At 32.3% G+C, this 230,686-nt stretch carries 174 protein-coding genes, 1 tRNA gene, 3 rRNA genes, 1 other RNA gene, 3 pseudogenes, 5 riboswitches and 2 other annotated features (2 of these 189 cut by a window edge); of the genes and pseudogenes, 124 read left to right on the top strand and 58 right to left on the bottom strand.

What is annotated here, in order from left to right:
• The 5 genes from BS101_RS06155 to BS101_RS06175 all read right to left on the bottom strand — a co-directional run.
• On the bottom strand, positions 1 to 240 hold the 5' portion of the coding sequence (locus BS101_RS06155) for an ABC transporter permease (protein WP_073538021.1). The gene continues 489 nt to the left of window position 1, outside the view; the window shows 240 of its 729 coding nt (coding positions 1-240); its start codon is at positions 238 to 240; the stop codon falls past the left edge of the window.
• Positions 241 to 290: 50 nt separating this feature from the next.
• Positions 291 to 1,040, bottom strand: coding sequence for an ABC transporter permease (locus BS101_RS06160; RefSeq protein WP_073538022.1), 750 nt, complete (start codon positions 1,038 to 1,040; stop codon positions 291 to 293).
• A complete protein-coding gene (locus BS101_RS06165; protein ID WP_073538023.1) occupies positions 1,041 to 1,952 on the bottom strand; it encodes an ABC transporter ATP-binding protein in 912 nt (303 codons plus the stop codon).
• Between the two features lie 102 nt (positions 1,953 to 2,054).
• Positions 2,055 to 2,984 (bottom strand): sensor histidine kinase, encoded by a 930-nt coding sequence (locus BS101_RS06170; RefSeq protein ID WP_073538024.1) that lies wholly within the window; start codon positions 2,982 to 2,984, stop codon positions 2,055 to 2,057.
• Between the two features lies 1 nt (position 2,985).
• Positions 2,986 to 3,678: a response regulator transcription factor gene (locus BS101_RS06175; protein ID WP_073538025.1), complete on the bottom strand. Its 693-nt coding sequence runs from the start codon at positions 3,676 to 3,678 to the stop codon at positions 2,986 to 2,988.
• Positions 3,679 to 4,199: 521 nt separating this feature from the next.
• On the opposite strand from BS101_RS06175, the gene BS101_RS06180 reads away from it, so the two are divergent.
• From BS101_RS06180 to BS101_RS06195, 4 genes are all read left to right on the top strand, one after another.
• A 16S ribosomal RNA gene (locus BS101_RS06180) occupies positions 4,200 to 5,712 on the top strand.
• Positions 5,713 to 6,391: 679 nt separating this feature from the next.
• A 23S ribosomal RNA gene (locus tag BS101_RS06185) occupies positions 6,392 to 9,288 on the top strand.
• 57 nt (positions 9,289 to 9,345) lie between these two features.
• Positions 9,346 to 9,462 (top strand): 5S ribosomal RNA (rrf, locus tag BS101_RS06190).
• The 16S, 23S and 5S rRNA genes sit together here with 1 tRNA gene alongside, the layout of an rRNA operon.
• Positions 9,463 to 9,469: 7 nt before the next feature.
• Positions 9,470 to 9,544 (top strand) — tRNA-Asn (locus BS101_RS06195).
• Positions 9,545 to 9,606: 62 nt separating this feature from the next.
• Here the strand turns inward: BS101_RS06195 and BS101_RS06200 are convergent.
• Together BS101_RS06200 and BS101_RS06205 are read right to left on the bottom strand one after the other, a co-directional pair.
• The gene (locus tag BS101_RS06200; protein ID WP_073538026.1) at positions 9,607 to 10,473 is read right to left on the bottom strand and encodes a ComEC/Rec2 family competence protein; all 867 of its coding nucleotides are present in this window, start codon (positions 10,471 to 10,473) and stop codon (positions 9,607 to 9,609) included.
• Positions 10,474 to 10,509: 36 nt separating this feature from the next.
• Positions 10,510 to 11,235, bottom strand: coding sequence for a lysophospholipid acyltransferase family protein (locus BS101_RS06205; RefSeq protein ID WP_073538027.1), 726 nt, complete (start codon positions 11,233 to 11,235; stop codon positions 10,510 to 10,512).
• 450 nt (positions 11,236 to 11,685) lie between these two features.
• Here BS101_RS06205 and BS101_RS06210 point away from each other — a divergent pair, with 450 nt between their 5' ends.
• Together BS101_RS06210 and BS101_RS06215 are read left to right on the top strand one after the other, a co-directional pair.
• Complete coding sequence (locus BS101_RS06210) at positions 11,686 to 13,047, top strand: 2-isopropylmalate synthase (protein ID WP_416232331.1); 1,362 nt, start codon at positions 11,686 to 11,688, stop codon at positions 13,045 to 13,047.
• A 36-nt stretch (positions 13,048 to 13,083) separates the two neighbouring features.
• Positions 13,084 to 15,009, top strand: coding sequence for an aconitate hydratase (locus BS101_RS06215; RefSeq protein WP_073538029.1), 1,926 nt, complete (start codon positions 13,084 to 13,086; stop codon positions 15,007 to 15,009).
• Positions 15,010 to 15,313: 304 nt separating this feature from the next.
• Here the strand turns inward: BS101_RS06215 and BS101_RS06220 are convergent, their stop codons facing one another.
• A complete protein-coding gene (locus BS101_RS06220) occupies positions 15,314 to 16,594 on the bottom strand; it encodes an O-acetylhomoserine aminocarboxypropyltransferase/cysteine synthase family protein (protein ID WP_073538030.1) in 1,281 nt (426 codons plus the stop codon).
• A 156-nt stretch (positions 16,595 to 16,750) separates the two neighbouring features.
• Positions 16,751 to 16,861: riboswitch (SAM riboswitch) on the bottom strand.
• Positions 16,862 to 17,118: 257 nt separating this feature from the next.
• Between BS101_RS06220 and BS101_RS06225 the strand changes: the two genes are divergently transcribed.
• The 7 genes from BS101_RS06225 (at position 17,119) to argH (ending at position 25,481) form a co-directional block, all read left to right on the top strand.
• Positions 17,119 to 19,524 (top strand): homocysteine S-methyltransferase family protein, encoded by a 2,406-nt coding sequence (locus BS101_RS06225; protein WP_073538031.1) that lies wholly within the window; start codon positions 17,119 to 17,121, stop codon positions 19,522 to 19,524.
• A 124-nt stretch (positions 19,525 to 19,648) separates the two neighbouring features.
• The gene (locus BS101_RS06230; protein ID WP_073538032.1) at positions 19,649 to 20,338 is read left to right on the top strand and encodes a hydrolase; all 690 of its coding nucleotides are present in this window, start codon (positions 19,649 to 19,651) and stop codon (positions 20,336 to 20,338) included.
• 176 nt (positions 20,339 to 20,514) lie between these two features.
• Positions 20,515 to 21,324, top strand: coding sequence for an ABC transporter substrate-binding protein (locus BS101_RS06235; protein ID WP_073538033.1), 810 nt, complete (start codon positions 20,515 to 20,517; stop codon positions 21,322 to 21,324).
• A 29-nt stretch (positions 21,325 to 21,353) separates the two neighbouring features.
• Positions 21,354 to 22,004 (top strand): ectoine/hydroxyectoine ABC transporter permease subunit EhuC, encoded by a 651-nt coding sequence (gene ehuC / locus BS101_RS06240; protein WP_012101351.1) that lies wholly within the window; start codon positions 21,354 to 21,356, stop codon positions 22,002 to 22,004.
• Between the two features lie 29 nt (positions 22,005 to 22,033).
• Positions 22,034 to 22,813, top strand: coding sequence for an amino acid ABC transporter ATP-binding protein (locus BS101_RS06245; RefSeq protein WP_073538034.1), 780 nt, complete (start codon positions 22,034 to 22,036; stop codon positions 22,811 to 22,813).
• Positions 22,814 to 22,955: 142 nt separating this feature from the next.
• Positions 22,956 to 24,161 (top strand): argininosuccinate synthase, encoded by a 1,206-nt coding sequence (locus BS101_RS06250; RefSeq protein WP_073538035.1) that lies wholly within the window; start codon positions 22,956 to 22,958, stop codon positions 24,159 to 24,161.
• A 3-nt stretch (positions 24,162 to 24,164) separates the two neighbouring features.
• The gene (gene argH, locus BS101_RS06255) at positions 24,165 to 25,481 is read left to right on the top strand and encodes an argininosuccinate lyase (protein ID WP_073538036.1); all 1,317 of its coding nucleotides are present in this window, start codon (positions 24,165 to 24,167) and stop codon (positions 25,479 to 25,481) included.
• 73 nt (positions 25,482 to 25,554) lie between these two features.
• Here argH and BS101_RS06260 read toward each other — a convergent pair whose 3' ends face one another.
• Complete coding sequence (locus BS101_RS06260) at positions 25,555 to 25,782, bottom strand: DUF378 domain-containing protein (RefSeq protein WP_073538037.1); 228 nt, start codon at positions 25,780 to 25,782, stop codon at positions 25,555 to 25,557.
• A gap of 99 nt (positions 25,783 to 25,881) precedes the next feature.
• Positions 25,882 to 26,367, bottom strand: coding sequence for an Lrp/AsnC ligand binding domain-containing protein (locus BS101_RS06265; protein WP_073538038.1), 486 nt, complete (start codon positions 26,365 to 26,367; stop codon positions 25,882 to 25,884).
• A gap of 329 nt (positions 26,368 to 26,696) precedes the next feature.
• Between BS101_RS06265 and BS101_RS06270 the strand changes: the two genes are divergently transcribed.
• The 4 genes from BS101_RS06270 to BS101_RS06285 all read left to right on the top strand — a co-directional run bounded on the left by BS101_RS06270 (position 26,697) and on the right by BS101_RS06285 (position 30,138).
• Positions 26,697 to 27,671, top strand: coding sequence for an asparagine synthetase A (locus BS101_RS06270; RefSeq protein ID WP_073538039.1), 975 nt, complete (start codon positions 26,697 to 26,699; stop codon positions 27,669 to 27,671).
• 127 nt (positions 27,672 to 27,798) lie between these two features.
• Positions 27,799 to 28,155: a hypothetical protein gene (locus BS101_RS06275; protein WP_073538040.1), complete on the top strand. Its 357-nt coding sequence runs from the start codon at positions 27,799 to 27,801 to the stop codon at positions 28,153 to 28,155.
• A 99-nt stretch (positions 28,156 to 28,254) separates the two neighbouring features.
• A complete protein-coding gene (locus BS101_RS06280; RefSeq protein ID WP_073538041.1) occupies positions 28,255 to 28,773 on the top strand; it encodes a gamma carbonic anhydrase family protein in 519 nt (172 codons plus the stop codon).
• Between the two features lie 93 nt (positions 28,774 to 28,866).
• Positions 28,867 to 30,138, top strand: a complete 1,272-nt coding sequence (locus tag BS101_RS06285; RefSeq protein WP_073538042.1) for a M14 family metallopeptidase — start codon at positions 28,867 to 28,869, stop codon at positions 30,136 to 30,138.
• Between the two features lie 143 nt (positions 30,139 to 30,281).
• Here the strand turns inward: BS101_RS06285 and BS101_RS06290 are convergent, their stop codons facing one another.
• Positions 30,282 to 30,704, bottom strand: coding sequence for a YaaR family protein (locus tag BS101_RS06290; protein WP_073538043.1), 423 nt, complete (start codon positions 30,702 to 30,704; stop codon positions 30,282 to 30,284).
• 180 nt (positions 30,705 to 30,884) lie between these two features.
• Between BS101_RS06290 and BS101_RS06295 the strand changes: the two genes are divergently transcribed.
• The gene (locus BS101_RS06295; RefSeq protein WP_073538044.1) at positions 30,885 to 33,506 is read left to right on the top strand and encodes a calcium-translocating P-type ATPase, PMCA-type; all 2,622 of its coding nucleotides are present in this window, start codon (positions 30,885 to 30,887) and stop codon (positions 33,504 to 33,506) included.
• A 61-nt stretch (positions 33,507 to 33,567) separates the two neighbouring features.
• Here BS101_RS06295 and BS101_RS06300 read toward each other — a convergent pair whose 3' ends face one another.
• On the bottom strand, positions 33,568 to 34,440 hold the full coding sequence (locus tag BS101_RS06300) for a CvfB family protein (RefSeq protein WP_073538045.1): 873 nt from the start codon (positions 34,438 to 34,440) through the stop codon (positions 33,568 to 33,570).
• Between the two features lie 221 nt (positions 34,441 to 34,661).
• Between BS101_RS06300 and BS101_RS06305 the strand changes: the two are divergent.
• The 9 genes and pseudogenes from BS101_RS06305 to ssrS form a co-directional block, all read left to right on the top strand.
• Positions 34,662 to 34,766 (top strand): annotated as a pseudogene (locus tag BS101_RS06305) (PD-(D/E)XK nuclease family transposase); the annotation flags it as partial.
• A 100-nt stretch (positions 34,767 to 34,866) separates the two neighbouring features.
• The gene (locus tag BS101_RS06310) at positions 34,867 to 36,783 is read left to right on the top strand and encodes an NAD(+) synthase (protein ID WP_073538046.1); all 1,917 of its coding nucleotides are present in this window, start codon (positions 34,867 to 34,869) and stop codon (positions 36,781 to 36,783) included.
• Between the two features lie 34 nt (positions 36,784 to 36,817).
• Entirely contained in the window at positions 36,818 to 37,243 is a 426-nt protein-coding gene (locus BS101_RS06315; RefSeq protein ID WP_073538047.1) for an NfeD family protein, read from the top strand.
• Between the two features lie 54 nt (positions 37,244 to 37,297).
• Positions 37,298 to 38,242, top strand: a complete 945-nt coding sequence (locus tag BS101_RS06320) for an SPFH domain-containing protein (protein WP_073538048.1) — start codon at positions 37,298 to 37,300, stop codon at positions 38,240 to 38,242.
• 221 nt (positions 38,243 to 38,463) lie between these two features.
• Entirely contained in the window at positions 38,464 to 40,908 is a 2,445-nt protein-coding gene (locus BS101_RS06325; RefSeq protein WP_073538049.1) for a mannose-1-phosphate guanyltransferase, read from the top strand.
• A gap of 114 nt (positions 40,909 to 41,022) precedes the next feature.
• On the top strand, positions 41,023 to 44,475 hold the full coding sequence (addB, locus tag BS101_RS06330; protein ID WP_073538050.1) for a helicase-exonuclease AddAB subunit AddB: 3,453 nt from the start codon (positions 41,023 to 41,025) through the stop codon (positions 44,473 to 44,475).
• A 56-nt stretch (positions 44,476 to 44,531) separates the two neighbouring features.
• Positions 44,532 to 45,269, top strand: a complete 738-nt coding sequence (surE, locus tag BS101_RS06335) for a 5'/3'-nucleotidase SurE (RefSeq protein ID WP_073538051.1) — start codon at positions 44,532 to 44,534, stop codon at positions 45,267 to 45,269.
• A 96-nt stretch (positions 45,270 to 45,365) separates the two neighbouring features.
• Entirely contained in the window at positions 45,366 to 46,013 is a 648-nt protein-coding gene (fsa, locus tag BS101_RS06340; RefSeq protein WP_073538052.1) for a fructose-6-phosphate aldolase, read from the top strand.
• Between the two features lie 135 nt (positions 46,014 to 46,148).
• A non-coding RNA gene (ssrS, locus tag BS101_RS06345) (6S RNA) lies at positions 46,149 to 46,334 on the top strand.
• 98 nt (positions 46,335 to 46,432) lie between these two features.
• Here ssrS and BS101_RS06350 read toward each other — a convergent pair.
• Both BS101_RS06350 and BS101_RS06355 read right to left on the bottom strand, forming a co-directional pair.
• The gene (locus tag BS101_RS06350) at positions 46,433 to 47,407 is read right to left on the bottom strand and encodes a DUF4367 domain-containing protein (RefSeq protein WP_073538053.1); all 975 of its coding nucleotides are present in this window, start codon (positions 47,405 to 47,407) and stop codon (positions 46,433 to 46,435) included.
• Positions 47,397 to 47,918, bottom strand: a complete 522-nt coding sequence (locus BS101_RS06355; protein WP_073538054.1) for a sigma-70 family RNA polymerase sigma factor — start codon at positions 47,916 to 47,918, stop codon at positions 47,397 to 47,399. Before BS101_RS06355 ends, BS101_RS06350 begins: the two co-directional genes overlap by 11 nt.
• An 859-nt stretch (positions 47,919 to 48,777) precedes the next feature.
• On the opposite strand from BS101_RS06355, the gene BS101_RS06360 reads away from it, so the two are divergent.
• From BS101_RS06360 to BS101_RS06375, 4 genes are all read left to right on the top strand, one after another.
• A complete protein-coding gene (locus BS101_RS06360; RefSeq protein WP_073538055.1) occupies positions 48,778 to 49,410 on the top strand; it encodes a class I SAM-dependent methyltransferase in 633 nt (210 codons plus the stop codon).
• Positions 49,411 to 49,413: 3 nt separating this feature from the next.
• Complete coding sequence (locus BS101_RS06365) at positions 49,414 to 50,562, top strand: trans-sulfuration enzyme family protein (protein ID WP_073538056.1); 1,149 nt, start codon at positions 49,414 to 49,416, stop codon at positions 50,560 to 50,562.
• Positions 50,563 to 50,603: 41 nt separating this feature from the next.
• Complete coding sequence (cysK, locus tag BS101_RS06370; protein ID WP_073538057.1) at positions 50,604 to 51,515, top strand: cysteine synthase A; 912 nt, start codon at positions 50,604 to 50,606, stop codon at positions 51,513 to 51,515.
• Between the two features lie 68 nt (positions 51,516 to 51,583).
• Entirely contained in the window at positions 51,584 to 52,882 is a 1,299-nt protein-coding gene (locus BS101_RS06375) for a LysM peptidoglycan-binding domain-containing protein (protein WP_073538058.1), read from the top strand.
• Positions 52,883 to 53,358: 476 nt separating this feature from the next.
• On the opposite strand, the gene BS101_RS24215 is transcribed toward BS101_RS06375, so the two are convergent.
• The gene (locus tag BS101_RS24215) at positions 53,359 to 53,490 is read right to left on the bottom strand and encodes a hypothetical protein (protein WP_265874005.1); all 132 of its coding nucleotides are present in this window, start codon (positions 53,488 to 53,490) and stop codon (positions 53,359 to 53,361) included.
• Positions 53,491 to 53,847: 357 nt separating this feature from the next.
• Between BS101_RS24215 and BS101_RS06380 the strand changes: the two genes are divergently transcribed.
• On the top strand, positions 53,848 to 54,093 hold the full coding sequence (locus tag BS101_RS06380; protein WP_012101854.1) for a hypothetical protein: 246 nt from the start codon (positions 53,848 to 53,850) through the stop codon (positions 54,091 to 54,093).
• Between the two features lie 316 nt (positions 54,094 to 54,409).
• Here the strand turns inward: BS101_RS06380 and BS101_RS23705 are convergent, their stop codons facing one another.
• From BS101_RS23705 to BS101_RS06400, 3 genes are all read right to left on the bottom strand, one after another.
• Complete coding sequence (locus tag BS101_RS23705; protein WP_242951412.1) at positions 54,410 to 55,477, bottom strand: hypothetical protein; 1,068 nt, start codon at positions 55,475 to 55,477, stop codon at positions 54,410 to 54,412.
• A 320-nt stretch (positions 55,478 to 55,797) separates the two neighbouring features.
• The gene (locus tag BS101_RS06395; protein ID WP_073538060.1) at positions 55,798 to 56,610 is read right to left on the bottom strand and encodes a glycosyltransferase family 8 protein; all 813 of its coding nucleotides are present in this window, start codon (positions 56,608 to 56,610) and stop codon (positions 55,798 to 55,800) included.
• 178 nt (positions 56,611 to 56,788) lie between these two features.
• Positions 56,789 to 57,694: a LysR family transcriptional regulator gene (locus BS101_RS06400; RefSeq protein ID WP_073538061.1), complete on the bottom strand. Its 906-nt coding sequence runs from the start codon at positions 57,692 to 57,694 to the stop codon at positions 56,789 to 56,791.
• 293 nt (positions 57,695 to 57,987) lie between these two features.
• Here BS101_RS06400 and aroD point away from each other — a divergent pair, with 293 nt between their 5' ends.
• From aroD to BS101_RS06425, 5 genes are all read left to right on the top strand, one after another.
• Positions 57,988 to 58,755 (top strand): type I 3-dehydroquinate dehydratase, encoded by a 768-nt coding sequence (gene aroD / locus BS101_RS06405; RefSeq protein ID WP_073538062.1) that lies wholly within the window; start codon positions 57,988 to 57,990, stop codon positions 58,753 to 58,755.
• 173 nt (positions 58,756 to 58,928) lie between these two features.
• On the top strand, positions 58,929 to 59,801 hold the full coding sequence (locus BS101_RS06410; protein WP_073538063.1) for a shikimate dehydrogenase: 873 nt from the start codon (positions 58,929 to 58,931) through the stop codon (positions 59,799 to 59,801).
• A gap of 111 nt (positions 59,802 to 59,912) precedes the next feature.
• Positions 59,913 to 61,910 (top strand): FAD-dependent oxidoreductase, encoded by a 1,998-nt coding sequence (locus BS101_RS06415; protein WP_073538064.1) that lies wholly within the window; start codon positions 59,913 to 59,915, stop codon positions 61,908 to 61,910.
• A 255-nt stretch (positions 61,911 to 62,165) separates the two neighbouring features.
• On the top strand, positions 62,166 to 63,284 hold the full coding sequence (locus BS101_RS06420; RefSeq protein ID WP_073538065.1) for a D-glucuronyl C5-epimerase family protein: 1,119 nt from the start codon (positions 62,166 to 62,168) through the stop codon (positions 63,282 to 63,284).
• A 190-nt stretch (positions 63,285 to 63,474) separates the two neighbouring features.
• Complete coding sequence (locus BS101_RS06425) at positions 63,475 to 64,245, top strand: alpha/beta hydrolase family protein (RefSeq protein ID WP_073538066.1); 771 nt, start codon at positions 63,475 to 63,477, stop codon at positions 64,243 to 64,245.
• Between the two features lie 163 nt (positions 64,246 to 64,408).
• Here the strand turns inward: BS101_RS06425 and BS101_RS06430 are convergent, their stop codons facing one another.
• The 5 genes from BS101_RS06430 to BS101_RS06450 form a co-directional block, all read right to left on the bottom strand.
• A complete protein-coding gene (locus BS101_RS06430; RefSeq protein ID WP_073538067.1) occupies positions 64,409 to 65,713 on the bottom strand; it encodes an MFS transporter in 1,305 nt (434 codons plus the stop codon).
• 134 nt (positions 65,714 to 65,847) lie between these two features.
• The gene (locus BS101_RS06435) at positions 65,848 to 67,056 is read right to left on the bottom strand and encodes an MFS transporter (RefSeq protein WP_073538068.1); all 1,209 of its coding nucleotides are present in this window, start codon (positions 67,054 to 67,056) and stop codon (positions 65,848 to 65,850) included.
• A gap of 100 nt (positions 67,057 to 67,156) precedes the next feature.
• Positions 67,157 to 68,026 (bottom strand): shikimate dehydrogenase, encoded by an 870-nt coding sequence (gene aroE / locus BS101_RS06440; protein ID WP_073538069.1) that lies wholly within the window; start codon positions 68,024 to 68,026, stop codon positions 67,157 to 67,159.
• 45 nt (positions 68,027 to 68,071) lie between these two features.
• Positions 68,072 to 69,994: an FAD-dependent oxidoreductase gene (locus BS101_RS06445; protein WP_073538070.1), complete on the bottom strand. Its 1,923-nt coding sequence runs from the start codon at positions 69,992 to 69,994 to the stop codon at positions 68,072 to 68,074.
• A 48-nt stretch (positions 69,995 to 70,042) separates the two neighbouring features.
• Positions 70,043 to 70,909 (bottom strand): sugar phosphate isomerase/epimerase family protein, encoded by an 867-nt coding sequence (locus tag BS101_RS06450; RefSeq protein WP_073538071.1) that lies wholly within the window; start codon positions 70,907 to 70,909, stop codon positions 70,043 to 70,045.
• Positions 70,910 to 71,261: 352 nt separating this feature from the next.
• Here BS101_RS06450 and BS101_RS06455 point away from each other — a divergent pair, with 352 nt between their 5' ends.
• Positions 71,262 to 72,140 (top strand): LysR family transcriptional regulator, encoded by an 879-nt coding sequence (locus BS101_RS06455; protein WP_073538072.1) that lies wholly within the window; start codon positions 71,262 to 71,264, stop codon positions 72,138 to 72,140.
• 61 nt (positions 72,141 to 72,201) lie between these two features.
• On the opposite strand, the gene BS101_RS06460 is transcribed toward BS101_RS06455, so the two are convergent.
• The 3 genes from BS101_RS06460 to BS101_RS06470 all read right to left on the bottom strand — a co-directional run bounded on the left by BS101_RS06460 (position 72,202) and on the right by BS101_RS06470 (position 75,781).
• Positions 72,202 to 73,326 carry a DegT/DnrJ/EryC1/StrS family aminotransferase gene (locus BS101_RS06460; protein ID WP_073538073.1) on the bottom strand — a complete coding sequence of 375 codons (1,125 nt, stop codon included), beginning with the start codon at positions 73,324 to 73,326 and terminating at the stop codon, positions 72,202 to 72,204.
• A 3-nt stretch (positions 73,327 to 73,329) separates the two neighbouring features.
• Positions 73,330 to 74,505: a DegT/DnrJ/EryC1/StrS family aminotransferase gene (locus BS101_RS06465; RefSeq protein ID WP_073538074.1), complete on the bottom strand. Its 1,176-nt coding sequence runs from the start codon at positions 74,503 to 74,505 to the stop codon at positions 73,330 to 73,332.
• Positions 74,506 to 74,578: 73 nt separating this feature from the next.
• Complete coding sequence (locus tag BS101_RS06470) at positions 74,579 to 75,781, bottom strand: MerR family transcriptional regulator (protein ID WP_073538075.1); 1,203 nt, start codon at positions 75,779 to 75,781, stop codon at positions 74,579 to 74,581.
• A 477-nt stretch (positions 75,782 to 76,258) separates the two neighbouring features.
• Between BS101_RS06470 and BS101_RS06475 the strand changes: the two genes are divergently transcribed.
• The 5 genes from BS101_RS06475 (at position 76,259) to BS101_RS06495 (ending at position 83,226) form a co-directional block, all read left to right on the top strand.
• Positions 76,259 to 77,929, top strand: coding sequence for a glutamine--tRNA ligase/YqeY domain fusion protein (locus BS101_RS06475; protein WP_073538076.1), 1,671 nt, complete (start codon positions 76,259 to 76,261; stop codon positions 77,927 to 77,929).
• 183 nt (positions 77,930 to 78,112) lie between these two features.
• Positions 78,113 to 78,952 (top strand): polysaccharide deacetylase family protein, encoded by an 840-nt coding sequence (locus BS101_RS06480; RefSeq protein ID WP_073541163.1) that lies wholly within the window; start codon positions 78,113 to 78,115, stop codon positions 78,950 to 78,952.
• Positions 78,953 to 79,110: 158 nt separating this feature from the next.
• Positions 79,111 to 80,952, top strand: coding sequence for an asparagine synthase (glutamine-hydrolyzing) (gene asnB, locus BS101_RS06485; protein ID WP_073538077.1), 1,842 nt, complete (start codon positions 79,111 to 79,113; stop codon positions 80,950 to 80,952).
• 143 nt (positions 80,953 to 81,095) lie between these two features.
• A complete protein-coding gene (locus BS101_RS06490; RefSeq protein ID WP_073538078.1) occupies positions 81,096 to 81,695 on the top strand; it encodes a nitroreductase family protein in 600 nt (199 codons plus the stop codon).
• A gap of 154 nt (positions 81,696 to 81,849) precedes the next feature.
• Positions 81,850 to 83,226, top strand: coding sequence for an ATP-binding protein (locus tag BS101_RS06495; RefSeq protein WP_073538079.1), 1,377 nt, complete (start codon positions 81,850 to 81,852; stop codon positions 83,224 to 83,226).
• A 68-nt stretch (positions 83,227 to 83,294) separates the two neighbouring features.
• On the opposite strand, the gene BS101_RS06500 is transcribed toward BS101_RS06495, so the two are convergent.
• Complete coding sequence (locus BS101_RS06500) at positions 83,295 to 84,188, bottom strand: DUF2156 domain-containing protein (RefSeq protein ID WP_073538080.1); 894 nt, start codon at positions 84,186 to 84,188, stop codon at positions 83,295 to 83,297.
• 77 nt (positions 84,189 to 84,265) lie between these two features.
• Positions 84,266 to 84,820, bottom strand: a complete 555-nt coding sequence (locus BS101_RS06505; RefSeq protein ID WP_083585663.1) for a GNAT family N-acetyltransferase — start codon at positions 84,818 to 84,820, stop codon at positions 84,266 to 84,268.
• A gap of 442 nt (positions 84,821 to 85,262) precedes the next feature.
• Between BS101_RS06505 and BS101_RS06510 the strand changes: the two genes are divergently transcribed.
• The 29 genes from BS101_RS06510 (at position 85,263) to BS101_RS06650 (ending at position 123,915) form a co-directional block, all read left to right on the top strand.
• On the top strand, positions 85,263 to 85,883 hold the full coding sequence (locus tag BS101_RS06510; RefSeq protein ID WP_073538082.1) for an epoxyqueuosine reductase QueH: 621 nt from the start codon (positions 85,263 to 85,265) through the stop codon (positions 85,881 to 85,883).
• A gap of 59 nt (positions 85,884 to 85,942) precedes the next feature.
• Positions 85,943 to 87,118, top strand: a complete 1,176-nt coding sequence (locus BS101_RS06515; RefSeq protein WP_073538083.1) for a MalY/PatB family protein — start codon at positions 85,943 to 85,945, stop codon at positions 87,116 to 87,118.
• A gap of 54 nt (positions 87,119 to 87,172) precedes the next feature.
• A complete protein-coding gene (locus tag BS101_RS06520; protein ID WP_073538084.1) occupies positions 87,173 to 88,180 on the top strand; it encodes an asparaginase in 1,008 nt (335 codons plus the stop codon).
• 326 nt (positions 88,181 to 88,506) lie between these two features.
• A complete protein-coding gene (locus tag BS101_RS06525; RefSeq protein WP_073538085.1) occupies positions 88,507 to 90,255 on the top strand; it encodes an ABC transporter ATP-binding protein in 1,749 nt (582 codons plus the stop codon).
• A gap of 128 nt (positions 90,256 to 90,383) precedes the next feature.
• A riboswitch (SAM riboswitch) is annotated at positions 90,384 to 90,487 on the top strand.
• Positions 90,488 to 90,694: 207 nt separating this feature from the next.
• Positions 90,695 to 91,513, top strand: coding sequence for a nitrogenase iron protein (gene nifH, locus BS101_RS06530; protein ID WP_073538086.1), 819 nt, complete (start codon positions 90,695 to 90,697; stop codon positions 91,511 to 91,513).
• 24 nt (positions 91,514 to 91,537) lie between these two features.
• The gene (locus tag BS101_RS06535; RefSeq protein ID WP_073538087.1) at positions 91,538 to 93,118 is read left to right on the top strand and encodes a nitrogenase component 1; all 1,581 of its coding nucleotides are present in this window, start codon (positions 91,538 to 91,540) and stop codon (positions 93,116 to 93,118) included.
• 166 nt (positions 93,119 to 93,284) lie between these two features.
• Positions 93,285 to 94,634, top strand: coding sequence for a nitrogenase component 1 (locus BS101_RS06540; protein WP_073538088.1), 1,350 nt, complete (start codon positions 93,285 to 93,287; stop codon positions 94,632 to 94,634).
• A 174-nt stretch (positions 94,635 to 94,808) separates the two neighbouring features.
• A riboswitch (SAM riboswitch) is annotated at positions 94,809 to 94,912 on the top strand.
• A gap of 175 nt (positions 94,913 to 95,087) precedes the next feature.
• On the top strand, positions 95,088 to 96,359 hold the full coding sequence (nifB, locus tag BS101_RS06545) for a nitrogenase cofactor biosynthesis protein NifB (RefSeq protein WP_073538089.1): 1,272 nt from the start codon (positions 95,088 to 95,090) through the stop codon (positions 96,357 to 96,359).
• A 29-nt stretch (positions 96,360 to 96,388) separates the two neighbouring features.
• Positions 96,389 to 97,216: an ABC transporter permease gene (locus BS101_RS06550; RefSeq protein WP_073538090.1), complete on the top strand. Its 828-nt coding sequence runs from the start codon at positions 96,389 to 96,391 to the stop codon at positions 97,214 to 97,216.
• 41 nt (positions 97,217 to 97,257) lie between these two features.
• Complete coding sequence (locus tag BS101_RS06555; RefSeq protein WP_073538091.1) at positions 97,258 to 98,337, top strand: ABC transporter substrate-binding protein; 1,080 nt, start codon at positions 97,258 to 97,260, stop codon at positions 98,335 to 98,337.
• 12 nt (positions 98,338 to 98,349) lie between these two features.
• Complete coding sequence (locus BS101_RS06560) at positions 98,350 to 99,180, top strand: ABC transporter ATP-binding protein (protein WP_073538092.1); 831 nt, start codon at positions 98,350 to 98,352, stop codon at positions 99,178 to 99,180.
• A 99-nt stretch (positions 99,181 to 99,279) separates the two neighbouring features.
• The gene (locus BS101_RS06565) at positions 99,280 to 100,356 is read left to right on the top strand and encodes an ABC transporter permease (RefSeq protein WP_073538093.1); all 1,077 of its coding nucleotides are present in this window, start codon (positions 99,280 to 99,282) and stop codon (positions 100,354 to 100,356) included.
• Between the two features lie 36 nt (positions 100,357 to 100,392).
• A complete protein-coding gene (locus tag BS101_RS06570) occupies positions 100,393 to 101,181 on the top strand; it encodes an ABC transporter permease (protein ID WP_073538094.1) in 789 nt (262 codons plus the stop codon).
• Between the two features lie 93 nt (positions 101,182 to 101,274).
• Positions 101,275 to 102,792: a nitrogenase component 1 gene (locus BS101_RS06575; RefSeq protein WP_073538095.1), complete on the top strand. Its 1,518-nt coding sequence runs from the start codon at positions 101,275 to 101,277 to the stop codon at positions 102,790 to 102,792.
• 20 nt (positions 102,793 to 102,812) lie between these two features.
• Positions 102,813 to 104,324 carry a nitrogenase component 1 gene (locus BS101_RS06580; protein WP_073538096.1) on the top strand — a complete coding sequence of 504 codons (1,512 nt, stop codon included), beginning with the start codon at positions 102,813 to 102,815 and terminating at the stop codon, positions 104,322 to 104,324.
• 38 nt (positions 104,325 to 104,362) lie between these two features.
• A complete protein-coding gene (locus tag BS101_RS06585; RefSeq protein ID WP_073538097.1) occupies positions 104,363 to 105,739 on the top strand; it encodes a nitrogenase component 1 in 1,377 nt (458 codons plus the stop codon).
• 51 nt (positions 105,740 to 105,790) lie between these two features.
• Positions 105,791 to 106,609, top strand: a complete 819-nt coding sequence (gene nifH / locus BS101_RS06590) for a nitrogenase iron protein (RefSeq protein ID WP_073538098.1) — start codon at positions 105,791 to 105,793, stop codon at positions 106,607 to 106,609.
• A gap of 261 nt (positions 106,610 to 106,870) precedes the next feature.
• The gene (locus BS101_RS06595; RefSeq protein ID WP_073538099.1) at positions 106,871 to 108,343 is read left to right on the top strand and encodes a nitrogenase component 1; all 1,473 of its coding nucleotides are present in this window, start codon (positions 106,871 to 106,873) and stop codon (positions 108,341 to 108,343) included.
• Positions 108,336 to 109,664, top strand: coding sequence for a nitrogenase component 1 (locus BS101_RS06600; RefSeq protein WP_073538100.1), 1,329 nt, complete (start codon positions 108,336 to 108,338; stop codon positions 109,662 to 109,664). Before BS101_RS06595 ends, BS101_RS06600 begins: the two co-directional genes overlap by 8 nt.
• 150 nt (positions 109,665 to 109,814) lie before the next feature.
• Entirely contained in the window at positions 109,815 to 111,434 is a 1,620-nt protein-coding gene (locus BS101_RS06605; RefSeq protein ID WP_073538101.1) for an ABC transporter substrate-binding protein, read from the top strand.
• A gap of 41 nt (positions 111,435 to 111,475) precedes the next feature.
• On the top strand, positions 111,476 to 112,414 hold the full coding sequence (locus BS101_RS06610) for an ABC transporter permease (protein ID WP_073541165.1): 939 nt from the start codon (positions 111,476 to 111,478) through the stop codon (positions 112,412 to 112,414).
• Between the two features lie 22 nt (positions 112,415 to 112,436).
• Positions 112,437 to 113,339: an ABC transporter permease gene (locus BS101_RS06615; protein ID WP_073538102.1), complete on the top strand. Its 903-nt coding sequence runs from the start codon at positions 112,437 to 112,439 to the stop codon at positions 113,337 to 113,339.
• Positions 113,332 to 114,297, top strand: a complete 966-nt coding sequence (locus BS101_RS06620) for an ABC transporter ATP-binding protein (RefSeq protein WP_073538103.1) — start codon at positions 113,332 to 113,334, stop codon at positions 114,295 to 114,297. The genes BS101_RS06615 and BS101_RS06620 overlap by 8 nt, the downstream gene beginning before the upstream one ends.
• 17 nt (positions 114,298 to 114,314) lie before the next feature.
• Positions 114,315 to 115,283 (top strand): ABC transporter ATP-binding protein, encoded by a 969-nt coding sequence (locus BS101_RS06625; RefSeq protein WP_073538104.1) that lies wholly within the window; start codon positions 114,315 to 114,317, stop codon positions 115,281 to 115,283.
• 69 nt (positions 115,284 to 115,352) lie between these two features.
• Positions 115,353 to 115,922 carry a class I SAM-dependent methyltransferase gene (locus BS101_RS06630; protein WP_073538105.1) on the top strand — a complete coding sequence of 190 codons (570 nt, stop codon included), beginning with the start codon at positions 115,353 to 115,355 and terminating at the stop codon, positions 115,920 to 115,922.
• A gap of 77 nt (positions 115,923 to 115,999) precedes the next feature.
• Positions 116,000 to 116,713, top strand: coding sequence for a response regulator transcription factor (locus tag BS101_RS06635; protein WP_073538106.1), 714 nt, complete (start codon positions 116,000 to 116,002; stop codon positions 116,711 to 116,713).
• Positions 116,714 to 116,725: 12 nt separating this feature from the next.
• Complete coding sequence (locus tag BS101_RS06640) at positions 116,726 to 118,126, top strand: sensor histidine kinase (protein WP_073538107.1); 1,401 nt, start codon at positions 116,726 to 116,728, stop codon at positions 118,124 to 118,126.
• Between the two features lie 255 nt (positions 118,127 to 118,381).
• On the top strand, positions 118,382 to 122,086 hold the full coding sequence (locus BS101_RS23710) for a cell wall-binding repeat-containing protein (RefSeq protein WP_073538108.1): 3,705 nt from the start codon (positions 118,382 to 118,384) through the stop codon (positions 122,084 to 122,086).
• A 92-nt stretch (positions 122,087 to 122,178) separates the two neighbouring features.
• Positions 122,179 to 123,915: a sulfite exporter TauE/SafE family protein gene (locus BS101_RS06650; RefSeq protein ID WP_073538109.1), complete on the top strand. Its 1,737-nt coding sequence runs from the start codon at positions 122,179 to 122,181 to the stop codon at positions 123,913 to 123,915.
• A 123-nt stretch (positions 123,916 to 124,038) separates the two neighbouring features.
• On the opposite strand, the gene BS101_RS06655 is transcribed toward BS101_RS06650, so the two are convergent.
• The 3 genes from BS101_RS06655 to BS101_RS06660 form a co-directional block, all read right to left on the bottom strand.
• Complete coding sequence (locus BS101_RS06655) at positions 124,039 to 125,187, bottom strand: methyl-accepting chemotaxis protein (protein ID WP_073538110.1); 1,149 nt, start codon at positions 125,185 to 125,187, stop codon at positions 124,039 to 124,041.
• Between the two features lie 739 nt (positions 125,188 to 125,926).
• Entirely contained in the window at positions 125,927 to 126,103 is a 177-nt protein-coding gene (locus BS101_RS22635) for a hypothetical protein (RefSeq protein WP_156876015.1), read from the bottom strand.
• A gap of 1 nt (position 126,104) precedes the next feature.
• The gene (locus BS101_RS06660; RefSeq protein WP_073538111.1) at positions 126,105 to 127,079 is read right to left on the bottom strand and encodes an SDH family Clp fold serine proteinase; all 975 of its coding nucleotides are present in this window, start codon (positions 127,077 to 127,079) and stop codon (positions 126,105 to 126,107) included.
• A gap of 184 nt (positions 127,080 to 127,263) precedes the next feature.
• Here BS101_RS06660 and BS101_RS06665 point away from each other — a divergent pair, with 184 nt between their 5' ends.
• From BS101_RS06665 to BS101_RS06675, 3 genes are all read left to right on the top strand, one after another.
• Complete coding sequence (locus BS101_RS06665; protein WP_073538112.1) at positions 127,264 to 127,905, top strand: Hsp20/alpha crystallin family protein; 642 nt, start codon at positions 127,264 to 127,266, stop codon at positions 127,903 to 127,905.
• Positions 127,906 to 128,083: 178 nt separating this feature from the next.
• On the top strand, positions 128,084 to 129,565 hold the full coding sequence (locus BS101_RS06670) for a spore germination protein (RefSeq protein ID WP_073538113.1): 1,482 nt from the start codon (positions 128,084 to 128,086) through the stop codon (positions 129,563 to 129,565).
• Entirely contained in the window at positions 129,519 to 130,652 is a 1,134-nt protein-coding gene (locus BS101_RS06675) for a GerAB/ArcD/ProY family transporter (protein ID WP_242951414.1), read from the top strand. Before BS101_RS06670 ends, BS101_RS06675 begins: the two co-directional genes overlap by 47 nt.
• A 66-nt stretch (positions 130,653 to 130,718) precedes the next feature.
• Here BS101_RS06675 and BS101_RS06680 read toward each other — a convergent pair whose 3' ends face one another.
• Both BS101_RS06680 and BS101_RS06685 read right to left on the bottom strand, forming a co-directional pair.
• Positions 130,719 to 131,726: a DUF3231 family protein gene (locus tag BS101_RS06680; protein WP_073538115.1), complete on the bottom strand. Its 1,008-nt coding sequence runs from the start codon at positions 131,724 to 131,726 to the stop codon at positions 130,719 to 130,721.
• A gap of 59 nt (positions 131,727 to 131,785) precedes the next feature.
• Positions 131,786 to 132,958 carry an iron-containing alcohol dehydrogenase gene (locus tag BS101_RS06685; RefSeq protein WP_073538116.1) on the bottom strand — a complete coding sequence of 391 codons (1,173 nt, stop codon included), beginning with the start codon at positions 132,956 to 132,958 and terminating at the stop codon, positions 131,786 to 131,788.
• A 366-nt stretch (positions 132,959 to 133,324) separates the two neighbouring features.
• On the opposite strand from BS101_RS06685, the gene BS101_RS06690 reads away from it, so the two are divergent.
• Entirely contained in the window at positions 133,325 to 135,508 is a 2,184-nt protein-coding gene (locus tag BS101_RS06690; protein WP_073538117.1) for a DNA topoisomerase III, read from the top strand.
• 40 nt (positions 135,509 to 135,548) lie between these two features.
• A complete protein-coding gene (locus BS101_RS06695) occupies positions 135,549 to 136,718 on the top strand; it encodes an iron-containing alcohol dehydrogenase (protein ID WP_073538118.1) in 1,170 nt (389 codons plus the stop codon).
• A gap of 68 nt (positions 136,719 to 136,786) precedes the next feature.
• Here the strand turns inward: BS101_RS06695 and BS101_RS06700 are convergent, their stop codons facing one another.
• Positions 136,787 to 137,542 (bottom strand): response regulator transcription factor, encoded by a 756-nt coding sequence (locus BS101_RS06700; protein WP_073538119.1) that lies wholly within the window; start codon positions 137,540 to 137,542, stop codon positions 136,787 to 136,789.
• A 70-nt stretch (positions 137,543 to 137,612) separates the two neighbouring features.
• On the bottom strand, positions 137,613 to 138,827 hold the full coding sequence (locus BS101_RS06705) for a sensor histidine kinase (protein WP_073538120.1): 1,215 nt from the start codon (positions 138,825 to 138,827) through the stop codon (positions 137,613 to 137,615).
• Between the two features lie 255 nt (positions 138,828 to 139,082).
• Here BS101_RS06705 and pduA point away from each other — a divergent pair, with 255 nt between their 5' ends.
• From pduA to BS101_RS06780, 16 genes are all read left to right on the top strand, one after another.
• Positions 139,083 to 139,361 (top strand): propanediol utilization microcompartment protein PduA, encoded by a 279-nt coding sequence (pduA, locus tag BS101_RS06710; protein WP_012101449.1) that lies wholly within the window; start codon positions 139,083 to 139,085, stop codon positions 139,359 to 139,361.
• Positions 139,362 to 139,388: 27 nt separating this feature from the next.
• On the top strand, positions 139,389 to 140,288 hold the full coding sequence (gene pduB / locus BS101_RS06715; protein WP_073538121.1) for a propanediol utilization microcompartment protein PduB: 900 nt from the start codon (positions 139,389 to 139,391) through the stop codon (positions 140,286 to 140,288).
• A gap of 494 nt (positions 140,289 to 140,782) precedes the next feature.
• Positions 140,783 to 142,258, top strand: coding sequence for an acetaldehyde dehydrogenase (acetylating) (locus tag BS101_RS06720; protein WP_073538122.1), 1,476 nt, complete (start codon positions 140,783 to 140,785; stop codon positions 142,256 to 142,258).
• A 109-nt stretch (positions 142,259 to 142,367) separates the two neighbouring features.
• On the top strand, positions 142,368 to 143,582 hold the full coding sequence (locus BS101_RS06725; protein ID WP_073538123.1) for a 1-propanol dehydrogenase PduQ: 1,215 nt from the start codon (positions 142,368 to 142,370) through the stop codon (positions 143,580 to 143,582).
• Positions 143,583 to 144,052: 470 nt separating this feature from the next.
• Positions 144,053 to 145,528: an acetaldehyde dehydrogenase (acetylating) gene (locus tag BS101_RS06730; RefSeq protein WP_073538122.1), complete on the top strand. Its 1,476-nt coding sequence runs from the start codon at positions 144,053 to 144,055 to the stop codon at positions 145,526 to 145,528.
• 111 nt (positions 145,529 to 145,639) lie between these two features.
• On the top strand, positions 145,640 to 146,947 hold the full coding sequence (locus tag BS101_RS06735; RefSeq protein WP_073538124.1) for a 1-propanol dehydrogenase PduQ: 1,308 nt from the start codon (positions 145,640 to 145,642) through the stop codon (positions 146,945 to 146,947).
• A 106-nt stretch (positions 146,948 to 147,053) separates the two neighbouring features.
• Entirely contained in the window at positions 147,054 to 148,268 is a 1,215-nt protein-coding gene (locus BS101_RS06740; RefSeq protein WP_073538125.1) for a 1-propanol dehydrogenase PduQ, read from the top strand.
• A 533-nt stretch (positions 148,269 to 148,801) separates the two neighbouring features.
• A complete protein-coding gene (locus tag BS101_RS06745; RefSeq protein ID WP_073538126.1) occupies positions 148,802 to 150,190 on the top strand; it encodes an amino acid permease in 1,389 nt (462 codons plus the stop codon).
• A 196-nt stretch (positions 150,191 to 150,386) separates the two neighbouring features.
• Positions 150,387 to 150,587, top strand: a binding site (T-box leader).
• Positions 150,588 to 150,695: 108 nt separating this feature from the next.
• A complete protein-coding gene (gene ilvC / locus BS101_RS06750; protein ID WP_073538127.1) occupies positions 150,696 to 151,697 on the top strand; it encodes a ketol-acid reductoisomerase in 1,002 nt (333 codons plus the stop codon).
• 55 nt (positions 151,698 to 151,752) lie between these two features.
• Positions 151,753 to 153,414, top strand: coding sequence for a biosynthetic-type acetolactate synthase large subunit (ilvB, locus tag BS101_RS06755; protein ID WP_073538128.1), 1,662 nt, complete (start codon positions 151,753 to 151,755; stop codon positions 153,412 to 153,414).
• Positions 153,415 to 153,592: 178 nt separating this feature from the next.
• A complete protein-coding gene (locus BS101_RS06760) occupies positions 153,593 to 153,964 on the top strand; it encodes a metal-dependent transcriptional regulator (protein WP_073538129.1) in 372 nt (123 codons plus the stop codon).
• Between the two features lie 454 nt (positions 153,965 to 154,418).
• Positions 154,419 to 156,365, top strand: coding sequence for a cell wall-binding repeat-containing protein (locus BS101_RS23715; RefSeq protein ID WP_242951415.1), 1,947 nt, complete (start codon positions 154,419 to 154,421; stop codon positions 156,363 to 156,365).
• Between the two features lie 43 nt (positions 156,366 to 156,408).
• Positions 156,409 to 158,757: a GLUG motif-containing protein gene (locus tag BS101_RS23720; protein WP_242951416.1), complete on the top strand. Its 2,349-nt coding sequence runs from the start codon at positions 156,409 to 156,411 to the stop codon at positions 158,755 to 158,757.
• A gap of 629 nt (positions 158,758 to 159,386) precedes the next feature.
• The gene (locus tag BS101_RS06770; protein WP_073538130.1) at positions 159,387 to 160,331 is read left to right on the top strand and encodes a helix-turn-helix domain-containing protein; all 945 of its coding nucleotides are present in this window, start codon (positions 159,387 to 159,389) and stop codon (positions 160,329 to 160,331) included.
• 155 nt (positions 160,332 to 160,486) lie between these two features.
• The gene (locus tag BS101_RS06775; RefSeq protein WP_073538131.1) at positions 160,487 to 162,253 is read left to right on the top strand and encodes an ABC transporter ATP-binding protein; all 1,767 of its coding nucleotides are present in this window, start codon (positions 160,487 to 160,489) and stop codon (positions 162,251 to 162,253) included.
• Positions 162,234 to 163,976 carry an ABC transporter ATP-binding protein gene (locus BS101_RS06780; protein WP_156876123.1) on the top strand — a complete coding sequence of 581 codons (1,743 nt, stop codon included), beginning with the start codon at positions 162,234 to 162,236 and terminating at the stop codon, positions 163,974 to 163,976. The genes BS101_RS06775 and BS101_RS06780 overlap by 20 nt, the downstream gene beginning before the upstream one ends.
• 46 nt (positions 163,977 to 164,022) lie before the next feature.
• Here the strand turns inward: BS101_RS06780 and BS101_RS22640 are convergent.
• A pseudogene (locus tag BS101_RS22640) lies at positions 164,023 to 164,187 on the bottom strand (IS4 family transposase); the annotation flags it as partial.
• A 97-nt stretch (positions 164,188 to 164,284) separates the two neighbouring features.
• Here BS101_RS22640 and BS101_RS06785 point away from each other — a divergent pair.
• Positions 164,285 to 164,584 carry a hypothetical protein gene (locus BS101_RS06785; protein ID WP_073538133.1) on the top strand — a complete coding sequence of 100 codons (300 nt, stop codon included), beginning with the start codon at positions 164,285 to 164,287 and terminating at the stop codon, positions 164,582 to 164,584.
• Here BS101_RS06785 and BS101_RS06790 read toward each other — a convergent pair.
• The 3 genes from BS101_RS06790 to BS101_RS06800 all read right to left on the bottom strand — a co-directional run bounded on the left by BS101_RS06790 (position 164,549) and on the right by BS101_RS06800 (position 167,010).
• The gene (locus BS101_RS06790) at positions 164,549 to 165,175 is read right to left on the bottom strand and encodes a hypothetical protein (protein WP_073538134.1); all 627 of its coding nucleotides are present in this window, start codon (positions 165,173 to 165,175) and stop codon (positions 164,549 to 164,551) included. The genes BS101_RS06785 and BS101_RS06790 overlap by 36 nt on opposite strands.
• 125 nt (positions 165,176 to 165,300) lie before the next feature.
• Positions 165,301 to 166,263 carry a helix-turn-helix domain-containing protein gene (locus BS101_RS06795; protein ID WP_073538135.1) on the bottom strand — a complete coding sequence of 321 codons (963 nt, stop codon included), beginning with the start codon at positions 166,261 to 166,263 and terminating at the stop codon, positions 165,301 to 165,303.
• Between the two features lie 312 nt (positions 166,264 to 166,575).
• Positions 166,576 to 167,010, bottom strand: a complete 435-nt coding sequence (locus tag BS101_RS06800) for a hypothetical protein (protein ID WP_073538136.1) — start codon at positions 167,008 to 167,010, stop codon at positions 166,576 to 166,578.
• 162 nt (positions 167,011 to 167,172) lie between these two features.
• Between BS101_RS06800 and nifS the strand changes: the two genes are divergently transcribed.
• The 4 genes from nifS (at position 167,173) to BS101_RS06820 (ending at position 173,434) form a co-directional block, all read left to right on the top strand.
• Positions 167,173 to 168,342 (top strand): cysteine desulfurase NifS, encoded by a 1,170-nt coding sequence (gene nifS / locus BS101_RS06805; RefSeq protein WP_073538137.1) that lies wholly within the window; start codon positions 167,173 to 167,175, stop codon positions 168,340 to 168,342.
• An 18-nt stretch (positions 168,343 to 168,360) separates the two neighbouring features.
• Positions 168,361 to 169,431: a tRNA 2-thiouridine(34) synthase MnmA gene (mnmA, locus tag BS101_RS06810; protein WP_073538138.1), complete on the top strand. Its 1,071-nt coding sequence runs from the start codon at positions 168,361 to 168,363 to the stop codon at positions 169,429 to 169,431.
• 94 nt (positions 169,432 to 169,525) lie between these two features.
• Positions 169,526 to 169,723 (top strand) — a binding site (T-box leader).
• Positions 169,724 to 169,778: 55 nt separating this feature from the next.
• A complete protein-coding gene (gene ilvC, locus BS101_RS06815) occupies positions 169,779 to 170,780 on the top strand; it encodes a ketol-acid reductoisomerase (RefSeq protein ID WP_073541166.1) in 1,002 nt (333 codons plus the stop codon).
• Positions 170,781 to 171,013: 233 nt separating this feature from the next.
• Positions 171,014 to 173,434 (top strand): VIT and vWA domain-containing protein, encoded by a 2,421-nt coding sequence (locus BS101_RS06820; protein WP_073538139.1) that lies wholly within the window; start codon positions 171,014 to 171,016, stop codon positions 173,432 to 173,434.
• 39 nt (positions 173,435 to 173,473) lie between these two features.
• Here the strand turns inward: BS101_RS06820 and BS101_RS06825 are convergent, their stop codons facing one another.
• The 7 genes from BS101_RS06825 to BS101_RS06855 form a co-directional block, all read right to left on the bottom strand.
• Positions 173,474 to 174,010 (bottom strand): hypothetical protein, encoded by a 537-nt coding sequence (locus tag BS101_RS06825; RefSeq protein WP_242951417.1) that lies wholly within the window; start codon positions 174,008 to 174,010, stop codon positions 173,474 to 173,476.
• Between the two features lie 225 nt (positions 174,011 to 174,235).
• On the bottom strand, positions 174,236 to 175,513 hold the full coding sequence (locus tag BS101_RS06830) for an efflux RND transporter periplasmic adaptor subunit (RefSeq protein ID WP_073538141.1): 1,278 nt from the start codon (positions 175,511 to 175,513) through the stop codon (positions 174,236 to 174,238).
• A 2-nt stretch (positions 175,514 to 175,515) separates the two neighbouring features.
• A complete protein-coding gene (locus BS101_RS06835; protein ID WP_073538142.1) occupies positions 175,516 to 178,650 on the bottom strand; it encodes an efflux RND transporter permease subunit in 3,135 nt (1,044 codons plus the stop codon).
• Positions 178,647 to 179,138, bottom strand: a complete 492-nt coding sequence (locus BS101_RS06840) for a MarR family winged helix-turn-helix transcriptional regulator (RefSeq protein ID WP_073538143.1) — start codon at positions 179,136 to 179,138, stop codon at positions 178,647 to 178,649. The genes BS101_RS06835 and BS101_RS06840 overlap by 4 nt, the downstream gene beginning before the upstream one ends.
• Positions 179,139 to 179,346: 208 nt before the next feature.
• Positions 179,347 to 180,687, bottom strand: a complete 1,341-nt coding sequence (locus BS101_RS06845; RefSeq protein ID WP_073538144.1) for a D-glucuronyl C5-epimerase family protein — start codon at positions 180,685 to 180,687, stop codon at positions 179,347 to 179,349.
• A 216-nt stretch (positions 180,688 to 180,903) separates the two neighbouring features.
• Positions 180,904 to 181,899 (bottom strand): 3D domain-containing protein, encoded by a 996-nt coding sequence (locus tag BS101_RS06850; protein WP_073538145.1) that lies wholly within the window; start codon positions 181,897 to 181,899, stop codon positions 180,904 to 180,906.
• Between the two features lie 133 nt (positions 181,900 to 182,032).
• Entirely contained in the window at positions 182,033 to 183,556 is a 1,524-nt protein-coding gene (locus BS101_RS06855) for a methyl-accepting chemotaxis protein (protein WP_073538146.1), read from the bottom strand.
• Positions 183,557 to 183,755: 199 nt separating this feature from the next.
• On the opposite strand from BS101_RS06855, the gene BS101_RS06860 reads away from it, so the two are divergent.
• The 8 genes from BS101_RS06860 to BS101_RS06895 all read left to right on the top strand — a co-directional run bounded on the left by BS101_RS06860 (position 183,756) and on the right by BS101_RS06895 (position 198,641).
• Positions 183,756 to 183,938, top strand: coding sequence for a hypothetical protein (locus BS101_RS06860; protein WP_073538147.1), 183 nt, complete (start codon positions 183,756 to 183,758; stop codon positions 183,936 to 183,938).
• Between the two features lie 39 nt (positions 183,939 to 183,977).
• Positions 183,978 to 185,033: a glycosyltransferase gene (locus tag BS101_RS06865; protein WP_198039602.1), complete on the top strand. Its 1,056-nt coding sequence runs from the start codon at positions 183,978 to 183,980 to the stop codon at positions 185,031 to 185,033.
• Between the two features lie 200 nt (positions 185,034 to 185,233).
• Positions 185,234 to 187,996 carry a cell wall-binding repeat-containing protein gene (locus BS101_RS06870; RefSeq protein ID WP_073538149.1) on the top strand — a complete coding sequence of 921 codons (2,763 nt, stop codon included), beginning with the start codon at positions 185,234 to 185,236 and terminating at the stop codon, positions 187,994 to 187,996.
• A 23-nt stretch (positions 187,997 to 188,019) separates the two neighbouring features.
• On the top strand, positions 188,020 to 190,233 hold the full coding sequence (locus tag BS101_RS06875; RefSeq protein WP_073538150.1) for a cell wall-binding repeat-containing protein: 2,214 nt from the start codon (positions 188,020 to 188,022) through the stop codon (positions 190,231 to 190,233).
• A 61-nt stretch (positions 190,234 to 190,294) separates the two neighbouring features.
• On the top strand, positions 190,295 to 195,571 hold the full coding sequence (locus tag BS101_RS06880; protein WP_242951418.1) for a DUF5050 domain-containing protein: 5,277 nt from the start codon (positions 190,295 to 190,297) through the stop codon (positions 195,569 to 195,571).
• Between the two features lie 124 nt (positions 195,572 to 195,695).
• A complete protein-coding gene (locus BS101_RS06885; protein ID WP_083585665.1) occupies positions 195,696 to 196,370 on the top strand; it encodes an Ig-like domain-containing protein in 675 nt (224 codons plus the stop codon).
• Positions 196,371 to 196,398: 28 nt separating this feature from the next.
• Entirely contained in the window at positions 196,399 to 197,082 is a 684-nt protein-coding gene (locus BS101_RS06890; RefSeq protein ID WP_073538152.1) for a hydrolase, read from the top strand.
• A 257-nt stretch (positions 197,083 to 197,339) separates the two neighbouring features.
• Entirely contained in the window at positions 197,340 to 198,641 is a 1,302-nt protein-coding gene (locus BS101_RS06895; protein WP_073538153.1) for a homoserine dehydrogenase, read from the top strand.
• Between the two features lie 153 nt (positions 198,642 to 198,794).
• Here BS101_RS06895 and pflA read toward each other — a convergent pair whose 3' ends face one another.
• From pflA to BS101_RS06915, 4 genes are all read right to left on the bottom strand, one after another.
• On the bottom strand, positions 198,795 to 199,523 hold the full coding sequence (gene pflA, locus BS101_RS06900; RefSeq protein ID WP_073538154.1) for a pyruvate formate-lyase-activating protein: 729 nt from the start codon (positions 199,521 to 199,523) through the stop codon (positions 198,795 to 198,797).
• A 10-nt stretch (positions 199,524 to 199,533) separates the two neighbouring features.
• A complete protein-coding gene (gene pflB, locus BS101_RS06905; protein ID WP_073538155.1) occupies positions 199,534 to 201,768 on the bottom strand; it encodes a formate C-acetyltransferase in 2,235 nt (744 codons plus the stop codon).
• A gap of 98 nt (positions 201,769 to 201,866) precedes the next feature.
• A riboswitch (ZMP/ZTP riboswitch) is annotated at positions 201,867 to 201,945 on the bottom strand.
• An 82-nt stretch (positions 201,946 to 202,027) separates the two neighbouring features.
• Entirely contained in the window at positions 202,028 to 203,986 is a 1,959-nt protein-coding gene (locus tag BS101_RS06910; RefSeq protein ID WP_242951419.1) for a PAS domain S-box protein, read from the bottom strand.
• Entirely contained in the window at positions 203,979 to 205,679 is a 1,701-nt protein-coding gene (locus BS101_RS06915) for a bifunctional diguanylate cyclase/phosphodiesterase (protein WP_073538157.1), read from the bottom strand. The genes BS101_RS06910 and BS101_RS06915 overlap by 8 nt, the downstream gene beginning before the upstream one ends.
• Before the next feature lie 243 nt (positions 205,680 to 205,922).
• Positions 205,923 to 206,009, top strand: a riboswitch (cyclic di-GMP riboswitch).
• Positions 206,010 to 206,059: 50 nt separating this feature from the next.
• Here BS101_RS06915 and BS101_RS06920 point away from each other — a divergent pair.
• The 15 genes from BS101_RS06920 to BS101_RS06990 all read left to right on the top strand — a co-directional run bounded on the left by BS101_RS06920 (position 206,060) and on the right by BS101_RS06990 (position 222,118).
• Positions 206,060 to 206,812 (top strand): prepilin peptidase, encoded by a 753-nt coding sequence (locus BS101_RS06920; RefSeq protein WP_073538158.1) that lies wholly within the window; start codon positions 206,060 to 206,062, stop codon positions 206,810 to 206,812.
• A 139-nt stretch (positions 206,813 to 206,951) separates the two neighbouring features.
• Positions 206,952 to 207,479 carry a type II secretion system protein gene (locus BS101_RS06925; RefSeq protein ID WP_073538159.1) on the top strand — a complete coding sequence of 176 codons (528 nt, stop codon included), beginning with the start codon at positions 206,952 to 206,954 and terminating at the stop codon, positions 207,477 to 207,479.
• A gap of 81 nt (positions 207,480 to 207,560) precedes the next feature.
• The gene (locus BS101_RS06930; protein WP_073538160.1) at positions 207,561 to 209,234 is read left to right on the top strand and encodes a GspE/PulE family protein; all 1,674 of its coding nucleotides are present in this window, start codon (positions 207,561 to 207,563) and stop codon (positions 209,232 to 209,234) included.
• Between the two features lie 120 nt (positions 209,235 to 209,354).
• The gene (locus tag BS101_RS06935) at positions 209,355 to 210,548 is read left to right on the top strand and encodes a type II secretion system F family protein (RefSeq protein ID WP_073538161.1); all 1,194 of its coding nucleotides are present in this window, start codon (positions 209,355 to 209,357) and stop codon (positions 210,546 to 210,548) included.
• Positions 210,549 to 210,569: 21 nt separating this feature from the next.
• Positions 210,570 to 212,045 carry a hypothetical protein gene (locus BS101_RS06940; RefSeq protein WP_073538162.1) on the top strand — a complete coding sequence of 492 codons (1,476 nt, stop codon included), beginning with the start codon at positions 210,570 to 210,572 and terminating at the stop codon, positions 212,043 to 212,045.
• The gene (locus tag BS101_RS06945) at positions 212,032 to 212,859 is read left to right on the top strand and encodes a hypothetical protein (protein ID WP_073538163.1); all 828 of its coding nucleotides are present in this window, start codon (positions 212,032 to 212,034) and stop codon (positions 212,857 to 212,859) included. Before BS101_RS06940 ends, BS101_RS06945 begins: the two co-directional genes overlap by 14 nt.
• A gap of 45 nt (positions 212,860 to 212,904) precedes the next feature.
• Positions 212,905 to 214,833 carry a type II secretion system protein gene (locus BS101_RS06950; RefSeq protein ID WP_242951420.1) on the top strand — a complete coding sequence of 643 codons (1,929 nt, stop codon included), beginning with the start codon at positions 212,905 to 212,907 and terminating at the stop codon, positions 214,831 to 214,833.
• Between the two features lie 57 nt (positions 214,834 to 214,890).
• On the top strand, positions 214,891 to 215,202 hold the full coding sequence (locus BS101_RS06955) for a type II secretion system protein (RefSeq protein WP_073538164.1): 312 nt from the start codon (positions 214,891 to 214,893) through the stop codon (positions 215,200 to 215,202).
• A gap of 9 nt (positions 215,203 to 215,211) precedes the next feature.
• The gene (locus tag BS101_RS06960) at positions 215,212 to 215,745 is read left to right on the top strand and encodes a PulJ/GspJ family protein (protein WP_073538165.1); all 534 of its coding nucleotides are present in this window, start codon (positions 215,212 to 215,214) and stop codon (positions 215,743 to 215,745) included.
• Positions 215,746 to 215,791: 46 nt separating this feature from the next.
• Positions 215,792 to 216,295: a pilus assembly PilX N-terminal domain-containing protein gene (locus tag BS101_RS06965; protein WP_073538166.1), complete on the top strand. Its 504-nt coding sequence runs from the start codon at positions 215,792 to 215,794 to the stop codon at positions 216,293 to 216,295.
• A gap of 128 nt (positions 216,296 to 216,423) precedes the next feature.
• Positions 216,424 to 217,293 (top strand): radical SAM protein, encoded by an 870-nt coding sequence (locus BS101_RS06970; protein WP_073538167.1) that lies wholly within the window; start codon positions 216,424 to 216,426, stop codon positions 217,291 to 217,293.
• Between the two features lie 304 nt (positions 217,294 to 217,597).
• Positions 217,598 to 217,960, top strand: a complete 363-nt coding sequence (locus tag BS101_RS06975) for a response regulator (protein ID WP_073538168.1) — start codon at positions 217,598 to 217,600, stop codon at positions 217,958 to 217,960.
• 23 nt (positions 217,961 to 217,983) lie between these two features.
• Entirely contained in the window at positions 217,984 to 220,011 is a 2,028-nt protein-coding gene (locus BS101_RS06980) for a chemotaxis protein CheA (RefSeq protein WP_073538169.1), read from the top strand.
• A 46-nt stretch (positions 220,012 to 220,057) separates the two neighbouring features.
• Positions 220,058 to 220,552, top strand: coding sequence for a chemotaxis protein CheW (locus BS101_RS06985; protein ID WP_073538170.1), 495 nt, complete (start codon positions 220,058 to 220,060; stop codon positions 220,550 to 220,552).
• Between the two features lie 18 nt (positions 220,553 to 220,570).
• Entirely contained in the window at positions 220,571 to 222,118 is a 1,548-nt protein-coding gene (locus BS101_RS06990) for a methyl-accepting chemotaxis protein (protein ID WP_073538171.1), read from the top strand.
• 64 nt (positions 222,119 to 222,182) lie between these two features.
• On the opposite strand, the gene BS101_RS06995 is transcribed toward BS101_RS06990, so the two are convergent.
• The 3 genes from BS101_RS06995 to BS101_RS07005 form a co-directional block, all read right to left on the bottom strand.
• Entirely contained in the window at positions 222,183 to 222,596 is a 414-nt protein-coding gene (locus BS101_RS06995; protein ID WP_073538172.1) for a universal stress protein, read from the bottom strand.
• A gap of 102 nt (positions 222,597 to 222,698) precedes the next feature.
• A complete protein-coding gene (locus BS101_RS07000; protein WP_073538173.1) occupies positions 222,699 to 223,109 on the bottom strand; it encodes a universal stress protein in 411 nt (136 codons plus the stop codon).
• 170 nt (positions 223,110 to 223,279) lie between these two features.
• Entirely contained in the window at positions 223,280 to 223,744 is a 465-nt protein-coding gene (locus BS101_RS07005; RefSeq protein WP_073538174.1) for a DUF441 domain-containing protein, read from the bottom strand.
• Between the two features lie 344 nt (positions 223,745 to 224,088).
• Here BS101_RS07005 and BS101_RS07010 point away from each other — a divergent pair, with 344 nt between their 5' ends.
• Positions 224,089 to 224,655: a DUF3867 domain-containing protein gene (locus tag BS101_RS07010; RefSeq protein ID WP_073538175.1), complete on the top strand. Its 567-nt coding sequence runs from the start codon at positions 224,089 to 224,091 to the stop codon at positions 224,653 to 224,655.
• A gap of 287 nt (positions 224,656 to 224,942) precedes the next feature.
• Here the strand turns inward: BS101_RS07010 and BS101_RS07015 are convergent, their stop codons facing one another.
• Positions 224,943 to 225,200: a TIGR04076 family protein gene (locus tag BS101_RS07015; protein WP_012101509.1), complete on the bottom strand. Its 258-nt coding sequence runs from the start codon at positions 225,198 to 225,200 to the stop codon at positions 224,943 to 224,945.
• A gap of 446 nt (positions 225,201 to 225,646) precedes the next feature.
• On the opposite strand from BS101_RS07015, the gene BS101_RS07020 reads away from it, so the two are divergent.
• Positions 225,647 to 226,780: a hypothetical protein gene (locus BS101_RS07020; protein ID WP_073538176.1), complete on the top strand. Its 1,134-nt coding sequence runs from the start codon at positions 225,647 to 225,649 to the stop codon at positions 226,778 to 226,780.
• Positions 226,781 to 226,825: 45 nt separating this feature from the next.
• Here the strand turns inward: BS101_RS07020 and BS101_RS23725 are convergent, their stop codons facing one another.
• Positions 226,826 to 227,044 (bottom strand): hypothetical protein, encoded by a 219-nt coding sequence (locus BS101_RS23725; protein ID WP_242951421.1) that lies wholly within the window; start codon positions 227,042 to 227,044, stop codon positions 226,826 to 226,828.
• On the opposite strand from BS101_RS23725, the gene BS101_RS23730 reads away from it, so the two are divergent.
• On the top strand, positions 227,010 to 227,357 hold the full coding sequence (locus tag BS101_RS23730) for a hypothetical protein (protein ID WP_242951422.1): 348 nt from the start codon (positions 227,010 to 227,012) through the stop codon (positions 227,355 to 227,357). The two genes, BS101_RS23725 and BS101_RS23730, sit on opposite strands and share 35 nt — an antisense overlap.
• A gap of 265 nt (positions 227,358 to 227,622) precedes the next feature.
• On the opposite strand, the pseudogene BS101_RS23735 reads toward BS101_RS23730, so the two are convergent.
• The 3 genes and pseudogenes from BS101_RS23735 to BS101_RS07035 form a co-directional block, all read right to left on the bottom strand.
• Positions 227,623 to 227,724: pseudogene (locus BS101_RS23735) on the bottom strand (LysR substrate-binding domain-containing protein); the annotation flags it as partial.
• 3 nt (positions 227,725 to 227,727) lie between these two features.
• Positions 227,728 to 229,302, bottom strand: coding sequence for a methyl-accepting chemotaxis protein (locus BS101_RS07030; RefSeq protein WP_073538178.1), 1,575 nt, complete (start codon positions 229,300 to 229,302; stop codon positions 227,728 to 227,730).
• Positions 229,303 to 229,698: 396 nt separating this feature from the next.
• Positions 229,699 to 230,686, bottom strand: the 3' portion of a protein-coding gene (locus tag BS101_RS07035) for an IS110 family transposase (protein ID WP_073538179.1). 266 nt of this gene lie beyond the right edge of the window; the window shows 988 of its 1,254 coding nt (coding positions 267-1,254); its start codon lies beyond the right edge, outside the window; the stop codon is at positions 229,699 to 229,701.

Below are 230,686 nucleotides of genomic sequence, written 5' to 3' on the forward strand. Positions count from 1 at the left end.
CATATCGGTAGCTTCTCGTGAAAAAATATAAGCTGCCGTTATTGAAAATAGAACTGTATATAACATTAAAAAATTTACCTGTTCTATATTATAGGCATATTTTTCAAAGGGCATATCATGTTCAGTTATGAATCTTGCCAGAAACATAAATATTGTCATAAGGATTCCACAAATAAAAACTACGGGTATTATATAAGTCTTTTTTAGTTTTAAAAATTCTGAGTATATGGTATTTAGCATTTGAATTCCTCCATTAAAGTAATCTATTCAATAAAGTGTCCATCTCAATATCACTTGATATCTACATGGTTATAATGACAAATGCATATAAAGATTGATATGCAAAAGGTTAAAACAATATTTACAGTAATTATTATAAAATCCAGGGGATCTCCTGCATGAAAATAATATACAGGAATTGCAGGAAGTATCAAAGGAGACATCTGCATATATATACCTGTAAAAATAATAAACATATTGGATATGGAAGCCAATGTACCATATACTACAGGTAAGATAATGTTTTTGCTTATATTTCCAATGAGTATAGGGATAGGCATCAATAAAAGTTGTGCAAACAAGGAATATGTATTTACTTTTATATCTTCTATAATGAAATTTTTACCAGGAAACTGTCCCCAGCATATATAAAGAGTTACATAGGCAGCCATAAATTGAATAAAATATACAGCCAGAATTAATATATATACTGTAATGAGTTTGGCTATGAATATTTTTGTCCTGCTAATGGGATAAGTGTATAAGATATTAGTGGTTTTATCTGTAAATTCCCTCGAAAAAATATAGCTTGATATTAGTGAAAAAAAAACTACATATAAAAATTGAAAACAAATCAGTTCTACATTTATTCTATAATCTTTAATAAGGGTATATCGCAATGTGTCTGAAATATTACTGTAATCATTTGAGAGTGATGCAATACATTGAAAGATAGGAATAAAAACTGAAATGATTAAGGCTAAAATGATTATATAGGATTTTTTTAATTTTAAAAATTCCGAATATATGATATTAAACATTTAATTTCCTCCTGTAAGTTTTAGAAAATAATCTTCTAGGCTGTCTATTTTTAAGCATATTTCCTCTACAAGTACGTCATTTGAAACAAGAACCTTGTTTATAGTAGAAACTTCTTGAAGCTTTTCATAAACCCTTAGATTATTTTTTCCCCATAGTATATAATCTTTTATATTTAGCTTTTCTTCTAAGATAAAACAGGATTTTTTATCCTTATCAACTTTTATATTTATATAATGTCTATTTCTTTTTTTAAGTTCATTATAGGATATTTCTTCTAAAAGTACACCCTTATGAATTATTCCAATTTTTGTAGCCATCTGTTGAATCTCGCTTAATATATGACTGGATATTAAAAATGTAATATTCTGTTTACGGGCTAAATCTATAATTAATTCTCTTATTTCTTTTATTCCAATGGGATCAAGGCCATTTGTAGGTTCATCTAATATTAAAAATTCAGGGTGATGTAAAAGGCTTCTTGCAATTCCGAGTCTTTGCTTCATGCCAAGGGAAAATTCTTTCACCTTTTTATTTTCCACATTTCCTATACCTACTACTTTTAAAGAGTTTTTTATAGAATCTTTTTCCTGAACACCCATCATACGTCTGTGTATTTCTAAATTTTCTGAAGCTGTGAGGTTTGGGTAAAATCCAGGATATTCTATTATAGAACCTATTCTTTGAAGTAGATTTTTATTTTTACCGGATATTTTCTGGGAAAATAGTTCTATTTCTCCAGAGGTTGATTTTATAAGGCCCATTATCATTCTTATAGTAGTAGTTTTTCCTGCACCATTTTCACCAAGAAAACCATATATATCACCTTTTTCTATAGTCATATTTAAATTATCAACTGCATAAAAATTTTTGAATTTTTTAGATAAATTATAGGTTTTTAGAATGTTATCCATTTAAGTCACCTTCCTGTTATTTATAATCTATTTAATTATTTTACATAAAAAAGGACTATATTTATAATACAATATAATCCTTACAGGCTATTTACACGGTTCTTACAATTTTCTTACATCTCTATCAAGTGTAAATTTGAATTCTGTTTTTTTTAGGGGAATACTGGATACAGAAATTGTGCCGCCGAGAGATTCTACCAATTTTTTAACTATGCTAAGGCCAAGACCACTACTTTTTAAATTTGATTTTCTTGATTTTTCAACGGTATATAATCTATCAAATATGTAATTTATCTCATCTCCAGGTATCCCTAAACCATTATCCCATATTGATATGAAAACTGTATTTTTAGTACAGTTTATATCAACACATATTTTTGTACTGTTTTTTCCATGCTTTAGGATATTACTTATAATATTGTTTAAAATTCTATTTAAGACTTTTTCGTCTGCATTAACATATATATTATCTTTTTGAAAATTTAATTCAGGTTCTATGCCGTTCTTTTTAAATTCATTAAAAAAGGATACAAGCTGTTGTCTTATAATTTCACATATATTAATTGATTTTATTTCTAATTTAAAGTCTTTTGAGTCCATCTTTGAAATTTCAAAAAACTCTTCCAACATATCATAGAGATAATTTCCCTTAGTATAAACTATTTTTATGTATCTATTTATTTCATCCTGGCTTAAATTAGAGTCATTTAGTATAAGTTCTATATATCCAAGAATCGAAGTAAGTGGTGTCCTTAAATCATGTGATATATTTGAGATCATTTTTTTCCTTGATTCTTCACTTACAACATTCTTCTTTTCAATATGTTGGAGATTTTCTATAAGACTATTTATTTTTATAGTTAATTCGCTGAGACATTTTATATGAGTTTGAAGTCTTATTCTCTGATTGGAGTTTCCATTAAGTATATCATCTATATATTTACATATGCCATTTATATTTTTATAAAGATGCAGTAGTAATATTGAAAGAAAAATTATTATAGATATGAGTATGTAAGTAGCTATGTTCATATTATTCACCCAGTTTGTATCCTATACCCCAAACAGTTGATATATATTTAGGGTTGTTTGGAGTATCTTCAATTTTATTTCTCAGTCTTTTTATATGTACCATTACAGTATTATCATCATGTATATATTTATTTTCCCATACATTATTAAATATTTGAGCTTTTGTAAATACCCTGTCTGGATTTTCAAGAAAAAGTTTTAGAAGTTGAAATTCCTTTGGTGTTAAATTCAATTCCTTATTTTTTTTAGATACTTTGTAATTTAAAGTGTTCAATTTAAGATCCGCATATTGTAAAATTGGATTTTTAGAATACTTTTTATTATAGCTTATATATCTTCTAAGCTGAGATTTAACTCTTGCGGTTAATTCTCTTATGGAAAAAGGTTTTACAATGTAGTCATCTGCACCCATGCCAAGGCCTATAATTCTATCTGTTTCTTGGTCCTTGGCAGATAGGATTATAATAGGTACTGTACTGCTTTCTCGTATTTTTCTTAAGACTTCTATGCCGTCTATATATGGAAGCATTAAATCAAGAATAACTAATTGAAAATTATCACCATGATATTTATTTATTGCATCTTCTCCATTGAAAGTTTGTATTATATTGTATTTTTCTATTTTTAAAGTATTATAAATCAAATTATTTATTTCTTCATCGTCCTCTATAATTAATATTCTAGGCACATTCATTTGTGTAGACCTCATTTCATATAGTTAATTAGTTGTTTAATTTAAATTATAACATATATATTATTATTTAAATTTAATGAATAAATTATAGTTAAAAGAGGAATTATAATAAAGAAACATATCCAGGAGTATCTATACTACAAATACCTTGAAATATATAATAAAACTTAGCTTTATGGATATAAAGTAGCTTTATTGTATCTAGGGTCGAGACCTAATGTAATGCACATGATATAATAATATCCGTCGTCTTGGGAATGCCCAAAATGAAATAAGTCAGCGAATTTTATCGATAATAAAAAAATGATAAAAAAATGTTGACAAGGGGAAAATGAGATGATATACTGTAAAAGCTGTCTGGGAAAACGGGCAGCAGTAAAGATTAGATATGATCCTTGAAAATTAAACAGAATAAGGAAGATAGGTAAACTTATTTATTAAGAATAAACCAGCAATTCTTTTGAGCTGCGAGAGCAGTAAAGAGAGTAATTTCGTAAAGTAAGAAATGAGTCAAAAACTTTTAAAATAAGAGTTTGATCCTGGCTCAGGACGAACGCTGGCGGCGTGCCTAACACATGCAAGTCGAGCGAAGAAGTCCCTTCGGGGGTGGATTAGCGGCGGACGGGTGAGTAACACGTGGGTAACCTGGCTCAAAGAGGGGGATAGCCTCCCGAAAGGGAGATTAATACCGCATAAAAGGTAAATATCGCATGGTAAATACCTTAAAGGAGAAATCCGCTTTGAGATGGGCCCGCGTCGCATTAGCTAGTTGGAGGGATAAAAGCCCCCCAAGGCGACGATGCGTAGCCGACCTGAGAGGGTGAACGGCCACATTGGAACTGAGATACGGTCCAGACTCCTACGGGAGGCAGCAGTGGGGAATATTGCACAATGGGGGAAACCCTGATGCAGCAACGCCGCGTGAGTGAAGAAGGTTTTCGGATCGTAAAGCTCTGTCATCCGGGACGATAATGACGGTACCGGAAGAGGAAGCCACGGCTAACTACGTGCCAGCAGCCGCGGTAATACGTAGGTGGCGAGCGTTGTCCGGAATTACTGGGCGTAAAGGGTGTGCAGGCGGATATTTAAGTGAGATGTGAAAGACCCGGGCTTAACCCGGGCAGTGCATTTCAAACTGGATATCTAGAGTGCAGGAGAGGAGAACGGAATTCCTAGTGTAGCGGTGAAATGCGTAGAGATTAGGAAGAACACCAGTGGCGAAGGCGGTTCTCTGGACTGTAACTGACGCTGAGGCACGAAAGCGTGGGTAGCAAACAGGATTAGATACCCTGGTAGTCCACGCCGTAAACGATGAGTACTAGGTGTAGGGGGTATCGACCCCCCCTGTGCCGCAGTAAACACAATAAGTACTCCGCCTGGGAAGTACGATCGCAAGATTAAAACTCAAAGGAATTGACGGGGACCCGCACAAGCAGCGGAGCATGTGGTTTAATTCGAAGCAACGCGAAGAACCTTACCTGGACTTGACATCCCCTGAATAACTCGTAATGGAGGAAACCCTTCGGGGCAGGGAGACAGGTGGTGCATGGTTGTCGTCAGCTCGTGTCGTGAGATGTTAGGTTAAGTCCTGCAACGAGCGCAACCCCTGTCGTTAGTTGCCATCACGTAAAGGTGGGCACCCTAACGAGACTGCCGCGGTTAACGTGGAGGAAGGTGGGGATGACGTCAAATCATCATGCCCCTTATGTCCAGGGCAACACACGTGCTACAATGGGCAGAACAGAGAGAAGCAATACCGCGAGGAGGAGCAAATCTCAAAAACTGCCCCCAGTTCGGATTGCAGGCTGAAACCCGCCTGCATGAAGTTGGAGTTGCTAGTAATCGCGAATCAGCATGTCGCGGTGAATACGTTCCCGGGTCTTGTACACACCGCCCGTCACACCATGAGAGCTGGCAACACCCGAAGTCCGTAGTCTAACCAAAAGGAGGACGCGGCCGAAGGTGGGGTTAGTGATTGGGGTGAAGTCGTAACAAGGTAGCCGTAGGAGAACCTGCGGCTGGATCACCTCCTTTCTAAGGAGTCGAAAGGCTGGGAAAAAACCTGCCTTAAAAGCTGGAATTTGAGATAAATAAGATTTACCGAGTTTATACTTAAAATGTGAGTATAGACCAGAAATTGATAATAACGAACAAGTCAAGGGAAAGCTTGAGTGAGGAGCAGAGTTTACTTGTGTAAATGAGCACCGCAGGGAAAGTTTTGACGATGGATTGTGAAGTTATTAGCAACTTCCTGCTTATTCTGTTTAATTTTGAGGGATCATAGTCAGTTGACAATAAAGAATTGACAATTGACAGTTAGATTCCCATTCCAATTGTACGGTGTAAACAGTAATAGTAAATTGTGCACTGTGAATTGAAAGAATTTTGTCCTTTGAAAATTGCACAGTAAATAAAAGAAGTAAAGCTAAGGTTAGAAATAACCTTTGTAGTATTAAGTATAATTAAAGTTATGCTTATAGATAGGTTATAACAAACAGTTATAATAAATAACTAAGGATAAAAATTGATAATAACGAGTACAGCAAGGAAAAGGCTTGAGTGAGGAGCAGAATTTACTTATGTAAATGAGCACCACAGTGAGGCATTTGACGCAGTTGTACGAAGTTAATAGCAATTTTTTAATGAAACTCACTCAGCTGAGGCTGAGGAGTGCAATTTAGTAACCAAATCGAAGATTTGGACTAAATTATCAGGTCAAGCTACAAAGGGCGCATGGAGGATGCCTTGGCACCAGGAGCCGAAGAAGGACGTGATAAGCTGCGAAAAGCTCTGGGTAGGCGCAAATAGCCAGAGAACCAGAGATGTCCGAATGGGGAAACCCACCTATAAAACAATAGGTACTGCATGCTGAATATATAGGCATGGAGGGGAAAACCCGGGGAACTGAAACATCTAAGTACCCGGAGGAAGAGAAAGAAAAATCGATTTTCTAAGTAGCGGCGAGCGAAAGGGAAAGAGCCCAAACCGGAAACTTGTTTCCGGGGTAGAGGTCAGGTAATAAAAAATGTGGAAGCTTAATTGAATTCAACTGGAAAGTTGGGCCGCAGAAGGTAAAAGCCCTGTAAGTGAAAAGCAGAAACAAAAAAACCTGTACCGGAGTACCACGAGACACGAGAAACCTTGTGGGAAGCAGGGAGGACCACCTCCCAAGGCTAAATACTACCTGGTGACCGATAGAGGAGGAGTACCGTGAGGGAAAGGTGAAAAGAACCCCGGGAGGGGAGTGAAATAGAACCTGAAACCGTGTGTCCACAAACAGTCGAAGTACGTTAAAGTACGACGGCGTGCTTTTTGTAGAACGAGCCAGCGAGTTACGGTATGCAGCAAGGTTAAGTACTTAAGGTACGGAGCCGAAGGGAAACCGAGTCTGAAAAGGGCGGGGAGTTGTATGCCGTAGACCCGAAACCGGGTGACCTATCCATGGCCAGGTTGAAGCGGAAGTAAAATTTCGTGGAGGACCGAACCACGTTGGTGTTGAAAAACCATGGGATGAGCTGTGGATAGCGGAGAAATTCCAATCGAACTCGGAGATAGCTGGTTCTCCCCGAAATAGCTTTAGGGCTAGCGTCGGGAGTGAGTAATGGAGGTAGAGCACTGACTGGGGTAGGGGCTGACAACAGTTACCGAACCTTATCAAACTCCGAATGCCATATACTTGAATCCCGGCAGTCAGACTGCGAATGATAAGATCCGTAGTCAAAAGGGAAAAAGCCCAGATCAACAGCTAAGGTCCCGAAGTGTAAGTTAAGTGGAAAAGGATGTGTGATTTCGAAGACAACTAGGATGTTGGCTTAGAAGCAGCCATACATTTAAAGAGTGCGTAATAGCTCACTAGTCAAGAGGTCATGCGCCGAAGATGTCCGGGGCTAAAACTTACCACCGAAGCTATGGGCCTGAAAGGGCGGTAGGGGAGCATGCTGCACAGGCAGAAGCCATACCGGAAGGAATGGTGGACAGTGCAGGAGAGAGAATGCTGGCATAAGTAGCGAGAAATAAGTGAGAATCTTATTGGTCGAAAACCTAAGGTTTCCTGGGGAAGGTTCGTCCGCCCAGGGTAAGTCGGGACCTAAGCCGAGGCCGAAAGGCGTAGGCGATGGACAACCGGTTGAGATTCCGGTACCACATTTTTGCGAAAAAGAACAGAAGGGATGACGCAGAAGGATAGGATGTGCACACGAATGGATGTGTGTCCAAGGAGTGAGGGAGGACATAAAGGAAAAACCGTATGTCCGATAATCCTGGGCTTTGAAGGGGAGTCCGCAAGGACGAGTATCTGATTTCACACTGCCAAGAAAAGTCTCTATGGAGCAGGAGTGTGCCCGTACCGCAAACCGACACAGGTAGGTGAGGAGAGAATCCTAAGACCATCGGAAGAATTGTTGTTAAGGAACTCGGCAAATTGACTCCGTAACCTAGGGAAAAGGAGTGCCATGAAAGTGGCCGCAGAGAAAAGGCCCAAGCAACTGTTTATCAAAAACACAGGTCTCTGCTAAAGCGAAAGCTGAAGTATAGGGGCTGACGCCTGCCCGGTGCTGGAAGGTTAAGGGGACTGCTTAGCGTAAGCGAAGGCAAGAACTTAAGCCCCAGTAAACGGCGGCCGTAACTATAACGGTCCTAAGGTAGCGAAATTCCTTGTCGGGTAAGTTCCGACCCGCACGAATGGCGTAATGATTTGGGCACTGTCTCAACAACAAATCCGGCGAAATTGAAGTGCAAGTGAAGATGCTTGCTACCCGCGATTGGACGGAAAGACCCCGTAGAGCTTTACTGCAGTTTATCACTGAATTTTGGTATTGCCTGTACAGGATAGGTGGGAGGCAGAGAAGGAAGTGCGCCAGCATTTCTGGAGTCAACGTTGGGATACCACCCTGGCAGTACTGGAATTCTAACCGGAGTGCATGAAACTGGACACGGGACAATGATAGGCGGGCAGTTTGACTGGGGCGGTCGCCTCCAAAAGAGTAACGGAGGCGTACAAAGGTTCCCTCAGAAGGGTTGGAAATTCTTCGGAGAGTGCAAAGGCAAAAGGGAGCTTGACTGCGACACACACAGGTGGAGCAGGGACGAAAGTCGGGCTTAGTGATCCGGTGGTACCTCGTGGGAGGGCCATCGCTCAACGGATAAAAGCTACCTCGGGGATAACAGGCTGATCTCCCCCAAGAGTTCACATCGACGGGGAGGTTTGGCACCTCGATGTCGGCTCGTCGCATCCTGGGGCTGGAGTAGGTCCCAAGGGTTGGGCTGTTCGCCCATTAAAGCGGCACGCGAGCTGGGTTCAGAACGTCGTGAGACAGTTCGGTCCCTATCCGTCGCGGGCGTAGGAAATTTGAGGGGAGCTGTCCCTAGTACGAGAGGACCGGGATGGACTGACCGCTGGTGAACCAGTTGTTCCGCCAGGAGCACAGCTGGGTAGCTAAGTCGGGAAGGGATAAACGCTGAAAGCATCTAAGTGTGAAGCCCACCCCAAGACAAGATTTCCCATGGCGAAAGCCAGTAAGACCCCTCCGAGAAGAGGAGGAGATAGGTCAGGGGTGTAAGCATGGCAACATGTTAAGCTGACTGATACTAATAGGTCGAGGGCTTGACCAAATAATATTTACTGTGCAATTTTCAGGGGATAAAGTCTTCTGAACAAGAGAATACAAATCTGGTGGCAATAACGTGGAGGCAACACCCCTTACCATTTCGAACAGGAAGGTTAAGTTCCACAGTGCCCATGGTACTGCAGGGGAGGCCCTGTGGGAGAGCAGGTCGCTGCCGGATATGTTGTTCCGTGGTAGCTCAATGGTGGAGCATTCGGCTGTTAACCGAAGGGTTGGAGGTTCGAATCCTCTCCACGGAGCCATTTTTTATTTTTTGCTTTGTATTTTATATTTAGAAAGTTAGAAAATAAGTTATATCATATAGTCATTTCTTAGCTATATTTTTTCCGTCACTTATAAGCACTATATTTCCATCAATATCAGTTCTATAGATACGTATATTTCTCTTCTTTAGTTTTCTTAAGGTTTCTTTATGGGGATGCCCATATTTGTTATCTGCACCACAGCTTATGATTGCTATTTCAGGGGATACTTTATCCAAAAATTCATCTGTGGTAGAAGTAGAACTACCATGGTGACCAAGCTTTAATACATCTGCAGATATATCATAGTTTTTATCTAGAATTTCTCTTTCACTTAATTTTTCTGCATCTCCTGTAAAAAGAAATTTGGTATTTCCATAAGATATTTTTAAAACTATGGAGTAGTTATTGGTGTCTTCATATCTATCGCTGTTGGGAGCTAATATTTCTGCCTTAGTATTTTCACCTAAATCCAATTGCATACCCGGCTTTGGAACATCTATTTTCATATTTTTAGATTTTAATTCAGTTATCATATTCTCAAAGGCCCTGGTATTAACTGTTTTTTTGGGAGCATAAAATTTGTCTATAGAGTATGTATTTATTACAGTACTCATGCCACCTATGTGATCTTCATCAGGATGGGTGGCAATTACATAATCCAATTTTTTAATATCTATACTATTTAAATAGGATAAAAGCTTATCAGTACTTTTAGTTGGTCCTGCGTCTATTAATAGATTTTTATTGTTTACTTGAATAAGTTCACTATCTCCCTGACCAATATCTATATAATGTACTGTAAATTCTAAAGATTTATTGGAGGAATTGCTTGTTTGGCTACTTTCTAAATCCATGCAGCCGGATATCAAAAAAGTTATTGATATTAATAGAACTATTATATTAAAATATTTTTTTATATAATTCATAAGATTCAACCACCCTGTTGTAATAATTATTTTACGTTATTCTCCAATGTATATCTGTCTAAGTATTTCTTGTCTTACAATATTTGATATATCTGATAACTCTTCTTTGGAAAGTCTATCAGTATATATAGGTTTACATATGGTTACTTTTACCTTTGCCGATTTTACTATGCTATATTTATTGCCTTCTCTTAATTTGTAGCTGCCATCTATGGCTATAGGAACTATAGGAACCTTTGCTTTTAAAGCTAATTTCAAACTTCCTTTCTTAAATTCACCTATTCTAGGACCTTTACTTCTGGTGCCTTCTGGAAATATTACCATGCTGTGTCCACCCTTTAATATTTGAATTGCTTCATTTATGGATTTCATAGATTCTCGTATACTTTTTCTATCTATAAAAACACATTTTATTTGTTTCATCCAGTAAGCTATCAATTTAAATTTTATTATTTCCTTTTTAGCTATAAAACCTACTGTTCTATCTACAGAATGAACTATTATGGGTATATCTAAAAAACCTTGATGATTAGAAACGAAAAGACAGGGGGACTTAGGTATATTTTCTACTCCCTCTAATTCTATTTGGGCACCTATAAGTTTTAATATAAAATCAGCCCATTTTTTTAAGGATATATTTATGTAATTTTGGGCTTCTTCTTCGCTTTTGGTTTTTCTAATTTTATTTAACTTTGATCTCTTACCCAATGAATATATCATATACAAGAAAAAAATAAAGTAAAATAAAATGGTTCTTAACATAAGTAAAAACTCCCTTTCTGTAATATTATACTTTTATTTAATATATATTGCCTTATTCATTATATCATAGGAATAATTATATTCATGTATATTTGCTAAATATAAAATTATAGTTTTAAAAATGAAATTGTAATTTTATAGAGCCAATATGTGATGGAAAAAATCCTTTTTCATATATAATTAAAGGAGATGAATACGTTTTATTCAAATGTATGATAATGGGATAAAATTTATTTGCTAAAATATAATAAAAGTGCTACAATATAAGTATAATTATTCTTATTTATAGTTATTAGAGTGCCATATATCTAATAACTATTTGAATTTTAAGTATAAATATAATGTTTTTACATATACAGGTAAAGATATATATGAATTAGCTTTACCAAAATAATTCAAAAATTCATTTTGAGTTATAGATCCAATATTTAAAATAAGGAGATGATTTATATGAAAAAATGTTCCTATGATTATAAATTGAACAATGTAAATGATCCTAATTTTTATAAAGACATATTTCCATATGAAGAAGTGCCAAAAATAGTTTTTAATAATATACAATTACCTATGGATCTTCCAGATAATATATATATTACAGATACTACATTTAGGGATGGACAGCAATCTATGCCTCCTTATACTTCTAGGGAGATAGTTAGGATTTTTGATTATCTTCATGAATTAGATAATAATTCAGGAATAATAAAACAGACGGAATTTTTTCTATATACAAAAAAAGATAGAAAAGCTGCAGAGGTATGTATGGAAAGAGGATATGAATTTCCAGAAGTTACTTCTTGGATAAGGGCAGATAAGGAAGATTTAAAATTAGTAAAGGATATGGGAATTAAAGAAACAGGAATGCTTATGTCTTGTTCAGATTACCATATATTTAAAAAGCTTAAGATGACAAGAAAAGAAACTATGGATATGTATTTAGATTTAGCAAGGGAGGCGCTAAATAATGGAATTCGCCCTAGATGTCATCTGGAAGATATAACAAGGGCGGATTTTTATGGATTTGTGGTGCCTTTTGTAAATGAACTTATGAAAATGTCAAAAGAAGCAAATATACCTATAAAAATAAGGGCCTGTGATACTTTAGGATTAGGAGTATCTTACAATGGTGTGGAAATTCCAAGGAGTGTACAGGGAATTATACATGGACTTAGAAATATTTGTGAGGTTCCTTCAGAATGGATAGAGTGGCATGGACATAATGATTTTTATGGAGTAGTAACTAATTCTTCAACTGCGTGGTTATATGGTGCATCTTCTATAAATACCTCTTTTTTAGGAATAGGAGAGAGAACAGGAAATTGTCCTTTAGAGGCTATGATATTTGAATATGCTCAAATAAAAGGGAATACTAAAAACATGAAACTTCATGTTATAACAGAGTTAGCAGAATATTTCGAAAAAGAGGTTAAGTATTCTGTACCTGTAAGGACTCCTTTTGTAGGTACTGATTTTAATGTAACAAGAGCAGGAATACATGCAGATGGTATATTGAAGGATGAGGAGATCTATAATATATTTGATACGGATAAAATTTTAGGAAGACCAGTAGTAGTGGCAGTAAGTCAGTATTCTGGTCGTGCAGGAATAGCAGCTTGGGTTAATACCTATTATAGATTGAAAGATGAGGATAAAGTTCATAAAAATGACCCTAGGATTGATCAAATAAAAATGTGGGTAGATGAACAATATAGAGCAGGAAGGACTAGCGTAATAGGCAATAATGAGTTAGAATTATTAGTGAGCAAAGTAATGCCAGAAGTTATTGAAAAAACAGAAGAAAGAGCTAGCTAATTTATAGCTCTTAATTTATAAAAATGGAGGATAGGAATGGGATTAAATGCATCACAGAAAATTATAGAAAATCATTTAGTTAAAGGTGAAATGATACCTGGAAAAGAAATAGCCATAAAGATAGATCAAACCCTCACGCAGGATTCTACAGGAACTATGGCTTATCTTCAATTTGAGGCGTTAGGAATAGATAGAGTTAAAACAAAACGATCTGTGGCCTATATTGATCATAATATACTACAGTCTGGACCAGAGAATGCAGATGATCACCTTTATATTCAAACTGTAGCAAAAAAACATGGTATATATTTTTCAAGACCAGGAAATGGAATATGCCACCAAGTTAATTTAGAGAGATTTGGAGCTCCAGGAGATACTCTTTTAGGTTCAGACAGCCATACTCCTACTGGCGGAGGCATAGGAATGCTTGCTATTGGTGCAGGGGGGCTGGATGTAGCTGTAGCTATGGGAGGAGGAGAATATTATGTAAATATGCCCTCTATTGTAAAGGTAAACTTAACTGGAAAATTGAGTCCTTGGGTTACAGCCAAGGATATAATTTTGGAGATGTTAAAAAGGCTCACAGTTAAAGGTGGAGTAGGAAAGATTTTTGAATATACTGGAGAAGGGGTTAAAACTCTTTCTGTACCAGAGAGGGCTACCATAACCAATATGGGTGCGGAACTGGGTGCTACAACTTCTATATTCCCTAGTGATGATGTAGTACGGAAATTTTTAAAAGCGCAGGGAAGGGAAGAAGATTTTTATTTAATACAGCCGGATGAAGATGCGGTATATGATGAAGAAATGGAGATAAATTTATCTCTGCTTGAGCCTATGGTAGCGTGTCCACATAGTCCTGACGATGTAGTACCTGTTTCTGAACTGAAAAATATAAAAGTGAATCAGGTGTGCATAGGAAGTTGTACTAATTCTTCTTATGTGGATATGATGAAAGTTGCAAACATATTAAAGGGAAACACTGTAAGTGAAAATGTATCTTTGGTAATATCTCCAGGATCTAAACAGGTTTTAACTATGTTAGCGGAGAACGGCGCTTTGGCTTCTATGGTAGCAGCTGGAGCCAGGATACTTGAAAGTGCCTGTGGGCCTTGTATAGGCATGGGACAATCACCATCTACTGATGCTGTTTCACTTAGAACTTTTAATAGAAATTTTGAAGGAAGATCTGGAACCAAATCTGCTAAAATATATTTGGTTAGTCCGGAAATTGCAGCAGCTTCCGCGTTAATAGGATATATCACAGATCCAAGGACTTTAGGAGAGCACTTTGATATAGAAATGCCTTCTAAATTCTTAGTAGAAGATAATATGATAGTTGATCCTTCAGAAGATGGAAGAGAAGTTGAAGTAGTAAGGGGACCTAACATAAAACCTTTTCCTAAGGCAAAAGCTTTAGGCGAAGTTATAGAAGGAAAGATTCTCACAAAAGTAGAAGATAATATAACTACAGATCATATAATGCCTTCTAATGCTAAGCTTTTACCTTATAGGTCTAATATACCTTACTTGGCTGAATATTGTCTAACTCCCTGTGATGAGGATTTTCCTAGAAAAGCAAAGGAAAATCAAGGAGGCTTTATAGTAGGAGGGAGTAATTATGGTCAGGGTTCAAGTAGGGAACATGCAGCTTTAGCACCACTTTATTTGGGGGTGAAAGCAGTATTTGCTAAATCTTTTGCAAGAATCCATAAGGCCAATCTTATAAATAATGGGATAATTACTTTGGTATTTAAAAATTTAGAGGACTATGACAAAATAAATGTTATGGATGAATTAGAAATTAAGGATGCATTAACACAAATTGATAATAATATTGTTATAGTAGCCAACAAAACTAAAGGTGAAGAATATAGGATGATATTTGATGCCACAGATAGGCAGAGAAATATGATAAGGTACGGAGGATTATTAAATTTAGTAAAGAGAATTAATAATTAAAATTTTAACAGCTTGAAATAAATTTGATGAAACATCAAGTCATTTTTATTTTAGGGAATGTATAGGTTTGGAAGTTAGTGAAATTTTAAAAAAAATAGTTAATTAGCAGTCCCTGGATTCTTCCGAAAGAATCCAGGGATTATTTAAATAAATTTAGGAGGTGATGTAACATATAATTACTATTTTTGTTACAAGAATTAGTAATTATTGTGTTGCTTATTTAGATTATAGTTTTTTAAATAAGCGGATATTAATTATTTAATTTGTAGGAGGAGTCTTAAATAATTAATCACAATGTATGATATTAAACTTGGGCAAGAGCTTGTTCCAAATCATCTATAAGGTCTTCAACACCTTCAACTCCAATGGAGAGTCTTACAAGATCCGGAGTAACTCCTGCTGATCTTTGCTGCTCTTCATTAAGTTCTGAGTGGGTAGTGCTTGATGGATGGATTACAAGAGATTTAGCATCTGCTACATTTGCAAGTAGTGAAAATAAATTAAGGCTATTTATAAATTTCTTTCCTGCTTCAAGGCCACCCTTTATTCCAAAGGTAAATATGGAACCTGCTCCTTTTGGAAAATATTTTTTAGATAACTCTTTATATGGACTACTTTCTAGTTCAGGATAATTTACCCAGGAAACTTTCGGATGATTATTTAAAAATTCTACTATTTTTCGTGTGTTTGATACATGCCTTTCAACTCTTAAAGATAGGGATTCTAGCCCTAATAGAAAATAGAAAGCATGTTGAGGACTAATTGTAGCACCTGTATTTCTCAAAAGTTGAACTCTTGCTTTTGTGGCAAAGGCTACAGCACCTAAGTCTGAATATACAAGTCCACCGTAACTTTCATCAGGTGTGGTGAAATCAGGAAATTTGCCGCTTGCTGCCCAATCAAATTTACCGCCATCAACTATAACTCCACCAACTGCAGCTCCATGTCCTCCAATAAATTTGGTTGCAGAATGAATAACTACATCTGCACCGTATTCTATTGGTCTTACAAGGTATGGTGTTCCAAATGTATTATCTAAAATAAGAGGTATTTCATTCTCATGAGCAATATTTGCCACAGCTTCTATATCTAAAATATTAATTCTCGGATTGCCTATTGTTTCCCCATAAACTGCTTTAGTTTTAGGGGTAATAGCCTTTCTAATATTTTCAGGATCATCTGGATCTACAAATATTACATTGATCCCAAGTTTCTTTAAAGTCACTTTAAATAATTCATAAGTTCCACCATATAGTGTGCTGACTGATACTATTTCATCCCCAGAATTGGCTACATTAAGTATGGAGTATAAAATTGCTGCCATTCCTGATGATGTAGCAAGGGCTGCAGAGCCCCCTTCAAGGGCTGCTATTCTCTGTTCAAATACATCCTCAGTAGGGTTCATTATTCTACCATACACATTTCCAGGTCTCTTCAATTGGAAAAAGTCTGCAGCTTCATCTGCATCCTTAAAAACAAAGGATGTAGTCTGATAGATTGGAACTGCCCTTGCACCAGTAGTTGGATCTGGTACTTGACCTGCATGTACCTGTAATGTTTCAAATGATAATTTTTTTTCACTCATTATATATTCCTCCTTGATATTTTTGTATCAGATATTCTTTATTTATTATTTTTGAAGTTTTTAACATCTTGCACGAAACTTCTTGTTTATAATCTAAAGAAAAGTAAAAATAAAAATCTTCTTGTAAGATAAGTTACAAGAAGATTTTCTTCATGCTTCTCATCTTCCAGGTTTCACACCTGCTGGAATTAGCACCGTTGAACAATAAAAGATCATTCAGGTTGCCGGGCATCATAGGGCCAGTCCCTCTGCCTCTCTGGATAAGAAGTTCCGTATTCGATTGAAAAAATAATAACAGATATATATAATACTTGTCAATAGAAAAATCAAAAAAAATAATTATTTTTTATTTTTTGAGAGTGAAACATTGTAAAAATGTTGACAAGCAATATTAAAATATTTATTATGAAAAAAGAATAAATACATAATTTAAAGTTATATGGATAAATAATTAATGTTTTATTGCATAAATATAAGATTATAGTTTAATCAGGTATAGAGTACTTGGGAAAAGAGGAGACATAATGAATTTTAAAAATTTAGTAGATAAATTCAACAATAGATTTATTTTTTTTGATGGAGCTATGGGAACAATGCTTCAAAAAGCGGGACTTAAATTAGGAGAATTACCAGAGGTACTTAATATTACAAATCCTGAAATAATAAGTGGGATACATAGAAAGTACTTAGATGCAGGAGCAGATATTATAACAACCAACACTTTTGGAGCTAATGAATTAAAATATGATTCTTCTGATTACACCATAGAAGATGTGATTTCAGCTGGAGTAAAACTTGCAAAACAGGAAGCAGGAAATAAATTAGTGGCTTTTGATATAGGGCCTATTGGAAAGATTATGGAACCTACAGGAAATTTAAGCTTTGAGAGTGCATATAAATTATTTAAGAATCAAATTGTTATAGGTGAAAAGTCTGGTGCGGATGTGGTCCTAATAGAAACTATGACTGACTTGTATGAGGCAAAAGCAGCTGTCCTTGCAGCAAAGGAAAATAGTAGTCTTCCTATATTTTGTACAATGACATTTCAGGAAGATGGAAGAACTCTTATGGGTACAGATGCTAAAACTATGGTATTTGTACTTGAAGCTTTAGGGGTTGATGTTCTTGGGGTTAACTGTTCTTTAGGACCTAAAGAGCTTCAAGGAATTGTGGAAGAAATTTTGAAGTATTCTTCTATACCGGTTATGGTGCAGCCTAACGCAGGACTTCCAAGGTATGATGGGGAAAATACAATTTATGATATATCCCCTGAAGATTTTGCAGAGAATGTGTTAACCATGGCTCAAAAAGGGGTTAGAGTTTTAGGAGGATGTTGTGGTACTACTCCAGAATTTATAAGAATGTGTAGAAAGGATTTAGAAGGGTTAACACCTTTGAATATAAAAGAAAAGCATTATACAGCAGTGTGTTCTGCTACAGATACGGTCATAATAGGTGAAAAAGTAAAAATTATTGGAGAAAGAATTAATCCTACAGGGAGAAGTATTTATAAAAAGGAGTTAAAAGAAGGAAGTATCAATTATATACAAAAAGAGGCTATCATGCAAAAGGAAGAAGGAGCGAATATACTTGGAGTAAATGTGGGACTTCCAGAGATTAATGAAGTTGAAATTATGAAAAAGGCAATTAGAGCAGTACAGAAAGTAGTTCAATTGCCCCTCAGTATAGATAGTCCTGATCCGGAAGTTCTAGAAGCCGGAATAAGAATGTATAATGGAAAACCTGTGATAAACTCTGTAAATGGAAGTAAAAAATCTATGGAAGAAGTATTTCCTATAGTAAAAAAATATGGAGGATGTGTTATAGCACTTACCATAGATGAAAGGGGAATACCTCATACCGCAGAAGAAAGAGTAAAAATTGCAGAAAAAATAATTGAAACTGCAAGTATTTATGGTATTAATAAAAAGGATATAATAATAGATTGTCTAACTTTAACTGTGTCTGCCCAACAAAAAGAAGTATTAGAGACAATAAAAGCTATAAAAATGGTAACAGAAAAGTTTAGAGTAAAAACTGTTTTGGGAGTAAGTAATATATCTTTTGGACTTCCAAACAGAAGTATACTAAATAGAACTTTTCTTGCTATGGCACTGCAGGCAGGATTGAATTTACCAATAATGAATCCCGCAGATGAGTCTATGAAAGAGGTTATAGCTGCTTTTGAAGTCCTTACCAACATAGATAGAGAAGGAAAAGAATATGTAATTAAATATGGAAATAAATCTAAAGATGAAAAGCTAAAAAGAGAAGGTAATAGTCCCCTTAAAAATGCAGATAATAATTTAAAAGATCTTAAACAATTGATTATTGATGGAATTGAAGATGAAGCTGAAGCTATGACAACGGAGCTTTTAAAGAATAAGAAAGCACTTGAAATAGTAAATTCTTATATAATTCCTGCATTAGATGAAGTGGGAAAACAGTATGAATTGCAGGATATATTTTTACCTCAACTTATACAGTCGGCGGAAACTGTAAAAAAATCTTTTGAAATAATAAAAGATAATATGTTGAGCAGCGGACAGAAAAATTTAGAAAAGGGCACTATAGTATTAGCTACAGTAAAAGGTGATATACATGATATAGGGAAAAATATAGTCAAAGTGCTGCTTGAAAATTATGGTTTTGAAGTTATAGACCTAGGAAGAGATGTAGATATAGATAATATAGTAAATGCTATAAGAGATAATAATATAAAATTAGTTGGATTAAGTGCACTTATGACCACTACTGTAGCTAGCATGAAAAAAACTATAGAAGCTATAAAAGAAAATAACCTTAACTGTAAGATCGTAGTAGGGGGAGCGGTGTTGAATCAGAATTATGCAGATATGATAGGAGCAGACTATTATGCTAAAGATGCCAGAGAAGCTGTTAAAATAGCAGAAGAGGTATTTTTAATTTAAAATTCATCTAAGGATATGGTTAAAATTATATTAAATTAAATCTTTTTATAGAATATTTTTTTAGATTAATATAAAATAGTTATGAAAGTAAAATCATATAAAAGCTGATTTGGAGAGATAAGAAATGAGTCAAAGAGCTAATCAAAAAAGTGTAAAATATGTACCTGAAATAAGAGGGACACTTAGAGATCATATGATAAATCTGCCTCTTGTAATTAGGGAAGCCAGTGGAATAAATATTTTTGGAAAGAGAATAAAATCTCTTGCATTCACTACAGATATAGCAGTTATAAAAAATATAAATGCAGATGCAATTTTAGCAGTTTATCCTTTTACTCCACAGATAGTTATAAGTGAAGCCTTAGTTGCAGTCTCTGATGTGCCAATATTTTGCGGCGTAGGAGGGGGACTTACTATGGGAAAGAGGGTTGTAAATCTGGCATTAAATGCTGAATTTACAGGAGCCATGGGAGTAGTGGTAAATAGTCCCACATCTAATGAGGTTATAAGGGCGGTTAGAGACTCTATTGACATTCCTATTGTAGTTACAGTAGTATCCGAGCGGGATGATATTGAGATGAGAATAAAATCAGGAGCTTCCATACTAAATGTATCTGCTGGTAAAAATAGTGCAGAGCTCGTGAAAAAGATAAGAGAAAATTATAAAGAGTTTCCTATAATAGCTACGGGCGGAAAAACCGAAGATAGTATTAGGGAAACAATACAGGCAGGTGCAAATGCTATTTCTTATACTCCACCTTCAACTGCAGAATTATTTAAGGAAAGTATGGAAAGGTATAGAGATGCTTATTAAAAGTTGCACTTATATTAAATAATATTATTTAATATAAGTGCAACTTTTATTTAAGTATAAAATATATTTAAAAAAATGAAGAAGGTATTGAATAATTATAATAATATATGTATAATTATTTATGTACTTAACCTAAGGAGTTAAAGTTTAATTATTTTTAGAGAAGGGGAGAAATAATGAAAAATTTTAAAAAGGCAATTATTTCATTAGTAATGATCATTTTTACAGTTGCCTTATTCACAGGCTGTGGCAACAGCAGCAGTAATGAGACACAAAATTCTCTTGAAAAGGTAAAAAAAGCAGGGGTTTTAAAAATAGGATTGGAAGATTCTTTTCCTCCAATGGAATTTAGGGATAGTAAAAATACTCTTCAGGGATTTGATGTGGACATGGCAAGTGCCATAGGAAAGAAACTTGGAGTAAAAACTGAATTTATAAGTACTGATTTTAGCGGTATAATTTTAGCACTAAACTCTGGTAAGTTTGATGCTATAATATCTGGAATGAGTATAACAGATGAAAGAAAGAAAAATATAGATTTTTCAGAAGCATATGTAATGGCAGGACAAATTGTGGTTGTTAAGGACGAAAATACAGAAGTAAAAAATGTGAGTGATTTGAAAGGTAAAACTGTAGGGGTGGAACTTGGAACAACAGGTGAAAAATCTGCATCGAAATTAAGCGGATTAAAAGAAGTCAAAAAATATGATAAGGCTACAGAAGCACTCCAGGATCTTGCAGCAGGTAGAATCGATGCTGTAATAATTGACGAACCTGTAGGAAGATACTATATGACAAATGCATCAAAAAATGGAAAATATAAAGTGTTAAGTGAAAAACTCACTAGTGAACCAATGGGCATAGGATTTAGAAAAGGTGATAAGGAACTAGAAGAAGCAGTACAAAAGGCAGTAAATGAGTTAAAAAAAGATGGAACAATGTCTAAAATCTCAACTAAATGGTTTGGGGAAGACATATATAAATAAATATATGCAAAAGGAAGTGTATGAAAGCAGTGGACGTGGGATTTATTAAAGACATATTACCTATCCTATTAAAGGGCAGTGTAATGACCATAGAACTTACAGTTATTACTTTGATACTTGGGACTATTCTTGGAATATTTTTAGCACTTTTAAAATTATCTAAAAATATGGTACTAAGAATTATATCAAGTATTTATACATGGGTATTTAGAGGTACTCCATTACTACTTCAATTATTTTTCTTTTACTATGGGTTACCTTTTGTGGGGATAGAACTTAAACCTTTTTCGGCGGCTGTATTGGGTCTTGCATTAAATTGTGGTGCCTATATGGCAGAGATAATAAGAGGTGGAATACAATCTATACACAAAGGGCAGTTTGAAGCAGCCAAAGCTTTAGGTTTCAGTTATGGAGAGACCATGAGAAGGATAATATTACCTCAAACCTGGAAAGTTATAATACCTCCAGTGGGAAATGAATTTATAGCTATATTGAAAGATACTTCATTAGTATCCACTATAGCAATGGTTGAACTTATGAGATCAGCTCAGCAGATATATGCAAGCAGTTTTGATCCCATATCTGTATTTTTTACAGCAGCGGTTTTATATCTTATAATGACAACTATGTTTACAACTGTATTTTCAGCATTTGAGAAAAAATTAGCTGTTTATAGTTAATAGTAAAATATAATTGGAGGTATAATTATATGGAAAATATAATTCTGAATAATTATGAAGATTCAGATAAATTAGAATATATGATAGAAGGAATAAATTTAACTAAAAGTTTTAATAATTTAACAGTTTTTAAGGATTTGAATATAAAGGTAAAAAAAGGAGAAGTTCTGGTAGTGATAGGGGCATCAGGATCAGGTAAAAGTACTCTTTTAAGATGCTTGAATCACCTAGAGGATTTAGACAGTGGAACCGTAATTATAGAAGGGGAAGAATTAAATCCAAAGGATAAAAAAATACTTAGAAAAATAACTACCAAGATGGGCATGGTATTTCAAAGCTTTAATCTGTTTCCTCACATGACTGCTATTGAAAATGTTATGGAAGCTCCTTTGATAGTTAAAAAGGAAAAGAAGGCAGTGGTACTTGAAAGAGCCAAAAAACTTTTGAATAAAGTTGGACTTGGAGATAAAATGGACTATTATCCATCTAAGCTTTCAGGAGGGCAACAGCAAAGAGTTGCTATAGCAAGGGCTCTTGCTATGAATCCAGATATAATGTTGTTTGACGAGCCCACATCAGCACTTGATCCGGAACTTGTGGGAGAAGTTTTGAATGTAATGAAAGATCTGGCCAGAGATGGAATGACCATGGTGGTTGTAAGTCATGAAATGGGTTTTGCTAAAGAAGTTGCAGATAGAGTTATATTCATGGATGGTGGGAAAATAGTTGAGCAGGGTACTCCTGAAGAAATATTTTCCAATCCTAAAGAGGCCAGAACAAAAGCTTTCTTGGATAAGGTTATAAAATAGTTTTTGAAATAACCTACTAGGGGGTTCATGAATTATAGTTTTTAGAGAAAATAATATTAATTAAAGAAAGAGTAGTTATTGAGTTTAACTAGCTATTGGTATAGTATATAAAAAATTTTGATATAATTTGGAGGTCTGATTTATGAAAGATAAAGTTGTATTGGCATATTCAGGAGGACTTGATACCTCAATTATTATTCCTTGGCTTAAGGAAAATTATGATTTGGATGTTATTGCTGCTTGTATAGATGTGGGACAAGATGATGACATGGAGGCAGTAAGAAATAAGGCAATAAAAACTGGGGCAGTTAAAGTATATATTGAAGATGTGAAGGAAGAGTTTGTAAGGGATTATTTATTTAGTGCGGTAAAAGCTCATATATTGTATGAAGATGCATATTTACTTGGAACTTCTCTTGCAAGACCCCTTATGGCAAAAAGATTGGTAGAAATAGCCCATGCAGAAGGAGCTAAATATATAGCTCATGGATGTACTGGGAAAGGTAATGATCAGGTGCGTTTTGAAGTAGGGGTAGCAAGTTTTGATCCTAAATTGGGTATAATAGCACCATGGAGAATATGGGATATAAAATCTAGAGAAGATGCCATAGATTATGCAAATTCTAAAGGGGTAGAAGTACCTGTAACTAAAGAAAAAATATATTCAAATGATAAAAATATATGGCATGTAAGCCATGAAGGAGGAGACTTAGAAGATCCTAAAAATGAACATAAAAGCAGCATGTATTTTATGACTACTCCTCCAGAAAAAGCAAAAGATGAGGTTTCTTATGTAGAACTGTATTTTGAGCAGGGCATTCCTAAAAAGCTGGATGGAAAAGAATTGCCTCCTGTAGAAATGATGCAAGCTCTTAATAAATTAGGTGGAGAAAATGGAATTGGAATAGTAGATATGGTAGAAAATAGATTAGTCGGTATGAAATCAAGAGGCGTCTATGAAACACCAGGGGGAACAATATTATATGCTGCCCATGCTGCTCTTGAAAGATTGACTATAGATAAGAATACAGCACATTATAAGCAAATGATATCTCAAAAATATGGAGAACTTGTATATGATGGGTTATGGTTCAGTCCTTTAAAAGAAGCACTAGATGCTTTTGTAGAAGTTACTCAAAAGAATGTAACAGGAAGTGTAAAGTTAAAGCTTTATAAGGGAAATGTTATGGTGGCTGGAGTGGATGCGCCATATGCACTATATGATGAGGACATTTCATCTTTTGGTGCAAGTGAATTATATGATCATAAAGATGCTGAAGGATTTATTAAAATATTTAGTCTTCCATATAAAATTAAAGCTATGATAGAAAAGGAGAAAGGAAATTAGGTTATGAAGCTTTGGGGCGGGAGATTTAAAAAATCTGAAAGTAAACTTATGGAGGATTTTAATAGTTCTCTAAGTTTTGATAGACAACTTTACAGGGAAGACATAGAAGGAAGTATGGTTCATGTTAAAATGCTTGCTAAATGTAATATCTTATCTAGTGAAGAAAGTAAAGCTATATTAAGTGGACTAGAATCTATATTAAAAGATATAGAGGAAGGTAAACTTGAGGTAGAAGGAGATTATGAGGATATACATAGCTTTGTGGAAATTAATTTAATAGAAAGAATAGGACAGGTAGCAAAAAAATTACATACTGCCAGAAGTAGAAACGACCAAGTAGCATTGGACTTTAGATTATATGCTAAGAGAAAAGCCCTAGAGGTAGTTGAAAATATAGAGTATCTTCAGGATATAATAGAAAATCTTGGGGATAAAAATAATGTAATAATGCCGGGATATACTCACCTTCAGAGGGCACAGGTAGTAACTTTTAAACATCATATAATGGCATATTACCATATGTTTAAAAGAGACAGGGAGAGAATATTAAATGCCATTTGTATCATGGATGAGAGTCCTCTAGGATGCTGTGCATTAGCAGGAACTACTTATGACATAGATAGAAATTTTACTGCTCGAGAATTGGGATTTAAAAAACCTGTAGATAATTTTTTAGATGGTGTAAGTGACAGGGATTATGTTATAGAGTTGATATCAGATTTTTCTATAATAATGATGCATTTAAGTCGTTTAAGTGAAGAACTTATATTATGGAGCAGTAAAGAATTTAATTTTATACAAATAGATGATGAATTTTCCACAGGAAGCAGCATAATGCCTCAAAAGAAGAATCCTGATGCTGCAGAACTTATAAGAGGCAAAACTGGGAGAGTATACGGGTCACTCGTGTCACTGCTAACTACTATGAAAGGTATTCCTCTTGCCTATAATAAAGATATGCAGGAAGATAAAGAACAGCTTTTTAACTCCTTAGATACTGTATTAAGCTGTTTGAAGATTATGAGTGGTATGCTCTCCACATTAAAAGTCAATGAAAAAAACACCTTTAATGCAGTTAAAAGGGGATTTTTAAATGCCACAGAAGCAGCAGATTATTTAGTTAATAAAGGTATGGCATTTAGGGATGCACATAAGGTGATCGGTGAAATTGTGCTGTATTGTGAAGATAAGAATAGAGCCATAGAAGATCTTTCTTTAGATGAGCTAAAAAAATTCAGTTCTCTTTTTGAAGAGGATGTATATGATTTTATAGATTATAAGAATACAATAAATAGAGGAATAAAAAGAAATTTAAAATAATAGCACTCTAAAAAAGTGGAAAACTTGTTTGAAAAGTTTTCCACTTTTTTAGAGTAAATAATTTCTTTAACAACTATTTAACTTCACCTGCATCCCTTGTATCTCTGGAAGTTCTTTCTTTTCCGAAAAATGAAAGAGCATATAATCCTCCAAGACCTACAAGAGCATATAGTACTCTAGTGAAAGTAGACATTGTTCCAAATAGTGCTGCTATAAGATCAAATCTAAAAAATCCAATTAGTCCCCAATTTAGAGCACCTATTACAACTAATACTAGTGCAATAATATCTAGTGTTTTCATATTTACATCTCCTTTTTATTTTATATAAAATATTGTGCCCGTATTTATTATTTCCATATTCTTAAAATTTATAAGTTAAAATAAAAAGAAGATAAAAAACTAGTGCTCGCTGTCTAAGATATCTATATTTAAACTTCTATCTACAGGCTGGAAAAGAGATATGATGGTATCTGTTCTCTGTACTCCATCTACAGATTGTATTTTATTCATAAGTAAATTTTGCAGGTCAGTTATATTTTTACAAATAACTTTTATAAATATTGAATATTCTCCAGTAGTATAATGAATCTCTACAATTTCTTTTATGTTTTCCAATTGTTCTAGGGTCTCTTTAAAAGATTTAGCTTTGTCAAGATATATGCCGATAAAACCAGATACATCATATCCTATTTTAGAGTTGTCAATTATAAGTTTGGTACCTTTAATTATATGCATATCCTGCATTTTTTTCATTCTAACATGTATGGTTCCACCGCTTACATGACATTTTCTAGCTATTTCTAGAAAAGGAGTTCTTGAGTCCTTTAAAAGAATGTCAAGAATTTGAAGGTCCAAATCATCTAACCCGTTAATTTTTAAGCTCAATTTATATTTCCTCCTTTTTAAAATCTATTAAAATCAATTTAATTTTTTAATAAAATTTACATTAATATAATTTGCTATAGTTTAAATGTATAACAATCCTATAATAACATTATATCAGAAACTTTATCAAATTAATAATTTTAAACGTTATCATTGGCAAATAATTTCTAATTGTTCAATGGCAACTAGCTGTATTTGATAAATAAGTAAATTATTATAATATTAATTAGTAATATTGTAATTTATACAAAAAAGTATTATTATATTGTTAAAGAAATTAAAAGCAAAAAATAAATGGTTTATCCGAATATTGAAGGGAGCTTTTATATATGAAAACGTATGTATTAAAAGATGAGAATGAAAGAGAATTAAAACTTTTAGATGAAGCAATTGAAAAAATCAAAAGGGAAAAATTACCTAATATACTTAAAATACAACAAGCAATATTAAGGTCAGTAGATGATTATATGTATAAAAATGAAGTAGTAAGGCTTTTACCTAATATGATATCTCCTATAACAGATCCTCTCTGCCATAGTGTAGAAGATTGTGATTTTACTTATGGAGGCCAAAAGTTCAATGTTACAAAATCCATGATATTTCATAAGCAACTGGCTTTATCAAGTCCGTATTTACAGAAGATATATATTGTATCTCCAAATGTAAGGCTTGAACTTCCAGAAAGAGGAGACGTAAGGCATTTATTTGAATTTACCCAAGTGGATTTTGAGTTTAAAGATGCAACTATGGATACCATATTTGGATTCATGGAAGGATTAATAGAGCAAGCATTTTCCTATATAAAAGAAGAGTGCAAAGAAGAATTTAAAAAATTGGGAATAGGAACTTCTCATTTAGATGTATCAGGTCCTTTTGAAAGGCATACTACTCAAGAGTTAAAGGCTAAGTATGGAGAAGACTTTGAAGCTCTTGCTTCAAAAGAAGCAGCTAGACCTTTTTGGCTGATAAATCACAAGAGAGAGTTTTATGATGCTGAAGACCTAGAAAATAAGGGAACATATAAAAATTATGATTTAATATGGCCTATGGGTTATGTAGAGGGATTGAGCGGAGGAGAAAGAGAATATAAATATGATAGGATTATAACAAGAATGAGAGAAGCAGGTATGGATGAACAGTCTATGAAAGATTATATTGAGCTGGCTAAAAGAGGAGAAATTCCTAAAACAGCTGGGGCCGGATTTGGAGTTGAAAGAATGACTAGATTTGTTTGCCAGCAGGATGATATTGATGAAGTCACTGTATTTAGTAGAAAGCCAGGAAAAGGTAAATATATATTTTAAACAAAAGCTGTCTTCAAATAAAGATTTGAGACAGCCTTTTTAATGTATAAAAGACTGCTGTTATTTATTTTTTTACGTTTAAAGTATATAATAATATAAGAATGTATAAATTAAAGGAGGAAATAAAATGCCTTCATGGTTAAATATAGCTTTACAAGTGCTGGTTATGACGGTACTTGTGATAATTTTTTATAAATTATTAAAATCTCATATACTACATAAATTTTATCCTAACAAATGGCTGATTCTCATACTGGCCATAGGTGCATTTTTTTTGCCGCCTGTGATTTCAGCTTATTTTAAGTATAATCTAAATGGTACCATATGGCAGTATATTTCTTCTGCAGTGTTTTTAATCTTGTTTTTATGGTTTGTAGATTTGAAAAATGGCGGTATATATAAAAATGGAGGAAAATCTTCCAAGGGTAAAGATATAAAGATAAGGCCCAAAGCTAAACCCAATAGAGCAAATAGGGGAAAATAATAAGTTTACGATACTTTTATACTAGGAGCAAATTGGCTATAATTTAAGCAGGTATGATTTACTTTAATAAAATACTAATTTTCGAGGGAGTGAGGGTTTATGATAAGAAAATTCAAATACTATATGCCAGAATTGGATGAAAGTTGTTTTATAGCAGACAATGCAGAGGTTATAGGGAAAGTTAAACTTTGTGAAGATGTAAGTATATGGTTTGGTGCTGTGCTTAGGGGAGATTTAAATCATATATATGTGGGGAAAGGAAGTAATGTACAGGACAATTGTACTATACATACAAGCCTAGACAAAAATCCTACGGAGATAGGAGAGTATGTTACCATAGGTCATAATGCCATAGTACATGGAGGAAAGATTGGAAATTATTCTTTAATAGGTATGGGTTCCATAATTTTAGATAATGCAGAAATTGGAGAAGAGACTATTATAGGAGCAGGAAGCCTTGTGACTCAAAATAAAAAAATACCTTCAGGAGTACTGTGTATGGGTTCTCCGGCAAAAGTCATAAGGAAACTTACTATAGAGGAAAAAAAGTTTTTAAGGCATTCTGCAGAGGAGTATATTAGACAATCTAAAAGTTATAAACAATATATAATAGTATAAATTGAATGTAGAAGGTTTTAAATATAATTTAGTCACCTATTTTATCACAAAAGTATAGATATATATTAACATAAATAATTTAGGAGATTAAATATGCCCATTTTCAAATTAGGATCTAGAGGCACTGAAGTTATGCATATACAGGCAACTCTAAAAAAGATAGGATATAATCCCGGAGCAATAGATGGAATATATGGTACAGATACTAAAAAAGCAGTGGAAATTTTTCAGAGGAATCATGGCTTAATTGTAGATGGAATAATAGGACCTAATACTTATAGAATTTTAAGAAGTTTTATGTTAGGATATGATATGTATACCATTAGAACAGGGGATACTCTGTACAGCATAGCTAAAAAATATGGAACTGACGTGTATGACATAATAGTAGCGAATCCTGGGATAGAACCTTTTCAATTGGTTCCAGGTGTACAAGTCAAGGTACCTTATAATATAGATGTGGTAGATACAAATATAGATTACACCTACAATATATTGGAAATGGATCTTATGGGATTAGAAGCTAGGTATCCCTTTATAACTGTTGGCAGCATAGGAGAAAGTGTACTTGGAAAACAACTTTATTATGTGAAACTTGGTGTAGGCTCAAATGAAGTATCATATAATGGAGTTCATCATTCATTGGAATGGATAACGGCTCCACTTTTAATGAAATTTATAGAAAATTTTGCCAGAGCATACAGCCGAGGAGAGAATATAAGGGGATATAATATAGGAGATATATGGAGAAATAGTAGTATATATATAGTTCCTATGGTAAATCCTGATGGAGTAGAACTTGTTTTAAACGGATTAAGTAGGAATAATCCTTTTTACTATGATTTAAAAAGATGGAATAATGGTAGTGAAGATTTTTCTAAAGATTGGCAGGCCAATAATAGAGGGGTAGATATTAATCATAATTATAATGCCATGTGGCAGCTTTCAAAAGAAGCAGAAGCTTCCTATGGGGTGTATGGACCTGGACCTACCAGATACTCAGGACCTTATCCTGTATCGGAACCTGAGACAAAGGCTATGGTAAGATTCACAAATAGCCATAATTTTAGATTGGTATTAGCATATCATAGTCAAGGAGAAGTTATTTACTGGCAGTATGGTGAAGTAACTCCTTCAGAGTCAAGAAGAATAGGAGAGTTGTTTGCTAAAGCCAGTGGTTATTCTTTAGAAGAAACTACGGGAATAGCATCTTATGCGGGATATAAAGACTGGTTTATACAAGATCATAGGAGACCTGGATTTACTATAGAAGTAGGCAAAGGAAAAAACCCCCTTCCTATAAGTCAATTTGATAAAATATATGAGGATAATGAGGAAATACTTTTGCTTGCATCTGTAATATGATGTATTCCACCTCTTCAGGTGGAATACATAGGGATTTAAATACAATTATCAAATGATTCAGGTGGAGGTTGCTATAGAGAGATGATTATATCCCACTTTGAAGAAGATAGGAGTATTAGCTAATTACCACCCTTGGAAAAATTTTATTTGTATATATCTACTAAAAGGCCACTTATATCATCAATAGTAGCAGCTACATTTAAATTTTCCTTCTGTTCGTTCATTAATAGTTCAGTAAGTTCTTCCAGTTTTCTGTCTATAGTATCTACGGTTATAAAATATTGTGTTTGCCAAAAGCTTATATCCTTTTTTACATTATACATATACTTTAATACTGACTCCAGATATTCTTGTATCATCTTTTTGTAACTTCTAACGTCTGCATAACATTTTGTTATGGATAGTCTATTTCCCTTTTTTTTAATATTATCGAACATGTTTTTTAGTTCTTGTTCTGACTTTTTTTCCATCTGAGAATTAAAGCTTTGAGAAAAATCCTTTTTTATTTTTATACTTTTATTCTTAGAAGAAGGGGCAGAAGATCTACCGATTCTAGAAACTTCCATAATTTACCTCCGTGCTTTTATTAGAATATACTTATAAATTATTATATATAATATTTTCATAAAAATATAGTGAATTATATTAAAAATTATATCAAAAATAAAGTTAATCTGTAATAATTATTTGAAATAAGTATAAGATTATACTAAGTTCAAAAAATACAATAAAGGGTAGGTGATTTTATGTGGTTCAAAAAAAGTGTTCAGGAGGTAATACAGGAATTAGATACAGATTCTATAAATGGTATTACTAGTGAAGAAGCAAAAATTAGAATAGAAAAATATGGACAAAATAAATTAGCAGAAAAAAAGAAAAAGTCAATTTTAATACTTTTATTTGAACAGATAAACGATGTTCTTATATATATACTTTTGGCTGCGGCAGTAGTTTCTGCATTACTTAATGAAATAAGTGATGCAATTATAATAGGTATTGTAATTATACTAAATGCAGTTATAGGTTTGGTTCAGGAGTCAAAAGCAGAAAAAGCACTGGAATCTTTAAAAAAGCTTTCTGTACCTAAGGCACTGGTGAAAAGAGATGGAAAAATTATAGAAATTTCTTCAGAAGATGTAGTGCTTGGGGATATAGTAATTTTAGATGCAGGTAAATATGTTCCCTGTGATTTAAGGTTAATAGAAAGTGCAAATTTGAAAATAGAAGAATCAGCATTAACAGGAGAATCTGTACCTTCGGAAAAATATGCAGAGGATACCTTAAAAGAAGATGATGTAGCCCTTGGAGATCAGAGAAATATGGCTTTTATGTCTACATTGGTTACTTATGGCAGAGGAGTAGGAGTAGTTGTAGCTGCAGGTATGGACACAGAAATAGGGAAAATAGCCAAAATGCTTCATGACGATAGTAAAAATTTGACTCCTCTTCAGAAAAAATTGGCACAGCTTGGGAAAATGTTAGGTTTTGTAGTACTTATAATTTGTATTCTTATGTTTTTTGTAGCTGTGATTCAAAAGAGAGATTTATTCGAAATGTTTTTAACTGCTATAAGTCTTGCTGTAGCTGCTATTCCAGAAGGACTTCCAGCTATGGTTACCATAGTACTTGCAGTTGGGGTACAGAGAATGATAAAGAAGAATGCCATAGTGAGAAAGCTTCCTGCTATAGAGACATTGGGGTCTGTAAATATAATATGTTCTGACAAGACTGGAACCCTAACTCAAAATAAAATGACAGTTACAAAGTTTTATGCGGATGATACCTTAGATAATATTCTAAAGTTAGATGCAAATAATTTTATACATAAGAGACTTATAGAAAATATGGTGCTTTGTAATGATGCTACTTATTCAGAGGATTCACAAACAGGGGATCCAACAGAAATTGCACTTTTAGAACTTGGCTTTAAGTTTAATATATTTAAAGATAGTGAAAGTAAAGCCCATATCAGGGCAAATGAAATACCTTTTGATTCTGATAGGAAGCTTATGACCACTTTAAATGAATATGGGGATAAGTATCATGTGATTACAAAAGGTGCAGTAGATAACTTAATAAAAATCTGCAGTTATATGTATTTGGGAGGTCATGTAGTAGATTTTACAGAAGAATTAAAATCTAAAGTAATAAAAGCTTCTGATTCAATGTCAAAAGATGCTCTTAGAGTACTTGCAACTGCAGTTAAGGTGGAGGATTCATCAGATATTAAAATTGATTCCATGGAAAGTGAATTGATATTTGTAGGACTTGTGGGAATGATAGATCCACCTAGAGAAAATGTAAAAAAATCCATAGAAGAATGTAAAAACTCTGGTATAAGAACTGTTATGATTACAGGGGATCATAAAAATACTGCCTATGCCATAGCAAAAGAACTGAGTATAGCAGAAGATAGTTCACAGGTAATACTGGGAGCTGAATTTGATAGAATGCCAGAAGATGAGGTGGTGGATAGGATTGATAATTTAAGAGTTTTTGCAAGAGTGTCTCCAGAGCATAAGGTAAGAATAGTTAAGGCTTTAAAGCAAAAAGGGAATATAGTATCTATGACTGGAGATGGCGTAAATGACGCACCATCTTTAAAGGCTGCAGATATAGGAGTAGCTATGGGTATTACAGGAACAGATGTGGCAAAAGGTGCCTCTGATATGATACTTACAGATGATAACTTTTCAACTATTGTGGAAGCTGTAAAGGAAGGAAGAAATATATACAGTAATATAAGAAAATCTATAACATTTCTTCTTTCCTGTAATATAGGAGAGATAATAGCTTTATTTATAGGAATAATCTTAGGGTGGCCTGCGGTCTTAAGACCTATTCATCTTCTATGGGTGAATCTCATAACAGATAGTCTGCCAGCTTTGGCATTGGGAGTAGATCCAGATGATCCTGATATAATGAAAGAAAAACCTAGAGATCAAAAAGAAGGATTATTTTCAGGAAGAAATGGTACTTTCTTAATAGGAAATGGTATTTTAATAGGTATAATTACCTTGTTCGCCTTTTATATAGGAATTAAAATATATCCAAATTCTGTTACACATGCACAGACTATGTCTTTTGTAGTACTCAGTATATCTCAATTAATCTATACTTTAAGCATAAGACATAATAAAAAATCCATATTTGAAATTGGGGTTTTTACCAATAAATATTTAATAGGGGCTATAATTTTAGGTATAATACTTCAGAATATAGTTATTACAGTGCCTTTCTTAGCTTCAGTATTTAAAGTATTTACTCTTACACCAAATGACTGGATGTTTGTTATTCTCCTGTCACTTATACCTCTCATTATAAATGAAATTGCAAAAATAATTTATAATAAAATAGAACGAAAGTAATAATCTATTTCTAAGCTTTAAGAATATTTAATTTTTAAAGCTTAGAAATTTAAAAAATCTCTTAGAGCTTTTTCAGTTTTGTGCCTTTCTCATCCTGTGTTATTAAGTTTCTTTTCATAAGTCCGCCTAAGGCATTTTTAAAGTAATTTTTACTTTCATGAAAAACACGTTTTATATCTTCAGGAGAACTCTTGTCATTATAAGGCATAAAACCATTATGATTTTTCAGATAATTTAAAATAGATTCTTCCAGAGATATTCTTTCATATTTGGGTGTTTTTCTTGGAGTAAGACTCAGCTTGCCGTCTTCATATATGTTCTTTATCCTGAGCTTTAGTTCATCACCGGGATAAAGATTCATGTAATATTCATTTTTTAGTATTACACCCCTATAAACATTATCCACAGCTATCATGGCACTGTCGTTAGTTTGAAATCCATAGACTATACCAGTTACTTCAGAACCTATGGTATATTTTTGTTCTATTTGTTCTGGTTTAGTATCAGTTATTGTAAGGAGATATTTATCTATATCTGTGGTAGCTGCTATTCTGTTGGTTTTATCTAAATATATGTAAAAAAGATAATACTTTTCAGGAAGCAGTGGGTATTTTTGCTCTGAAAGGGGTACAAGAACATCTCTTTCCAGTCCTATGTCTATGAAGCTTCCAAAACTTGTATTTGATACTACCTTTAAATAAGCAAGGTTTTCTACGGTAGCTAAGGGAGCCTTTAAAGTGGCTATCAATCTGTCTTTTGAATCTTTGTATATAAAAGCATTTACCTCGTCTCCTACAGAGAGAAGATCTTCTTCATCGTTACTTTTTGGAAGAAGTATATCATCTTTAGTTTTACCAGTCTCCGCATCAAGATAATAACCAAAGGATGCTTTTCTCACTATTTTTAGAGTGTTGAATTTTCCTATAAGAACCAACTGTATTTCACTTCCTTTTTTATATTTTGTTCAAAGCTTATTATATACTATGTAAATGAAAAACTCCAACTTAGTTTTAAACTGAAGCTAAGAATACTGTATTTACACTTTTTATCTTTAAATCTATTTTGTAAATCGTATATGGAATCTTTATTCTTTGTTTGATAAAATTAAAATATAGCAAAGATGAATGAAAACTATGAAAAAGGGGTGTATTTTTAATATGCAGGTTAAATCCCAAAGTAGATTTTGCATTTAAGAAATTATTTGGAAGTCCCGAAAATAAAGACATATTAATTTCATTTATAAATTCAGTACTTTCGGAAATATAAAGCTCTGTTACCTTGGGAACAAATATTTTGTGTCTATACTTATAATGCATATAAGTATATAATAAGATTAGACTATTACCAAGGAGGAAGAAATATGTCATCAATGGATTTTATAAGGATAGCAGCAGCATGCCCCTTAACAAATGTAGCAGATATAGAATTTAATTTAAATAATATAAAGATATGTATAGATAAGGCTTTAACAGAAAAATCAAAACTTGTGGTATTTCCAGAGCTTTCTATGACATCCTATACCTGTGCAGATCTTTTTGAACAGCAATTGCTCCTGGAAAAATCCACAGAGGCTTTAAAAAATCTTTGTGATTATTCCAAGGATAAAGATATACTCATAGCAGTAGGAGCACCTCTTGCATTTAATTATTGTTTATATAATTGTGCATATATAATATTCGATGGTGAAATTTTAGGTGTTGTGCCTAAAAGCTATATTCCAAATTATGAAGAGTTTTATGAAAAAAGATGGTTTACAGAGGGGCTGCATATTATAGATGAAAGGGTGGATTTATATTTTCAAAAGGATATACCTTTTGGAGTGAATTTAATATTTACCTGTGGAAAGTTTAAATTTGCTTTTGAAATATGTGAGGACTTATGGGCTGTAATACCACCAAGCAGTTATTTAACTCTTATGGGTGCAAATATCATAGGAAATCTTTCTGCATCCAATGAAATCGTAAGCAAGTCTTTTTACAGGAGAAATCTGGTATCTTCCCAAAGTGCAAGATGTATGTGTTCCTATATGTATGTTTCGTCTGGAGTATTTGAGTCTTCTACAGATTTGGTATTTAGCGGAGACTTGTGCATTTGTGAAAACGGTACATTGTTAAAAGCCAATGAAAGATTTAATAGGGACAATGAAGTTGTTACTTCAATTGTAGATTTGGGTAGATTGAATAATCAAAGGTTGAAAAATGTGAGCTTTAGAGATAATGTAAAGAAATGTTCACAAAAGCCTGTAAATATAGAATTTCAATTTGAAAATTTAGATTGTGGAGAGTTTGATAGAAATATTGACAAACATCCTTTTGTACCCTCAAATGAAGATGAGAGAGAAGCAAGATGCAGAGAAATATTTAATATACAGACTTCAGCCCTTGCAAAAAGAGTGAGTCATACTAATTTAAAAAAGGCAGTTATAGGTATATCTGGAGGGCTTGATTCTACATTAGCACTGCTGGTTACAGTGAAAACTTTTGACGTTCTTAAAATTTCAAGGAAAAATATAATAACTATAACTATGCCGGGATTTGGAACTACAGACAGGACTTATAACAATGCGGTGAGCTTGTGTAAAAATTTAGGTACGGAATTTAGAGAAATAAACATAGTAGATGCTTGTCTTCAACATTTTAAGGATATTTCTCATGACAGAAATATACATGATGTAACCTATGAAAATGTTCAGGCAAGGGAAAGAACTCAAATTATAATGGATATAGCAAATAAAGAAGGGGGCCTTGCAATTGGTACAGGAGATCTGTCGGAACTTGCCCTTGGATGGTGTACTTATAATGGAGATCATATGTCCATGTATGGAGTAAATTGTTCTGTTCCTAAAACTCTTGTGAGATATTTAGTTAGATATGTTGCAGATAGGGAGGTTTCAAAAAATATAGGTGATATTTTAATAGATGTATTAAATACTCCTGTAAGTCCAGAACTTCTTCCTAAAGGAAAAGATGGTGAGATATCTCAAAAAACTGAAGATATAGTAGGACCTTATGAACTTCATGATTTCTTTTTATATTATTTTGTAAGACATAATTATTCCCACAAAAAGATATTATTTTTAGCAAAACATGCATTTAAAGATGACTATGATATTAGCACTATTGAGAAATGGCTTAATATGTTTATAAGGAGATTCTTTACTCAGCAGTTTAAGCGTTCTGCAATTCCAGATGGTCCTAAGGTGGGTACTGTAAGTTTATCTCCAAGAGGTGACTGGAGAATGCCTTCAGATGCCAGTTTTAATTTATGGCTTGAATAAAGAATAAACAATTTTAGTAGTGAAAGGAGGAAGTATGTATAATAGTATTATTTTATGGGTTATAATTGGAATAGTGGCCCTATCAGTAGACATAATAACAAGCAGCTTTCTATTTGTATGGTTTACGGTGGGAGCCATTGGAGCAATTATAGCTGAAATATTGAATTACCCCTTTATAACTCAGCTTATGGTATTTCTAGTAATTAGCGTAGTACTTATAGTTATTTGTTATCCAATAGTAAAGAAAAATATTAAAAAATATGTAAAACCTACTCCTCTCAGAGAAGAAACCTATGTGGGAAAGGAAATTGTTGTAGATGAAGAGATGGTTAAAAATAATGCTTTAAGGATTGATGGAGTTTACTGGAATATAAAAAATCAGGGAGATGCCTTAAAAAAGGGTGACATGGTGAAAGTAACTGCATTGGAGGGAAATAGATTAATTATAAAGAAAATATAAGCTGTGTATGCTAGGCAATGATTAATTATTTATAGTTTAAGGAGGATAAGTATCATGGGTACAATTGTAATTTTAATTATAGTTATAATTATTTTAGCAGCGGTGGTATCTTCTATTAAGATTGTAAATACTGGGTATGTTACAATTATAGAGAGACTGGGTCAATTTCACAGGACACTTGAACCAGGATGGCATTTCATAATTCCTTTCATTGATTTCGTAAGGAGAAAGGTTTCAACTAAGCAGCAGATACTTGATATTGAACCCCAAAGTGTTATAACCAAGGACAATGTAAAGATATCTATAGACAATGTTATTTTTTATAGAGTGTTAAGTCCAAAGGATGCTATATACAATATAGAAGATTATAGAGCAGGTATAGTTTTTTCAACTATTACCAACATGAGAAATATTGTAGGTAATATGACTTTAGATGAGGTGCTTTCAGGAAGAGATCAAATAAACGGAGAACTTTTAAGGGTGGTAGATGATATAACAGATGCCTATGGAATAAAAATATTGTCTGTAGAAATTAAAAATATTATGCCTCCTGCTGAAATACAACAGGCCATGGAAAAACAGATGAGGGCCGAAAGAGATAAAAGAGCTGTAATACTTCAAGCAGAAGGACAAAAACAAAGTGACATAGCAAGAGCAGAGGGAGAAAAACAGGCTAAAATACTTCAAGCGGAAGCCGAAAAGGAAGCAAATATTAGAAGGGCAGAAGGACTTAGACAATCTCAAATGTTAGAAGCAGAAGGTAAGGCAATGGCAATAAAATCTGTTGCAGAAGCAGAAGCAGAGGCTATTAATTTGGTAAATAGATCCATAATAGATTCTGGTACGGATGAAAAGGTAATAGCTTTAAAACAAATAGAGGCATTAAAAGAAATGGCTAAAAATCCAGCAAATAAGCTTATACTTCCAAATGAGGCCATATCATCTCTTGGAAATATGGCAGCAATAGCTGATATGCTGCAGGTAAATAAAGTTAAATAATGTTTAAAGTGAAAATGGAGTGTGACAGGGATAACAAGGTTAGCCTGTGGCACTCTATTTTTTATGTTATTTTATATGGAATGGACAAGTAATTGTAATAATATAGAATATACTAATATATAATAGAATATCAAGTGATTGTAAAGAAGATGATGTTTAAAACTGAAACTAAAGAGGAAAATAAGATTTAATATTAAAAATAGATAAAGGGCGTGATATTTGTGAAAGCTATAATAATGGCAGGAGGAGAAGGAACTAGGTTAAGGCCCTTAACCTGTAACATACCTAAACCTATGATGCCCATTATGGATAAACCTATAATGGAATATGCATTAGAATTGCTTAAAAATGCGGGAATAGAAGATATTGGAGCCACACTACAGTATTTACCGGATGAGATAATAAATTATTTTGGGGATGGCAGGGATTTTGGGGTTAATATAAGTTATTTCATAGAAGAAACACCTTTAGGCACTGCTGGAAGTGTTAAAAATGCAGAGGCATTTTTAAATGATACTTTTATTGTCATAAGTGGAGATGCTCTTACGGACATAGACTTATCCAGGGCCATTGCTTTTCACAAGAGAAAAGGTGCTGTGGTTACTTTAGTACTGAAGGAAGAATCAGTGCCCTTAGAATTTGGGGTGGTGGTTACAGATGACAAAGGAAAAGTAACCGGTTTTTTGGAGAAACCAGGATGGGGTGAAGTATTTAGTGACAAAATAAATACAGGAATATATATTTTAGAACCAGAAATATTTAAATATTATGAAAAAAATAAAAAATTTGATTTCAGTGGTAACCTTTTTCCGCTTCTTTTAAAAGAGAAGATACCTGTTTTTGGGTACGTGGCAGAAGGTTACTGGTGTGATATAGGAAATATCGATCAGTATATGAAATGCCATTTTGATATATTAAAGGGACTTGCAAATATAAACATAAATGCAGAAAAATATGGTGAAGATATATGGATGGGAGAAGAATGTGAAATAAGTCCCCAGGCTAATATTTTAAAACCCGTATATATAGGAAGAGGCAGTAAAATATATAAAAATGCCCAGATTGGTCCTTATACTGTGTTGGGGGAAAATAACATTATATCTCAGGAGGCTACCATAAAGAGGAGTATACTTTTTAATAACTGTTATATAGGGGACAAGGCACAGATAAGAGGTGCCGTGCTTTGTAAAAAAGTTCAAATTGAATCCCAATGTTGTATATTTGAAGAAGCTGCCCTTGGAAATGATACCATTATAAAGGATAAGGCCATAATAAAGCCTGGAGTTAAGATATGGCCAAATAAAATAATAGAAAGCGGTACTTTGGTAAATTCCAATATAATATGGAAAGAAAAAGCCTCAAAATCTATTTTTGGGAAAAATGGTATTAGCGGAGAGATAAATGTAGATATAACTCCAGAATTTGTTTCAAAGCTTGGTTCTGCCTATGGTTCTATTCTAAAGGCAGATTCCAGAGTTGCCATAGCCTGCAGCGATAATGGGGCGGCACAGATGTTTAAATATTCTTTGGCTACAGGGCTTTTGTCCATGGGGATGGAGGTTATGGATTTAAAAAAAATGCCTATGGCCTTTATAAGACAGTCAATTCTTTTTTTTGGGGCTCAGGCAGGAATTTATGTATGTGTAAATAGAAATGCCCCGGAAAAGGTTACTATAATATTCATGGATAAAAATGGACTTAATATAGATAGGGCCATGGAAAGAAAGATAGAGAGCAGTTTTATAAGAGAGGACTTTAGAAGAGTCAGATCAGATAAATTTAAACATATGGAGTATATATACAATTGTCTAGAATATTATGAAAGACAGCTTATAAATGGACTTTCTCTTGAAAATATAAAAATTCAAAAGTACAGAGCAGTTCTAAGTATAGAAGATCCTATGATATTTGAAGTAATTAGTGAAATTTTAAAGGAGCTTAAAGTTGAGGTAAAGCTTCATGACAAATTTGGAGATACGGAAGGACTAGCTCAAAAAGTTGTAGAAGATAGTGCAAGTCTGGGAATTGAAATAGATGAAGAATGTAAAAAACCAGTTATTATAGATGAAAAAGGAAGTATAATAAAGGACAATCTATATGATGCCTTAAATGCACTGGTTATGCTTAAAACCCATGACATAAGAACTTTAGTAGTTCCAGTTACAGCTTCTTCTACCATGGAAAAACTGGCTAAAATATGCGGGTGTAAATTTATAAGAACCAAAACTGCCCATAAATTTATACTAGAAACTTATTTAAAAAATTCTCCTTATTTAAGTGAGAGGGATATGGTAAGTGCATATCTTATGACGCTGGATGCAGTGAGTGTATGTGCCATGGTTATTAATTTTATGGCAAACTGTAATAGAACCCTTTCACAGATAACTTCTACTATTCCTCAATACTATACTTTCAAAAAAGAAATAAAGTGTCCATGGAATATGAAAGGGAAACTTATGAGAAACCTAATAGAAGAAAATATTTCAAAATCTATAGATTTAATTGAAGGGGTAAAACTTAATTTTGAAGATGGATGGGCCTTAGTACTGCCGGATGCAGATGAACCTTTATGTAAGATATATACAGAGTGCAGTGATTATAAAAAGCTCAATAAACTTACAGAGGACATTTTAACCAAAATCACCACCATAACTAAAGAATACTAAAATATCTTCTACTTGTTATTTATTTTTATATACTTTAAAATTATATATAACAGATTTAAAATAGTAAATAATATTAAAAGCAGGATTAATCTTTAGTAGTATAGGTGTGATTGTATGAGTATAAGGTTTATATATGGAAGAGCAGGAAGCGGTAAAAGTCATTATTGTCTTGAAGATATTAAAAGAAGAATACAAGAAGGTAGTAACAGAAATCTGATACTTTTAGTTCCAGAACAATTTTCTTTTCAGGCGGAAAAAAATTTGATAAAGTCAATAGGAGAAAAGGGAACTTTAAAGGCTCAGGTGCTTAGTTTCAGAAGGATGGCGGAAAAAGTATTTGATGAAGTAGGAGGGGGAATTAAAAAATATATAAATGATGCAGGCAAAAATATACTTTTGTATAAAATAATAGAAGAAAACAAGAATAAATTAAAAGTTTACAAAACTTCTGCAAAAAAACAGGGTTTTGTAAACCTGGTTTCAGATATAATAGGAGAATTTAAGAAGTACAATATATCTCCAGAGCTTTTAAAGGAAAATTTAGATAGTATAGAAAATAAAAGTTTAAAAAACAAATTGGAAGATATAGGAATGTTGTTTCTGGAATTTCAAAATAGACTTAGCAGAAATTATATAGATTTAGAGGATACACTGCACATATTATGTGAAAAATTGGACGAATCTATTATTTTTAAGAATGCGGAGGTATGGATAGATGAATTTTCTATCTTTACCCCTCAGGAATACAGTGTAATAGAAAAAATTATGTGTAGTGCATATAGAGTAAATATAACCTTGTGTATGGATGCATTGGGGGAATATTCAGAAAGAGAAAGCATAGACTTGTTTTTACCTATTAAAATTACAGAGCAAAATATTTTACAAATAGCAGAAAAAAATAATATAATCTACCAGAAACCAGTAAATTTAAGGTGCAGTCCATGTTATAGATTTAAAAATAGTACTGCACTTCAACACCTTCAACATTCTTTGTTTTCATATCCTTATAAGAATTATGAGAAACCTACAGAGGACATAAATATATTTAAAGCTCTAAATAAATACACTGAAATAGATTATATTGCAAGAGACATAGTAAAAGCCTGTAGAGATAAAAATCTTAGATTTAAAGATATGGCAGTGGTTACAGGAGATTTAGATGAATATGAAAATTTAATAAAAGCAGTATTTAATCAATACGACATACCTTATTTTATAGATAAAAAAAGAGAAATTATCCATAATCAAATTGTAATTTTAATAATTTCTGCTGTTGAAATATTGGCTAAAAGCTGGTCTTATGAGTCTGTATTCAGATATCTAAAGACAGGACTTTTGGATTTAGAATTTGATGATATAGATATTTTGGAGAATTATGTGCTGGCTAATGGAATAAGAGGAAAGCAATGGCTAGATACAAAACCCTGGAGTTTTAAAATAAATTATAGCAGCTTTAAAGAGAATGACTCTGAAGAGGAACAAGAATATTTAAATAAAATAAATTCCATAAGGGATAAGGTCAGAGAACCCATATTGAAGCTTTCTAATGACATAAAGGGGAAGAAGAAAGGAAGGCACATCTGCGAGGGACTTTATAATTTTTTATGTGAGCTTAAAATACAAGAAAAAGTAGAAGAACTTATAATAGAGTTTAGAAATACTGATAGATTAGATAAGGCAAATGAATACAGTCAGATTTGGGATATAGTAGTAGATGTACTAGATCAAATAGTAGATGTACTAGGGGAACAATCTTTTGGAATGGAAATATTCAATGAGGCACTTGAAATAGGATTTTCACAATATGAAATAGGGGTAATACCTCCTGCCTTAGATCAGGTTTTAGTAAGTAATATAACCAGAATAAAAAGTTATAATATAAGTGCACTCTACATAGCTGGAGTTAATGATGGAATCTTTCCTGTAACTATATCGCCGGAAGGGGTTTTTACAGATCAGGACAGGGATGAACTTAAACAAAATGGATTGGAAATAGCACCTAATACAAGAAGTAGGGCTTTTGAAGAACAATTTTTAATATATGCTACATTAACTATAGTAGATAAATATCTGACATTGACTTATTCTATGAGTGACGAAGAAGGAAAAGCTAGAAGACCTTCTGTTGTTATATCTATGATAAAGAAGATATTTCCTAAATTACAGGAAAAAAGCAATTTGTTGGATGCATCAGGATATGAAGAGGGAATAGAAGCTGTAAACAGTCCTAAAGCCACTTTTAATATGTTAATTTCAAATATAAGAAGAAATTTAGGTCATAGGGAAAATATAAATTCACTTTGGATAGATGTTTACAGATGGTACAGAGAACATGAAATCTGGAATAAAAGACTAGAGACGGTTTTAGGTGCATTCTGTTACAATAATGAAATTAAAATTTCAGATTTAGCTAAGATTAGAAGGCTCTATGGAAAACATCTAAATATGAGCGTTTCAAGATTAGAGAAGTTTGCACAGTGTCCCTTTGGCTATTTTGTACAATACGGACTTAAGGTTAAAGACAGGAAAATGTACAGTTTAAGTGCTCCAGATTTGGGAAGCTTTATGCATGGTATACTTGAAAAATTTTCTATAGGTCTAAAAGAAAAAAGTTTGACCTGGGAAAATGTAGATGAAAAATGTTGTGAAGAAAATATAAATGATTTGGTAGACAATGTTTTGCATGATAGCCCTAATTCCGTACTAAACAGTTCGAAAAAATATAAACATGTTACGGATAAATTAAAGAAAACTCTCACGAGGTCTGTATGGCTTATAGCACAACATATGAAAAAAGGGAGATTTATACCTAGGGCCTATGAACTTGTCTTTGGAGAAATAGGGGATTTTCCTCCTATCTCAATAGAGTTAGATTCAGGAGAAAAGGTTAGCCTTACAGGAAAAGTAGATAGGGTGGATACAGCAAAAGAAGATATAACAACTTATATTAGAATAATAGATTATAAATCAGGCACCCGGGAATTTAAGCTTTCTGATGTATACTATGGTTTTCAATTGCAGCTTTTAATATATTTAGATGCCATACTTACAGAGTTTGATAAAACGACTAAAGGGAAATCTATTCCTGCGGGGTTATTGTATTTTAAGTTGGAAGATCCTATAGTAAGGACTAAAGAAAATATACCTGATCATGAAATAGAAGATAGAATAACCAAAAGTTTAAAAATGAATGGATTGCTTTTAAATGATGTAAATGTAATAAGGCAGATGGATACCAGCATGGAGAAAAGTTCAGATATTATATCTGTTTCCATAAAGAAAGATGGAAATCTTTCTAAGTCTAAATCGTCATTGGCCACAAGAAAGCAGTTTGAACTTCTAAGGAAGTATGTAAGAAGTACTATAGCGGATTTATGCAAGAAAATATTGACTGGAAATATAGAGGTTACCCCTTATAAAAATAAAACTAAAAATGGCTGTAGTTATTGTGAATATTCGGCTATATGTCAATTTGATACTTCTATAAAAGGAAATAAATATAGAATAATTGAAGATAAAAGTGATGAAGAAATATGGAAGGGTATAGAAAATAAAGTTCAAGAATAGTGTGTTCGTAATTTTTGATTTAAATATACATTATAATTAGCATTGGAGGATAAAAAATGAGATTGTTACTGACTAACGATGATGGAATAATGGCAGAAGGAATACAGGTACTGGCTAAACACTTTGAAAAGGATAATGAAGTTATAATTGCGGCACCGGATGTACAAAGAAGTGGCAGCGGCCACTGCATAACTACTGTACCAGGTGAATTGACTGTACAGGAAGTAAAACTTGAAGGAATAAATTCAAAAGCTTATAGTATTACTGGTACTCCTGCAGATTGTGCCAGATTAGGAGTGCGAAAATTAGGAAATAATCAAATAGATATGGTTATATCTGGAATAAACAATGGTTTTAATCTAGGTATAGATTCCTTATATTCTGGAACTGTATCTGCAGCTATAGAAGCTGCTATATGCGAGACTCCTTCCATAGCTGTATCTCTTGATACTAAGGGAGGTAATTATGATTATAATATAGCGGCAGAATATGCTATGGAAGTTTTCTATATATATAAGGATAAGTATAAAAACAAAGATGAAAATGTAGTTTTAAGTTTAAATGTACCATGTTTACCTAGAGAAAAAATAAAAGGCCTAAAGGTATGCAGAGTTGGGTTCAAATACCATTTGCAGGAAATATATGATAAAGGTGAAAAGACAGAAGAATTGAGCTATAATTATACGGATATATATTATGTAAAAAGAGGATATGCAGCACTTAGTCCCTTGCATTATGATTTAACTAATTATAAAATATTAGGGGATATTAATAATCTTTTTACTGAAAAATAATATGTATATATTTAAACTGTACATTGTACTTTTTCTAATGTAAAAATATAGATATATAAACTCTAATTATACAAAACAAGAGGAGGAAAATTTTTAATGAAACTATTTATAGATACTGCTAATGTGGATGAAATAAGAAAAGCAAATGATATGGGTATAATATGTGGAGTTACAACTAATCCTTCCTTAATTGCTAAGGAAGGTAGAAATTTTAAAGAAGTTGTGAAAGAAATAACTGATATAGTAGATGGTCCTATCAGTGCGGAAGTAATAAGTTTAGAATGGAATGGAATGGTAAAAGAGGCTAGGGAACTTGTAAAAATACATAAAAATATTGTAATAAAGATTCCAATGACACAAGAGGGCTTAAAAGCAGTAAAAGTTCTTTCGCAGGAAGGGATAAAAACCAATGTAACTCTAATTTTTTCTGCAGCACAGGCGCTTTTAGCTGCAAAAGCTGGAGCTTCATATGTAAGCCCTTTCCTTGGAAGATTAGATGATGTAGGCATGGATGGAATTAAATTAATAGAGGAAATAGTAACTATATTTAAAGTTCAGAATATAGTTACTGAAATTATAGCTGCTAGTATAAGAGGACCTATACATGTAGTTAAATGTGCTGCTTTGGGTTCTCATATTGCTACAGTTCCATATAAGGTTTTAGTGCAGATGTGTAAGCACCCTTTAACTGATATTGGTATAGAAAGATTCCTTAAAGATTGGGAAAGTGTTTCTGATAAATAATATGTTATATAATTACTAAATTTGTTACTAATTATATAATAAAATTTTAAGAATACATAGTTGACATAATAAATTGGTTGTTATATAATGACTATGAAATAAAAGTTAATTAAGTGCAAATCGCAGATAACTGATTATATTCTGAAATATACGCAAGCTTTTGTTTTGAACTACATTATTTAAACGGAAGTTCAATATTTAGATGGGTACATGTATCCTCTACTAGTTCTTAAATATGAGGAAGATGAATACATCTGTGAGGACATCCACCTGTAGTTATATAGGTGTCAAAATAAAGTTTAGCGGTATTTTGGATAAGTGTAATCGTTAAAGTTATGATTTTTAAAGAGAGATTTTAATCTCTCTTTTTACGTATTGTATAATAAAGTGGTGTCACTAATGGGGATCCTATATTTATATTATTTAATTGATTTAGCTATAGATAATATAGAGTCTTTAGATATATTACCACATATAGTATATTCAATATTGTCTTTAGTCCACCATATCTGTACTATAGGAGAATCTGAAACAGTTGGATCATTATATATATATATATATCCTTGGATTTTATCATTAATAGATACTTTTTCACCAGAAATATTAAAACTATTATAAGAAAGTTCTTTACTTTGGATTAACTTAAAATATTTATTTTCGGGGTTGCTATAATCGATAGTTATAATTTTCCCTGTTTCTGTATCTTCTGGAATATGTATATTTGTCAGTGCAAAATTTTCTGGTACATAGGAAGGCATAGAAATATTTCCTCCAAAATAGTCTTGAGCATTAGCAAGGCTTAACGTATCAGGAGATATGGTTTTAGTTTCCTCCGAACTTTCTGTTGGATTTACCGCGGTGGTTTTATCTTCAGATTCTAGATTTTTATTTTCCACGGGATAATCAGTAGTATCATTTGATTCAGGTAGTGAAGTTGTAGTATTATCGTTGTTATTTATATTAGGTTTTGAATCTGAAGTAGAATTAGATTTTGAATTTACATCTTCTTTGGTATTTTGAGAAATTTCACTGTTAATTGAGGGATTATCTTTAGCCGGTATTGATTTTTTTGATTTATCCTCTGTGGTTTTTAATTCGGGTTCTGTGGATTTTCCTATAATTTTATCTAAGGCCTTAATAGACACTCTTGCAATAGGATTATTATATATATATTTTTTAGTTATATTACTATGGAAATTAGTATAATGATGATAATCTATTAGAGCAAATATAATTATTGCAGTAGATATACCTACAGCATATATAGGTTTTAATCTTAATTTCTTTTTATATTTGCACTTTTTTAGAGTATCATCTTTTAACTTTTCAGTTACATGGATGTCTTTTAAAACTAAATTAGTTATTTCCCTTAAATTTCTCATGTTATCCTTCATATTCAATACTACCACCTATATTATATTTTAATATTCCTCTTGCTCTGTAAAGTCTGCTTCTTACAGTACCTTCAGGTATCTTTAAAATTTTACTTATTTCGGAGGTGGACAACTCCTGATAATAATACAAGAGTATAACTTCCTTGTATTTTTTTGGTAAATCCATAACCTTTTTTAAAATATCTTCGTATTCTATATTTTTAATTACGGTATCTTCTGTATCATTTAAATCATCTGTAGAATTAAATACTCCGTATTCAGTATCATCGAATCGCAGAACTTTTTTTATCCAACAACTTCTAAGTATATCTCTACAAGTGTTTATGGTTATAGTAAGTATCCAAGTCTTTTCACTGCTTTTTCCATTGAATTTATCAAAGTTATTGTAAACTTTTATAAATACATCCTGAAAGACATCCTCTGCCAAGTGTATATCCTTAAGGTAAATGTAGGCAGTCCTTAGTATGTCATTTCCATAACAATTCATTAGCCTTTCCAGCTCCTTGTCCAAATTATCCTCCTTCCTCTATATTAGACGGAATATACTTATTTTATGCTCCTGGTTCATAACTATATTTTCATAGTATCAATTAGAAGATATGAATTATTCCGTAATTTTGCATATATAGATTATAATTTTTGTCTTATGTAAAAATTATTGTTTTTTAGTCATGTAATCATTTTTAATATGTGTTCTTGAAAATTCCATATTAAAATATTCATTATAATTAATTTTAAATTAGGATTTTTAAACTGTAAAGTATTTAAATTTTCTTATAATTAATATTTTTTAGAATATAATTAAAATTGAAAGATATAATTAATATTGTGTATTTATTATTTTATATTCATACAAAATTTTTTATTAACAAATTATATGTTTTTGTATATAATAAGACTAACTAAATTTATATATTAAAAGGTAAAATATTTTTCTTGATTATATTAAATTTATGTAGTATTATGAAACTGTAAATTTAATACATAGTAGATTAATAATAATTGCGATGATGAGAAGAGTAAATTACACAAAACTACAAGAGATAATTCCCCTTGGGTGTGAGGGAGTTTTGGTGGGAGGTAATTGAAGTGCATCTTTGAGCACTGAGTTGAATCTTAGTAGATTTCAGCGTGTACGTACGTTAAAACGTTGAGGTATGATTGTACCAATAAAGAGTTTTCACATGTAAACTTGTATTTATATAGTTTTTATAAAGTTTATATGGGATAAACAGAGTGGAACCGCGGAAGTAACCTTCTGCCTCTGTATAGAGGCAGAAGGTTTTTGTTTTTCAAAATTCCGGAATTTGAAGGACATTTTCTATTTAGAATTAAAAATTAATTATGTATTTTTAGGAGGATAAATAATTATGAATTCAGTAGCTTATTTTGATTCTATTGCAGATAGGTGGAATGTAATTAGGGAAGATTATTTTGAGGATAGATTGAAGTATATTGTACTTTCTAAGTTTAATATAAAGGATAAAATATGTTCAGATTTAGGCTGTGGAACTGGATTTATTTCTTTAGCATTATCTCAGGAGGCAAAATTGGTGTTTTCTATAGATAATTCTAGAAATATGTTAAAGGAATTGCATAATACATCTTCAAATAGAGGAATAAAAAATATATATCCTATAAAAGGCTCTGCAGTGGATGTTCCTTTATTTGATGAGTCTATAGATGCTGTTTATATGAATATGGCACTTCATCATGTTGTAGATGCTGAAAAGGTAGTAAAAGAAGCCTATAGAATTTTAAAAAATAAAGGAATGTTTATCATATCAGATGTGGAAGAGCATGATGGAGAGTGGGCAAGAATTGAAATGCATGATGAATGGCTTGGATTTTCCCATGAACAAATAAAACATTGGATGAATGAAGCAGGATTTAAAAAAATAGGCATTGAGACTACAGAACTGAAGTGTAAAGCTTATTCAAGTAAAGGTGAATATACGGAAACAGGAATATTTATAGCAAGCGGGGTTAAGGAAGGAGAATAACTAATGAAAATTGAATCATTGTTGATACATGGTGGAATAGATGGAGATAAAATTACAGGAGCAGTTAGTGTGCCTATATATCAAACTTCTACTTACAAGCAAGAAGCACTTGGCAAAAATAGCGGCTATGAATACTCGAGAACAGGAAATCCCACAAGAGAAGCTGTGGAAAAATTAATTGCAGATTTAGAAGAAGGATGCAGAGGGTTTGCCTTTGCATCAGGACTTGCCGCTATATCAGCAGTGCTTATGCTCTTTAAAAGTGGAGATAAGGTAATACTTTCTAGTAATGTATATGGAGGAACCTTTAGAGTTGTAGATAAGATATTTAAAAATTTTAATTTAGAGTATGAATTAGTAGATACCAGTGATTTAGAAAAAGTTAGAGAGAGTCTTAATCGAAATCAAAATGTTAAAGCAATATTTATTGAAACTCCTACTAATCCTCTTATGACTATAACGGATATAGCAAAGATAAGTGAAATTGCAAGAAAAAATAAAGTGATGACAATTGTAGATAATACATTTATGACTCCATATCTGCAAAAACCTATAAAATTGGGAGCTGATATAGTACTCCATAGTGCCACTAAATATTTGGGGGGGCACAGTGATTTGATTGCTGGTCTCCTTGTAGTAAACAATGAAGAATTAGGAGAGAAAATTCATTTTATTCAAAATTCTACAGGAGGTATATTAAATCCATTTGACAGTTGGCTTCTGATAAGAGGAATAAAAACATTGTCTGTTAGGATGGACAGACACGATGAAAATGCTAATTATATAGCTGAATTTTTAAAGGGAAATAATTTAATAAATAAAATTTATTATCCAGGATTTTTAAACCATCCTGATCATGAAATTCAAAAATCTCAGGCCAGGGGGTATGGAGCAATTCTCTCTTTTGTATTAAGAGATGAATTAGATATAAATAAATTCTTTAAAGGATTAAAACTTATAACTCTAGGAGAAAGTCTGGGAGGAGTAGAATCCCTGATATGCCATCCAGCTACTATGACCCATGCAGCTATACCTTATGAGATAAGACAGGAGATTGGAATAGAAGATGGGTTAATTAGATTATCTGTAGGTCTTGAAAATAAAGAAGATCTCATAGAAGATTTAAAAAATGCATTGGAGTTTGCAAGATAATATAATCTGAAAAGTAAAAAATAATATGGAGGAGTACCAATATGGTTTATTATAATGATATAAAAGAAATGGTAGGAAATACTCCTATACTAAAATTAAATAATCTTAATGTAAAAAAAGAGATTGGTATATTTGCTAAATTGGAGAGTTTTAATCCTGGAGGAAGTGTAAAAGATAGAATTGGATTATATATGATAGACAGTGCAGAAAAAAAAGGGCTTTTAAATAAAGGATACACTATAGTGGAGGCTACAGCAGGAAATACAGGATTAGGGGTTGCACTCGGAGCATTAAATAGAGGATATAAGGTTATATTTGTAGTTCCGGAAAAATTTTCACAGGAGAAGCAAATATTGATGAAAGCTTTAGGTGCAGAAATAATAAACACTCCAAAAGAAGAAGGTATGTTAGGTGCCATAGAAAAGTCTCAAGAGCTTCTTCGTGATATACCAAATTCAATTTCGTTAAAACAGTTTGAAAATGAAGATAATCCTAAAGCACATTATCTAACTACAGGTCCTGAAATATATATGGACATGGAGGGAAATATAGATTATCTTGTAGCTGGTGCAGGCAGTGGTGGAACCTTTACAGGTGTTGCACGGTATTTGAAAGAAAAAAATAAAAATATAAAATCAATTTTAGTTGATCCAGAAGGTTCTACTATGGGAGGCGGAACTGAAGGATGCTATGGTATTGAGGGTATAGGTAATAATTTTATTCCTGAAACCATGGATATGAGTTTAGTAGATAAAGTTATAAAAGTGAATGATGAAGAAGCCTTTTATATGGTAAGGAGATTGGCTGAAAAAGAGGGATTAATAGTTGGTTCTTCTTCAGGTGCAGCTCTGGTAGGAGCCTTAAAATTAGCACAGTCTATAGATAAAGGAAATATAGTTGTAGTATTTCCAGATAGAGGCGATAGGTATTTTAGTAAAAATATTTATCATTAAGCTAGAACAGAAATAGAAGTAATGAATATAATGATTAATGATAATAAATAAAAAAGGAGCGCCTATATTTGAATATACACGTAGTTCGTCCTGGTGATTCTATATGGTCCATAGCTAGAAGATTTGGAGTTACTCCAGATAGTATTATAGACGCCAATGGTATTGAGCCTCAGTTAAGTTTAGTAGTGGGAGAATCACTTGTAATTCCAACCAAAGAAAGAGCATACAGAGTAAGACCAGGAGATTCACTATGGTCTATATCTGAAAGATTTGGTGTCTCTGTAAATAGCATAGCCCAATTAAATAATATTTCAGACACTTCAGCCATTTATCCCGGAATGGTACTTAGAATACCAAATAAGTCAAAAAATTATGGTGTTATTGAAACTAATGGCTTTATACAGCCTTCTAATGTTAATAGAGAAACTAGAATTGTAAATGATGCAGCTCCATATTTGACTTATATAACTCCTTTTAGCCACCATGTTACAGCAGAAGGAGGATTGACTCCACTTAGAGATGAAACTATTATTAGTTTGGCCAGAAATAACAGAGTAGCACCATTGCTTTCTGTGACCAATTTATCAGGAGCAAATTTTGATACAGAATTAATAGGGAATATATTAAATAATGAAAATCTTCAAAACACCTTAATAACTAATATAATAAATACCATGGATAAGAAGTCCTATTATGGAGTTATAGTTGATTTTGAAAGGATTCCACCTTCTGATAGAGAAGAATACAATGATTTTCTTAGAAAATTAGTATCAAGAGCCCATCCATTAGGGTATGTGGTAGGAACCGCACTAGCACCGAAAACATATGATGTAACAGTTGGTGCTTGGCATGGAGCTCATGATTATAGAGCTCATGGCGAGATAGTTGATTTTGTTATAATAATGACTTATGAGTGGGGGTGGTCAGGAGGACCACCTATGGCAGTTGCACCAATTAATGAAGTACGTAAAGTAATAAATTATGCAGTAAGTGTAATTCCACCTAAAAAGATAATGATGGGAGTTCCTTTATATGGATATGATTGGACACTTCCTTATACTCCAGGGGGGGAATTTGCAGAAAGTATTGGAAACCAAGAGGCAGTAAATAGGGCTAGGAGATATGGGGCACAAATTAAATATGACACTAAAGCTGAGTCTCCTTACTATAATTATATAGATGAAGAAGGCAGAGAACATGTGGTATGGTTTGAAGATGCCAGGAGTATGGAAGCAAAATATAAACTTGTAAATGAATATGGATTAAGGGGTGTAAGCTTTTGGCAGTTGGGCAAGGCTTTTCCACAGAATTGGAGAATTCTAGACAACATGTTTCAGATTACAAAGGTTATACCACCTGTAAGTTGAAGGTACATTAAAAATATATATCTGTAAATTTAAAAAGGAAATTGATATAAAATTTATTGTTTATCAGTTTCCCTTTTTAAATTATATTAGTATGAATATATTTATAATTATGCGAACTAATTACGGAAGGTTATTAACAAAAATAATTGGCAACAATCACAATTTAAATATTAAAGCAATGGGGAAGGAAGAGTATATCACAAAGGCTTAGATGACTAGGTCTTTTTATTTTGTTTAAAACAGGAGGTTCATAATGGAGAATAAAAAAATAATGGAGTATTCTTAAATTCTGAAAATTGTAATGCGCAGAGGTTTATTTCACTTGCTTTAAGTCAAGGAGGCTACAGATGAATAAACCATATTTAACAGGATTGTGCATTGGACATAGCAACTAAGGTTATAGCTAAGCTTCAATCTCTAGGAAATACAGCTCATAATGTAAGACATTCCAGTGCATCCAGTGTTTCAAACAGCCTTTAAAAAAGATGTGATGCGGATTTATATAATTCATTAGGAAGTGGTAAGATAGCATCTGCAGTAGTTGAAGGTTTGATAGGGGTGGCTGTAACAGATTCTACTTCAAGTAGTGCAAGCTCTGATTTAATCACCGAAGTAAAAAACACAAAACTAAAGGCACAGCAACACTTCAATATAATATGAATTTGGATTACAATTCAAAGTTAAAGCACACTGATGGAAATATATATCAGGAAACCTTGGACAACCTCAAAAGCATTGGAAATATAATCAGGAAAGACCACAAGTCTCAGGTTGTATTATGGTTGCAGCAGAAATTAGAGTAGTAACAGTTCAAGAAATATTCAATGTCTCTTAATATTTCACACAGAAAAACATTAATATACCATTGGAATAACATGGGTGCTGCATTAAATCGTCATAAAGGATAACTAGAATATTAAGTATAGCAGCTGCAACAAATATTTTAAATTCAGGAGGTAATGAAAATGTTAAAAATGAAGTATAAAATAATTTCAGCTGTAATGCTTGCAGCACCATTGTTAATCAATACAGGAATTGGAACAACCGTCAGTGCACATTCTGCCAGCAACAAACCTGCGGTGGTTTGTAAGTCCAAATACAAAACGCCTGCCAAACCAGTAAAGAAAGTAGTAAACAAGCATAAAGTTAAGGCATCAAATACCAAACCAGCACCAAAAGTAGTACATTCAGCAGCAAATGCTCATAGATAGTGATATTTCAACATGAATAAGCCTATTGGGATTTTATCGGTAGGCTTATTTCATAGAATCAGGTTAATAGGGTAAGCTTGTTAAATAAGAGACGAGTAATACTATAAAGGATTATTTTATTAATAATTTCCTTCATTTCTGCTATTGATAATATTTGTTTCTGCCATTAAATTAGAAGAGTCATAAAATATAAAAATAGAGATAATTACAATAAGATTATCTCTATTTAAAGCTTATTAAAAATGTTAAAAATTATAATACGTCATATCCTCTTTATTTAGTAATGATATATTATACTTCTAATCAGTAAATGCATTTAATGTTGTATTAGTACTGCTTGATTTTGTGTTAAAATTCCTATTATTACTAAAATATCTAATTGAGATTTCAAATTTTTTGTTGTTAAAGCACCTTTATTGAATAGATTTAATATTGTTGTCTCTTGATCTTGAGTTATAGTTCCTGATGTTACTAAATTATCTAATTTAGTCTTAATATCTTCAAGAGAGAAACTTGTATTTGAAATAGTTGTTGAATTATCTACACTAGGCACTGGTACTGTTGGTTTTACTGGTGCTGGTATTTTCCAATTAGAACCCCAACCAGTAAATGCATTTAACGTTGAATATTCTTGATTTTGAGTTATAGTTCCTACTGTTACTAAAATATCTAATTGAGTTTTAAAATTTGATATTTTAGTTATCTGACCATTATAATACAAATTTAGTATTGTTGTTTCTTGATCCTGAGTTATAGTTCCTGCTGCTACTAAATTATCTAGGTTAGTCTTAAAATCTGAAAAAGAATAATCAGTAGGAGTCGAAGTATCTACATTAGATACTGGTACTGTTGGTTTCACTGGTGTTGGTATTTTCCAATTAGAACCCCAACCAGTAAATACATTTAATATTGAATATTCTTGACTAGTAGTTATGGTTCCTGCTGCCACTAAGGCACATAATTGAGCCTTAAAGGTTTCTCCTGTTGTTATTTTATTATTATAGTACAAATTTAATATTATTGTTTCTTGATTTTGAGTTATAATTCCTGCTGTCACTAAATTATCTAATTTAGTCTTAAAATCTGAAAAAGAATAATTACATGAAGTATCAATTATAGTTGGTGTGTACTGGTGGATAGGATATGTATTAATTCTATCAGGATATCCTTGGTTGTTGAATTTTGAATCATCATTTGGATTGCTGCGTCCTGGATTATTTCTTGAATTATTGTATCCTGGGTTATTTCTTGAATTATTGCTTACACTATTACATCCTGAATTCTTACCAGAACTTGCATGAACTGTTGTAGTAACTCCTGTATTCAATAATAATGGTGCTGCTATCACCAAAGTTGAAAGTAATTTGTATTTCATTCTTTGCATAACTTTTTCCCCCTTAAATCTTATATATTAGTTAACATTATATACTAGAATTGTATTTTTAAAGTCAATTGTCTGTGTGAACTTTATGTTATTGTAAAATTAACACAGGTATTGATAGCAAAAAATATAGTTTGAATGTAATACTACGTAATGATTTAACAACAAAATACATGAAGTAAGGGTTCCCTGAATGAAAAAGTTTAAAGAATTATAGTACTATTTGTTACAATAGAAAAGAATTCAAAAAATTAAAATACACCTATTGGACTAAGTGTATTTTAAAATGTAACTGCTGAAGTTAAAATTAATTCATATCAATTTTAAGATTCACATAATGCCAGCTTCTCATAATGTTTATATAAGGAGTGAAAATCCCCGGTATAATTTTTGTGCCAGGGTTTTTTCTTTCCACAAAAGTGAATTATAGAAGTATTATTAATGATATAATCCATATTAATATCTCCCTTGCTTAGAAGTCTATTATATTTGTAATATCTCGGATCATAATTAAATAGTATTTCATCGATTTTTTTTATATGTCTAGAATATAGTGCATTGATTATATCTTGATCTGGTAGTATAAGTTTGTTTTTATTTTTATCCACAAATTCATATATTTGGTCTTCTTTTATTATATTTTTTTGAAGATTAATATTCATTAAAAGAACTCCAGAGTTGTAATATGTTTCAATTTCGTAGGGTTTAAACCTTAATTTATTAATTTCTTTAACGGGTAATGTACTGTGGTGTGCTGCAGCATAAAGATATTTAGAAATATCAATATCATATAAGTTTCTTATTTGATTTATAACAATAATGTCTGGATCAAGATATAATATCTTATTTATAGTTGAAGGCAGAAATTTAAATGCCAGCAGCCTATAATATATTTCTTTAGTATAGTGTTTTGTTAAAGGGGCGTGTTTAAAATATTCATCCTCTATAGTTATAATGAAAAGTTTATGACCTTCTTTTTCTATAAATCGAGCTATATCATAGAATTCAGTTTCTTTTATATTTGAATGCATTATATAAATACAAAATTTTTCTTTTGGATTATTTAAAAATAGTGATTTAAGCATAACTTTTAGTGGTTTTAAATAATTTGAATCTAATGTAACAAGAATGTTCATCTATATTTTCTCCATATTAATAATTTTATTTTTAGGCTGTCATTTTACAAACACTCCTATGTTCTTCAAAGTAAAAAATAAATCCAGGCAAACTCCACCTGAAAGAATAACTTCATAAATTTACTATAGCATAAATACTGATATCCTAGAGTTGGGATTTTAAAATTAGATATAGAAACTATGTAAAAAAATTAGAATTTTCTCCATAACTTTTATTTTTTACATAGGAAATAAAGTTATGAACTGCAGGGGCAAAATATTTATTTTTTTTGTAAGCAAGATGAATTTGTCTGGAATACTTAATATTTTTAATGTGTAGTTTTTTTACTTTGGCATATTTAAGAGCAGGTGCTTCAGCTATAATGGATACTCCAAAATTTGCAGCCACTAAGGCAGAAAGAGCATATTCATCAGAAGCTTCACATATAATCTTTGGATGTAAATCCATATTTTTTAATAACTTTGAAGTAAGTTTGCCTAATCCAGAAGCTTTATCATATCCTACTAAGGGATAAGGCTCAATATCTCTTAAATCAACACTATCCAATTCTGCTAAAGGGTGATCTGGCGGAACGATTACAAACAGTTTTTGATCAAAAATAGGAATAAAAATTATATCTGGTTCCTCTTCTACATAGGATGCAAATATTAAATCATATTTGTCGTTTTTTAAACCCTCTAGTAATTCATCAGTAATCCCCTGTTTAAAAGTAAAAGTAACATTTCTGTTTTCTTCTAAGTTTAAAAAGCTGCGTACTGTTTTTGGAATATAATACTGGGATAATGGGAAAATATATGCTATATCAACATGGCCCTGATCACTACTGGCTAGCTGCTTCATATCTTTTTTAGCATTATCTAATTCATGTAATATTTTTTCTACATGATTTAAAAATATTAAACCATATTTTGTTAGCACAACATTTCTACCATTTTTTTCAAATAAACAAAGTTCAAGTTCTTCTTCTAAATTTGCTATGGACTTACTCAGACTGGGTTGGGATATATTTAATTTTGCAGCTGCTTGTCTAAAATGTTGTAAATGAGCAATTTCCCTAAAATAATATAATTGATTTAAATTCATTGGGTCATCTACCTCCCCTATAATAAAGATAACATAAATGATAGTAAAAAGCTATTAATAAACATTAAAATATATATTAGAATTATCAAAGATATTAGACTATAATATAAGCATAGTATGTTAAAAAAGTAACTAAGTTGTTTGTTGGTATGATACTATTTATAATACTCTAAGTATTATAAATAGTATGGTATTTAGCTTATTTTAATATTAGTGATATAGCTATAAAAGTTACTTGAAATTAATGAGTTATATTGAAATAAATATTTAAACTCTAGAAAGGGAAATTAAAAATGGGAAGTATAGTTAAAGTAAGAAATATAGAATTAGGTGAAGGAGTTCCTAAGATTGCAGTTCCATTTGTAGGATGTGATGAAGAGGAAATAATGGAGGAAGTAGCTGGTGTAAAGACAACTAAACTTGATATTGTGGAATGGAGAATTGATTATTACAGATATGTAGAAGATGTTGAGAAGGTAAAGAAACTTTTACAAGAAATGAGAAAAAATTTAAATAATATTCCTATATTAGTGACCTTTAGGACTGTTAAGGAAGGTGGAAAAAAGGAAATCAGTCTGGAATATTATATAGAACTTAATAGAGCAATTGCATCTACTGGAAATGCTGATATGATAGACATTGAATTATTTATAGCAGAGGATAAAGCAGTAAAAAAAGTTGTAGAGGAACTTCATGAATATAATATAAAAGTAATTATGTCAAATCATGATTTTCACAAAACTCCTCATAAAGATGAGTTAGTATCAAGAATGTGCAGGATGCAGCAGTTAGGTGCAGATATAGCTAAGATAGCAGTAATGCCATGTAGTACAAAAGATGTACTTGAACTTTTAAGTGCTACTTGTGAAATGAAATGTAAACATAATGATACTCCAATTATTACTATGTCTATGGGAACTCTTGGTGTTATCACCCGTTTGGCAGGTGAAACTTTTGGATCAGCATTGACTTTTGGTTCTGCTAAAGCTGCATCTGCACCAGGACAATTAGAAGCAAATGAGCTATATAAGGTGCTTCATCTCATTAGTGAATATAGATAACTTAAAGACGCATAAAAACCCATCCAAATGTTTTAGTATAGTAAGCGACCAAACAAACCAATTAAAACAAAGGGATAGGGTTCATATATTGTAACACCATTATATAATATTAAGCCAGCAATTGGCAAGCATAAATAAAATATGAAAATTAAATTAAAAGGAGAAGATTTATTATGACTCAAAAAATTACAGGACATACAGAACTTATAGGATTAATTGCATATCCAATCAGGCATTCAAGTTCACCGGAGATGCATAATGAGGCATTTCAAAAATTAGGTTTGGATTATGCTTATCTTGCTTTTGAGGTTGGTAATGAGAACCTAGAAGACACTATAAAGGGATTTAGAGCAATGAAAGTACGGGGTTCTAATGTATCAATGCCTAATAAAACTGTGGTGCACAAATATCTTGATAAGCTATCGGAGGCTGCAGAACTTTGTGGAGCAGTTAATACAATTGTAAACGATAATAATGTGTTAACCGGACATATTACAGATGGAATTGGATATATGAAATCATTAGAAGATGCAGGAATTAATATAATAGGTAAGAAAATCACAGTTGCAGGAGCAGGGGGTGCAGCTACAGCAATTGAAATACAGGCTGCTTTGGATGGTGTGGCTGAAATATCAATATTTAATCGGAAAGATAAATTTTTCGAAAGAGGTGAAAAAACAGTAAAGGATATTAATGAAAGAACTAAATGCAAGGCAATTTTATATGATTTGGCAGATTTGGATAAACTGAAGGAAGAAATTGCAGATAGCTGTTTATTTGCAAATGCAACTGGAGTTGGAATGAAACCTTTAGAGGGACAAACATATATTCCCGATACAAGCTTTTTCAGACCTGATTTAATTGTGACAGATACTGTTTATGAACCAAGAAAAACAGAATTATTGAGAATGGCTAAGAAAGCTGGATGTAGAACTATGAACGGCTTGGGTATGATGTTATTTCAGGGAGCTGCTGCTTTTAAATTATGGATGGGAAAGGATATGCCTATTGAATACATGAAAAAGGTATTAAATATTGAATATTAATTTTTAAAATATTTAGAATGGTCATGCAATATATATAGAAAAAATCTATATATATTGTACTTACAATTGATTATATGAATGTATGAATCACTTGATAATGGAGGAATAAAGATGAAAAAATATAAAAATATTTTTAGTTCGCTAAAAGTAAAAAATATGGTATTAAAGAATAGAATAGTTATGCCCCCTATGGGTACCAATTATGCAGGACAAAATGGAGAAATAAGAGAAGAGCATATTAAGTATTATGAACAAAGGGCTAAAGGGGAAACAGGATTAATAATTGTGGAAAATGCTGCAGTAGATTTTCCATTAGGGTCAAATGGAACAACACAGCTTAGAATAGATCATGACAGCTTTATACCTGCTTTATATAACCTAACTGAAAAGTTACACAAATATGGTACAAATGCAGCAATGCAGATCAATCACTCAGGGGCTTCTGCTGTACCAGGCAGAATAGGCTGCCAGCCTGTATCTTCTTCAAATATTCCATCTAAAACCGGTGGTTCAATACCAAGGCCTTTGGAAAGAAAAGAAATATTAGATATAGTTGAAGAATATGCCAAGGCAGCAAAAAGAGTTCAAATAGCTGGTTTTGATGCAGTAGAAATACATGCAGGACATTCCTATTTAATCAGTCAATTTTTATCACCAATTTATAATAAACGTAGAGATGAATTTGGCGGAAATATTGAAAATAGAGCCAGATTTGGAAGAATGCTAATTGATAGTGTAAGAAGAGAAGTAGGACCTATGTTCCCTATAATAATAAGAGTTAGTGCAGATGAGCTTATACAAGGAGGGAATACTCTGCAAGATACACTGAGAATATTAGATTATTTAAATGATGAAGTTGATATTTTTGATGTATCTGCAGCTTTAAATGACTCATTACAATATCAGATAGATAAGATGGATCTTGCAGATGGATGGCGTTCATATATGTCTCAAGCTATAAAGGAGAAGTTCAATAAACCAACTATTACAACAGGAAATATAAGAAATCCGGAAGTGGCTGAGGAAATATTAGCTCAAGGAAAGGCCGACTTAATAGGAATGGGCAGAGGATTAATTGCTGAACCTAAATGGGCATTGAAAGTTAAAAATGGACAAGAAGATATGCTTAGAAAATGTATATCCTGTAATATTGGATGTGCAGGCCATAGAATAGGATTAAACAGACCAATTAGATGTACTGTTAATCCTGATACTATATATGAGGATGAATATAAAAATAAAAAGGTAAAGAAACAAACAAATGTAGTAGTCATCGGAGGGGGAACCAGTGGCCTTGAAGCAGCTTGTACAGCAGCAGAATTGGGGTGTAATACTTTTCTGTTTGAAAAAAAACCTTATTTAGGTGGGCTCGCAAAAGAGATTTCAAAGTTTCCAGATAAATATAGAGTTTCTTATTTTCCTGAGTATTTAATTAAAAGAGCTAAGAAATTAAATAATCTAACCATATTTACTGATACTAAAGGTAATGTTAAATTAATAGATATTGTAAAGCCGGATATTATAGTAAATGCCACAGGTTCAAAGCCTTTACTTCCACCTATAAAGGGCTTATTAGAAAATATTGATAAAGAGGGAGGAAAATTATATTCTATATTTGGATTGTTGAACAGAATACATGAATTTGAAAATGTAAATTTTGATGGTAAAAAAGTAGTAGTCATTGGCGGAGGAGCAGTGGGGTTAGATGTTGTAGAATTCTTTTCTGAAAGAAAAGCAAAGACCTCCATAGTTGAGATGTTACCTATGATTGGAAAAGACTTAGATGTAATTACTAAGATTTCTGTAAAAGAGATTATAAAGAAATATAATGTTAACGTAAATACAAATACAGCTCTTACAGAAGTGGCATCAGATCACTTTAAAGTAAAAAAAGATGACAATGAAATAGTTATGAATTTTGATTATGGCTTTGTATGTCTTGGCATGAGAGCTGAAAATCAGGGATTGGAAAAGTTAAAAGAGCATTTCCAAGATAAAAATGTGGAAATAATTAATATAGGAGATAGTTTTAGGGCAAGAAAGATAATAGATGGGGTTAAAGAGGGAAGAGATATTATTCTTACACTAGAAAAGATAAACGCTATTTAGTTAGAGTTATTATAGTATAGGTAGAATAAAGAACTCTAATTTTCAATTAAGTTAGAGTTTTTTTATTTTTTTAGAATATATTCTTTCATAGTAGAAGATAATATTAAAATGTTATGTAAAGTCACTGAGGAGAGAGGAGAAATTTATAACCTATGAAGATTATAGGAAAAAATATTTTCATTAAGATTACATCTATGGTTATAATTTTAATTTTTATGATATTTCAAGGAACTAGGGCAGTAGGCGCTTCTGAAGGTGGGTGAGGTATCTTTAAAAGAAAAGGTAAGTATATTAAGAAGAAGTAAGAAAGCTCACAATAATAAAAAATATTCTATGGCAATAAGAGGGTATAATCAAATCATAGAAGATAAATCTCTGCCTGTCCATATTATAAATGAAGCGAGAGTATGTAAATTATTAGCTGAGCAAAAAGCGCCTGTTTCAAAAAAGTATTCATTTTCACCTGATTTCATGGAAGTATGTGAAAATGGGAAAAAATATTATAAGGACAATAAATGCAGCTATTTTTTATATAAGGATTATGATACCTTTAAAAAATATTTCAATCTTCAACAGGATTGGGTTTATGTTGAATCGGATCATTTTAAATTTGATCACAAAGGTATACCCATGGTAAAGTACAATGATGAATTTTACTATAATACGGTAACTGTCTGTCAATATGGTCTATGGCTATATGATAGATATATTGATAATAAAGAAGATAAAGAGAAATTTTTAAATGCAGCAGATTTTCTAATAGATACTATAAAAAAGGATGGTTCTTTTCGGTATGAATTTAAATACCATCACTATGAACCTTTAGATGTGGGCTGGACTTCTAGTATGTCACAAGGTCAGGCATTGAGCGTATTTGCCAGGGCCTATAATCTAACTAAAGATGTAAAATATTTAAATTCTGGAGGGAGAGTTTTAAAATATTTGCTTACGCCTATTTCTAAAGGTGGAGTAATGGATAATTTAGAAACATTGGATGATAGACTTAAAGACAAAGTGTTTTTCCAGCAGTATGTAAATTCAACTTCTACCTATACTTTAAATGGATTTATATTTACTTTAATTGGTCTATATGACTGGAGCAATGTAAATTGTCCAGGGAATATATATTACAGCAATATAGCGAGAGAGTACTGGGATAAAGGGCTAAATAGCCTGAAACTCATTATACCTTATTATGATATAGGAGAATTTACAGCCTATGATCTTCATCATGTTGTAAAGAAATCAAAACCAAGCAGTTCAGATTTTTATCATTCGGTGCATATAGAACAGATGAATGCACTTTATAATATTACAAAAGACCATTATTTTAAAAATATAAGAGATATGTGGATTTCTTATGTCAGAGAATAAAAAATTATTAATAGTAATATAAGAGAAATATGTCTTCTTAATGTATATTGTATTAGGAGGCATATTTTTATTATATTTTTCCTATGAAATCTTAATAAAAATTAGATTTTTATATATAAAGTATTGTAAAATAAGTATAGATATTATTTAAATATAATGTTTAAAATAGTATTATGGAAGAGGGGTTTATATGGTTGAGAATTTTGAAATAAAAGATGAACAGAATAGAAGTATAAGGGGAATTATAAATAGACCTGGTATATCAGGCAAAATCCCATGCATAATTTTCTGTCATGGATTCATGGGAAATAAATTGGGGCATAATTTTATGTTTGTGAAAATAGCCAGAACCTTGGAAAAACTTAATATAGCTTCTATTAGATTTGATTTTATGGGAAGTGGAGAAAGTGATGGGGATTTTAAGGATGTTACCATATCCTCAGAAGTAGAAGATTGTAAAAAAGTACTACAATTTGCAAGTTCTCTTGATTATATTGATAAAGGTAATATAAATATATTAGGGTTCAGTATGGGTGCCGCAATTGCCGTAGTAATTGCTTCTACTTATCCTAATATAATCAAAAATTCTATACTTATGAGTGCTGGATTCAATATGTATGACATATTTATTTCAGAAGTTACAGGGGATAGATTATATGAATTTTTAGAAAAGGGATATATAAATTTTGAAAATAATATACTTAGTGAAAAAGCCATAGAGGACGCATTTAATTATAGGGTTTTTGATTATTTAAAAGATATGAGGGGAAATACACTTATAGTTCACGGTACAGAAGATAAGTCCGTACATCCCTTATATGCAAAGAAAATTCAGCAATTATTGGGAAGTGAAGCTAAATTAAAATTTATTAAGGGATCGGACCACTGTTATTCCAGCCCAGAATACTATGGAGAATTGGTTAAACAAATAGTAAAATTTGTAAAGGCATATATACTCTGAAAAATTCAATGGATATATTACATAAAGTATCAAAAAATAGTAGAAAAGTTTAGTATTTAGGACAAAAATAATACACACTAAAAAACTCCATAAATATCTGGGGAATTTTTAGTGTGTAAATATTAGTTGTCATTTTACATTAACTTAAGTATAGTAGAATAAATTAGTTAGGAATTATAATGCGTTTAGGTTTTCCTATGATAAATATATAGGATAATGCTCCTATAAGGGCCATACAAGAGACAAAAACTAATGCAGATGAATAAGAACCAGTTTTTGAAATTAAATAACCAACTATAGCGGGAGATAAGGCACCACCCATATTAGCTACAAAGTTATAAGTACCCCCGCATAGACCTACAAGATCCTTAGGGGCTATTTCAGATAACAGTGCCCAGGAAATAGCTGATGCCATGCCTTGCCCGAAAAATGATATGGACATGAATGTAATAACAACGTTAACATCTGTGGTATAATTAGCTACCATGATTACAGAAGATAGTAATAGCCCCACAATAACAGGAAGTTTACGTGAAAGTCCAAGTCCTAATTCTCTTGATATCATCCAGTCTGACCATTTACCGGCTACGAGAACTCCGGCAATTGCTGCAAGGTAAGGCAAGGAGCCATAGATTCCAACTTTTAATATAGCCATATCTTTTTCATTTACAAGATAGGAAGGAAACCAGGTCATAAAAAAGAACAGTATGGCAGTTATAGCAAAGCCTCCTATGTACATTCCCCATAATTGGCGGCTGGTGAATAAATACTTTATTTCTTTTTTAGTAATTTTCTTTTGTTCTGATACTGTATCAGAGAGACCTCCACCTTCTTTGATAAGATTAAGTTCTTCTTTATTAATGCCTTTTGAATGAGCTGGATCATTATAATGGGTGAACCAAATAAAAGCAAATAAAAGTCCGAGTATACCTGTAACAATGAATATGACTCTCCAACCAAAAGTTACTAAAAGCCAGGTGAGAATAGGAGTACAAAGGGCAAGGCCTACATACTCAGAGGCAGTATAGGCACCAATGGCTAAACCTCGTTCTTTAGAGGGAAACCATGTAGTCACAATACGACCATTTGCAGGAAAAGCCGGCGCTTCGAAAAATCCAAGTCCAAGTCGACAGAATATCATACTGGTAAAATTAAAAGTGAAAGCGACAATTCCAGTAAAAGCAGACCATCCGCAAAGGGCAACTCCATATACCAATCTAGGCCCTAATCTGTCTAGAAACCAACCGCTTGGAATTTGCATAACAGTATATGACCAGCTTAGAGCAGAAAATATGAGTCCCATTTTAGCCGGATCCAGCATAAACTCTTTCGATAAAAATGGAGCGGCTACAGAAAGATTAGCTCTATCTAAATAATTTATAAAAGTTATTGAACACACTAAGAAAAGTATAAACCATCTTTTCCTAGTAGGATTGTTTCCTAAGTTACTTACAATATTTTTTCTCATTATTTTATCCCTCCCATTTAGAATTAAACCTATACATTAGTTTTAATAATAGGTGAATAATTCCATTAAATATAGTATATGAGGTTTTTATAACTAAGAAGTTTATTTATATTCTAAATTGTTTAATTATAGTATTATAATGCTTCTTTCATGGAGTGTTTATTCACATATAATGCAAGCAGAATACCAATTACTGTAATTACTATATTGAATAAAATTACATATTTAGGTCCATATACGCCTCCAGCATTTGTGATAACTCCAGCGATATTTAAAATAACATAGTTTGCTATACTAGATGAAATCATAACAATAGATGTAATCTTACCTTTATTTGTCGGGAACATTGAGTTTGCTGTAGATACAGCTAATTGAAGTACACCGCCTGCTGCAGAGTATCCAAGTACAAAGCCTCCTATTAAACAGATGGCAGGTGTTTGTACAAAGTATAAAATTATAAGCATGATTGTAGCAATTGTAGGGTAAATAGCCAGAATCCTCACCGGTTTAATAAATTTTTTTACTAAAAATGCAGTTACCAATATAGCAGTCATGGTTCCCAGTGAATAGAATGACTGAATTTTACTAGGATCAACCATTCCATAGAGCTTTCCTAATTCTTGGTTACAATTCAACCATAATTGGAAAGTAGATGTAGATGTAAAACCTATACAAATTATTGCTATACTAACTGGTGTAAATTTCATTTTTTCTTTTACAGGGTTAATGGCATTTCCCTTTGAATCATCAGTACGATTCATAGGAGGGAATGGCATAAATGCAATCAAAATGGCATCTATGACGATAAATACAGCTACTACGAGGAAAATAGTTTTATAAGACATCTGACTTACTGCAACAAAACCAATCATAAATGGAAGTACAAACTGTCCTATAGATATAGAGAATTTTGTAAACATGTTAGCTACGTCACCTGAATTTACAAATATTTCTAAACAAGATGGAGTAACACAGGTATCCAAGAAAGAGTTAGCAGCACCTCCAATTAGTGCAAAGGCATAAGCAACATATAGATTTGGCGAAAATACAATGCCTATAAAATAAGCAGCATAACAAGCCATTCCAATTAGTCCGGAAATTCTTCTACCAAATCTGTCGGAAATAGGTCCTGAAAAAGGAAGTGTAATTAAACGACCTAGACCTAAAGCAGCAATAACAGCAAGAACTACACTTACATCAAAGGTACCATCAGCTAGTGTTTTTGCACCCCAGGTACCTGCAAAATTTTGTTTATATTGTCCAAGTATGGATACTCCAATACCATGTACAAAATAAGTAAAATATAATGCCAGTGCGGTAGGATAGTATTTTTTGTTATTCATTTTTTTCTCCTTTCAGTGATATCTTTTAAAGTATAAGTTTATTTAATAATGGGAAATGGAAGTAAAAATCCATCTCCCTCATTGTTAAAATGTAAATTTCTTATTTAAAATATAATTCTTTAATTTCATCTACAGGCATTTCTAAACCAGTATATAATTTAAAAGCTTCTGCTCCCTGCCAAAGGAGCATTCCCAAGCCGCCTACTATTTTACAGCCAGCAGCCTCTGCATCCTTTAAAAATTTTGTTTTCTTTGGATGGTATACTGTATCTGCTACCACCAGTTCTTTTCTAAAAATGCTTGTATCTTTTATATTACTTTCATCTTCATTAGGGTGCATTCCAACAAGTGTTGCATTAATTAAAATATCACTTGATGCAACTTCTTCATTAAGTTTCTCTGTATCATTTAAGTCATATAAATTTACAGCACAGTCAGGAACTTCTTTTTTTATAGTTTCAACATTTCTCTGTGCTCTTTCATAAAAGTTATCTTTTATGTTAAAAATAGAAACCTCTTTGCTGCCGTCTAAAGCGCATTGTACCTGAATAGCTGTGGCAGCACCTCCAGAGCCCATGATAGTTATTTTTTTACCTTTTACTTCTACACCTTCTTCTTTTAAGCTGCGTACAAATCCAACTCCATCTGTAATATGGCCTGTTAGTTTTCCATTGTCATTTACGATGGTATTAACTGCTCCGATAATACGTGCAGCAGGGGATAACTCGTCCATATATTTAACTACTTCACTTTTACATGGCATTGTTACATTTGAACCCTTCATTTTAAAAGTTTTTATGGCCGTAATACCATCGGGTACTTTTTCAAGGTCAACTTGAAAAGCTAAATATATATAATCTAAATTTAATTTTTCAAAGCCGTAATTATACATAACCGGTGATTTAGAATGATCTACCGGATCTCCTATTAAACCTAATAAACCTGTTTTTCCTGAAATATCATTTTTCATGTCATAACCCTCCTGATTTCATTTTATTTAGTATGGTGTTAACTTCTATAATTTTATTGCTACCTCAAAGGCTTCGGTAGTAGCATCTAATGCTCTACGTGCTTTTACTGCATCACCTATTACATAAGTTTCCTTTATAGTCTTTTTCACTTCTTCACTTAGAGGATCATAGGCTCTGGATCCCATGGCAAGCACTACTGAATCAAAACCATCTATTTTATCTGCTTTATCTTCTGACAAACTGTATTTGACACCGCCTTCAAAGAATTTGGTGACCTTTGCTCCAGTGATAGTCTTAATATTATATTTTTGGAAATCTTCCATTAAGAACTTTCTATGTTCTGATATTACATCTGCTCCAACTTTATCACGGAATTCAATAACAGTGACATCATGGTTCTGTTCCCCAAGAAAAGCTGCAGTTTCACATCCAACCATTCCGCCGCCAACTACAAGAACCTTTTTCCCACAGCATTCCTTGCCATCAAAGAGATTCACTGCGTGAATCAGTCCTGAATCATTTATACCTGGAATAGGGAGTACAAGAGGAGTTGCACCTGTTGCAATAATTACTGCATCCGGTGATTCTTCTGCTATTATTTTTTCAGTAACTTTTGTATTCATTTTTATCTTTACTCCATATTGTCTGCATTTTGTGATATAACTGCGGACCATGTTTGTAAGATCTCCTTTTCCAGGAGGGTAAGCGGCTAATCTCATTTGTCCTCCCAAAGTATCACTGGCTTCAAACAATTTTACTTCATGGCCTCTAAGGGCAGATATCCAGGCTGCATACATGCCGGCTACTCCACCACCCACAACCATTACTTTCTTGATGACCTCTGCAGGTTTTAATTCAGACTCTCTGCCCAAACATGGATTGACAAGACAGGTGATCGGTTTTCCATGATACATATTTGGAACACATCCTTGTAGACAGCCAATACATGGAAGCATCTCATCTAGACGGCCTGCGGAAGCTTTATTAGGTGTATGGGGATCTGTAAGGCTCTGACGTCCAAAAGCCACCAGGTCACATCGTCCTTCACGAACTAAAAGCTCTGCAAAATGAGGCTCTGTGAAACGTCCTACAGTAATAACCGGAATATCCACAGCACGTTTAATTTCTGTAACAAGCTCTGCACTGAATCCTCCATGCAGCACTGTAGGCGCCCACATATATTCGTCACGAAGGTGGACGGCACGGGAAACATGGAGAGCATCTACTCCAATATATTCCAGATAGGCAGCAATTGCTGCGCTGTCATGTACATCAAGTCCTCCCGGTATTTCATCGGAACTATTGATACGACAAATAATTGCTATGGAATGCCCTACTTTTTTACGTATGTTTTCAATGATAAGACGGGGAAGGCGCATTCTATTTTCAAAGCATCCTCCAAACTCATCTACACGTTTATTTGTTCTTGGTGAAAGAAAGCTGTTAATTAAATATCCATGGGCACAATGCACTTCAACTGCATCGGCTCCAGCTTTCTTTGCACGAAGAGCTGCATCGCCATATAACCCTATTAATTCATAGAGTTCTTCAGTAGTTATTGCCATAGGGGTGTCACGCCCTACTGCTGAAGGAATCGCAGATGCAGATTTTATAGGATAGCCTGCAGCCTTTGCATTACCTTCAGGTCCGGCATGTTGAAGCTGTATGGATACTTTGGCACCATTTTCATGGCAGGCATCAATAACACCTTTAAAACTTTCTATTGTACTGTCATCATATAAACATGGTTTACGAAAACCACCTTTTGCCTTCCTGTCTACAACTGTAGCTTCAAAGGTAATTAATCCAAATCCTCCTTTGGCACGTTCGCTGTAATAAACTAAGGATCTGTCACTCATAGAACCGTCTGTATTGGCAAAATTATTACCCATAGGTGAAACTACGAAACGATTTGGTACTATTATTGGACCAATTTTTATTGGTTCAAACATAGATTTAAATTTCATAAAAAGAATCATCCTTTCCCAAAATTAATTTATGGAATTTTTATTTCATTATTTTAAATGTTCAGATACTTCAGGCCATGCCTCGTCTAAAACTTTCTTTGCTGATCTAAAGGCACCTTGGGCAGCATATTCAATTCCCTTTTCCACAATAGGATCTGATATTGTCTCAACACCTATGGCTCTGGGACATACTCCATGTTCTTTTAACATGCGTACAAATCCTACAGTATCCCCATAACCTTCTCCAGGGAACAGACGGTCATGCATTGATTCATCTCTCAATATCTTTTTAGGATATGGTCTGTCATGAACATCACAGATTTGTATTGAAACTATTTTATCTGCAGGAACAGATTTAATCATGTCAAAAGTCTGGTTTGCTCTAGCCCAGTGCCATGTATCACAAATAAGCATGGCATTTTTTCTGCTGCATGCTTTAACCGCACGCCATGCAGAAGCTAAATCAGGAACTCCGCTGTACGGCATGAATTCAAGACCTATCATAATGTCTCCTGCTCGGTCGCAAAGTTCTCCAAGGGCAGCTGCAATGTGTTCATCCGAAAGTTTTTCCATTAGCCCGCAGTTAATGTGTTTTACATTAAAAAGGTGTGCCATATGGTATATTGTTTGTTCTTTTTCCTGCTGCTGTTTAGTTCTATCTTCTTTAGTACCCCACTGAGTTATATACTCAACTTCGGTAACTTTTATTTTATATTCATCAAGTATTGCCAGCATGTCTTCATCAGTTAAGCCTTCTTTTTTAGCATCTACGTAATTTTCAGCACGTAAACCTATACCATCAAATCCAACCTCTGCTGCGGCTTTAACTCTATCTCTAAATAACACCTCAGTTCCCAGTGTATATGAACTTATTGTAATTGGTGGATATGAATTTGTAATAATCTTTTTTTCCATAATATATTATTCTCCTTTTCACTAAGATATCTTGTAATTTTAATCATTTTAGATAAAAATTACCTAAAAACATCAGAATAAGATGCTTATGTGCTATTGATTGTCAATCTTTTTAAGTTCTGAAAATCGTGTTTTTAACTTAAATTATGTATTTTACATGATAATTTAAAGAAATATATGTAAGTCAAATTTTATTACTAATCGATTTCATCAGAACTATGAGTTTATTATATGATATAAATTTAACAAAAACAAATTGATAATATTCTAATAATCTATAGATTTTATATATAGTTCCTGTTATAATTGGTACTAGTAATATAGATGTATTATGAGAAAGTGGTGTGCTAAATTGAATTTATATCATTTGCGTTATTTTGTAACCCTGGCACATTTGGAGCATTATACTAAAGCTGCAGAGGAATTAATGATTACACAACCCAGTTTAAGTCATGCTATAGCTCTATTAGGAAAAGAACTTGGAGTTTCCCTATTCGAAAAAGACGGTAGGAATGTAGTGCTTACAAAGTATGGAAAAATATTTCTGACTGATGTAGAGAAGGCATTGGAAATTTTAGACTCCAGTGTGAAAACGTTAAAAATGATTGGAAATGGGGAAGGTATTATTGAACTTGCTTTTCTTCGTACTTTAGGGACGGATTTTGTGCCGAGGATTACCAGGGATTTTTTACAAGAAAACAAGGGAAAGTCCATTGAATTTCACTTTCACACAGGTGTGACAGGGGATATTATAGAAGGACTTAAATCTAGAAAATACGATATTGCTTTTTGTTCTAAGATAGAAGAAGAGCAAAGTATAGAGTTTATACCAATTGCAACGCAAGAACTTGTATTGATTGTTCCAAGTAACCATCCTTTAGCTGATAGAGATGCCATAGATTTGATAGATACGATTTCATATCCTTATATATTTTTTACTAAAAAAAGTGGTCTTAGACCAATAATTGATAATTTATTTGCGCAAATTGGTAAATTGCCTGAAATTGCTTATGAAGTTGAAGAGGATCAGGTAGTTGCAGGACTGGTTTCTAAAAATTTTGGTATAGCAGTGAGTCCTAATATGCCTATGCTTAATTCCATGGACTTAAAAGTTATTCAAATAATAAGTCCCAGTTGGGAGAGGAGGTTTTATCTAGCAGTAGTGAAAGATAAATATTCCACACCGGTAGTTCAACAATTTAAAAATTTTGTTATAGAATATACAAAGTAAAAATACTTAATTTAAAAACTAGCCATGAAAATATAAACTATGGCTAGTTTTCAGATTAACTCTACTTTTTATAAAAGCTTTTTATAGCATTACATACAAAGTCCACTTCCTCTTCTGATATTTCAGGATATATAGGTAGTGCCAGTATTTCTTCACATATTTTTTCTGATACAGGAAAATCTCCCTTCTTATGTCCAAGATAGCTGAAACACTTTTGAAGGTGAAGGGGGATAGGATAGTATATGCTGCAGCCAATTTCTTTCTCTTTTAAATATGCACAGAGTTCGTCTCTTTTTTCTGTGAGTATATTAAATACATAATATACTGGATGTTGATCATTTTTAATTTTAGGAATTTTTATGTAGGGAATACTTTTTAGCCGTTCTTTATACCAGTTGGAGACTATATTACGTTTTGCTATGGAATTGTCAATGTATTTCAATTTAACAAGCAGTAAGGCAGCTTGAATTGTATCAAGTCTTGAATTATAGCCTATGTAATCATAGTGGTATTTTTTGGAGGCTCCATGAACTCTGAACATTTTCACCTTTTCAGCTAAATCAGAGTTATTTGTAATTATCATACCTCCGTCTCCATAACCACCTAATGTCTTAGTGGGAAAGAAAGAAAATACTCCTAAATCTCCTAAGGTACCCGAATGTTTGTAGGTAGTACTGTTATTTCCTTTCCATTTCATACCGAAGGCTTCGGCAGCATCTTCAAGCACACTAAGATTATTTTTTGAAGCTAAATCCATTATTTTATCCATATCTGACATCTGACAAAATAAATGTATAGGTAGTATACCTTTAGTATTTGAATTTATTTTTTCTTCAATCTTATCTGTATCAATATTGAAAGTATCCTCATCTATATCTACAAAAACAGGTTTTGCATTATGCTTAACCAAGCAGGAGGTAGAGGCAAGAAAGGTAAAAGGTGAAGTTATTACCTCTTTACCATTTTTAAAACCTAGTACATCAGAGGATATGACTAAAGCATCTGTACCTGAAGCTACAGAAATAGCATGTTTTGCACCAGTATATTTTTCTATGGCTCTTTCAAGATTTGAAACCTCTTCCCCCAATATAAAGTTTCCTTTTTCTAGAACATTTTTTATGGCCTTGTTGAACTCCTCTTTTTTTTCATTATATTCTCTTTTAGGAGTATAAAAATCAACTTTCATTATTTATTTCACCTTCTCTACTACTTTTATAAGTTCTTTTACCACATATTCAGCATCTTCCGGAAGGAGAGTTGAATAAAGTGGTAGTGTTATTTCATTGGCATATTGTTCATAGGCATTTGGGTAATCCTCTATGGAATATCCAAGGCATTTATATAAGGTAAACATAGGCAGTGGTATAAAGTGAACATTAACTGCTATGCCTTTTTCTGCAAGTGTTTTTATAATTTCATCTCTTTGTTCTTCTTTTAATTCTTTAATCCTGAGTGGATACAGGTGATATGAGGTTTCCATGTTTTTATCTTCTTTAAAAGGAAGTATGGCCCACTCTTTTTGTGATAATATACTTGAATATATTTCAAATATATTTTTGCGCCTTTGAAGCATATTACTATATCTTCTAAGTTGAACTAATCCAAGAGCAGCATTTATGTCTGCCATATTGCATTTATATCCTGCTGTAACTATGTCATATTTCCAGGCACCTGCTTTCATTTTGGATAAGGCATCTTTTGATTGACCATTAAGGGAATTTAATTTTAAATCCTTTAATAAGTTTTCTTTTCCAAATAAGTTATTATTGTTAAAGGTTATAGCGCCCCCTTCTGCTGTAGTCAAATTTTTTACTGCATGAAAGGAAAATACGTGGGCATCTAACTGGCTGCCTACCTTCTTTCCTTTGTATGAAGCTCCAAGGGCATGGGCAGAGTCTGATACGAGCAGTATATCTTCACGATTTTTAAGTTTTAGAATCTGTCTTAGAGCATCGTAGTCCACAGGTACTCCTGCAAAGTCTACAGAAAAAATGGCTTTTGTATTTGGAGTAATTGCATCATATACTTTATCTATATCTATAGAAAAGTCATCCTTTTTTACATCCACCATAATTGGTTTTATACCTCTTTGAATAGATACAGCTGCAGTAGATGTATAGGTATAAGGAGTTGTTATTACATCATCTCCATTTTTAATGTCAAATACTTTTAGTAGTAGTTCCATGCCACAGGTGGCACTTGAAACCGCTGCTGAATAATTTGAACTGCAGTAGTCAGCTAATTTTTTTTCAAATTCAGCAGTTCTAGGTCCAGAGGTTATCCATCCTGATTTTAAAACTTCCGATAGGGCGTCAATTTCGTCCTGGGTAATATCAGGAGGAGAAAAGGGAATTTTTTTATTCATAAATATCAAATCCTTTCTTTGGGTAGTCAACAAGAGTAGTGAACATCCAGGTAATCAAATGCATTAAATCAATTTATTCTTTTGTTCCCTGAAAGAAACCTGTGTCTTTTGTTATATAAATATATCCATTTTTATTTATTTCAGACTTTAAGAAATCTTTAAGATTATGGATTTTATTTTCATCAAATACATTTTTGGTATTTCCTGGCATGGAGAATATGTAGTCCATAAGAGGTTCAATAATTGTCAACTTTAAATTATCATTATATCGTGTTAGTGTTACATTTTTAAACCATGTGGAGATTTTATCCAATCCGTTTTCAAGTTGAAAGCTTTCTGTAAGGTTCCAACTATCTGTAGTTATATTTTGTAAATTAGCACTTTTAACAATTTCTCTCATTTCTTTCATGTGATTTTTCCCAACTGTAGAAGCATAAAAATATCCTTTAGGTTTTAAAGTTCTATAAATTTCTGAAAGGGCTTTATCTATATTAGTAACATGGTAGAGCATATGGTTTGCGATTACTACATCAAAACTGTTATCTTTATAAGGAATATGCTGAACATCTACAATGTTAAACCTAAATCTCTTTAAATTTAACGTGAGATTTTTTTTAGTGTCCTCCAGCATTCCAGGAGAAAAATCAGTGAGAGTTATATCCCATCCCTCTGGAATTCTATCTAAATTTTTTTGCCACAATCGTCCATCACCACAGCCTAATTCCAATATGGAAACTTTATCTGGAAGATTTAGATGATTAAAAAACCACTTCATCCAACCCTGCTTATTGGTACTAAAAAGTTCATGAATTTTTATTCTAGCTCTTAAATTAGAGGCATTTTCATATTGTTCCATCCACTTCTGATCTGTGTTTATTATATTTATTATATTTACAAATTTATTCCAATTCAATTCTTTTTCACTGTCCATCATGTGTGCCGCTTCTTCTATGGACTTGATTACAGATTCTATGTGATATATCTTTTTTTTCATTATTTTTTTCTGTATTTCAAGAGATTTTTTTAAATCTCTGTGATTTACGTCATAGTTCATTATTTTTGATATATCTTCTAGTGAAAGTCCTATGAATTTAAGCGTAAGTATTTTTTGCAGCTTACTGAAGTCCTCAAAGTTGTACAGTCTGTGGCCATATTTAGTATAAGAACAGGGCTTCAAAAGTCCTATTTTATCATAATATCTTAGAGTTCTTAAAGTAACCCCTGATTTTTCAGCAAATTTACCAATGGTGAATAGATTAGATTTTTGTGTACACATTAGTATCACCTCTACCTAAATTATTGTACCATATGACGTAAGGTAAGGCGCAATAGATTTTCAAAAAGTATATTTCATAATAAAAATTAAATGACAACAAAATAATAAAAATGGGTATCGGATAAATAAAATGGCTTATTATTGAATATAAACTTATTATATGGTAATATCATATAAAAGTAATGGAAGTCTTATATAATAATGTCGGATATAGTATTATTTTTTAAATAAAGAGTTATAATTTAATTAATGAAATTTTTATTATAAATTTTTAGTGTATTTTTATTAAAAGAGGGATAAGAGCTATAGCCTTCAAGAGTTTGTATGGGTTTTTAAGAAGGGCATTTGTTTATTCAAAATGCCTTTTATTGCGAGCATAGAATTTAATTCTATAGCTGCAGATAAATGGTTAATTGTCTATAATTGGGCTGAATTGTCTTAAATATAAAAATAAGTTTTAGAAAAGGAAGGTTGTTTATGGGAGATAATAATAATTCATCAAATTTTATTAAAAATATAATTATAGAAGATTTAAAATCAGGAGAATATGAAAAGGTAGTAACTAGATTTCCCCCGGAGCCTAATGGATATTTGCACATAGGTCATGCAAAATCGATAGTCTTGAATTTCAGCTTGGCAGATGAATTTGAAGGAAAAGTTAATTTAAGGTTTGATGATACCAATCCTTCAAAAGAAGATGTGGAGTATGTAGAATCAATAAAAGAAGATGTAAAGTGGCTTGGATATAATTGGAATAATCTGTGTTTTGCTTCTAGTTATTTTGAACGAATGTATGAATATGCTGTTTTTTTAATAAAAAAAGGAAAAGCATATGTATGTGATTTGACCGCCGATGAAATAAGAGAATATAGGGGCACTTTAACAAAACCAGGAAAGGAAAGTCCTTATAGAAATAGGGATGTAGAAGAAAATTTTAAGTTGTTTGAATGTATGAAAAATGGAGAATTTAAAGATGGAGAAAAGGTTTTAAGAGCAAAAATTGATATGGATTCTCCCAACATAAACATGAGAGATCCTGTATTATATAGAATAGCTCATGCAAGTCATCATAATACTGGAGATAGATGGTGCATATATCCTATGTATGATTTTGCTCATCCCTTAGAAGATGCTATTGAAGGAGTTACTCATTCTATATGTACACTTGAATTTGAAGATCATAGGCCTCTTTACGACTGGATAATACGGGAATGTGAAATAGAAAATAGACCTAAACAAATAGAATTTGCTAGATTAAATATGACAAATACAGTTATGAGTAAGAGAAAACTTAAAAAGCTTGTAGATGAAAATTTTGTAGATGGATGGGATGATCCACGTATGCCGACCATTGCAGGTTTGAGAAGAAGAGGATTTACTCCAGAAGCTATTAGAAATTTTTGCAGGGCAATAGGGGTGTCTAAAGCTAGCAGTATAGTAGATTCTCAGATGCTTGATTATTTTTTAAGAGATGATCTTGAGAAAAAAGCTCCTAGAACTATGGCTATATTAAATCCTCTTAAGGTCGTAATAACTAATTATCCAGAGGGAAAAACAGAAACTTTTAAAATTGAGAATAATCCTGATGATTTTAATGCAGGAGTTAGAGAAGTGCCTTTTTCAAGAGAAATATATATAGAACAAGAAGATTTTATGGAAAATCCACCTAAAAAGTACTACAGATTGTTCCCAGGGAATGAAGTCAGGTTAAAAAGCGCTTATTTTATAAAATGTACTGAAGCCGTTAAAGATAAAGATGGAAATGTCATAGAATTACGCTGTACTTATGATCCTGCATCAAAGGGTGGAAATAGCCCTGATGGAAGAAAAGTAAGAGGCACACTTCATTGGATAAATGTAAATACTGCAATTCCAGCAGAAATGAGGCTTTATGAACCTTTGATATTGGAACAGCAGGAAAGGGAAGGAGAAGAAGATTCCTTTTTAGATTATGTTAATCCTAATTCTCTAAAGGTTGTAAAAGGTTTTGTAGAACCTGATATGAAACGTGTAAAATCAGATGAAAAATTTCAGTTTTTTAGACACGGATATTTTGTTTTAGACGGAAAATGTAGTAAAAATGGTGAATTAGTATTTAATAGGATAGCATCTCTTAAAAGTTCTTTTAAGATATCAGAGAATAAGTAAATAAATTAAACTATTTACTTAAAAAAGGTTAGATTTTGTTTATAATTAATTTAGATAAAAATATAATGAATAGACTATTAATGAAATTATAGTTTTCTTATGGTCTGCATAAAAAATAGAATAATATAGGTGTTGGCTCAGGATAAATCTTTTGTAGCATATGGGGTTGGGGAGATAGATGTTATGAATAAATATGAATATAGAATTAAGAAGAATAAAATTATTAGAAGAAGAAATAAGATTCTTACTGCAGCTTTTACTTTAATGGTTTTTTCTTGGGGGTTTTACATAGGAAATAAACTTGCTTCTCAAAAAAATACTGAACAAAACGCAGTAGTGGCACAGACGGAAGATCAGAATGCATTAAAAAAGAGGTTCACTACTTTCCAACCACCAGGAGAGTACAAGCCTTGGGAATTTAAGAGAGAAGATGGCAGGAAAGTGGCATATTTAACTTTCGATGATGGTCCTTCTATAAACAATACTCCAGAGGTACTCAGAATACTAAAAGAGAATGATATAAAGGCAACCTTTTTTCTAATTGGTCAAAATGCTGAGAAGTATAGAGAATTAGTTAAACGCGAAGTAAAAGAAGGACATGTGGTAGGTAATCATACTTATAGTCATAGATTAAGATATAGAGAAGATCCATCAGTATTTGTAGAGGATGTAAATAAATGTGATTTAGTGTTAAAATCAATATTAGGACAAGATTACAATTTAAAACTGTTAAGATTTCCAGGAGGATCTTTTACTACAGCACATTTAAATATGCAGCCTTTTAAGGATGCTATTACGAAAGAGGGATATCATTTTGTAAATTGGAATGATATGACGGGAGATGCTAATGGAAATAATCTGCCTGTAGATATTCTTATGAATAATTTGAAGAAGTATACTACTGATAATACGGTGGTGATTCTGATGCATGATGCTCCAGCAAAAACTACCACAGTAGAAGCTCTTCCAGAGGTAATACAATATTTAAAATCTAATGGATATATTTTTGAAACTTTAAATTAATAATAAGGTAGTCTATGAATTATTTATATATATGTGCATAAATTAATTAATTTATGCACATATATATTTTTAAATCATAAATTATAATTAAGTACGTAAAATAGTGGTAGAACATACTTTAATGTTAATTAATAAATTATTTGGAGGTAACTTCTCTTATGTGTGGAATTGCAGGATGGATTAATCTAAAAGAGGATATTTCTAAAAATAGAGATATAATTTTAAATATGACAAATACGTTAAAAGAAAGAGGTCCTGATGATCATGGATATTATTTTTCCAAAAATGTGCTATTAGGCCATAGGAGACTTATAGTGGTAGACCCTTCAGGCGGCGCTCAGCCTATGTCCAAAAGTGTAAATGGGAAAAAATATATAATTGTATATAATGGGGAACTTTATAATACTGAAGATTTAAGAAAAGTACTTATAAAACAAAATTATTCTTTCAACTCATATTCAGATACGGAAGTACTGCTTACCAGTTATATACATTGGGGAGTAGATTGTGTAAAGCATATAAATGGTATATATGCTTTTGCAATTTGGGATGAATTTGAAAGTAGATTATTTATGGCAAGGGATCCCTTGGGAGTAAAACCTTTATTTTATGCAATAAGAAATAACTCTCTTTTATTTGGTTCGGAAATTAAAACACTTTTAGCACACCCCTATGTGGAACCAATAGTAGATAAGGAAGGATTAACTGAAATATTTGCTCTGGGGCCTGCAAGATCTTTAGGGGGAGGTATATTCAAGAATATACATGAAGTACCTCCAGCTAATTATGGAATATATACAGAAGATGGGTTTAAATTAAAAGAATACTGGAAGCCTGAGTGCAGGATTCATAATGAAGATATAGAAACTACAGCAGAACATGTAAAAAGTCTTTTGGTAGATGCTATAAAAAGGCAGCTGGTAGCAGATGTTCCCATTTGTACATTTCTTTCAGGCGGGCTTGATTCCAGTGCAATATCTGCAGTGGCAGCTTCGGAATTTAAAGAACAGGGAAAAATTTTAAATACCTATTCTATTGACTATGAAGATAATGATAAATACTTTGAAGCAAATGACTTTGAACCTACCCCTGATAGAATTTGGGCCTTAAGAATGTCAGAATATATAAACAGCAATCATCATGGAATTATAAATACTAGTGAAAATTTAGCTAATGCATTGTATAATTCTGTAAAGGCCAGTGATCTTCCGGGGATGGCGGATATTGACTCATCTTTATATCTTTTTTGTAGAGAAATTAGAAAAGATAATACTGTGGCTTTATCAGGGGAGTGCGCAGATGAAATATTTGGTGGGTACCCCTGGTACAGAAGGCCGGAAGATATTAATGCCCATACTTTTCCATGGTCTAAATCTGTAGGTGCTAGAAAAGAAATTCTATCTCATGAATTAAAGTCTCTTGATCTGGAGGAATATTTAAAAGAACAATATGAAAGCAGCATAAAGCAGGTTCCTCATTTAGAGGGAGAATCAAAATTAGAACATCGCATGAGAGAATTATTTTATTTGAATATTAAATGGTTTATGATTACTTTATTAAATAGAAAAGATAGAATGAGTATGTCAAATAGTCTAGAAGTGAGAGTTCCTTTTGCAGACTATAGATTGGTAGAATATGCTTTTAATATACCTTCTGAAATAAAATTTTATAAAGGCAGAGAAAAAGGATTATTGAGAAAAGCTTTAAAAGGAATATTACCAGAGGATATTATTGAGAGAAAAAAGAGTCCTTATCCTAAAACCCATAATCCCGAATATACTAAAAGAGTTCAAAAATGGATGAAAAATATAATGAAGGATAAAACATCTCCTATTCTTAATCTCATAGATAAAAAGGCGGTGAAGACTTTAATAGAAACAGGAGGGGCCTCTTTTAAAGCACCCTGGTTTGGACAGCTTATGAGAGGACCACAATTACTGGCCTATCTAATACAGGTTAATGAATGGCTTAAGGAGTATAAAGTTAAAATAGAAATATAAAAATATGCGGTGCTTATGATTAAAATGTTATAAGCACTGCATATTTTTATTTAAAATAATTTTAAATAACTGTTGATTTTTCATGAAAATAGTATATAATGAATATTAATAAATAATAATTATTGAAATGGGAGGTATTTCTAATGATTAAAAATTTTTATGAAGCGGTAAAACATAGAAGAAGTATTTATGGTATAAGTAAGGAAAAAGTTATTTCTGATGATAGAATAATAGAGGTGGTTGAAGAAGCGATAAAAAATGCACCCTCGGCGTTTAATTCTCAAACTGCTAGAGTAGTAGTTCTTTTAGGACAAAATCATGATAAATTATGGGATATTACAGAAGGAGAACTTAAGAAAAGAGTTCCTGCTGAGAGATTTTCAAAAACAGCAGAAAAGATTCAATCTTTCAGAAGCGGGTATGGTTCAGTCTTATTCTTTGAGGATGAAGATGCTGTATCTGAACTTGAAAAGAATTTTCCAAGGTATAAGGAAAATTTTCCAATATGGTCCCAACAAGGTTCTGCAATACTTCAATATATAATATGGACTTCATTAGAGGTAGAAGGATTTGGAGCTTCAATTCAGCATTATAATCCTCTTATAGATGAAGAAGTAAAGAAAACATATAATATACCAGATAATTGGAAATTAATTGCACAGCTTCCATTTGGAAAACCAACTATACCAGCTGGAGAAAAAGAAATTAAACCATTAAAAGATAGATTGAAAATATTTAAGTAAATATGAAAGCAGCTTTCTTACAAAAATTTGGAGGAAGCTGCTTTTTACATGAAATTTCAACAGTATATTTTTATTTTAAGAAGTATTTGTTTATGTTTTTGTATCCATTGTGGTAAAATAAATTATAAATCTACATTATTTTAGGGGGCATTTTATGAAAAATCTACATTTTAAAGTTGGATATGAAATAAAGTATGCGAAGTTAAGTTTAAATTCAATATCTATCTACAGGGAACTACTGAGGGACAAGGTAATTCTAGGTTTAATAGATTTTCTTGAACTTATTTGTCAGGGTAAGATATATATAGAATCTGTTATCAGATTATACAATGAATTCTTTTTTTTATTGGTACATAAAGGATATTCTTCTTTAGAAGATTATATTATAGATGAGATAATTTTTAGTGAAAATCCATTTTCAAAAGGAGCAGAAAACAAAAGTTTTAATAAATTTGAAAATTCCATCAAAAGTGCTGCGGCTAATGATTTAGAGAGTTTAAGGCATATTGCAAGATTGAATTTTTCAAATATAAAAGAAATGTTATTGAATTATTTTCAAAATGATGAATTTAAAGAGATAATAGAAAAACTTCCAGAATTGAAAGATGAAAATGATTTTAGAGAACATAATTATGCTAATCATATAAGGGATTTAAAGGAAAAGTTTCATTACAGTAGTAATTGGAGTGAATGTATAGAAGAACTTGAAAAATTTCATGAAGATTATGGCTGCGGAATGTTTGTTCGCTATAGAGCTTTTATATGGGAATATATTGATGGAAAAGGAGAATTTAAAGGTATTGAAAAGCCAGATCCTATTAGTCTTTCAGATCTTGTGGCCTATGAAAGTGAACGTTCTGTAATAATAGAAAATACCCTTCAATTTCTTAGAGGATTTTCTGCAAATAATGTTTTAATACATGGAGATCGTGGAACAGGCAAATCCTCTACAGTAAAGGCCATACTTAATAAATATTATACAGAAGGATTAAGGATGATTGAACTTCCAAAAGCTTATTTAAAGGATTTTGCAGATATAATAAGAGTTTTGAAGACTAGAACCCAAAAGTTCATTATATTTATAGATGATTTGGTATTTGAAGACAATGAAGGGAGTTATACAGCCCTTAAATCCATACTTGAAGGGGGACTTGAGAATAAATCCCAGAATGTATTGATATATGCTACCTCTAACAGGAGACATCTTGTTAAGGAGTATTTCAATGAAAGAGGTGTATTTCCTTCTCCTAATTTTAGTGAAGAAATTCACGGGGGGGACAGTGTTCAGGAAAAGCTTTCACTGGCAGATAGATTTGGAATAAATGTAGTATTTGTATCCCCAGATAAAAATAAATATTTACAGATTGTAGATGGAATTGCCAAGAATAGAAATTTAAAAATAGATAGGGAAACATTACATAAAGAAGCTCTTAAATGGGAAAGATGGTATAATGGGCGTTCGGCAAGGACTGCCAGACAATTTATAGATTGGATAGAAGGTCATGAAAGGACAGAAGATTATAAAGTTTAAAGGTAAAACTCAGGAATCAATTTTAGAATTCCTGAGTTTTAATTTTTGTTTCTATAATAATAAATTTATTATATGTTTATACAATATTTTTCTCCCATCTTTACAGGATAATAGGATCTCTTGGCTTTTCTAAGACCTTCAATGCCTAAATCTTGTTCTCTATTTATATATTTAACGTCGGATAAATAATTTTCTACAAAGGTTTTATTGGTAAAAGTGTATATTCCCCGTATAGAAGAACTTCCCTTTTCTATGTGAATAATTGCCATGTTGGAATTTACCTTTTCCCCTATGGTAAAAGCGGATATTTTATCATCTACATATACAGCCATTGCCTCTAAATTTAATTTTTCCATGTTAAATACAATTTCTTTAATACCTTCTAATTCATATTTTAAATATTTATTACTACAATTTTTTTGTTCATACCAGCTCCTGGCTGCACTTATAATGTCTGTTTTTACTTCTGAATCATAGAAATCCTTAACGGTATAATTATAGGTCTTTATAAAATAATTGTAATGATTTTTTTTCGAATGAAGCTTTTTACCAGATAAAGTAATAAGCTTTTGAGTGGTGTAAATATAATCAAAATTATTTATATCTGGTTTTGAATGGACAGCCTCCCCATAGATTTCTTTTAAATCACTTAAAAATTTTCCTTCAGCATCTTTAAATAAATAGGGCATATTATTTTCTTCTTTATATTCTGTAAGTTCTTTTATTATATTTTTAATATTGTCTTTAGTATATCCTATAGGCTGCATAAAGTGGTAATTACCGCTGAAGTCTTTTTTCTTTATAATAAGAGCATTATCATATATGGTATATTTGATATCACATCCTTTTCTCCATATAATTAGACTGGTGAAAGAATATTCACTTGTATCAAAATTATAGTTAACTAAATATTTATCAAAAATGCTTTTATCGTCAATAGTTATAGGTTTAAATGTAAGCATAAAAATTCTGCAACTTAATAAAATAGTGCATACATTAAAAAATGGAGCACATTATTCTACTGGCAGTATACCTCCTTTTAGTATTTTGTATTAAGTTTCCATTCTGATCTTAGTATGCCATAAAGGTACATATCATACCTAATTCCATCTCTATGAATAAATTCCCTATAGGTTCCTTCTTTTTTAAATCCTAATTTTTCATATAATTTTATGGCTGGTGTATTATAAGATAGAACAGTAAGTTGTATTCTATGGAAATTTAACTCCTGAAAACCAAATTCCATGGTAAGGTATAGTGATTCTTGTCCTATACCATGTCCTCTAAACGCATCATCTCCTATACCTATGTATATTGTTGCAGTACCATTATTCCAAAGTATATTTTCAAATCCTGTAATTCCAATTATTTTATTCTGCTTTATAGAGTTCACAGCAAAAATAAATTTATCGGAACTTTCTTTTAAATTTTTTATTGTACTCTTTAATTCTTCCAAGCTTTTTGGAAAAGCAGGTATGACATCAAAGTTTCTTAGAAATAATGTGTCATTATACCATTTTTCCAGATAAGGTAGATGCTCTTCTTTAAAAGAAGTAAGAAATACATTAGAACCTTTCAGTAAATTTTTAATCAAGACGTACTCACCTCTTATCAAATGATTCAGAGGTTCAGATGGAGTTTGCTATAGAGAAATGTTTTTTTCATCTGAACCTTATTAACAGTATTCTTAGTGTCTTTAGCATTTAGAATACGTTATTCTTTAGGGAAAGAATTTATCCGGCCGCGCTAACCACGCTTATCTCCTATTTTAAAGACTATGGAGTATTAGTTATGGCAGCGTTGGGATAAAAATTAGAACTAAATAATAATGACTTTTTTGACATAACTATTATAACTCATAAACTGTATAAAATTCAATTTTGAAATGAGTGGATATTATTTATTTTTTATATATTATAATATATTTTTATTTACTATTATATGAAATTAATATAAACTTTAATAATATGTAAAACCTTTCTACGCCAAAAGACTTAATCTACCAAATCAATAAGTAATATTGTTACAAAGGATTGATGTGTGTGAATGCAAACTACCAAAATGAATTGAATAAAATTATAGATAAAATTATATATGAGAAAAAAACTCCCTCACTATTGCTTCACAGCTGTTGTGCTCCCTGCAGCAGTTATGTATTGGAATATTTATGTGATTATTTTTATATAACGGTTTTTTATTATAATCCTAATATATATCCTTATGAAGAATATATAAAAAGAGTTAAAGAACAAAGACAATTTATTCTCAATTTTAATACTAACAATAAAATAAACTTTATAGAGGGTTCCTATGACAGTGAAAAATTTTATTTTATAGCAGAAGGACTTGAAAAAGAGAAAGAAGGTGGCCTAAGGTGTTTTAAATGCTATAAATTGAGACTTGAGGAGACGGCAAAACTTGCTAAAGAGGCAAATTATGATTACTTTACCACCACTTTAACCATAAGTCCTTATAAAAATGCACAGAAATTGAATTGTATAGGAAAAGATTTAGCTGATAAATATAAACTTAAATATTTGTATTCAGATTTCAAAAAGAAAAATGGGTATAAAAGATCTATTGAACTGTCTAAAAAGTATAATTTATACAGACAAAATTATTGTGGCTGCATATTTTCTAAAAATGAGCTATCGTGAAGTATTAATTTAAAGGTTGCTTATAAAAAGTATAACAGATAAGGAAGGGAGGAATAAAATTGCAGTATAATTTTGACCAACTTGTTTCTAGATGGGATACCCATTGTGTTAAATGGGATTTTAGTAAAAAACAATGTGAGGGAGAATATATTATTCCTATGTCTATAGCAGATATGGACTTTGAAACTGTACCCGAAGTTAAAAAAGCAATAATTCAAAGAGCGAATCAGGGTATTTATGGATATACAAAAGTTAATGAGGGTTATTATGAGTCTATAATGAACTGGATGATGAAAAGGCACAGTTGGGAGTTAAAAAAAGATTGGATTGTTGTTAGTTCAGGGGTTGTTCCTGCCATAAATAATATTATAAAAGCTTTTACCCACCCAGGAGATAAAGTTGTTTTACAATCACCAGTTTATTATCCTTTTTATAAAGCTATAGTGAGAAATGGCTGTACAATAGTGAATAATCCTCTCAAATTTGTTCAGGGAAAATATTATATGAATTTTAAGGATTTAGAACAGAAGTTAAAGCATCCTCGAGTTAAGCTGTTAATATTATGCAGTCCTCATAATCCAGTTGGAAGGGTATGGACTGGAGAGGAATTAAGAAAGCTAGGAGAAATGTGTATAAAAAATAATGTACTTATAGTATCTGATGAAATTCATTCAGATTTAGTATATAAAAATTATAAACATATACCTTTAGCTGCAATATCAAATGATATTAGAGAAAATTCTATAATATGTACTGCACCAAGTAAAACTTTCAATTTGGCAGGTCTACAGGTCTCAAATATAATTATACCAAAGGATAAATTAAGACGTGAATATACTATACAACTGGAGAATGCAGCAGCATCAAGTATTAATTTATTTGGTATGATAGCTTGTGAAACAGCCTATAAATATGGGGAAGGTTGGTTGGATCAGCTTATAGATTATTTATATGAAAATAAAGAGGTTGTAAAAAAATATATAGGGGAAAGAATACCTAAACTTAAAATTGTTGAACCGGAAGGTACTTATTTATTATGGATAGATTGCAGAGAATTAGGTATGAATGGAATAGAGCTTAAAAATTTTATGCTTACCAGAGCAAAAATTCAGTTTAATGAAGGATTTACCTTCGGAAAAAGTGGAGAGGGCTTTGAAAGAATGAATATTGCTTGTCCTAGAGATATTTTAAGAGAAGCTTTAGGAAGAATTGAAGAAGCTGTAAATAATCTATAATAAATCTACAAATAGTATAATTAATTATACTATTTTATTTTTGGAGGGGTTTTTATGTCAGAAATAGTAGTTAAAGTTACAAGAGGATCTTTAGTTGAAAGTATTCATAGAGCAGATATAGCTGTAGTAAACAGTAAAGGGAAACTTCTTTATAGTTTGGGAAACCCATATAAGGTTACATATATGCGTTCTGCGGCGAAGCCAATACAAACTTTAAATGTTATATTGTCTGGGGCCGCCGAAAAATTTTCTTTTACAGACGAAGAAATATCCATAATGTGTGCTTCTCATTATGGAGAGGATTTTCATAGAAAAACCGTAAATGACATACTAAAAAAGATAGGACTTGGCATAGATAATCTGTTGTGTGGTTCCACTTTGTCCCTTAATGAGGAGTATGCTGAAAAACTTCTATGGAATCATGCAAAAATAAATCCTTCTTATACTGACTGTTCTGGAAAGCATTGTGGAATACTTTCCATATGTGTTTTAAAAGGGTATGATATAAGTAGCTACAATCTTTTGGAACATCCTGTACAAAAAGAAATAAAGAAAATAGTATGTAAAGTTTGTTCTGTGAAAGAGGATGGTATAATTGTAGGTATAGATGGATGCACTGTGCCCATTTTTGGAATGCCGCTTTATAATATGGCACTAGGATTTTGTAAAATGGCCAACAGCAGTGTATTTACAGAAAAGTATAAAAATGCTGCTGATAGAGTATTTAAGGCCATGACAAGGTCACCAGAGATGGTAGCTGGAACGGGAGGTTTTTGCACCGAACTTATGAAAAACACCGGAGGCAGACTCATAGGAAAACTTGGTGCAGAAGGAGTATACTGTATAGGAGTAAAAGATATGGATTTAGGTATAGCAATTAAGATAGAAGATGGGAGTACACGAGCTTTATGGCCCACAGCAGTTAAATGTCTGGAAGATTTAAAAGTTTTAAAGGATGAAGAAAAAAGGACTTTAAGTAAATTTAAAGTTAAGGATAATATTAACAATATAAAGGAGAAGATAGGAGAAATATTCCCTGATTTTCATTTGAATAAAAATTAAAAATTAAATTTTAAAATTTATTGAAGCAAGAATGAAATGTATTTCGTCTAATATGTATCGAGGAAGTATTGTTTTGGATTAAGTGGGCGTTATTATTTATCCGAACGCGGCAAGTAGTTAACACTCCCATATTATTTAAAGTGGGAGATAAGTGTGGCTAGCGCGCCTGGATAAGTTCTTCTAAGGTTCAGGTGGAGATGAGTATTTCTCTATAGCAAATTCTACCTGAGCCTAAGAATTACTTGATAATATTGCCTGCTTTTGTTTTTATGTAAAAATATATATTATGAATGTAGTATAATGTAATTTAGAAAGGTGGGATTAAAGTGAATATAATAACAAGATTTTTAAGTTATTATAAACCATATAGATTTCTATTTTTTACAGATATGGTTTGTGCATTTTTAGTTTCAATAGTAGATTTATCTTTTCCTTTAATTTTAAGTTATCTTTCAAAGAATTTTTTTATTAGGGATAAAAGTGTAGTGCTGGAAGGGCTGATTTACATAGGCATAGCATTAGTGGCTATGTACATATTAAAATATTTTTGTCAATATTTCATAGCTTCCTGGGGACATATTATGGGAGCCAGAATGGAAAATAATATGAGAAGTGATTTGTTTAATCATCTTCAAAAATTGTCATTTTCTTATTATGACAATAATAACACAGGACAGATGATGTCACGACTTGTATCTGATCTTTTTGATATATCGGAACTTGCACATCATGGACCGGAAAATGTATTTATATCTTTCGTTAAAATTATAGGTTCTTTTGTAATATTATTATTTATAAATGTTAAAATGACATTAATTTTATTTTTAGTTACTATAGCTATGGTAGTATTTTCAGTATGTAAAAATAAAAAAATGCAGCATATATTTTTAGATAACAGAAAAAAAATGGCAAATATAAATGCATCAGTTCAAGATAGCCTGGAAGGAATACGAGCGGTGAAGTCTTTTGGAAATGAAGATTTGGAAAAAAGAAAATTCAGTAAAAATAACAATGAATATTTAGATTCCAGGGCAGATAGCTATAAAGTTATGGGAGAATTTATTGCAGGCAATTCTTTTTTTCAGGGGATATTATATGTTTCTATAATAGTTTCTGGAGGTATATTTTTCACTGAAGGTTCTTTGAAAATATCAGATTTAGCAGTCTATGCATTATATGTAAATATTTTTATAAATCCTATAGATATACTTATTAATTTTGCAGAACAATTTCAAAAAGGTTATGCTGGTTTTAGGAGATTTATGGAGATAATAGAAACTGAACCAGAAATAACTGATAGTAAGGATGCTGTAGTACTTGAAAATGTAAAAGGGGATATAGAGTATAAAAATGTATATTTTAATTATCATAGTAAGCACAATGTGTTGAATAATATAAATATAAGTATAAAAGCTGGCGAAAATATTGCATTAGTTGGCCCTTCTGGTGCAGGGAAGACAACCATATGTTCTCTGCTTCCAAGGTTTTATGATGTGACAGGAGGTGCTGTAACAATAGATGGAAAAGATATAAGAAATTTAACTATTGAATCTCTTAGAAATTCTATTGGAATTGTACAGCAGGAGGTTTATATGTTTTCCGGTACCGTAAAGGAAAATATAAAGTATGGAAAACCAGATGCTTCTGATGAAGAGGTAATAAAAGCTGCAAAAGAAGCCAATATTCATGAATATATAATGACATTACCTAAAGGCTATAATACTTATATAGGTCAGCATGGGGTAAAACTTTCAGGAGGCCAAAAACAAAGAATATCTATTTCCAGAGTGTTTTTAAAAAATCCTCCTATATTAATATTGGATGAGGCAACATCTGCTTTAGATAATGAAAGTGAGAGATTTATACAAAATTCTCTTGAAAAACTCTCTAAAAATAGAACTACAATAGTAATTGCCCATAGATTGAGTACCATAAGAAATGCAGACGAGATAATAGTAATTGATAATGAGGGAATTAAAGAGAGAGGAAATCATGAGGAACTTTTAAGGGAAAAAGGATTATATTTTTATTATTATAATATGCAGTTTCAAGGATTAAATTCTGTATCAAACTGAATAAATAAATTATATAATAAAATTAATTCTAAATTATAAAAATTAACTATTGACAGGACACCTAAAAAATTGTATAGTACTATCAATAAGTAAAAGTACATTATGTGAATTAAAATTTAATATAGAACTTCTTATCAAGAGAGGCGGAGGGACTGGCCCTATGATGCCCGGCAACCTGAATGTTATTTGTTCAATGGTGCTAATTCCTGCGGGGTAACCTGAAAGATGAGATGTTAAGAAAGAGTTAAACTTCTTACATTTCATCTGTAAGAAGTTTTTTATTGTATAATATTAATTTCGATACCTTAGTTGACCAGACACACTGGAGACTAGGTAAACTGAAGTTTATTCGGTTTACTTGGTCTTTTTTTATATTTAAGTTATGCAGAGAGGATATAAATTTAATAATCATATTTTCAATTTGAGGAGGAACATATATATGAGACAAGTAGCAATTTATGGAAAAGGTGGAATAGGTAAATCCACAACTACACAAAATTTAACATCAGGTTTATCGGAATTAGGAAAAAATGTTATGGTGGTTGGATGCGATCCTAAAGCTGATTCTACAAGACTTCTTTTAGGTGGACTTGCACAGAAGACAGTTCTAGATACATTGAGGGAAGAAGGGGAAGATGTAGAATTAGATTATATAATGAAAACGGGATTTGGTGGAATAAAATGTGTTGAATCTGGTGGACCAGAACCAGGTGTAGGATGTGCAGGAAGAGGAATAATTACATCTATAAACATGCTAGAGAGATTAGGAGCATATACTGATGACTTAGACTATGTTTTTTATGACGTATTAGGGGATGTTGTGTGCGGAGGCTTTGCTATGCCTATTCGTGAAGGAAAAGCCAAAGAAATATATATTGTAGCCAGTGGTGAAATGATGGCCCTTTATGCTGCAAACAATATATCAAAGGGAATAAAAAAATATGCTAAAAAAGGAGGAGTAAGATTAGGTGGAATTATTTGCAACAGCAGAAATGTAGATAATGAAAAGAAATTATTGGAGACTTTTGCAAAAGAATTAGGTACTCAGTTAATTTATTTTGTTCCAAGGGATAATGTGGTTCAAAAAGCTGAAATTCACAAGCAGACAGTAATACAGTTTGATTCTGATGAGAATCAGGCTGCTGAATATAGATCTCTTGCAAAAGCAATAGAAGAAAATGAATTGTTTGTAATTCCAAAACCTATGAGTCAGGAAAGGCTTGAAGAAATATTTTTAGAGCATGGACTTATAGATTAAATAGAGAATAGAAAGGGTGATACAATGTCGAAAAAAACAATAAATCTTAACTTAACGGAAGTAGAAAACAGAGAGACGAGATTAGGAACTATAACTGCTTGGGATGGTTCGGCAACTGAGTTGTGGAAGGAATCAAACTATGAATTGAGAAGTCAAAGAAAACATGATGGTTGTGGAAAACAGAAGGCTTGTCGGTTATGTGAATTAAATTCACCCTTAAATCAACAGACGATGTGTGCTAATGCTATTGTTGAATGTCAAATAGGAAATATTACAGACTGTGTACTTATTCAGCATGCTCCAATTGGATGTTCGGCAGATAACCCCTGGTTTAATCTTGCCTTTAACATGGGACTTGGAAGAAGAAATAAACCACCACAGAATTTACAGATTTACAGCACAAATCTTTTGGAAAATGATATGGTTTTTGGTGCTTCAGATAAACTAAAACAAACAATACGAGATGCAAAGGAACGTTTTAATCCTAAGGCAATTTTTATTTCCATGGCGTGTGCTACTGCTATTATAGGTGAAGATATAGAGAGTGTTGCAGAAGAGATGGAAAAAGAAATTGGAGTGACAGTTATTCCCTTACATTGCGAAGGATTTCGATCAAAACACTGGAGTACTGGATTTGATATTTCACAGCATGGAGTTTTACGTCAAATAGTAAAACGTAAACCTGAAAAGCAAAAAGATTTAATTAACATCGTAGCTTTGTGGGGAACTGATTATTTTACAGAAATGTTAAAACCCCTTGGTCTGAGAGTAAATTATATGATAGATATGGCAAGCTATGATGAACTTGCCCAAGCATCGGAAGCTGTGGCTACTGCAACTTTTTGTCACACACTTGGTTCTTATATGGCTACAGCACTTGAGGAACATTTTGGTGTTCCACAGGTTGATGCACCTCAGCCTTATGGAATTGCAGGTACGGATGCATGGTTCAGGGCAATTGGTAAAATTGTTGGCAAAGAAAAAGAAACCGAAGAGTATATAAAGAATGAACATGAAAAAGTACTTCCCAAAATTGAAGAATTGCGTAAAAAGTTTAAAGGAATTAAAGGATTTGTTATGACAGGTTCATCTTATGCACATAGTCTTATTTCAGTTTTGCGTGAATTAGGAATAGGTGTTGATGGTTCTGTAGTATTCCATCACGATCCTGTTTATGATGGTGGACATGAGAATCAGGATACGCTGAATGAACTTATAAGCACTTATGGAGATATTCCTAATTTTACAGTAAGTAAAACACAGGCATTCCAACTAAATGCCCTATTTAAACGAGTAAAGACAGATTTTGTAATAATTCGACATCAAGGACTTGCACCTGAAGCGGCAAAACTTGGTATCCCATCTTTAGCCATGGGTGATGAGCATTTTCCTGTTGGTTATGATGGAATAATTCGGACAGGTGAGGTTCTATTAGATATTCTTGCAAGAAAGAAGTTTAATGAGGTTCTTTCTAGACACGTTAAAAGTCCATATAATGAATGGTGGCTTAGCCAAGATGATCCATTTTTGCTTGCAAAACATCCTGAAGTGCTTGATGAAAGAGTAAAACTTGAAGTGTTTGATGAAATAGCAAAAATTGTGTAAGTAAGTTGCACTGACACTTTGGTTATAGACGGGCAGGACGAAGTAATTTAGGACACTGTGTAAGCAGGTGATCCTCTAACTATTAGCTCTAATAAAGTAATCAAAAAATAAAAACTGCGAAAACGTAGTAAAAAAAATTTCTTAAGAATATATGAGGAGGATTAGAGTGGCTGAGACTAAGATAAATAAAAAAAGTAGTACAATAGTACATCCACATTATGCTTGTGCAGTGGGTGGTGCATATACTGCGGTAGCAATTAAGAATGGTGTTCCAATTGCGAATTGTGGTCCGGGATGTATGTACAAACAATATTTTTTTATGGGATTTGAAAATGGTTTTCAAGGTTCCACCAGTACTGGTGGAGGTAATGTTGCCAGTGTAAATGTAGGTGAGAATGATATAGTATTCGGAGGCGAACAAAAACTTGATGATTTAATAAAATCAGTTTTAGCAATTTACAATGGTGAATTATTTGTGGTAGCTACAGGTTGTACTGGAGAACTTATAGGAGATGATGTTGGAGCAATTGTAAAGAAATACCGTGAGGCAGGTTACCCTATAGTGTATGCAGATACAGCTGGCTTCAAAGGTTCAAACCTTATAGGTCATGAAATTGTTGTGGAAGCAATTATAGACCAATTTGTTGGAGATTATAAAGGTGAAAAGAAAAAAGGATTAATTAATTTGTGGTTTGAGACACCTTTTTTTAATACAAATTGGCGTGGAGACTATCTGGAGATTGTAAGGATTTTAAAGAACGTAGGTTTTGAAGTAAATGTGCTTTTTGGACCACAAAGTGGTGGAGCGAAAGAATGGAAGGAAGTTCCTAAAGCACAATTTAATCTTTTAATATCACCCTGGGTAGGAGTGAATATTGCCAAACATTTAGAAAAAAAATATAATCAGCCTTATTTGCATATTCCTGTAATACCTATTGGTGAGGAAGCTACTACTGCTTTTATAAGACAATTAATTGAATATGCAGGAATAGATGCTGAAAAATCAGAAGCATTTATTGCAGAAGAAGCAGAATTGTATTATTACTTTTTAGATTCTTTTTCACACTTTTTTGCAGAGTATTGGTATGGCTTGCCTTCTCGATTTGCTGTTGTAGGAGACAGTGCGTATGCACTTGCCTATACAAAGTTTCTGTCAGATCAGATTGGACTTATACCTGTAAAGCAAATCATTACGGATAATCCGCCAGAGCAATTTAGAAAGACAATAAGCGAGGAATTTAGGAATCTATCAGAAGGTGTATCTGTGGAAGTAGAATATATTGAAGATGGTTATCTTGCAGAAAAATCACTTTCAGAAGCTGATTTCGGTTCAGGAGTTCCATTGATATTAGGTTCAACATGGGAATCTGATGTAGCACGAGAAAAAAATGCATTACTAATAGAAATAGATCCGCCTTCTTCTGAGACAGTAGTACTGAATAGATGTCATATAGGATATAGAGGTGCCCTGCAGTTGATAGAGAGAATTTATACATCAACTGTAGGTGGAAAATAAAAAATAATAATTAAGAAGAAAAATTTACTATAAAAAAAGCATAATAAAAAAAACATATTGGTATAGAATATTTTTAAATTATAAAAAATTAACTATTGACAAAACATCTAAAAAATTGTATAGTACTATCAATAAGTAAAAGTACATTATGTGAATCAAAATTTAATATAAAACTTCTTATCAAGAGAGGCGGAGGGACTGGCCCTATGATGCCCGGCAACCTGAATGTTATTTATTCAATGGTGCTAATTCCTGCGGGGTAACCTGAAAGATGAGATATTAAGAAAGAGTTAAACTTCTTACATTTCATCTGTAAGAAGTTTTTTATTGTATAATATTAATTTCGATACCTTAGTTGACCAGACACACTGGAGACTAAGTAAACTGAAGTTTATTCGGTTTACTTAGTCTTTTTTTATATTTTAAGTTATGCAGAGAGGAGATAAATAAAACATGAGCATAGATTTTGCAAAAAATATAGAAGAGAGGACATTAACCCATCCCTGTTACAACTGTATTGCCCATAAATATGCAAGAATGCACATTCCTGTAGCACCAAAGTGTAATGTAAGTTGTAATTTTTGTAATAGAAAATACGATTGTGTGAATGAAACTAGACCGGGGGTTACTAGTGAAGTTTTAACTCCCGAGAAAGCCAGAGATAAATTTAATATAGTAAAAGACAAAGTGAAAAATTTGACTGTGGTAGGTATAGCAGGTCCAGGAGATCCGCTGGCAAATTTTGAAGAAACTAAAAAATCTATAGAATTAATAAAAAAGGAGTCACCAAATATTACGTTTTGTCTTTCAACCAATGGATTGATGCTGCCTTTTTATGCAGATGAGATAATAAGACTAGGAGTCACTCATGTCACTATAACTATAAACGCAGTGGATCCTAAAATAGGTGGAAAGATATATAAATTCGTTAATTATTTAGGAAATGTTCTTGAAGGAGAAGAAGCGGGAAATGTATTGTTAAATAATCAATTATCGGGTCTTAGATATATTGCTCAAAAAGGTATAATATGCAAGGTGAATATTGTTATGATAAAGGGAATTAATAGCAGCCATATTCCAGAAGTAGTTAAAAAGGTTAAAGAATGTGGAGCATATATGACAAATATTATGCCTCTTATACCGGTTAAAGGTAGTGTATTTGAAAATATGCCTACTGTAAGTGATTTGGAATTAAATCATATGAGGAAAAAATGCGAACTGGATTTAAAGCAGATGTATCATTGTAAACAGTGTAGAGCTGATGCAATAGGAACTTTAGACAAGGATATATCTAGTGAATTTAGAAGTGATACTGAAGATAATTTTAAAGGGAAAAATATAGTTAAGTTTGACGGTAAAGAGAAAATTTATAAGGAGAGTAAGTATAGATTTGCAGTTGCAACTAAATCCGGTGTAAATGTGGACGCACATTTTGGACATGTGTCACAATTCTATATATATGATGTAGTAAACAAAAAGATTGAACTTAAAGAAAAAAGAATTATAAATAAATACTGCAGTGGTATAAGTGAATGTGACGGCCATGATGATAAAATATCAAATATTTTAAAAAGTATAGAGGATTGTAATGCAGTACTTGTATTGAGAATAGGTTTTGAGCCTTTGGCCATGTTACATGAGAAAGGAATAAAGGTATTTCAGATGTATTTTAGTATAGAGCAGGGTATAAAAAAGGCCATAGAATTACTTGAAAAAGATTCATAAATATTCAAGTACAAAGGGGAATGGTAAATATGAATACAAAAAATGTGACAAAAGATATAAAAATTATAAATAATAAGGGCAGTTTAAATGAATTGTTAACCAAAATTTTTAGAAAAAGCCTAGCCATTGTATTGTTTCTGGTTTTTTGGCAGATAGCTCCCATAGTAGGTATAGCTGATCACCAATTTATACCTACTTTTTCAGAAACTATCAGTACAATTTGGGATCTCATATTGAAAAATGAAATGATAGTGCATGTTAAGGTAAGTCTTATGAGAGCCATAGTAGGGTTCATGCTGGCAGCAGTTATAGCACTGCCATTAGGTTTCTTACTTGGGGGAGGATTTAAAAAGGTTGAGGAATTCTTAGATCCCCTACTTCAAATTTTAGCTCAGGTAAATCCTTTTTCCCTGCTTCCAGTTTTTATTTTACTCTTTGGAATTGGAGAGGTAGCCAAAATATCAATAATATTTTGGGTTTCAATATGGCCTATATTGTTTAGTACTATAACAGGAGTAAAAACTATTGATCCACTTCTGATTAAAGCCGCCAGGGCTATGGGTACATCTAAGGTAAAATTGTTTTGGAAAATCATTTTGCCGGGTTCAGCACCTAATATATTTGCAGGATTGAAATTGAGTTCAGGAAATGCATTTCTTATGTTAATTGCAGCTGAGATGATTGGTGCAAGTGCAGGACTTGGATGGATGGTGTTAAATTCAGAGGTTAATTTTCAGATTAATAGGCTTTTTGCAGCAGCATTTACAATTGCAGTGTTGGGAATACTTATAAATAAAACAATAACTTTTATAGAAAGAAAAGTTATTGTCTGGAAAGAAGAATCTTTTACAGCTTAAAAATATTAAATAATAAAACACTTTTAAGGGGGAAACTAAAAATGAAAAATAAAAAATTGGCTTTAATATTAAGTACTGTATTTTTATCAACACTAATTTTTTCAGCTTGTGGCAGTAATAAGGATGAAGCAGCTAATGCTGATAAAAGTAAAGAGTTACAAGTTGTTAAAACCTGGAGCAGAAAAGATTGTACAGCAGCACCTATTGTAATAGCAGATAAACTTGGATATTTTAAGGAGCAGGGTTTAAAAGTAGAGTATACAGGGGATACTCAGCCCGCACAAAGGCTTCCATCCATATTAAATGGCAATAATGATTTTGGAGATGCACATCCTAATAATTTAGCCATTGCCGCACAAGGAGGAGCCAAAATAAAAGCTGTGGCAAGATCCATTGTAGAACCATCAAAAGATACAACTGACTACGAGCATCTTCAGCACATGTGGTGGGTAAGTAATAAAAATGGATCTATAAAAACACTAGCGGATATTAACAATTATGATGGAAAGGTTAAAGTTGGAACCAATTCTAGAAATTCTTGTGTGGATTATTTGTCCTATAAACTGTTTGTAGATCAAAATAATATACCTATAGATAAAATTGAATGGATTCAAATGCCTGATGTAGAACAAGTTTTAGCTTTAAAGAAAGGTCTTATTCAAATTGCCGTAGTTCATCCACCATACTATAAATCCATTGAAGACAGTGGAATTGGTAATATACTTACTACAAGCGAGCCTATAGCCGGTGAAAACGGAGGAACTTATCTTTATTATTTCTCAGATAGCTTTATAGAAAAACATCCAGAAGAGGTTGAAAAGTTTATAGTGGCAGTTAAAAAAGCGGAAAGATATATAAATGAAAGTATTCCAAATGCAGAAGAAAGGGCTAAAGTAAATAAAATGGTAGAAGAGGCTATAGGAGTACCTGTAAGTGCCAATCATTACTATGCCATTGATGGAACTATAAAAGATAGTGATATACAAGAGTGGATAGATGGGAGTATAAAAAGTGGAGCACTTCCTCAGGATACAAAAGTGAAAGTTAGTGATATAGTCACTCATAAGTTTGATAAATATACTAATTTAGCTTCATCACCAAATTTTATAGTTAAAAATTAGGGGGAAAATTAAATGAGTAAAGTAATTGAAAAATCAAGATCTGATAATTACAAGATTATAGTTAAAAATGTACAGAAATTCTATGATATAAAATCTGAAAACGGCGAAAAAAGTGAAAAATTTTTGGCACTGGACAACTTTAATTTAAATATAAAAAAAGGAGAATTTATAACTATTGTAGGGCCTAGTGGATGTGGTAAATCAACATTTTTAGATATTTTAGCTGGCTTATCTAAACCTACATCAGGTGAACTTTATATAGATGATAAGTTGATTGAAGGACCAGATCTGGATAGAGGTATCATTTTTCAAGGGTATGCATTATTTCCGTGGAGAACTGTAGAACAAAATATTGAATTTGGTCTTGAAATAAAAGGTATACCCAAAAATGAAAGAAAAGAAATAAGTAATAAATTTATTAAACTTGTGGGATTAAGCAATTTTGAAAATAGATATCCCCATGAGTTATCAGGAGGTATGAAACAAAGGGTGGCAATTGCAAGGGCATTGGCATATGATCCTGATGTTTTACTTATGGATGAGCCCTTTGCAGCAGTGGATGCTCAAACTAGAGAATTACTTCAAGAAGAGTTGTTGAATATATGGGAAGAAACTAATAAAACCATTGTATTTATAACTCATAGTATTGAAGAAGCAATATTTTTAGCAGATAGAGTAGTGGTAATGACCCCTAATCCAGGCAAGATTAAAGAGGTTATTGAAATAAACTTTCCAAGACCTAGAAGTACTGTTAATGTAAGAATGTCTCAGGAATTTAGTTCTAATAGAAATAGGATATGGGAACTACTCCATGGTAATGATAATAAAAAACATGTAATTTAAAAATTACAATTCCAAAGTCTCTTTACAAATTTAATTTAATTTCTTTCTAAAAATAATATTATTTTTAGAAAGAAATTAAAAATCTTGAGGAGTGTTACAGTGAATAAAGTAGAAAAATATAATAGTTATATTCAATATTATATTTTGAGATATTTAGGTGTGGCAGTATTTTTGTTATTATGGGAAGTTTTCCCTAAAGTTGGAGTTTTGGATTCTCAATTTGTTCCACCTCTTTCAAAAGTCTTAGAACAGGTATATAATTTATGGTTTCATAATGGATTATTTATTCATATTATGGTAAGCCTCTGGAGAGTTTTAATAGGACTTTCAATAGCAATTGTTATTTCTGTTCCACTGGGTTTTTTGCTTGGCGGGTGGTTTACTGGCATTGCAGATATTTTTGATCCTCTTTTTAGGATTCTATCTCAAGTTAATCCTTTTTCATTGATGCCGGTATTCATTCTATTTTTTGGAATAGGTGAAGGTGCAAAGTTGGCAGTAGTTACTTGGGTTTGTATATGGCCTCTTTTATATAATACTATATCAGGTGTAAGAAGAGTGGATCCTATTTTAATTAAAACTGCACTATCCATGAAAATAAATAATTTAGATATGGCTAGAAAAGTACTTCTGCCCGGTGCAAAACCTTCTATTTTTCTAGGACTTAGATTAGGTGTTGAAATGTCATTTTTTATGCTTATTGCTGCAGAAATGATTGGTGCTACTGCAGGAGTAGGATGGCTTTTTCATAATTCTGCTATGAACAATCAAATTCCAAGGATGTATGCGGCAGGTATATGTGTTGTAATTCTCGGCATAATTTTAAATAGATTTTTAATTTACATTCAAAACAAAGTATTTTTCTGGAAAGAATCTACACACATATTTAGTTTTGCAAAATGGAAAAATGTTGTAACTAAATTTAAAAAAGCTGAAATTGTGACTATAGTTTTAAGCCTGATTGTAATTATAGGGGTGGGTACTTATCAAGTAAAACTTGCCCAATATTCAGATAGTGGGGGCAATATTCATATGGACATGAATAAAGATACTAAGAATATGAAAGAACACATGAATATGGATAAAGATGATAAAGAGATGGAAAAGCATATGGATATGAATAAAAATAATAAGGATATGGAAGAACATATGCATATGGATAAGGATGGCAAATAAAGCTGTAGAATGAAATTTTTATAGGAGAATGATTTGATGAAATTTAATAAAGATACATTTTATAAATTTTTAGTTTTGTTCATATTTGTTATAGTGTGGGAAATAGTCAGCAGATCCAAATTAGTAAACCCTCTGTTCATTCCACCTTTCTCCACAGTAGTAGTGACTCTATGGAATATGTTCGTATCAGAAAATCTTATATTGAGTGTAGCCATAAGTGTGGAAAGAGCATTATTAGGATTTATTATTTCAATTATAATTGGTATACCACTGGGATTTTTACTGGGAGGATGGTTTTCTAAATTGGAGCTTATAGCGGAGCCTGTTATAGAGATTTTCTCTCAAGTCAATCCATTTATATTATTCCATGTTGCACTGTTGTTTTTAGGCATTGGAGAGATTACTAAAGTAGTAGTAATTGCATGGACATGTATTTGGCCTATAATGTTTAATACAATTTATGGTATTAGAAATATGGATTCTCTAATACTAAAAGCAGCAAGGGGGTTTGGACTTAAAAGGTGGAAACTTTTTTATAAGGTAGTAATACCCTCAATATTACCTTCAGTTTTTGTAGGCATTAGAATTAGTGCTGGATATTCATTTTTTATGCTTATTGCAGCAGAAATGATGGGTGCAAGTTCAGGACTTGGATGGCTGATTTTAAATAATCAAGAAAATTACGCTATAAACAAAATATTTGCAGTGGCCATTGTTATAGCCATTCTTGGGTTGTTTGTGGATATAGTAATAAAATTTATTGAAAGCAAGTTAATAGTTAACAAAAATGAGGAGGTATTTAATGGTATTAATTTGAGTATATAATTTAACAAAAATCATATTTTATTAGCTAAGGTATCTTCAAATTTTGACTTATTATTTATTTTCAGATACCTAAATCAAGGGAGGATGTAATATATGAAGAAATTTAATCTTAATACTTCTGTAGTGGATACGCGTGAACAGCGTCTTGGAACTATTATTGGCTGGAAAACTGGAAAGGCATCAGAGCTTTCTAAGGACTCTGCATTTACTTGTGGCGGCTGCAAGGGAAATGGAGGTAAAAGGCTTTGTGAGGCCACAGGACCTTTTACTCAAGGTTCTACTTGCAGTGAACAAATGGTAGAATGTCAGGCTGGAAATGTAAGGGATGCAGTTTTGATTCAACATGCACCAATAGGTTGTGGAACAGGACAGGTAGCTTACAATTCCATATATAGAAATGGACTTGCCATTAGAAATTTGCCTATACAAAATATAAAGATAATCAATACCAATATGAAAGAAACAGATATGGTATTTGGTGCACTTGATAAATTGGAACAGTCTATAAGGGATGCCTGGAACAGACATAAGCCTAGAGCTATATTTATTGGAACCTCCTGTGCCTCAGGAATAATTGGAGAGGATGTGGATAGTGTAGCCAGTAAAATGCAGGAGGAACTTAATATTCCAATTATTCCTATGTATTGTGAAGGATTTAGATCGAAGCACTGGAGTACGGGTTTTGACGCTACCCAGCATGGGATTTTAAGGCAGCTGGTTAGAAAAAATCCTAAGAAACAGGAGAATTTAGTAAATATAATTAACCTCTGGGGCAGTGATGTATTTACGCCTATGCTGGCAGAGTTAGGACTTGAGGTTAACTATGTTATAGATTTAGCTAAAGTGGAAGATTTAGAAAGGCTTTCAGAGGCAGCTGCTACTGTTACTTTCTGTAATACACTGGGATCTTATATGGCAGCTGCTTTAGAAGAGCATTTTGGAGTACCTGAAGTTAAAGCACCTCAACCTTATGGAATTGCAGGAACGGATGCCTGGTTAAGAGAACTGGCAAGAGTTACCCATAGAGAAAAAGAAGCGGAAATATATATAGAAAAAGAGCATAAAAGAATAGCACCTAAGATAGAAGAACTTAAAAAATTGTTAAAAGGTAAAAAGGGCTATGCAGCTACAGGTTCAGCTTATTCTCATGGACTTATTGCAGTACTTAAAGAACTTGGAATTCAAGTAGATGGATCTTTAGTATTTCATCATGATCCAGTATATGATAATAATGATCCTAGTAAGGATACTCTGAAATTTCTGGTGGATAATTATGAGGATGTTGCTAATTTTAGTGTAAGTAACAGGCAGCAGTTTCAGTTTTATGGACTGCTTAAAAATGTAAATCCGGATTTCATTCTTATAAGGCATAATGGGTTGGCTCCGTTAGCTTCACGAATGGGAATTCCTGCAGCTCCATTAGGGGATGAACATCATGCCATAGGCTACAGTGGAATTTTAAATTTAGGTGAAACTATTTTAGAAATACTTCAGCATAAAAAATTTCATCAGGATTTAGCAGAGCATACTAAATTACCTTATACAAAATGGTGGCTTGAGCAGAGAGATCCGTATATACTTGAGAAAAATAATTTTGTAAAAATTGAATAGTTATTAGGGGATGATAATATATGAAAGTTGATTTAAACACATCGGTGGTAAAGACCAGGGAACAACGTCTTGGTACTATAATCGGATGGAAAACTGGGAAAACTTCAGATCTTTCTAGAGATTCTGCATATACCTGCGGAGGATGTAAAGGTAATGGAGGGAAGAGGCTGTGTGAAGCTATAGGTCCCTTTACTCAGGGGTCCAGCTGCAGTGAAAGAATGGTGGAGTGTCAGGCGGGAGAGGTGAGAGATGCAATTTTAATTCAACATTCTCCCATAGGCTGTGGAACCAGCCAGGTGGCTTGTAATTCCATATATAGAAATGGCCTTGCAAATAGAAAATTACCTATAGAAAATATGAAAGTAATTAATACCAATATAAAAGAAACAGATATGGTATTTGGGGCACTTGAAAAACTAGAACAGTCCATAAGGGATGCCTGGGAGAGACATCATCCTAAAGCAATTTTTGTTGCAACTTCCTGTGTTACAGGTATTATTGGAGAAGATATAGATAGTGTGGCAAGCAAATTACATGAAGAGTTCAAAATTCCAATTGTTCCTATGTATTGTGAAGGTTTCAGATCAAAACACTGGAGTACAGGTTTTGATGCCACACAGCATGGAATCTTAAAATATATAGTTCGTAAAAGTTCTAAAAAACAAGAAGATCTGGTAAATGTAATTAATCTCTGGGGCAGCGATGTATTTACTCCAATACTGGCAGAATTAGGTCTTAGAGTTAACTATGTAGTAGATATGGCAACGGTAGAGGATTTAGAACAGCTTTCAGAAGCTGCTGCTACTGTTTCATTTTGCCATACTTTATCTTCTTACCTGGCAGCTGGTCTGGAAGAACAATTTGGAGTTCCAGAAGTCAAAGCACCTCAACCTTATGGAATTGCAGGAACAGATGCGTGGATAAGAGAACTAGCAAGAGTTACCCACAGAGAGGAAAAAGCAGAAGCGTATATAGAAAAGGAACATAAAAGAATAGCACCCAAAATAAAAGAACTTAAAAAATTATTAAGTGGCAAAAAAGGCTATGCAGCTACAGGTTCAGCTTACTCTCATGGACTTATTGCGGTGCTTGGAGAGCTTGGAGTTCAAGTAGACGGTTCCTTGGTGTTTCATCATGATCCTGTATATGATAATAATGATGCTACCAAAGATTCTCTGAAATTTTTAGTAGACAATTATGGAGATGTTCCTAATTTTAGTGTAAGCAATAGACAGCAGTATCAATTTTATGGACTGCTTAAAAATGTTAATCCTGATTTTATTATTATAAGACATGCAGGGCTTGCCTCTTTGGCATCTCGTATGGGTATACCGGCAGTTCCTCTTGGTGATGAACACCATGCTGTAGGTTATCAGGGGATTTTGAACTTAGGAGAAACTATTTTAGATATACTTGCACGTAAAAAGTTCCACAAAGATTTGTCCTCTCATGTTAAACTGCCTTATACAAAATGGTGGCTTGAACAGAGAGATCCTTATATATTAGAAAAACAACATTATGTTGTGTATTAGAAAAATAACAGTGACTTTATAGAATAGGAGTGGATATAGTGTCCAATATAAAATTAGAATTAAAAGGTACAAATAAAAGTATAGAAAAATCAAATTCCATTGAACAGATTAGATATGGATGCGCCCTAGGGGCTGTACACAGTGCTTTTGCAATTCCAAGAGTAATTCCAATTGCCCATTGTGGTCCGGGATGTGTAGACAAACAAACTTCTAACCTGGCTTTTTATAATGGATTTCAGGGAGGAGGATATGGAGGAGGTTCTGTTGTTCCAAGTTCCAATATTTATGAAAAGGAAGTTGTATTTGGTGGTGAAGACAGACTAAGAGAACTTATAGATGCAACCTTTAAAGTTCTGGATGCGGATTTATTTGTAGTTATGACAGGATGTATTCCAGATACTGTTGGAGATGATGTAGGAGCTGTAGTAGGTGAATTTCAGGATGAAGGTCGTCCTATAGTGTATGCAGAAACAGGTGGATTTAAAGGAAATAATTTCACAGGCCATGAATTGGTTACAGAAGCTATCATCGATCAATATGTAGGTGATTATGATGGGCCTTTAGAAAAAGGACTTGTAAATGTGTGGTCACTTCTTCCTTATCACAATACTTTTTGGAGGGGAGATCTTACAGAAATTAAAAGAATACTAGAAGGTATAGGTTTAAAGGTTAATATATTATTTGGACATGAAAGTGCAGGGGTCTCAGAATGGAAAAATATTAAAAAAGCACAATTTAATCTGGTATTATCTCCATGGCTGGGTCTTAAAACTGCAGAAAAATTGAAGAAAAAATATAAACAGCCTTATTTGCATATTCCTACAATTCCAATAGGAGCAAAAGAAACCAGTAGTTTTTTAAGAAAAGTAGTAGAATTTTCAGGAATTGATAAAGTCAAGGCAGAAAAATTTATTGAAGAAGAAGAAAAGAAATATTATGAGTACCTAGAGGACTTTTCTGATTTTTATGCAGAGTATTGGTGGGGATTACCAGCAAAATTTGCAGTTATAGGTGACAGTGCATATAATTTAGCTCTCACAAAGTTTTTAGTGAATCAACTGGGACTGATACCTGCCATACAAATTATTACAGAAGATCCACCAGAAAGATATAGAAGTGGTATTCGGGAGGAGTTTAAAAATATAGCAGAAGATGTTTCAGTAGATATAGAATTTGAAGAAGACAGTTATACTATTCATGAAAAAATAAGGAAAACAGATTTTGGTCATAAGCCCCCTATTATTTTTGGAACTACCTGGGAAAGGGATCTTACTAAGGAATTAAAAGGCTCTATAGTTGAAGTGGGTTTTCCAGCATCTTATGAATTGGTGCTTTCAAAATCTTATGTAGGTTATAGGGGAGCTCTTACTTTACTTGAAAAAATATACACTACTATAGTTGGAGCCAGTGCATAATTTTAATATAAATTCAATAATCATATTTTCAATTTGAGGAGGAACATATATATGAGACAAGTAGCAATTTATGGAAAAGGCGGAATAGGTAAATCCACAACCACACAAAATTTAACAGCAGGTTTATCAGAATTAGGAAAGAATGTCATGGTAGTTGGATGCGATCCTAAAGCTGATTCTACAAGACTTCTTTTAGGTGGACTTGCACAAAAAACAGTTCTAGATACACTGAGGGAAGAAGGGGAAGATGTAGAATTAGATTATATAATGAAAACAGGCTTTGGTGGAATAAAATGTGTTGAATCTGGTGGACCAGAACCAGGTGTAGGATGTGCAGGAAGAGGAATAATTACATCTATAAACATGCTGGAGAGATTAGGAGCATATACTGATGACTTAGACTATGTTTTTTATGATGTATTAGGGGATGTTGTGTGCGGAGGCTTTGCTATGCCTATTCGTGAAGGAAAAGCCAAAGAAATATATATTGTAGCCAGTGGTGAAATGATGGCTCTTTATGCTGCAAACAATATATCAAAGGGAATAAAAAAATATGCTAAAAAAGGTGGAGTAAGATTAGGTGGAATTATCTGCAACAGCAGAAATGTAGACAATGAAAAGAAATTATTGGAAACTTTTGCAAAGGAATTAGGCACTCAGTTAATTTATTTTGTTCCAAGGGATAATGTGGTTCAAAAAGCTGAAATTCACAAACAGACAGTAATACAGTTTGATTCTGATGAGAATCAGGCTGCTGAATATAGATCTCTTGCAAAAGCAATAGAAGAAAATGAATTGTTTGTAATTCCAAAACCTATGAGTCAGGAAAGGCTTGAAGAAATATTCTTAGAGCATGGGCTCATAGATTAGTGTAAATCAAGTGCTTTTTAGGTGCAGGTGGAGTTTGCTATTCGGATAAAAGTAATTTTAACATTAATATAGTCAGATACCTAAGCTATATGTTGCTTTAATGTAGAATTAAAGATTGTAGAGGGTATCTGACCTAATCAATATGTATTGTCAATTCAATCAAACAAACGGCATATCATCAATATCTAAAGCATAACTTTATTTATTCTTGCTTTACATGAATTGTTTTTCTGGGTGGAATTTCAGAAGGGGGTAATAGTTTTGAGGGTAAATATAAAGTCACCAGAAGTTCAAATTAGAGAGAGAAGACTTGGTTCAATTACGGGATTTTATGGAAGTGCATCTGAACTTTGTAATAAATCAAAATCAGGAAAACTTTGTGATAGAATGCATTCTTTTAGCCAATGTTTAGGATGCAGCTCAGGTAATGCATTGTGTCAGCTAGCCTTAATACAGGATGCTGTGGTTATAAATCATGCTCCACTGGGCTGTTCAGCTGATTTTTCAGATTTTAACTTCATAAATACAGTAGAAAGACAAGCAAGAAATATTCCAGTTGCAAATGCAAATTTATTAAGTACAAACTTAAATGAGGAAGATACTATATATGGCGGAGGACAAAAATTGGAATCCACTATAGAAGAAGCATATTATAGATTTAAACCTAACGCAATATTTATAACAACTTCCTGTGCATCTGGAATTATAGGTGATGATGTAGATACCATAGCTCAGGAAGCTGAGAATAAATTTAATATTCCGGTTGTATATGTTTCATGTGAAGGCTTTAGATCTAAAATTTGGACCACTGGTTTTGATGCAGCATATCATGCAATAATCAGAAAGATAGTAAAACCACCAATTAAAAAAATGAAAGATATGGTGAATGTGATTAATTTTTGGGGTACCGATATTTTTACTGATTTATTTGGAAGAATTGGTTTAACACCCAACTATATAGTACCATTTTCTACAATAGATCAATTGCAAAAAATATCTGAAGCAGCAGCTACAGTACAGATTTGTCCCACACTTGGAACTTATTTGGCCGCATCTCTTGAACAGGAATATGGAGTGCCGGAAGTTAAAACTCCACCTGCTTATGGAATAGAGGGAACGGATGCCTGGTTTAGGGAACTTGGCAGGATAACCGGGAAAGAAAAAGAAGTGGAGGAATTAATTAAATCAGAAAAAGAAAGGATATATCCTGAACTTGAAAGACTGAGAGAAAAATTAAAAGGAAAAAGAGTCTATATTACAGCAGGTGCTGCCCATGGACACAGCATAATGTATATTTTAAGGGATCTGGGAGTTGAAATTGTAGGAGCCTCCATATTTCATCATGATCCATGTTATGACAACAGAGATGATAAAGGAAAGAGTTTAGATCACCTAGTTAAAACTTATGGAGATATAAAACATTTTAACGTATGTAATAAACAATCATATGAACTTATAAATTCCCTTAATAGATTAAAACCGGATATATTTGTGGCACGTCATGGTGGTATGGCTATATGGGGAGCCAAACTTGGCATACCAACATTTTTGATGGACAATGAACAATTTGGGTTAGGGTATCAAGGACTATTGAATTATGGAAATAAAGTTTTGGATGTACTTGAGACTCCAGAATTTATAAAAAATATTGCTGCACACACTAAACTTGCATATACGGATTGGTGGATTAATCAAAAACCTGATACTTTTTTGGAGGTAAACAAGCATGAGTAAAATATTGGAACAGCCTAGACATTATTGTACTCTTGGAGCACAACAAACAGTAACTGCAATAAAAAGTGCAATACCAATAATTCATTCAGGACCCGGATGCGGTGTAAAACTCTTTAGAGGGCTTAGTACAAATTCTGGCTATCAAGGTACAGGATATTCTGGAGGGGGAACAATCCCATGCACCAATTCAACTGAAAGAGAAGTTGTATTTGGGGGAGAAACAAGGTTAAGAGAGGTAATAGATGGAACTCTTAAAGTGTTAAAAGGAGAAATTTTTGTAGTTCTTACGGGGTGCACTGCGGATATAGTAGGAGATGATGTGAGTCAAGTAGTAAAAGACTACAAGGATCAGGGAGTACCCATAGTATATGCTGAAACAGGTGGATTTAAAGGTACAAATTTTAAAGGACATGAGATAGTAATTAAAGCTATAGTAGATCAGTTTATAGGGGAAAGAAATCCCCAAATTAAAAAAGGTCTTGTAAATGTTTGGTCGTCAATTCCCTACCAAGATAGCTTCTGGGCAGGAAATCTAAATCAGATAAAATATCTTCTAGAGAATATAGGGCTTAAGGCCAACATATTATTTGGACCAAAATCTAGAGGATTAGAGGAATGGAATTCAATACCAGATGCTCAATTTAATATTGTAGTTTCTCCCTGGGTTGGAATTGAAACAGCAGAATTTTTAAAAGAAAAATATGGTACACCTTATTTGCATTATGCGCTGCCCCCTATAGGTGCTGGGGAAACCAGTAAATTTTTAAGAACAGTTGGAGAGTTTGCTAATTTGGATTCTAGTAGAGTTGAAGATTTCATTAAAAATGAAGAGGATAATTTTTATTATTATTTAGAGAGAGCAGCTGATTTTTTTCTTGAATTTAGGTATAGCATACCAGATAGATTTTTTAATATAACAGATTCTTTTTATGCACTTGGCATAAGTAAGTTTTTATTAAATGAACTGGGCATTCTTCCAGGTGAACAATATATAACAGATGATACACCTAAGAAATATCAAAATGATATAATAGATGAATTCAGTAAAATTTCATCCACTAGAAAATTTGAAGTATTTTTTGAATTAGATGGCGGAAAGATACATCAAAGGCTTAGAAAATATAATTTAGGAACACATATTCCATTAATTTTAGGAAGTTCATGGGATAGAGACATAACCAGGGAATTAAATGCCTTTGGAATAAATATAACTCTTCCTGTTATGCATAGACTTGTACTAAATGGAGGGTACCTGGGATATAATGGTGGTTTAAGACTCATTGAAGATATATATGGCAATATATTGGAAACATATAAATAAATATAAGTTATAGTTATATTAAATATGCTGACTAGAAAACTAGAGGTTGTATCTTATTGAGATTCAGCCTTTTTATTTTTGTAAAATAAACTAATTAACTTCAAAGTATAACAAATTAGCCGTTTATATGGTGAATGGAAGTGATAATTAATGAAAAAATTAGTAAAACTAGCTACATTTATATTGGCAGTTTCAATTGCATTTTCTACATTGTTTACAGGATGCGGAAATGGTGAGAATAATACAGATAGTAAAAAAACAATTTTCAATGTTGCATTATCGGGTGATATTAAAGCAGTAGACCCCGCATTTGGGTATGATCGTAACACAAATGCAGTTGTTCTCCAGGTCACTGAAGGTTTATTTTATTATGATGTAAATAATAAGATTGTTCCCAGATTAGCAAAAAGTTACAAGGTTGTTAATCCAACCACTTATGTTTATGAGATTAGAAATGATGTGAATTTTTCGGATGGGACTCCTTTAACTGTTGATGATGTGGTGTTTTCATTAAATAGGTATAAGGATCCTTCTACTGCTTCAGAGGTTGCATGGATGTTTGCTAATGTCACTTCAATCACAAAAACTGGTGATTGGGAAGTAACTGTGAAGCTTAGCAAGCCGGATGCTCTATGGGAACAGACATTGGCTACTACTGCTGGGCATATATATAGTAAAAAATATTATGAGGAGCATAAAAGTAATTTTGGTAAACCAGATGGGGGTATCCTTGGCACAGGACCATTTGTTTTTAAAAAATGGGTAACAGGCAGCGAAATTGATTTAGAAAAGAATACGAAATATTGGGACAAATCTGCCAACATTGCTATTGATAAAATTGTATATAAAATTATACCGGACAGTACAACAAGAGTTAAAGCTTTAACCTCAGGACAGGTGGACTATTTGAGTAATGCTCCAATTGATCAGCTTGATCAACTTAAAGCTTCCCAAAATATAAATGTTTCAAAGGTTAATTCCTTTACTATAAATTTTATAGCATTTAATACTGAACGAGAACCTTTTAATGATGTCAATGTAAGAAAAGCAATTTATTATTCTATTGACAGTAATTCTATTGTAAGTAATATATTCAAAGATACAACAATACTGTCTAATTCTTTACCTATAAATGATGCTATAGTTTCTACTGAAAAAGATTTGTGGTCTTCTTATATTAGAAATGCACCTGATTACAAATATAATATTGATAAAGCTAAAGAATATTTGAGTAAATCAAGTGTACCTAATGGTTTCAAATTCACACTTATAGTAAATGATGAGCCAGCATATTATTCTACTGCATTGTTACTTCAACAAGCTTTGAAACAGATTAACATAGATGTAACTGTTCAAAAAGTTACGTGGAGTGAAAATAGTTCATATCAATTTGGCAGCAGATTCGATAAGGATGGAAAAAGAGATTATGATGCGTTGTTAACTAGATGGACTGCTGATTTTCCAGATGCAGATGGTAATCTTACTCCGTTATATAAATCAGCTAACAAGGGTAAAGGAGGTTCAAATTCAGCTGCATATACAAATGCAGAAGTTGACAAACTCCTAGATGAGCAGTCTTCAGCCACTGATAAGGGGGAAAGGGCTAAACTTCAGCATCAGATTTTAAATATATTGTCAGATGAGGTACCATATGCCATTATTTCTTATCCTCAAACTATCTTTGCTATAAATAAAAATATTAAATATACCTTTGGTGCATCATGGCTTTATAATATCTTCTTTAAAGATTTTGAATTTGAAGATAATTAAATAGGGAATTAGCATTAATAAGAAGGATAAGGATGAGTGTAATGTTGAGATATATTATGAAACGTTTATTACAATTTATACCCATTATTTTTATAGTTTCTATTATTATATTTGGTATGGTTAGAATACCTAAAATTGATCCAGTTGCTGTCATCGTTGGCGGAGGTCAGGCCAGTCAAGAAGAGATAAATAGCATTAGGGAAAAATATAATCTTAATAAGCCTATGGTTATACAGTATTATATATGGATTACTGGAGCGTTAAAGGGTGACTTTGGCTTAAGTATTAGTTATCAGCAGTCAATAACTTCTTTAATTAAAGAGAGACTTCCGGTCACATTGGGACTTACCTTGTTAGGAACATTATTTTCTATTTTAATAGCCATACCTGTGGGGGTGGTTACTGCTGTTAAAAAAAATACATGGGTAGATAGATTTTTATCAATTATTATTTTAATGTTGGTATCCTGTCCAGTATATTTGACATGTATATTAATGATATTGGTTATTTCAGCTTTTTTCCCCAGCTTTTCATTTACAGGAACCTTTACAAATTTCAGTGAGTACATTCAACGTATAGCACTTCCATCCATGGCACTTGCTTTTGGTATGATTGCATTATTGGCACGTGTGACTAGAAGCAGTATGATAGAACAGCTTCAGTCAAACTATATAATGACAGCTAATGCAAAAGGATTACCATTTAAAGATGTTATATTCAAGCATGCATTAAAAAATGCTGCAGTACCTATAATTACTATTTGCAGCATTCAAATTGGTGTAATGATAGTGGGCTCGGTATTAGTTGAAAGAGTCTTTTCTCTTTCGGGTATTGGAAGTTTGTTAATAGATGGTATAAATAATAGTGATTATACTATTGTTCAGGGAGTAACTCTCCTCTTAGTAACTGTTTTTTTATTATTAAATTTGATTGCTGATATTATTTATGCATTTATAGATCCAAGAATCAGATATAAATAGATTTTGTAGGGAAGGGTTAATTATGGGAATAAAGTATTTTTTAAAGGGTAAAAGGAAAAATTACGGAAGATTATTTACATCAACGGTTGTTATATCATTTTTAGTATTAATAGTAATAATTACATCAGCAATATTGGCACCATTAATAGCACCTTATGATCCAAATAAAATAGATTTATCTCTATCACTGCAAAATCCATCTTATTTACATATTTTGGGTACGGACAAAACAGGACGAGATATATTTTCAAGAATGATTTTTGGAGCTCGTACAACATTATTAAGTGCAGTATATGTTGTTTTGATATCTGTAGTAATAGGAATTCCCTGCGGCTTGATCTGCGGATATTATGGAGGTAAAGTTGATGCTTTGATAATGAGAATATGGGATGTAATCCTTTCATTTCCATCATTACTTTTAGCATTTATATTTGTTGTAAGTTTTGGTAGGGGCATGGGAAATGCAATTGTTGCCATTGGAATAATATATATCCCAATGATTTCCCGTCTTACTAGATCGCTTACCCTTGTAGAAAAAAATAAAACATATGTAGAGGCGGCGCGATCCATTGGATGTTCTAGTAGACGAATACTTTTTGTACATATTCTACCGAATTGCATTCCAACTTTATTAAGTGAGCTAACTCTTGATTTAGGCTATGCCATGCTTGATCTAGCAGCATTGAGTTTCCTTGGATTGGGTGTACAACCTCCAACCTCTGATTGGGGTGCAATGCTGGAAGAGGCAAGGGAGTTTATACAAAATAAACCCATACCTGCTGTTGCACCAGGAATTGCCATAATAATAACAGTGGTTTCCATTAATGTGCTCAGTGATGGAGTACAAATGTATTTGAATCAAAGTCAGAGAAAATTACCTTCATTTAAAGAATTTAGAAAATTAGCAGGTGATAAAAATGGATAATGTTATTTCAATAAAAAATTTAAAAGTTGAATTACTTTCTGTAAAAGGAATTATCCATGCCGTAAGGGGGATAAATCTGGATATAAAAAAAGGAGAAATACATGGTTTAGTTGGAGAAAGTGGATGTGGGAAAACAATGACTGCTAAAGCTTTGCTCCGTCTCCATGATGATTCCAGGACCGAATATTCAGGTGAAATACTTTTCAATGACGAGGTAGATATATTAAAGCTTAGGAAAAAAGATATGCAAAAGCTTCGCGGCAGTGATATCTCCATGGTTTTTCAGGATCCCACCACTTCTCTTAATCCCTTAATAACGGTAGGCGAACAAATATGTGAAATGATGAAGGTTCATGAAAATATGGATGTAAAACGGGCATATGTAAAGACATTATGGTTACTTGAAAAGGTTGGAATTCATCCTGCAGAAAAACGATTTAAGCAGTATCCATTTGAGTTAAGCGGAGGCATGATTCAGCGTATCATGATTGCAATTGCTATTTCCTGTAACCCAAAACTTCTAATAGCAGATGAAGCTACCACAGCCCTTGATGTAACAATCCAGGCACAAATACTTCAGCTGTTTAAAAATTTGCAGAGAAATTTGGGAATGACTATTATGCTTATTACACACAATTTTGGAGTAGTTGCGGAGGTATGTGACAGGGTATCGGTTATGTATGCAGGTAAAATTGTAGAAACAGGAGATGTAAAAGACATCTTTACATCTCCTGTACATCCATATACAAGGGCGCTGATAAATAGTATTCCAAAACCAGGATGTCACAGCAAGCCATTAGAAACGATTCAAGGGAGTCCTCCTGAACTATTTAAAAAAATAAATGGCTGTGCATATGCACCACGCTGTAAATTTGCTGCAAAAAAGTGTACTGAAGTAATACCTGAAATTATATATAGTAAAAATGGTCACACAGCAGCTTGTCATTTAGAAGTATAAATTGGGGAGAGAATTTTATGGCTGAACAAATTATTAAAGTAGAGCATTTAAAAAAATATTATGAAGTAAATGGAACTGGATTCATAAAGAATGATATTGAATACCTGCATGCGGTGGATGATGTATCTTTTGAGATCAATAAAGGTGAAATTTTTGGCATTGTTGGAGAGAGCGGATGTGGCAAATCTACACTTGGACGCTGCATTTTGCGATTGACTGATAGTACCGGAGGTAATATATATTTTAAGGGAAAGGACATAACTTACATAAATCAACATAACTTAAAAAGTGAAAGGAGATATATGCAGATGGTTTTCCAAAATCCTTATTCATCTTTTAATCCCAAAATGACTATAGGCAAATCTTTACACGAAGTAGGTAAAATATATAAAATATCAAAAGATGATTCCACAAAAAGAATTAATCAGCTTCTTGAATATATAAGACTATCTGAGGATGTGATCAATCGTTACCCCAATGAGCTCAGTGGAGGTCAATTACAAAGACTGGCAATAGCAAGAGCACTTTTTTTCCAGCCGGATTTTATTATTGCAGATGAGCCAGTATCTGCACTGGATGTTTCAGTGCAGGCGCAGATTCTCAATCTTATTTTAGATTTACGTGATAAACTTGGGCTGACCATGATATTTATATCACATGATTTAACAGTGGTAGAATATATTTGTGATGTTATTGCTGTTATGTATCTGGGCACAATTGTTGAAAAATCACCTAAAGAAGATTTGTTTAAAAATATCTACCATCCGTATACCGAAGCACTTATATCTGCTGTACCCAAAAGTGATCCAAAACATCAAACTTCAAGGATTATATTAAAAGAAGATCTGCCAAATGCCATTGATATGCCAAAAGGATGCCGCTTTTCACTTAGATGTCCTAAATTTAAGAAAGGAAAGTGTGATGTTGAGGTGCCTGCTTTGAGAGAAATATCGGAGGGACATTTTGCTGCCTGTCACTTTGTTTAATTACAAAATATGATATACTTTAATCATATAAATTAAGAAATCTATATAATTATTGGAGTTAACAGAGCTATGAATGAAAATTATTTTACTAATGCAGTTGCCATTGCCAAAGATATATGTATAAAGAAGCTGAAAGAAGGAGACATTGCAGTAGATGCCACTATGGGAAATGGAAATGATACTGTATTTTTAGCGGAAATTGTGGGACAATCGGGAAAGGTATATGCTTTTGATATACAACAGGATGCTGTTAAAAATACACAAAAAAAGATAGCTTACAAAAATCTTTTTAAATATGTAAAGCTTATAAATGACGGGCATGAAAATATGGACAATTATATAAGTGAAAAAGTGAAGCTTGTTATTTTTAACCTTGGATATTTACCTAAAGGAGAACATTCCATTACAACTAAGGCAGATACTACACTTGCAGCACTTAAAAAGGCGTTGAATTTAATTGATGAAAATGGAGTAGTAATTTTGGTAGTATATTATGGCCATGAGCAGGGGGAATTTGAAAAAATGTCTTTGGAAAGGTATGTAAAAACATTAGATCAAAAGAAATATAATGTGGTTAAAATGAATTTTATCAATCAAATTAATAGTCCACCTATGCTTATTATAATTGAGAAAAGGTAGAGAGATTTTCAGCAGCAAGGAGATGTTCGTAAAGAAATCCTTGCTATTTTAAGTTTTTAATGGTCATGGTGAAAGGAATGAACATTATTGTGAATAAATATAATAAAAAAATATTTATAGTAGATGATGAAGTAAAGATTACAGAGGTTATAAAATCCTATCTTGAAAATAGTGGATATTTTGTATATGTAGCATATAATGGTGTGGACGCCATGAATCTATTTAACAAAATAAATCCTGATCTTATAATTTTAGATTTGATGCTTCCTGATATTTGTGGAGAAGATATTTGTGAAATGTTAAGAAAAAGATCAAAAGTTCCTATTATAATGCTTACGGGGAAAACAGATGAAGAAGATATACTTAATGGACTTGATATAGGGGCAGATGATTATATGACAAAACCCTTTAGTCCAAGACAACTTGTAGCTCGGGTGAAAGCTTTGCTTAGAAGAACTGAGGATGAGCTTGGAGAAAAGAATTCTTTATTTTCACTTAATGATAATGATTTAATAATTAATGATTTAAATTATGAAGTTAAAAAAGCAGGTAATATAGTTAACCTTACACCTATTGAATACAATATATTAATAACTATGGTTAGATATCCTGGAAAAATTTTTACCAGGGAAGAGTTAATCATTGTTGCATTGGGACAGAATTTTAAAGGCTATGATAGGACTATTGATTCTCATATAAAAAATTTAAGATACAAAATAGAAGATAACCCTAAAGAACCAGAATATATTTTAACTATGAGAGGCATAGGTTATAAATTTGGAAGTGTTTAGGGGGCATTTTATATGAGAGATAGTTTAAGAAGTAGATTGACCCTATCCTATATACTTATTTCTCTTGTATGTATATTGACTATAAGCATTCTCACAAATGTGTTTCTTGAAAAACAATTCAGGGAGTACACTATTCGTAATCAGGAACGTAAAAATGAAGAAATAGCTGACTTGATAGGCAAGCAATATGGTGATAATGGAGTGTGGAATTATACTGCCATCGAGAATATAGGAGTTAATGTTATTGAGCAAGGAATGATTATAAAAGTAATAGATAATTATGGCAGGGTAATGTGGGATGCAGCTGTCCATAACAATGGGCTATGTAAGCAAATGTTAGATGACATGATTAACAAAATGAGCAGGCATTATAATAATTGGGATGGAAAATACCGGGTTAAAGAATATTCAATTTATCATAATAAAAATAAAATAGGAAATGTAGTAGTAGGTTATTATGGTCCATTTTACTATAATGATAATGATTTTGCTTTTATTCATGCACTAAATAAGTTCCTTATAGGTACTGGTGTATTTTCTCTATTTTTTGCACTAATATTAGGGGGATTTATGGCTAAATGGTTGAGCAATCCTATTACAAGAGTCATTAGAACCGCAGAAAATATTTCTAAAGGTTATTTTAAAAATAGAGTCAAGGAAAAATCTAAAACAAGAGAAATTAAATTATTGATCTCCACAATTAATAATTTAGCTGAAACTCTAGAAAGGCAGCAATTATTGAGAAAAAGGATGTCAGCTGATGTTGCACATGAACTGAGAACTCCCCTTGCAACCATTCAGAGTTATGTAGAGGCAATGATAGATGGCATATGGAAGCCAGATAGGGAAAGATTAATGAGTTGTCATGAAGAAATAATGCGGATAACTAGATTAGTTGGAGATCTAGAAAAATTGGCGAAGTATGAAAGTGAAAAACATAAATTAAATAAAATTGAATATGATATCTATGAACAGATACAAAGTATAATATATAATTTCGAGACTAATTTTAAAAATAAAGGGGTAGAACTGCATTTTTATGGAAAAAGTGAAAATATAGTTGCCGAAAGAGATAAAATAAGTCAAGTTATAATAAATTTGATATCCAATGCATTAAAGTATACTCCAAAGCATGGGTTGGTAGAAATAAGAGTTGGAAGAAGAGAAGATATGGTAAAAGTAAGTGTAAAAGATACGGGAATTGGAATTTCTCCAGAGGATTTACCCTTTGTTTTTGAAAGATTTTATCGTGCTGATAAATCCAGAAATAAATTAACAGGTGGCTCTGGAATAGGATTAACAATAGCTAAAACTATTGTAGATTTACATAAAGGGAGAATAACAGTACAGAATAATTTTGATAAGGGCACAGAATTTGTAGTTTTATTACCTAAGGCATCTTCCAATAAATAGATAACTAATGAGTATGTTTATATGCAGTTAAAAAAATATTAACAATTTCTCCATGAAATCTCCATAGTATTTTTATAAAATATGAGTTTTATATTGACAAACATATTAAATTGTATTAATATAGTAAAAAAATAATAATGCTAGTATATTACTTGAGCTAACTAGAAAGCTAGAGGCTAACAGTTCCTTTTAATTAAAGGGAGTTGTTGGCCTTTTTTAGTTAGTTTTAGTTAATGATTTTAAGGAGGTAAAGTTATGAATAAGAGAAGAGTATTATCCATAGTACTTACATTTGCACTGGCAATAACAACTCTAAGTACTAATATAAGCTTATCTACTGTTAGGGCAGCATCTGGAGAAGTAACGAGAACAAGTGGCTCTGATAGGTACCAGACAGCATCTCAAGTTGCTGTGACAAATTGGACAACCTCAGATAATGTAGTATTAGTGTCAGGTGAAGGTTATGCAGATGCAATAAGTGCTTCTGTGCTGGCTAAAAAATTGAATGCACCTATACTTTTAACTACTCCAAAAGTTTTAAATTCATATACAAAAACAGCACTGGATACGTTAGCACCAAAGAACATATATGTTATCGGAGGTAATGCTTCTGTTTCTAAAGAAATTAGAGATTTTTTAAAAAGTTCCTATAATATTATTGAACTTGGCGGTGCTAATAGATACGAAACCAATGTGGCTGTAGCAAAAAAACTTGTGGAACTGGGAGTAGATCCATCTAATGCAGTTTTGGTTGGCGGAGAAGGATTTTCAGATGCTTTGACAGTTGCTTCAATTGCAGCTGTAAAAGAACAAATATTACTACTTGGTAATAATGATTTAAATTATATAAAATCTGTTAAAGATTTTATATATGAATATAAATCAAGTGTTACCGTAGTAGGAACTGATTTTGTTATTAATGAGGATACTTATAAAGCAGTTAATGCAGTAAAAAGAATAAGTGGAGGTACAGATAGGTTTGATACAAATCTTAAAGTTTTAGACGCCTTTAAGGATGATATAAAGACCTCTAAATTTTATGTAGCAAATGCAAGTGGTGATGGATATGCAGATGCTCTAGTTGCTTCAGTGCTAGCAGGTAAAAATGAGTCACCACTGGTGTTATTGGATAATGAAACATCTAAATCCACTGCCAATGCTATTGATTATATAAAGACGAATTTAGCTGATTCATCAGAAGTTGAAGTTTTAGGTGGAACTGGTGTTATTCCAGAAAATATTGTTACTAAAATAAATGGTTACATATCACCAACTGGAAATGAAACTAATCCATCAACGGGTGGTTCAAGTTCGGGAACTTCAACTACTGTACAGACTTTTAAAGGGTATATTCAGGATGAGGATTGTTTTATTAGTTATGCTCCAAACTATGGTGATGATACAAAAACGTGTTTATCAATGAAGTCCTGTACAGTAAGTGGATATGGAATAACAGCCCTTCAAAGTGACGGCAGTTATAAATTCTACTATTTTGATGGGGATTTTGCAACTTTTGCTGATGGAAAAACCTTTGATGGTACTGGTTCACAGTTATCTGCATGGAATTTAATACAAAATACCTCTAAGAAGGATCATATTACTATAACTGTAAAAGGAACCTTAAAGGGAGATACAAAAATTTCTCCATATGATGGTAAAAGTTATCCAGTAATAACAGTATCCTCTTTAACAGAATCCTCAAGTAGTTCAAGTAGTTCGGGAGGTTCAGGTAGTTCAAGTAGTAGTACATCTACTGAGCAAACTTTTGCAGGATATATTATAGATAAGGATTGTTTTAGTCCAAATTCAAATCCTGGAGATGACACTAAACCTTGCTTATCAATGAAGTCTTGTGCAGCAAGTGGATATGGCATAGGAGTCCCACAGGATGATGGTACCTATAAATTTTATTATTTTGATGGACAATTTGCTCCAAATGCTACCGGTACACAGGCAAAAGCATATGATTTAATCGATAAAAGCACAAAGAATACTCGTATTTCTATTGCTGTAACTGGCAAATTGAATGGAGATGTTAAAGTTGTAGATGGTGTAAGTTATCCGGTAATAACTGTATCCTCATTAGCAGAAGGTCCAGAACCAATAACCGTACCTGTAACTACTTCAAAGGTATATGAAGGTTGGTTATCCGATGAAACTAATGCTAAAGATGTAAATGATCCAACAGAAATCGCTAAATCATGCCTAGGAAACAGTGATTATGGCATAGTAGTTGTACAATCTGACTATTCATTTAAGTTCTATAAATTTGATACAAAGGGACAAGAACTTGCAAAAAATATTTTAGATAAAACTGAAAAAGAGAGGGATTTGAGAATAAAAATAAATGGAGTATTGGATGAAAGTACAAATACCATTAAACTATCAACAATTGAAGAAGAACAGGAGCTTGTTGGTATTATACTTACAAAAAGTACTTTTGATAACAGCAGTGACCCTACTGCAGTTAAACGTGATGATATTGTGGTATCAGCAGATAGTGGCTATGGTGTTGCAGTGAAAGGAGATGACGGCAAATACAAGTTCTATGTACTTGATGAAGCTGGAAATAAATCTGCTAAAAGTGTATTGTCATGGTACGTAAATTGGGCAGATAATGTAAGCAGTATACCTGTACTTGTACGTGGAATAGTAGAGGTTGATAATATTATAACCTCTGCTGTTATACGTGAACGCTGTATATCAGGACAATTAGTTTCAAAAGCCATATTTGATCAGGATAAGGCACTAAAAGATATAACTAAAGTAGATCTTTTAACACCTGAAAGTGCAGCTAGTGGCTATGGTTATTATGTACACAGTTGTGGTGGTCATCAGTATTTCCCATTTGATAAAGATTCTAATGACCTTGTTAGGAAGTTTATTGAAAGTTCAACAACAACTGGGAAAATTAAAGTAAAGCCTTATGGCTTCTGGTACTGGATTGGAAATACTATTAAACTTAACAATATTGTTGAAGATATTGAAGCAGAAGCAGAGGAACCAGTAGATGAAGAAATAAGCGGTGTGGTAGCTACTAGAAGCTATTTCAAAGGCAGCGAATATCAGGAACTTGGAGTACCTGGAACTATAACAAAAGATTTTCTATTAGATTCTAATAATGCTGCCAGTGGCTATGGAATTATATATAGAACCTGCTGCAGATATGGATATTTGAGATTTGATGAAAATGGTACAAAACTTATAAAAGATATCATAAATAAATCGAATAACACAAGTAATATAAATGTTATTGTGCAGGGAAAAAGAGATGAGGATACAATTTATGTTACTAGTGTTGTGGAAGCATATGATCAAACATACAGTGGCACATTGCTTAAAACAGATACAGAGGGTTATGGTGTAAAAGTCAAGCAGGAAGATGGAACTTATAAATTCTATAAACTCAGCACTAAGGGAGATTATTATCATGAGAGTGGACAGGAGCAAGCAAAAGATTTCCTTTCAGACTTGAAAAAAGATACCACTACAGTTGATATAAAAGGTACTTTTGATGGAGATAGTATTGTAGTTTCTTCTATTAAGGAAAATTTATCGATTACTCCAGCTCCGTCAGAATCAGAACCTAAAGAACAGGCTTTTACGGGATATATTCAGGATCAGGATTGTTTTATTAGTTATGCTCCAAACTACGGTGATGATACAAAAATGTGTTTATCAATGAAATCCTGTGCAGCTAGCGGATATGGAATAACAGCTCTTGAAAGTGATGGCAGCTATAAATTCTACTATTTTGATGGGGATTTTGCAACTTTTGCTGATGGGAAAAACTTTGATGGTACTGGTTCACAGCTATCTGCATGGAACTTAATACAAAATACTACAAAGAAAAATAATATAACTATAACCGTAAAGGGTACGTTGAATGGAGAAACAAAAACTGCCCCAGACGGTAATACTTATCAGGTAGTTACAGTAACATCCTTAGCTGAAAATTAATTTCTGATTTAAAATCGGGTATTAAGGAAATATAGGTAAGTATTTTTTCTTAATACCTTTCTTTAAATAGATAGAATATGAGGGGGAAAATAATGGAGAATCATCTACTGCTTTTTTTAAAAGATCTTTTTTATTTAAAGTATCTTCCATCACTTGGGAATAACGCCAGCTTCAGTTTGATTTTTTTATTTGGAATATTAACTTCAATTCACTGCATTGGCATGTGTGGGGGGATTGTTCTTACGCAATGTATAAATAAAAATGAAACTAAAACAGTTGGTAAAGAACTTGGTAAAAGTACATTTCTACCTATTACAATCTACAATATTGGCAGAGTGATATCCTATACTATTATTGGAGGTATAGTCGGCGGGATTGGACAGGTACTCACCCTATCAGGCGTTTTTAAAGGGATTATTCCAATCATAGGTGGAGTATTTATGATTATTATGGCTATAAATCTTCTTGGTATTTTTCCTGTATTAAGACACTTAAATATTTCAATGCCTAAATTTGTTGCAAAGAGAATTATGGGAAAAAATAGCAGTACAAGTCCTTTGATTGTAGGATTATTAACGGGTTTAATGCCCTGTGGACCTTTGCAGATGATACAACTTTATGCTCTTAGCACCAGAAGTGCCATCTATGGAGCAGTTTCTGCCTTTATATTTACATTAGGTACTATTCCAGGTATATTTGCATTTGGTACATTTAGTGCAATAATCAATAAGAAGTTTTCAAGATATATTTTAAAGTTCAGTGCTGCTTTAGTAATTATTCTTGGTATTGTAATGATTGGGAGAGGTCTTGCACTTACAGGTGTTGTATTTCCATCATTTTTAGATTCTAACAATAAGACAGGTGGCTATGAAGTCTCTGTTGTCCATGGAAATATACAGACAGTGACTACGAGTATTGGACAGGATTATTTTCCGCCAATTCAAGTTGCAAAAGGAATTAAAGTTAGATGGACTATAAAGGTTGATAAGTCGGTTTATTCTGATTGTAATAATGCAATACAAATACCTGTTTATAATATAGAAAAGAAATTTGTTGTAGGAAACAATATAGTAGAATTTATGCCAGATAAAGAAGGAGAGTTCATTTATACTTGCTGGATGGGCATGATTAAAAGCAAAATCAAAGTTGTATCAAGGGAAGAATTGAGACAAGCGTCTAATTCTAGTAGTTTAACTAGGTCAATAAAACAAGTGGCTAATTCAAGTACTCAAACTTCAAAAAATACATCACAAAAGGAGAATTCATCTAAAGTATCAAACATAAAGGATAATACTGCTGGCAATTCAAATAATGAGTTGTCGGAAAACAATTTAAAAACCGGCCAATCAAAATCAGAAGATTCTAATACTGTGCCAGCACAGGTACAAACACCAGCACCGGCACAAACTACAACGGTTACTTTAACAGGCTTTATTCAAGATGAAGATTGTTTTGTTCAGTACGTAGATTCAGATACTGGTAAAGCAAAACAAGATCCGGGTAATGACACAAAAGATTGTTTATCAATGCAGGCTTGTGCAAACAGTGGATATGGAATAACAGTACTTCAAAGTAATGGAACTTATAAATTCTATTACTTTGACGGAAAATTTGCGATTGGAAAGGGAGAAAGTTTTATACTAGGGACTGGTACCCAGGCGTTAGCATGGGAATTAATTAATAAGACAAATAAACAAGATCATATTGCTGTTACTGTTACAGGGACTTTAAATGGAGATACAAGAACCAATACAAATACTGCTTTTCCTGCCAATGTAGATGGAAAATATTATCCGGTTATAACTGTATCACAATTGTACGAGAATTAAAGTACTTGAGAATCAAGTGATTGGTTAGTTATTTCTAAATATCTAATTTTTAGCAGTAAGGAGATTTTTATAAAAATTCCTTACTGCTTTTAAAATATGTCTACAATAATACATAATATGTATTTAAAGAGTATTTGCAATTTTATTTAATTCTTCAGAGGATGAGGCTATTTCCTCTATACTGGCTGTAATTTCTTCTGTAGCAGCAGCTTGTTCTTGACTGGCAGATAAAGAAATTTGACTTTTCTTATTTGATTCATCTACTCTTTCTTTTATATTATCTGTTAATTTTGTAATCTTAGGTATGGTATCCTTAGATTGTTCAGATAATCTTCTTATTTCTGCAGCTACAACTCCAAATCCCTTACCAAATTCTCCTGCTCTTGCTGCTTCTATTGAAGCATTTAAACCCAGCATTTTAGTTTCATCTGCAATTTCCTTTATAAATTCAGATACCTTATTAATTTCTTCTAATAAGGCAGTTATTTCATTAATAGTAGTACTAAGATTTTGTTGGTTAGCATGTATTTCAGAAGCGGAAGCTGCTAATTCCTGAATGGTAGATGATATTCCAGTAAGGCTGTTTTCCAGATTAGCAGACATGTTACGTAGGGTTACAGCAATTTCCTTTGGAGTAGTGACACTAAAGGCCCCTACAATTTCATTGGTATCTTCGTCAAATAAGGGGTAGGCTGATAATCTTACAGGAACTCCATACTCTAAGGTACTTATTTCTTGTGATTCAGGTTTTTTAGACTGTATTACTTTACTTTCAATATGATTTTTATCAAGGGCAACTCCTTCTTTTAAAAAAGGTATATCAAATTTTTGGGAAGATTGAGTACTTATAATCTTATTTAAGTCTGCTATTCTAAGTTGAACACCTTCAGAAAACATTTCAGATAACATCGGTGCAAAGTCAGGAAATGCCTTTAGTACAGAGTGTACTTTGGGTATTGCAAAAGAAAAGGCGCCTATGGCATTATTTTCTTCATCAATAATTGGAATTGAGGATATGTGTAATCTAGTGCCGTAAACAGAACGGGGTATATTCTGAGATAGAATTCTTTTTTCACGGATAGAAAGCATGCTTGTACTATTTTTATCCAGTTTAAGTCCAACATAAAACACATTAATATCAAGAGAATCAGATTTTTTTACCCAGGTCATTGTATCTCCTTCTATAATTCCATACACAATACCTCCAGGTATTAAATTTGCTTCTATTTCGGCCAAGGCTTTTAGGTCAGATAATGATTTCATGGAAATCATGACAACAACTCCTTTTTAAGTTATATTTTTACTGCAGTCTATATATTTATATAAATATTTAACTCAATAATAATTCGTATTTGAATTTTAAAACTTTAGCTATTTATTTTAAATTATTTTTACTAATATTATATTTTATTGATTAATTGTTTAGAATTAACACTATAGTTAAATATAAGTATTAATAAAAACCTTTTTCTTTAAATAAAGTTAGTCTGCTGAATAATTAAATATGTAATTTATTACTTAAAATTTATATGATAGCATTGGGAGCTTTAAAGATTCCACGGATATTTCCTAACTAAATTTAATTAAAACAAAACAAATATTTTGTATTATTATGGTAGTATATTTTAAATTTAATTAAACTTAATGATAATATTTATATAATAATTATATGGTATAAGATAAAAAAGACTATATTTAAACTTAAATTACAAATATATTATGAAATGTTTGCATGTTTTTACAAAATGTATTATAATAAAATAGGACAAAATATTTGTTTTGTTCTATTTTGCTGTATTATTTTATTTGATTATCCACTCCAAATTTTTGATGGAGCATTTTGTAGGAAAGGGATATTTAAATAATAATTCTTCAGCCAGAAAATCTATTATTTACACACAAACAAAGTTTTAGATAAATTTAGCCTGTTGAATAGTTAAACATATAATAAGTGTTTTAGCTTACTGTTATTCAACAAGCTAATAATATTTTATAGAAAAGGTTATTTTTATTATCTGTTAAACTTCATTTTATTGATATTGAACTCACCGCTTATTTCATCCTGCTCATATTCTATATGTGATATTTCCAGGTCATTATTAGATATCTTATAGTTTGAGGAAACGCATCCTGAGTTGTTATATATATTTCTAAATCGCTTTAATTGTTTATTAGATTTTAAATTCATATTATATTCTCCTCCAAGCTTGATTTACAATATTTACATTTGAATATCCATTTATATTACCCTCTCCCATGTTATGAATTGCTCCGTCAAAAATGTAGCCATAACTCATATCAGCTGTTTCAATAATTCCTGAACATACAGAAAATTTACCTAAGGAATCTGCTGTTTCTTCAGGAGAGAACGGAATATTAAAAGAAAAGTCTTTTTCGTAAGTTTCATAAAGACTCCATAATTTTTTTTCTAACTCATCGGAACAATTTTCTATAGGAAGTTTAATTATGTTTTTGGCTTCCCGCCTTGTTATCATATAGCTGTGCGATTGGAGTTTTTCTGTTAAAATATTTACAATTTCATTTATCTTATATTCATCCTGATAATTCATATGCATAAGAAGCAGTTCTTTTGCAACAGTTCTTATTAGTGCATGACTTCTGAATATACTTCCAACAGCTAAAGGATGAATATGTTCTGTTAAGTTAGTAAAGACTTTAATTAAAGTTTCATCAGTTTTAAGACCTATTACATCTTTGGCAATAGAAAAGAAAGAATATACATCCTCCACATTAATAGGGAGCTTCATATTATTGGCATCTTCAGGATTAAAAACGCTGGTTATGTTAGGATCTACAGGACTTAGTTCCCCCATCTTAGTCATGATTATTTCAGAGGCACCAAGGCATATTAAAGTACCTGCACTATAAGCTTTATAGGGCACTAATACTGAAAATTTGCTGCAGTATTCGTATATGAGTTCAACTAAACGGAGAGATGTCAGTACATCTCCTCCTTTAGTAAAAATAAAAAGATCTATTTTATCTGTTTTTCCTGAATGCTCAAGAAGTTTGTGAAAAATTGGAATAATATCCGGGGCTACCCTTATGTTGACATTTTGTCTGTCACCGCAGAAGTAGCATATTACTTTGGAATTACGTTCTTCTGATATATCTTTAATTAATTTATATCTAGTTTCATTCATTTTAATCACATCCCAAAATTGAAAATTGAAATTTAGTTAAGATTATTGTTTGAATTTGGTCTTATATATATTCAGATTAATGGAGTTTTATTTTTAAATATTTTAAAAAATTTTTTGAATAATTTTTCCTTTAATATACAATAATAAGTACTGTAAAAAATAAAAAATTAGGAGGTACATTATTATGCAAATTAATACTAATAATTTAGAACAGCAGGGAACTAATATACAACAGTTGAGGTTTGTTCCAATATCTTCAAATGTTTCATGCATGGGTACTACTGTTAACTATGGAATTGGTACACATTCAGGAGCGGGGATAAATGCTTTTTCCAATAATTCTCAGCCTATGACTGGTTGGGCTATTAGCCCACAGGTGGGGTATGTCAATGCTTCTCAAATTACTAATACTACACCTTGCATTTCAGCATCTCAATTTGGTCAAATGGGAAGTGGAACTTTTAACGGCATAACTTATAACACTCAAATTCCTATGGGAAGAAACCTTATGATTCAGCCTACTGTAGATATTTCAGAAACATCCAGTGACATTATGGTATCTGCTTATGTATCGAATTCTGCAATAAATGATTTAAAACTTAATGTTACTGACGATTCATTAACAATATCAGGTACTTTATTAAATGGCTCCAATCAATTTGTATTAAACAGAACAATTCCACTTTCAACAAGTGTAAGGGCAGAAGCTGTGGAAGCTACGCTGCAAAGTGGAGTTGTTGAAATAAGATTGCCAAAGACGGAAAAATTTAATAGAGCATCCCATACATTAGGGAAAGATACTGGAAATGTAATGATAAGTAAATAATATTACTACTATAATTAAATCACTTTCACATTGAAGAAAAGGGTACCCTTGAACTGCTGACAAGATATGTTTGTCAGCAGTTTTTTACATAGGTAAAGACCGCTGGATAGAATGTTTAAATAAATATTTTTTACAGATTAGGGGAAATATATTTATTATATAGATTGGGGTGATATAAATGGATAATAAAGAATATAACATAAATCACAACATTGAAAATATAAAGAATTTATTAGGAGAACAAACTGAAGTGGTAGTAAGAAACTTACTTATAGGAAAAAACAATTGTATAGAAGCTGCCATTATTTATTTAAACGGTCTTATAAATAAAGATGTTATAGATAGAGATATATTAAATCCATTAATGTTACATGTGAAAGAAGACTTTGCAGGAAAAAAGGATATAGAAGACTATATACAAAAAAGATATATTGCTGCCAGTGATTCTTGCATTGAAAGAGATATAAGTAATGTTATAAACAGTGTTAAAAGGGGAAAAACTGTGCTAATAATTCAAAACTGCTGTAATTTTATCATAATAAATACTGCAGGAGGAAATTATAGAGCTATATCTGAACCGGAAAATGACCTTTCCTTAAGAGGGCCAAGAGAGGGTTTTGTGGAGAATTTAGAAACCAATATAAGTATATTACGGAGGAGAATAAAAGACAGAAATTTAACTACAGAGAAATTTACATTGGGAAGAAGATCTCAAACAGATTTAGTAATTATGTATATAGATGATGTAGTAGATAAAGAGTTCCTTAAAAGGATGAAAGATAAAATAAGTAAAATAGATGTAGACTTTATTCCAGCAAATAGTATCATTGAACAGTGTATAGAAGAACATCCTTATAGTGTTTTGCCTCAGACCAGTGGTTCTGAAAGACCTGATGTAATAGAAGCAGGCTTGATGGAAGGGAAAATAGCTTTTTTACTAGAGGGTACACCTTATGTTACAACTTATCCGTCCATATTTATAGAATTTTTTCAGACTGCAGAGGATTATTATGGAAGGACATTACAGGCATGGTTTATAAGATTTGTGAGAATTATAGCTGTATTTATAGTGATATCTGTTCCTGGAATATATATAACATTAATTAAATTTAATCCAGAACTTATTCCTGTTGAATATATTAAGTCTCTTATAGAAGCAAGGCAGGGTATAGTGTTAACTCCTTTTATGTCCTTGCTGGTTATGCAGTTAACTATAGAATTTTTGAGAGAGGGTGGACTGAGGATGCCGGGGAAAATAGGCCAGACAATCAGTGTAGTAGGAGGTATTATAATCGGAGATGCTGCAATTCAGTCAAAGGTTATAAGTTCACCTACTTTGCTTGTGGCGGGAATTACTACAGTGGCCTCTTTTGTAATATCTAATTATCAAATGTCTATTGGTATAAGAGCTTTGACGTATCCCATGCTTATATTGGCAAATTGGCTTGGAGTACTTGGCATAGTTATAGGATGGTTTTCTATATTGGCTTATCTTTGCTGCTTGGAGAATTTTGGAGTACCATACATGGTATTCCAAAAGAGTGACATGAAAGATATATTTATAAGGGCGCCCATATGGAAGATGAATAGAAGACCTAAAGCCATCCCAAATAATGATTCCACCAGACAAAGCAACTTTGGGAATGAGAAAAATGTATAAGTCAAAAGATGTATTCTTAACCCCCAGTCAATTTACATTTACATTAAAATCAGCTATGGTAGGCATTGAAATTATGTATATACCTAATAGTATTATAAAATTTGCAAGACAAGACAGTTGGATCAGTTGTATATTGGGAGCAGTATATCCTTTGTATATATTGCTCATAGCAAACTATTTATGTAAAAGATCTTATAATGAGGATATATTAGTATTAAGCAAAAAATGCTTTGGAAATATTTTAGGCAGTATTTTAAATTTTATTTTTATATCTTACTTTTTATTCATGCTTACATCAGAGTTTTCAGGATACATTCAGGTATTTAAAGTATATGCTACCGGATTTTTGCAGAACTATCAGATGCTATTTACTACATTGATTCCTGTAACCTATATTGTTTATAACGGCATAAAACCATTAGGTAGGTTAAATGAGGTGGGTTTTTACTTAACCATAACTTTGCTTGTTATTCCCATAGGGATATTAGCTTATGGAACTTTTTTAAACTTAATGCCTGTATTTGATAATAGTATAGGTAATATATTAAAAGGATCTATACAGACAGTTTTTCCTTTTTCAGGTATGGAAGTTATACTGTTTATTTATCCTTTTTTAAAAGATAAGAAGAATTTGTTGAAATGTGGTTTAAAAGCAATTGTTATTGTAACATTTATTTATACATGGACAGTTTCTGCAACTATTTACTATTTAGGTATTGAAATTTCCCCTAAATACTTATGGCCTGTTCTGACATTGGCTGACAGTGTACATATTCCCATTGTAAATAGCTTTAGATTTGTATTTATAGCCCTGTGGTCTTTAGTACAATTTAAATGTATGGCTACTTATTATTTTTCAATTTCTTATAGTTTAAATCAATCTATAAAAAAGATATCCCCTCAGACATTTACACTGCTGTTATATCCTTTAATAATTATTATAACTAGTTTATATGGAAATCCTACAACAAGAAAAATTTACACAGATAGAATAACCAATGTATATGCAGCATTTAATATTATATATATTTCTACAATAGCAATTTTAATTCATTTTAAAAAGGATAAGGAAGTAGAAAAAGCTTAAGTGTAGAATTACAAAAACTCCTCATATACATTTTTATTTGTATTGGGGAGCTTTTATATTATTGGATTATTTAATTCCTGCTAAATTTTTGTGATCTATTGCTTGAGGTGGTTGTTCATATAGTTTTTTACTTATCATCATATCTAAAATATCTTTGGTATATTTTATAAGTTCCTCTGTGAATTCAATGTAAATATTTTGTAAGTCATTTCTCTTGGCATCTGATAGGGCTATTCCTATACTGCCCATTTTGGTGGAACACATTATCAATATTTTGTTCATTATTAATTTTTCTGAAAAAGGTGAAACTGTAGAATCAGTTATATACATATCAGAAGAAGATGGCACAGGAATATCTTCTTTTTCTAATAAAGAATTTAAGATATCATTTTGTTTAGAAGCTAATTCTTTCCCTCTTAATATATACTCAGAAATTTTTTTGTCTTTATAGACTTGAGCAAAGGCTGTAAAAAGAGTTTTTCTTATTATAGTTCCAAGAGCCATAGAAAAAATATGGGTTATTTCACTAGTAAGTAGGGGTCTCTTTTTTCCAAACCAGTTTAACATGAATTGCTCACTTTTCACATATTGAATACTTTTAGGCACTTCCACATGAGGTGTTCTTATAAAAATGCCTTTTGATAATTTTAATTCTGTAGATTTATTATAGAGATCAACATAGTCTAAAATACATTTTGAAAAATAATCTCTAATGTCATTACGAGCTATTTCATTTAAAGTTGAGGTATAATTTTGCATACCAATTTTTGATACATAAGATAAATACTGTACATAAAAACTATCTGTGAATAAGCGTGGAGCATTTATATTGACATCTTTTTCATTAAAACCATCTGGTATAGGTAATTGTTCTCCAGTAAATATGTCGGATAATATTTTGATACGGCTGTTACATAGCTCTAAAGTTTGTTGTAAAAGTTTTTTTATTTCAACATCTTCAACTGAGTTTAAAAAATACTGAAATTTACATACCAATAAACTCTCAGCCATGTAGGAATTCCAGATTCCTGTTATTTCCGATGAAACTAAGGGTATTTGTGTAATATTTGACATAATTATAACCTCCTAAATATAAATATTTTTTGTTAAAGTAAAATTATATTGTTAAATGTTCACATAGCAATTTTAAAAATATTAAATACATCTTCTGCAGTTGCCTGCCTAGGATTTGTAAATATAGCTATATCTTTTACTGCATTATTTGAAAGAAATTCTAAATCTTCTTCTTTTACTCCTAAATCTTTTAAATTTATGGGAACATCCAGCTCTTTAGATAAAGTTTGAATTTTATTCTTAATCTTGCAGAGAGCTTCATGTCGATTTAATGCGTTTTCTCCCATAGCGCTGCACAGCGTAAGAATCCTTTCCTCAGGTATGGAGGGAGAATTAAATTCAATTACATGGGGTAAAAGTACTGTATTACATATTCCATGAATTTGTTGATAAAAACCACCTATTTGATGAGTCATGGCATGAACAAGCCCTAACCCTGCATTGTTAAATGCCAGTCCTGCCATTATATTGGCATACATCATCTGTTCTCTGGCCTCTAAATCATTTCCGTTATCGCGAGCTCTTTTTATATAGGTGAATACTAGTCTTAAAGCATCTATGGCTAAGGCATCTGTGGCAGGAAAGGCTTCAGTAGAAATAAAGGATTCTATGGCATGGGTAGCCGCATCCATTCCTGAACTAACAGTTACATCAGGAGGCATAGAGGGCATAAAAGTAGGATCGTTTACAGATATTATAGGCATCATTTTAGGATCACCTATATCTATCTTTAACTTTCTGCTTTCATCCGTTAAAATTGCAAAGTTTGATATTTCCGATGCAGAGCCAGAAGTAGTATTAATTGCTATGAGTGGCAGACAGGGTTTTGTCATTTTTTTATATCCCTCATAATCTGCTATTGATCCTCCGTTAGTTGCCACTATTGCTATACCTTTGGCACAATCATGACAAGTACCGCCACCTATGGATATGATAAAGTGGTAACTTCTCTTTAATGGATTCAAACTTTTTTTGAAATATGTTAAACCGTCTTCTATAAATGAAATTGTAGAATTGGGATGTAATATACCATCAAATATGTCATAAGAAATAAATAAATGTTTCAATATCTTTTCAACCATTTCCACGTAACCAAGACTTATTATGTTTTTATCCGTAACGATTAGAGCCTTACTTAGTTTATGTGGCATTAAATAGTTTGGTAAATTTTTTAGTGCACCTGTACCAATAAGATTAATTGATGGACATAAAAAATTATGAGTATTTTCCAAGATTTATCCCTCCCATACTCAAGCTTATTAAATGGATAGACAATTATATTTAAATATCTTAAAATAAAATATAAAATGAATTTTATTCTAAGTCTCAAATTACTTGATACCCCAGCTTCTATGAAGTGGGGAATAATTTTTTAGGTTCCAATGGTGAAAATATTTTTTGTGATGAAACTCTATCTAAGATTCTGGATCACTTGATAAATTTAATATGTGTATAGTATGTACTATAGTTAATATAATTATTCCAAGAGGATTGTGTAAATAAATATTTAAGTATAAAGTGTATATGGTATACTAGGGTAAAAAAGCATTTTAACATTATGGATACTATAAATTTAATAAAAATGAAAGGAAATGAATATGATTAAGATATTAGTATTGGCTGAAAAACCGTCTGTAGGAAGAGATTTAGCAAAGGTACTTCATTGTAACAAAAAAAACCCAGGCTATATAGAAGGAGATAAATATGTTGTAACTTGGGCATTAGGTCATTTGGTAACTTTAGCAGATCCTGAAGATTATGATGAAAGATATAAGAACTGGGTATTAGAAGATCTGCCAATGCTTCCTGATAAATTAAAACTTGTAGTTATAAAACAAAGCGGCAAGCAATTTAATATAGTAAAATCTCAGATGAATAGAAAAGATATAGGAGAGATAATAATTGCCACAGATTCAGGAAGAGAAGGAGAATTGGTAGCCAGATGGATAATAGAGAAAGCTAGAGTTAAAAAAACAGTTAAAAGATTGTGGATATCTTCTCAAACAGATAAAGCCATAAAAGAGGGATTTGCAAATTTAAAAAATTCTTCAAAGTATGATAATTTGTATAAAGCTGCCAGATGTAGAGCAGAAGCGGATTGGGTGGTTGGATTGAATATTACACGTGCCCTAACTTGTAAATATAATGCACAGCTCACAGCAGGCAGGGTTCAATCAGCAACACTTGCTATGATAGTTAATCGTGAAGAGGAGATAAAAAATTTTAAGGCTAAAGATTATTTCGTGATTAATGCAAAGACAAAGAAATTTACATTGATGTGGAAGGATAAAAATAATAATAGTAATATTTATGAAGAAAATAGGGTAAATAAAATTTTAGCCATTACTAAAGGAAAAGCAGCCAATATAATTGATGTTAGAGAGAGCTATAAAAAACAGTATGCGCCTGCACTTTATGATTTGACAGAATTACAAAGGGATGCCAATAGAATTTTTGGATATTCCGCTAAGCATACACTTTCTATAATGCAGAGATTATATGAAAATTATAAAATTTTAACTTATCCTAGGACAGATTCTAGATATATTTCTACGGACATAGTGGACACGTTGAAAGAACGCTTAAAAGCAATTTCTGTAGGCAGTTACAAAATATATGCAAGTGAGTTATTAAAAACCAAGATAAATGCACATAAAGGTTTCGTGGATAACAGTAAGGTAAGTGATCACCATGCTATAATTCCCACGGAAGGGATATTAACACTGTCACTTTTAAGCAGCGAAGAAAAAAATATTTATGATTTGGTAGTAAAAAGGTTTTTGGCTGTTATGTTACCTCCTTTTGAATATGTGCAAACTAGTATAATTGCTGACATTAATGGAGAAAATTTTATAGCAAGAGGTAAAGTTGTAAAGTCAAAAGGGTGGAAAAAGGTATATGACATTGGAAATCAGGTAATTGAAGATGATGAAAATGAAAATCAAATATTACCTGAGTTGAAAAAAGGTGATAGTATAGATATAATATCAATTGAATCCAGTAGATTAAAGACTAAGCCTCCGGCAAGATTTAACGAGGGAACTTTATTGTCAGCTATGGAAAAACCACAAAAATATATATCTATAGACAAACTATATGCAAAAACTCTTGGTGAAACCGGAGGGATAGGAACGGTGGCTACAAGGGCTGATATTATAGAGAAACTCTTTAACATGTTTTATGTAGAGAAAAATGGTAAAGATATAATTCCAACTTCAAAGGGAAAACAACTTATAGAATTAGTACCAGAAGATCTTAAATCTCCTCTTTTAACGGCGCAGTGGGAAATGGACTTAGAACTTATTAGTAAGGGAAAAAAGGATCCTGAAGTTTTTATAAGAAAGATGAGGGAATATGCCGGAACATTAGTGGAAGATGTTAAGGAAAGCAGTAACAAATTTAAACATGATAATATTACAGGAAAAAAATGTCCTGTCTGTGGAAAGTATATGCTTGAAGTTAAAGGCAAACAGGGAAGAATGTTAGTATGTCAGGATAGGGAGTGTGGTCATAGAGAGAATTTAGCCAGATTGACCAATGCCAGGTGCCCCGAGTGTCATAAAAAGCTTGAACTTAAGGGAGAAGGAGAAAAACGAATTTATGTATGTTCACACTGCAGCTTTAGGGAAAAATTTTCTTCATTTAATAAAAGATTTAAAGAAAATGAGGGTAAGCTAAATAAAAAAGAAGTGTCAAAATATATGAAAAAAATGAATGGAGAAAATAAGGCCAATATAAATTCATCATTAGCCGAAGCATTAGCTAATATAAAGTTCAAGTAAACATTTAAATTTGAAAAATTATAAGCAAGAGGTGTTACTTATGAAAAATTTTGTTTTTAAAAATGCTACAGAAATAATTTTCGGTAAGAACTCTGAAAGATTTATAGGTAGTAAGGTAAAAAAATATGCGGATAAAATACTATTCTGTTATGGAGGAGGAAGTATAAAAAAATCTGGACTTTATGACAAAGTAGTTGACTCATTAAAAGAAAATGAAGTAGAGTTTATAGAACTTTCAGGCATTAAACCTAACCCAAGATTAGAGCCAGTTAGAGAAGGAATAAAATTGTGCAGGGAAAATAATATAAAATTTGTGTTATCTGTAGGGGGAGGAAGTGCAGCAGATACGGCGAAAGCCATTGCAGTAGGAGTACCTTATGAGGGAGACGTATGGGATTTTTTTATAGGAAAAGCAAAGGTTAAAGAAGCTCTTCATATAGGAGTAATAATAACACTTCCTGCTACAGGGACAGAATCCAGTAATAATTCTGTTATTATGAATGAAGAAGGATGGTTTAAAAAGGGTATTGCTACAGGATATATTAGACCGACCTTCTCAATTATGAATCCAGAACTTACATTTACATTACCTGCCTACCAAACTGCTTGTGGTGCTGCTGATATTATGGCACATATAATGGAGAGATATTTTACTAATATAAAAAATGTAGATCTTACAGATAGACTTTGTGAAGCTGCAATGAAAACTATTATAAATAATGTTGAAATAGTACTTAAAGACCCTGAAAATTATGATGCCAGAGCAGAAATCATGTGGACTGGTACCATAGCTCATAATGACCTATTAAGTACTGGTAGAATAGGGGATTGGGCTTCTCATGAAATTGAACATGAATTAAGTGGACAGAATGATATTGCCCATGGAGCAGGTCTTGCCATTGTATTTCCAGCATGGATGAAATATGTGTATACACATGATATTAACAAATTTGTTCAGTTTGCTGTAAGGGTATGGAATGTAGAGTTAGCTTACACTTCTTATGAAGATATAGCATTGGAAGGTATAAAGAGAACAAGAGAATTCTTCCAGAAAATTGGATTGCCTGTAACATTAAAAGAAGGAAATATAGATGAGAGTAAAATCGAAGAAATGGCAGATAAGTGTACAAATAATGGAACACAAACAGTTGGACAGTTTGTAAAGTTAAATAAAGAGGATGTTGTAAATATACTAAATTTAGCCAAATAGTATATAGTAAAAATATAAAAGCACAAAAACTAAATATAAATTTCTTAGTTTTTGTGCTTCATAGTTGATTATACTTTACTATAACTACTTACCTTGAATTTATAAGGTGACAGATGTTCATTTTTAAAGAATACTTTGCTAAAATAAGCAGCATCTACATAGCCTACCTCTAAAGCTATTTGTGTTATGGATTTATCTGTATTTATCAATAACTTTTTTGCTTTTTCAAGTCTCAATTTTGTAATATATTGGGTAAATGTAATACCCATTTTTTGCTTGAAATATCTGCTTAAATATTGAGGGTTCAAATGAACATAATTAGCTACTGAATTAAGATTTATCTTGCGGTTAAAATTACTATCTATATATTTTAAAATAATTTTTATAGTATCTTCATATATATTTTTGGAATTTATATCAGTCATTTTTAAGTTGTCATGTTTTTCTGTAGTCTCTATAGATTGTATAACTTTGTTTAGAGCAATTTTTAAGTCATTGGTTCTTACAGGTTTTATCATATAGTTAACCACACCGTATTTTATAGCTTCCTGGGCATAATCAAATTTTTCATAAGCTGTTAAAATAATGGTTTTTACGTTGGGTAGAAATTGTATTATTTCCTTCTGGGCTTCCAGACCATTTTTCTCCGGCATCTTTATATCCATGAGAATTATATCCGGCTTGTAGATTTTTGCATTAAGTACCACCTCATGTCCATTTTTGCAATCTTTCTTTATATCAATATTATAAAAATCTCTCTGTAAGATTATTCTTAAAGCTTTTCTCTCTAAAGGTTCATCATCTGCTATAAGAAGTTTATACATAGTTAATTTTCCTCCTTAACTACTTAAAGTATGGTGCGAATATTTGAAATTTACTATATTCTGCAATTATCTAAGGTGCCATAATTCTAGGAAGATGTATGTCCACTTTTGTACCCCAGTTAGGTTTACTTTTTATTTTTAGACCATAGTTATTTCCAAAGTAATTACATAGTCTATCATTAGTATTCCTTATACCTATTCCAAATTGTTCTGGTATATTATCTGAATTATTAAGTAAATTCAGTATGCTGGAATTAATTCCCTTGCCATTATCAAATACTTCAATTATAATATCTTTTGAAGGTGTTAAACTGCCTTTAATAGAAACTTCACCCCCCTCTAACTTCTCTTCTAAACCATGTATCAATGCATTTTCTACTATAGGTTGGATAGTCATAGAGGGAATTCTACACTCAAGAATTTTTTCATCTACCTCAATATGGTATTTAATTCTATCACTGTATCTTAAAGCCTGAATATATAAATATCTTTCTATATATTCCATTTCAGTTTTTAATTTAGGAAATTCTTCGGAATTTCGCAGACTATATCTTAAAATATCAGAAAGAGTATATATCAAATCTTCTGTTTTAGGAGCATTTTCTATTAAAGCTATTCTAGCTATGGTATTTAAAGTATTAAATAAAAAGTGAGGGTTAGTTTGGGCTTGTATAGTTTGTAATTTCATCTTTTTAGCTTGCTGCTCCAATTTTATTTTTTCTTCACTTTCTTTTAACAGCTTTTTCTGAGTTATTTTATGCATTCCAATTTCTGCTATATAATTTGCAAGAAAATTATAAAACTCCACACAGTTATGAAGGTAATCGCTTTCAACTAGCTGAATAGAGTTAGTTACTTCTTCTAGTTTTTTTATAGGTATTTTATAATCTTTGGATAGTTTTTTTAAATTAATGGAATCTTTTGTCTGCTGATCCTTTATTAACACTTGTCCACCTAAAACTGCACCTAAATAATAATCATCTACAATAATAGGGGTTGCTGAATCCATAAGACCAGTATGGCATGTATATACTTTAGGATTTTTATCTTTCATAGCTAAAAACCCAGCTTGAGAATGACACAATTTGCAATTTTTATTCCCTTCTGGAAAAGAACCCATAAGGGAACAAAAAGGAGTAAAATTGGTTTCTTTACAGACAGGAATACCATTAGTATCTACTATAATTGTAGGAAATTTGACTAACTTTGTCAATCTATTCTGTATTTCCTGTATATTTTCTACATCAATAATATCTTTTAAATCAATGCTTTGTAATGAACTCATCTTATGCTTTTTCCCTCCTACATTTTTAGTGTTGTATATATTCCAAAATTTTGGTATAATTAATTTGTCACAAATTAATTATTTGGTTTGATATTTACTTTTTTATATCAAAAAAATACAATAATTATATATATATATAATACAAAAGTCAGTCGAATTTGTCAAAAATTTTTTATGGATTTAGTAATAAAATTTAGACAAAATAAAAAATAAAACTAACTAATAAAAAAATAAAAATTATGGAGGTACTATTTTATGGGACAGGAAGCATTAGGAATGATCGAAACAAAAGGACTAGTGGGAGCTATTGAAGCTGCTGACTCAATGGTAAAGGCAGCAAATGTTGCACTTATCGGATATGAGAAAATAGGTTCAGGACTTGTAACCGTTATGGTAAGAGGAGACGTAGGAGCAGTAAAGGCTGCAACAGATGCAGGAGCTGCTTCAGCTAAAAGAGTAGGAGAAGTTATATCAGTACACGTTATTCCAAGACCTCACACAGATGTAGAAAAAATATTGCCTAACATTGGCTAATTAAGGCTTTAATGAGGGGAGTTATGTATGAATAATGAGTTAATCGAAAAGGTTTTAGGTGAAGTTAGAAAGAGTTTAGATTTGAAAAATTTTGACCAGGAAAAGTTAAATAAGGTTGTAGAATCAACTACTGAAAAGTTGGCAGATTCAAAAAAAGAAGAAGTTATAAAAGAAGCTAAACCTGATACAAAAGTGCCAGAAGAAAGTAAACAAACAGCAGATGATGTAAAAAAAGTTCCATCAATGACAGAGTTTGTAGGAACAGCTTCAGGGGATACAGTAGGCCTGGTTATAGCTAATGTAGACAGCCTGTTGCATAAGCATCTAGGCTTAGATAATACATGCCGTTCAATAGGTATAATAAGTGCCAGAGTAGGGGCACCTGCTCAAATGATGGCTGCAGATGATGCAGTTAAAGCTACAAATACAGAAGTGGCAACTATTGAACTGCCAAGAGATACAAAAGGCGGAGCAGGACATGGTATATTTATTGTTTTGAAAGCGGCAGATGTATCTGATGCTAGAAGGGCAGTAGAAGTTGCACTTAAAAACACAGATAAATATATGGGAAATGTTTATCTGTGTGATGCTGGTCATCTGGAAGTTCAATACACTGCAAGGGCAAGTTTAATATTTGAAAAGGCTTTTGGAGCTCCATCAGGGCAGGCCTTTGGTATTATGCATGCAGCTCCAGCAGGGGTTGGAATGATAGTGGCAGATACAGCATTAAAAACAGCTGATGTAGAACTAATTACTTATGGCAGTCCTACTAATGGCGTACTGTCATATACAAATGAAATTCTCATCACTATAAGTGGGGATTCAGGTGCTGTCTTGCAATCTTTAACTGCTGCTAGAAAAGCTGGATTGTCCATTTTAAGATCAATGGGACAAGATCCTGTTTCTATGTCTAAACCTACTTTTTAAAAGCCACATAAATTTGTAGATGAAATATCTTTGGCATAGTGAATTACCAGTGCGTGTAAAAGGTGTTTTGTGTGTTCTTTTTTAAAGAGGGTTTGTTAAAAGTGCTTGAAATTAATTATGTGTTTCAGCATTGGTTAAAGATGTGGAATCAACAATTGGCCCTGTAAAAGTTGCAAATAAAGAGATATAAAACAGGAGAAGACAGTAGATAAGGTAAAAGTAACTATAGCTGAAGAAATAGATGATTCTGAAGGAATTGAAGTTAACGACCTAGAAAAAATATTTTGTTAATTTTGAAAAACTCCCCAGATTTTTTAAAATAATAATTTGACTAAATTATTAAAATCAAACAGAAAAATACAGTTGCAACTTGAACACAATTGATTTAATATTAATTATATTGTATTTAACAGTGAAGTCCATATAAAGGATTACACCAGAATATTTTTAATACGAACTAAATTTAAAATAGATATTCGAAAGGGAGAATGAAAATGGAGATAATGGATAAGGACTTACAGTCAATACAGGAAGTAAGAACTCTTATAGCAAAAGCAAAGAAAGCTCAAGCAGAATTTAAGAATTTTTCTCAGGAAGCTGTAAACAAGGTAATAGAAAAAATAGCTAAAGCTACAGAAGTTGAAGCTGTAAAACTTGCAAAATTGGCATATGAAGATACAGGATATGGAAAATGGGAAGATAAAGTAATAAAGAATAAGTTTTCAAGTATAGTAGTTTATAACTATATTAAAGATTTGAAAACGGTTGGAATATTAAAAGAAGACAAAGAAAAGAAATTAATAGATATAGCTGTTCCACTTGGAGTTATTGCAGGACTTATACCTTCAACTAACCCAACTTCAACAGCAATATTCAAGGTATTAATAGCATTAAAGGCAGGAAATGCAATAGTATTCTCACCACATCCAACAGCAGTAAGAAGTATTACAGAAACTGTAAAGATAATGCAGAAAGCTGCAGTAGAAGCAGGAGCACCAGATGGATTAATCCAATGTATGTCAATATTAACAGTAGAAGGTACTGCTGAATTAATGAAGAATAAGGATACAGCACTTATCCTTGCAACAGGTGGAGAAGGAATGGTAAGAGCAGCTTACAGTTCAGGAACACCAGCAATAGGCGTTGGACCTGGAAACGGCCCATGTTTTATCGAAAGAACAGCAGATATTCCAACAGCAGTAAGAAAAGTAATAGGCAGTGATACTTTTGATAATGGAGTAATATGTGCTTCAGAACAATCAATAATAGCAGAGACAGTAAAGAAAGCAGAGATAATTGAAGAATTCAAGAGACAAAAGGGATATTTCTTAAATGCAGAAGAATCAGAAAAGATAGGCAAGATTTTATTAAGAGCTAATGGAACACCAAACCCAGCAATAGTAGGAAAAGATGTTCAAGCATTAGCAAAATTAGCAGGAATAAGCATACCAAGCGATGCAGTAATATTACTTTCAGAGCAGACAGATGTAAGTCCAAAGAACCCTTATGCAAAAGAAAAATTAGCTCCAGTACTTGCATTCTTTACAGTAGAAGACTGGCATGAAGCATGCGAAAAATCCTTAGCACTTCTTCATAACCAAGGAAGTGGACATACATTAATAATTCACTCACAGAATGAAGAAATCATAAGAGAATTCGCATTGAAGAAACCAGTATCAAGAATACTTGTAAATTCACCAGGATCACTTGGAGGAATAGGTGGAACTACAAATCTTGTACCATCACTTACATTAGGCTGTGGAGCAGTAGGTGGAAGTGCAACTTCAGACAACGTAGGACCAGAAAACTTATTCAATATAAGAAAAGTAGCTTATGGAACTATGACAGTAGAAGAAGTAAGAGAAGCTTTTGGAGTAGCAGCAGGTTCATCAAGTGCACCAGCAGAACCAGAAGACAATGAAGATGTACAGGCTATAGTAAAAGCTATAATGGCTAAATTAAATCTTTAATATATAAGAATATTTATTATGGGGTTATAGATAAGAAAGTACTGGCACGGCACGGCTGAATAGAAAAATAAATAAAATATAACTGAATAGTTAGGAAAGAGGGGTTTTTATGAGTACATTTAGCATTAAGCCTACTGTATTCTTTGATGAAGGTTCAGTAGAATACCTTAATAATTTAAAGGAACAAAATGAGGGGCTTATCATATGTTGTGATGAAGGTTCCATAGATTACTTAAATAACTTGGCTGGAAAAAGAGCTCTTATAGTAACAGACCCATTTATGGTTAAATCAGGAGCTGTAAATAAGATAACAGATATATTCAAGAGAATAAATGTAGACTATGAAATATTTGCAGAAATAGTACCAGATCCACCAGTTAGTATAGTTGCAGACGGAGTAGGCCGTATGATAGCTTTCAAACCAGATGCATTAATTGCATTAGGTGGAGGTTCATCCATAGATGCAACAAAGAGTATAATGGCATTTTGTTTAAAGATATTGAAGAACAAAGGTGATGCATCAGGATATACAAAACCATTGTTTATAGCAATACCAACTACAAGTGGTACAGGTTCAGAAGTTACAGCTTTCTCAATAATCACAACAGGAAAGAAAAAAGTAGCTTTAATTGACCAGGCATTAATACCAGATGTAGCAATATTGGATGCAGACTTTGTTAAGACAGTACCAAGCAGAATAACAGCAGATACTGCAATAGACGTTATAACTCACGGAGTAGAAGCTTATGTTTCAACTATTGCTTCAGACTTCACTGATGCATTTGCAGAAAAAGCTATAAAAACAGTATTCCAGTATTTATTAAAGGCATATGCAAATGGCGGAGACCTAGAAGCAAGAGAAAAATTGCACAATGCATCCTGTATGGCAGGTATGGCATTTACAAATGCAGGACTTGGAATCAACCACAGTTTGGCACACATACTAGGAGCAACTTTCCATGTGCCACATGGTAGAGCAAACGCAATAGTTATGCCTTATGTTATAAAATATAATGCAAACTTAGAAAGTGGAGTAGAAACAAGAGCAGCAAAGAGATACAGAGAAATAGCAGAATTCTTAGGATTACCTGCTTCAACTGTAAAAGAAGGAGTAACAAGTCTTATATGTGCAATAAATGTACTTAAGAAAGAAACTAATACTCCTATGAACATAAGTGAAGCTGGAGTAAGCAGAGAAGAATTCATGAGTAAAGTGGACTTTATGGGAGAAATTGCACTTGCAGACAGGTGTACACCTAACAATCCACGAGTTCCTACTAAAGAAGATTTAATTGCAGTATTTAAAGAAGCTTTTGGTGACTAAAATATAATTTGGTAAATGATGGGTATGAAGTGTATAGAACAGGAGAGGCTTATATGGCTATATAGAGCGGAGAAATCTACAAGGCATAAAAGTTTTGAGTATTTGAATATGAGTTATTAATTATCTGGCTACATCATTGGAAAATGTTTGACAAAAGAATAATATAAATACACTTAAAAATATAAAGTTTTAAATTTGTTGAAGATAATTATGTGGTATATTAGCCATCCTCCTGGTTCTATCACTAAACCTTATGTTTATTATACATACATTATGAAATGATTATTGTATAATGAAACATCCTTTTATAGATAACTATGGTTATCGGATTTTTAAAAGGATGTTTTATGTGGGTAAGGTTTAGTGTGTAATTTTATGGGAATGACATAGTCAAAAGATGGCTAAATTTATATACATTAAATTTTCAGTTGTTATTTTACACTAAATATTATTCGAAAGGGAGAATAAAAATGGAGATAATGGATAAGGACTTACAGTCAATACAGGAAGTAAGAACTCTTATAGCAAAAGCAAAGAAAGCTCAAGCAGAATTTAAGAATTTTTCTCAGGAAGCTGTAAACAAGGTAATAGAAAAAATAGCTAAAGCTACAGAAGTTGAAGCTGTAAAACTTGCAAAATTGGCATATGAAGATACAGGATATGGAAAATGGGAAGATAAAGTAATAAAAAATAAGTTTTCAAGTATAGTAGTTTATAACTATATTAAAGATTTGAAAACGGTTGGAATATTAAAAGAAGACAAAGAAAAGAAATTAATAGATATAGCTGTTCCACTTGGAGTTATTGCAGGACTTATACCTTCAACTAACCCAACTTCAACAGCAATATTCAAGGTATTAATAGCATTAAAGGCAGGAAATGCAATAGTATTCTCACCACATCCAACAGCAGTAAGAAGTATTACAGAAACTGTAAAGATAATGCAGAAAGCTGCAGTAGAAGCAGGAGCACCAGATGGATTAATCCAATGTATGTCAATATTAACAGTAGAAGGTACTGCTGAATTAATGAAGAATAAGGATACGGCACTTATCCTTGCAACAGGTGGAGAAGGAATGGTAAGAGCAGCTTACAGTTCAGGAACACCAGCAATAGGCGTTGGACCTGGAAACGGCCCATGTTTTATCGAAAGAACAGCAGATATTCCAACAGCAGTAAGAAAAGTAATAGGCAGTGATACTTTTGATAATGGAGTAATATGTGCTTCAGAACAATCAATAATAGCAGAAACAGTAAAAAAAGCAGAGATAATTGAAGAATTCAAGAGACAAAAGGGATATTTCTTAAATGCAGAAGAATCAGAAAAGATAGGCAAGATTTTATTAAGAGCTAATGGAACACCAAACCCAGCAATAGTAGGAAAAGATGTTCAGGCATTAGCAAAATTAGCAGGAATAAGCATACCAAGCGATGCAGTAATATTACTTTCAGAGCAGACAGATGTAAGTCCAAAGAACCCTTATGCAAAAGAAAAATTAGCTCCAGTACTTGCATTCTTTACAGTAGAAGACTGGCATGAAGCATGCGAAAAATCCTTAGCACTTCTTCATAACCAAGGAAGTGGACATACATTAATAATTCACTCACAGAATGAAGAAATCATAAGAGAATTCGCATTGAAGAAACCAGTATCAAGAATACTTGTAAATTCACCAGGATCACTTGGAGGAATAGGTGGAACTACAAATCTTGTACCATCACTTACATTAGGCTGTGGAGCAGTAGGTGGAAGTGCAACTTCAGACAACGTAGGACCAGAAAACTTATTCAATATAAGAAAGGTAGCTTATGGAACTATGACAGTAGAAGAAGTAAGAGAAGCTTTTGGAGTAGCAGCAGGTTCATCAAGTGCACCAGCAGAACCAGAAGACAATGAAGATGTACAGGCTATAGTAAAAGCTATAATGGCTAAATTAAATCTTTAATATATAAGAATATTTATTATGGGGTTATAGATTGAAAAAGTACTAGTACGACACGGCTGAATAGAAAAATAAATAAAATATAACTGAATAGTTATGAAAGAGGGGTTTTTAATGAGTACATTTAGCATTAAGCCTACTGTATGCTTTGAAGAAGGTTCAGTAGAATATCTTAATAATTTAAAGGAACAAAATGAGGGGCTTATCATATGCTGTGATTCAGGTTCCATAGATTACTTAAATAACTTGGCTGGAAAAAGAGCTCTTATAGTAACAGACCCATTTATGGTTAAATCAGGAGCTGTAAATAAGATAACAGATATATTCAAGAGAATTAATGTGGAATATGAAATATTTGCAGAAATAGTACCAGATCCACCAGTTGACATAGTTGCAAACGGAGTAGGCAGAATGATGGCACTTAGACCAGATGCATTAATAGCATTAGGTGGAGGTTCTTCAATTGATGCAACAAAAGCTATAATGGCATTTTGCTTAAAGATATTAAAGAACAAAGGCGATGCATCAGGATATACAAAACCATTGTTTATAGCAGTACCAACTACAAGTGGTACAGGTTCAGAAGTTACATCTTTCTCAATAATCACAACAGGAGTGAAAAAAGTAGCTTTAATTGACCAGGCATTAATACCAGATGTAGCAATATTAGATGCAGACTTTGTTAAGACAGTACCAAGCAGAATAACAGCAGATACTGCAATAGACGTTATAACTCACGGAGTAGAAGCTTATGTTTCAACTATTGCTTCAGACTTCACTGATGCATTTGCAGAAAAAGCTATAAAGGCAGTGTTCCAGTATTTGCCAAAGGCATATGCAAATGGCGGAGACATGGAAGCAAGAGAAAAATTGCACAATGCATCCTGTATGGCAGGTATGGCATTTACAAATGCAGGACTTGGAATCAACCACAGTTTGGCACACATACTAGGAGCAACTTTCCATGTACCACATGGTAGAGCAAACGCAATAGTTATGCCTTATGTTATAAAATATAATGCAAACTTAGAAAGTGGAGTAGAAACAAGAGCAGCAAAGAGATACAGAGAAATAGCAGAATTCTTAGGATTACCTGCTTCAACTGTAAAAGAAGGAGTAACAAGTCTTATAGATGCAATAAATAAACTTAAGAAAGAGACTAATACTCCTATGAACATAAGTGAAACTGGAATAAGCAGAGAAGATTTCCTAGCTAAGGTAGATTCTATGGGAGGAATTGCTCTTCAAGACAGATGTACACCTAACAATCCAAGAGTTCCTACTAAAGAAGACTTAGTTGCAGTATTTAAAGAAGCTTTTGGTGGAATAGAAGCAAGTTCATCAAGTGCACCAGCAGAACCAGAAGATAATGAAGATGTACAGGCTATAATAAAGGCTATAATGTCTAAATTAAATCTTTAATATATAAGAATATATTAATGTTATAGATAAAGAAGTACTGGTACGGCACGGTTGAATGGAAAGATAAATAAAAATACAATTAAATAGTTAGGAAAGAAGGGTTTTTATGAGTACATTTAGCATCAAACCTACTGTATGTTTTGATGAAGGTTCAGTAGAATATCTTAATAATTTAAAGGAACAAAATGAGGGGCTTATCATATGTTGTGATCAAGGTTCCATAGATTACTTAAATAACTTGGCTGGGAAAAAAGCTCTTATAGTAACAGACCCATTTATGGTTAAATCAGGAGCTGTAAATAAGATAACAGATATATTCAAGAGAATAAATGTAGAATATGAAATATTTGCAGAAATAGTACCAGATCCACCAGTTGACATAGTTGCAAACGGAGTAGGCCGTATGATGGCACTTAAACCAGATGCATTAATAGCATTAGGTGGAGGTTCATCCATAGATGCAACAAAGGCTATAATGGCATTTTGCTTAAAGATATTAAAGAACAAAGGTGATGCATCAGGATATACAAAACCATTGTTTATAGCAGTACCAACTACAAGTGGTACAGGTTCAGAAGTTACATCTTTCTCAATAATCACAACAGGAGTGAAAAAAGTAGCTTTAATTGACCAGGCATTAATACCAGATGTAGCAATATTAGATGCAGACTTTGTTAAGACAGTACCAAGCAGAATAACAGCAGATACTGCAATAGACGTTATAACTCATGGAGTGGAAGCTTATGTTTCAACTATTGCTTCGGACTTCACTGATGCATTTGCAGAAAAAGCTATAAAGACAGTATTCCAGTATTTATTGAAGGCATATGCAAATGGCGGAGATATGGAAGCAAGAGAAAAATTGCACAATGCATCCTGTATGGCAGGTATGGCATTTACAAATGCAGGACTTGGAATCAACCACAGTTTGGCACACATACTAGGAGCAACTTTCCATGTGCCACATGGTAGAGCAAACGCAATAGTTATGCCTTATGTTATAAAATATAATGCAAACTTAGAAAGTGGAGTAGAAACAAGAGCAGCAAAGAGATACAGAGAAATAGCAGAATTCTTAGGATTACCTGCTTCAACTGTAAAAGAAGGAGTAACAAGTCTTATAGCTGCAATAAATGTACTTAAGAAAGAGACTAATACTCCTATGAACATAAGCGAAACTGGAATAAGCAGAGAAGATTTCTTAGCTAAGGTAGATTCTATGGGAGGAATTGCTCTTCAAGACAGATGTACACCTAACAATCCAAGAGTTCCTACTAAAGAAGATTTAGTTGCAGTATTTAAAGAAGCTTTTGGTGGCTAGAATATAAATTATTAAATACATTTAAATATGATGCCGTGATAGATTTGCTTTCAAATTTATCACGGCATTTAGTGATTGGATGAAGAATAATTTTTTTAATTCATGTTTTATCATTTGTGATAAAAGTAAAGTAAGAAGACAGTAAAAAGAATGAAGCATATTATAAATATATTATAAGATATAAAATATTACATATATTTTAATATACTGAATAGTCTGATAAGGGGTGATTTCATATCCATCTTTCTAGTATAAGCATATATGGAGATATTATTTTATAAATTTTATAAATTCTATACGTTTAAATAAGTGTTTTACATTAAAACTTCAGTAAATAATTTCAATTAATTAATTTCATAACAATTTAATGAATTAAATTATTGAATTGTTATCATGGCAAAAATATTAAAAAAGATGATAAAAGTTCTTTAAATCATATTGAATTGTATGAAAAATGGTGGTATTATAATTAGGGTATTCATTATGTAAAAGTAATATTACTTTATATTTATTTTTTAAGGAGGCAGTGACGTATGAAAAACATTTTTAGGACAAAACCCATTGAAAGCCTTTTAGAAGAGGCCAGTGGGAAGGAGTCCTTACAAAAAGTATTAGGTTCTTTTGAACTTACTATGTTAGGTATAGGTGCAATTATAGGTACGGGTATATTTGTATTAACTGGACTTGCAGCAGCTAATTATTCCGGACCGGCACTTGTAATTTCATTTATACTAGCAGGACTTGCTTGTGGTTTTGCAGCACTATGTTATGCAGAAATTGCAGCTATGGTTCCTGTAGCAGGAAGTGCATATACCTATGGTTATGCTGCATTAGGAGAATTTTGGGCATGGATTATAGGATGGGATTTAATCCTTGAATATGCATTTGCCGTTGGTACAGTGGCAATTGGATGGAGCGGTTATTTTACTAATATTCTTACAGATTTAGGTATACAGCTTCCGAAGGCTATTACAAAAGCACCTTTTGAGGGTGGAGTAGTAAATTTACCTGCAGTGTTAATACTTTTAGTCATAACAGCTATACTTATAATTGGTGTAAAACAAAGCGCCACAGCTAATAATGTAATAGTTGGAATTAAACTGGCAGTAATAATTCTATTTATAATATTAGGCGTAGGACACGTAAATCCTGCAAATTGGCATCCATTTATGCCTTATGGCTGGAAAGGTGTTTTCTCGGGGGCATCTATAATATTCTTTGCTTATATAGGATTTGATGCAGTTTCTACAGCGGCAGAAGAAGTTAAAAATCCTCAAAAGGATTTACCAAGAGGCATTATAGCATCTCTAATTATTTGTACGGTATTATATATTGTAGTATCAGCAATTTTAACAGGTATGGTTCCATATCTGAACTTTAAAGAAACAGCAGCTCCTGTAGCTTTTGCACTTCAGCAAGTGGGAATAACCTGGGGATCTGCTTTAGTAGCAGTAGGTGCAATTTGTGGTTTGACTTCAGTTTTACTTGTTATGATGTTTGGACAAACTCGTGTACTCTTTGCAATGTCGAGAGATGGACTTCTTCCAAAAGTATTTGGTCATGTTGATTCAAAATTCCATACACCTTTAAGAAGCACATTACTAGTTGGAATTGTAACTATGGTTATAGCTGGATTTACTCCAATTGCAGTGGTTTCAGAGCTTACTAATATAGGTACATTGGCAGCTTTTGTTATAGTATCTGCCTCAGTTATAGTTTTAAGGAAGAAAGAACCGGACAGGCCGAGATCTTTTAAAGTTCCATTTTCTCCTTATACTCCTATTCTTTCCATGGCAGCTTGTATCTTTTTAATAATAAACCTTCAAGGTGTAACTCTGATTAGATTTGCAGTATGGCTTGTTATAGGTTTAGTACTTTATTTTGTATACGGATATAAAAATAGTGCTATTAATGAAGAATAATAAAGATAAAATCAATTTAATATCTAAACGGCAGATTATTTAATATAATAATAAAAAATGGCCCTATAAAAATTTTTTAATTGTAAAATTCAAAAAAGTATTGACATTTGAAACATAAGGTATTATTATCGTCACATATACTAAATATTAATTGATTTTAAATAAATGGAAATTTCCATAATTGGTGTATTTAAATATAAAGACTGTGATAGGGAAGAGTAAATGGTAAAATATTTTAAAGAGAGTGGGGATAGGTGAAAGCCCATAAATTGGATACTATTGAAAATCACCCTGGAGTTGTTAAACTGAACTTATAGTAAGTTTTGCCGGCAGAGCCGTTAATTAGATTAAGTAAAAAAATTGGGTGGTACCGCGGACCAAACTTCTCGCCCCATAGGGCAGAAAGTTTGGTCTTTTTATATGCATATTTTTAGATTAAGAGGGTAAATAAGTTTAACGAAAAACGTTGAATATAAGATAAATAACAATGTAGGAGGAAATACTGATGGAAAACTTAAAAATTTATTATGATGAAGATGGGAATCTGGATTTATTGAGGGATAAAACAGTGGCAGTTTTAGGCTATGGAAGTCAGGGTCATGCCCATGCACAGAATTTAAAAGACAGTGGAATTAACGTGGTAATCGGTCTGTATAAAGGGAGTAAGTCCTGGAAAAAGGCAGAGGAGAATGGTTTTGAAGTAATGGAAGCTGCAGATGCTGTAAAAAAAGCAGATATGGTTATGACACTTATACCAGATGAAAAGCAAAAGGGCCTATATATTGACAGTGTTAAAGATAACTTGACAGAGGGAAAAGTGCTTATGTTTGCCCATGGATTTAATATACACTTCAATCAGATAACCCCTCCTGAAAATGTGGATGTAATTATGGTTGCACCTAAAGGACCAGGACACATTGTAAGAAGAGAATATACCGAAGGAAAAGGAGTACCATGCCTTTATGCAGTATACCAGGATTACAGTGGAAAAGCCAAGGATTATGCACTGGCATATGCAAAAGGAATAGGAGGCACAAGAGGAGGAGTTCTTGAAACTACCTTTAAAGATGAAACAGAGACAGATTTGTTTGGAGAACAGGTAGTACTTTGCGGAGGGATATCAGAGCTTATAAAAGCAGGATTTGAAACTTTGGTTGAAGCAGGATATGCACCTGAAAATGCATACTTTGAGTGTATGCATGAGATGAAATTGATTGTGGATTTGATGAATGAAGGCGGATTAAGCTATATGAGATATTCCATAAGTGATACTGCTGAATATGGAGATTACAGTATAGGCAAGAGAATAATAACAGAGGATACAAGAAAAGAGATGAAAAAGGTACTTGGAGAAATTCAAGATGGTACTTTTGCAAAGAACTGGATACTGGAAAATCAGACAGGAAGACCTTCATTTATTGCAAAGAGGAAAAAAGAACAGAACCATCCTATTGAAATAGTTGGAAAAAAACTTAGGGCTATGATGTCCTGGATAAACAGCAAATAATTGTAGATTAGCAAAAGTATATGAAGGGATATATAAATTAAAGGGGGATATTATTATGAAGATGAAAGGAGCCGAAGTACTATTAAAATGTATGATAGAACAAGGTGTGGATACAATATTTGGTTATCCGGGAGGAACTGTAATACCTATTTATGATGCATTATATAGTACAAAAGAAATAAAGCATATATTGACTGCCCATGAGCAAGGGGCTACTCATGCAGCAGATGGATATGCAAGATCAACGGGAAAAGTTGGAGTTGCCATTGTAACTTCAGGACCGGGAACGACTAACACAATAACGGGAATTGCCACAGCTTATGCGGATTCCATTCCTATAGTGGTGTTTACAGGGCAGGTACCTTTAAATCTCTTGGGAAAGAATTCTTTTCAAGAAGTAAATACTAGAAGCATCACAGATTCCATAACTAAGAAAAATTATATTGTAGATAAACCAGAGGATTTACCAAGTATAGTAAGAGAAGCTTTTAAGGTGGCAGCTAGTGGAAGACCAGGACCTGTAGTGGTAGATATACCTAAAGATATGCAGACAGCAGAAATTGATTATGAAGTACAGGAGAAGTTATCTTTAGAAGTCAATTTACAACAAAAATCCTATGAAAATGATTTAGATAAAGTGGCAGATATGGTAACCAGTAGTGAGAGACCTGTAGTATATTCTGGGGGAGGAACAATAATAGCTGGAGCACAAGAAGAGCTTATGGAGTTTATCCAAAAAATAGATTCACCTATTACCTGTTCTCTTATGGGAATAGGAGCTTTTCCAGGAGATAATGAGTACTATATGGGTATGGTGGGTATGCACGGTACCCCGTGTTCCAATCGTGCTGTAAGTAATTGTGATTTACTTATAGCTGTAGGAGCTCGTTTTAGTGACAGGGTTACAAGTAAGGTATCATCTTTTGCACCAAAGGCAAAGATTATTCACATAGATATAGACCCGAAGGAATTTGGAAAAATTGTGGATGTGGATATGCCTGTAACGGGAGACATTAAAGATGTACTCCAAAGACTTAACAAAAAGTTAAATAAATTAAATCATGCAACATGGATGAATCAAATAAAGCAGTGGAAACAAAGTGAAAGAGATCCTTTTAAAGATAGATGTGAATTAAGTCCTAAGTTTATAATGGAAACACTTTATAATATTACTAAGGGAGATTGTATAGTGACCACAGAAGTAGGACAGCATCAGATGTGGGCTGCACAATACTTTAAATACCTAAAACCTAGAACTTTTATATCATCTGGTGGACTTGGAACCATGGGATACGGACTTGGAGCTTCTATAGGAGCATTTATGGGCAATTCCAATAAGAAGGTAATAAATGTGGCTGGAGATGGAAGTTTTAAAATGAATTCCACTGAGTTGGTTACTATATCCAGGTATAGATTGCCAATAGTTCAATTGCTTTTCAATAACCATGCTCTTGGTATGGTTCACCAGTGGCAGGACATGTTTTATGATAGAAGGTTCTCACAGACAGAATTTGGCTCTGAGGTAGACTTCATGAAACTGGGTGGAGCTTATGGAATAAAGACATTTAAAATAGAATCCAACAGTGAAGTAGAGGAATGTTTGAAAGAAGCTTTGAGTTTAAATGAACCTGTTATTATAGAATGTGTTATTGATACTAAGATAAAGGTACATCCTATGGTTCCACCGGGTGCGGCCATATCGGAATTTATAGAATAGAAAGAAGCAAGACTAAACTATATTAAATTAAGAAAATATTTCTGAGAAAATCTATGTAGTATAATACTATGTTGATTTTCTCTTTATTTTTAGACTACTCTTTTGTATTTTCAATTGGAATGTTTTAAAGAATTGGTTATAATTAATTAAAAGAGATTAAGTGCTAGGAAGTGATTGAATGAAAGTTCACGAATCAGCAGAAAATTATTTGGAAACTATATTGGTGTTAAATAAACGGAATGGTACTGTGAGGTCAATTGATATTGTAAGAGAATTAGGTTTTTCAAAGCCCAGCATAAGTGTGGCTATGAAAAATTTGAGGCAGAATAATTACATAGTTATGGATGATGAAGGATATATCGAACTCACTTCAGAAGGATTTGAAATAGCTGCTAAAATGTATGAACGTCATACTATTATTTCGAAGTTGTTAGTTAAACTAGGAGTGGATGAAAAAAAGGCGGTAGAGGATGCATGTAGGATTGAACATGTAATCAGTGAGGAAAGCTTTGAAGCGATAAAAAAAGCAGCAGGTAAGATGAGCAGGTGATTTCCAATGGGGACTGGCAGGAGATAGACCATAAGGCTCAGTACCTGTCTTAACCCATTTTCCGAGGATGGTAATTTACCTTATACGATTTTACATAAATTTCAACATTTATCGTCAATAAAAAATTTAAAGACCATTTGGATTAAAAAAAGTCTAAACAGAGTAGTAATAAAAAATAAATTTTTATATAATAGCATTAGTTAGTTATATCTAACTGATGCTATTATATTTGATGTGCCCAAATATCAAATTCCTTTCAGGCCCACTCTAACATATGTTTTTCTCAATATTTTAAGAAAGCATTTAACCATTAAATTAAGATTTGGTAAGTTGTGAAGGTAAATGATAATGAGTAACATTCGATATGCATTTTCATTCGAAAACAAGTATGGTTCTGAATGAAAATTTCATATTAACAAATTGTATTCAAATAAAACATTAAGGGGGGATCTATTTGAGATTAAAGAAAATCTTAGGATTAATAGTGGGTGTGGTAATGTTATTTTCAACCACTGTTTTTGCAGAGTCTTCATATTCTTTGGACCAAAAAAGGATTTTTGGAAAAGACAGGTATGAAACTTCATCACTCATAAGCAAAAGTGGTTGGGAAAGTGCTTCTAGTGTAGTAATATGCAATGGAGAAAATTTTCCAGATGCACTTTGCGCTGCACCTCTTGCAAAGAAGTATAATGCACCAATTTTACTTACCAGCAAATCGGGTTTAAGTGAAAGTACAAAGGAAGAATTATCAAGGCTAAATCCTGATAAAGTGATAATTATAGGTGGAAATGGAGTTATACCTGACAAGGTAATATCTGAAATAAAAACTGCAGCACCTAAGGCTAGCGATGTAACAAGACTAGGAGGAACTACAAGATACGATACTTCAAAAATGATTGCGGATAAAGTTGGAAAAAGTTCTTCAATAGTGTTGGTTTCAGGAAAGGCTTCATCAGACGCACTCTCTATAAGTTATATAGCTGCCAACAAGGGCATGCCTATTTTATTGGCAGATAGAAAGGAAGATGTATCAGAGTATTCAAAAGATAACAGTGTAGAAAAGACTTACATAATAGGGGGAGAATCCCTGGTATCAAAAGATATAGAAAGTATATTTAAAAATACCGAGAGAATATATGGAAAGGATAGATACGAAAGCAACCAAAAAATACTTGATAAATTTAAAGATGATATAAATTTTGGCAGTATATATCTGGCATCTGCCCAGTATAACGGAGTAGACCAATTTGCAGATGCATTATCTGTTTCAGCTCTGGCATCTAAAGATTGCAATCCTATAATATTAGTAAGCGGCACTATGAATAAGGATGCAGTTAGTATAATAAAATCCAAAGTTGATAAAAACAGCAAAGTAATAGCAATAGGTGGGACTCAACTTGTATCTGAAAATATAGTAACTGCTTTGGTTAATGTAAACTCTTCTAATGAGAATGATAATCAAGGAAATCCAGGAAGCTCTGGCGGCGGTGGTGGTGGAGGCTCTTCTAGTAGTAATCCATTTGCAGGAGGCAGTGGTACTGTGGCTTCTCCATATAAAATTGCTACTGCAGCACAACTCAATAAGGTGCGAAGCTATTTAAATAAAAACTTCATTCTTACAGCAGATATTGATTTATCCAGCTATGCAAATTGGGAACCTATTGGTGCTTTTAAACCTTTGTCTGACAAACCAGAGGATGCAGAAACACCAGATCCTAAGGTGGCATTTAGGGGCAGCTTTAATGGTAATGGACATACAATTTCCAATGTAAAGATTGATCGTAAAGATATGGCAATAGGCTTATTTGGCTGCATTACTCAAAATGAAAATAAATCTAATGTCATTCATGACTTGACTGTGAAAAATGTGAATGTAACTGGATACAGTGATTTAGTTGGCGGCGTAATAGGACATCAGGCAGCAGGATCTCCAATAGAAAAAATTGAACTTATTGGTGACAACAAAATCACTGGAAATGACAAAAGTGCCAACGTAGGTGGAATTGTTGGCGGTACAATGGATTCTAATATCACCGATTGTAAAGCAGAGGCAGATATAGTTATTAATGGTGATGGAAACAATCTAGTGGGAATATTGGCAGGAGGACTTGGAAATTGTTCCTTAAGCGGCTGTAGTGCAAAAGGAAGCATTACTGTTAATGGAAAGGAAGTTTATTCTATAGGTGGATTAGCAGGATGCGTTCACGAAGGGGCATATGTGAAAAACTGCAGCTCAGATGTTACTATTTCTGTAGCTGAAAAAGACTTTATGATTGGTGGTCTGATAGGACATGCTGGAACCTTTGATGAAAATAATCCTACTGTAATTTCAAACTGCACTGTAAAAGCAGATATCAAGGCACCTGAAAGTGCTTCCCGCATAGGTGGTGTAGGTAGGTAGTGGTTTTTATATAGAGGGCTTTGAGTACTATCCTGCTCCTTCTGTGTATACAGTAGAAAATTGCAGTATTGAAGGCAGTATTACTGGCGGTACAGAAGTTGGTACTGTTGCAGGTTATGCTTATAATTCTACAGTGAAAAATTGTACAAGCACTATGACTATTGATGGTAATGCAGATGGAACTCAGGTTGGAAAATCGGATACTGAAGCTTCGCTATTTGCAGGAGGCAGCGGTACAGAAGCCGATCCATATCAGATTGCTACTGCTAGTCAGTTGAATAGAGTGAGAAGATACTTAAATAAGAACTATATATTAACAGCAGATATAGATTTAGCAAGTTATGAAAATTGGGAACCTATTGGAACTTTCAAACCTTTGTCTGATAAACCAGAGGATGAAGAAAACCCTGTCATAAGTCTTACTTTTTCAGGTACCTTTAATGGAGATAACCATAAAATTTCTAATATTCATATTTCTAAAGCTGATTCTGTAGGAGTAGGATTATTTGGCTGCGTTGCAGGAGACAATGCCTCAATTAAGAATCTTGTAGTTGAAAATACTACAGTTTCCGGCAAGCAATTGGTTGGAGGGGTTATAGGATATGCTTCATTTAAAAATGCTGCAGAATCAATTTCACTTGTTGGAGAGAACAGCATTACAGGAGGTTTTCTTGTAGGTGGTATTGTAGGAGGCGGATTCTGCGATATTAAAAATTCCAATGCAAATGCAAATGTGACTTTAGTTGGAGATAATGCACAGGGCGTGGGTGTATTGGCCGGAGGCATGGAAGCTTGCTCCTTGATTGGTTCCAGTGCAACTGGTACTGTGACAGCAGTGGGAAATGGAAGCTTTAGTATTGGCGGTTTATCTGGAGCAGCACAAGAAAGTCCAACTGTGGAGAATTGTACAGCAGATGTAAAGATAATTGTTGGAGAAAACAGCAGTATGACCGGTGGACTTGTAGGAAATGCAGGTACTTATGATATTGAAAATCCAACACTTATTAAGAATTGCTCTGTCAATGCTTCTATTAAAGCAGCAGATAGTGCTGAACGAATAGGCGGCATAGTAGGAGGAGGTTTCTATCTTGATGCATATAAAGAGTACAGACCAGTTCCTACTGTTTACAAGGCAGTAGATTGTAAAACTTCAGGTAGTATTGAGGGCGGCAAGATTGTGGGTACTATTGCAGGCCAGGCTTATAATTCTACAGTGGAAAACTGCACCAGCACCATGACTGTTAACGGAAGTGCGAATGCACAGCAGATTGGAAAATCAGAAACAGCAGAACCTTCATTATTTGCAGGGGGAAGCGGTACAGAAGCTGATCCATATCAGATTGCTACTGCTAGCCAGTTGAATGATGTAAGAAAATATTTAGACAAGCATTATATACTAACGGCAGATATAGATTTATCAAGTTATGAAAATTGGGAACCTATTGGTACATTTAATTCACAGGCTGAGGATGAGTCAGGATATTTTGCAAATGCATTTACTGGCAGCTTTGATGGAGACAATCATATTATTTCTAATTTGACTACCAATAGAAAAGATTCTGTAGGAGTAGGTTTAATAGGTGTTTCCACAAGTTCTTCTGTAGTAAAAAATCTTAAAGTGGAAAATGTAAAAGCTGAAGGTACAATGGCAGTTGGTGCTGTGGTGGGTTATAACCAAGGTATAGTTGAAAACCTTATATTATCTGGAGACAATAGCATAAGCGGTTATAACTGCATTGGTGGTATTTTAGGCGGCAATGAAGGCGGAGCCATTAAAAATTGTATTTCTGCTGCAACAATAAATATATTAGGCGACAATGTATTTGAAAATGGCAGATATATTTTACCTGACAATGCAGAATGCGGTGGTATCATCGTAGGAGGATCTTTTGGAGGAACAATTGATGGTTGCTCGGCTGAAGGTACAGTAAACTCAAAAGGAAGTAATGCTATGGGTCTTGGTGGTGTAGGTGGTTGCCTCGAAAATATGGAAAGTATCACTAACTGCACGGCAAATGTCATTATTGATGCTGGAGAATCAGCTCATGGGGTAGGTGGACTTTGCGGATTTACAGGAATGTTTGATAAGGAAAATCCAGCTAAGATTTCTAACTGCACTGTTACTGCTACCATTAATGCTAATGATGCTACACATATTGGCGGTCTGGTTGGCACTGGATTGTATATGAATATGTACGATATGGAGAGTGTATTTGTAATTTCAAATTGTGAAGTTACAGCAGAGATCAAGGGCGCCATTACTCCAGGAACAGTGGTTGGACGAGCTGAGGGAAGTACTATTGAAAGTTGTACAGCAAATGTAACTATAGATGGTTCATCTGATGGGCCGGAAATTGGAACTACAGACAGGCTTTTTGAAAGTGCAGAATAAAGTTGATATTTTAGATGAAATATCATAAGTTATTTCTTAAAGGGAACAAAAAACTGCTATTTTAGTGACAAATAGTCATCTAGAGAGTGTGGAAAAATTAGATGTTAAGAGGCGGCTTTGAAATAGAAATCAAAGCCGCCGTAATTTATTTGTCTATACCTAAGAATCACTTGATTTAAAGAATTTTAAGTCCTCATCATTTAATACTTTTATCTAGAGCAACCACCCTGCTTCTTTGCATTTCATAATGAAGTATCATTTTAAGGCAAAGCTGTTCTTGATATTTTGAATGTGGATTCCAATCTCGTAACATAGTGTACCTCCTAAGAAAGTAGTATTTTTAAATTATAATACAATTTTAAAGAAGAAGGGTAAAAGTTCATCAAGTGAAATAGTTTCCTATTAAGAATATGAAGGTAAATTTCATGGGAAAAGTCATAATAGTTTAGTTAAAATATTAGGGGTGGAGCAAAAATATTGAACTTTGTAATATATAAAAATCAAGCTCTTTGAGTTTTCGAGAGGGTACAGAAGAGTTAAAAGAGGTGGGGTTAATTTCTAAGAAGATACAGAGAAACATGATAATTTCTTATAAAAAGGAGTAATGGAAGAGAAAGGAGTAAGATGGATTGAGACAAAACTCTAATTTAATGAATTTATATAATACTATTTTATCTTTAAATAGGGAACATGTGAAAGTGAGTTTTCCTGCTGAAATAGGAAAAGGTTTAGTATTACAATGGAGAATAAAGCAAGGTATTACAATTACTGATTGGAAAATGAATTATAATAGAGAAACATTAGTAAGAGAAAATTCTAGTCTCTATTTTGTCAATTTATATTTTTGTGTAAAGGGAGAAATGTGTTGGGAACGTGAAAAGGATAGAAATGAGATAGAAGAAGGGGATATGTATTTATATCGGAGTAAAGGAGAATTAGAAGTTGGATATTATGAGAAAGAAAAAAACTATGAATTTATAAGTATAAAAATGCCTGAATCCATTTTTATGGAAATTATAATGCAATATTTAGATAAAAGAGAATTTAAAAACGTGATTTATCACATAAATAAAGGTTTGAAGTTTTCTGCGAATCACCATATAAATAGAATCTTATATTCCCTAAGAGAAATTCCTAAAAACAAAGGATTAGCAAGCATGTATTTAGAGGGTAAGCTTTATGAATTAATAGCAGTTTATTTATCCAATATAATAGAAAAGGACAGGGAATGTTATTATTCCATTAAGTTAATTTCAGAAGACGTTGATGCTATAAATAAAGCAAAAAATATTATAGACAATAATTTAACCAATTTACCTACTGTAAATGAATTGGCAAAACTGGTTAATATTAATACATCTAAGTTGTCCCAAGGATTTCGAATGATATTTGGTGTACCAGTATATACTTATGGAATAAAACAAAGACTTGAATATGCTGCTTATTTATTAGACACAACGAATAAAAATATTGGAGAAATAGCCACTTTATTGGGGTATACCAGTATGAGTCATTTTTCTTACGCCTTTAAAAAACAGTTTGGGCTACTTCCTAAAGAGTATAGAAAAAAATAAAATGAAAATTGATAAAATAAAAATGAAAATTGGTAGAAAAAGATTTTTATAGGGTTTATCATTTATACTGTAAAAGTTAGATAAAACTAACTAAGCGGGTTAAGAATTTAAAAAGCATATTTTTTAATAGGTAAAAATATTTGGAGGTGAAATGAATGTTTGATAAGGTTTTTCAGTATGCAGGACCTCATAGAAAAGGAATGATTCAGGCAACGGTTCTTGTTTTATTCAGTGTTATATCCGGTGTGTTTCCTTTCTTTATGGCATATCAGATTATTGCTCCTCTTGTTAGCGGAGAAAAGCTGAGTGTTTTTTATGTAAGTGTTCGGGTGTTTATGATTTTAATGCTTTTGATTTTACAAGCGTTACTTTATGGATGGGGACTATCTATATCACATAAAGCGGCTTATGGAACACTATACCGTTTAAGAGTTTCACTGCAGGAAAAGTTGGAAAGCTTACCTTTGGGTGTAATTCAAGAAAAAGGAACTGGGCTTCTGAAAAAACTGTTTGTAGATGATGTAGACGGTTTGGAGGTTTTGTTAGCCCATACATTACCGGAGGGAATTGCAAATCTTATGGTTCCTGTTGTGATTTATATTATGATGTTCACTGTGGATTGGAAATTAGCCTTTCTGTCTTTGGCATCTGTACCTTTCAGTGTTATTGCTATGAAGACTATGTATTCTATTGGAATGAAAAAAATGGGATCCTATTATCAGGCTGGTCAAATCATGAATAATACCATTATTGAATACATTAATGGTATGGAAGTTATTAAAGTTTTTAATAAAGAAGGACAATCCTATGAACGCTTTGAAAGAGATGTGAAAAACTATAGGGATCTGACATTGGGGTGGTATAAGGCTTGTTGGCCGTGGATGGCTGTTTATAATAGTCTTCTGCCTTGTACTATTATTTTGACATTACCATTAGGCTCATGGTTTGTGTTAAGAGGTTATTCTATATTGACTGATTTAATCTTAATTTTATGTTTATCTTTAAGTATAGGAATTCCGCTTTTGAGGGCATTAGGATTTTTACCAACAATGCCTCAGATAAATTACAAAATTATGGCGATAGAAGGGGTCTTGGAGAGTGAACCTTTAAAACATACAGGTAATGAATTTATTGGTAAAGATTATACCATTGAGTATAAGAATGTAACCTTTGGATATGATGAAAAAGATGTTATTTCCAATATATCTTTTATTATTCATCCCAATAATACTGTTGCATTGGTTGGTGAATCCGGTTCTGGGAAAAGTACTTTAGCAAAACTTTTAGTACATTATTATGATATAAAAGAAGGTCAAATTTTAATAGGAAGACAGGACATTACTCAAATGAGCTTGATAAGTTTAAATAATTTAATTTCCTACGTTTCTCAGGATGTATACCTTTTTAATACCAGTGTTTTAGAAAACATTCGATTAGGGAATCCAAAAGCAAGTGATGAAGAAGTTATATCTGCTGCAGAAAAAGCAGAGTGTATGGAGTTTATTAATCTACTTCCAGATGGTATTTATACCATGGCAGGAGAAAGTGGAGGTGCTCTTTCAGGAGGACAAAGACAGAGAATTTCTTTAGCAAGAGCTATTTTAAAAGATGCTCCTATTATTATTTTAGATGAAGCCACTGCTTTTATCGATCCTGAGAATGAAGATAAAATTCAAAAAGCAATTTCAAAGCTAGTACAGAATAAAACTCTTTTAGTGATTGCTCATAAGCTAAATTTTATAAAAGATGTGGATATGATTTGCGTTTTAAATAAAGGAAAATTAGAGGTGAAAGGAAAACATGCTAAGTTGTTGGAAAGTTCCTCCTCTTACCAAAAGCTTTGGGATGCACAAAATAGAAGTTCTCAATGGAAAATTGGTGTACTAGGGAGGGAAGATTATGATTATTCAAATGATTGGTAGAATTCTTAATTTGTCAGAAGTTTATAAAGGAAAAATAAAAGGTGCTTTTGTACTGGCTATCTTTGAATCGATTCTTTCCAAGATGCCAATTTTTTATACTCTTGTGATTTTAACAAAGTTTTATGAAAAAACTTTAGAAGAAAAGGATTGTTTATGGATAGGGCTTGCTTTAGTTATTACGGTTTTAATCCAAATGTTAATCCGACATTCCATGGATAAATTACAAAGTGCATCTGGATTTATGATTTTTGCCGATAAAAGAATGGAATTGGGAAATCATTTAAGAAAGCTTCCTATGGGTTATTATACGGAAGGAAATATAGGTAAGATTAGTTCTGTTCTTACAACAGATATGATTTTTATCGAAGAAGTTGCCATGATTACCATAGCGAATATGATGAGCTATATCTTAACATCCATTCTTTTAATTCTATTTATGTTTTATTTGGATTTTCGATTAGGATTAATTGCTGTAGTAGTAAACTTATTCGCTAAAATATTGTCTGATAAAATGAATCAAATATCGATAAAAGAAGGAAAAACCAAGCAAGAACAAAGTGAATCTTTAACGAAGGCAGTATTTTCTTTTATTGGAGGTATAGGAGTCATTAAGAGTTTCAATCTTGTTGGACATAAATCCAAGGAACTACAGAAAGAATTTTCGGATTCCAAGGATAAATCTATTGAATTTGAAAAGAAAATGACATCGTGGATTATTGGATTAAATATTATTTTAGCTATAGGAGTAGCTTGCATTTTTGGATTGGCTGTATGGTTGAAAGAAAGTAATGTATTAAGTTTATCCTATTTAATTGGTGTTTTGTTATTTGTATTTGACTTATTTGGACCATTGAAAGCACTGTATGGAGAGGCTGCAAAGCTGACCATTATGGATAATTGCTTGGATAGAATAGAAGAAGTATTTCAAGAACAACCACTTCCCGAATGTGATATGAAACATTTATCTGAATTAAATTCAGAAAAACCAATCATGGTCTTTGAACATGTCAGCTTTGGCTATGACGAAAATGAGATTTTACATGATGTTAATTTTGACATGAGAAAGAATATGATGACTGCGTTGGTTGGACATTCAGGCTCTGGAAAATCAACAATCGCTAATTTATTAGCAAGATTTTGGGATGTAGATAAAGGAAAAATACTACTTTATGGTACGGATATTCGAGATATTGCGATGGAAAAACTGATGGATCAAATCAGTATGGTTTTTCAGAAGGTATATTTATTTCAAGATACCATCTATAACAATATTCTGATGGGAAAATCGGATGCGACCAAAACAAAAGTCATAGAAGCATCTAAAAAAGCTAGATGCTACGATTTTATTATGGCGCTGCCGGATGGATTTCAAACAGTAATTGGGGAAGGTGGAGCCACATTATCCGGGGGAGAAAAACAGAGGATTTCTATTGCAAGATGTATATTAAAAGATGCTCCTATTGTTATTTTAGATGAAGCTACTGCAAGTGTGGATGCAGATAACGAAAGCTATATTCAGGAAGCCATTGGAGAATTAGTAAAGGGTAAAACACTTCTGGTTATTGCACATCGATTAAACACCATTCAATCAGCAGATCAAATATTAGTAATCGAGAGAGGGAGCATTGTTGGAAAAGGAACACATGAGAGTTTAATTAAAGAGAATAGTTTTTATAAAAAATATTGTGATTTAAGAAGAGATGATTCAGATTTTGCGTTATAAATTGGAAATGAATTGTTTGTTTACTGATTTTAAATGTTCAATTTCTCTTGTTTCCTTCACATAATCTAGTTATAATCAATCTGCTTTTTAGTTCCTTTTTGGAACCAATGTAGACGTCTTTGAATTCAATTGTTTCACCATTTGATAATGGTTTTATGAGTTCAAAGATGTCTATTTTAATATACTCTGTTGACTTTAATACCTTATATTTGGAAAATAAATTAAATTAATATAAAAAGATTGAGTATAATATATTTAACTTTTAGGGATAAAAATAAGACGTCATGGAGTGGAGGGAGAGAAAGTAAATGTTAGATATGATGCGTTGTATTTGTAAGATATGTGGCAGGGATATACGGAAGTTAATTTCTTCTATAATTTTAACTGCAATAGATACAATTTTAAGTATGGCAATGCTTGGAATGGTTCTTATGACTTTAGTAAGTCTTGCAGCGGGAAGTTTTGATAAAAAGTTTTTAAATAAGGCATCTGCTGATATTATTTCTGTATTAGATGAAAAGCCTTTACCCTATAGGACTAGTAAGCCGCATTTTGATAATTATGGAATTACTTTAGATAATGTATTCAGCAGTTTCATACAAAAGTGATACAATTGTCTTTCGGAAAGAAAGTTCTTCTATAGGAGTATAGGTAAGATGGTTCATATTTATCAGTTTTTCTGCTAAAGTTTTAATAATAATATTACCTGCTGTTAGAGTAAAGGTATTCTCGTAAAAGGTTGTTTTAACTAATTTAGAAAAATATTGAGATAGATTGTGATTATTTGGATTTATTAAGAAGTGTTCCATAACATTTTTATGAATAAATAGGGATATTCCAGTATAATGGAGTGATTTCTTTATGATATCACACACTTCAGTATTTAAAGAATTAAAACAAAGTTGTCCACTTTTCATATATAAATTTTCGTGTGTATGTTTAAATTTGATATGAACTTCACCGAACAAGCAGTAGTTGATTTCTACAACATCATCAAGAGATAATTTAGCCATATTTAAATCTGTTTCAAAGTTGAGGTTTTTCACAATAAGGATTTCAAAACCATAATCAAAAGACAGATGAATTATATTATTGGAATTCTGTTCATTTTGAACTGTGTTATTCAGAAATTCTTCATCTGAATTAAAATTAAAAAGGTTCCTATTTATCTCAATGTAATATTTCTCTAAATTTATCATATAGACTCCTTTAATTAAAAATACGCGTAATTTAAGATCAAATATCAGTGATGGATGAAGGAAGATTTATTGAAGATAGAGTATAAAGATATTTTGGACTGATACTACTTGCAGCTTGTCTAACTTCAAGCTCGGTCCTTGAATTTTCGATATTCTGAGGGACACATACCAGTTATTTTTTTGAATGCTGCTGCAAATTTGCTTTGATTTTCATACCCTACTTTGGCTGATATGACGGCGACGCTGTCATAGGAGTTCTGCAGCATAAATGCGGCGGTTTTGATTCTGTAATGGTGCATATAATTTCGGATTGTTGTTCCATAAATGCCTTTGAAGCAATTTTTCAATGTGGTTACGCCAATTCCATATTTTTTTGACATTTCTTCAATTGTAATGCGTTTATTCATATGTGTAATTAAATGGTCTCTTATTTGTCTTGTAATGGTTACTTGTTTTCTTGAATAATAGGGCCTTTCTTGATTTTGTTCTGAAATATTGTTACTGCTCAAAAAAAGTAATAGTTCAATCACTTTTATTTGATGATATGTGCGGCAGAGTTCTTCTTTTATTGGATAAAGTTGTGAAAAAATATGTTTTATCTCATTTCTGCCCCTCAGGATAAAGCAGTGATTCTGTACACATAGTTTTTTCATAAGTTTATATAAATCAATAGAATCTGGCAATTTCATTTTTTTGATGGATATCACTGCCTCATCTAAATAAATGATAATAGATATACCCTTAAAATATCCTAATGGGAAACTAGATGAAATTTTCTTACATGAAAAATTACTAATAGATAAATCACCTTTATTTAAATATATATAATCATTTTTTTTAAACTCGCATTCATATCTGCCTTCCATGCAATGATTGATTTCTATAATATTTGTATTTGTTATATTATTATTTGGGTTTATATTTAGTTGGAACAAATTATATGTCAATTGAATTCCTGGAAGTACTTCATATTTTATAAGTTTTCCTGTACCGCTCTGATTTTCGATATAGTATTCCGTGCAATAGCGGTGCTGTTTTATAGCTTTTAAATCTGAACTAAATATATTTTGCCACTTTATTGTTTGCATTAGTTTTTCTCCTTTCTATTGATATAGTATCTCATTTTAAGTCTATATCTTACAGTGTTAGCTGATTCTAACCTTGGAATAAAATATAGAAAAGAAAAAGTAAGTATATGATCACAATTTTACTTCTTATGTATATTTCAACCATTATAATTTATTATACTGCAATTGATATTCATTATCAATTCTTTTGTAGATGATTATTAAAAAAATCCACAATAGCCAAATTTTGAATTGATCTATATCGAGTGGACAAGGGAAATGATAAAGACTTTATCATAAGGTCATGTTCTTTGTTTTTATGGATTGTCTTGATTATTCAAGCAGTTCTTTTACATCCCTATAAATCAATATATTGGATATACCTGCATAGTATCTTATTATTCCATCAATCACAGTTATTGGAGGGGTAAATCCCTTACGGATAATATTATTTACTTCAATTCCCTCCTTATCTGATAAATTTATTTTATCAAGTTCTATAAAATCTAATATTATATTTTGTGAAACATCACTATTATTAAAAAATTTTTTTAAATTGTTATAAAGTTCTTCTGTTTTTATAAGTGTTACATTTGATTCAGATGAAATAGAATTTTTACAGTTGTTTCTGCAGTTTGTACAGCTGCCACATTTTGTTCTATTCTGGCAGCTGTTAGAAGCGGAATCATGGCTGCTATTGCAGCAGCTTTTTAAGGATAGCACAGCATTTTTATTTCCATATATATTAATTTTAATTTTTAAGTTCATATAATTTAAAATCCTTTCTCTAATAATAACAATTATAATATCATAAAGAGATAATTTTACGCAATTAAAAATGTGTTATATTGACAAAAAGTATATTTAAAAATAAAATTAGTATAATAATTATCAGCTGTTTAAACATAATTTGTATAGGAGATGTAATCAGTGAATAGAGAAATTTATATGGACTATGCAGCTACAACTTTTGTAAAACCAGAAGTTATAGAGGAAATGAAATTATATTTTAATGAATATTTTGGTAATCCTTCTTCCGTATATGGCATATCCAGAATCACAAAGATGGCTGTAATAAAGGCTAGGGAAAAAATAGCATCAGCTATAAATGCAAACAGGGATGAAATATTTTTTACAAGTGGAGGATCAGAATCGGATAATTGGGCCATAAAAGGAGTGGCTCTTGCAAATAAGGAAAGAGGAAAACACATAATAACTACAGGAATAGAACATCCTGCTGTAATAAATACCTGCAGGTATATGGAAAAACAAGGCTTTAAGGTTACATATCTTCCTGTGGATAGATTTGGAACAGTAGATATAAAAAAGCTGGAGGAATCTATAGGAAAAGATACTTTAATTGTATCTATAATGTTTGCTAATAATGAAATAGGCACCATAGAGCCTATAAAAGAAATAGGGAATATGTGTAAAAATAGGGGAGTCTTACTGCATACAGATGCAGTTCAAGCAGTAGGTAATGTTCCTATTAATGTTAAAGATATGAATATAGATCTTTTGTCCATGTCATCTCACAAATTTTATGGACCTAAAGGTATAGGTGCCCTCTATATAAAAAAAGGAGTAAAAATAGATAGTTTTATTCACGGAGGTTCTCAAGAGAGGGGAAGAAGAGCTGGAACAGAGAATATTGCAGGTATAGTTGGTATGGGAAAAGCACTTGAGATTGCAGCTTTAAATATGGACAGAGAAAATAAAAGACTAAGTTATCTTAGAGATAAGATGATAGAAGAACTTCTAAAAATACCAGGTACCAAACTAAATGGACATAAAACAAATAGACTTCCAGGTAATGTAAATATTTCTTTTGATTCTGTAGATGGAGAAATTTTGGTTATGGCTTTAGATAATGAGGGAATATGTGTATCTGCAGGAAGTGCATGCTCTGCAGGAGCTATAGAACCTTCACGTGTACTAAAAGCTATAGGACTTTCTGATGCTCGGGCAAAATCTTCTATTCGTCTAAGTTTAGGAGCAGATACTACTGAGGAGGATATTAACTATACTGCAGATGTTATAAAAGATACAGTATTTAAGTTGAGAGAAAATAATGCAAAATGGAGTTCTGGAAAATTTTAAATTAGAATAGGTGATAAAATGACAAAAAAAGTAGTAGTGGGTATGAGTGGAGGAGTAGATAGTTCTGTTGCAGCACATCTTTTAAAGGAACAAGGGTATGAAGTTATTGGAGTAACCATGCAGGTCTGGCAGGAAGATGATTATTATGAAGACATGGAAAGTGGATGTTGTTCTTTAAGTGCTGTAGAAGATGCCAAAATGGTAGCATATCATCTTAATATACCTCATTATGTTATGAATTTTAAAGAGGTATTTAAAAAAAATGTAATAGATTATTTTATACAGGAATATATGGAAGGAAAGACACCAAATCCGTGTATAGCCTGTAATAAATATATAAAATTTGATGAGCTTTTAAAAAGAGCTATGGATTTAGGGGCGGATTATGTGGCTACAGGACATTATGCCACTGTAGAAAAAATTAATGATAGATATACTCTTAGAAAATCAAAGGATCACAATAAAGATCAAACTTATGCTCTTTATAATTTAACTCAATTTCAGCTGGCACATACATTAATGCCCTGTGGAATATACAAAAAAGAAGAAATAAGAGAGATAGCCAGAAAAATAGGGCTTAATGTCTATTCTAAAAGAGATAGTGAAGAAATATGTTTCATCCCAGATAATGATCATGGAGCTTATATAAAGAGAATTACAAAGGATAAAGTGAAAGAAGGAAATTTTATAGATAAAGAGGGAAATGTGCTTGGAAAACATAAGGGAATAGTATACTATACATTGGGTCAGAGAAAAGGATTGGGTTTATCCTTTGGGGTACCTATGTATGTAATAGACATAAAACCTTATACTAATGAAGTTGTGCTTGGAAGTGAAGAAGATATATTTAAAACAGATCTAGTGGCAAAGGATGTGAATTTTCTTCCTTTTGAGAATTTGACCTCACCAATGAAGGTAGAAGCTAAAATAAGATATTCCTCGAAACCTGCAGAGGCAATGATAAGTTCCATAGGCAAAGAAAAAGTAAAGGTAAAATTTACAGACAGACAAAGGGCAATTACAAAAGGGCAATCTGTGGTATTTTACAAAGATAATATTTTAATTGGAGGAGGAATTATTGACAGCTAATATCATAAATGATACAATTAAAAGAAATAAATTTTTTGACAGCTTATTGGGATATTGACGTAAATGAGATATGTAATAGATTATAAAAATAACATTAAAAACTGAGACAGGGTCAAGTAGATGTGATTAACATTTTAAAGAGAGTGGTTGAAGCTGGGAATCCATAAATGTTACATGTTGAAACTCCCCCTGGAGTTGTAAGCTGAACTTATAGTAAGCTGTGCCGGTAGAAGCCGTTATAAAATATGAGTAACAAATTTGGGTGGTACCGCGGTAGACTTTCGCCCCAGGCAGAAGGTCTATTTTTTATGTTATTTTTAAGAAATAACAATATAGGAGGAAGTATAATGGAAAACTTAAAAATTTATTATGATGAAGATGGGAATCTGGATTTATTGAGGGATAAAACAGTGGCAGTTTTAGGCTATGGAAGTCAGGGTCATGCCCATGCACAGAATTTAAAAGACAGTGGAATTAACGTGGTAATCGGTCTGTATAAAGGGAGTAAGTCCTGGAAAAAGGCAGAGGAGAATGGTTTTGAAGTAATGGAAGCTGCAGATGCTGTAAAAAAAGCAGATATGGTTATGACACTTATACCAGATGAAAAGCAAAAGGGCCTATATATTGACAGTGTTAAAGATAACTTGACAGAGGGAAAAGTGCTTATGTTTGCCCATGGATTTAATATACACTTCAATCAGATAACCCCTCCTGAAAATGTGGATGTAATTATGGTTGCACCTAAAGGACCAGGACACATTGTAAGAAGAGAATATACCGAAGGAAAAGGAGTACCATGCCTTTATGCAGTATACCAGGATTACAGTGGAAAAGCCAAGGACTATGCACTGGCATATGCAAAAGGAATAGGAGGCACACGAGGAGGAGTTCTTGAAACTACCTTTAAAGATGAAACAGAGACAGATTTGTTTGGAGAACAGGTAGTACTTTGCGGAGGAATATCAGAGCTTATAAAAGCAGGATTTGAAACTTTGGTTGAAGCAGGATATGCACCTGAAAATGCATACTTTGAGTGTATGCATGAGATGAAATTGATTGTGGATTTGATGAATGAAGGCGGATTAAGCTATATGAGATATTCCATAAGTGATACTGCTGAATATGGAGATTACAGTATAGGCAAGAGAATAATAACAGAGGATACAAGAAAAGAGATGAAAAAGGTACTTGGAGAAATTCAAGATGGTACTTTTGCAAAGAACTGGATACTGGAAAACCAGACAGGAAGACCTTCATTTATTGCAAAGAGGAAAAAAGAACAGAACCATCTTATTGAGGTAGTTGGAAAAAAACTTAGGGCTATGATGTCCTGGATAAACAGCAAATAATTATAATTATAGAGTTAACATATTAAATTTGGAAGCTTAAAGCTTCCAAATTTTTATTTTAAACTTCTGATTTGTGTAAAAATAAATGAGGATAAATATGGTATAATAATATACATATTATAATTAAATATTAGTATCAGCTTAAAATTAATGGTATTAAATAATTGACAACGTTAACACTTCTAACGTATTATTTTTACATATTCTATATAGATTGAGAAGGAGGCGAGTTTATGTTACCTTATGACAAAACAAATAAGGGGATTGATGATGGGATATTATTGAAAAAAGTGAGTATTACAGGTAACCTTTGTGCAGGGTATGGAGAAGTATTTATAAATCAAATTTATGAAAATTGCAGTGATGAAGATATAGAAGGAGTATATATTTTTCCTATTCCAGTTACAGCATTAATATCTGGATTTGAAGCAGAAATAGGTGGAAGAACCTTAAAAGCAATAGTGGAAGAGAAAGATAAGGCTCTGCAGGTGTATGAGAATGCAAGAATTCGAGGAGATAGTATTTTTTCATTGGAAGAATTCAGTCCTCATTTCTTCAAAATAAGTATAGGTAAAATAATTTCCGGGGAAACTGTAAAAATAAAACTTTCCTATATAGACGAATTAGATTATAAAGACAGTACTTTTAAATTTACCATACCTGCAATTTCAGAACCTAAAATAATAAGAAGTAAATCTAGAATTGAAGAATTAAGAAGTAATTTGGTCAATAGACTTGGAATAAAGAAGGGTAAGGATGAAGATTTTGAATTTAAGGTAAATATAATAGTGGAATCTTTAAGCAAAGTTAACTTTAGATGTCCCTACCATAAAATAAAAGTAGAGAGGGAAGGAGACACAGTAGCCAAGATAACTTTAGAGGAAGACTATTATTTAATGGATAAAGAATTTATATTGTTTATCAAAGAGAGAGAAACCCTTGAAGCAGATGGAATGATTTATGAATATAAAGAAAATGACAGGCAAAAAGGAATAGTATATATAAGAATGATTCCAAAGCTTGATCCTTATGAGGAAGAGATTAAGGAAAATTATATATTTTTAATTGATATTTCAGATACCATGAAAGGTGAAAAGTTGGAACAGGCAAAAAATGCACTTCAGCTTTGTATAAGGAACTTATCTAAAGGTGATACTTTCGATATAATAGCCATGGGAGTAAATTTAATAGATTTTTCAAAAGATGGAATGATAGAATTTGACCAGGATTCTTTAAGAAAAGCTTCTAAATGGATAGATAATTTGGATACGGAAGAAGATGCAGATATATTTGGGGCAATAAGGTATAGTCTGGAGAAAGAAGGGGATAAAAATACAATACTTTTATTTACTGATGATTTGGTAGATGATGAAGAAAATATACTTGCCTATGTGAAAGAAAATATAGGTGACAATAGAATATTTACTTTTGGAATAGATTCATCTGCCAATAACTATTTTCTAAATAAGCTGGCTCATGAAAGCTGCGGAAAAGCAGAGTTTATAGATATAGACGAGAGAATAGAAGATATAGTACTAAGACAATTTAATAGAATACAAAATCCCCAAGTTCATAACATAGAAATTGACTGGGGTGAACTTAAGGTTAGAAATTCTTATCCTAGAACCATAGAATACATGTATGATAGAGAACCTTTTTCAATATTTGCAAATGTACTGGGAGAAGTAGGAGGGCAGATAGTATTAAAGGGAAATGTAGATGGAAAAGAATATATACAAAAGGTGGATATAGATAATTTTAATACAGAAGAAAATGCTAACCTGTTAAAAAAAATATGGGCTAAAAAAAGAATAAAATCCCTGGAAATAAATATGAGAGCCGAAAGAGGAACAGTAAGGGAAAGCATGAGAAAAAAAATAATAGAACTTTCAAAGGACAATAAACTTATAAGCTCTGAAACAACGTTTATACTAATGGAACTTAGGGAAGAACCGGTGCTTGGAATTCAGCTTAGAGATATAATTCCTATAAAAGTAAAAGAAAATACTTTAAATCAAAATAAAATGGATGAAGACACAGGAACGGGGTTTTTATACAGAAGCTTTATATATGAGGATGATGTGGAAATAAGTCTTAGCGATAACAAATATTTAGATAAAAAGTATCCGAGGGAAAAACTTTTAAGGATAATTGCAAAAAATCAATTTGCAGATGGGGCTTTTGTGGATTACGAAGACAGCAGTGTAGAGGATAAAATAGAAACTACAGCTATGGTTATGCTTGCTTTTATTATAGGAAAAGAGAATATAGATATATATACGAATCAGCTGAATAAAGCAGTAAGTTTTATATGTGAAAACTATGATGAAGTAGAATTTGATGTAAGATGTGATATTTTAAAATTATCAATTTTAGTGTTAAACAAGATAAAGAAAAAGAAATTATTAAAGGATAAATATATCCCAAAGGCTGATAATACAATAGAAAAGCTATGTGAGAAGCTTCACAGCAGAGAAGAGACTAAACCTGTACTTAAAAATCTAATGAGCAATTCTTTTAATAAAAATGTGGCGTCCTTATTTACATTAAGTGAAGATAAAAAATATATAAAAGAGAATATAACTATAATTGAAGAGAGAAATTCCATATTTGACATGTCAAAATTAGCTGTGTTGAAGGGATTGAAAAGTTAAAGTTCTGCTGGCATAAAGTCTAGTATGCCAGCCTAAGTTTTAAATATTGCCGTGGATAAAGCCGGTTATTTTGTCAATGGGGATGTCCACAAAGGTGTTTATGTCATCATTTCTGCAATTTTGTTCTGAATTACAGTTGTCAAAAGGTAAAATATCATCATAAGGATTTAAATTATCGTTGTAGTTATTTTCTGGTCTACAAACCGGAGCTTCTGCTATATTAAGTGCAAGCCTTATAAAATAATGATTTACCTCTATTAACATTCCCGTAAAGTTATACATACGAGAATCTCCGCCGGATGTGTATATGGTTGCCCTTTTTCCTGTATGTTTTTTTAAATTATCTATAAAACTTATGGAACCAATGTTGTTACAATCATTACATTCTAATTTATTTTCATCCAGTTCATTCATACAGACTGTATTTTCCCCTAGCGTAGTATCTGCCTTACAATCTTCTTTTACTTCTATATAATTAGAATCTATAGGTGATTTTTCGTTAGGAATAAAATAGGCTTCATCTTCGTTATTTGAATGGTGGCCTCTAGGATGTCTTCTATGATGATGTCTGCTCAATGTATTCAACTCCTTTCTATAAAAAATAATGGAAAGTTGTTCTGAAGAACATAGGAGTATTAGCTAATTGCCGGCTTAGATAAAATTTAAAAGTAAGCTGCAGGACTTTACTCCTAATCTATAATATGAATTAAAATTAATTTGTGACATCAATTTAATTTTTTAAATAAAAAGCAGAAGCCATAGATTTTTAGCATCTATGGCTTCTGCTTTTTGAATTAAAATTTATTTTAGTATTTTAACTTTATCACCGTCATTTAAAAAGGTTTGACCTTCTGGTACTATAGTATCTCCTGCATGTACCTTTGAAGATATTATCTGGGTAATCTTATCATTTGAAAGTCCTGTATTTACAGATATTTTCTTTATTTTATTGTCTTCTACTTTATAGAGGTAGGAAACTCCATTTTCCATTTTTACAGCCTGGTTGGCTACAGTAAGTACATTATCCTCAGTCTCATCAGGTAAGGATATCTTAACAAACATGCCTGGTTTTAAATCTCCTCCTGAGTTAGGTACCTTTATTTTAATTAAATATTCTTTAGTTGTACTGTCCGCATCAGGATTTATAGTTTCTATAGAACCTGTTATTTCCTTATTGGATAGAGAAGGAATAGTTACAGGTATGGATTGATTTACTTTAATCTTTGAAAGCATATTTCCCGGTACAGTTGCCTCTATTATAAGTGAACTCAAGTCAATTATAGTTATGGAAGCTGTTGCGGTAGGAGAAATTTCTCCTTCATGTATGTTTACAGCAGATACAATACCAGAAATAGGAGCCTTAATCATGGTATCGTTAATTTGGGACTGTATTGAATCCACAGCGGCTTCAGCCTGGGTTACCTGAGCTTGAGCTACATCTACAGATTCAGGGCCAATTTTCTGTTGAATTAAGCTTAGATTCTGTTGTGCAGAAGATAAGGTTACAGATGCACTGTCAAGTTTAGTTTTAGCAGTATCTAGTTCCTGCTTTGATGCAGCACCGGAAGAGTATAATGACTCTGTTCTATTATAACTGCTTTGGGCATCGTCATAGGATATTTTAGCACTATCTACTGCCTGCTGGGCTTGTACAACCTGTTGTTCCACTCCTGAACTCTTTGTTTTATTTAAATTAGCTTTGGCAGAGTCTATACTTGCCTGCTGTTGTTTCAACTGGGCCTGCAGAGAGTCTGAATCAAGAGTAAATAATGTTTCTCCACTTTTTACTGTACTGCCGACTTTTACATTTAAAGTCTTAACTTTTCCAGGTGATTTAGGAGATACTGAAACTTCTTCCTTAGCAGTTAATTTTCCCGAATAATTTACATCTGTAGATAAAGAAGAAAGTTCTACTTTGATTACTTTTACATTTTTGATGGAATTTGTAGTTTCTGTACTTTTATTTTTTATTATATTATGTACTATGCTAAAGATGATTAAAACTGCCAGTACAATTAATACTATTTTGCCCACATTATTCTTTAGTTTTAAAATAATATTTTTCATAACATTACTCATGATTACACCTCCTGGATTTTTGGATGTTTCTTTATTTTTCTAAGCATATAGTTTTTAAAGTCATCCAATAATGTATAAACTACAGGTAATATTATAGGAGTAAGAATAGTAGAAGCTATCATTCCACCTATAACTACAAGAGCCATGCTGGATTTTATTTCACTGCCTTCTCCAAGAGATAGGGCAGAAGGAAGCATACCTACAATCATAGTTGCAGAGGTCATTATAATAGGTCTCAGTCTTCTTTCTCCAGATTCAATAAGAGCTTCTCTTAAATTCTTTCCCCGCTTCATGAGGGTATTTGTATAGTCAATTAAAAGTGTACCATTTTTAGAAGCTAATCCATCCAGCATTATAAATCCTATAAGAGACATCATATTCAAGGTTTTACCAGTAATTGCAAGTATTCCTATGGCTCCTATTAGAGCACAAGGGAGAGATATCATTCTGATAAATGGAGTCAAGAAGGATTCGTAGAGTACAACTAATATCATGTAAATAAGTACTAAGGAAATAATCAATACTTCTATAAGAGAAGTAAAGTTAGTTGACATACTCTCCTGATTTCCACCAAATTTAATTTCATAACCTTCTGGAACAGATAATGGCTTTAACTTTTCAGTTAAATCCTTACTTACAGCACCAAGGGCCCTTCCCTGGATATTCGCAGAAACAGTAGCGACATCTTGTCTATCCTGTCTTGATATAGATTTTGGACTGTCAGCTTTTACTATTTTTGCAACTTCACTTATAGGAACAGATTGACCTGAACTGCTGATTATTTTTATAGAGCCTATATCTGAAGCGGTTTTTACATATTTATCGTTAAATTTTACTGTTATATCATAGTCGTCTCCTTTGGTTGTATATATTCCTGCAGATGAACCTTGAATTGCGGTTCTCAGTACTGAAGATAAATCTGATATGGATACACCATACTGGGATGCGGCCAATCTGTCCATCTGTACTTTTAATTCACTGTCACTTGCCTTGGTAGAATTATCCACATCTGTAATACCTGAAACTGTTTTTATTGTTTCTTCTACCTTGTTGGATATTTCACTTATGGTATCTGAATCATCACCTAATATTTGAATTGATATAGGTTTACTGCTGCCGCTGCTTACATCAGATTCAACCACAGAAAAATCTGTTCCTGAAAGTGAAGCATTTCCCCAGCTTCGAACTTTTTTAGCCACTTCAGATTGAGATATGGTTCTTTCAGCTTTAGGGTAAAGTTCTACATATATGCTTGCAGTATTTGAAGTGCTGGAATTTACACTGTCACCGCTGGAACCTATCATAGCATAATAAGTTTTTATTTCTTTAACTCCATGTAAATAGTTTTCTACTTGTTTAACACTTTTGTCCATCTGATTTAAGGTTGCTCCTGAATCAAAGGTCATATTTATATTAAAGGAGCTTTGATCCGTGGAAGGAATAAGTTCTGTTCCTATGGCACCTGCTGGTATTAAGAGTATAGTACCTATTAATGCAGCTATACTAATAATTAGCACTCTTTTCCTGTGATTTAATGACCATATGAGAGCTTTTTTATAGGTTACAGTTATGTTATCTAGAGAATTTGAAAGAGAACTAAACATTTTATAAATTTTAGTATTTTTAATTCTGGTAAATCTACCAGAAGCTTTTTTATGGTTGTCGTCATTTCCTTTAAACACTCTGGATGCCAGCATAGGAGTAATGGTAAAGGAAACAAATAGGGAAAATAATGCTGCAAAAGCTATGGTCAATCCAAATTCTTTAAAGAACTGTCCTGCCATGCCTGATATAAATGCAACTGGAGCAAATACAACTACATCGCAAAGTGTTATGGCAATAGCCGCGAGACCTATTTCATTACGTCCATCTATAGCCGCTTGATGGGGATGTTTTTTCATGGATAGATGTTGTTTTATGTTATCCAGTACAACAATTGAATCATCTACCAAAATACCTATACAGAGGGATAAGCCCATAAGAGACATCATATTTAGTGTAAATTTCATAACATACATCATAAAAAAGGTGGCAATAAGGGAGGTAGGTATGGCTACAAGTACTATTAATGAAGATTTCCAGCTCTTTAAGAATATAAATAAAACTAAAGCAGTGGTTATTATACCTTCTATTAAAGTACGTTTTATCTCAGTAAGAGATGAAGTTATAAATTTAGTACTATCGTAGGCAGCCACTAAATTTATTCCTTTTGGCAGCCGTTTTTTAACTTTTTCAAGTTCTGCATTTATATTATTTACAGTTTCAATTACATTTGCATCACTTTGTTTTTGTATGCTTATTCCTATGGTATCTTTACCGTTTATTCTTATGTATTGATTTTCATCGGGATATTCTAAATTTATGTCAGCTATATCAGACAAACGAACAGTACCCCCAATTGAAGTAGGTATTAATAAATTTCTTATTTCATCTATATCTTCAAGTTGACTCATGATTCTTACAGTTTCATTTAGGTTATCTTGTTTTATTTGACCTGCAGGAAAGCTTACATTATCTGATTGCAATTTAGAAATTAGTAGGCTTGTATTTACTCCATAGAATTCTACAGCGGCTTTATCCAGTTTTATAATAAGCTGTTTTTGCTGGGTTCCAAGGAGAGAGACATTTCCTACACCCTCAACTTTTTTGAGAGAGTCTGTTATATTGTTGGATTCATTATACAATTCTTCGTGGGATACATTTCCAGACACGGATAACATCAAAACAGGCATGGCATTTGTGTCCATTTTAAATAAAAGAGGTTTGTCTGCATTTTTAGGAAGTTTAGCTTGAGCAGTATCTACAGCTTTTTGTACATCTAAAAAGGCAGTATTCATATTTGCATCACTTTTAAACATTATAGTGGTTTGTCCATATCCTTCGCTTGCAGTAGATTGCAGGGTGTCAATACCACTTATACCAGCTACAGAATCTTCAATAGGTTTTACTACATCTTTTTTTATGTCTTCAGCACTGGCACCGGAATATGTAGTGGATATAGAAATTACAGGTATATTTATAGATGGCATAAGATCTGCCCCTAAATTACTATAACCAAATACTCCAAGACCTAACAAGAACAACAGTAACATGGTTATTGCCGCTGGCTTTCGTACAGATAGTTCAGTTAAGTTCATTTTTTACCCTCCTTAGTCATAGATATAATAGTTTTATTTTTATAATTTCTAAGAGCATAATTTAATTTTGAAAAACCATAAGTTATGTTTCTCAGATCCTCTTTACTTAAAATAGAAACTGTTTCTTCTAAGAAGTCATATTTTATTTTATTCAATTTTTCCAGATAGTTAATTCCATCAAGGGTAAGAGACAGCATAACAATCCTCCTGTTATAATCCGGTCTATATCTGTGTACAAATCCTTTGTTTACAAATTTATTACTTAAATTTGTAACAGCGGCAGGAGTTATTCCAAGATCTTTTGCAAGCTCGCTTACTTTATATTCACCCTGTTCTTTAAGCTGCTGCAGGAAAAATAGTTGAGCAATAGGAAGCTTTTCTTCATATCTAAAGCTATTACTCATTATATATTTAATAAGTAAAAAAAAATCATCGAAATTTTTTTTTATATCTTCAATAATGAGTAAGTCATCTTTTTGACAGTTCATTTCAATACCTCCTTTGCTAATTAGTACATGAATAAAATATTTAGCCATTAAATATTTTATAAATATATAATATACAGATTAAATTATATATTTATAGAGATAAGATTTCAAGAATTAGTAACAAATTTTATATAATATTTACATATCTTAAATTTATCTTAAATTATGGACTAAAAGCTCAGCTTGAATTTAAGCTAAGCTTTTACTACTAATATTTTTGTATATAGGAAGTCCAAAGATTCCTATAATATTTAAAATCATTGTCACCTGTTATAATATTGAGTGCATCTAGCAAAGTTAAATGAATTCCATAGTAATCAAAATTAACTGTGGGAGGTGTACCTGGCCTGGTTAAGTATCCCAAGTCATAACATACAAAACCTCCTATATCATAATAGGGAAGTATGTACTTTAATGTAAGCAGACCTTTTTTAAAGTATGCAGATGCTTTATCACTATAATCTTTATTATTGGGAATATTTGACCAGTCATATAAGCCTATTAAAGTAAACATATGTCCATTTAAAGTATATGAAGGCGGATCTGTTACATACAATTGAAAAAATATATAGTCAGCCATTTGATTTCCCAAAAAACTCAAATTGTCCATAGGGCCCCCTTGAGAGGTTTTGGTAGTCAAAAAATTAAGAGCTAAATTTCCCGCAGAAATATATTTTTTGTTTCCTGTAAGGTGGTAGGCTCTAGAAAATACACTAAGGGCTTGTCCTTGAGCCATTGCAGATACCCAGCCAGGCTGGAATTCATTATCATCTAAGTAATGTTTATAATTAAAATCATATCTAATAGCACCGGTGCTGTCCATATTATCTATAAGCCAGTCTGCAGCATTTAAAAATTCCTGTTTCATATATAGATTTTCTTTATTCATTTTTTTAGAATTTAGATATATATTATAATAAGATAGTGCATATTGATCTATGGTGACAGGATTATAATAATAACTTCCGCTGTAATTTACCATAGGTATTCCCTTTACGTCAAATTTTATTATGGTGTCATCTGTGTAACTTACTGCATTTTCTATAGATAGATAGTTGTCAAAGGTATCATAGTATCCTATGCTTTGATATTGATATCCAGAATCCATATAATATTTCTGATATTGTTCTATTAAGTTGAAGTCTTCTGGTTGATTTAACACATCTTTAATAGAAATATCTTTTTGTTTTGCAATTAAATTTAGTATATTTGCCTTATCCTTTATATATTCAGATACTCCCTGGGTGTTTATTATGGTAGTATAGCCCTGACAGGCATCTGCGTAGTTTCCTTTCAGATTAGTTCCCCTGCTCCAATTTAGTATAAGTTCCGCCTTTTCATTTAAACCATTTATAAATCTTTCATCATTTGGATAAATACTGTGGGCTTTTGAAAGCAAATCTAGTGCAGTATAGGGATCTGAATAAGATATATTGTTTATTGTGTCGTAGTAATTATCTGCAGTTTGAGAAGCTTGTACCACACAGGTATTAGTGCAAATAAAAAAAATTAGAAGTAAAGAACCTATATAAGATATCTTTTTAAACAATTTATTTAACCTCCTTATATGAATATAATGTACTAAAACTGTCAAGCATTGGTCTATTACTCATATAGTGCTAAGTATAATACAATAATTTAAGTTTAACAATCCATTATTTTACTTTGAATAGGATAGTATATTTAAGTATTGTATAAAATTTCTTAAAATATAGCATTACAGCAGTATAAAAAAATAACCTCCATTTTCAGGAGGTTAATATAGTTAATTTAATATATATACATTTACAGATCTTCTTCCCCAGCTCTGTGCCTCGGCTTCTGAGGTTACAAAAATATCTATTCTATTACCTTTAATGGCTCCACCTATATCTTCTGCAATAGCATAGCCGTATCCTTCCACATAAACTCTAGAGCCTAAAGGAATAACTCTAGGATCTACAGCTATAGTACTATAACCATTTGGATTTCTTTTAGTTGGAGCACCGGACGCTGTAATACCATCACCGCTATATGCCGTTGCAACTACATTTAATACTTGGGAAAATGAAGAAGGCATTCCTCCACGGGATAGGGTTTGTCTATCGAAATCACTGCTGCTGTAGGCCAGAGAAGTCTGGACATACAGGGTCTTGGATTCTTCCAATTGTTGTTCCTTTAACTGTTGTTCTTTTTCATTAGTTTTAGCCAGCAATTCTTTTTGCTCTTTTATATCATCATTCAATTTAGATAGAGTAACTTCATTATTTGCTCTTAAGGCTTGTAATTTACTATTTTCATAATATAAGGCTTGTTTCTGATTTTCTATAGCTTGTTCATTTTGTTTCAGCTTAGCAATAATTTTATTATCAAATTGTATTACTCTAGTTATGGTATCTATTCTAGAGATAAAATCACTTAAACTTTCTGAGGATAAAAGTACTTCAAGATATGCATCATTACCATTTATGTACATGGCTTTTACCCTATTTTTAAATAAGTCGTTCTGAATTTCAGAATTGTTTTTTGCGTCCTCCAATTTAGCTTGGGTATTTTTTATATTTTCAGCAATTTTATTCATAGCATCTTTATTATTTGAAATGTCATTAATAACTTTGTCAATTTGTGTATTTAAACTATCTATTTTCGATTGTAATTGACTTTTGTCATTTTGAGTTTGAGTTAGTTCCTCAGATGTGGAATTTGATGCGGCATTGATGTTACCACAGGGTATTATAATTAGTGCCAGCGTCATAATAACACATAGGGTTTTTTTATTCAATGTTATTCCTCCTTAAAATGATTATTAAGTCTTAAAAACTTGCTAATGTTTTCTATTATAACATCAATATGTATGAAAACTCAAGTTCTCGAGAAGTAGAAGGTCTATAGCATATATTATTTGTGTGCTGTAATCATACATCTATTTTTAAATCAATACCTATAACACCTGTTATAATATTGTTTGAATCTACAATAGGTATAGATACAGTAACGCAAGGGTTTGCGGTAATAGCAGATATATACACATCTGAAATATATTCCTTTCCCTTTATGCTTTCTTCAAACCATTTACGTACATTGGCATTTGCTATTCCATTTGGTGGATTTGAATAAATAAATTTACCCATATTATCATTTGTCCAAATTGCTTCTATATAAGAGTGCTTGTCCGAAAATTCACATAGCAATTTTTTATGGATGCTTTCATCCAGGGAAGAGAGCTTATACTCAGATAATAAATCTTTTTTTATTAGAGTAATTATTTCACTGCACATTATCTTTACTTTATCTGTGTTTAATTTAGCTATGTCTTTTTCAATTTTTTCACAAAAAGAATCTAAAGATGAAGAGGTATCAATTAAGAATTTTTGCATTTCTTTTAATTCCTTTATACTTTCATTTTGAGTTTTAACAGAACTATACATGTTTTCTACATTTGAACTTATTACCTCAAAGCTTTCCTGTACTTCATTACATTTAGAATTCATATTTTTTATAGATTCATATTCTTTGTCTGTAACATTGATTATTTCATTTACAGAGTTTACAATAGCTGCCACTGACATTTTTATTTCATTTAAAATATTTTCTATATTTTGTGAGTAGGCAACACTTTTTTCCACATTCTTTTCATTGGGAATAGAGGTTTCTATAACTATTTCAATTTGTTTTTCAATTTTTTCAATGAGTTTTGATATTTCCAAAACAGAATTTTTGCTGTTTTCTGCAAGACTTGATATTTCCTTTGCAACTACACTGAATCCTTTGCCATATTCGCCTGCACGTGCGGCTTCAATAGAAGCATTTAAAGATAACATATGGGTCTGGGATGCTATATCATTAACTGTATTTAATATAGAAGATATTTCAATTGAAATTTGTTTTAATTCTTTAATATTCTTCATTGTTTTATCTGTAGATGACTTTATTTCCTGGATTGAACTGACTATGCCCAGGATATCTTTTAAGCCCTTCATAATAATTTGTTGAGATTCATCAGAAGTTATAGAAATATTTTTAGAAGTATCTTTTATGTTTTCAAATAAAGAGGATATTTCTCTTATAATATTGAGGGTGTCATTTACCTTATAAGAGCTTATGTTATTTGTTTCTGACAGAGTATTAGCTTCCTCATAGAGTAATTCTGTAGATGAGGAGGTATACTCAATTGTTGAAGATAGATTATGTGATACAGAATAAATTTTAGTAAATAGCACCTGAAATTTAAAGTTGGTCTTAAGTAATTTTTTCCTGAGAGAATCAATTAAAGTTAAATAGGAGGATTTGTCTTTTTCATCTATTGTAAAGTAATAATTGTCATTTAATAAGTTATTTAAAAATTTCTGAATTAATACTTTATCTTTATTATGTCTATGTAAAAATGCTACAAAAGACAAGAAGATACCTAATATTAATCCAATAAAAAAATAAATCAATAAGCTCTCCCCTTTTTATTAAAGTTTTTAAATATTATCATATTGCTAAATTTTAGAATAATTATATCACAATTTTGTGGCGGAAACAATATATGGTAAATCAATCAGTTTATTAAGATAAAAATATTGTTACTAAAATTTAAATGTATTTGATATAATTAAGTTAGAAAATATAGTTAAAAGATAATTAGGAGGATGTATGATATATAATCTGGAAAGAATGTTTGATGATATAACAAGCGAAGATGAGGAAGAGATGGAGATAACCTGTATAAAAGAAGCAGAAAATCTTATAAAAATGGGAATGGATTTATTGACGGTCATAAGGATAACAGGACTTGAATGGGAAGAAATAGGTAGTATAAAAAAATATATGAATTAATAAACTGAACTTTTAATGAATATTTCCGAGGTAGAACATATGTTAACTTTGTGTATGATAGTAAAAAATGAAGAAAATACCCTGAAGAATTGTCTTATTGGGGCAGCTTCTTTTGTAGATGAAATAATTATAGTAGATACCGGGTCTACAGATAATACAAAAGATATAGCTTTAGAATTTACAGATAAAATCTATGATTTTAAATGGTGTAATGATTTTTCAAAGGCCAGAAATTATTCTATAGAAAAGGCATCCAATGACTGGGTGCTGGTTCTTGATGCAGATGAATTTATTGTGGATTTTTCAAGCAGAAGTGTACGGGAATTCATAAAAGAGCCTTCAAATAGAAATAAGGTGGGCAGGATCAAGAGAGTAAACTTTATGGAAGATTCTCATGGAAACAATAAATATACAGAAAGAATAAATAGACTTTTCAATAAAAACTATTTTAATTATGAAGGTATAATTCATGAACAGATTGCGGCTTTGGATGGAAAACCCTATAAAACTGAAATGGTAGATATAACAGCAGAACATGTAGGCTATACCCGGGAAGCATTAAATAAGACAGGAAAAATTAAAAGAAATATAGATTTATTAAAAATGGCGGTGAAAGATAACTTAGAAGATCCATATCTTTATTTTCAACTGGGTAAATCTTATTATATGTTAAAAAATTATAAAAATGCAGTGATGTACTTTGAAAAGGCATTATCTTTTTCACTGGATTTTGGTTTGGAGTATGTGGAAGATTTAGTTGAGACTTATGGATATGCTTTGATTAACAGCGGAAAGTACCAAGAGGCACTTATACTTGAAAATTGTGTTGAAGTTTACTCAAATTGTGCTGATTTTCATTTTCTTATGGGATTAATATATATGAATAATGCCAGGTTTACCCAGGCTGTAGAGAGCTTTTTAAAATGTACTGAATTTTCTTGTGCCAGGGTAGAAGGGGTAAACAACTATATTTCCTATTATAATATAGGCGTTATATATGATGTACTGGGATTTAGAGAAAATGCTCTGGGATATTATAAAAAATGCGGCAATTATGAGCCTGCAGTAAAAAGGCTTAAAGCACAGCTGAATTAAAACATAGCTGTAAAGTATGCCAGTATGTTCTACGATAATTAAATAATGTAAGTATTTGAGTATTTGATTTATGTCTTAATTTTAATAAGGTATTAAATTTTTGGATTCCTTAAATTAACAATCCTATGTGGCTGAATCCCCATAGGATTTAAGTCTTAATGCATGGATTAAATATTAATAAAAAATTTTGGAGGAAAACATTGATTAGGAAAAGAAAACAAATACTAACTTTAATATTAGCCTCTGTAATCAGTTCTACTTTGTGTTATAAAGTAAATGCTGCCTATCCTACCCGGAAGAGGTTGGCAGGAGAAGATAGATATATAACTTCCTTGAAAGTAGCGCAGGATGGATGGGATTCGTCCTATTATGCTGTTTTAGCCTGCGGTGAAGATTATCCAGATGCCTTAAGTTCTGTACCACTGGCAAAAAAATACGATGCACCAATACTTTTAACCCACAGAACCTATATAGATTCTTCTATAGTTGAAGAACTTAAAAGTCTTAAAGTGGGAAAAGTATTTATAATAGGGGGAACAGCTTCTATAAGTGATACCATTTTAAATCAGTTAAATTCTCTTGATATACAAACAGAGAGAATAGGAGGGGTGGACAGATATGACACTTCCGTGAAAATTGCCCAAAAATTTGGAAAAGTAGACACACTTACAGTAGCTTCGGGAGAGGATTATGCAGATGCCATATCCATAGGTTCTGCAGCTGGGGCAATGGGAGTTCCGGTGCTTCTGGTACCTAAAAATATTATGCCAGATGGCACTAAAAGTTACATACAAGAATTAAATACTGTAATAAATTCAGATTATAGTAATAAACAAAAAGGGCAGACCACAAACAGCAGCAATGAAGGGGAATTCAGGAATATAAAAGTTTTTGTGGTAGGTGACAACAGCGTAGTAAGTGATAATGTAGCAAGAGAATTTGAAAACACCTTTAAAGATGATGTCACTAATGAACAATTTGGATATGTGGAGAGAATAACAGGTAGTGATAAGTATGAGAGAAATATAAATGTAATAGCCAGATTTCTTGAAAAATCTACTGGAACAGATGTGGATTACGATGACGATGATGACGATGACTATACAAAAACTGATTATTCAACCAAATATGATTTGTTCAGTTTAAATAATATATTTGTGGCCTCGGGAGATGGGTTTGCAGATGCACTGTCAGGAGCAGCAGAAGCAGCTAAAAATAGAGCACCTGTCATACTTTCAGGTACATCAAATTCAAGCCTTATAAAAGATCTTATTTTAACTAAAATACCTAATTATAATAACGACAGTACTAACCCTGAATATATTACAGTTTTAGGGGGAGAGGGGGTACTGCCAAACTCCAGGGTAAGGGAGATCTTTGGATATATAATTGGGGATAAAAATACAAGTACGGGAGATTCATCTATCACTACTTTTCAGGATTCCAAACTGGAAAAACTTATAAGGGATAAGGTTGGAAAACCTACTGGAACTCTCGCTTATTCGGATTTAAAGGATATTACATCTTTAAATTTAAGCAATGAAGGTATAACAGATATAAGTGGACTTGAAAGTTGTGTGAATTTAAAGAGTCTGGATTTAAGTTATAACCAGATAAAAGATGTAAAACCTCTTTTGAAGCTGTATGATATTAAGGATCTTAATTTAAGCCATAATAAAATATCGGACGTTTCATATTTGTCCAACCTTACAAGTTTAGAACAATTGAATTTAAGCGATAATAATATAAGTGATCTCAGCCATTCAAGAGAAAATACCAAAGATGATGATGATTCGGATTATGATAAAACAAGTGACAGTGTGTTTAAAAATATGACCCATCTGGCTTTTTTGGATTTAAGCAATTCTAATGTAAGTGGGAGTTACAGTTATAAAAATTCTATAGACAGTTCCGACTTGGATGAACTGGAATATTTAATAAGGCTTACTTCATTGAATTTAAAAGGTACAAATGTGGCAAGTCTCACCAATTTAAAAGAGCTTGAAACCCTGACCACCTTGAATTTAAGTGATACAAGTGTAAGTAATCTGGATCCTCTAGAAGAATTAACGGATTTAACTTATCTAGACTTAAGCAGCAATAGCAGCATAGATGGAGATGATTTAGAGCCACTGCAGTACCTGACCAAGCTGAAATACCTAAATTTAAGCAATAACAGAATTGATGATTTAACTTATTTAAAGGGACTTAAAAATTTAAATACATTATATTTAGAGGACAATCCAATACTCGACTATACCCCAATACTTTCTTATGAAAATTCACTTTATTACAGGGATTTTGATATAAGTTCTATAAGTGGAGATGTTACATATTCCAAAGATTCCACCATAGATGGGTTAATAAAAGGTCAGATAAGTGATTTTGAAAATGTTTATGAATATGGTGACTATGACAAGCTGAGGTTCAGAGTACTCTATCGTCCTTATGATACAGGAGCCTATAGTGATACCCTTAAAGGTATTAAACAGGATATGGACTGGCTCCAGCAGGAAATAGCTTCAGGAGGAATGTCTTCTTTGGAGCTTAAAAATGTAAATGATGATTTAACCAGTGTTGAAAATGAAATATCGGATATTACCAAAAAGGATGCCATGAATTCAGAAGTGGCAAATTTGGAAAATCAGCTTTCTTCATCTTATAATGCAAAAGACATGGAAAAAATAATTAATAAAATTAATTATAAATATTCAGATTATAGATATGATTATTATAGAACTTTGGTAGATAGGTGTACAAGTGACATACAAAATATAAAAGCTCAAATTCAATTAATTGGACTTCAGGGTTCCGGTTACAGCAGCACCAACACCATTGACAGTCTCCAAAATATGCTGGAGGAAAAACAAAAAAATAAAGATTTTGCAGAAGAGAAGATAAATATGTATGATAGATACAGAAATTTTTTCAATGCTGTAAATTCAGTGTTGGAACAAAATTAAAGGAAGGAGGAACCTACATATTTATGTATAATTTAAAACATAAGCACGTACTTAAAAGTAAAAAAATAGCTTTGTTTGTCACATCTCTGGCAATTTCAGGTGCTCTAGGAACTGCAAAAGTATATGCAGCACCAGAAGTTGAGAGGTACAGCGGCATAAATAGATATGAAACAGCAGCCAAGGTCTGTGATGCGGGGTGGGATACTGCGGATTATGCTGTAATAGTAAATGGAGAAAATTATCCCGATGCCCTTGCAGCGGCTCCACTTGCAGCAAAATATGATGCACCTATACTTTTGACCGGGGCAGATACATTGAATGCCTATACATCCTCTGAAATAAGCAGATTAAATGTAAAAAATGTTTTTATAGTGGGAGGAAAAGGTGTAGTGTCTCAAAGTGTAGAGGACTCACTAAAGTCTAAAGGTGTAAAAGTTACAAGACTTTCAGGAGATGACAGATATGAAACAGCCCTGGCAGTAGCTAAAAAAGTAGGCAAGCCTAAGGAAGTAGTTCTTGTAAATGGAAATGATTTTAGAGATGGGATGACCATAGCTTCAATAGCTGCCTTAAAAGAAATACCTATAATATTGACAGATGGAGCGTATATGCCAGCGGATGTTAAAAAATATTTAAATAATACCTCCAAAATGGATCAGGTGTATGTAGTAGGAGATGCAAATACCATAAGTGATGAGGCTATAAGCAGTCTTTCCAATGTGAAAAGAATAGGTACAGGCAATGCCTACAATAAAAATGTAAGTGTTATAGAAGCCTTTGCAGGGGAAATAGATACAAGTACCCTTTACATAGCCTCTGCTAAGGATTTCCCTGATTCTCTTGGGGCATCAGCTCTGGCACCTAAAACTTCATCACCGGTATTATTTGTGGACAGTCCCCTGGATGAGTCTACTTCAACTTTCCTTAAAACACATATAGTAAACAACTTAAAAGTATTAGGTGGATCAGGTTCCATAAGTTATGATTTAGAAACCACTGCTAAAAATTTACCTTTGAATATAGGAAGCACAAATAATTTTACAGATACCATATGGCAGGATGAAAAATACACTCCAAGGTCAACTGTAGTGGTAACTGCCACAGACGGTACTAAAAAGGAAGTTCCCGTGGAATGGAATTTAACCAATATAAACACCACAAAACCTGGTATTTATACTTTTACGGGAACTTTAAGCGGCAGTGACAAGACTGTATATACTACTCTTACGGTAAAACCACTTCCCTATAAAATTGACAATTTAACTGAAACTGCAAGTAGTAAAGCAAGTTATAAATTGCCAACTACTGTCACTGCCCAGATGACAGACGGTACTACTGACGAGGTGGCTGTAAACTGGGATTATGGAACGCAATCTGGAAACAAGCCGGGAGTTTATATATTTAACGGTACAGTGGACAAGTACAGTAAAAAGGTTAAGCTTACTTTGACAATTACTGCAGGTTCTACAAAAACCATAAAGAGCATTGCAAATATAAAGGCAACTGTAGCTAAAAAGTCTGATTATACTCGCCCAACTACGGTAGAAGCTGTAATGAGTGATGGCTCTACTGAGGATGTAGCTGTAACCTGGGGAAATGAGAAGAAGTATGATACTGGAGTATATACCTATGAAGGAACTGTAAGTGGATACAGCAAAAAAGTAGGACTTATGCTTATAGTTACAGGAGAAGGAGGAACTGATCCAAATGATCCAGACTATCCAGATAATCCTGATAACCCAGATGATTCAAAAGATTTAGGGGAGTTGGATGCTATAATGCAAGGGGAAAATTATCCAACTACAGTAGCTGATCCTTCCACAGGAAAACAAGTGGCGGTTACTTGGACAGAAGCTGTTAGTATAAGTTCTCAATTTAAAGATGACGATTATGTAGATGGATGCAGAGTTGCAGAGTTTACTTTATATGGTGTTATCAAGGGCAATGTTAAAGTAAAAGCAACTATAGGAATAATGCCAAAGATTATTTCTCTTAACTCAGAAATAACCATAAGCAGAGCAGATTATCCAAATGGTGTAAATATGTCGGATTTGTCAGATTTAATAAGTGCAGCTATAATTGGAAAAGATGGCAACAGGACATCAAAGAAAGTGCATGTTCTTTTATGGAATCCACCTACTATAGATCCAACTAAAGCTAATATTTATTATGTAAATGCAACTATAAGTCATTATGGTAATAATCCTGTTAGGATTACAATAACAGTGACTGATTAGGCAATTAGGAAGGGGCAAAGATTTGCCCTTTTCTGTAAATTATATAAAGGGAGGTTATTTAATGAAGAAAACTAAAATGCTGGTCATAACTGCATCCATAGTACTAGGACTTGGTGCAGTAGTAGAAGCAAAGCTGCCCGCCAATGCTATAGTAGTTGGTAACAATGTTTATGATATAAGTTACTTGACCAGCAATATCTCAAAAATAAATGATGAGGTAATGAATAATTTAGGTTCTATTTTTTATGTTGATAGTAATAATGTAACTAAAGATATATTTACAGGGTCTACTCTTGATGATTCACAAATAGTAAACAGAGTTGGAAATACATTAAATTATTACACCTCAAGTGGAACTGTTCAAAAATTAGTAGCTGATTCCAACAATGAGTTTGATCCAAATGGAATAAGTGTAGGAGATTTATCCGCTGTAATAAATATAACTTATAAAAAGATTACAGTTGGAAGTCAAACCTTATATGCCTATACTGTAAAAGTAACTCAAGTTTTAGGATTGCAGGATGCTGCTTACTTTAGTATAGATACTAGTTCTACGGTTCCTTTGACTCAAGTTAATACTTATATAGGAACAGCTTTAACTAGTACACCTAAATTAACTATATATGATACAAAGCAAAAAGATATAGCCAGCGGGTCAGTAATGGGAGTATCTCTTGGTGGTGACAGCGGTACCATTGATGTACCTGTATCTTTACATTATGATGGCAGTCAACAAACTCCAACAGGAAATGGAAATTCTTCTGTTAACTTGGTAAATACAGGTTTTTCTGTTGTAGACTCAGATAATGAATGGATGTATTATGTTAATACTGCTGATAAAAATAAACTTTATAAAAAAAGTGTATCAGGGGCAGATAATTCACCTATAAGTGACGATAAGGTAGGGTATATAAATTTATTGGGAGACTGGGTATATTATATTAACTATACTGATGGTTCAAAGATTTATAAAGTAAGGACAGATGGTACTCAGAAACAAAAAGTAGCTGATGATATGGCTTCCTGTTTAAACATATTGTCAGGGAAAATTTATTATATCAATCACAGTGACAGGGCTAGAATATATGTAATAGATTCCCAGGGAAGAAGGCAGCTTTGTAGTGATTCAGCTAGTATGTTAAGTGCTGGAAGTAATAATTTCTTATACTATGTAAATACTTTAGATGATAATAAATTGTATAAATATCTTCTCACCAACAGTACGAAATCCACAGTTAGTGATGTTTCTGTGCAATTTTTAAATGTCTTGGGAGACAGTTCCGTATTCTATACTGGAAAAAATGGATTATTATATGCATCCAGCGGTTCCTATTATTCAAATCCAAATGGTGTGACAGCTGTTACAAATGTTCCTACAGGCAAAGGAAACAGCAGTACATTAAAGGCGGTAAATGATGTACTGACTGTCATATGTGCCGAAGATGACAATAATATTTACTATAAAAGCTATGTGGATGGGGGAAAATTATATAAATTAGACAAGAAGTCAGGAAATGGCTATAAAGTTGTGGATGATTCAGTTGAGTATGTAAATATAATTGGAGATTATATTTATTACACTAAAAGTGGAAAATTGTATTATGTCCCTAAGGACTCTGATGGTACAGTAAAGGGGACGGCAGTGACAAAACCTAAGTCAACTTTAAAGATAAGTAAACTGGGAACTATAGATACTATTAGAACAGATGATATAAATAAAATTAACTTTCCAGACAGGGTGGCTGCTACAATGAGTGATAATTCAACAGCACAACTTGTGGTGAACTGGGACAAGACCATACCAAAGCCTTCAAAGGGAGTATATACTTTTACAGGAACAATTTTAGGCTATGGAAATAAAGTTTCTCTTAGTGTAATTTTAGACTCTGGAATTATAGATATAAACAATGTTACAGTTGTAAATGGAGTTGGAAGCAAAGATACAGTTACGGTAACAAAACTGAGTCAAGGGGACGTTATAAGTATATATACAAGTTACACAGATACCAAACCAGTTAAGACAACTACTGCTGGAGCTAATGGTACAGCTGTTGTAAGTGGGTTGAATCTGAATCCCAATGGAGACTACTTGTATATTACTGTAACCAGGACAAATAAATCAGAAGGAGAAAAATCAGCTTACATGTATGGACCGGAAGTTCCAGTGAATTTTTCTGTAGATGCTGCAAATGGAAAAATTACAGGATTGAAATCAGGAATGAATTACAAGGTATTTTTAGAAATAGTTGATCCTAATACTGGAAGCTTGCCAGATGTTCCAGATTCCAGTGCACAAGTAACTGTAGCTAATAACGGACAAGCAACTTCTGATGGAAGTATATCAGTGCCAGCACTAAGTATTATGACTGACTTAAAGCAATTAAGAATAGTTGCAACTAATGGAAATGACAGTGCTCCATCTGCGGCTGTAGAAGTAGGAAAGCCTAAGTTAGATGGTGTATCAGTAGATTTAACTAACAGCAGAATTTTGGGAACTACTGTAGATATGGAATACAGTTATGCATATGATAGTGTTACTAGTCAAAACCCATCTGATTGGACTGCTTGTTCAGCCATAAGTACTCCTGTATCAATGACGAGATCTCTTCAAGTTTCTGTAAGGAAAAAGGCAAAAGGACCTTATCTCCAAAGTGATATTGCCACATATGGATTATTCCCGGCACCAGTGGTTACAGGAATTACAGATGGAGGAACTTATTCAATTGGAAGTGATTTAACTGTAGTTTGGCCAGCTAATGTAGATGATAGTAATGGGAAGATCACTTATACAGCAGTACTTTATAATTTAACGGATAATACTACTAATACCAGTATCACAAATGTTACAGGTAATAATTATAGTAGTGATTTAATAAAACTAAATGCTGATAAAACAGCAACAACCGCTGATAGTATTATTAAAACAACAGATATAACAGGAACTGGAAAGAACTACAAGCTTGTAGTAACCGCTGTTAAAGAAACTCCATCAGGTCTAAAAGGACAATCTCAAACAACTATAAGTTTTGCCGTTACTGCTGGAAAACCACAGACTGTAGACATAAGTATGGTGGAGAATCCAGGAACAATGAAAAAGGATGCAACGAGTAATTGGGTATCAGTAAATCCAACTACAGATGCCTTAACTTACTATAATGCTACACCTAGATGGACTGATTATCCAAGTACTTCAAGTACAGCGGTAATTCAAAGACTTGAATTGGAGCCTAGCAGGAATTTGTCACAAGTAGACTTAAATACTAATATAAAGGTCAAAGATTGGAATAGCGCAGCCAAAGTTTCTTTTGCACCTAATACCCCTGTTACTCAGGATGGATATTACAAATTAACAGTAACATCTAAGGCAGATGACAACAAAGCCACTACAGATACAGTTAAGTATTTTATAGTAGATACTACTAGAATTCCAGTTTTACCTAAGATTGATGGAATAACTGATAATGGCACATATAGTGCTGGCATAACAGCCGGAATTACAATAACTGAGGATACAACCAAAGGGGAAAGTTTAACCATACCAACACTTATACGTGATGGATATGTAACACAGCTTTTAGATACGAATGGCGATATTATAAATCCCACAGAACCTGGCAGTGCTGCAGTTACAAGTGGAGCTATAACTTTAAAAGGTACTTATCAATTGGATTTAAATACCGTAAATGTTGTAAATGGTAAAAAAGACCATAAAGCTTATAATTTCTATGTGGATAATACAGCTAGTGTTTCAGATCCTGTAGCTTTAGGTGATATTTCAGTTCCAGATAACAATACTGTGAAAGTAAACAATATATCATATGGTTCTACAATCAAGGTGTATAGTTCTTCAGGAAGTTTGTTAGGTTCAGCCACTAATTATAGTGTATCAGGTTCTGTATCAGTGACTATAGCAGGAGGAATACCGGCTAATGAAACTAGCATTTATGTTACAAGAACTGACAGCGGAAAGCAAGAAAGTAATAGAACTCAATATGCACTGACCCTGTCACCAAGTGTAAAATCAATTTCTCCAACAGTATTCAATGAAGTGGATAATACTGGTGCTGTAAAGGGAACCGTGTCAGGAACCCCAACAGATACTATAGCAGTGGAAATACAGAATGGAACGGTAAATGGAGCTGTAAATGATATTATAACAGCTAAGGTAACAGTAACTACTGGAGCTTTGCCAACAGGGTTAACTTATAAGGCAGTAAAATTGGATGATACCCATATTGGAATAGTTATTGAAGGTACTGCAAGTTCAAGTGAAAAGACAGACAGTATAAGTAATTTAGTATTTACTATAGATGAATCAGCAATATCACCAACAACAGGTGGAACTAGTGCAGATATTCAAACAACACCAGTTACTATAAACTTTAATAGTGCTCCAGCAGCTGTAACTAATGTGGAAGCTGCTGACATTGGAAATGATAATAAAGGTAGTGATTTACAAGTTAAGTTTAATGCAGCATCAGATGAATCAACAAAGGTGGGATCTTATAGGATATTTGTAGTAAAACATGGAAAAACATTTAATTTGGCAGATGCAAATGCTGTATCATCAGCAAACTATACTACTGTTGGAAAGACAGGAGGAAATATAACAACAACATTAAGTGCAACAGCTAAGGATACTGATGGAGCGGTTATTGCAAATGGAACAGCTTATGATATTTATGTTTTAAGTGTAGCAAATGGAACAAATGCTAATTTAAATGCATTATCAACAGCCAAATCTAATTTCACTCTTACTAATGCACCATTACCAGTAATATTTTCAGTAGCAGGCAAAACAACATCACCAGCAACTTTAAATGATGAAACTCCAGATGTAGTGGTCAAAGGTGTATCAGCAGGGAATACGGTAACTGTTTATGATGGCAGTAATGATGTAGGAAGTGGAACAGTAGCAGTAGGAAGTACCACAATAACAATTACTACTAGTGCTCTATCAGTAAGTTCACATACACTGACAGTTAAAGCTACAGATGACGGAAGTATAATTAATACTTCAACACCATTTGTATATATTGTTGATAAAACAATCACTCTGCCAACAACTGACGGTTCATCAACATCAAGTTCATTGGTGTTAAAGGCAGGAGGTACTGAAACTGACTGGGCTTCAGTTGCAGTAACTAGTGGTGGTACGGCATCAGGAACAAAAGTGGCTTCTTCTGTATCAGGAGGAAATACTTGTACCATAAATGGAATTGTAGCAAGCGATGGTCAAACAGTAATATTTACTATAACAGATAATGCAGGAAACACTAAGTCATTTACAGCTACTTGGAATGAATCTGGATCATCTTGGGATGTTTTAACTGTTTAAATTTAATATTTTACAGTAATAATCTATAAGGATTATTACAATAAAAAATAGGAGGAAGTAAACATCTTCCTCCTTTAAACAAAATAACATATCCACTTCTCAGGTGTTGAAAGGAGGAGCTAAATTGATAAAAAGGATGAAAAAATACAGTTTAATAGCATTAACCCTATTTATGTTTTTATGTCTCAGCAAAGGGGCTGTTTTAGCAGAGGACAGTGACACTGTAAATCTTGGAACCAGAACAATAACTGATGTAAATAAAACGTGGACAATAACTTTTAATAATCCTATAGAGTTTGACTCTGTAGCTGGCAACGTAGAAATTAGGGATGTCACCACAGGGAATAATGTTCCAATAAGTCCTGTACAGGGAGACAATAGATCTGTTGTTATAGTAAAAGCACCTTCTGAAGGGTATACAGTAGGCCATAATTATCTAATCACTGTAAATAAGAATATAAAACTGGAAAGTGGAACTCCATTATCTAAAACTACTACACTTAATTTCATAGTTGCCTCAAAGGAGGATAATGAGTATACTCTATCTGCAGATATTACTGTGTCACCGATTATCAGTGTATTTAAACAGATAACTGTAACTTCTACAAATTTGCCTGGTGCATCAAAGTATAAGATTGATGAGAACAATAAGTTATTTGATATAGGGGAGACCATGGCTTCATTGATATCAGAAGATACTGTGAAAGTCTATATATGTGATTCTAGTGGAAATGTACTTGGAACAGCTGATATGGATGTTTCCACCACCAAGAACAATATAAGTTTAAAATTACAGTAGTAAGTACTGTTCAAGGGAGAGGAAAGTTTTGAAAAGAATTATGAAGAAAGTTGCTTTGACTTTAACCCTGGTAGTAATCTTATGTGTTTCTTATAATACTTTTAGTATTTCAGCAGAAGAAGATTTTAAAAATATGGGAACCAAGGTTATAAGTAATGTGAATAAAATCTGGACGGTAGAATTTACATCTCCGGCAGATATTGATTCTTTGAATAATAATATTAGAATTGAAGATCTTACAGATGGAAGTATTTCTAATTTAAGTGCTTCTCAGGGAGAGGATGAAAATTCAGTAGAAATTAATCCGCCTTCTGGAGGATATAAATTGTCCCATAATTATAAATTAGTCATAGATAAAAGTTCTAAATCTAAAAAACAAGAAAATCTGCCAAAGTCTGTTGTATTGTATTTTAATGTAACTTCTAAAGAGAATAATGGCTATACTATTTCGGCAAATGTGGAGGTTTCTCCAATTGTTGATATAGCAAAGACAATAACTATATCTGCTACAAATTTACCTGGTGTATCAAAATATAAGATAGAAGGCAGTAATAACTTATGTGATATAGGTAAATCGGTATTTTTATTTGCTGCCCAAGACACAGTAAAAGTCTATCTATATGATAATAAACAGAATTTGCTGGGTACTTCCGCACTGGATGTAAGTGCCACTAAAAATAATATCAGCACGGATATAACTTTGGCAGATTAAATGTTATAATAAGCGAGAAAAGAAAAACTATTGTAAATAGAGCAAAAAAGGCATATAAGTGACAAGGTTAATCTTAACTTGTCATTTATATGTTTTTATATGGCTAATAAGTTGGAAATATGCTATAATAATCCTGACTTATTTGGTATACTGCTAATTAATGAAGCAAATGGAAATACTTCAATCAAGTGATTTTTAAAAGGAGTATAAAATGTTTTGTAAATATAGATATTAAATACAGGAAGGAGAATGCAATTATGAAAAAGGTGAAAATAGCGTTAATGGGGCTTGGAAATGTGGGAACCGGAGTCTGGATGATATTAGATTCTAATAAAAAAGAGATAATGAAAAGATCCGGCTATGACGTGGAAGTGGCAAAAATTCTTGTGAGAAATAAAGATAAAAAAAGAGATGTGGAAGTTCCAGAGGAAATTATAACTACAGATTTTAATGATATATTGGAAGATGATTCAATTAAAATTGTAATTGAAGTTATGGGTGGAATAGAACCTGCCAAAGAATATATGTTAAAGTGCATGGATAGAAATAAACATATAGTAACTGCAAATAAAATGCTTATTGCAACCGAGGGAGATGAGCTTTTTGAAAAAGCCCATGATAAAGGTGTGGTATTTAACTATGAGGCCAGTGTGGCAGGAGGTATTCCTATAATAAAGGGAATAGAAGAGAGTTTGACTGCCAATAAAATCGAAGAATTTTATGGAATAGTAAATGGTACCACGAATTATATCTTAAGCAAAATGCAGCTTGAAAGGCTGAATTTTGATGTGGCTCTAAAGCAGGCCCAGGATATGGGATATGCTGAAGCTGATCCTACCTCCGATATTGAGGGATTTGATGCCCAGTATAAGCTTGCCATACTTTCATCCCTGGCATTTGGAACAAAGGTGGATGTAAATAATGTATATAGAGAGGGTATTACAAAGATCGAATCCATAGACATGAAATATGCCAAAAAATTTGATATGGTAATCAAGCTGCTTGCCATTGCAAAAGAGAGTAAGGGAAAGCTTGAGCTTAAAGTACAGCCTACAATGATCCCGAAAGATCATCCTCTTGCAAATGTGTATGATTCCTTTAACGCCATATTTATAAAGGGAAATGCAGTAGGAGATCTGATGTTTTACGGAAGGGGAGCTGGAAGTCTTCCAACGGGCAGTGCTGTGGTAAGTGATATTGTTGCCATATTGAGGAGCAATGTAGATGTGGCAAATTACAGTCATATAGCACAGAATGACTTATGGCACAGGGAAATACAAAATATCAGTGAAAGCTATAGTAAATTTTATATCAGAATTACTGTAATAGATCAACCGGGAGTGCTTGGAGAGATAACAACAATTTTAGGAAAATACAACGTAAGTCTCCGTTCTGTAATACAAAAAGGGGAAGAAAACTCTAAAGGTCAAGTAACAATAGTGTTATTTACCCACAAGACCAGTGAAGCAGATGTAAGTAGTGCAATTGAGGAGCTTATGAATTTAAAATCAGTAATTACAATAGATAATGTTATAAGAATAGAAGACTTTAAAAATTAATAGTTAAGGGTTAATAGTGAAGAGTTAAGCATGATTTTCTTCAGTGAAACTTTATAAAATCCAACAAATCCCATTAAAGTTATGCTTTAATGGGATTTATTTTTAAAGTTTTTCGAAACAAAGTGAAGAAAAACTCTCCTTACCTCTTAACCTTTAATTCTTAATCCTTAACTTTTTAATAATATAATTTTCAAATATTTTTGCCTGTTCTACATCCATGGTGCTGACATTATTTAGTTTATAAGGTATTTTTAACTTATCATATTTATTTATTCCCAGTATATGGTATGGAAGAATTTCAAAATTGTCTATTTTGTCTAAGGGTATATGACTGCGGATTATATTCAATAATTTGTTCATAGCTTCATAATTATCTGTAATTCCGGGCACCATTACGTGTCTTAACCATAACCTGCAATTTGAACTATTAACAGCCTGTGAAAAGCTATAGAATTCTTCTATGGAACTTCCGGTTAAATTTTTATAGCCTTCTTTATCTACATGCTTTATATCAAGGATTACAAGATCTGTATATTTTAAAATTTCTTCATAGTTTCCCTTTCCGAAACCTGAAGTATCTAAAGCTGTATTTATATTGTTTTCTCTGCATAATTTTAAAAATTCAAGTAGGAATTCAGGCTGCATAAGTGGTTCTCCTCCAGAGCAGGTAACGCCTCCACCGGATTTTTCAAAATACACCTTGAATTTTGATATTTTTTTTACCAGATTGCTAGCTGTTATCTCCATACCCTCATCCATAATCCAGGTATCTGGATTATGGCAGAAGGCACATCTTAATCTGCACCCTTGAAAAAATACAACTACTCTTATTCCGGGACCGTCCACAAGCCCCATAGTTTCTATGGAATGAATTTTCCCCATAAAATCACCTTTAAACTCTTTGGTGGAAAGTTCTTTTGATTACTTCTTCCTGCTGCTGTCTTGTAAGTTTTATAAAATGAACTGCATATCCTGAAACACGTATAGTCAAAGTTGGATATTTTTCAGGATTTTCTACAGCATCTAACAGGGTTTTACGGTGCATCACATTTACATTTAAATGATGTGCTCCCTTTGAGAAATATCCATCCAAAATGGAGGCCAGGTTATTTGTTCTTGTATTTAAATCTTTTCCCAGGGCATCTGGTACAATGGAAAAGGTATTTGAAACACCATCCTGACACACAGAGCGATAAGGTATTTTAGCCACTGAATTTAAAGATGCCAGAGCACCTTCTTTGTCTCTCCCGTGCATTGGGTTTGCACCTGGGGCAAAAGGTTCTCCTGATTTTCTTCCATCTGGTGTGGCTCCTGTCTTTTTACCATACATTACATTTGAAGTTATGGTAAGTACAGAGAGGGTATGCTCTGCATTTCTATAGGTTTCAGTTTTTCTAAGTTCACTTATGAATTTATTTACAATTTCAACAGCTATATCATCTACTCTATCATCATCATTACCGTACTTTGGAAAATCACCTTCTGTTTTAAAAGCCACTGCTGTGCCTTTCTGGTTTCTAATTGCGGTAACTTTTCCATATTTTATAGCACTTAGTGAGTCCGCTGCCACTGAAAGACCAGCTATACCGCAGGCAAGGAATCTGTGAACCTTGGTATCGTGAAGGGCCATAAGTCCTGCTTCATAGGCATATTTATCGTGCATGTAGTGAATTGTATTGAGGGCATTTACATATAATTTTGCAACATATTCAAGTACTTTAAAATAATTTTTCTTCACTTTTTCATAATCGAGAATTTCATCTTCCATTTTTTCTATATGGGGTACTATTTTTTCAGAAGTTTTTTCATCTGAGCCCTGGTTTATGGCATATAAAAGGGATTTTGCAATATTGCATCTGGCACCGAAAAATTGCATTTCTTTTCCTAGAGCCATGGCAGATACACAGCAGGCTATGCCATAGTCATCTCCATATACAGGTTTCATAAGATCATCATTTTCATACTGCAGTGCATCTGTTTCAATAGACATTCTGCTGCAGTATTTTTTAAAAGGTTCAGGCAGATTTTGTGACCATAGTATTGTTATATTTGGTTCAGGAGCAGGTCCTAAGTTTGTAAGGGTATTTAAGAATCTATAGGAGTTTTTAGTAACCAGTGTCCTTCCATCTATGGACATACCGCCTATGCATTCAGTTACCCAGTTAGGGTCTCCTGCAAATAGTTCATTATAGTCTGGGGTTCTCAAATGCCTTTCAAGTCTTAATTTTATTACAAATTGATCTATAAGTTCCTGGGCTTCTTGTTCAGTTAAAGTCCCTTCTTTTAAATCCCTTTCAATATATATATCCAGAAATGTAGAAACCCTTCCAAGAGACATTGCTGCTCCATTATTTTCTTTTATGCCTGCAAGATAGCCAAGATAAGTAAATTGCACGGCTTCCTTTGCATTTTCAGCTGGATTTGATATGTCTATTCCATAACTTGCAGCCATATTTTTAATCTTATAAAGAGCTTTTATCTGCTCTGATACTTCTTCTCTCTGTCTTAGTATGTCCTCCAGCATATCAGGGCCTTTAAGGGTCTTTAAATCTTTTTTCTTTTCTTCAATTAAATAATCTATTCCATAGAGTGCAACTCTTCTAAAATCTCCTATTATTCTTCCTCTTCCATAGGCATCTGGAAGTCCTGTTATAAGACCTACATGTCTTGCAGCTCTTATTTCCTCTGTGTATGCATCAAATACACCTTCGTTGTGGGTTTTTCTGTATTTTGTAAATATATTGTTCATATTTTCATCAATTTTGTATCCATAATCCGTAAGGGCATCTTTAGCCATCTTTATTCCGCCAAAAGGATTTACTATTCTTTTAAGTGGTGCATCTGTCTGCAGTCCCACAATAACTTCATTGTCCTTGTCTATATAACCAGGCTTAAAATTATCGATTCCAGATACAGTATTTGTATCTACATCCAACACTCCACCTTTTTTAATTTCTTCTAAAATAAGTTCTTCAGATTTTTTCCATACTTTTTTAGTTTTTTCTGTAGGGGAGGTTAAAAAACTCTCATCTCCAGTGTAAGGAGTGTAATTTTTTTGTATGAAATTTCTTACGTCAATATTTTCTGTCCAATTTCCTGTGTTAAAATTTTTCCATTCTTTTTTCATAAAAGCCCCTCTTTTCAATAATATTTTGGTAATTTGTGATGAATTCAATTGAAAATTATCTTAATTCTTGATATTAATCAAAAAGACCACCTGGACTTTTTGATTGCCCAGGCGGTCGGCTTTTAAAAATCGTACTCCTTGTGGTTAATTCCACTGCCGCCGGTTATACGATTCCTTTAAATCAATTTTGTGCAACACTAAAATATCATATTTATATTATTGTGTCAATATAAATAGGGAAGATTTTTAAATTCTTTAATCATAGAAATCGCTGTAAAATATTTTTTAATATATATATATCGAAAGGTTTTGAAATATAATCATCCATTCCTCCTTCAATACAAAGTTCTCTATCACCGGGCATGGCATATGCAGTCATTGCAATTATAGGCATATGATATTTTTCGTGAAGTTCATTTTTCCTAATTATCTTTGTGGTTTCAAGACCATTTAATTCTGGCATTTGTATATCCATAAGTATTAAATGTACCGGCATAGTTTCCAGAATTTTTAATGCCTGGTTTCCATTATAGGCACTTGAAAAATTATAACCTAGTCTTTTTAACATACCACAGGCTATTTGCATATTTATTTCATTATCTTCTACTATTAAAATATTTTTGTTTAAAGTGTGGGGAATGGTATCCGCAGGTATTAATTTGCTATCTACAGATTTATCGAAATACAGTAAAAATTCTGCTGTAAAACTAAAAATACTTCCTATATTTTCAGCACTTTCAAACCATATGTCTCCATTCATGATTTTTACTAGTTCTTTAGATATTAAAAGTCCAAGACCTGTGGTAGAATAATATTCATTTTGGGGTGCTTGTTGATAAACAAATTTTTTGAAGATCTGTTTTTTAAATTTCTCTTTAATACCTGTACCTGTGTCTTCTATGCAGAACTCCAAAACTACCTTTTCGTTTACTTGAGATATTTTTTTCACTTTAAATGATATATACCCTTTCTTTGTAAATTTAAGTGAATTATTAAATAGATTTATAAGAATCTGTTTTAATTTTAATTCATCTCCTATCAATTCAGAAGGAACCAAAGGATCTATGAAATATGTGAATTTTATATTTTTGTTTGAGCAAGCATATGAAATTTCCCTTATGAAAGTATCCAGCATATTTTTTAAATCAAATACTTTCATATGTAATTCAATTTTTCCTGATTCTATTTTGGATATATCTAAAATGTTATTTGTTATATCCAATAGGTGAGTTGAGGAGTTTCTTAATATTTCTAGGTATGGTTTTGTACATTCTTTTATCTCCATTAATGAAATTAAGTCAATGGTTCCTATAATACCATTTAGTGGAGTTCTAATTTCATGACTCATATTTGCAAGAAAGTTAGCTTTTGCTATATTTGCATCTTCAGCTTCTATTTTTGCTTTTTCTAGTTCTATATAATTACTTCTTAATTCCTCTTCTGTAGAAGCAAGTTCTTCATATATAGCTGAAAGTTCTTCATATTTTTCTTTTAATTGCTTTTCCTTTGATTTTTTATCTGACATATCCCTGGCAATTGCTGATGCCCCTATAATTTTTTTTTCTCTATTGTAAATTGGGGAAATGCATATTGATACAAATATCTTTTTTCCGCTTTTGGTTAATCGAGTAGTTTCATGGTGGCATATTTCCATACCTTTTTTTGTTTTATCTAGAATTATCTCCACATCTCCAATGATCTCATCAGGTATAAGTTTAGATATATGCATCCCTATAATTTCATCTTTCTTATAACCATAGAGCTTTTCAGCGCCTTTGTTCCAACTTGTAATAATATCATTTAAATCTTTACTTAAAATGGCATCCTCTGAATATTCCACAATAGAAGCAAGAGTTTCTATTTCTTCTTCTCGCTGTAATTCTAATGTAATATCTCTTGTAAGATTTAAAATTATTTTATTTGAATTTAATTCCATAGGGATAAAAGATACCTCTACAGGAAATTTTAGACTATCTTTTGTGCAATAGAAGGTATTAAAATGAAACTCCTCACTGTTAAAATTTTTTAACTGGTTCATTACAGAGCTTTTTTCATCCGGTGAGATTAGATCAAATACAGTCATTGATAGGAGTTCTTCATTTGTATACTTTAAAGATGATAAAGCCTTTTTATTGCCATATATTATTTTCCACTGCATATCCAATATTAATGTAATATATTTAGAGTTTTTTAACATTTTTTTGTTTGAATTATTCAAATTGAAATCCTCCAAATTTACTTTTTTTTAAGATATCTTCAATTTTATTTACAGGCAAAGGTTTACTAAAATAATATCCCTGAATTGTGTTACAGCCAATATGGAGAAGGCAGTCTAGCTGTTTTTTAGTTTCTACACCTTCTGCAATAATGTTATAATTTAACGATTTACATAGATTAATTATGGATTTTATTACAGCTTTATTTTTTTTGCTTTCGATATTATCAATAAAAGATTTGTCAATTTTTAGTGTATTTACAGGCAATATAGTTAAATAGTTTAAAGATGAATATCCTGTACCAAAATCATCTATTGCAACTCTGACCCCTTTTTTTAGCAGTTCATCTAAGGTTTTTATTTTACATGTATATAAATCTATCAATGTACCCTCTGTTATTTCAATTTCCAGCAGAGAAGGGGAAATTTCATTTTTTTCACATATATTAATAAGTCTGGTAACAAAATCGCTGTTTCTCAGTTGAATAGGAGAAACATTTACTGATATGGTTTCTACCTTAAAACCTTTTAGTTGTAATTCATAGATCATTTTACATACGGAATTTAGAACCCATTCACCTATGTCTATAATAATTCCTGTGCTTTCGCATATTGGTATGAATTCTTGTGGTGAAATAAAGCCAAGTTTTCTATTTTTCCATCTTAGTAGAGATTCAAAGCCTATTACTTTATTTTCTACAGCATCTATTTGAGGTTGATATAGTATATAAAGTTCATTATTTTCAATTGCTGTTTTGAGTTCCTGTTCAATAATGAGTTTTCTTCGATAAAAATAAAATAATTCTTTTTTAAAAAAAGTAGTAGTATTTTTGCCCTTTTGTTTTGATTCAAATACTGCTAAATCCGCATATTTATACAGTTCTGCTACATCACGGCTATCCTCTGGGAATAGAGCAATACCTATACTTATGGTTATATATATTTGTTTTTCTTTGACCTCAAAAGGATTTCTTAGATAATGGGATATTTCCATACAGAGTTTTTCTAATTCATTATAGGAATTAAGTTTGTCAATAAGGAGCATAAATTCATCTCCTCCAAGTCGATATAAAGTTCCATAAGGTTCTATACACATGGCTATCAGCTGGGAGAAGATTATAAGAAGCAGATCCCCGTAATCATGACCAAAGGTATCGTTAACTGATTTAAAGTCATCAATGTTTATAAATATCAGAGCGCCGTTTTTATAATTATCTAAGATTGTTTTTAAGTCGTTTCTAAATAAGATTCTATTTGGCAATCCTGTGAGAGAATCGTAGTAAGCGGAGTAATTAATATATTCTTCTAATCTCTTTTTTTGTGTCACATCATTTATTGAACCGGAAAGTAAAATTATTTCACCTGCTGAATTTCTGGTGGCGGCACCTTTAACAAGTAATGCTCTAATATGTTTTTCCTTGGTTGATATTTTGAATTCACTCCTGTAAGTTTCTGTATTGCCTTTTATGAAAAAAGTCAAATCGTTTTTGGCACTTAGTTTATCCTGGGGGATAACAATTTCTTCAATAAAATCAAATAGATTCTTAAAATCATCAGTGTCGTATCCTAGGATATTTTTAAAATTATCTGAAAAAAATATACAACATTTTTCCAAATTCCATTCCCAAAGTGAAATATTGGCTCCAGTTAAGGCTCTTTTGTATATTTGTTCATTGCTTCCATTATAAATTTCCATATTAACCTCCTATTTTATAAGGATATCTAAAGGCCAGTATATTCATTTTTAGATTGATATTTATATGTAGATTAATTATAGTATAAATAATAAAATTTGAATATACTGTATAATAAAATGTCATATTATGCAAGTATAATTTTTACGGTTATTAGAGTGATTTGAGTGAAAGTTTTAATATTTTGCAATTAAATTATTTCCCAAAGTTTATTGAAATTGGAGTGTTTTTATGCTAAAATTAAACAAATTGAGGGGAACGATGAGGTACACACTTTAATTTGGGCATCCTTGTGTGTATTGGAGTTAGTGATGCAACCGACCCTGTATTCATAAATATTTTATGGATACAGGGTTTTGCTTTTTAAAAATGGAGAATAACTATGGATATTTATTATGGTATTTTGGTTTTTATTTTTGGAACTATCATAGGAAGTTTTTTAAATGTTTGTATATATAGAATACCTAAAGGTGAGTCTATTTTATATCCACCTTCCCATTGTACGAATTGTAATAAAAAAATTAAGGCTTATGACATGATTCCTGTAGTAAGTTATATGATTTTGAGAGGAAGCTGCAGATATTGTGGGAAAAAGATACATTTAAGGTATCCTATCTTAGAATTTATAACGGGTTTATTATATGCACTTACTTACATTAACTTTGGAGTGGGTATAGAGTTTATAAAATATATAGTATTCATTAGCATTATGATTGTAATAGGAATGATAGATTTTGATACTACAGATGTTTACTTTAAAACTACAGGTACAGGCATCATTGCTGGCATAATGTTTTTAGCCCTATATTTTTATATGGGACTTCCTATAAAGACCTATGTTTATGGAGGAGTATCAGCAGGGATATTTCTAGCTTTAATTATCCTTATAACAAAAGGAGGCATGGGTTGGGGAGATGTGGAGATTGCACTTATATGCGGACTATTTTTAGGATTTAAGTACACGGTGTTAATGGTATTTCTAGCCTTTATTATAGGAGCGGTTATAGGGCTTGTGCTTATTTTACTTGGGAAAAAATCCAGAAAGGATTATATTCCCTTTGGACCGTTTATTGTTATAGCTTCTTTCATTACGGTATTTTTAGGACAAAGTATTATAAATTGGTACTTGTTTTAAATATCTAAAATTGACTTGTTAGGGGGGATAAGGAGAGAAATAATAGAATATAAGAATGAATTAATAACTTTTATTGCTGAAATTTGTAAAAATCAATTGATTAATCTCTAAATTTTTAATTAAGGGGGACAAGAATATTATGGAAATTTTAAAAAAGAAGAAGGGTTTTACACTGATTGAACTTATGATAGTTCTTGCTATTGTGGCTATACTGGCTGTGGTTTTAGTACCTAAATCACAGATATTTAAAAACAATTCTAAAAGTGCAGGGGTAACTACTAATGTAAATACTGTAAGGGCTTATTTGGAGACTAAAGTAACTAATAATGGAGGAGTATCTACCTATTTAAATAGATGGGACTTATTAAATCAGCTTAATGGTGCTTTTAGTACAGGTAATACAGCAAGTCAGTTATTTAATCCTTTTACTAATAATAAAGGTGAAGGACAAACTAAAGCATATGAGGTTATTGATAAAAGTTCTTCAGCAGGTGCAAGTGCTAAAGATGTTCCAAGTAGTGAAGGAAGTGTAAAAAATGATACAGGGATTACTTTTCCTAACACTAATAAAAAGGGAGAAGTAATAATAGTCGTGTATAAAAATGGATATGGAATATTTGGCATTGATGGTGGCGGAAGTGCTACTCAAGCTTTTATAGTTCAATAATATTATTTTAAGAGGGAACATGCTTTGTCGTGTTCTTTCTTGTATAATTAAGATTATTAAATTTAAGAAAGGAGCAGATTCATGTCAAAAATAAAAAAACGTCTGGGAGAAATACTTATAGATGCAGGAGTTATAACAGAAAAAATGTTACAAAAAGCCCTTATTTTACAGAAGGACACAGGTGAAAAGCTTGGTGAAATACTTGTAGGAAAGGGTTTTATTACTAATCAGCAGATAGTGAATGCTATAAAGGAACAGCTTGGAATACCTGTAGTAAATTTAAATAACATTAATGTAAGACAGGATATTATAGATATTATACCTGTGGCCATTGCCAAAAAATATGAAGTTATTCCTGTGGATATTATGAATGGTTTTTTATTTGTAGCCATGAGTGATCCTTTAAATTATTTTGCTATTGAAGATATAAAAATAGCCACAGGCTATAATGTTAAAACTGCCATAGCGCTGAAGGACAGTATATTAGATAATATTGAAAAGTATTATGGAAAAAGCAAGGCCCAGGAAGCGGCACAAAATTACAAAAAAAACTTTGCGAGTAGAAAAATTAGAGAAGAAGAGATAATAGATGAAGCTTCTGCACCAATTATAAAATTCTTAAATACCATAATTGAAAATGCGGTTTTATACAATGCTTCAGATATTCACATAGAGCCTGAGGAAGAAGAAATGAGAGTTAGATTCAGGGTAGATGGTATTCTAAGGGAGATTATGAGGACGGATATAGATATGATTTCCCCTGTGACAAGCAGAATAAAGATAATGGCAGGTCTTAATATAGCGGAGAACAGAATACCCCAGGATGGTAAAATTAATTTTAAAGTTAAGGAAAGGGATATAGCCATCAGAATTTCTACAGTTCCAACAGTTTTAGGAGAAAAAATTGTAATGAGATTATTGGATAAGAGTAATTTTTCTATAGAGTTTAGAAAAATTGGGGTGGAACAGGGTGAACTGGCAAAAATAATGAGGATGATTTCTAATCCTTATGGTATAATACTGGTATCAGGACCCACTGGAAGCGGCAAAACCACAACTCTGTATTCTATGCTGAATGCGTTAAATGATGTGTCTAAAAACATAATAACAATAGAAGATCCTGTAGAGTACAATTTAAAAGGCATTAACCAGATGCAGGTAAATACCAAAATAGGATTTGATTTTGCAAATGGCTTAAGAAGTATACTAAGACAGGACCCGGATATAATCCTTGTAGGGGAAATAAGGGACAATGAAACGGCGGAAATATCCATAAGGGCGGCACTGACAGGCCATATGGTGCTGTCAACTATTCACACCAATAATGCAGTGGGCACTATAGGAAGACTTTTGGATATGGATATAAAGCCTTTTTTAATATCTTCCACTCTGGCAGGAGTAATAGCCCAGAGGTTGGTTAGAAAAATATGTCCAAATTGTGGAGAAGAGTACACAAGTGATGAAAGGGAAATGAGACTTTTGGGTGTAGAAAGTCCTGTGAAGCTTAAAAAGGGTATGGGGTGCAGTTTATGTAATGATACGGGATATAAGGGAAGAATAGGCATCTTTGAAATACTTGAAGTGGATGGAGATATTAAAAATCTCATAGATATAAATTCTACTGAAAGTGAAATTAGAAAGATAGCCTTTAAAAAAGGTATGAATACCCTGAGAGAATCTTGTATAAATAAGGTTATAAACGGGATAACCACCATTGATGAAATGTTAAAGGCTACTTATGGAGAACTTGTCTAATTTTCAGAACCTTCAAAGGGATAAGGGTAAAAGAGTATTTGTCAAAGTCAAATTTTCTGAATTTGAGAAGTATTTAGGTCTAAAATACATTGTGGAAATAGTTTTAGGGGAAAATAAATTATGAAAAAATTTATATGTAAATTTTGGAATGATGAATTTGAAATAATAAAAGAAGAGATGGAAGAAGAAAGTGCCAGTGCAGTAAGTGACATTCTAAAAGCCAGAGGATTGAGAATAATATATGTGAAAGAAAAGTTTACTTTATCCCGGTTTGGATTTTTAAATAGAAAATTTAGCGAGGAAATGCTGGCTAATTTTTGCGGTCAGACAGCCATGATTTTGAATTCAGGAGTAAATCTTTTATCAGGACTTGAAATAATACAGCAGCAGACTAAGAATCAAAATATGAAAAAAGTAATCTTAAGGATAATTGAAAGTATAAAAAAAGGAAATAATTTAGCTGAATCTATGATAGCCTGTGAAAAATTCCCCAAATTGTTAATTGATATGGTTATGACAGGAGAAGTCAGTGGAAATGTGGATACTGTACTTTATAATATGGAAAGTTTTTATAAAAGGGAAGCAAGTATGAATAGTAAAATTAAAAATGCTTCTTTATATCCCACATTGATCTTGGTTGTTGCAGTAGGTATGATGCTCTTTTTTAATTTTTTTGTATATCCTGAAATAAGAGATTTATTTACAGGAGAGAATTTACCGGCTGTAACAATAATTGTGCTGGCTATCATGAATTTTTTAAATAACAATTATTTATATATAGTTGCCGGTACACTTATCTTCATAGGTGTGTTTAAATATATATGTACTATTCCAAAGGCAGCATATTTTTGGGGGAAGGTTGTTTTGAAAATTCCTGTTTTTGGTCCTGTAAAAGAGGATGTTATTACATCCAGGTTTACCAGGAGCATGGGGATATTTTTAAAATCCGCAGTTCCTATTATAACTATAATGGAAAATATAAAGTTTATAGTGGATAATCAGTTTATAATGAAAAAAATAGAAAATGCTGAAAGAGAGCTTATGACCGGTACAAAATTTGCAGATTCCATTGAAAATGAAAAAATCTTTGAACCCCTGGTAACTCAAATGATAAAAGTAGGTGAAGAAACAGGAAGGCTTGATGAGATGATGTTTAAATTGGCAGATATATATGATGAAAAAGTAGAGATAGGAATTACAAGACTTATGTCTTTAGTGGAACCTGTTCTAACTTTAATTATAGGTATAGTTGTGGGAGTGGCAATACTTGGCATGGCGCTGCCTGTAATGCAGATTACTCAGGGAATGCAATAAAAATAATGTGGAGGTAACTAGATGTCTTCCAAAATGGTATTTAGTTTTAAGGAAAATTATGCAGATGTGGCTGTTGTATCAAAACTAATAAATAAAATAAAAATAAAAAAAGCAGCGAGGATAGAAGAAAATAGTGGAGACATTTCTGGAGGAGAACCCTATGCCAATGAATATAATTTGAATAAAATTAAAAATATTAGAGAAAAATTTAAAATTATAAACAGGAATGTGGGAATAATTTTGAATTGGGATAATATTGTAACTAGGATTATAGATGTACCTCTAATGAATAAAAAAGATTTAAAGAATTTTATAGAAAACAATATTGAAGGATATTTTGCCGTCAGTATGAATGAATATTGCAGTGATTATGAAATTGTATCTGTGGATAAAAAACAGCATAAAAAAGGTAAGATGTCTATTATGTTAACTGTTGTACCCAGAATAAAATTAAAAAAAATATTGGATTTTATAAAATATTGTGGACTGAACCCAGTGTCTGTGGGAATATATCCAGATTACATATCAAATTTATTCTTAGGTACAGACAGTAGTACAGCAGTTATAGATGTAAATAGTGGAAAAGCCACCTTAACTATATTGGATAAGGAGAAAATATTTCTTTATTCACATATCTCCAATGAGAATTACCAAAAAGATGAAGAAGATTTTAGTGATGTATTGGAAAATATTGATTATTTTTTAAATTTTTATTCCACAAGACATTTTGGAAATAGGGTTGAAAAACTATATATTATGGGTGAATTTTATAATAATCCTAATTTATATAACCTTATTAATAATCAAACCTCTGTGGAACCTGTAGTGGGAATCCCCTTAAAACTATCAAAACTAATTAAAAATAGTCCTGTAGATATTAATATATATGGTGATATACTGGGATATTTTATACCAGTAAAAAATGTTTATAATAAAAAAATAGATTTTATTGATAAATTATATAGGAAAAAGAAAGCAAAAATATCTGCTGATAGAATAATTATAACAGAAGCAATAATATGTATATTGATAACGTTGATTACAGCAGTGGGAGTGTTTATATATAGTAAAATAAGTTTACCAAAGTATGATACAACTGCTTTAAATTTACAAATAGCTGCCCTAGGTGATGTGCAAAAGAATATAGATAAGCTGGAACAGCAGAAGAAAGAATATGAAGAAAAGGCCAATAACATGGAAAAAATCAATAATGATGAGTTCGATTATATAGGTATATTGGATATTTTAAGACAGGGGCTTCCAAAAGAAGTATCGATAAAAAATATTGCTATGGATAGAGATAATGTAAATGTTACATTTAATATAAACAACAGTACCCTAGATGGCGCCAGAGTTATTGTGGCCTTGAACAAAATGAATGTATTTGAACCGGTGGAACTTTCTCAGATAGAGCTTGATGATAATGTAAAAGAAATTACACTTAACCTTAAGATAATAAATTCATATAAAGGCGTGAATATAAGTGGAAAAAAATAAAAGAGATTTGATGATTTTGATAGCACTGCTGTTTGTTGGAGTTAATTATGCCAGTTATACTTATTTTATAAAGCCGCAGTTAAATAGTGTAGAACAGGCTAAAAATAAATATATTACCCGAAAAAAAGAATTAAGCAGCATTAAATTAAAACAGCAGTCTATTCATACCAAAGAGAAGGAGATAGAAAAGCTTAAACAGGAAACGGCAGACTTTGACAGTATGGTTCCTGTTAAAGTGGATACTCCTAAGCTTATATATGATTTTTATAATGGATGTAAGCTATCTGGAATTACAGGACAAAGTATTTCTTTTCAATTATTAAATGGGGAAGACAATAGTGGTGAAAATACGGATAACACCAGTAATATCACTGATAATGAAGACAGCACAACTTCACAGAATAACCAGGTTTCTGGAAAATTTTACACACTTTCAATAAATTTAAAGGTAACGGGAAATAAGAGCAACATAGAAAATTTTATAAAAGGATTAAAAACTATCACTGAAAGAAAACTTAATGTAAAAAGCATCATTATTTATACTCCTAACGGTATCACATCAGGAAGTTCTAATAATGATACAGATACTCAAAATCTTTTTCCCGAAAGTAATAGCAGTGGTTTAGAGGAGAATGTAAATAATAATCAGGCAGATGAGAGCAGCACTCAGACATCCCAAAAGCTTTTATCAGAAATTGTTTTTTATGAATATATACAAGACAGCGGAAATGGTGAGGGGAATTCACAGGAGAACTATGGCTTCTATGATAGTGAAAGAGAAGGTTTTAACAGTATCTCTGATATGTTTAAATAAAAATGAAAGTTAATTTTAAATCCGGTGGTAAGGAGGATTAGTCAGGTGTGCAGAAAAAGAGGATTTACATTAATAGAAATTATGATAGTTATAGCAGTTATAGGCATACTTTCAATGGTTTTAGTGCCAAAAGTAGGGGCAATTAAACTGCAGTCAAAAAATAAAAGTGTATCTACCAATGCACTGCTTGTTAGGACTTATCTTGAAAATAGAGCTGGAAAGGACGGTATTTCCTATCATAAATCTATAGGTGAAAATAAAACTTCTGCAGAAGCTTTTGCTTCTCTTGTAAATAATGTGGCATCGGAGATGAGCTCAAAATTTTATGGCAGTAATGCACTTACCAACCCTTTTAATGGCAGCAGTTCCATTGTATATTCTCAAGGAAATGTGACAAACCGTTCTCATGTGGTTTCTTCAATTATTATATATTACTGTACAGATACTTTACCTTCAAGTAATGATGAAATAAGCGGCAGTACTATTTTACCCAAGGGGACAGACTTTGTGGGAAATGTGATAGCAGTAATTTATAGTACAGGTTATGTATTGTATGGTTTAGATGACAGTGGTGAAATAATTAATCCTCCATATATTATTAAGTTTCCTTCTGCATCTACCAGTAGTTCTGGTGGTGGAGGGTCTTCTGAAGGTGGTGGAGATGATTCAGGAAATACCATAGGAGATTTTTTTGGAGCTAACTGTCTTAATGTATTTGGAGACAGCAGTGACGAAATCAATTTAGGAAATGGCAGTACTAACATGAATATTACAGGTTCTGCGTACCTTCAGGGTAAGAAGGTTACTTTCCAGCAAAATACCACAGTTAATGGAGATTTGAATATATTGGGTGTAGGTTCTGGAAGTAGTGTTGTCACTGGAAATGGCGGTAACAATACAATAAAAGTTACAGGGCAAACTAATTTTCAAGCATATAATATGACATTTAAGAGTAATTTACAAACCTATAGCAATGTATCTATTTTAGGTACCAATAGTGTTACTTTTGATAATGCAAGTATTGATGCTGAGTTTAATAATGGAAATGTTCAAATACAAAGCAATAAAGATATAAATTTTTACAGCGGTGTTAATGCGGCAAACAGTAAATTTTATGCAGTAGCTGGTGGAAATAATTACTTTAATAATACCAGTGGCAATTTAACTTTAGATAATGAAAGCTCTGCATATATTCAATCTGGGGAAAATACACAATTTTACTACAAAGTAGATTCTACAGCTCCAGTAACGATGATTGCAGGAAATAATTTGGATTTTGGAAACAATGGCCAAAGTGTAAATATAAATGGTAAAACATATCTTAAAGCAGAAAATATTATCAGCATTTTAAGGAGTGTAACATTAGGATATACTTATATAGATGCCGATACTTTTAATTATGGATATGCACACATAAGGACATCTAGCTTAAGTACCTGTGTAAATAACTTTTCTCATGGAAATGGGGCAACATTAACTCCAGATTATACAGCAGTGTCAGAACGTAATCCTACTGTACCGGAAGCAGTTGCACCTAGTACATCTATTAGTGAGATAACCACTACCAGGCAAGTAAAAACACTTAAAAATACTAACTATACCAGTGGTTATGATACTACTACTTATCCAGGCATAGCTTTTTCTATAGTTAAGGGGTCGGATACCAATGCGTTAAAACAGGCACTGCAGGCTTCTAATGTTGATTCTAATATCTATAAATTTTTAATTATAGACGGGGATTGTACACTGGATTGGAATATAGGAAGTAATAACTTTAGCAATTTTATAATTTACTGTACAGGTACTATAAATTTGAATTATATTGATTTAAGTTTTAGTAATTCTACCATAATTACTAAAAATGCTAATATAAAACCAAGTTCAGCTTTTACAATAACACAGCCAAGCAGTACTCAATATACAGCAAGTATTAAAAATGAAATTAATGATATATGTGATCAATATCTCAATTAAGATATTGGTAAAAGTATAAGTAAGAATGATGGATAATTTTAAAGGCAGGTAGTTTAAATGAAGAGTACAGGTTTTACCTATATAGAAGTTATGATGGCTATTACCATATTTTTAGTACTGTCTGCTTTGGCAGTTAGACTTAATATTACAGCAAATAAAAATATGAATATGCAGATTCAAAAGCAAAATGTGATGATGGAGGCACAAAAGTGTCTGGAAGAGTATAAAAATAATCCAGAAAATTATCAAAATACAAATTCACAGCTTACTTTTAAAAAAAATCCTATTGAAAATGATCTTTTTGAAATTATAATAACTGATAATTCCAGCGGAGAAGAAATATTAAAATCATATTTTTTTGAAAAATAAGGTGAGAGCATGAAAAAAAAAGGATTTACTTTAATTGAATTGATGATAACCTTGACTATTTTTGCTATATTTTCAGTATATCTTTATCAAACTTTTTTTTCACAGATAAGACAATCTTTTAGTTTGAACAATAATATAGATGTTCAGTATAATGTAAATAAAGCTTTAAATATGCTTACGGATAATATAAGAAGCTATAGTTCAACTAATGAAACTAAAGTTTTAAAATCTTCAGATGGGAGTAAATCAATTTCCATAAATCAAAATGGAGGAATTCAGGTAAATAGTGTAAATGATAGTGGTAATATAGTTAATGTGCTTTCAAATTTCCCAGAGCCGAGTTCATCTCCTCCTGCTGATATACAATATGATAGTATTAATAAAACCTTATATTTTAAAAATGACAGTCAGAATAAGTGCTTTAATATAGATTCTGTTGATTTTTCAACTGAAAATAAAAATGGAATAATTGTAATTACAGTTTCCGTTTTAAAAGGAAATGTACACATTGAAAGTTCCACAGCTGTTAATGTAAAGAAATGAAGTATTTTTTATTTTTGTACTATACAGAGGGAAGAAGGGAAATATTATGAAAAAAAAAGGTTCTGCCCTTTTAATAGTTGTTATTATTATGATGATAGTTTTTACGTTAGCTGCATATATGGTGGATACCAGTATTAAAAGCAATAGGACAGCTTCAGATACACTAAATAGAACTAGAGAATATTATAGTGCCGAAGCAGGTGTTTATGATTGCATAAATGAGATTAACAAAAAAATTGATGGTAAAGAAGTTGATGAAAATATTGGAACCGATGGCAGTGCTTCAAATAAAATAACCTATAAGGATATTATAGAAGTTTATAAGGCCTCATTTCAATGTATAGAAAGGCCTAATTCTAATGGGGATAATGATTCACCAAAAAAATACACCTTTAAAATCACCTCTTCAGGTAATTATGCTTCTCAAGGCTGCGGTATAGTTGCACAGGTATCCATTTATTATAATATTAATAGTGTATCAAATGTATATGAGTATTCACGTTATACTATAGATAGCTGGAAAGTTTATAGTGCCTTAGATATTCAGTAGCAAGTTTAAGTTTTTCTGGTTCATATTATGTAACAATAGTGTTATAATTAGCAGTATAATTTCAGGTGTAGAGAATTATCAAATATTTAATTCAAATAATAATTTTGTAAAAAGGGAGGTAATTATATATGAGATATGAAGGCATTATCTATAGACCGCCTAGTGAAGCCTATAGCTTGATAATTCAGATTAGCGTGGGATGTGCACATAACAAGTGTACTTTTTGTAACATGTATAAGGCTAAAAAATTCAGAATAAAAAGTTTGGAAGAGGTATATGGGGATTTATATGAGGCAAGACAAATGTATGGACATGTAGAACGTATATTTTTGGCAGATGGAGATTCGCTTGTGCTGCCCACGGAAAAATTAACACAGATATTGCTTAAAATAAAAGAATTATTTCCAGAATGCAAAAGGGTATCTGCTTATGCCACACCTGGAGATATTTTAAGAAAATCTCCAGAGGAGCTTAAAGAATTAAAAGAATTGGGTATAGGTATATTTTACATGGGAATAGAAAGTGGAAGTGATTTAATATTAAAAGAAATACGAAAAGGAGTTACTTCAGAGGAAATAATAGAGGCAGGACAAAAGATTAAAAAAAGTGGTATCAAGATTTCTGTAACATTTATTTCAGGTATAGGTGGAAAGGATAAATGGCAGGAAAATGCCAGGGAATCTGCAAGGGTTATAACTGAAATTAATCCTGATTATGTAGGACTTTTAACTCTTATGGTGGAACCTGGAACAAAAATGTATGATGATATTAATAGTGAAAAGTTCAAACTTCTAAGTCCAGAGGAAATTATGCTAGAAACTAGAGAATTAATTAAGAATATTCATACCACCAATTGTGTTTTTAGAAGCAACCATGCATCAAATTATGTAGCTTTAAGTGGGACTTTATCTGAAGACAGTGAAAGGCTTATTGCTCTCATTGATGATGTTTTAAGTGGAAAATATGGATATAAGCCCGAGAAATTCAGAAGATTATAAGAAAAATATAATTTATAAAAATGATAAGAAGAGTCTAAAGTGCACTTTAAAGGGCAGGACTCTTATTTTTTATCTAAAATTTTATAGTATATGAGTAATTATTTAAAAAAATGAATATTTTTGTAAATGACTCTATATTTCTATAAATATTTATAAAAATGAAGGAAAAACGTGAGAGATGTAGAACATATATTATATTCACTATAAATAAATTTAATTTATTTTATAATTAAATTTATTTTTATCATAAAAATAAATATTTATGATAAATTAAATAGGAAAATGTAATATGAGGAGGAGTTTTATGAGAAAGATACTTATTGTTGATGACGCATCTTTTATGAGGATTTCTTTAAGGACTATGCTGCAGAAAAATGGTTTTGAAGTTGTGGGAGAAGCTGAAAATGGAATATCTGCAATTTTGAAATATAAACAGTTTAATCCCGATATTGTTACTTTAGATATTACAATGCCTGACATGGATGGTATTGAAGTACTTAAAGAAATTAAAAAATATGATAGTGAAGCAAAAATTGTAATGATAACTGCCATGGGACAAAAAACCATGGTGAAGAAATCTATATTAAGTGGTGCTAGGTCATTCATCGTTAAACCGTTTAAAGAAGAACAGTTAATTGAAACACTTAATAAAGTGATGTTCATTTAGATATTATTAAGAGGTAGAGAGTTATGACAAATAAATACTCAAATGATCCTATACTTGAATCCTATATATTTGAAACTTCTGATTTAATAAATAAGCTTGAAACTTTGGTGCTGGATAATGAAAATTCAAGTTGTTACTGCCAGGAATGTATTGATGAAATTTTTCGTATTGTACATACAATCAAAGGTTCTTCAGCTATGATGTCCTATGATTATATTTCAATGTTGGCTCACTCTATAGAAGATCTGTTATATTTTATCAGAGAGAATAATTCTGAATATCTGGATTATAAAGAATTATCTGATTTAATATTGAAATCTGTAGATTTTATAAAGGGAGAAATTGATAAAATAAAGGCAGGGAATGGAGTACAGGGTATATGTGATGACATGATAAATGAAAATATAAAGTTTCTTGAAAAGCTAAGTAAATGTGATTTACCTGAAGAAAATAAAATTGTAGATAGCCAGGAGGTAGATAAATCCGATATCGATAAGAAGGATACTCTATATAAAGCTGTAATATTCTTCGAAGACAGCTGCCAGATGGAAAATTTAAGAGCCTATACGGTAGTGGAAACTTTTAAAAAATTTTGCCATGAATTATATTATGTGCCTGAAGATATAATTGATAATGACAATACCTGTAGTTTAATACGTGAAGAAGGATTCAAACTATTTATAAAATGTGATAAATCTTATGATGAAGTGGAGGAAATCTTAAAGCATACGGTTTTCTTAAAAAGTGTTAAACTCATGAGAATGGAAGAACATGAAGAAGTTTATCCTGTTTCTAGGCCAAAAGAAAATGTGGATTTAAATGGACATGTTCCCTATCAGCCTTTACTAGGGAAACGAGAAAAAGTACAAGATAAATCAAATGTACAAAATTTTATAAATGTAAAGGTTGAAAAGCTTGATAAGCTTATGGATTTAGTAGAAGAAATGGTTATTGCAGAATCCATGGTAACTGAAAATCCAGATTTAAAAGGGCTAAAGTTGGATAATTTTCGAAAATCCGCAAGACAACTTCGTAAAATTACAAAAGAAATTCAAGATACAGTAATGTCTGTAAGGATGGTGCCCGTATATGGAATTTTTCATAAGATGAATCGCATAGTGCATGATATGAATAAAAAATTAAATAAGAAGGTTAAGTTAAAATTTATTGGAGAAGATACGGAAGTAGATAAAAATATAATAGAGCACATATCAGATCCTATTATGCATCTGGTGCGTAATTCAATTGATCATGGAATAGAATCTGCAGAATACAGAAGATCTCTAGGTAAAAGTGAAATAGGTACTATTATTTTAGAGGCAAAAAATCAGGATAATTATGTTGTGGTAATGATAAAAGATGATGGAGCAGGATTTAATAAAGAAAGAATTCTAAAAAAGGCGCATGAAAAAGGGCTTTTAAAAAAACCTGCAGATGAGATGAGTGATAAGGAAATTTATGATTTAATATTCATTCCAGGATTCTCTATAAAGGAAAATATAACAGAATTCAGTGGGCGTGGAGTGGGAATGGATGTAGTAATAAAAAACATTAAAGAGATTGGAGGAATAGTGACAGTTCAAAGTAAAGATAATGAAGGAACCCTCATAACCATAAAAATACCCAGTACCCTTGCTATTATAGATGGAATAAATGTGAGGGTAGGAGATTATTATTATACCATTCCTGTTACCATAATAACGAAATTTTTCAGACCAAAAGCTGATGACATTTTTCACATTGAAAAAGATGAAATGATAATGGTAAGAGAAAAATGCTGTCCTGTAATTCGTATACATAAATTATACGGAATTGAAACTAGTGTTAAAGAATTAGCAGATGGGATAATTGTCATGGCAGAGAATGAAGATAAGTTTGTGTGCATATTTGCAGATGAGTTATTGGGCCAACAACAGGTGGTGGTAAAACCTCTCCCTGATTATGTAAAAAAAATCAAAAATATAAAGGGTATATCCGGCTGTACAGTACTGGGGGATGGAAGTATGAGTTTAATACTTAACATAGGGGAATTGAATGGGAGTATCAGCTAATTTCCGCGTTTGAATAAAATAATTTGTAGTGAAGGGATCTGTAAATATGACTAAACCTGTATATGATATTTTTGTGGAAGATGGAGAAGATACCCAAAAGGATAAGTATCTTATATTTGCACTGGCAAATGAATTCTATGGTATAGATATTAAATATGTTATTGAAATAATAGGAATTCAATCTATAAGCAAGGTGCCAGAGTTACCTGAATATATAAAAGGTATAATAAATTTGAGAGGTAAGATTATACCGGTAATGGATGTAAGATTGAGATTTAAAGAGGAGTATAGGGAATACAATGATAGGACATGCATTATAGTGATAGAAATGGAGGATATAACCATAGGCCTAATTGTGGATAGTGTATTGGAAGTAGCGGATATATCTGATTCAGAGATTGTAGATCCGCCAGAAATAGGAAACCATAAAAATAGGTTTGTAAGAGGTATAGGAAAATCACAAAACAGCATAAGGCTGATTTTGAATTGCAATAAGTTATTAAGTGATGAAGAAATAGATGTTTTGTCAGATAATATTTAACATTAAAGGAGATAAGATATGAAGTGGTTTAATAATTTTAAAATAGGAATTAGGTTATTAACTGGTTTTGGTATGATGGTAATAATTATGCTTGTTATTGGTCTTGTGGGAATAAATGGTATAAGCAAGGTAAACGAGTTAGATACTGAGTTATATGAAAAGATGACAGTACCTTTGGGAGAATTAGTTACAATGACCAGCTCTTATAATAATATAAGAACTGCTTTAAGAGACGTGGTTTTATCAAAGGATGAGACTAACATTGTGAAATATTCAGATAATGTAAAGGTAAATAGTAATAACTTTGATGATGAATTAGAAGAATTTTCAAAAACGCTTATAACTGATCAGGGAAAACAAAAAATCCAAAATCTTAAGGAAAACAAATCTAAATATATGGACATAGCCAATAAAGTTATTGAATTATCGAAAAATAGTAAAAATGATGAAGCTGCCAATTTGATTTATAGCGAACTTACAAAAGTTCAAGAAAATATGGAAAGTGATTTAAAAGCTATTGCAAGTCTTAAGGAGAGTAATGCTAAAAGTTTTTCAGATAGCAATGGTCAAACTGCCCATACAGTAAAGATATTAGTTATAGTTTTAATGGCTATAGGGGTAATTGCTGCATTAGTGCTTGGAATATTTATATCATCATCTGTAAGTAAACCTATAACGGAAATTATGTATTCTGCAAATAAAATTGCAGAAGGAGATTTAAATATTGAGATCAAGGTTGATTCCAGGGATGAAATAGGAATACTTGAGAATAGTTTTAAAAAAATGGCGGCTCATCTAAATGAAGTTATAAAAAGTATTAATTCTGCGGCAGATCAGGTAGCCATGGGATCCAAACAGATAGCTGATTCAGGTATAGTTCTTTCTCAAGGGGCCTCTGAGCAAGCTAGTTCCATAGAACAGCTTACAGCCTCCTTAGAAGAAATTTCTTCAAGCACGAAATTTAATGCAGATAATTCAAATGAATCAAATAAACTTACAGAAGAAGTTAAAAACAGTGCAAATGAAGGAAGTTCACACATGAAAGAAATGCTCCAAAGTATGGATGAGATAAATGCGGCATCGGAAAATATACATAAAATCATAAAAGTTATAGATGAAATTGCATTTCAGACAAATATCTTGGCATTGAATGCAGCTGTAGAAGCTGCAAGGGCAGGGCAGTACGGAAAAGGTTTTGCAGTAGTGGCAGAAGAGGTAAGAAATTTGGCTGCCAAATCAGCAGATGCAGCAAAAGAAACCACTTCTATGATAGAAAATTCAATTAAAAAATCAGAAAGAGGTACTAAAATTGTACATGAAACGGCGGAAGCTTTTGATAAAATTGTAAAAGGTGTTATAAAAGTAGACAATATAGTAAGAGAAATAGCTTCTGCTTCCAGTGAACAAGCTGCAGGCATTGAGCAGATTAAAGGAGGGATAATGCAGGTATCAGAAGTAGTACAGCAAAATTCAACTGCATCCGAAGAAAGTGCTTCTGCCAGTGAAGAACTTTCAAATCAGGCAGAACTTATGAGAGAACAGGTTAAGAAGTTTAAAGTGAAATAAATTTAAAAATGTATGTGGGTCATAATACTTTAAAGGCTTATGACCCTGAAAACAAACATATACCTTATTCTGGAACGACAATAACTAATGTATCTGCATTTTTCAAGACCTTGTTAGTTACAGAACCAATAATTCTAGCCAGTCCCTTTTTATTGGATTTAGTCATAATTATTACATCGTAATTATCTAACTTTGATTTTAGTAATATTTTGTCAGGAGCAGAGCCAAAATCACTATATTTTTCTACTTCATAGCCTTGAAGCTTTTTCTCGGCTTTGTCCAATACTTCATCCATGTCTTTTTGAGCTTGCTCTATAGTAGAATTTGTTATAGTCATATCATTTGCCATGACGATCTCTCTGATAGTCATAAGGGTTATTGTTACTTTATCTTCCTTGAATAATTTTTTTAGCCAGTCAAGAGAGTGCATACTTCGATCAGTTCCGTCTAAAGGCACTAAAATTTTTTTCTTTGTCATGTAAAACACATCCTTTTCAATAATATGTTATATAAGAGTTCTTATATATTTATATCTACTGTGATATAAATATATTTCCTTATCAAAATTTTATAATTAAGTTTATTCTGGAATGATAGCAACTAATGTATCTGCATTTTTTATAATTTTGCTGGTTACAGAACCAATCATTCTATCTAAAGCTGTCTTTGTGGATCTTGTCATAACTATCATATCAAATTTATCCTGTTCTGCTTTTTTTAATATTTTATCATCAGCATATCCAAAAGTAAGGTATTTTTCTACTTCATAACCATCAAGCTCTTTTTCAGCCTTATCTAAAACTCTATGGCTTATTTGCTTTGCCCTGTACATTTTATCTTTTATCATGGTATCTTTTGCCATAAACATTTCTACAACATTCATGAGAGTCACTTGTATTTCATCTTTTTCAAATAATTTTTTTATCCAATCAAGAGAGTGCATACTTCGGTCAGTACCGTCTACTGGTATTAAAATTTTTCTTTTTGTCATGTGAAACACATCCTTTTCAATTATTTATTTTAAGTTTATAGCAATTGCAAACGTATGTCCATTATAACGTTTTCTATATAAAAGTATAATCCTTTCAATTTTATAATACAAGTAATTATCTTTATATTTTCAACAAAATGCTCTAGTATGAAATAATGATGTGGCTATATTTAAGAGCCTATTTTATTAAATAATTTCAAGCCTAAAGCAATCAATCCAGAGGTTATCATAGGGCCTACAGGAACACCACCTAAAAAAGCAGCGGCAATTACTGCTCCTAAAATTAAAGCAGGCATAATTTCACTGTGACCTTGAATAGTTAAGTAGTTCATACCAAGTCCACTTAAATAAGTTGTAAAAAGGGAAACCAAAAGAGCAAATACTCCAAGCCATGAGGTAAATACATTTCTAATGTTTATATAGCTTACATTTCCATCGGCAATAGGTATTAAAATGGATGCTATAAGTATTACTAAACCTAGAAATAATCCGTTTTCTTGTAAATAGGGAAATATAAATTTATCTGCATTTAAAAGCTTCAAGATCAAAAGAAAGCAGGTAGCTATTGCCACAGAATTAGCTCTCCCAAGTACAGAAGCAGTTAGTATTATTATTAATATAATAGTGGATTCCAAATTTAAATCATCTCCTTAATGGTAGTGGTCGGATAAACAGTTACATTTGAGAAAATATATGATTTTGAATATTTAAATATGACAATAACCAATATAGTTGACTTTAATTTTTTTATAAAGAATAATAATATATCTTTTACGTATAATTAAAATAAAGAAACTGTTGAATAAAATGATTAAAATAAAGATTGTGATGAAAATATCAAGTATATTTTACCTATGGCGTCTAATTTACGATAAAGCAGGAATTTTGCTGTGATTTATAGTATTATAGTATTGAAGGTATGAAGGTATGAAGGTATTCATAATTATGCCTTTATTATATTGTTAAGGAGGAATTTTTTATGGATGATGATAGGATTGTAGATTTTAATGTTCTTAAAAACAAAGCCAGAGAAAAAGATGTGGAGAAGTTTGAAGATTATGTATATGGACTCAGCTATGATATGTCTCAAGGTAAATTAACTATGGCCGATTTTTCTGAAAAGATTCAAAAGTATATGGAAAAAAATAATATATCTCATGAAAAGCTGTTTAACATTCAAAAAGAACTTATGAAAAGGTATGGATTTAACATAGAAGACATAGAAAAACAAATGAAGAGTATGGGAATTGACATATCATCTTTAGAAAAGGGAAATGATTATGAAACCATTAGAAAAACTTTGAGTTTTCAAGAAAAATATAAAAAAGACATAGGAAATGTACTAATGACTACATATACTATAAATAATTCTGTAAATAACTTATCCATATTCATAAGTGAAGAAAAAGTAATTTTGGAAAGTACTGGAAAAATAAATTTACAGGATACCGAGTTAAATGAATTTTTATGTTCTTATAAGAAAATACTGAAGGATAAAAAACTTATGATTTATTTATGTGAAAATATGGGGATATTTGAATATTAAATTATTCTTGTGTACATATAATAAAAAGTAAAAGGTTATATACGTAATAATTTTGAAAAAAGAGATAAAAAATGTCAAAATATTCTCTTGTTAAATACATAGATTAGATAACCAAGTGATTTTAAGGTTCAGCCATAAACTTTTCATGAAGAATGTTTTTCTATCTGAACCTTAGAAGACCTTAGTCAGTTAGATTTTATAGGTTATGTTGAAGCGTTTAATTTTGTATATTTATAGTAAGATTAATATATAAATTTATTTATTGAATTTTACTGTAGATATGCTAATTAAATTTTTTTAATTTGGAATATAACTTCATCACAGTAATCAGGACATTGAACTATAAGTTTTTCTCCAAAGCCCATCTGTTCAGGGGTAACACCTTTTCTAGCGGCAAATACAAAGGGAAAAAAAGATTGTAATGCCATTACACATATATTATCTGTATTTTCCATATCTATAAGTGCATTTTTTATAGATATCTTGTCCCCTTTTCTATAACAATTACATTTAGATTCTATAACTTCTATTACAACATGTTCCATAAAATAGTTCTCCCCTTAAATAAAAATTTATAATGGTGAATTTTTTATATTTTAATATAAAAAAATTATAAAATCAAGTGTTTTTTTGATATATTATTAATTAAATGAGAACAATATGAATAATATATCAATGAGAATATTAGAAGCATTTAATATACGTAAAATTATTATGTAGATTTAAGATGAATCTTAAAAATACGATAAAATATATAGAATTATTTATGGCGTATTTTAACATATTATATGCAATAATTCAAAAGCTAACAGGGAAGTGGCTTTAATATCTATCTAAGAGGCTATCACTTTTAATCTCCATAGTTTTTTGAAAGTGGAGAATATGCACTAATAGCCTCTTAGATAGGTTATTCTGAGATTCAGATGGACAAGGTTTTGGTAGTAAACTTTATCTGGATTTAAGAATGAATTAATAACAGGGAGGTAAAATTATGAAGATTCAAGATTCAAGTATTCAAATGTCTAGTCAACATAGTTTGGTAAAAGCTTATCAGAAAGTAGAGAATTTAAATGCATGGGAAGATTATGGGAGCAGCATGCCGCAGCAGCTTAAAGAGTTTACTGAAGACTTAGTAGATGGAGATAAACTAGAACTGTCAGATGAAGCACAGGACTTTATGGAAAAGGAAAAAGAATCTCTAAAAGGAATAGAGGGGTATGCGGAAAAAACTTTAGAGTTCAGCAGGGTAACTAATAGTATAGATATAGGCTGTGCAGTTACAACAGAAGGTGACTTGAAACTTAAAATTTTAGAAGATTTTTTAAGTGCGGTTTTTAAGAGGAAAATCAGACTTAAATCTGCTGCAGAATTGAACATTCAAATGCCAGAAAGCATTAAATTGAATTCACCTGTTAATTTTCAAAATTTAAGCACAAATTCTAATAGGGGCCCTCAGTTAGGTTGGGGCTTTCAGTATAATCTTAATGAATCCTATTTGGAAAAGGAGAAAACTTCTTTTAAATCTTCTGGTTTAATTCATACTGCAGATGGAAAAGAGATAAATTTTGACATAGAGCTCAATATGAGCAGATCTTTTTATACAGAGACCAATTTATCCCTTCAGGCAGGGGATAAACCAATTGATCCTTTGGTAATTAATTTTGATGGGAAGGCCGCAGAACTTAATTCTACGAAATTTAGTTTTGATTTAGATTCAGATGGGAAGGAAGATCAAATCTCTTCTTTAAAAAATGGAAGCGGATTTCTTTCGCTAGATTTAAATGGGGATGGAGTCATAAATGATGGAAGAGAATTATTTGGCCCTAATTCTGGAAATGGATTTGAGGATTTAGCCAAATATGACAGCGATCACAACAATTGGATTGATGAAAACGATGATATTTTTAATAAATTGAGAATATGGACTAAGGATGAAGAAGGGAATGATAAACTTTTTGCCCTAGGAGAAAAAGGCATAGGAGCCATTTATTTAGGGAATATAGGTACTGAATTTTCTATGAAAGATACTGAGAATAAGAGTTTAGCAGAAGTAAGAAACTCTGGAATTTTTGTAGGGGAAAATGGTACTGTGGGTACTGTTCAACAAATAGATTTTATAGTATAAGAATTTAAAATAAGGAAGTTATAAAAATTAACTTCCTTTATTGGTCTATTGGTCATCTATAACTTCTTTAGCAGCGTTACTAGTACTGTCTTGTAATTCATCGAATCTTCTCATAACCTCAGCACAGGTGTCTTTACAAATTTGTGGTAAATCGCTGTCAGTTGCTTTATTAAAGTCCAATCCTGCCTGTGAGAATCCTTTTTCTACGGCTTCTCTCATCTGTTGTAGTTTGTCTGAATTATCTCCTGCTATAAATTTTGCCATACTCATAATACGATCTGCTACTGCATTTATAGAATATGCTCCATCTTCAGATATTGCTTTTTGTGCATCCTCTGGAGTTGCTGCAAGTGGAGGATATGCATTTTCTACAGAACCAAATATTTTAGTAAGTAAATCTGTAGTCTCTTCTGATATACCGGTAATTTTGCTTCCAGTTGATCTTTCAGAGAGACTATTTTGGGCGTTTATGGTATCACTTATAAATTTTTTTATAAGTTCTGCTTTAAAGTTATCCTGTTCTTCTTTTAAAGCTGTAATTTCTTCTGTGAAGAGTTTCTTTTTTGTAGGTTTATAGGTTGATTTTTCTGCATCTTCTTCTGTAGATTTGATAAATGTATCAGTTCCTAAGTTCTGTTTTTCTACTTCAGTCTTTGAAGTGTTATCGCTTAGTCTATCCCTGTCGTATGATTTTTTTATATTGTTTTTAGCAGCATAATTTAAATCATTAAGTCCTTTATTTGCAGTTCCAATGGCATTAATATCTATAAGTATTACCTCCTCTTTTAAATTTAAAATACTATAATATTTATCGTTTAATTAATATGTAGGCTTGATTATTATATTTGATAAGGGTTTCTTGTAAGAACCAATTCAGATAATATACTTATACCTAACCCATTTTCCACCATGGACATTATAGTATAGTCATCTTTAGCACTATATTTTTAAGGTGTAAGAATTAACTTTCCTGCAAATTTCTTATATTCAATATGATCCTTAGAGGCATTTAATGCCAAAAGATTTGTCTGAGAGGCAATCTGCAATATGGAATCAGACAGAGCATCTATTTTTTCAATCTCTTTTGATTGGTTAATTGCGTTTCTAAGCTTCTCATTTACATGTGAACTGGTTTGGGCTGCAGTTTTCTGTGATTCATAAGCACTATTGCAAAGAACTTCCGCCTTTTTTCTGATTTCTACAGCAGAAGTTGCGCACTCCTGAGCCCTTCTTGAAATTGAACCAATAGTGCCTTCCACATTATCGGATACTTGATTCATTTGATGGGTTGAAGCTGCTGTTTGCTCCATGCCTGCCGACATCTGCTCGGTGGTGGCCGAAACATCTTCAATTCTCTCATTTAACTTATCCATATTGTCTTCTACGATATATATATTTTGTTTAACTAAATTAGATTCCTTTACAATGATACCAATCAATGCCCCAAGTGATTTCTGCATTTTATTAAAGTTAATTGCAAGCTGTCCTATTTCATCTTTATGATTTTCATTAATCGTTTCACTTAAATTTCCGCCTCCGGCTGCAATTTTACCTATTTTTGAAGCAATTCTGTTAATTCTCAAGAAAAAGTTATTTAACAATATAATGATCAATATACTGATACATAGAATAAAGGCAAATGTTATACCAATTGCCATCAAAGCCATGTTATTCAAAACACTTGTATATTCCCTTACAGGTACATCAAGGATCATAAACCAATTCGTATCGGGCACGGCCTCAGAAAAAATTATCCTTTCTTCACCGTCAATCTTGATTGTCTGTTTTCCATTTTTTAAAGCAACAAGGTTTTTAATAACATTATTATATACTGGATTTCCATCCTTAAGCATATTATATTTTAAAATCATTTTTTTATCTGGATGATGAAGAACCAAACCGTCTTTATCAATAATAAATACCTTGTCATTTTTCCCTAAATGGAACTTAGTATTTGCCTCAAATACCGTATTTATTGAGCTTGCACCACTTACCAATCCTATAATTTTACCATTTTCATCTGTAACGGGAACTTCAGCCGTAATAATAAAACGTGATGAATCCGCCTTGTCAACAAAAGGATTTGAAATAAAGCTTGTCCCCTTCATTATCTTAGGAAAGGATTCTTCAGTATGTATGTCAACGGAAAAATTACCTCCTTTTCCATCTTGCAGCATCAGATTTCCGTTGGAATCAGAAATACCTATTGTTGTGTATTCATTTTGCAGTCTTTTCTGCTCCCCATTAAGATAAGGCATGGCGATCTGGGGATTCATGGATTTTACTTCTTTTGTGTTTGAAATAATTGTCACTTCAGCAAGCCTTGTTTGTACCCACGATGATAATTGCTGTGCATTGATTTTAACAGTCTGGGAGGCACTTTTATCCATTGTATTTAGGAGCTCCTGTTTTGCCTTTATATAATTTAGCCATGTAATAGAACCTGAACTTAAAAAAACTAAACTGAGAACTATAATTACTGATTTCACACGAAGCGAATTCTTGAATTTAATTCTATTCATGCGTTTTCCCACCTACCTCAATAAATTTTAATTTATCTTTTATTTACTTCTATTTTCATAGAATTTCATTATTTATAAACAAGTGGTTAAATTTAAATATGTGAGTATATTGAATATATAGGTAATACTGGATGGAGAAGGTTGAACGTGTGCATAAGAGTGTAAGTGATATTCCAATATTTTGAAGGAAACACACCTATATAGCTCTAATGCTTACCCTACCATGTCTCACGGAGTACATATCTATGTCTCTACATTCCTTCGTTCTGCATTTTAGAGCAGGTGCTAGCATTAATCCTCGTATACTGGGTCAATTAAGCCCTTATGGGGGTTTGAACGCGCTTTACCTTACTCTTAAAGAACTATAAATTTCAATATACCTATGCATATATTAAATTAAGCTGCTTGTTGATAACTTGTCAACCCATGAACTTTGTCATGTGTATATGTTGTTTTTTTCTTGCATAAAGTGTACATAACTTTTATAAGTCTTACACTTAGTGCAACTATTGCTTGTTTTCCGGTTAATTGATTTTCCTGTCTTTTCGTTAAATGGGTATATATTTCTTTAAATGCAGCATTCTTAGCTACCATAACAGTTGCTGCCTGATATAGAATATTTCTTAAATTTGAACGACCTCTTTTACTAATTTTAGTTTTACCTTTTTTCATGCCAGAGCTGGTTTCTTTCAAGTTAAGTCCTGCCACTTTCTGTATTTGCTTATAGCTGTCATATTTTGATATGTCTCCAATTTCAGCTAGAAAACCCGCAGCTGTTACTATGCCTACACCTTTTATGCTAAGTAAATATTCTGAATAACCTGTCTGCAAAAGATATTCTTCCATGAGCTTTTCCACATCATCTAGTTCCTTTTGTAAAGCTTCTAATTGCCTTAAAATAAGCCTTAATCTATATCTGGCCCCTTCAAGCCCTACAGGCACTCCTATTGAAGTTTTAGCTGCATTAAAAACCAGCTCTGCTTTCTTAAATCCAACACGATTATGTGTAGCATCTAGAAGCTTTTGAGTAAGCTCAGAAACTCCTATATTCACTATATCTTGTGGGAAAGGACATGTTTTCAGTATACATAAAGCGGACTTTCCTAAGATATCTGAAAACATCTTTTTAAATTCTGGAAAGTATTCATCTAATAGCGCTATTAGTCTTACTTTTTCTGAGATAAACTGTTTTTTTAGCTCTTGCCTATTGTTGCTGCATAATCGAAGATTTACGTAGAGTTCTTCCTCAAACATGCAGTTTAGGTATTGACCTTGATATATAAGTTTAGAAATAATCTTGGCATCTTTTTTGTCATTCTTAGTTGGACTATTATCTTCAAGCTCCTTAATTTTATTAACATGATATGGATTGACCAAGCATAGC

This window comes from Clostridium kluyveri, from assembly GCF_001902295.1.
GTDB lineage: Bacteria > Bacillota > Clostridia > Clostridiales > Clostridiaceae > Clostridium_B > Clostridium_B kluyveri_B.

Excerpts from the sequence above, each read along its gene's own strand:
- BS101_RS06220 (WP_073538030.1), bottom strand. The coding sequence starts at position 16,594 with ATGAGTGAAAAAAAATTATCATTTGAAACATTACAGGTACATGCAGGT.
- BS101_RS06495 (WP_073538079.1), top strand. The coding sequence starts at position 81,850 with ATGAAAAATCTACATTTTAAAGTTGGATATGAAATAAAGTATGCGAAG.
- BS101_RS06965 (WP_073538166.1), top strand. The coding sequence starts at position 215,792 with ATGAAAAAAAAAGGTTCTGCCCTTTTAATAGTTGTTATTATTATGATG.
- asnB (WP_073538077.1), top strand. The coding sequence starts at position 79,111 with ATGTGTGGAATTGCAGGATGGATTAATCTAAAAGAGGATATTTCTAAA.
- BS101_RS06960 (WP_073538165.1), top strand. The coding sequence starts at position 215,212 with ATGAAAAAAAAAGGATTTACTTTAATTGAATTGATGATAACCTTGACT.
- argH (WP_073538036.1), top strand. The coding sequence starts at position 24,165 with ATGAAGCTTTGGGGCGGGAGATTTAAAAAATCTGAAAGTAAACTTATG.
- BS101_RS06570 (WP_073538094.1), top strand. The coding sequence starts at position 100,393 with ATGAAATTTAATAAAGATACATTTTATAAATTTTTAGTTTTGTTCATA.
- BS101_RS06970 (WP_073538167.1), top strand. The coding sequence starts at position 216,424 with ATGAGATATGAAGGCATTATCTATAGACCGCCTAGTGAAGCCTATAGC.
- BS101_RS06160 (WP_073538022.1), bottom strand. The coding sequence starts at position 1,040 with ATGTTTAATATCATATATTCGGAATTTTTAAAATTAAAAAAATCCTAT.
- BS101_RS06650 (WP_073538109.1), top strand. The coding sequence starts at position 122,179 with ATGGAGAATCATCTACTGCTTTTTTTAAAAGATCTTTTTTATTTAAAG.
- surE (WP_073538051.1), top strand. The coding sequence starts at position 44,532 with ATGAGATTGTTACTGACTAACGATGATGGAATAATGGCAGAAGGAATA.
- BS101_RS06745 (WP_073538126.1), top strand. The coding sequence starts at position 148,802 with ATGAAAAACATTTTTAGGACAAAACCCATTGAAAGCCTTTTAGAAGAG.
- BS101_RS06290 (WP_073538043.1), bottom strand. The coding sequence starts at position 30,704 with ATGGAAGTTTCTAGAATCGGTAGATCTTCTGCCCCTTCTTCTAAGAAT.
- BS101_RS06925 (WP_073538159.1), top strand. The coding sequence starts at position 206,952 with ATGGAAATTTTAAAAAAGAAGAAGGGTTTTACACTGATTGAACTTATG.
- BS101_RS06835 (WP_073538142.1), bottom strand. The coding sequence starts at position 178,650 with ATGAACTTAACTGAACTATCTGTACGAAAGCCAGCGGCAATAACCATG.
- BS101_RS22635 (WP_156876015.1), bottom strand. The coding sequence starts at position 126,103 with ATGAATTTAAAATCTAATAAACAATTAAAGCGATTTAGAAATATATAT.
- BS101_RS06445 (WP_073538070.1), bottom strand. The coding sequence starts at position 69,994 with ATGAAATTTAAATCTATGTTTGAACCAATAAAAATTGGTCCAATAATA.
- BS101_RS06415 (WP_073538064.1), top strand. The coding sequence starts at position 59,913 with ATGAAAAAATATAAAAATATTTTTAGTTCGCTAAAAGTAAAAAATATG.
- BS101_RS06430 (WP_073538067.1), bottom strand. The coding sequence starts at position 65,713 with ATGAGAAAAAATATTGTAAGTAACTTAGGAAACAATCCTACTAGGAAA.
- BS101_RS06580 (WP_073538096.1), top strand. The coding sequence starts at position 102,813 with ATGAAAGTTGATTTAAACACATCGGTGGTAAAGACCAGGGAACAACGT.
- aroE (WP_073538069.1), bottom strand. The coding sequence starts at position 68,026 with ATGAAAAATGATATTTCAGGAAAAACAGGTTTATTAGGTTTAATAGGA.
- BS101_RS06665 (WP_073538112.1), top strand. The coding sequence starts at position 127,264 with ATGCAAATTAATACTAATAATTTAGAACAGCAGGGAACTAATATACAA.
- BS101_RS06215 (WP_073538029.1), top strand. The coding sequence starts at position 13,084 with ATGGGATTAAATGCATCACAGAAAATTATAGAAAATCATTTAGTTAAA.
- BS101_RS06660 (WP_073538111.1), bottom strand. The coding sequence starts at position 127,079 with ATGAATGAAACTAGATATAAATTAATTAAAGATATATCAGAAGAACGT.
- pduB (WP_073538121.1), top strand. The coding sequence starts at position 139,389 with ATGAATAATGAGTTAATCGAAAAGGTTTTAGGTGAAGTTAGAAAGAGT.
- BS101_RS06510 (WP_073538082.1), top strand. The coding sequence starts at position 85,263 with ATGTGTGTGAATGCAAACTACCAAAATGAATTGAATAAAATTATAGAT.
- nifH (WP_073538086.1), top strand. The coding sequence starts at position 90,695 with ATGAGACAAGTAGCAATTTATGGAAAAGGTGGAATAGGTAAATCCACA.
- BS101_RS06170 (WP_073538024.1), bottom strand. The coding sequence starts at position 2,984 with ATGAACATAGCTACTTACATACTCATATCTATAATAATTTTTCTTTCA.
- BS101_RS06470 (WP_073538075.1), bottom strand. The coding sequence starts at position 75,781 with ATGTGTACACAAAAATCTAATCTATTCACCATTGGTAAATTTGCTGAA.
- BS101_RS06975 (WP_073538168.1), top strand. The coding sequence starts at position 217,598 with ATGAGAAAGATACTTATTGTTGATGACGCATCTTTTATGAGGATTTCT.
- BS101_RS06865 (WP_198039602.1), top strand. The coding sequence starts at position 183,978 with ATGTTAACTTTGTGTATGATAGTAAAAAATGAAGAAAATACCCTGAAG.
- BS101_RS06245 (WP_073538034.1), top strand. The coding sequence starts at position 22,034 with ATGGAAAATATAATTCTGAATAATTATGAAGATTCAGATAAATTAGAA.
- BS101_RS06550 (WP_073538090.1), top strand. The coding sequence starts at position 96,389 with ATGAATACAAAAAATGTGACAAAAGATATAAAAATTATAAATAATAAG.
- BS101_RS06410 (WP_073538063.1), top strand. The coding sequence starts at position 58,929 with ATGACTCAAAAAATTACAGGACATACAGAACTTATAGGATTAATTGCA.
- nifH (WP_073538098.1), top strand. The coding sequence starts at position 105,791 with ATGAGACAAGTAGCAATTTATGGAAAAGGCGGAATAGGTAAATCCACA.
- ilvB (WP_073538128.1), top strand. The coding sequence starts at position 151,753 with ATGAAGATGAAAGGAGCCGAAGTACTATTAAAATGTATGATAGAACAA.
- BS101_RS06675 (WP_242951414.1), top strand. The coding sequence starts at position 129,519 with ATGATTCCACCAGACAAAGCAACTTTGGGAATGAGAAAAATGTATAAG.
- BS101_RS06730 (WP_073538122.1), top strand. The coding sequence starts at position 144,053 with ATGGAGATAATGGATAAGGACTTACAGTCAATACAGGAAGTAAGAACT.
- BS101_RS06705 (WP_073538120.1), bottom strand. The coding sequence starts at position 138,827 with ATGAGTTCATTACAAAGCATTGATTTAAAAGATATTATTGATGTAGAA.
- fsa (WP_073538052.1), top strand. The coding sequence starts at position 45,366 with ATGAAACTATTTATAGATACTGCTAATGTGGATGAAATAAGAAAAGCA.
- BS101_RS06915 (WP_073538157.1), bottom strand. The coding sequence starts at position 205,679 with ATGGAAATTTATAATGGAAGCAATGAACAAATATACAAAAGAGCCTTA.
- BS101_RS06250 (WP_073538035.1), top strand. The coding sequence starts at position 22,956 with ATGAAAGATAAAGTTGTATTGGCATATTCAGGAGGACTTGATACCTCA.
- BS101_RS06310 (WP_073538046.1), top strand. The coding sequence starts at position 34,867 with ATGTCATCAATGGATTTTATAAGGATAGCAGCAGCATGCCCCTTAACA.
- BS101_RS06840 (WP_073538143.1), bottom strand. The coding sequence starts at position 179,138 with ATGAACTGTCAAAAAGATGACTTACTCATTATTGAAGATATAAAAAAA.
- BS101_RS06535 (WP_073538087.1), top strand. The coding sequence starts at position 91,538 with ATGTCGAAAAAAACAATAAATCTTAACTTAACGGAAGTAGAAAACAGA.
- BS101_RS23710 (WP_073538108.1), top strand. The coding sequence starts at position 118,382 with ATGAATAAGAGAAGAGTATTATCCATAGTACTTACATTTGCACTGGCA.
- pduA (WP_012101449.1), top strand. The coding sequence starts at position 139,083 with ATGGGACAGGAAGCATTAGGAATGATCGAAACAAAAGGACTAGTGGGA.
- BS101_RS06670 (WP_073538113.1), top strand. The coding sequence starts at position 128,084 with ATGGATAATAAAGAATATAACATAAATCACAACATTGAAAATATAAAG.
- BS101_RS06695 (WP_073538118.1), top strand. The coding sequence starts at position 135,549 with ATGAAAAATTTTGTTTTTAAAAATGCTACAGAAATAATTTTCGGTAAG.
- mnmA (WP_073538138.1), top strand. The coding sequence starts at position 168,361 with ATGACAAAAAAAGTAGTAGTGGGTATGAGTGGAGGAGTAGATAGTTCT.
- BS101_RS06555 (WP_073538091.1), top strand. The coding sequence starts at position 97,258 with ATGAAAAATAAAAAATTGGCTTTAATATTAAGTACTGTATTTTTATCA.
- BS101_RS07030 (WP_073538178.1), bottom strand. The coding sequence starts at position 229,302 with ATGAATAGAATTAAATTCAAGAATTCGCTTCGTGTGAAATCAGTAATT.
- BS101_RS06165 (WP_073538023.1), bottom strand. The coding sequence starts at position 1,952 with ATGGATAACATTCTAAAAACCTATAATTTATCTAAAAAATTCAAAAAT.
- BS101_RS06625 (WP_073538104.1), top strand. The coding sequence starts at position 114,315 with ATGGCTGAACAAATTATTAAAGTAGAGCATTTAAAAAAATATTATGAA.
- BS101_RS06600 (WP_073538100.1), top strand. The coding sequence starts at position 108,336 with ATGAGTAAAATATTGGAACAGCCTAGACATTATTGTACTCTTGGAGCA.
- BS101_RS06790 (WP_073538134.1), bottom strand. The coding sequence starts at position 165,175 with ATGATAAATTTAGAGAAATATTACATTGAGATAAATAGGAACCTTTTT.
- BS101_RS06930 (WP_073538160.1), top strand. The coding sequence starts at position 207,561 with ATGTCAAAAATAAAAAAACGTCTGGGAGAAATACTTATAGATGCAGGA.
- BS101_RS06880 (WP_242951418.1), top strand. The coding sequence starts at position 190,295 with ATGAAGAAAACTAAAATGCTGGTCATAACTGCATCCATAGTACTAGGA.
- BS101_RS06980 (WP_073538169.1), top strand. The coding sequence starts at position 217,984 with ATGACAAATAAATACTCAAATGATCCTATACTTGAATCCTATATATTT.
- BS101_RS06735 (WP_073538124.1), top strand. The coding sequence starts at position 145,640 with ATGAGTACATTTAGCATTAAGCCTACTGTATGCTTTGAAGAAGGTTCA.
- BS101_RS06615 (WP_073538102.1), top strand. The coding sequence starts at position 112,437 with ATGGGAATAAAGTATTTTTTAAAGGGTAAAAGGAAAAATTACGGAAGA.
- BS101_RS06460 (WP_073538073.1), bottom strand. The coding sequence starts at position 73,326 with ATGAAAGTTGATTTTTATACTCCTAAAAGAGAATATAATGAAAAAAAA.
- BS101_RS06560 (WP_073538092.1), top strand. The coding sequence starts at position 98,350 with ATGAGTAAAGTAATTGAAAAATCAAGATCTGATAATTACAAGATTATA.
- BS101_RS06395 (WP_073538060.1), bottom strand. The coding sequence starts at position 56,610 with ATGAACATTCTTGTTACATTAGATTCAAATTATTTAAAACCACTAAAA.
- ilvC (WP_073538127.1), top strand. The coding sequence starts at position 150,696 with ATGGAAAACTTAAAAATTTATTATGATGAAGATGGGAATCTGGATTTA.
- BS101_RS06435 (WP_073538068.1), bottom strand. The coding sequence starts at position 67,056 with ATGAATAACAAAAAATACTATCCTACCGCACTGGCATTATATTTTACT.
- BS101_RS06175 (WP_073538025.1), bottom strand. The coding sequence starts at position 3,678 with ATGAATGTGCCTAGAATATTAATTATAGAGGACGATGAAGAAATAAAT.
- BS101_RS07010 (WP_073538175.1), top strand. The coding sequence starts at position 224,089 with ATGGATGATGATAGGATTGTAGATTTTAATGTTCTTAAAAACAAAGCC.
- BS101_RS07015 (WP_012101509.1), bottom strand. The coding sequence starts at position 225,200 with ATGGAACATGTTGTAATAGAAGTTATAGAATCTAAATGTAATTGTTAT.
- BS101_RS06605 (WP_073538101.1), top strand. The coding sequence starts at position 109,815 with ATGAAAAAATTAGTAAAACTAGCTACATTTATATTGGCAGTTTCAATT.
- BS101_RS06895 (WP_073538153.1), top strand. The coding sequence starts at position 197,340 with ATGAAAAAGGTGAAAATAGCGTTAATGGGGCTTGGAAATGTGGGAACC.
- BS101_RS06315 (WP_073538047.1), top strand. The coding sequence starts at position 36,818 with ATGTATAATAGTATTATTTTATGGGTTATAATTGGAATAGTGGCCCTA.
- ilvC (WP_073541166.1), top strand. The coding sequence starts at position 169,779 with ATGGAAAACTTAAAAATTTATTATGATGAAGATGGGAATCTGGATTTA.
- BS101_RS06620 (WP_073538103.1), top strand. The coding sequence starts at position 113,332 with ATGGATAATGTTATTTCAATAAAAAATTTAAAAGTTGAATTACTTTCT.
- BS101_RS06260 (WP_073538037.1), bottom strand. The coding sequence starts at position 25,782 with ATGAAAACACTAGATATTATTGCACTAGTATTAGTTGTAATAGGTGCT.
- BS101_RS06795 (WP_073538135.1), bottom strand. The coding sequence starts at position 166,263 with ATGCAAACAATAAAGTGGCAAAATATATTTAGTTCAGATTTAAAAGCT.
- BS101_RS06575 (WP_073538095.1), top strand. The coding sequence starts at position 101,275 with ATGAAGAAATTTAATCTTAATACTTCTGTAGTGGATACGCGTGAACAG.
- BS101_RS06725 (WP_073538123.1), top strand. The coding sequence starts at position 142,368 with ATGAGTACATTTAGCATTAAGCCTACTGTATTCTTTGATGAAGGTTCA.
- BS101_RS06785 (WP_073538133.1), top strand. The coding sequence starts at position 164,285 with ATGTTAGATATGATGCGTTGTATTTGTAAGATATGTGGCAGGGATATA.
- BS101_RS06360 (WP_073538055.1), top strand. The coding sequence starts at position 48,778 with ATGAATTCAGTAGCTTATTTTGATTCTATTGCAGATAGGTGGAATGTA.
- BS101_RS06990 (WP_073538171.1), top strand. The coding sequence starts at position 220,571 with ATGAAGTGGTTTAATAATTTTAAAATAGGAATTAGGTTATTAACTGGT.
- BS101_RS06775 (WP_073538131.1), top strand. The coding sequence starts at position 160,487 with ATGTTTGATAAGGTTTTTCAGTATGCAGGACCTCATAGAAAAGGAATG.
- BS101_RS06875 (WP_073538150.1), top strand. The coding sequence starts at position 188,020 with ATGTATAATTTAAAACATAAGCACGTACTTAAAAGTAAAAAAATAGCT.
- nifB (WP_073538089.1), top strand. The coding sequence starts at position 95,088 with ATGAGCATAGATTTTGCAAAAAATATAGAAGAGAGGACATTAACCCAT.
- BS101_RS06200 (WP_073538026.1), bottom strand. The coding sequence starts at position 10,473 with ATGAATTATATAAAAAAATATTTTAATATAATAGTTCTATTAATATCA.
- BS101_RS06210 (WP_416232331.1), top strand. The coding sequence starts at position 11,686 with ATGAAAAAATGTTCCTATGATTATAAATTGAACAATGTAAATGATCCT.
- BS101_RS06520 (WP_073538084.1), top strand. The coding sequence starts at position 87,173 with ATGTCAGAAATAGTAGTTAAAGTTACAAGAGGATCTTTAGTTGAAAGT.
- BS101_RS06425 (WP_073538066.1), top strand. The coding sequence starts at position 63,475 with ATGGTTGAGAATTTTGAAATAAAAGATGAACAGAATAGAAGTATAAGG.
- BS101_RS06655 (WP_073538110.1), bottom strand. The coding sequence starts at position 125,187 with ATGATTTCCATGAAATCATTATCTGACCTAAAAGCCTTGGCCGAAATA.
- BS101_RS06820 (WP_073538139.1), top strand. The coding sequence starts at position 171,014 with ATGTTACCTTATGACAAAACAAATAAGGGGATTGATGATGGGATATTA.
- BS101_RS06280 (WP_073538041.1), top strand. The coding sequence starts at position 28,255 with ATGATAAGAAAATTCAAATACTATATGCCAGAATTGGATGAAAGTTGT.
- BS101_RS06800 (WP_073538136.1), bottom strand. The coding sequence starts at position 167,010 with ATGAACTTAAAAATTAAAATTAATATATATGGAAATAAAAATGCTGTG.
- pflA (WP_073538154.1), bottom strand. The coding sequence starts at position 199,523 with ATGGGGAAAATTCATTCCATAGAAACTATGGGGCTTGTGGACGGTCCC.
- BS101_RS06690 (WP_073538117.1), top strand. The coding sequence starts at position 133,325 with ATGATTAAGATATTAGTATTGGCTGAAAAACCGTCTGTAGGAAGAGAT.
- BS101_RS06920 (WP_073538158.1), top strand. The coding sequence starts at position 206,060 with ATGGATATTTATTATGGTATTTTGGTTTTTATTTTTGGAACTATCATA.
- BS101_RS06490 (WP_073538078.1), top strand. The coding sequence starts at position 81,096 with ATGATTAAAAATTTTTATGAAGCGGTAAAACATAGAAGAAGTATTTAT.
- BS101_RS06955 (WP_073538164.1), top strand. The coding sequence starts at position 214,891 with ATGAAGAGTACAGGTTTTACCTATATAGAAGTTATGATGGCTATTACC.
- BS101_RS06635 (WP_073538106.1), top strand. The coding sequence starts at position 116,000 with ATGAACATTATTGTGAATAAATATAATAAAAAAATATTTATAGTAGAT.
- pflB (WP_073538155.1), bottom strand. The coding sequence starts at position 201,768 with ATGAAAAAAGAATGGAAAAATTTTAACACAGGAAATTGGACAGAAAAT.
- addB (WP_073538050.1), top strand. The coding sequence starts at position 41,023 with ATGAGTATAAGGTTTATATATGGAAGAGCAGGAAGCGGTAAAAGTCAT.
- BS101_RS06720 (WP_073538122.1), top strand. The coding sequence starts at position 140,783 with ATGGAGATAATGGATAAGGACTTACAGTCAATACAGGAAGTAAGAACT.
- BS101_RS06500 (WP_073538080.1), bottom strand. The coding sequence starts at position 84,188 with ATGCTTACATTTAAACCTATAACTATTGACGATAAAAGCATTTTTGAT.
- BS101_RS06610 (WP_073541165.1), top strand. The coding sequence starts at position 111,476 with ATGTTGAGATATATTATGAAACGTTTATTACAATTTATACCCATTATT.
- BS101_RS06295 (WP_073538044.1), top strand. The coding sequence starts at position 30,885 with ATGTGGTTCAAAAAAAGTGTTCAGGAGGTAATACAGGAATTAGATACA.
- cysK (WP_073538057.1), top strand. The coding sequence starts at position 50,604 with ATGGTTTATTATAATGATATAAAAGAAATGGTAGGAAATACTCCTATA.
- BS101_RS06985 (WP_073538170.1), top strand. The coding sequence starts at position 220,058 with ATGACTAAACCTGTATATGATATTTTTGTGGAAGATGGAGAAGATACC.
- BS101_RS06995 (WP_073538172.1), bottom strand. The coding sequence starts at position 222,596 with ATGACAAAGAAAAAAATTTTAGTGCCTTTAGACGGAACTGATCGAAGT.
- BS101_RS06365 (WP_073538056.1), top strand. The coding sequence starts at position 49,414 with ATGAAAATTGAATCATTGTTGATACATGGTGGAATAGATGGAGATAAA.
- BS101_RS06285 (WP_073538042.1), top strand. The coding sequence starts at position 28,867 with ATGCCCATTTTCAAATTAGGATCTAGAGGCACTGAAGTTATGCATATA.
- BS101_RS06740 (WP_073538125.1), top strand. The coding sequence starts at position 147,054 with ATGAGTACATTTAGCATCAAACCTACTGTATGTTTTGATGAAGGTTCA.
- BS101_RS07020 (WP_073538176.1), top strand. The coding sequence starts at position 225,647 with ATGAAGATTCAAGATTCAAGTATTCAAATGTCTAGTCAACATAGTTTG.
- BS101_RS06320 (WP_073538048.1), top strand. The coding sequence starts at position 37,298 with ATGGGTACAATTGTAATTTTAATTATAGTTATAATTATTTTAGCAGCG.
- BS101_RS06380 (WP_012101854.1), top strand. The coding sequence starts at position 53,848 with ATGTTAAAAATGAAGTATAAAATAATTTCAGCTGTAATGCTTGCAGCA.
- BS101_RS06350 (WP_073538053.1), bottom strand. The coding sequence starts at position 47,407 with ATGAAGGATAACATGAGAAATTTAAGGGAAATAACTAATTTAGTTTTA.
- BS101_RS06760 (WP_073538129.1), top strand. The coding sequence starts at position 153,593 with ATGAAAGTTCACGAATCAGCAGAAAATTATTTGGAAACTATATTGGTG.
- BS101_RS06235 (WP_073538033.1), top strand. The coding sequence starts at position 20,515 with ATGAAAAATTTTAAAAAGGCAATTATTTCATTAGTAATGATCATTTTT.
- BS101_RS06680 (WP_073538115.1), bottom strand. The coding sequence starts at position 131,726 with ATGTCAAATATTACACAAATACCCTTAGTTTCATCGGAAATAACAGGA.
- BS101_RS06860 (WP_073538147.1), top strand. The coding sequence starts at position 183,756 with ATGATATATAATCTGGAAAGAATGTTTGATGATATAACAAGCGAAGAT.
- BS101_RS06270 (WP_073538039.1), top strand. The coding sequence starts at position 26,697 with ATGAAAACGTATGTATTAAAAGATGAGAATGAAAGAGAATTAAAACTT.
- BS101_RS06400 (WP_073538061.1), bottom strand. The coding sequence starts at position 57,694 with ATGAATTTAAATCAATTATATTATTTTAGGGAAATTGCTCATTTACAA.
- BS101_RS06225 (WP_073538031.1), top strand. The coding sequence starts at position 17,119 with ATGAATTTTAAAAATTTAGTAGATAAATTCAACAATAGATTTATTTTT.
- BS101_RS06465 (WP_073538074.1), bottom strand. The coding sequence starts at position 74,505 with ATGAATAAAAAAATTCCCTTTTCTCCTCCTGATATTACCCAGGACGAA.
- BS101_RS06450 (WP_073538071.1), bottom strand. The coding sequence starts at position 70,909 with ATGGAAAAAAAGATTATTACAAATTCATATCCACCAATTACAATAAGT.
- BS101_RS06640 (WP_073538107.1), top strand. The coding sequence starts at position 116,726 with ATGAGAGATAGTTTAAGAAGTAGATTGACCCTATCCTATATACTTATT.
- BS101_RS06205 (WP_073538027.1), bottom strand. The coding sequence starts at position 11,235 with ATGTTAAGAACCATTTTATTTTACTTTATTTTTTTCTTGTATATGATA.
- BS101_RS06935 (WP_073538161.1), top strand. The coding sequence starts at position 209,355 with ATGAAAAAATTTATATGTAAATTTTGGAATGATGAATTTGAAATAATA.
- aroD (WP_073538062.1), top strand. The coding sequence starts at position 57,988 with ATGGGAAGTATAGTTAAAGTAAGAAATATAGAATTAGGTGAAGGAGTT.
- BS101_RS06275 (WP_073538040.1), top strand. The coding sequence starts at position 27,799 with ATGCCTTCATGGTTAAATATAGCTTTACAAGTGCTGGTTATGACGGTA.
- BS101_RS23725 (WP_242951421.1), bottom strand. The coding sequence starts at position 227,044 with ATGGCAAAATTTATAGCAGGAGATAATTCAGACAAACTACAACAGATG.
- BS101_RS23705 (WP_242951412.1), bottom strand. The coding sequence starts at position 55,477 with ATGCAAAGAATGAAATACAAATTACTTTCAACTTTGGTGATAGCAGCA.
- BS101_RS06475 (WP_073538076.1), top strand. The coding sequence starts at position 76,259 with ATGGGAGATAATAATAATTCATCAAATTTTATTAAAAATATAATTATA.
- BS101_RS06230 (WP_073538032.1), top strand. The coding sequence starts at position 19,649 with ATGAGTCAAAGAGCTAATCAAAAAAGTGTAAAATATGTACCTGAAATA.
- BS101_RS06830 (WP_073538141.1), bottom strand. The coding sequence starts at position 175,513 with ATGAGTAATGTTATGAAAAATATTATTTTAAAACTAAAGAATAATGTG.
- BS101_RS06700 (WP_073538119.1), bottom strand. The coding sequence starts at position 137,542 with ATGTATAAACTTCTTATAGCAGATGATGAACCTTTAGAGAGAAAAGCT.
- BS101_RS07000 (WP_073538173.1), bottom strand. The coding sequence starts at position 223,109 with ATGACAAAAAGAAAAATTTTAATACCAGTAGACGGTACTGACCGAAGT.
- BS101_RS06630 (WP_073538105.1), top strand. The coding sequence starts at position 115,353 with ATGAATGAAAATTATTTTACTAATGCAGTTGCCATTGCCAAAGATATA.
- BS101_RS06940 (WP_073538162.1), top strand. The coding sequence starts at position 210,570 with ATGTCTTCCAAAATGGTATTTAGTTTTAAGGAAAATTATGCAGATGTG.
- BS101_RS06480 (WP_073541163.1), top strand. The coding sequence starts at position 78,113 with ATGAATAAATATGAATATAGAATTAAGAAGAATAAAATTATTAGAAGA.